Source organism: Sphingobacterium multivorum (genome assembly GCF_039511225.1).
GTDB lineage: Bacteria > Bacteroidota > Bacteroidia > Sphingobacteriales > Sphingobacteriaceae > Sphingobacterium.
The window spans coordinates 115,344-346,029 of sequence record NZ_CP154261.1 but is presented as its reverse complement, the minus strand read 5'-3'; the positions used below and the strand labels follow the sequence as shown (position 1 = coordinate 346,029).

At 40.2% G+C, this 230,686-nt stretch carries 167 protein-coding genes, 2 tRNA genes and 3 rRNA genes (2 of these 172 only partly in view); 38 read left to right on the top strand and 134 right to left on the bottom strand.

Annotated features, from left to right (window positions below; genetic code table 11):
* Together AAH582_RS01340 and AAH582_RS01335 are read right to left on the bottom strand one after the other, a co-directional pair.
* On the bottom strand, positions 1 to 221 hold the 5' portion of the coding sequence (locus AAH582_RS01340) for an alpha-L-fucosidase (protein ID WP_343321036.1). 1,288 nt of this gene lie to the left of the window's left edge; 221 of the gene's 1,509 nt are visible here — the first part of the coding sequence; it begins with the start codon at positions 219 to 221; the stop codon falls past the left edge of the window.
* A 182-nt stretch (positions 222 to 403) separates the two neighbouring features.
* Positions 404 to 2,011, bottom strand: a complete 1,608-nt coding sequence (locus tag AAH582_RS01335; protein ID WP_343321035.1) for a beta-N-acetylhexosaminidase — start codon at positions 2,009 to 2,011, stop codon at positions 404 to 406.
* 479 nt (positions 2,012 to 2,490) lie between these two features.
* Here AAH582_RS01335 and AAH582_RS01330 point away from each other — a divergent pair, with 479 nt between their 5' ends.
* Together AAH582_RS01330 and AAH582_RS01325 are read left to right on the top strand one after the other, a co-directional pair.
* A complete protein-coding gene (locus tag AAH582_RS01330; protein WP_343321034.1) occupies positions 2,491 to 4,725 on the top strand; it encodes a glycoside hydrolase family 2 protein in 2,235 nt (744 codons plus the stop codon).
* Between the two features lie 255 nt (positions 4,726 to 4,980).
* Positions 4,981 to 5,259: a DUF4342 domain-containing protein gene (locus AAH582_RS01325; protein ID WP_046674708.1), complete on the top strand. Its 279-nt coding sequence runs from the start codon at positions 4,981 to 4,983 to the stop codon at positions 5,257 to 5,259.
* 185 nt (positions 5,260 to 5,444) lie between these two features.
* On the opposite strand, the gene AAH582_RS01320 is transcribed toward AAH582_RS01325, so the two are convergent.
* Positions 5,445 to 7,454: a beta-N-acetylhexosaminidase gene (locus tag AAH582_RS01320; RefSeq protein ID WP_343321033.1), complete on the bottom strand. Its 2,010-nt coding sequence runs from the start codon at positions 7,452 to 7,454 to the stop codon at positions 5,445 to 5,447.
* Between the two features lie 250 nt (positions 7,455 to 7,704).
* On the opposite strand from AAH582_RS01320, the gene AAH582_RS01315 reads away from it, so the two are divergent.
* Entirely contained in the window at positions 7,705 to 9,831 is a 2,127-nt protein-coding gene (locus AAH582_RS01315; RefSeq protein ID WP_343321032.1) for an ATP-binding response regulator, read from the top strand.
* A 129-nt stretch (positions 9,832 to 9,960) separates the two neighbouring features.
* On the opposite strand, the gene AAH582_RS01310 is transcribed toward AAH582_RS01315, so the two are convergent.
* From AAH582_RS01310 to AAH582_RS01120, 39 genes are all read right to left on the bottom strand, one after another.
* A complete protein-coding gene (locus AAH582_RS01310) occupies positions 9,961 to 11,130 on the bottom strand; it encodes a redoxin domain-containing protein (protein WP_343321031.1) in 1,170 nt (389 codons plus the stop codon).
* A gap of 82 nt (positions 11,131 to 11,212) precedes the next feature.
* Positions 11,213 to 12,616, bottom strand: a complete 1,404-nt coding sequence (locus AAH582_RS01305) for a RagB/SusD family nutrient uptake outer membrane protein (protein WP_046674704.1) — start codon at positions 12,614 to 12,616, stop codon at positions 11,213 to 11,215.
* A gap of 67 nt (positions 12,617 to 12,683) precedes the next feature.
* The gene (locus AAH582_RS01300) at positions 12,684 to 14,711 is read right to left on the bottom strand and encodes a SusC/RagA family TonB-linked outer membrane protein (protein ID WP_343321030.1); all 2,028 of its coding nucleotides are present in this window, start codon (positions 14,709 to 14,711) and stop codon (positions 12,684 to 12,686) included.
* On the bottom strand, positions 14,696 to 16,174 hold the full coding sequence (locus AAH582_RS01295) for a SusC/RagA family TonB-linked outer membrane protein (RefSeq protein ID WP_343321029.1): 1,479 nt from the start codon (positions 16,172 to 16,174) through the stop codon (positions 14,696 to 14,698). The genes AAH582_RS01300 and AAH582_RS01295 overlap by 16 nt, the downstream gene beginning before the upstream one ends.
* 35 nt (positions 16,175 to 16,209) lie before the next feature.
* Entirely contained in the window at positions 16,210 to 17,397 is a 1,188-nt protein-coding gene (locus tag AAH582_RS01290) for a FecR family protein (RefSeq protein ID WP_343321028.1), read from the bottom strand.
* Positions 17,398 to 17,540: 143 nt separating this feature from the next.
* On the bottom strand, positions 17,541 to 18,131 hold the full coding sequence (locus AAH582_RS01285) for an RNA polymerase sigma factor (protein WP_343321027.1): 591 nt from the start codon (positions 18,129 to 18,131) through the stop codon (positions 17,541 to 17,543).
* Positions 18,132 to 18,582: 451 nt separating this feature from the next.
* Positions 18,583 to 18,694: ribosomal RNA gene (rrf, locus tag AAH582_RS01280) — 5S ribosomal RNA — on the bottom strand.
* Positions 18,695 to 18,850: 156 nt separating this feature from the next.
* Positions 18,851 to 21,731: ribosomal RNA gene (locus tag AAH582_RS01275) — 23S ribosomal RNA — on the bottom strand.
* 231 nt (positions 21,732 to 21,962) lie between these two features.
* Positions 21,963 to 22,036, bottom strand: a tRNA-Ala gene (locus tag AAH582_RS01270).
* Positions 22,037 to 22,047: 11 nt separating this feature from the next.
* Positions 22,048 to 22,121, bottom strand: a tRNA-Ile gene (locus tag AAH582_RS01265).
* Between the two features lie 121 nt (positions 22,122 to 22,242).
* Positions 22,243 to 23,771 (bottom strand): 16S ribosomal RNA (locus AAH582_RS01260).
* The 16S, 23S and 5S rRNA genes sit together here with 2 tRNA genes alongside, the layout of an rRNA operon.
* Before the next feature lie 1,307 nt (positions 23,772 to 25,078).
* Positions 25,079 to 26,479 carry a discoidin domain-containing protein gene (locus tag AAH582_RS01255; RefSeq protein ID WP_343321026.1) on the bottom strand — a complete coding sequence of 467 codons (1,401 nt, stop codon included), beginning with the start codon at positions 26,477 to 26,479 and terminating at the stop codon, positions 25,079 to 25,081.
* A 109-nt stretch (positions 26,480 to 26,588) separates the two neighbouring features.
* A complete protein-coding gene (locus tag AAH582_RS01250; RefSeq protein ID WP_343321025.1) occupies positions 26,589 to 28,361 on the bottom strand; it encodes an alkaline phosphatase family protein in 1,773 nt (590 codons plus the stop codon).
* 9 nt (positions 28,362 to 28,370) lie between these two features.
* The gene (locus AAH582_RS01245) at positions 28,371 to 30,380 is read right to left on the bottom strand and encodes a M60 family metallopeptidase (RefSeq protein ID WP_046673864.1); all 2,010 of its coding nucleotides are present in this window, start codon (positions 30,378 to 30,380) and stop codon (positions 28,371 to 28,373) included.
* A 15-nt stretch (positions 30,381 to 30,395) separates the two neighbouring features.
* Entirely contained in the window at positions 30,396 to 32,129 is a 1,734-nt protein-coding gene (locus AAH582_RS01240; protein ID WP_343321024.1) for a LamG-like jellyroll fold domain-containing protein, read from the bottom strand.
* Between the two features lie 20 nt (positions 32,130 to 32,149).
* A complete protein-coding gene (locus AAH582_RS01235) occupies positions 32,150 to 33,739 on the bottom strand; it encodes a DUF5008 domain-containing protein (protein ID WP_046673862.1) in 1,590 nt (529 codons plus the stop codon).
* Between the two features lie 15 nt (positions 33,740 to 33,754).
* Positions 33,755 to 34,513: a fasciclin domain-containing protein gene (locus AAH582_RS01230; RefSeq protein WP_053003653.1), complete on the bottom strand. Its 759-nt coding sequence runs from the start codon at positions 34,511 to 34,513 to the stop codon at positions 33,755 to 33,757.
* An 11-nt stretch (positions 34,514 to 34,524) separates the two neighbouring features.
* The gene (locus AAH582_RS01225) at positions 34,525 to 36,027 is read right to left on the bottom strand and encodes a RagB/SusD family nutrient uptake outer membrane protein (protein ID WP_046673861.1); all 1,503 of its coding nucleotides are present in this window, start codon (positions 36,025 to 36,027) and stop codon (positions 34,525 to 34,527) included.
* Between the two features lie 13 nt (positions 36,028 to 36,040).
* Positions 36,041 to 39,202: a SusC/RagA family TonB-linked outer membrane protein gene (locus tag AAH582_RS01220; protein ID WP_046673892.1), complete on the bottom strand. Its 3,162-nt coding sequence runs from the start codon at positions 39,200 to 39,202 to the stop codon at positions 36,041 to 36,043.
* A 29-nt stretch (positions 39,203 to 39,231) separates the two neighbouring features.
* The gene (locus AAH582_RS01215; protein ID WP_156167631.1) at positions 39,232 to 40,272 is read right to left on the bottom strand and encodes a DUF5007 domain-containing protein; all 1,041 of its coding nucleotides are present in this window, start codon (positions 40,270 to 40,272) and stop codon (positions 39,232 to 39,234) included.
* A gap of 1 nt (position 40,273) precedes the next feature.
* On the bottom strand, positions 40,274 to 40,945 hold the full coding sequence (locus AAH582_RS01210; protein WP_053003652.1) for a hypothetical protein: 672 nt from the start codon (positions 40,943 to 40,945) through the stop codon (positions 40,274 to 40,276).
* 14 nt (positions 40,946 to 40,959) lie between these two features.
* On the bottom strand, positions 40,960 to 42,477 hold the full coding sequence (locus AAH582_RS01205; protein WP_046673860.1) for a RagB/SusD family nutrient uptake outer membrane protein: 1,518 nt from the start codon (positions 42,475 to 42,477) through the stop codon (positions 40,960 to 40,962).
* A 21-nt stretch (positions 42,478 to 42,498) separates the two neighbouring features.
* Positions 42,499 to 45,432 (bottom strand): SusC/RagA family TonB-linked outer membrane protein, encoded by a 2,934-nt coding sequence (locus tag AAH582_RS01200; protein ID WP_343321023.1) that lies wholly within the window; start codon positions 45,430 to 45,432, stop codon positions 42,499 to 42,501.
* Positions 45,433 to 45,869: 437 nt separating this feature from the next.
* Positions 45,870 to 47,462: a M60 family metallopeptidase gene (locus AAH582_RS01195; protein WP_343321022.1), complete on the bottom strand. Its 1,593-nt coding sequence runs from the start codon at positions 47,460 to 47,462 to the stop codon at positions 45,870 to 45,872.
* 108 nt (positions 47,463 to 47,570) lie between these two features.
* Positions 47,571 to 48,566 carry a hypothetical protein gene (locus AAH582_RS01190; protein ID WP_046673857.1) on the bottom strand — a complete coding sequence of 332 codons (996 nt, stop codon included), beginning with the start codon at positions 48,564 to 48,566 and terminating at the stop codon, positions 47,571 to 47,573.
* A 5-nt stretch (positions 48,567 to 48,571) separates the two neighbouring features.
* Positions 48,572 to 49,258 carry a fasciclin domain-containing protein gene (locus tag AAH582_RS01185; protein ID WP_197084025.1) on the bottom strand — a complete coding sequence of 229 codons (687 nt, stop codon included), beginning with the start codon at positions 49,256 to 49,258 and terminating at the stop codon, positions 48,572 to 48,574.
* An 11-nt stretch (positions 49,259 to 49,269) separates the two neighbouring features.
* The gene (locus AAH582_RS01180) at positions 49,270 to 50,733 is read right to left on the bottom strand and encodes a RagB/SusD family nutrient uptake outer membrane protein (protein ID WP_046673855.1); all 1,464 of its coding nucleotides are present in this window, start codon (positions 50,731 to 50,733) and stop codon (positions 49,270 to 49,272) included.
* A gap of 11 nt (positions 50,734 to 50,744) precedes the next feature.
* Positions 50,745 to 53,897, bottom strand: a complete 3,153-nt coding sequence (locus AAH582_RS01175; RefSeq protein WP_343321021.1) for a SusC/RagA family TonB-linked outer membrane protein — start codon at positions 53,895 to 53,897, stop codon at positions 50,745 to 50,747.
* Positions 53,898 to 54,460: 563 nt separating this feature from the next.
* On the bottom strand, positions 54,461 to 56,677 hold the full coding sequence (locus AAH582_RS01170) for a coagulation factor 5/8 type domain-containing protein (protein ID WP_343321020.1): 2,217 nt from the start codon (positions 56,675 to 56,677) through the stop codon (positions 54,461 to 54,463).
* Between the two features lie 12 nt (positions 56,678 to 56,689).
* Positions 56,690 to 59,419: a glycoside hydrolase family 2 TIM barrel-domain containing protein gene (locus AAH582_RS01165; protein WP_343321019.1), complete on the bottom strand. Its 2,730-nt coding sequence runs from the start codon at positions 59,417 to 59,419 to the stop codon at positions 56,690 to 56,692.
* Between the two features lie 9 nt (positions 59,420 to 59,428).
* Positions 59,429 to 61,309 (bottom strand): 7TM diverse intracellular signaling domain-containing protein, encoded by a 1,881-nt coding sequence (locus tag AAH582_RS01160; RefSeq protein ID WP_343321018.1) that lies wholly within the window; start codon positions 61,307 to 61,309, stop codon positions 59,429 to 59,431.
* Between the two features lie 202 nt (positions 61,310 to 61,511).
* The gene (locus AAH582_RS01155; RefSeq protein WP_343321017.1) at positions 61,512 to 63,392 is read right to left on the bottom strand and encodes a RagB/SusD family nutrient uptake outer membrane protein; all 1,881 of its coding nucleotides are present in this window, start codon (positions 63,390 to 63,392) and stop codon (positions 61,512 to 61,514) included.
* 13 nt (positions 63,393 to 63,405) lie between these two features.
* Entirely contained in the window at positions 63,406 to 66,483 is a 3,078-nt protein-coding gene (locus tag AAH582_RS01150; protein ID WP_343321016.1) for a SusC/RagA family TonB-linked outer membrane protein, read from the bottom strand.
* A gap of 356 nt (positions 66,484 to 66,839) precedes the next feature.
* The gene (gene lepB, locus AAH582_RS01145; RefSeq protein ID WP_343321015.1) at positions 66,840 to 68,417 is read right to left on the bottom strand and encodes a signal peptidase I; all 1,578 of its coding nucleotides are present in this window, start codon (positions 68,415 to 68,417) and stop codon (positions 66,840 to 66,842) included.
* Positions 68,418 to 68,456: 39 nt separating this feature from the next.
* Positions 68,457 to 69,191, bottom strand: a complete 735-nt coding sequence (locus AAH582_RS01140) for a hypothetical protein (RefSeq protein ID WP_343321014.1) — start codon at positions 69,189 to 69,191, stop codon at positions 68,457 to 68,459.
* Positions 69,192 to 69,482: 291 nt separating this feature from the next.
* Positions 69,483 to 69,956, bottom strand: a complete 474-nt coding sequence (locus AAH582_RS01135; protein WP_053003648.1) for an LIC11966 family surface protein — start codon at positions 69,954 to 69,956, stop codon at positions 69,483 to 69,485.
* A 113-nt stretch (positions 69,957 to 70,069) separates the two neighbouring features.
* Positions 70,070 to 71,131, bottom strand: coding sequence for a hypothetical protein (locus tag AAH582_RS01130; RefSeq protein WP_343321013.1), 1,062 nt, complete (start codon positions 71,129 to 71,131; stop codon positions 70,070 to 70,072).
* 99 nt (positions 71,132 to 71,230) lie between these two features.
* The gene (locus tag AAH582_RS01125) at positions 71,231 to 73,018 is read right to left on the bottom strand and encodes an HSP90 family protein (RefSeq protein WP_343321012.1); all 1,788 of its coding nucleotides are present in this window, start codon (positions 73,016 to 73,018) and stop codon (positions 71,231 to 71,233) included.
* Between the two features lie 7 nt (positions 73,019 to 73,025).
* Complete coding sequence (locus AAH582_RS01120) at positions 73,026 to 75,503, bottom strand: tetratricopeptide repeat protein (protein WP_343321011.1); 2,478 nt, start codon at positions 75,501 to 75,503, stop codon at positions 73,026 to 73,028.
* Between the two features lie 227 nt (positions 75,504 to 75,730).
* On the opposite strand from AAH582_RS01120, the gene AAH582_RS01115 reads away from it, so the two are divergent.
* The 3 genes from AAH582_RS01115 to AAH582_RS01105 all read left to right on the top strand — a co-directional run bounded on the left by AAH582_RS01115 (position 75,731) and on the right by AAH582_RS01105 (position 79,655).
* Positions 75,731 to 77,899, top strand: coding sequence for a TonB-dependent receptor (locus AAH582_RS01115; protein WP_343321010.1), 2,169 nt, complete (start codon positions 75,731 to 75,733; stop codon positions 77,897 to 77,899).
* A gap of 182 nt (positions 77,900 to 78,081) precedes the next feature.
* Positions 78,082 to 78,591, top strand: a complete 510-nt coding sequence (locus AAH582_RS01110) for a DUF4625 domain-containing protein (protein WP_343321009.1) — start codon at positions 78,082 to 78,084, stop codon at positions 78,589 to 78,591.
* A 44-nt stretch (positions 78,592 to 78,635) separates the two neighbouring features.
* Entirely contained in the window at positions 78,636 to 79,655 is a 1,020-nt protein-coding gene (locus tag AAH582_RS01105) for a DUF4625 domain-containing protein (RefSeq protein WP_343321008.1), read from the top strand.
* 122 nt (positions 79,656 to 79,777) lie between these two features.
* On the opposite strand, the gene AAH582_RS01100 is transcribed toward AAH582_RS01105, so the two are convergent.
* From AAH582_RS01100 to AAH582_RS01085, 4 genes are all read right to left on the bottom strand, one after another.
* Positions 79,778 to 80,227: a PepSY-like domain-containing protein gene (locus AAH582_RS01100; protein ID WP_343321007.1), complete on the bottom strand. Its 450-nt coding sequence runs from the start codon at positions 80,225 to 80,227 to the stop codon at positions 79,778 to 79,780.
* Positions 80,228 to 80,309: 82 nt separating this feature from the next.
* Positions 80,310 to 81,593, bottom strand: a complete 1,284-nt coding sequence (locus AAH582_RS01095; RefSeq protein WP_046673842.1) for a sensor histidine kinase — start codon at positions 81,591 to 81,593, stop codon at positions 80,310 to 80,312.
* On the bottom strand, positions 81,590 to 82,267 hold the full coding sequence (locus tag AAH582_RS01090) for a response regulator transcription factor (RefSeq protein ID WP_343321006.1): 678 nt from the start codon (positions 82,265 to 82,267) through the stop codon (positions 81,590 to 81,592). Before AAH582_RS01090 ends, AAH582_RS01095 begins: the two co-directional genes overlap by 4 nt.
* 137 nt (positions 82,268 to 82,404) lie before the next feature.
* On the bottom strand, positions 82,405 to 85,470 hold the full coding sequence (locus AAH582_RS01085) for a beta-L-arabinofuranosidase domain-containing protein (protein ID WP_343321005.1): 3,066 nt from the start codon (positions 85,468 to 85,470) through the stop codon (positions 82,405 to 82,407).
* Between the two features lie 406 nt (positions 85,471 to 85,876).
* Between AAH582_RS01085 and AAH582_RS01080 the strand changes: the two genes are divergently transcribed.
* The gene (locus tag AAH582_RS01080) at positions 85,877 to 86,785 is read left to right on the top strand and encodes a helix-turn-helix domain-containing protein (protein ID WP_286754028.1); all 909 of its coding nucleotides are present in this window, start codon (positions 85,877 to 85,879) and stop codon (positions 86,783 to 86,785) included.
* 115 nt (positions 86,786 to 86,900) lie between these two features.
* A complete protein-coding gene (locus tag AAH582_RS01075) occupies positions 86,901 to 88,250 on the top strand; it encodes an amidohydrolase (RefSeq protein ID WP_312742726.1) in 1,350 nt (449 codons plus the stop codon).
* Between the two features lie 125 nt (positions 88,251 to 88,375).
* On the opposite strand, the gene AAH582_RS01070 is transcribed toward AAH582_RS01075, so the two are convergent.
* Positions 88,376 to 89,410, bottom strand: a complete 1,035-nt coding sequence (locus tag AAH582_RS01070) for an acyltransferase family protein (protein WP_343321004.1) — start codon at positions 89,408 to 89,410, stop codon at positions 88,376 to 88,378.
* Between the two features lie 182 nt (positions 89,411 to 89,592).
* On the opposite strand from AAH582_RS01070, the gene AAH582_RS01065 reads away from it, so the two are divergent.
* From AAH582_RS01065 to AAH582_RS01055, 3 genes are read left to right on the top strand one after another with little or no spacing between them, the layout of a single operon-like run.
* Positions 89,593 to 90,114 (top strand): hypothetical protein, encoded by a 522-nt coding sequence (locus AAH582_RS01065; protein ID WP_201666772.1) that lies wholly within the window; start codon positions 89,593 to 89,595, stop codon positions 90,112 to 90,114.
* A 20-nt stretch (positions 90,115 to 90,134) separates the two neighbouring features.
* The gene (locus AAH582_RS01060; RefSeq protein ID WP_343321003.1) at positions 90,135 to 90,938 is read left to right on the top strand and encodes a hypothetical protein; all 804 of its coding nucleotides are present in this window, start codon (positions 90,135 to 90,137) and stop codon (positions 90,936 to 90,938) included.
* Positions 90,913 to 92,337 (top strand): hypothetical protein, encoded by a 1,425-nt coding sequence (locus AAH582_RS01055; protein ID WP_343321002.1) that lies wholly within the window; start codon positions 90,913 to 90,915, stop codon positions 92,335 to 92,337. The genes AAH582_RS01060 and AAH582_RS01055 overlap by 26 nt, the downstream gene beginning before the upstream one ends.
* Here AAH582_RS01055 and AAH582_RS01050 read toward each other — a convergent pair.
* Both AAH582_RS01050 and AAH582_RS01045 read right to left on the bottom strand, forming a co-directional pair.
* Positions 92,334 to 95,168, bottom strand: a complete 2,835-nt coding sequence (locus AAH582_RS01050; RefSeq protein ID WP_343321001.1) for an MSCRAMM family protein — start codon at positions 95,166 to 95,168, stop codon at positions 92,334 to 92,336. The two genes, AAH582_RS01055 and AAH582_RS01050, sit on opposite strands and share 4 nt — an antisense overlap.
* Before the next feature lie 85 nt (positions 95,169 to 95,253).
* A complete protein-coding gene (locus tag AAH582_RS01045; protein ID WP_343321000.1) occupies positions 95,254 to 95,865 on the bottom strand; it encodes a response regulator transcription factor in 612 nt (203 codons plus the stop codon).
* Positions 95,866 to 96,235: 370 nt separating this feature from the next.
* Here AAH582_RS01045 and AAH582_RS01040 point away from each other — a divergent pair, with 370 nt between their 5' ends.
* On the top strand, positions 96,236 to 98,173 hold the full coding sequence (locus AAH582_RS01040) for a tetratricopeptide repeat-containing sensor histidine kinase (protein ID WP_343320999.1): 1,938 nt from the start codon (positions 96,236 to 96,238) through the stop codon (positions 98,171 to 98,173).
* Between the two features lie 30 nt (positions 98,174 to 98,203).
* On the opposite strand, the gene rfbA (AAH582_RS01035) is transcribed toward AAH582_RS01040, so the two are convergent.
* From rfbA (AAH582_RS01035) to AAH582_RS01015, 5 genes are all read right to left on the bottom strand, one after another.
* Positions 98,204 to 99,061 carry a glucose-1-phosphate thymidylyltransferase RfbA gene (rfbA, locus tag AAH582_RS01035; RefSeq protein WP_343320998.1) on the bottom strand — a complete coding sequence of 286 codons (858 nt, stop codon included), beginning with the start codon at positions 99,059 to 99,061 and terminating at the stop codon, positions 98,204 to 98,206.
* A 20-nt stretch (positions 99,062 to 99,081) separates the two neighbouring features.
* The gene (rfbD, locus tag AAH582_RS01030; RefSeq protein WP_343320997.1) at positions 99,082 to 99,939 is read right to left on the bottom strand and encodes a dTDP-4-dehydrorhamnose reductase; all 858 of its coding nucleotides are present in this window, start codon (positions 99,937 to 99,939) and stop codon (positions 99,082 to 99,084) included.
* A 17-nt stretch (positions 99,940 to 99,956) separates the two neighbouring features.
* Positions 99,957 to 100,499: a dTDP-4-dehydrorhamnose 3,5-epimerase gene (rfbC, locus tag AAH582_RS01025; protein ID WP_343320996.1), complete on the bottom strand. Its 543-nt coding sequence runs from the start codon at positions 100,497 to 100,499 to the stop codon at positions 99,957 to 99,959.
* Between the two features lies 1 nt (position 100,500).
* Positions 100,501 to 101,556, bottom strand: a complete 1,056-nt coding sequence (gene rfbB / locus AAH582_RS01020) for a dTDP-glucose 4,6-dehydratase (RefSeq protein WP_343320995.1) — start codon at positions 101,554 to 101,556, stop codon at positions 100,501 to 100,503.
* Positions 101,557 to 101,756: 200 nt separating this feature from the next.
* Entirely contained in the window at positions 101,757 to 103,757 is a 2,001-nt protein-coding gene (locus tag AAH582_RS01015) for a polysaccharide biosynthesis protein (RefSeq protein WP_343320994.1), read from the bottom strand.
* Positions 103,758 to 104,208: 451 nt separating this feature from the next.
* Here AAH582_RS01015 and AAH582_RS01010 point away from each other — a divergent pair, with 451 nt between their 5' ends.
* Entirely contained in the window at positions 104,209 to 105,006 is a 798-nt protein-coding gene (locus AAH582_RS01010) for a tyrosine-protein phosphatase (protein ID WP_343320993.1), read from the top strand.
* Between the two features lie 4 nt (positions 105,007 to 105,010).
* Here the strand turns inward: AAH582_RS01010 and AAH582_RS01005 are convergent, their stop codons facing one another.
* From AAH582_RS01005 to AAH582_RS00970, 8 genes are all read right to left on the bottom strand, one after another.
* Positions 105,011 to 107,833, bottom strand: coding sequence for an MSCRAMM family protein (locus AAH582_RS01005; RefSeq protein WP_343320992.1), 2,823 nt, complete (start codon positions 107,831 to 107,833; stop codon positions 105,011 to 105,013).
* Between the two features lie 13 nt (positions 107,834 to 107,846).
* Positions 107,847 to 108,923, bottom strand: a complete 1,077-nt coding sequence (locus AAH582_RS01000) for a hypothetical protein (RefSeq protein ID WP_343320991.1) — start codon at positions 108,921 to 108,923, stop codon at positions 107,847 to 107,849.
* Positions 108,907 to 109,722: a fimbrial biogenesis chaperone gene (locus AAH582_RS00995; RefSeq protein WP_343320990.1), complete on the bottom strand. Its 816-nt coding sequence runs from the start codon at positions 109,720 to 109,722 to the stop codon at positions 108,907 to 108,909. The genes AAH582_RS01000 and AAH582_RS00995 overlap by 17 nt, the downstream gene beginning before the upstream one ends.
* A 91-nt stretch (positions 109,723 to 109,813) precedes the next feature.
* Positions 109,814 to 110,395, bottom strand: coding sequence for a hypothetical protein (locus tag AAH582_RS00990; protein WP_053003642.1), 582 nt, complete (start codon positions 110,393 to 110,395; stop codon positions 109,814 to 109,816).
* Between the two features lie 219 nt (positions 110,396 to 110,614).
* Complete coding sequence (locus AAH582_RS00985; RefSeq protein WP_343320989.1) at positions 110,615 to 111,142, bottom strand: hypothetical protein; 528 nt, start codon at positions 111,140 to 111,142, stop codon at positions 110,615 to 110,617.
* Positions 111,143 to 111,380: 238 nt separating this feature from the next.
* Positions 111,381 to 112,211 carry a helix-turn-helix domain-containing protein gene (locus tag AAH582_RS00980; RefSeq protein WP_343320988.1) on the bottom strand — a complete coding sequence of 277 codons (831 nt, stop codon included), beginning with the start codon at positions 112,209 to 112,211 and terminating at the stop codon, positions 111,381 to 111,383.
* A gap of 180 nt (positions 112,212 to 112,391) precedes the next feature.
* Positions 112,392 to 113,972 carry a FimB/Mfa2 family fimbrial subunit gene (locus AAH582_RS00975; RefSeq protein ID WP_343320987.1) on the bottom strand — a complete coding sequence of 527 codons (1,581 nt, stop codon included), beginning with the start codon at positions 113,970 to 113,972 and terminating at the stop codon, positions 112,392 to 112,394.
* Between the two features lie 44 nt (positions 113,973 to 114,016).
* Positions 114,017 to 114,193 carry a hypothetical protein gene (locus tag AAH582_RS00970; protein ID WP_201666789.1) on the bottom strand — a complete coding sequence of 59 codons (177 nt, stop codon included), beginning with the start codon at positions 114,191 to 114,193 and terminating at the stop codon, positions 114,017 to 114,019.
* Between the two features lie 1,265 nt (positions 114,194 to 115,458).
* Here AAH582_RS00970 and AAH582_RS00965 point away from each other — a divergent pair.
* A complete protein-coding gene (locus AAH582_RS00965) occupies positions 115,459 to 115,710 on the top strand; it encodes a hypothetical protein (protein WP_343320986.1) in 252 nt (83 codons plus the stop codon).
* 30 nt (positions 115,711 to 115,740) lie between these two features.
* Complete coding sequence (locus AAH582_RS00960) at positions 115,741 to 117,576, top strand: hypothetical protein (protein WP_343320985.1); 1,836 nt, start codon at positions 115,741 to 115,743, stop codon at positions 117,574 to 117,576.
* Between the two features lie 571 nt (positions 117,577 to 118,147).
* Here AAH582_RS00960 and AAH582_RS00955 read toward each other — a convergent pair.
* The 5 genes from AAH582_RS00955 to AAH582_RS00935 form a co-directional block, all read right to left on the bottom strand.
* Complete coding sequence (locus AAH582_RS00955; RefSeq protein WP_343320984.1) at positions 118,148 to 118,936, bottom strand: HAEPLYID family protein; 789 nt, start codon at positions 118,934 to 118,936, stop codon at positions 118,148 to 118,150.
* A gap of 39 nt (positions 118,937 to 118,975) precedes the next feature.
* The gene (locus AAH582_RS00950; RefSeq protein WP_343320983.1) at positions 118,976 to 120,154 is read right to left on the bottom strand and encodes an aminopeptidase C; all 1,179 of its coding nucleotides are present in this window, start codon (positions 120,152 to 120,154) and stop codon (positions 118,976 to 118,978) included.
* An 8-nt stretch (positions 120,155 to 120,162) separates the two neighbouring features.
* The gene (locus AAH582_RS00945) at positions 120,163 to 121,290 is read right to left on the bottom strand and encodes an acyltransferase (RefSeq protein WP_343320982.1); all 1,128 of its coding nucleotides are present in this window, start codon (positions 121,288 to 121,290) and stop codon (positions 120,163 to 120,165) included.
* A gap of 187 nt (positions 121,291 to 121,477) precedes the next feature.
* Positions 121,478 to 122,548: an endonuclease/exonuclease/phosphatase family protein gene (locus tag AAH582_RS00940; protein WP_343320981.1), complete on the bottom strand. Its 1,071-nt coding sequence runs from the start codon at positions 122,546 to 122,548 to the stop codon at positions 121,478 to 121,480.
* 86 nt (positions 122,549 to 122,634) lie between these two features.
* A complete protein-coding gene (locus tag AAH582_RS00935; protein WP_343320980.1) occupies positions 122,635 to 123,720 on the bottom strand; it encodes a mechanosensitive ion channel family protein in 1,086 nt (361 codons plus the stop codon).
* 323 nt (positions 123,721 to 124,043) lie between these two features.
* Here AAH582_RS00935 and gldL point away from each other — a divergent pair, with 323 nt between their 5' ends.
* From gldL to AAH582_RS00920, 3 genes are all read left to right on the top strand, one after another.
* Complete coding sequence (gldL, locus tag AAH582_RS00930) at positions 124,044 to 124,856, top strand: gliding motility protein GldL (protein WP_046673819.1); 813 nt, start codon at positions 124,044 to 124,046, stop codon at positions 124,854 to 124,856.
* A gap of 30 nt (positions 124,857 to 124,886) precedes the next feature.
* Positions 124,887 to 126,422, top strand: coding sequence for a gliding motility protein GldM (gldM, locus tag AAH582_RS00925; RefSeq protein WP_343320979.1), 1,536 nt, complete (start codon positions 124,887 to 124,889; stop codon positions 126,420 to 126,422).
* 645 nt (positions 126,423 to 127,067) lie between these two features.
* Positions 127,068 to 127,811 (top strand): hypothetical protein, encoded by a 744-nt coding sequence (locus AAH582_RS00920; RefSeq protein WP_343320978.1) that lies wholly within the window; start codon positions 127,068 to 127,070, stop codon positions 127,809 to 127,811.
* A 138-nt stretch (positions 127,812 to 127,949) separates the two neighbouring features.
* Here the strand turns inward: AAH582_RS00920 and AAH582_RS00915 are convergent, their stop codons facing one another.
* The 8 genes from AAH582_RS00915 to AAH582_RS00880 all read right to left on the bottom strand — a co-directional run bounded on the left by AAH582_RS00915 (position 127,950) and on the right by AAH582_RS00880 (position 138,741).
* Complete coding sequence (locus AAH582_RS00915; RefSeq protein ID WP_343320977.1) at positions 127,950 to 128,858, bottom strand: DUF4625 domain-containing protein; 909 nt, start codon at positions 128,856 to 128,858, stop codon at positions 127,950 to 127,952.
* A gap of 250 nt (positions 128,859 to 129,108) precedes the next feature.
* Positions 129,109 to 131,022, bottom strand: coding sequence for a polysaccharide biosynthesis protein (locus AAH582_RS00910; protein ID WP_343320976.1), 1,914 nt, complete (start codon positions 131,020 to 131,022; stop codon positions 129,109 to 129,111).
* Positions 131,023 to 131,153: 131 nt separating this feature from the next.
* A complete protein-coding gene (locus AAH582_RS00905) occupies positions 131,154 to 132,116 on the bottom strand; it encodes a nucleotidyltransferase family protein (protein ID WP_343320975.1) in 963 nt (320 codons plus the stop codon).
* Positions 132,117 to 132,271: 155 nt separating this feature from the next.
* Positions 132,272 to 133,288: a gliding motility protein GldN gene (gene gldN / locus AAH582_RS00900; RefSeq protein ID WP_343320974.1), complete on the bottom strand. Its 1,017-nt coding sequence runs from the start codon at positions 133,286 to 133,288 to the stop codon at positions 132,272 to 132,274.
* 32 nt (positions 133,289 to 133,320) lie between these two features.
* On the bottom strand, positions 133,321 to 134,619 hold the full coding sequence (locus AAH582_RS00895) for an SUMF1/EgtB/PvdO family nonheme iron enzyme (RefSeq protein WP_343320973.1): 1,299 nt from the start codon (positions 134,617 to 134,619) through the stop codon (positions 133,321 to 133,323).
* A 26-nt stretch (positions 134,620 to 134,645) separates the two neighbouring features.
* Positions 134,646 to 135,338, bottom strand: coding sequence for a hypothetical protein (locus AAH582_RS00890; protein WP_343320972.1), 693 nt, complete (start codon positions 135,336 to 135,338; stop codon positions 134,646 to 134,648).
* A 212-nt stretch (positions 135,339 to 135,550) separates the two neighbouring features.
* Positions 135,551 to 137,950 carry a GumC family protein gene (locus AAH582_RS00885; RefSeq protein ID WP_343320971.1) on the bottom strand — a complete coding sequence of 800 codons (2,400 nt, stop codon included), beginning with the start codon at positions 137,948 to 137,950 and terminating at the stop codon, positions 135,551 to 135,553.
* Positions 137,951 to 137,958: 8 nt separating this feature from the next.
* On the bottom strand, positions 137,959 to 138,741 hold the full coding sequence (locus tag AAH582_RS00880; protein ID WP_343320970.1) for a polysaccharide biosynthesis/export family protein: 783 nt from the start codon (positions 138,739 to 138,741) through the stop codon (positions 137,959 to 137,961).
* A gap of 341 nt (positions 138,742 to 139,082) precedes the next feature.
* Between AAH582_RS00880 and AAH582_RS00875 the strand changes: the two genes are divergently transcribed.
* Positions 139,083 to 140,186, top strand: a complete 1,104-nt coding sequence (locus AAH582_RS00875) for a nucleotidyltransferase family protein (protein WP_343320969.1) — start codon at positions 139,083 to 139,085, stop codon at positions 140,184 to 140,186.
* A 61-nt stretch (positions 140,187 to 140,247) separates the two neighbouring features.
* Here the strand turns inward: AAH582_RS00875 and AAH582_RS00870 are convergent, their stop codons facing one another.
* From AAH582_RS00870 to AAH582_RS00655, 44 genes are all read right to left on the bottom strand, one after another.
* Positions 140,248 to 141,384 carry a DegT/DnrJ/EryC1/StrS family aminotransferase gene (locus AAH582_RS00870; protein ID WP_343320968.1) on the bottom strand — a complete coding sequence of 379 codons (1,137 nt, stop codon included), beginning with the start codon at positions 141,382 to 141,384 and terminating at the stop codon, positions 140,248 to 140,250.
* An 11-nt stretch (positions 141,385 to 141,395) separates the two neighbouring features.
* Complete coding sequence (locus AAH582_RS00865; RefSeq protein WP_312742960.1) at positions 141,396 to 141,992, bottom strand: acetyltransferase; 597 nt, start codon at positions 141,990 to 141,992, stop codon at positions 141,396 to 141,398.
* 5 nt (positions 141,993 to 141,997) lie between these two features.
* Positions 141,998 to 142,603: a sugar transferase gene (locus AAH582_RS00860; RefSeq protein WP_343320967.1), complete on the bottom strand. Its 606-nt coding sequence runs from the start codon at positions 142,601 to 142,603 to the stop codon at positions 141,998 to 142,000.
* A 2-nt stretch (positions 142,604 to 142,605) separates the two neighbouring features.
* Positions 142,606 to 143,799 carry a glycosyltransferase family 4 protein gene (locus AAH582_RS00855; RefSeq protein WP_343320966.1) on the bottom strand — a complete coding sequence of 398 codons (1,194 nt, stop codon included), beginning with the start codon at positions 143,797 to 143,799 and terminating at the stop codon, positions 142,606 to 142,608.
* A gap of 4 nt (positions 143,800 to 143,803) precedes the next feature.
* Positions 143,804 to 144,943, bottom strand: coding sequence for a non-hydrolyzing UDP-N-acetylglucosamine 2-epimerase (gene wecB / locus AAH582_RS00850; protein WP_343320965.1), 1,140 nt, complete (start codon positions 144,941 to 144,943; stop codon positions 143,804 to 143,806).
* A gap of 35 nt (positions 144,944 to 144,978) precedes the next feature.
* Positions 144,979 to 146,094: an NAD-dependent epimerase/dehydratase family protein gene (locus tag AAH582_RS00845; protein WP_343320964.1), complete on the bottom strand. Its 1,116-nt coding sequence runs from the start codon at positions 146,092 to 146,094 to the stop codon at positions 144,979 to 144,981.
* Between the two features lie 8 nt (positions 146,095 to 146,102).
* Positions 146,103 to 146,525 (bottom strand): WxcM-like domain-containing protein, encoded by a 423-nt coding sequence (locus tag AAH582_RS00840; protein WP_343320963.1) that lies wholly within the window; start codon positions 146,523 to 146,525, stop codon positions 146,103 to 146,105.
* A 14-nt stretch (positions 146,526 to 146,539) separates the two neighbouring features.
* Positions 146,540 to 147,574: a polysaccharide biosynthesis protein gene (locus AAH582_RS00835; protein WP_343320962.1), complete on the bottom strand. Its 1,035-nt coding sequence runs from the start codon at positions 147,572 to 147,574 to the stop codon at positions 146,540 to 146,542.
* Positions 147,571 to 148,638 carry a glycosyltransferase family 4 protein gene (locus AAH582_RS00830; RefSeq protein ID WP_343320961.1) on the bottom strand — a complete coding sequence of 356 codons (1,068 nt, stop codon included), beginning with the start codon at positions 148,636 to 148,638 and terminating at the stop codon, positions 147,571 to 147,573. Before AAH582_RS00830 ends, AAH582_RS00835 begins: the two co-directional genes overlap by 4 nt.
* Complete coding sequence (locus tag AAH582_RS00825; protein WP_343320960.1) at positions 148,638 to 150,095, bottom strand: hypothetical protein; 1,458 nt, start codon at positions 150,093 to 150,095, stop codon at positions 148,638 to 148,640. Before AAH582_RS00825 ends, AAH582_RS00830 begins: the two co-directional genes overlap by 1 nt.
* Entirely contained in the window at positions 150,096 to 150,644 is a 549-nt protein-coding gene (locus tag AAH582_RS00820; RefSeq protein WP_343320959.1) for an acyltransferase, read from the bottom strand.
* Positions 150,610 to 152,016: a hypothetical protein gene (locus tag AAH582_RS00815; RefSeq protein ID WP_343320958.1), complete on the bottom strand. Its 1,407-nt coding sequence runs from the start codon at positions 152,014 to 152,016 to the stop codon at positions 150,610 to 150,612. Before AAH582_RS00815 ends, AAH582_RS00820 begins: the two co-directional genes overlap by 35 nt.
* Positions 152,009 to 152,914 (bottom strand): hypothetical protein, encoded by a 906-nt coding sequence (locus tag AAH582_RS00810; protein ID WP_343320957.1) that lies wholly within the window; start codon positions 152,912 to 152,914, stop codon positions 152,009 to 152,011. The genes AAH582_RS00815 and AAH582_RS00810 overlap by 8 nt, the downstream gene beginning before the upstream one ends.
* Before the next feature lie 3 nt (positions 152,915 to 152,917).
* Complete coding sequence (locus AAH582_RS00805) at positions 152,918 to 154,075, bottom strand: EpsG family protein (protein WP_343320956.1); 1,158 nt, start codon at positions 154,073 to 154,075, stop codon at positions 152,918 to 152,920.
* The gene (rfbA, locus tag AAH582_RS00800; RefSeq protein WP_343320955.1) at positions 154,072 to 154,929 is read right to left on the bottom strand and encodes a glucose-1-phosphate thymidylyltransferase RfbA; all 858 of its coding nucleotides are present in this window, start codon (positions 154,927 to 154,929) and stop codon (positions 154,072 to 154,074) included. The genes AAH582_RS00805 and rfbA (AAH582_RS00800) overlap by 4 nt, the downstream gene beginning before the upstream one ends.
* A gap of 22 nt (positions 154,930 to 154,951) precedes the next feature.
* A complete protein-coding gene (gene rfbD, locus AAH582_RS00795) occupies positions 154,952 to 155,800 on the bottom strand; it encodes a dTDP-4-dehydrorhamnose reductase (protein WP_343320954.1) in 849 nt (282 codons plus the stop codon).
* A 3-nt stretch (positions 155,801 to 155,803) separates the two neighbouring features.
* Positions 155,804 to 156,358: a dTDP-4-dehydrorhamnose 3,5-epimerase gene (gene rfbC / locus AAH582_RS00790; RefSeq protein ID WP_343320953.1), complete on the bottom strand. Its 555-nt coding sequence runs from the start codon at positions 156,356 to 156,358 to the stop codon at positions 155,804 to 155,806.
* Position 156,359: 1 nt separating this feature from the next.
* A complete protein-coding gene (gene rfbB / locus AAH582_RS00785; RefSeq protein ID WP_343320952.1) occupies positions 156,360 to 157,412 on the bottom strand; it encodes a dTDP-glucose 4,6-dehydratase in 1,053 nt (350 codons plus the stop codon).
* Between the two features lie 10 nt (positions 157,413 to 157,422).
* A complete protein-coding gene (locus AAH582_RS00780) occupies positions 157,423 to 158,706 on the bottom strand; it encodes a nucleotide sugar dehydrogenase (RefSeq protein ID WP_343320951.1) in 1,284 nt (427 codons plus the stop codon).
* Between the two features lie 29 nt (positions 158,707 to 158,735).
* A complete protein-coding gene (locus AAH582_RS00775) occupies positions 158,736 to 159,704 on the bottom strand; it encodes an SDR family oxidoreductase (RefSeq protein ID WP_046673797.1) in 969 nt (322 codons plus the stop codon).
* Positions 159,705 to 159,719: 15 nt separating this feature from the next.
* Positions 159,720 to 160,238, bottom strand: coding sequence for an ArsR family transcriptional regulator (locus tag AAH582_RS00770; RefSeq protein WP_343320950.1), 519 nt, complete (start codon positions 160,236 to 160,238; stop codon positions 159,720 to 159,722).
* A 242-nt stretch (positions 160,239 to 160,480) separates the two neighbouring features.
* Positions 160,481 to 160,957, bottom strand: coding sequence for a hypothetical protein (locus tag AAH582_RS00765; protein WP_343320949.1), 477 nt, complete (start codon positions 160,955 to 160,957; stop codon positions 160,481 to 160,483).
* Positions 160,958 to 161,228: 271 nt separating this feature from the next.
* Positions 161,229 to 162,227, bottom strand: a complete 999-nt coding sequence (locus AAH582_RS00760) for a mannose-1-phosphate guanylyltransferase (RefSeq protein WP_343320948.1) — start codon at positions 162,225 to 162,227, stop codon at positions 161,229 to 161,231.
* A 7-nt stretch (positions 162,228 to 162,234) separates the two neighbouring features.
* Positions 162,235 to 162,657 (bottom strand): adenylyltransferase/cytidyltransferase family protein, encoded by a 423-nt coding sequence (locus AAH582_RS00755; RefSeq protein WP_343320947.1) that lies wholly within the window; start codon positions 162,655 to 162,657, stop codon positions 162,235 to 162,237.
* 51 nt (positions 162,658 to 162,708) lie between these two features.
* Positions 162,709 to 163,185 (bottom strand): adenylyltransferase/cytidyltransferase family protein, encoded by a 477-nt coding sequence (locus AAH582_RS00750; RefSeq protein WP_343320946.1) that lies wholly within the window; start codon positions 163,183 to 163,185, stop codon positions 162,709 to 162,711.
* A gap of 165 nt (positions 163,186 to 163,350) precedes the next feature.
* The gene (locus tag AAH582_RS00745; RefSeq protein WP_343320945.1) at positions 163,351 to 163,773 is read right to left on the bottom strand and encodes a WxcM-like domain-containing protein; all 423 of its coding nucleotides are present in this window, start codon (positions 163,771 to 163,773) and stop codon (positions 163,351 to 163,353) included.
* Positions 163,774 to 163,784: 11 nt separating this feature from the next.
* A complete protein-coding gene (locus tag AAH582_RS00740; protein ID WP_343320944.1) occupies positions 163,785 to 164,816 on the bottom strand; it encodes an MraY family glycosyltransferase in 1,032 nt (343 codons plus the stop codon).
* Positions 164,817 to 165,150: 334 nt separating this feature from the next.
* Complete coding sequence (locus AAH582_RS00735) at positions 165,151 to 165,672, bottom strand: 3'-5' exonuclease (protein ID WP_343320943.1); 522 nt, start codon at positions 165,670 to 165,672, stop codon at positions 165,151 to 165,153.
* Positions 165,673 to 165,715: 43 nt separating this feature from the next.
* On the bottom strand, positions 165,716 to 166,567 hold the full coding sequence (locus tag AAH582_RS00730) for a glycosyltransferase family 2 protein (RefSeq protein WP_343320942.1): 852 nt from the start codon (positions 166,565 to 166,567) through the stop codon (positions 165,716 to 165,718).
* Complete coding sequence (locus AAH582_RS00725; protein ID WP_343320941.1) at positions 166,548 to 167,660, bottom strand: glycosyltransferase family 4 protein; 1,113 nt, start codon at positions 167,658 to 167,660, stop codon at positions 166,548 to 166,550. Before AAH582_RS00725 ends, AAH582_RS00730 begins: the two co-directional genes overlap by 20 nt.
* 18 nt (positions 167,661 to 167,678) lie before the next feature.
* The gene (locus tag AAH582_RS00720) at positions 167,679 to 168,710 is read right to left on the bottom strand and encodes an EpsG family protein (RefSeq protein WP_343320940.1); all 1,032 of its coding nucleotides are present in this window, start codon (positions 168,708 to 168,710) and stop codon (positions 167,679 to 167,681) included.
* Positions 168,710 to 169,795, bottom strand: coding sequence for a glycosyltransferase (locus AAH582_RS00715; RefSeq protein WP_343320939.1), 1,086 nt, complete (start codon positions 169,793 to 169,795; stop codon positions 168,710 to 168,712). The genes AAH582_RS00720 and AAH582_RS00715 overlap by 1 nt, the downstream gene beginning before the upstream one ends.
* Complete coding sequence (locus AAH582_RS00710; protein ID WP_343320938.1) at positions 169,796 to 170,863, bottom strand: glycosyltransferase WbsX family protein; 1,068 nt, start codon at positions 170,861 to 170,863, stop codon at positions 169,796 to 169,798.
* Between the two features lie 7 nt (positions 170,864 to 170,870).
* Positions 170,871 to 172,001 carry a glycosyltransferase gene (locus tag AAH582_RS00705; protein ID WP_343320937.1) on the bottom strand — a complete coding sequence of 377 codons (1,131 nt, stop codon included), beginning with the start codon at positions 171,999 to 172,001 and terminating at the stop codon, positions 170,871 to 170,873.
* Positions 172,002 to 172,012: 11 nt separating this feature from the next.
* Positions 172,013 to 172,903, bottom strand: a complete 891-nt coding sequence (locus AAH582_RS00700; RefSeq protein ID WP_343320936.1) for a glycosyltransferase family 2 protein — start codon at positions 172,901 to 172,903, stop codon at positions 172,013 to 172,015.
* Between the two features lie 25 nt (positions 172,904 to 172,928).
* Positions 172,929 to 174,293: a lipopolysaccharide biosynthesis protein gene (locus tag AAH582_RS00695; protein WP_343320935.1), complete on the bottom strand. Its 1,365-nt coding sequence runs from the start codon at positions 174,291 to 174,293 to the stop codon at positions 172,929 to 172,931.
* Positions 174,294 to 174,299: 6 nt separating this feature from the next.
* Positions 174,300 to 175,604 carry a lipopolysaccharide biosynthesis protein RfbH gene (gene rfbH / locus AAH582_RS00690; RefSeq protein WP_343320934.1) on the bottom strand — a complete coding sequence of 435 codons (1,305 nt, stop codon included), beginning with the start codon at positions 175,602 to 175,604 and terminating at the stop codon, positions 174,300 to 174,302.
* A gap of 21 nt (positions 175,605 to 175,625) precedes the next feature.
* Positions 175,626 to 177,344, bottom strand: coding sequence for a thiamine pyrophosphate-binding protein (locus tag AAH582_RS00685; RefSeq protein WP_343320933.1), 1,719 nt, complete (start codon positions 177,342 to 177,344; stop codon positions 175,626 to 175,628).
* Between the two features lie 5 nt (positions 177,345 to 177,349).
* A complete protein-coding gene (locus AAH582_RS00680; RefSeq protein WP_343320932.1) occupies positions 177,350 to 178,261 on the bottom strand; it encodes an NAD-dependent epimerase/dehydratase family protein in 912 nt (303 codons plus the stop codon).
* On the bottom strand, positions 178,254 to 179,333 hold the full coding sequence (gene rfbG, locus AAH582_RS00675) for a CDP-glucose 4,6-dehydratase (protein ID WP_343320931.1): 1,080 nt from the start codon (positions 179,331 to 179,333) through the stop codon (positions 178,254 to 178,256). Before rfbG ends, AAH582_RS00680 begins: the two co-directional genes overlap by 8 nt.
* A 1-nt stretch (position 179,334) precedes the next feature.
* Positions 179,335 to 180,111 (bottom strand): glucose-1-phosphate cytidylyltransferase, encoded by a 777-nt coding sequence (gene rfbF / locus AAH582_RS00670; RefSeq protein WP_343320930.1) that lies wholly within the window; start codon positions 180,109 to 180,111, stop codon positions 179,335 to 179,337.
* An 8-nt stretch (positions 180,112 to 180,119) separates the two neighbouring features.
* Positions 180,120 to 181,148 (bottom strand): flavin reductase family protein, encoded by a 1,029-nt coding sequence (locus AAH582_RS00665; protein ID WP_343320929.1) that lies wholly within the window; start codon positions 181,146 to 181,148, stop codon positions 180,120 to 180,122.
* Between the two features lie 2 nt (positions 181,149 to 181,150).
* Positions 181,151 to 182,221, bottom strand: coding sequence for a lipopolysaccharide biosynthesis protein (locus tag AAH582_RS00660; RefSeq protein WP_343320928.1), 1,071 nt, complete (start codon positions 182,219 to 182,221; stop codon positions 181,151 to 181,153).
* A 2-nt stretch (positions 182,222 to 182,223) separates the two neighbouring features.
* Entirely contained in the window at positions 182,224 to 184,752 is a 2,529-nt protein-coding gene (locus tag AAH582_RS00655) for an SLBB domain-containing protein (RefSeq protein WP_343320927.1), read from the bottom strand.
* Between the two features lie 367 nt (positions 184,753 to 185,119).
* Here AAH582_RS00655 and AAH582_RS00650 point away from each other — a divergent pair, with 367 nt between their 5' ends.
* The 6 genes from AAH582_RS00650 to AAH582_RS00625 all read left to right on the top strand — a co-directional run bounded on the left by AAH582_RS00650 (position 185,120) and on the right by AAH582_RS00625 (position 191,192).
* Positions 185,120 to 186,031 carry a DUF5106 domain-containing protein gene (locus AAH582_RS00650; protein WP_343320926.1) on the top strand — a complete coding sequence of 304 codons (912 nt, stop codon included), beginning with the start codon at positions 185,120 to 185,122 and terminating at the stop codon, positions 186,029 to 186,031.
* A gap of 3 nt (positions 186,032 to 186,034) precedes the next feature.
* Positions 186,035 to 186,523 (top strand): S24/S26 family peptidase, encoded by a 489-nt coding sequence (locus AAH582_RS00645; protein ID WP_343320925.1) that lies wholly within the window; start codon positions 186,035 to 186,037, stop codon positions 186,521 to 186,523.
* 470 nt (positions 186,524 to 186,993) lie between these two features.
* A complete protein-coding gene (locus AAH582_RS00640) occupies positions 186,994 to 187,905 on the top strand; it encodes an NAD-dependent epimerase/dehydratase family protein (RefSeq protein ID WP_343320924.1) in 912 nt (303 codons plus the stop codon).
* Between the two features lie 289 nt (positions 187,906 to 188,194).
* The gene (locus AAH582_RS00635; protein WP_046673779.1) at positions 188,195 to 188,464 is read left to right on the top strand and encodes a PqqD family protein; all 270 of its coding nucleotides are present in this window, start codon (positions 188,195 to 188,197) and stop codon (positions 188,462 to 188,464) included.
* A 1-nt stretch (position 188,465) separates the two neighbouring features.
* Positions 188,466 to 190,094, top strand: coding sequence for an ABC transporter ATP-binding protein (locus AAH582_RS00630; protein ID WP_343320923.1), 1,629 nt, complete (start codon positions 188,466 to 188,468; stop codon positions 190,092 to 190,094).
* A 183-nt stretch (positions 190,095 to 190,277) separates the two neighbouring features.
* Positions 190,278 to 191,192, top strand: coding sequence for a hypothetical protein (locus tag AAH582_RS00625; RefSeq protein ID WP_343320922.1), 915 nt, complete (start codon positions 190,278 to 190,280; stop codon positions 191,190 to 191,192).
* 181 nt (positions 191,193 to 191,373) lie between these two features.
* On the opposite strand, the gene AAH582_RS00620 is transcribed toward AAH582_RS00625, so the two are convergent.
* Together AAH582_RS00620 and AAH582_RS00615 are read right to left on the bottom strand one after the other, a co-directional pair.
* Complete coding sequence (locus tag AAH582_RS00620) at positions 191,374 to 192,873, bottom strand: S41 family peptidase (protein WP_343320921.1); 1,500 nt, start codon at positions 192,871 to 192,873, stop codon at positions 191,374 to 191,376.
* A 189-nt stretch (positions 192,874 to 193,062) separates the two neighbouring features.
* A complete protein-coding gene (locus AAH582_RS00615; protein WP_046673775.1) occupies positions 193,063 to 194,343 on the bottom strand; it encodes a replication-associated recombination protein A in 1,281 nt (426 codons plus the stop codon).
* A 314-nt stretch (positions 194,344 to 194,657) separates the two neighbouring features.
* Here AAH582_RS00615 and AAH582_RS00610 point away from each other — a divergent pair, with 314 nt between their 5' ends.
* The 3 genes from AAH582_RS00610 to AAH582_RS00600 all read left to right on the top strand — a co-directional run bounded on the left by AAH582_RS00610 (position 194,658) and on the right by AAH582_RS00600 (position 199,180).
* Positions 194,658 to 195,761, top strand: coding sequence for a tetratricopeptide repeat protein (locus AAH582_RS00610; RefSeq protein WP_156167623.1), 1,104 nt, complete (start codon positions 194,658 to 194,660; stop codon positions 195,759 to 195,761).
* Positions 195,762 to 195,967: 206 nt separating this feature from the next.
* Positions 195,968 to 198,094, top strand: coding sequence for a carboxy terminal-processing peptidase (locus AAH582_RS00605; protein WP_343320920.1), 2,127 nt, complete (start codon positions 195,968 to 195,970; stop codon positions 198,092 to 198,094).
* A gap of 255 nt (positions 198,095 to 198,349) precedes the next feature.
* A complete protein-coding gene (locus tag AAH582_RS00600) occupies positions 198,350 to 199,180 on the top strand; it encodes a universal stress protein (RefSeq protein ID WP_343320919.1) in 831 nt (276 codons plus the stop codon).
* Positions 199,181 to 199,269: 89 nt separating this feature from the next.
* Here the strand turns inward: AAH582_RS00600 and AAH582_RS00595 are convergent, their stop codons facing one another.
* The gene (locus AAH582_RS00595; protein WP_046673771.1) at positions 199,270 to 199,677 is read right to left on the bottom strand and encodes a DoxX family protein; all 408 of its coding nucleotides are present in this window, start codon (positions 199,675 to 199,677) and stop codon (positions 199,270 to 199,272) included.
* Between the two features lie 225 nt (positions 199,678 to 199,902).
* Here AAH582_RS00595 and AAH582_RS00590 point away from each other — a divergent pair, with 225 nt between their 5' ends.
* Positions 199,903 to 200,733: a universal stress protein gene (locus AAH582_RS00590; RefSeq protein ID WP_286754139.1), complete on the top strand. Its 831-nt coding sequence runs from the start codon at positions 199,903 to 199,905 to the stop codon at positions 200,731 to 200,733.
* Between the two features lie 41 nt (positions 200,734 to 200,774).
* On the opposite strand, the gene AAH582_RS00585 is transcribed toward AAH582_RS00590, so the two are convergent.
* Entirely contained in the window at positions 200,775 to 201,677 is a 903-nt protein-coding gene (locus AAH582_RS00585; protein WP_343320918.1) for a S66 peptidase family protein, read from the bottom strand.
* Between the two features lie 410 nt (positions 201,678 to 202,087).
* On the opposite strand from AAH582_RS00585, the gene metG reads away from it, so the two are divergent.
* Positions 202,088 to 204,157 (top strand): methionine--tRNA ligase, encoded by a 2,070-nt coding sequence (gene metG / locus AAH582_RS00580; RefSeq protein WP_084823146.1) that lies wholly within the window; start codon positions 202,088 to 202,090, stop codon positions 204,155 to 204,157.
* A 94-nt stretch (positions 204,158 to 204,251) separates the two neighbouring features.
* Here the strand turns inward: metG and AAH582_RS00575 are convergent, their stop codons facing one another.
* From AAH582_RS00575 to uvrA, 5 genes are all read right to left on the bottom strand, one after another.
* Positions 204,252 to 205,046, bottom strand: a complete 795-nt coding sequence (locus AAH582_RS00575; RefSeq protein WP_286768758.1) for a GLPGLI family protein — start codon at positions 205,044 to 205,046, stop codon at positions 204,252 to 204,254.
* On the bottom strand, positions 205,043 to 207,835 hold the full coding sequence (locus AAH582_RS00570; protein WP_343320917.1) for an outer membrane beta-barrel protein: 2,793 nt from the start codon (positions 207,833 to 207,835) through the stop codon (positions 205,043 to 205,045). The genes AAH582_RS00575 and AAH582_RS00570 overlap by 4 nt, the downstream gene beginning before the upstream one ends.
* Positions 207,836 to 208,053: 218 nt before the next feature.
* The gene (locus tag AAH582_RS00565; RefSeq protein ID WP_046673766.1) at positions 208,054 to 208,494 is read right to left on the bottom strand and encodes an RrF2 family transcriptional regulator; all 441 of its coding nucleotides are present in this window, start codon (positions 208,492 to 208,494) and stop codon (positions 208,054 to 208,056) included.
* A gap of 89 nt (positions 208,495 to 208,583) precedes the next feature.
* Positions 208,584 to 210,227, bottom strand: a complete 1,644-nt coding sequence (gene pafA, locus AAH582_RS00560) for an alkaline phosphatase PafA (RefSeq protein ID WP_046673765.1) — start codon at positions 210,225 to 210,227, stop codon at positions 208,584 to 208,586.
* A 140-nt stretch (positions 210,228 to 210,367) separates the two neighbouring features.
* The gene (uvrA, locus tag AAH582_RS00555) at positions 210,368 to 213,169 is read right to left on the bottom strand and encodes an excinuclease ABC subunit UvrA (protein WP_343320916.1); all 2,802 of its coding nucleotides are present in this window, start codon (positions 213,167 to 213,169) and stop codon (positions 210,368 to 210,370) included.
* A gap of 420 nt (positions 213,170 to 213,589) precedes the next feature.
* Between uvrA and AAH582_RS00550 the strand changes: the two genes are divergently transcribed.
* A complete protein-coding gene (locus tag AAH582_RS00550; RefSeq protein ID WP_343320915.1) occupies positions 213,590 to 214,096 on the top strand; it encodes an ecotin in 507 nt (168 codons plus the stop codon).
* Between the two features lie 99 nt (positions 214,097 to 214,195).
* Here AAH582_RS00550 and typA read toward each other — a convergent pair whose 3' ends face one another.
* From typA to AAH582_RS00525, 5 genes are all read right to left on the bottom strand, one after another.
* On the bottom strand, positions 214,196 to 216,001 hold the full coding sequence (gene typA, locus AAH582_RS00545) for a translational GTPase TypA (RefSeq protein ID WP_046673762.1): 1,806 nt from the start codon (positions 215,999 to 216,001) through the stop codon (positions 214,196 to 214,198).
* 78 nt (positions 216,002 to 216,079) lie between these two features.
* A complete protein-coding gene (gene kbl / locus AAH582_RS00540) occupies positions 216,080 to 217,270 on the bottom strand; it encodes a glycine C-acetyltransferase (protein ID WP_046673761.1) in 1,191 nt (396 codons plus the stop codon).
* 266 nt (positions 217,271 to 217,536) lie between these two features.
* On the bottom strand, positions 217,537 to 218,784 hold the full coding sequence (locus AAH582_RS00535; RefSeq protein ID WP_343320914.1) for an ABC transporter permease: 1,248 nt from the start codon (positions 218,782 to 218,784) through the stop codon (positions 217,537 to 217,539).
* 154 nt (positions 218,785 to 218,938) lie between these two features.
* Complete coding sequence (locus AAH582_RS00530; RefSeq protein ID WP_046673759.1) at positions 218,939 to 219,364, bottom strand: DUF2147 domain-containing protein; 426 nt, start codon at positions 219,362 to 219,364, stop codon at positions 218,939 to 218,941.
* A 260-nt stretch (positions 219,365 to 219,624) separates the two neighbouring features.
* On the bottom strand, positions 219,625 to 219,804 hold the full coding sequence (locus AAH582_RS00525) for a hypothetical protein (RefSeq protein ID WP_343320913.1): 180 nt from the start codon (positions 219,802 to 219,804) through the stop codon (positions 219,625 to 219,627).
* A 106-nt stretch (positions 219,805 to 219,910) separates the two neighbouring features.
* Between AAH582_RS00525 and AAH582_RS00520 the strand changes: the two genes are divergently transcribed.
* Positions 219,911 to 220,252: a phage holin family protein gene (locus AAH582_RS00520; protein ID WP_046672635.1), complete on the top strand. Its 342-nt coding sequence runs from the start codon at positions 219,911 to 219,913 to the stop codon at positions 220,250 to 220,252.
* 213 nt (positions 220,253 to 220,465) lie between these two features.
* Positions 220,466 to 222,382 (top strand): heavy metal translocating P-type ATPase, encoded by a 1,917-nt coding sequence (locus AAH582_RS00515; RefSeq protein WP_343320912.1) that lies wholly within the window; start codon positions 220,466 to 220,468, stop codon positions 222,380 to 222,382.
* Positions 222,383 to 222,548: 166 nt separating this feature from the next.
* Here the strand turns inward: AAH582_RS00515 and pgi are convergent, their stop codons facing one another.
* Complete coding sequence (gene pgi / locus AAH582_RS00510) at positions 222,549 to 224,219, bottom strand: glucose-6-phosphate isomerase (protein WP_343322374.1); 1,671 nt, start codon at positions 224,217 to 224,219, stop codon at positions 222,549 to 222,551.
* A gap of 217 nt (positions 224,220 to 224,436) precedes the next feature.
* Between pgi and prfB the strand changes: the two genes are divergently transcribed.
* The 5 genes from prfB to AAH582_RS00485 all read left to right on the top strand — a co-directional run.
* A protein-coding gene (gene prfB / locus AAH582_RS00505) for a peptide chain release factor 2 (RefSeq protein WP_112375267.1) occupies positions 224,437 to 225,520 on the top strand; the annotation gives its coding sequence in 2 pieces (ribosomal slippage) (positions 224,437 to 224,496 and positions 224,498 to 225,520; 1,083 coding nt in all).
* A 455-nt stretch (positions 225,521 to 225,975) separates the two neighbouring features.
* On the top strand, positions 225,976 to 227,421 hold the full coding sequence (locus tag AAH582_RS00500) for a glycosyltransferase (RefSeq protein ID WP_197083982.1): 1,446 nt from the start codon (positions 225,976 to 225,978) through the stop codon (positions 227,419 to 227,421).
* Positions 227,422 to 227,622: 201 nt separating this feature from the next.
* Entirely contained in the window at positions 227,623 to 228,165 is a 543-nt protein-coding gene (locus AAH582_RS00495; protein ID WP_343320911.1) for an RNA polymerase sigma factor, read from the top strand.
* A gap of 137 nt (positions 228,166 to 228,302) precedes the next feature.
* On the top strand, positions 228,303 to 229,427 hold the full coding sequence (locus tag AAH582_RS00490; RefSeq protein ID WP_046672632.1) for a FecR family protein: 1,125 nt from the start codon (positions 228,303 to 228,305) through the stop codon (positions 229,425 to 229,427).
* A gap of 237 nt (positions 229,428 to 229,664) precedes the next feature.
* Positions 229,665 to 230,686: the beginning of a TonB-dependent receptor gene (locus AAH582_RS00485; RefSeq protein ID WP_343320910.1), read on the top strand. It continues 2,377 nt past the right edge of the window; the window shows 1,022 of its 3,399 coding nt (coding positions 1-1,022); it begins with the start codon at positions 229,665 to 229,667; its stop codon lies off the right edge, out of view.

Here is a 230,686-nt window from a genome sequence, read left to right as displayed (position 1 = left end):
ATAGCATAGAGGCCCCAATGGATAAACTGTCCTAAACCATAGCTACGAAAACGTGCCATTGCCTCATCGGTTCGATGCGCCGGCGTTAAAGGCCCATATTTTACCTCAATTCTTTGCTCCACCTTTTTGCGTGGACCAGTCCATTGGGCAGAAACAGTTTTGCCGGCCAACAGCCCTCCAGCCAACAGCAAGGTCACCATCAATCTGTTATAGCTTATCATATTTTATCTAATTGTTTTATTACAAGGTTCTCATTTGTTCTCTTCCTGGACATTCATGCAAAAGCACAAACTTTCACATCTGCATAATGCTTCTAAAAAATCTACAGTATTTGTTTGATTCCAAAAGATCTGACATCATCATTGCCAATTACACCACTCCCCGTCAAAGACAAATCACTGATCTAGTTGGGACTATCAATATACTGTTTTTGCGCTTTCTTCATGACGACCGGCTCGGGATTACTGTCCTGAAATGGATCAAAGTAATAGAGCCCCTGCTCGCGATACAGCGCTAAATGCTGTTTCAACACATGTGAAAACTGATCAAAATTACGTTGCTTGCCAGGTGTCCAGGCCGCTTCCGCTAATGCCGCAATTCTCGGAAAGACGAGATAATCCAATCGATTGTTATTCGTGACGGTTTCAGTCCATAGATTAGCTTGGATGCCCAATAGCTGTTTTCTTCGACCACCTAAACTGTCCAGCTGTTCGCCTGCAAAATTGTAGACATCTTGAATGGGATTAAACCCTTTGCCCCATTTCCGTCCATACCGATGGTTTTCCTGCTGCACAAAATCGAAGTACAAAGGCAAACGCGGCGTGAGTATAGCCTGATATCCTTTTTCCAAAATTTTGTTGAGCTGTTCGGGTTTGTCGTGGCGCCACCACATCATGACAGTTTTCGCCGGGTTCAGTTGAGCTTCTACCATTTCATCCCAAACAATAATTTTTCCATTTATTCGGGCCACGGAGTCTGCCATACGTCGAATAAAATACGCTTCTACCTCCTTATTGGATTTCAGGCCTTCCGCCTTTTTTAACTCCTGAACCTGCCGGTCATTATTCCAGGCATCACTACCAAAAGCAACCTCATCTCCGCCTAAATGAATGTAAGTCGAAGGAAAAAGCGCTTTTACCTCGCGCAACACATGGGTTAAAAAAGAATATGTCGTATTTTTTGCTGGGTGAAAGGTAAAATCAGGGTGTTTTTCATTACCCCCGCCCGATAAAAATGGATACGCGCGATTTGCCGCTGTTGCATGCCCAGGCATATCAATCTCAGGAATGACCTCAATATTACGTTCATCCGCATAAGCAATAATCTCACTGATATCATTTTGTGTGTAAAACTGTACTCCGGCATAGGGGTCGAAATAATTGCCTATACCTCCTATTTGAGTCAGCCAGGGATAACGTTGTATACTAAGACGCCAGGCAGGCTCATCCGTCAAATGCCAGTGAAACTTGTTCAATTTATAAAAAGCCATCCAGTCCAACAATGACTTTACTTTTTCCTTCCCAAAGAAGTGTCTCGACTCATCCAACATAAAACCACGCCAGGCAAATTGTGCTTTATCTTTGATGTCTACAGCATCCAACTCACGCTGATCACCTCTTTGTGCTGCCACAGACAACAATTGATCTAAACTTGCAATTCCATTGACGAGTCCCGATTTATCTGAGGCATAAATTCGAATATGAGTAGGATCTATCTGCAAACGATAGGCTTCATGTTCAAGTGTTTTATCCCAGCTTACCCTAACTTGGGCTTCATCGACCTTGGTCACAGCATAGGCCGAAATCCCGAAACGCCCAAGCAGGAGCTTCTTGAAATATACTATCGTGGGATCAAAATATGGGTCGCTTATAATACCTATATTTCTACCTAGGATAAATTTCCCCTTCCGCGCCTCCTGCTGCTGCGGACGTGGGATAATAGCAACCTGTGCTTCCACAGACTGCATCAGCAAGAATAGCAAAAGAAATGTTCCTGTTAATCTATGTTTCATTCGTTTTATAGTTTTTTTCTACTCATCATAATCCTTCTTCTTTCACTCATCAGATTAAATCTGCTCATGTAAAGGCATTTGTCTCTGAATGGGTTCAATCACTCATTTTTGAACCTGGTTTGAGTAATTATTGACCCACGATAGCCAATGCACAAAGCAAAATAAGTGCGAAAACCCATCATATGAACGGTTTACATTGGCTTCGTCTATATTTCATCCTCTAATACAATGGTAAAGAATTTATTATTTATTACAGTAGTCCATGTATAGTCAATCGTTTGCGCAAGTCTCGAAAACGTTGTAGTGAATGAACGCAACAAAGCGAATAAAGAAAAAAGAATAATCAACAACAACATTTTAATCACTTTTAATTAAAAACAAGCTCAAATAGCAGTTTTCCCGATGATAGTCCAATTAGTCATTATCATTTTGTTAGCTATATTTGAAGACATAAATACAATATCCTAAGTTAAAACCGTATGATAAAAAAGATATTTTATACCTTAATCTTTATTGGAATACTGCTATTGAACGTACAAGCACGAACCGTAGTTCCATTTAATACCAGCTGGACTTTCAAAAAGGGGCCTTTTTCTACGTCGACACTAGATTATAATCAACTATTTGAAGGGAAATGGCAGCTTGTCAATTTACCGCACACCTGGAATGCAAACGATATGCAGACCAAAGAGATTAAGTCTGGTAGCTTAGGAAAAAATGAACGCTTTTATACCGGCGACGCTTATTATCGTAAGTCATTTGTGCCCGAAACAGCATGGAAAGGCAAACGCATTTTCATTCGATTTGAAGGAGTCAATACCAACACAGAAGTATACGTAAACAATCAGCCCCTTCCGACCAAAGAAGGCAAGAATGAAATTACCTATGACAATACACAACGCAATGGAAATTATAACTTCGTGGGCAGACATCAGGGCGGTTATTCCGCATTTGTATTCGAACTGACCAGTATGCTCCAATTTGGGAAAGAAAACGAGATTTTGGTGAAGGTAAATAATGAGGCTACCCCACAGGTCATTCCTGTCAACCATACCCTTTTCCCAATGTATGGCGGTATTTATAGACCAGTCGAACTTATTGTAACCGATGAAATCAATATTGCGGTAAATGATTTTGCAGCCAAAGGAATCTACATTACGCAAAAAAATGTCTCCAAGAAAACAGCTGACGTTGCCGTAAAAATAAAAATAGACAACAAATCCGGAAAAAAACAGCCTATTGAATTACTAACAACGGTTTTCGAAAAAGACGGATCGATCAAAGCCAAACAAAATACGCCCTACACGTTGCTACCACAGGGCCGGCAGACCGTTACACAACAAATTCTGGTCAAGAGCCCGCATTTATGGCAAGGTTTAGATGATCCCTATCTCTATAAGGTCGTCACGCAAATCAAAAAGAATGGCGAGGTTATCGATGAGGTGACAGCCCCCCTTGGCCTTCGTAAATTTGAGCTACGCACAGGAGAGGGATTTTTCCTGAATGATATTAAATACCCCTTACATGGCGTTTGTCGCCATCAGGATCGTCTGGGAAAAGGATCTGCCCTGAGCAATGCAGACCACGACGAAGACCTCGCGATTATCAAAGAAATGGGCGCAACATCGATTCGACTGGCACACTATCAGCAATCCGAATATTTCTATTCAAAATGTGATAGCATCGGCTTGGTGATCTGGGCCGAAATACCCTTTGTCAATCGTGTAAGTACATTCGAAGAGAATAATGCACAACAACAATTGAAAGAATTGATCCGACAAAACTTCAATCATCCATCAATTTACATTTGGGGGATGCACAATGAGGTGTATACACCGTCAGCCTATACGATCGATTTGACAACCAAATTAAACGATCTTGCCAAATCTGAAGACCCAGATCGCTATACTGTTTCTGTCAGTGGATATAATGTTATCAACCACGCCGTCAATAATAACGCGGATGTACAGGGTATTAACCATTACTTCGGCTGGTATAATGGCGAATTGGAAGACAAATCAGACAAAGAAGATGATGTCGCCTCCTGGGCTAAACGTATCAGTGAAGAATTCAAAGATTACCGGATTATCTTTTCGGAATATGGTGCAGAAGCCATTCCCGAAGACCAGGCGGAAGAAGTTGGTAATTTTGGCAATCAATGGAGTAATCCTTCATTCTTCCCTGAAGAGTATGCCACAAAATTTCATGAGATCCACTGGGGGGTAATCGCTAAAAATCCGATTTTCTTAGGTTCCTATGTATGGAACACCTTTGATTTCGCAACACCAATTACCGGTCTTAATGTCAATCCCAGAAATTATAAAGGTCTGGTGTCCTTTGACCGTAAATTGAAGAAAGATGGTTTTTATTGGTACAAAGCCAACTGGAGCAAAGAACCGGTGTTATATATCACGCAGCGACGCATGATCAACAGAGGCAATGAAATCACCCCTATTACCGTTTATTCGAACAGAGGAGAGCCAACATTGATTATCAATGGACAAACGATCAAAGGGGCCAAAATTGGCCAGACCAATGTACATTACATCTTCGAAAACGTGAAGCTAAAACAGGGTAAGAATACTGTTGAAGCAAAAGTAATCCAAAAAGACGGTAAGGTATTAACCGACACAATTGAATGGAACTATGACCCCGCATTTAAGCAAGGACCATCGGGACCAACAAAATCGAAAACAGAGCATGTAGGTCTATAATTACATTAGCAAAATAAGTGACAAAAAACAGGGGTAGCTTTTAGGCTACTCCTGTTTTTTGTTTTAGGATATATCTCCCGTCAGTTATAGTGATAATCATATCAATTTCCTTAATCTCAGCAGAGTATTAACCGATAAAAGCTGGTCGTTTACCGAGATTGTCTCGAGACTGGCCTAATGGGTATCGTATGCCTCTTATTTCCGTGCTATCTTTGAGTCATCAAATAAGAAATAAAAACATTAAAAATAAACATCATGGCAACTAAAACAACATTCAGCATCAACAGTAAAACAATTACTAAAGCTTTTCAAGATCTTTTTGATTCCTTCAAAAGCTCCCGTTTAAAAGTTTCATCCAAGAATGGACAAGAATACTTAAATATCTCCTTGTTATTGGCTGTAATCATCGGAATTATTTTCCCTGTAGCTTTCATTGTACTGATTATTCTTAGCCTGATTGCACCTATTGAAATTGCAATCCTTCAAGAAGTAAAGGAAGAGCATGCAAATCAAAAGATGATTGAGCTCGAATAAATAAAGCGTCTATAACTTAACTTATAAAGAGCTATGGCTATCCAATGGTTGGACAGCCATAGCTCTTTGTATAAGATTTTACATATACATGCTACACCAACATTTCGGATAACTAATTATCAAAGTGTTGAACCTGAATTATGAACAGTTTCCACAACGGATTGTATCGGCAGAAAAAGATCCTCTTATTTCCTTTCTATTTTATCAAAAGCCGTGCTAGGGGACAAATTAAAGGTAAAGTTCCCTTTTGAATCCACACCACCAGCACCTCTGACGCGGGCTTTGATCTCGTACTTCGATTGCGGATTATAATTTGTTACTGTAAAATTGTAATAAAAAGGTTTGATCTTATTGGTTCCTCTAAATTTATCCGCAAGTGCGTGATGTCCATCTTCTGCGATGACACGTCCGTCCTGCAGTAATTGTACAGCATCAATCTCCAGAAAATTCTTACCGTCCACAAAGAAAAATCCAGCTTGTGCCCTTCCGTTATCGTAAATCTTTTTCGTCACATCAAAATTCAAAAAACTATACGATTCCCTGATATCATTAGGCCCCCATGCCCCCGCAATATATCCCCCGGGGCGATAATAATCAATACGCATGGAATCCAATCTTGGAAGATTTGCATCCAATCGCTGGTTGAAAGCTTCGTAATCTTTCGCTGATTTGGACGACCATCCGATTTCGGCTACAGCAAGTAATCTCGGAAAATTCTGTACGTTCAGATCTTTAATATCCTGCGCCAAAGCAGTCCACATATTTCCCTGCACACCGAGAACAAGCTGCTCCTCGGCCGGACTAAGCCCCCCAGAAGGATCAAATTCGTACACCCTTTTCAGCGAATTTATTTGAGGATAGGCCAAGTCAGTCATGGTCCCATCATTACGATCGGCCTGCGTAATATCAAAATAGAGATGAGATGCAGGGGTCGCTACGGCTTTAAACCCATCTTTAGTTGCCTCCTTGATCGCTTCTTCACCAAGCCAGCTCATAATTGCTGTGCTTTTCGGTAAGTTTTCCGCATCTGCTAAGATATCATTCCAGCCGATCGGTTTTTTACCTTTTTGAACAATGATAGCAGAAACGCGTTGTACGAAATAACTCTGCAGGGCTTTGACATCCTTAATATGGTGCTCTTTCATAAAATCCTGCACATGAGCCTCTTTTTCCCACAAATCATGGCGAACCTCATCCCCTCCAAAATGAATATAACTACCCGGAAAGAGATTAGCGACTTCGGTGAACACATTATTCAAGAATTCATACGTAAGCTCTTTTGTGGGATCCAATGTATTGGGCGTAAACTGATTTCCCCAATATCCCCAAGATGACACAAAAGGAAAGATGTGATTGGGATAGGAATTTTTGTTGACCCCAAGTTCAGGGTAGGCTAATATGGTCGGCCATGAATGTCCGGGGACATCAATCTCGGGCACAATCGTAATATTACGCTCCCGGGCATATTGGACAACTTCCTTGATCTGCTCCTGCGTATAAAATCCACTGCGTTCTGCAGGTTGCTTTTCTGTTCGATGAAATACCGTCGCATTTTCCAGGGTCAATTTCGGATATTTCTTGATTTCAATCCGCCAGCCCTGATCATCCGTCAAATGCCAATGAAAAGTATTCATTTTGTACAGGGCCATGACATCCAAATACTTTTTCACGGTTTTCACATCAAAGAATGTCCGGCTTACGTCTTTCATATAACCGCGCCAATGATAACGCGGATAATCTTTAATGCTCACTGCCGGAATATTCCAGCTTATTTCTTTGGTAGAGTTACTACCCTCGAAAGCTGTCGGTAAAAGTTGGCGCAGTGATTGCGTTGCATTGAAAAGTCCAAGCGAACTTTTTGCTGTCACGACAACTCCCCGATTGGAAACCTCAAGCTGATAGCCTTCGTCATTTGGCAGGGTCAATTTAGGAACCAGTCTAAATTCAATGTTATTGCTTGCTTGCTTCTTCACGTTCAGGGGATAATGTGTTACTTTTCTCAGCTGCTCAACAAACAAAGACACATCTTTCACAACGCAGTTCTTAAAGCTTAAGGTAGTCTGTGGATTTAACTGAAACTGGCCAGCTCCTACATTGATTTCCTGAGGCTGGGGGATAATATTAACCCCAGACTGCGCATGGAGTTCTTGCGTAAATAATAGGGATAAGGCTATCGAACAGAAGAGTGTTTTCATTAAAATTTAAGTTTTTATTTCTAAATAAAGAGGTTCTAAAAAGACCACGTATGGGTTTCACTATGCAAAATAAAAAATAAAATAGGATCCTTCTACACCAACTCTCAATCAAACGATTGTGTAAGATTTTAAAAAAGTAGCTGGCTATCTACAGCTGCAAGCAACGGATATGATTTTTTAGTATTAAATTTGACTTCCAGACAAAACAAAACAGGCTATAGTTAACTTATTGGGGTGAAAGAACAATAACGTGAAAAACAGTAAAAAATTATTTATTTTCAGGACAGTTTTAATTGCTTTTCTGATTCTTTCCTTGGTTTATATCGGATCGATATTTACCTATCAATATATTGAGTACCAAAAGACTGAAACTCGTTTAAACAAAGCATACAGTTCTAAAAATCAATTGACGAACCTTTTCTACGAACTCTTCTCCTCCTATAATGCTGCTGGAAATGCTTTTCGTTCCTATACCGTAGACTTCAGTGCCGAAAATTTAAAGCATTATAGCAATAGTTTAGACACGCTAAGATTTTATATTGACTCCTTATCTAAATTATCTTCCCAAAAAGGACTTACCGCTGCTACAAATACCTCTTTGGAACAGAATATTTCGCTTTCGGACGAATTCGCACAGATTAAAAAATCTGTCGACAACATGATTTTTTTGGCAAAAGACTCGCTTTCACTCTTGACTAATACAAACAGAACCATTCGACCGGGGAACAATCGGATACTTGCAGATTCTGTTGTCAATAAAATATTACGCGATACCGCACTCAATGTAAGTAAGAAGGACACCATTGTCCGAAAGAAAGAAAAACTCTTCAACAGAATTTTCAAAGCGAAAAATGACACTTTAGTTGCTGACAAGCTGCAACAGAATTTCAACGTTAATCAAATCAAGGCTATACATAGCCAGATCCAAAGTTTGATTGAACAGAACGAAACATTTCACCGGCAAGATTTCAGTAAGATTCGTCGTTCATTTGCTGAGCTTCAGCACAAGGAAAGACAGCTACTACAATCTAATTACAACTTATTTAGTACAATTAGCACGGCCTTGCTTCGTATTAAAACCCATGAAGATGAGACATTAAGAGCTGCTGAAATTCAAGATTTCAAACTTTACAGGGAAAACTCTTCCATTTTTGGCAAACAAGTCATCGCTTCTATTATTCTCATGATTATTATGGTGACACTGCTGTTGTCTTACCACTATAATACACTCGTCTATGAGCGTAAGCTTACCGCTGCCCGAGACTATGCCTTACAGACATCAAAGGAAAAGGCCAGTATATTAGCTAATATAAGTCATGACGTACGGACACCGGTCAATTCTTTGGTCAGCATTATTGATTTACTAAAAAGCAATGCAGCGAACAATCGCGTCGATCCTGTTTTATTAGACTCCATTACACAAGATATCCACGTGATCAATGATACCGTTGAAGATATTTTGAATCTCGGTAAACTAGAATCTGGCACACTGGAAATTAAGGCTGAGTATTTTTCGCCAACGCAATTACTCGCCAACCTCATTAAAATGCAACAGGCTCAGGCAGACAAAAAAGGACTGAAACTCATCAGTCACATTGATATCAATCCCGACATCTTGATCAAAAGCGGTACATATCGTGTACGCCAAATTGTTTCCAATCTGCTGAGCAACGCGATTAAATATACAGATAAGGGGCAGATCGAGGTGAAAGCATTTATCAGCAGAGATCAAGCGCCCAAATTACATATAGTAGTCAACGATACTGGAAAAGGTATTTCTGCAAAAGATCAAGGACATATTTTCGAACAGTATTATATGACTGATCAGAAATCCAAGCATAGTTTTGGATTGGGATTACATATTTCTAAGCTTATGGCCGAACAGCTAAACGGAACGTTAAGCGTTAGCAGTCAACAAGGTAAAGGATCAACATTTACATTGGTCGTTCCGTTTACGGAAGAAAAGAAAAATAGAAAACAAATTACGAGCTTGGATAATCTCTCAAAAGAGCTACGCTTTGTCGTTATTGATGACAATCCAATCAATAATTTATTTGTAAAACAGGCATTGCAACATTTCGAAGATGTTAAAATCTATCAGGATTCATCTGCAGCAATGGCCTATCTGAAGGAAAATAGAACGGATATTATTATCACCGATCTCAAAATGCATGGTCCTACTGGTTGGGACATCCTCAATATGGTTAAAGACAACAATCTTATACAGGGATGGACTAGCAAAGTTATCGCACTCACATCGGACGAATCCCAAGTAACCATGCAGGTTCCAGCAGGACAGGCACATCACTTTGATGGCATTATGACCAAACCTCTGGACAAAGCTATCCTTGCTCAGCTCGTTGCACGGATTTCGTAAGCTAAGCCGTATAAGTGAAAGAAATAAGGGGGCTGTCAAAGACAGCCCCCTTATTTCTTTTACACGATATACCTGTAATACAAAAGTGACCGTAGCCTCGCAGAATATCGTTACGTACAAGATATGCTATTATTTAAATAATTCAGCAAGTTTGGCATCCAACTGTTCGTCCGAACCGCCATTGCCACCACCATAACGTCCGATAATAATACCTTGCGGATCTATTAACACTTTAGTAGGTAACGAACTGACACCATAACCCTTCGTTACATCTTTGCTAAGATCAAAATTTGTTCCATCGAATTTTGCCCCGCGTAAAACATGTTTCCAAATGCCAATTTCATCTTGTTCCACTGCCTTGTGCCACTTTTCAGGTTTGCTGTCATCATCTGCAATCCCTATGATTTCAAAACCTTTACTTTTATATTGCTGATACAACTTAATAAGATGTGGATTCCCTTTACGACAGGGCACACACCAGCTAGCCCAGAAATCCAACAAGACATACTTGCCTTTGAAATCTGACAAACTCAGCGGTTTACCGTCGATATCGGTCGTACCAAATACCGGAGCAGTCTTGCCAACGGCACCACTTCGACTTTCATCTAGCTTTTTCGAAACATCTTTTCCAAAATGACTATTTTGTACCTCCTTGGAAAAACCAGCAAACAATGTTTCAGTTTCTTCCAAAGGCAAACTGTTCATTCTGAATAGCAACAAATAAGGGCTCAAAAACGATTGTGGATGTTCTTTGATAAAGGCCATATCAATCTGGGCTGCTTTTTCATTAAAAGGCTCAAATTGATTCTTGATATTAGCAGCCTCTTCACTAAGTAACTTTACTTTCTTTTCCAAATCTTCCAGTTCTCGCTCAGCACGACTATATTCCTTATTTTTAGCAGCATAAGCCTTACTGATGGGTTCCATCCCTTTTCTAATACCTGCCTTTTCTTGCTCCAACTGCTTGTGTTCGGCATCCAATTTCGATCCAGTTAGCGTATAGTTTTTTAGGTTATCATCTTGAAACTCCAATTTCATTTTGGTAGGCTCCAGGTACATTTGTGTATAATCGCCTTCATTTGCGCGCTCTGGATCCGACGATCTGGTTAGAAATGCCAGAGTAGGCTCGGGAAGTGTACCTTTAAATTGAAAATGGTTTTTGACGACCGAAGCGCTATCAGATACTTGTTTCCCTTGACCGTCCATATAAAAAAGATAAAGCTTTTCGATTGTCCCATTTTTAAGTTCGCCGTCCAGAACAAACTTTTTCTGTGCCATTCCCATTATAGGAAATACCATAAGGGCGGCTATTTTTAACATATGTTTCATTTAATTATTTCTTTATGTTTATGTTGCGTTAATTCTACAACTCACCTAACTTTTACCAGCCATATCCAGGATTTTGCTCTCCGAAGGTTGGATTTTTTTCATATTCTGCGTAGGGAACCGGTAATATATATTGCCATTTTTCCTTAATATTACCATTGAATTGTTTTAGTGTTTCAAAGGGTAAACGCAACAAGGCCATCCAATCAGAACCATCTTCGGCAGTGAGACTCCGGATTATTTCCCTAAAAACTTCCATCGTAAGCTGCTCACGTGTATTCATAGCGTTTAGTCCCGTAAAATCTGTAATTCCAGCTTTCGCTTTAACAATTTTAAGTAGGTCCCGAACTTCGGTCAAACTTCCATTTGATTTGGCGAGAGCCTCAGCTTTCAATAAATAGGCTTCGGTCAAACGGAAAATAAACTTAGCTTCCGCTTGTCCTCCGGTATGCTTCTTAAAAACTTGACGTTTGGCGACTGTGCCAATCATCCAGTTGGCTCTTGGATCATTTTTCAAGAGATCCAATAAAAATGGAGTTGCATTATATGTATAATTTGCCCGGAAATAGTACTTCTCCATTTCAGCAATTTGGTTAGCAAAGGCCTTTGTACCGAGAATCACTTCTTTACTAGCCAACCCTTTTGTAGAGAAAAGGTCCTCCACATGAGCTTCAAGAGCATAGGGGGATTGTTCGATGAGCTGGTTAGCCAATGTGACCACCGTCGGATAATCAGAGGCGGCTTGTCTCAACATCAAAACACGCATTTTGAGCAAAATGGCGGCCCATTTAGTTGCATAATAATTAGGATTCGTTTCAGGGGCATGGGCAATGGCATAGTCAACATCTTCCAAAATAAAATCGTAAGTATCTTTTACTTTTTTTCGTGGCGTAGCAATAGTAGATACCGTCACAGGCTTTGTACGGATCATTACTCCAAAATTACTATTGATATCAAAAAATTCCCCGTAATAAGCCAGCAGTTTAAAATTTGCATAAGCGCGCAAGAAACGAACTTCACCGAGTATTTCATCGCGTCTTTTGCCGCCAAACTTTTGTTCATTTATGGCATCAATTCCGGCAATAACTCCATTGGCAGCATTTGCGAGTTTATAGCCTTCATTCCAGATATTAAGTGCCTCACCATCGCGGGATTTTAAGGTATGCATATCAGCTTGACTGGGACCCTGATAATCTTCTATGAGCCCAGCAAAGCGTGCTGGAAGGACTTCATGAGAAGGGCCCCAGGTCGTTCCCGGTAGCCCTGTTGTTCTATTCTCAGTTACATTGACAAATAAATAGTAGGCACCATTCAACGCAATTTCCGCGCTTTTTTGGTCAACAATAACATTATCATCAACTTTTTCCTGTGTTGGCAACGCATTGAGCGTCTTATCACAAGAGGCATTTAATCCCGCCAAAGCAATTAACAGGAAGTATAGTGGAAAGGTCTTTTTCATTCGTTTATTATTTTAGTAGTCTTAATACACATCATTCATCGACGTCATTCGTTTGTCTTCCACACGATTAGAAGCCAATACGTAATCCGAAAGAGAACATCCTATTTGATGGGTAAGCAGAGATATCACGTCCCCCACCGATTACAGAAGTTGGATCATCCGAGACTTCAGGATCCATTCCAGGATAATGTGTTACAGTAAATAAATTTGTTGCCGATACATATGCCGAACCGCTTCTTAACTTGAAAGTCTCCAATAACGATTTACTGAAATTATAGGAAAACGTGATGGACTTGAGCTTCAGGTAAGAAGCATCAAATACATTGACGTCTGCCAATGGTCTGAACTGCGCATGACCATACAGTAGCCTTGGCCGTGTTGCGTTGATGTTGTCACTATTATAACGCCCCAATATACTTACTCCTCGATTGGCTAGATTGTCAGCTGCACCATTAGCAACGTCAGCCTGGTAAATCAGGTCATTACCATAGGAGAATGTGAAAAGGGTCGATAGTCCAAAGTTCTTATAATTGAATGTATTTGTTATACCCCCAAAGAAATCGGGGGTCGCATTGCCAATAATATCCTGTTTATAAAAAGGCTCACCTTCCCCGATTCCATTGGGATCCAGTTTATATTTCATATCGCCAACATTGACGTAATACTCCATATATTCAAGAAAGGGAAAACTTTCTTTATAAGCTTTCAGTTCGTCCGCTGTCCGGATCAATCCGTCTGTTACGTAGCCGTACAATAGACCCAATGATTCTCCCTCTTTGACTATACTGGTCCCGAGGTTAAGCCCATCGCGATTGTTTGGATTGGAAAAAGGTCCTCCGTTGATATTTAATACCTTATTTCTATTTTTTGAAATATTAACCGCCAAATTCCAATTGAAGTCTTTCTTTTGAATCAGATCGCCGCGGATATCGAACTCTAAACCGCGATTGCGGATCTTGGCGATATTAAGCACCACATTGGAGTAAGCTGAGCTGGGTGCAGTCGTAATATTGAGCAATAGCCCATCTGTTACCTTTTCATAATATCCAATTGATCCACGTAGTCTTCCTTTAAAAAAAGCATAATCTAGGCCAGCATCCTTTTGCGTAGTAGCTTCCCATTTGATTTTATCGTTACCTAGCTGCGTCGGAATGAAGGCATTCTTTCCAGCGTAACTTACAGGGGAATATAAAGTCCGATAGAGGTTGCTTCCAATATTTTGCGTCCCCGTTTTACCTGCACTTACCCGTACTTTCAACTCATCAATCCAACTCACATCTTTTAAGAACTCTTCTTCAGAAATTTTCCATGCCACAGCGCCTGAGGGGAAATAGCCCGTTTGATTAGCAGGAGCAAATTTCGACGAACGATCCGATCGACCAGTAAATGTAAACAGGTAACGATCTTTCCAGCTATAATTAGCACGCAGATAAAAAGACAAAAGCGCATTGGTCTGAGCAGGACTACTACCTTTAACTGACACCGGAATTGCAGCAGAATTTAAATTATTCAAAAAATCATCATCCGGATAACCTGCTCCCGATGCTGAGAAAAAATTCATTTTATAATTTTCCCAAGATGTTCCAATCAGCGCATTGAGACGGTGATCTTCACCAAATTGCTTATTCCAAGTCAATGTATTTTCGATGAATGTATTGATCGATTCGGTGTGGGCCTGACTACCTGTACCACCATTCGAATCACCAGCACCATAAAAACCGCTCATCATCACATAGCTTGGCACATAATTTAATTGATTATAGGTACTGTAATTGATTGAACCGACAGAGCGCCATTTCAATTCCGGTAAAATATCCCATTCTGCTGCCAACGATCCCAAAAACATGCCCGTTTTTCCCTGGTTGATACCAGAAACCATGGCTAAGGGATTTTGGTAACCCTGATATTCGGCATGCAGTAAGCCAAAATTGGAGTACGTACCGTCAGCGTTATAGGGCGATTCCGTTGGCGGAGCAAACAATGCCTGTGTATAGGCTCCGTTTGTAATATGGTTTGTCGTGTAACTATAATCCATATTTGTATTCATCCGAAAACGTGGCGCTATCGTAGCATCTAAATTTATCTTACCTGCCAAAGATTAAAATCGGTACCAATAATTGTCCCCCTTTGCTTATTATAGGCCAAAGAGGTGTAGTATTTGGTATTCATTCCTCCCCCCCGAATCGAAAGATCAGCATTTTGCAAAACACCCTTTTGTAAAACCAGGCCGAGCCAATCTGTATTGTTGTTCCCAAAGAAACTAGCATCGTTTTCGATAGCTGTTGGAGTTGCACTAGGTGGAAGGCCTAATTTGCTGCGTTCAACATTGAGATTATGAGCAGCTTCCTTCATGATCATCTTATATTGATCTGCATTGAGTATTTTCTCTTTGAAGGGAGAAGTAAGACCAGTATAATAGTTAAAATCTAGGATCGGCTTACTATCTGCCAAGCCCCTTTTTGTTATAATAATAATAACACCATTTGCTGCTTTCGAGCCATAAATGGCAGTCGCCGATGCGTCTTTGAGGATATCGATACTTTCAATATCGTTGATATTCAAGCCAGCCAAACTGTTCAAACCACGGTTGAAAGATCCAGAGACCATACTGCCCATATCATCGCCATAATAACTTTCCATCGGATTAACAACTTCAGCGCTACTCGATACATAACGATTTTGCACATTGACAGGTATACCATCAATAATATACAGCGGTTCGTTTGTACCTAACAGTGAGGCCCCACCACGAATTCTAATCCGTGCTACTGCACCGGGCGAACCATCCGCCTGTACAACCTGTACACCGGCAGCTTTTCCAGACAAAGCCTGATCAATACTCGTAAAGGGTACATTCTTAATTTCAGATGGATTTACGGAAGCGACAGAACCTGTTAGATCGCTACGTTTTGTGGTACCATACCCTACGACGACGACATCATTAATAACGTTATCCGCAACAGTCATTCGGACCAAAACATTTCCTTCTTCGACCTTTTGTTCGATACTGCGGTATCCTATACTAGTCACGATCAGCATATCCCCTTTTTTTGCTGCAATACGAAACTCACCCTGCGACCCACTACTAGTCTGTATAGTAGCCTTTTCTTTTACACGAATTGTAGCGCCCGCTAGCGGTTTGCCATTTGCATCGACGACTATCCCACTCACACTTTGTTGCTGCACAGCCGTTGGCTTTTTGGTTACCACGACAATCGACTTTCCTTGCATGAGGTAATCAAGATTCTGTCCTTCAAAAATTGTGTTGAGCGCTTCCGTTATGGTTGCCTTGGTCAGTTCAACGTTAACTGATCCAGCCTTTTTAGCAATTTCCCCCGTTAGGATATAGTCGTATCCGGTCTGTTTTTTAACCTCTTCAAGGATCTGCGATAGCTTACCTTGTCGATGTAATGTAATAGACTGCCCACTGGCCCAGCTAACTCCGGGAAAACAAGAGGGAACAATAAGGTACAGTGCAAGCATACCCTTTCTGAGCATTCGCCCCACAGGTGGGCTTAATGGACTTTCAGTCCATAAATTAGGTAATTGTTCTTTCATAGTTATTTAGGTATAATGAGATTAGGAACGTATAGTTATTCAACAATCAGAATTTTCTCTCCTTGACTGTTCATCGTAACGCGAAATGTGATATTTGAAGTTTTTTTCAAGAGTTCTAAAACGTCGGCAAGACTATTTTTACGGGAGACACTACCATAAAATGTAACATCAGGGTAGCTCTTTTCATATTTTATCTCCACATTGTACCAGCGCGAAACCTTATCGAGCACCGTCTTCAGCGATTCATTCTCAAAGACAAAATCGCCATGAATCCAGTCTAGTTGAGTAGTATTGTCGAAAGGTTCAACATCGAAAGCCTTCTTATTGCTATCCCAGATAGCCTGAAATCCTGGCTTCAGTTTGACAGTCCGAGCTCCCCGCTGACACTTTACCACAACACTACCTTCCACTAACGCTGTTTTGGTCAGCATTTCTCCAGCATAAGCCTGTACATTGAAAATAGTGCCCAATACCTCCACGTCCTGCTCAACCGTATGGACAATAAATCGTTTTTTATGCCCATTTTCCATCAATTTAGCTACGTGGAAAAGACCTTCTCCGACCAACTCTACCTTACGGATTTCCTGGCTGACCAAATCCTGAGAGAAACGTAGCGTGGAACCTGCATTTAGGGTAACTTCTGTACCATCTGGTAATTTCAGGTTAATTGTACCACCTTTAGGTGTTTCGACCTGATTCATGACCGCTTGGCACGAATTGCTGTTAGCCGCCACATATTCTACCTGACCGTCCTGGTTTTTGATCACATTGTAATTACCAACACGTAATATGGTTCCGGGTTTCAGTCGATCAAGATCGACTACTTGACCATCAGCAAGTCGGATCAATGCCTGGTCTCTTGCCGGCATTACTGTTTCTGCAGCGATCTGGTGTTGATCGTCGGCCCGGATCTTTCCATACCAATGGTATACGGCCAATCCCGTTAAAAAGAAAACCAATAAACTCGCAGCAATCCCATAATGAATGATACGTCCTCTGATCCTTGACAAGCTCGGCTGTCCAGCACCGATTCCCAGTTCCTTGTGGATATTACCGAGCAGTTTCTCACGAATATCTCCTTGTTGATATTGTGGATTTTCCTCAAAAAACGTTTTATCTTCCGATTGGGCGTACCAATGGTCCAGTTCATGCTGCTCTAAAGCATTTAGATTCCCTGAGAGAAACTTCTCAAAAAGCTCTTTTAAACGTTGATAGTTATACATTTGGTTAGCCTATTTATAGATAAGTCGTACGAAAGAGGGTAAGGTTCTACTCAAAAAATATTTTTTTTGAATTTTTTATTTTGAAGGTCTGCAATTGACTGCTAAAAGAGCTTAGGCGATGGATGTAGTGATGAGATCCACGTTCATTTGGAAATAAAAATCGTTGCCAACAGACAAAATAAAAAGTCTGTTTTCATCTCTTTACGTAAGATAGACAAGGCTTTATGGATGTGTTTTTTAACAGTGCTTTCGGAGATGTTCAATCGCTCGGCAATCTCTTGGTGAGACTGATGTTCAAAGCGGCTTAAATGGAATACTTCCTTACATTTTTGAGGCAAATCATTGATTATCCGAACCAACTTTTCGTTTGTTTCCTTAATTTCTAATAAGGCGTCTGGAGACGGGACATCTTGGCTTGTAAAAGACTGCCAGGTGTCCATTTTCTCCGTTTGACGCATAATTTTCCGATAACGGTCAATGACTTTATATTTTAGGGCGGCAAGAAGATATCCTTCCAAAGTCGTACGCACTTGAACGCTTTCCCTGTTTCGATACAGATCCACAAATAACTGTTGTACCAGCTCCTGCGCCTCATCAGCATCTCCCAGCTTACTATACGCTGCATCCAGTAATCTCTTCCAATAGCGATGATAGAGGCAATCGAAAGCGTGTCGGCTATTATCTTTCATTGCCAACAATAAATCTTGATCACTTTGTCCCTCGTTGTTTTTCACGGTATGTTTCTGTATTAAAAACAAATGAACATAATTTTATATAATACTCCAAATGCGAACACAATTTGAGTAAATCTTTTAAAAAATATAGGATTAAAAAATAGCATTTTGAAACTAGTGGACTGAGACTAGTTCATGTTATGGCTACTGTAAAGGAAAAGTTCATATAACCTAAAGATCTGAAAAAGGGATATTATCGTATCGGATATGCCGTGATGATCAGTGGCGGGAGTGTAACGGCTTTGTAAGCTGACACCTAAAAGAGTAGCGCCGCTTGGGGGAGTATCTAAACATGGTTATGCTACTGCACCATACCCTTAAAGACAGTAGAGGCTCTAGGACAGCGCCGGTCGGGGGTACGGCAGATATGCAATAGCATTGTACAGGAAGTACGGGAGTTACCTAAACGAAAGAAGCCCTTGACTGTTTCCAGCAAGGGCTTCCGTGTAAAAAAAGGCACCGACCTACTCTCCCACCTGTTACGGCAATACCATCGGCTCTGGCGGGCTTGACTGCTCTGTTCGGAATGGGAAGAGGTAGACACCGCCGATATAGGCACCTAAATATTTTTTTAGATCTGAGATCAGGGATAAGAGTATCAGGAGCCTGTAAGGTCCGAAATAATCCCTATGTTCATATCTAAATGACATATCTATTGAAAGAGTTTCGTTTCTGTTTTGTTTCTAAAAATTAAAGAGGAAGACAACAGTGTTATCTGCTTGAGAAAGCTTCGGGCTATTAGTACCACTTGGCTTTGGTCTCTCAACCTTTACACCTATGGCCTATCAACGTAGTCATCTTCTACGACCCTATAAGGAAGTCTCATCTCGTGGCTAGTTTCGCACTTAGATGCTTTCAGCGCTTATCTATTCCAGACGTAGCTACCCTGCCGTACACCTGGCGGCATAACAGGTTCACCAGAGGTCTGTCCAACCCGGTCCTCTCGTACTAAGGTCAGATCCACTCAAACTTCCAACGCCCACAACAGATAGGGACCGAACTGTCTCGCGACGTTCTGAACCCAGCTCGCGTGCCACTTTAATGGGCGAACAGCCCAACCCTTGGGACCTTCTCCAGCCCCAGGATGTGACGAGCCGACATCGAGGTGCCAAACCTCCCCGTCGATATGAGCTCTTGGGGGAGATCAGCCTGTTATCCCCAGCGTACCTTTTATCCTTTGAGCGATGGCCCTTCCATACAGAACCACCGGATCACTATGTCCGTCTTTCGACCCTGTTCGACTTGTCGGTCTCACAGTCAAGCAAGCTTATGCCATTGCACTCCGCGTACGGTTACCAAGCGTACTGAGCTTACCTTTGAAAGCCTCCGTTACCTTTTTGGAGGCGACCACCCCAGTCAAACTACCCACCAAACAATGTCCTCCTCATTAAGGAGTTAGAAACCGAATACAGAAAGGGCGGTATTTCAAGGTTGATTCCATGACTCCTGGCGAAGCCACTTCAACATCTCCCGCCTATCCTACACATCCTGTACCCAATCTCAATGTTAAGCTATAGTGAAGGTGCATGGGGTCTTTCCGTCCCGTTGCGGGTAATCGGCGTCTTCACCGATACCACAATTTCACCGAGCTCATGGCTGAGACAGCGCCCAGATCGTTACACCATTCGTGCAGGTCGGAACTTACCCGACAAGGAATTTCGCTACCTTAGGACCGTTATAGTTACGGCCGCCGTTTACTGGGGCTTCGATTCAATGCTTCTCTTGCGATGACATCCCCTCTTAACCTTCCAGCACCGGGCAGGTGTCAGGCCTTATACTTCATCTTGCGATTTTGCAAAGCCATATGTTTTTGTTAAACAGTCGCCTGGGCCTTTTCACTGCGGCTGCTCTTTCGAGACAGCGCCCCTTCTCCCGAAGTTACAGGGCCATTTTGCCGAGTTCCTTAGCCATGACTCACTCGAGCACCTTAGGATTCTCTCCTCGACCACCTGTGTCGGTTTGCGGTACGGGTCTTCATAACCTGAAGCTTAGCGGGTTTTCTTGGAAGTCTGTTTACCTGCTCTATCAGCGCCACCGGAGCTTTGCTGTACTATTGGGTTTCAGCTAGAGTTGCGGATTTGCCTACAACTCCAATACCTACGCCTTTCAACGAACTATTCCGTCAGTTCGCGGCAGTGTCACTACTCCGTCACCACATCGCAGTTATGAAGAGTACTGGAATATTAACCAGTTGTCCATCGGCTTGCCCCTTCGGGTGCGCCTTAGGTCCCGACTGACCCTGATCCGATTAACGTTGATCAGGAAACCTTGGTCTTTCGGTGGGCGGGTTTCTCACCCGCCTTATCGTTACTTATGCCTACATTTGCTTTTCCATAACCTCCACACAGCATTGCCACTGTGCTTCCCAGGCGATGGAATGCTCCCCTACCAGATGCATATCTTTCAATGCAAATCCATAGCTTCGGTACCGTTCTTGATGCCCGTTTATTATCCACGCCCGGCCGCTCGACTAGTGAGCTGTTACGCACTCTTTAAATGAATGGCTGCTTCCAAGCCAACATCCTAGCTGTCTGGGCAACCGGACCTCGTTAGTTCAACTTAGAACGGATTTGGGGACCTTAGCTGATGGTCTGGGTTCTTTCCCTCTCGGCCTTGGACCTTAGCACCCAAAGCCTCACTGCCGGCTATATTTGATAGCATTCGGAGTTCGTCTGGATTTGGTAGGATTTGACTCCCCCGCACCCAATCGGTAGCTCTACCTCTATCAAACTCTACGCCGACGCTGTTCCTAAAAACATTTCGGGGAGTACGAGCTATTTCCCAGTTTGATTGGCCTTTCACCCCTACCCTCAGGTCATCCGGAAACTTTTCAACGTTTATCGGTTCGGTCCTCCATTACATGTTACTGCAACTTCAACCTGCCCAAGGGTAGATCACAAGGTTTCGCGTCTACCTCATCTGACTATGCGCCCTATTAAGACTCGCTTTCGCTTCGGCTGCGTCCCTGAAGGACTTAACCTTGCCAGACAAGAGTAACTCGTAGGCTCATTATGCAAAAGGCACGCTGTCACAGGACCTGCCTGCTCCAACCGCTTGTAAGCACACGGTTTCAGGTTCTTTTCACTCCCCTGTTCGGGGTTCTTTTCACCTTTCCCTCACGGTACTGGTTCACTATCGGTCTCTCAGGAGTATTTAGCCTTACCAGATGGTGCTGGTGGATTCCCACAGGATTTCTCCGGTCCCGCGGTACTCAGGATACCACTATGTCAACATTCTTTACCTGTACGGGGCTCTCACCCTTATTGCGCAGTTTCCCACCTGCTTCCAGTTCATAGCGCTGTACAATGTCGTGGTCCTACAACCCCGACCATGCCGTAACATGATCGGTTTGGGCTCTTTCCCGTTCGCTCGCCACTACTTGGGAAATCATTGTTATTTTCTTCTCCTACGCCTACTTAGATGTTTCAGTTCAGCGCGTTCGCGTTTTATACGACTATTCTTCAAATAGCCAGGTTGCCCCATTCGGAAATCTACGGATCACTTCGCATTTGCCAATCCCCGTAGCTTATCGCAGCTTATCACGTCCTTCTTCGCCTCTGAGAGCCTAGGCATCCCCCGTGTGCCCTTATTTACTTTCTTCACCGGCATAGCCTTTTGCTACTATGCGGCTGCTTTTGATATATATACTCATATGCTAGGTTCGGGATCGTTCGGCATTCACCGAGGGTCTCTCCCTTACTTCAGACACATACACGTATTGTCTCTATACTGTTGTCTTCTCTTGTAATTTTTTTTCTCTTTCAATATGTCAAAGAACTCTTTTTCCGGTTTGTTTCTTCGGAGCATCTGTCGATGTCCCTCCCGGAGATGTGGAGAATAACGGATTCGAACCGTTGACCCCCTGCGTGCAAGGCAGGTGCTCTAGCCAGCTGAGCTAATTCCCCTTACTTTTTCGTAGTCCCGAGCAGATTTGAACTGCTGACCCCTACATTATCAGTGTAGTGCTCTAACCAACTGAGCTACGGGACTAGCTTATCTTGTTCATCTCTTTCTCTCGGTCCTGCTCCTTTCGGGGCGGGCACTTTCTTCTGATGTTTTTTCTTCTTGCAATCATATGTAACGTGACGAGCACCGATCTGCGATACTCTAGAAAGGAGGTATTCCAGCCGCACCTTCCGGTACGGCTACCTTGTTACGACTTAGCCCCAATTATCGGTTTTACCCTAACACGCTCCTTGCGGTAACATGCTTTAGGTACCCCCAACTTTCATGGCTTGACGGGCGGTGTGTACAAGGCCCGGGAACGTATTCACCGCGTCATTGCTGATACGCGATTACTAGCGAATCCAACTTCATGGGGTCGAGTTGCAGACCCCAATCCGAACTGTGAATGGCTTTTAGAGATTAGCATCATATTGCTATGTAGCTGCCCGCTGTACCATCCATTGTAGCACGTGTGTAGCCCCGGACGTAAGGGCCATGATGACTTGACGTCGTCCCCACCTTCCTCGCTGTTTGCACAGGCAGTCTGTTTAGAGTCCCCACCATTACATGCTGGCAACTAAACATAGGGGTTGCGCTCGTTGCGGGACTTAACCCAACACCTCACGGCACGAGCTGACGACAGCCATGCAGCACCTAGTTTCGTGTCCCGAAGGACGGGTGCGTCTCTGCACCCTTCACTAACTTTCAAGCCCGGGTAAGGTTCCTCGCGTATCATCGAATTAAACCACATGCTCCTCCGCTTGTGCGGGCCCCCGTCAATTCCTTTGAGTTTCACCCTTGCGGGCGTACTCCCCAGGTGGATAACTTAACGCTTTCGCTGGGACGCTGGCTGTCTATCGCCAACATCGAGTTATCATCGTTTAGGGCGTGGACTACCAGGGTATCTAATCCTGTTCGATCCCCACGCTTTCGTGCATCAGCGTCAATACCAGCTTAGTGAGCTGCCTTCGCAATCGGAGTTCTAAGACATATCTATGCATTTCACCGCTACTTGTCTTATTCCGCCCACTTCAAATGGATTCAAGCCCATCAGTATCAAGGGCACTGCGATGGTTGAGCCACCGTATTTCACCCCTGACTTAACAGGCCGCCTACGCACCCTTTAAACCCAATAAATCCGGATAACGCTCGGATCCTCCGTATTACCGCGGCTGCTGGCACGGAGTTAGCCGATCCTTATTCTTCCAGTACATTCAGCTAAATACACGTATTTAGGTTTATTCCTGGACAAAAGCAGTTTACAACCCATAGGGCAGTCATCCTGCACGCGGCATGGCTGGTTCAGGCTTCCGCCCATTGACCAATATTCCTTACTGCTGCCTCCCGTAGGAGTCTGGTCCGTGTCTCAGTACCAGTGTGGGGATTCTCCTCTCAGAGCCCCTAGACATCGTCGCCTTGGTAAGCCGTTACCCTACCAACTAGCTAATGTCACGCGAGCCCATCTCTATCCTATAAATATTTAATCAACCGAACATGCGAACTGTTGATGTTATGCGGTGTTAATCTCTCTTTCGAGAGGCTATCCCCCTGATAGAGGTAGGTTGCTCACGCGTTACGCACCCGTGCGCCACTCTCACCATCTTCGAGCAAGCTCTCCGATGGATCCCGTCCGACTTGCATGTATTAGGCCTGCCGCTAGCGTTCATCCTGAGCCAGGATCAAACTCTCCATTGTAAAATGAAGTTTTTGATTCCAACTATTTATAATAATCAGAATTCTTTTTTTATATCTCTGATCTTGGATCGAATTGAACGAATTACTTGAATTTGTTCATGACTTTCGACTTTCGTCTGTCTACTCGTCACGCTTACATGATTGTGTTTTCTTAAAGAACTTTGTCGCTTCAACTTCCGTATCCGCTATATTCCGAGGGCATTGCGCCGTCTTTATCGTTTTGTTTTCCCCTTCGTTTCCGTTGGGACTGCAAAGGTAGAAATCTTTTCTGAACTTCCAAAAACTTTCTGAAGTTTTTTTCTTTTCTCTTTTTTCGATTTCCGCGTTTAAAATAAACCTGGCGGGATTTTAAATCCTGCCAAACTCCCTTAAACCCTTCTTTTTTTTCATGGTTTCTTCCTGCGAAGCAACCGTCCCTCCCTTGCGGAGTGGTGCAAAGATAGGGAGTTTGTTAACAAACTTCCAAGCCTTTTGTTCTTATTTATTTCATTTTTCCCTTAACTGCCTGTAACGGTGCGAGATTCTTTTTCATTTTAGTACACAGCTATCCGCAGGACGAGACGAAAAGGGTTTCCTGAGGGATTTCAGCACCGGCTGCAGCGGCAAATATAAGCAGCCAATACCGGGAACGGGGTCCCAGGCGCAGCAGATGGGCAGACGGATATCGATAGGGCCGGAAAATTGTGCCGTCGGAAAGATCGCAGCGGAAAGAAACAGCAACGCAGGATATAACAATGGACGGGATAGCGGGAATACCCCCAACAACTGGCACACGAAAGCCGCAGTACAATGCACACTGGATAAATTGCGCAGCCGATAGACGGGGACGGCCAGAAAAAATGGCAGACCACAGGACGCCGGAATACCTTCTTTTGCAGCTAGACTTTTATACCTGTTTACTTAGGTTTAGTTTAGGGTTTAGTTAGGTTTAGTTTAGGTATAGTATAGGTTATAGCTAAGCAAACCCTAACTTAATACTAAGCTAAGTATAAACAAAAGCTAGACTAAGGAATAAGCAATCCTCAACTCTTTTTTATTTACTGGGGAACCATGGGTCATTTAGGGCAAACTAGGGTTACCCCCAGAGAAATCACAAAAATAATTGCTATTATCCAAGCCCTAGACAGATCCATCGAAGTGCTTATTGGACTAGTATTGGTCCCTTTGCCAGGCAATGGAACGTTACAAAAAAATCCCCCAGAAAGCTGCTTGCTCACTGGGGGATTTCAAAATCGGACATCTTATCCGGACATTTGGATTAAGCCGGGTTGTCTTTCCTTTGTTAAATCGAAAAACGATCATTAAACTTAGTAAGCATACGCTCTAAATTCTCCTAAATGGGTAGATAAAGACGTACCATTTCGTGATGCTGTCATTGTAATTCGAATATAACGTGCATTGACCGGTGCCACACTATAATCTTGCCAAGCCGCAGGGCTGTCTGCCGAGTTAAAGTTCAGATCTTTTCCAATCATCTTCCAATTCACTTTATCCAAAGAAACTTCAATATTAAATGTTTTGAACCCATTGGTATTATTATAACGTCGGATCATGCCAAAACGACCGAAAGCCTCTACCTTAGCCATATCGATGATAAACCAATGGGGGTATGGGGGTTCTCCATCAGACCAGGTCGAGTGCCAAAAAGTAGTAATATCACCATCAATTAAGCTCTCCGGTTTACCGTTCTTTTCGCCTTCTTCTGTTTCGACCGAAGATGCCGATGCTGACCAAAGTGCTTTATTCACCAATCCCAATGGATTTACCTGTTTTTGCTGGATGGGCGAGGTTAATCCTTCGGTTTTCAAGGTATAGGCAATCGCAGTTGCTTTACCTTGAACATCAAATGATAGTTTACCTTTCACATCTGTACTCTCTGCTAAAGTAGCGGTCTTCTTTACCCCATTTAACTCATATTGCACATTAACAGTAACTGGATCCTGCGTTTCATTGTCCCACGCTAAAACAAGATTATTCCCGTCGATATAGGGTACAACTGTTGGCCGGATCAACTTATAAGTTAACAAACCAGGAGCCATTTGGGATTTTCCGGTTGCCGTTCTCTTCCATTGGTCATCCTGAAATTTCAAGGAAAAATCTATCTTTTTTGTTTCATCGGTTAGATTCGAAATCGTCACCGTATCTTGCATATTGCCCTTCAGGTCTACTTCAAAAGATTTTCCCTCAACCGCATACGACAATTTCCCGGGGATCTCACGCCGAGAAGTATTCGGAAAGATAAATGTTACCCCGCCCGGAATAGCTTGTGCTGACACATTCGCCACTTTATAATCCGCCTCATATGCTCTTGGACTTAATGTGGTTTGTGTCACTTTAGAGCCGGTACCATCTGACGTAAAATACTGTAACAAAAAGCTATAGCTTTTCAATTCACTTAAATGAATGATTGTTGGATCACTAAACTTAGTAATATCCAATATTTTATCCGCAGCACCATCTTTATATTTGATCTGAGCTTTTACGACACGATCAGATAAAGTAGGCCAATGTATTTCTATATTTTGATTAAAGGCCGATACATAAGTCAAATTCGTTGGCTTTGCTGTTGGTCGTGTTTCAGTTACAACAGTTTCCTGGTTCCCTTGCTGTGGAAATACCAATTCCTCTTCTTTACAACTCCCAGTACTTAGCAAAAAAGCTCCTAAAATAGCATTAAATGCCCAGCTCATTTTAAAATTCCTTTTCATCGATAAATAAAGTTTATTCCATCAATATGATGGAGTTTAGTTGTGGTTAAGGCTTACTTAATAATACTCTATAAAGTAAACCTTAATCACGGATGGTTTCATAATCTATTTATTTTTGCTCAGACAGCAGAAATTCAACCTCGTATTTATTTAAAAATACTTGTCCTTCCAGTTTCCAGTCTTTTAAGGTCCGTACTTCCAACCAGTAAAATATCTGTGGGAAGAAGTCCGCTGCCTGAATAAATACGGCATTTTCACCCAAATCACAAGGCACCACTTCCGAAGTCATTCTCGATTGAAAAGCTCCACTAAGCCCCATTGCACTCTTGCCTGACACTTCGTTCTGAATCGAACCGCTTTCAGTAGGCGACATCTTCCAATAGCCTTTTAAAGTATTGGCAAACGAAGAGCTAGTCAATTCATCGGCAGAACATAAAGAATTTCGAATTTCATCTTGTGTAAATGCCTTATTAAATATAGATACATTCGACACATCAAAATCGACCAAGTCATAAGATATGTTAGGTCTATAACCGAAAATCAAAGGATCAGTCGTTTTTATATTGGCCACATTCATCCCTGATGTAGTTGTTTCCTGTGCTAGTGTGCCATTATTATAGATCTTGATATTAACCTGGTCATTGCCATTCGCTTTGATGACTGTAGTCATGGTATACCAGTCGCCGTTAACTTTCGCTGTCTGACAGGTCGCCTCCTTCACCCCATCACTGATCTTCACCTGCAAATCATTTCCCCAGGTATAGTACATCCATCCCGGCGTAGCGGTAGAAGTGTTTGAATCCTTACCAAAAATACCCGAATACCAGTAGTTATAGGTATTTGGCTGATAAGTCGATGAAATAATTGTGTTGTTCAAATTAAATCTGAAGCGGGCAGAAATTGTTAATTCTTTCGTCGTTGCCAAATCATAATCACTTGAATTCCCAACATTTCCACTTACTGCTCTTACCCCTAAAGGCTTGTTTCCAGTACCGTCGTATCCCCACATCCGAACATAGCTCATGGGTTTCCCGGTCAGCTCGGCACTTTTAAAGTTTTTATTCTGAAATATAGCAAAGGTATTCCGCTCTTGCAGCGTGTTACCACCGTATGAACGTCCAATACCACCATGATTTGATGTTACGACAATCAACCAGTCTTCATTTTGATAATTTTTGCGTGCAGCTAGTCCCTTCGTTATTTCGCCGATATACCCATCAATTTTCTTTAAGGCATCCGCGTAGTCACTGTTACTCACTGTAAAACCACCTTTTTTCCCTGCATCCAATAAAGATGTGAACTGTACGATCATAAAATCCGTATTTTTGGTATTAAACAGGTCTAGTACCTTTGTCTTTACGTCTTCGTCAGTCGCTCCATTATAGGTTTCATTTGCGCTAACAAGCAGTTTGTCATTCAATGCGATCGACCGTGATACGACTGTCGTTTTCAGCGAAGGCGCTATCGTTGAGATGCGATACAACATGGAAGGATAACCCGCCACATTCTTATGTGGGTCATCTTCATCCGGTTTAGGGATATAAGAATCATCATTAATTTGGTGATTGGAGTAGGTCACTCCACTCATCATCGTCATCCAAGCAGATGCATCACCGGTATTCTCATCAGCCAGTGCATTAAAGGTATACTTACTTGTCTTGATCAACTCAGCCATATTAGCTGGGACGCTCTTTTTTAATTCCTGCCCTACCAGCCCGTCCACAGAGATAAACAGCACTTTCCGTTTAACCGCTTGTTGCAGATTCTGCTCATAGTCTTCATACACCGCCGGCGGATTAGCATATTTTGTACAGCCAACCAATAACGACACCGCAGCTACGACAAGAACTAAGGCTTTCTTTATATTGAATAATCTTTTCATAACTTAAGTTTATATATCGTAAAACACCCCTAACTCGGCAATTGCAACATGTTCTGCTCCACCAGTATTTGGATCCGGGAACACAAATTTCACATACTGAGCCTCTACTAAATTTGGAAACGTAAACTCCTTCAATGCTTCATTCTGAGCAGTTGTCTGTGAAGTGCTAGCCAATGCAAATGCGCCCATATCCGTCCAATTTTTATTATCACGGCTGATATAAACTTTAACTTTTGTTGCGAATGTCTGTCCTTTTCTATTTTTATAATAAAATCCTTTGAATACATTGACTTCTTTCATATTCATTGTCAATTCTACAGGTAAAGTAGTCGGGATAGAACAGCCAGACCAGCAAGTATGCCAATAGGTATTTGGATCGCCATCAGTCATTGCACTGAATTTACCGGTACTCTCGTTTGTTGCTGTAGCGACATTTGCCGTAAATTCAAACAGACCACTTGGTAAGAAATAGCGCGGTTGCAATACGCCGTCGCCGCCCGTAAACGTCAAAGGATTGTATTCCCAGATAGACCTGTCCATCGGAGGATATTTTTCACGCATCTCGCGTTTGGCCGAGCTACTTACCGGAATACCCCAAGCAATAAAGAACCGATTAAAATCTTTCCCTGTAAAGTTACATAGCTGGCGATAAAAGTAATCCCGTTTGCCTTGGTCCAAAGAACTTGTAAAGTTTTCGTTGCGCGCTTTGCTATAGATATACGGGAAAAAATCCCAACCTGATTCTCCATTTTTACCCTTTGTCTTATCAAAGATTTGAAGAAAAGGTGTTAATCGAGCAAAAGGATCATCAGCGTCAATTCCCAATTCTTCAGGAAAATTGGAAAAGTTCTTCGCAGAGGTCAGCGCTGCAAATTTCAATGCAGCAGGAATTGACGTCTTTAATGCAGGATGAAAATCAATTCGTGAAGTCACACCGCGATTGCGCGCTGCGTTAAAAATAAACAGGTTGTTTGTCGTCTCGCCCAGATCCGACCAACTCCAGGCCCATGTTGCTTGATAATTGTGCCCGACCTCATGGTATGATCCCCATGAAGTTCCTTTTCTGATCGTGTTGGGATTTGTCAGTTCATCCAACCAATATTCATCTTCTTGCATCACCCATGGACTACCGCTATGCGCATAACCTAATGATGGGTGAATATCCATTACACCTCTTTCCCAAAATTCGGGATAACGATTGATGGGATTCGCTGCATCAGCAGACAACCCCATCCAATTATAATAATCTTTGACATAGGTATCGTCCCATAACCGTAGCGCTTCATCCACTTGATCCATTTTTCCGGACTGGATAAATTTAACGACGAGCGAGCGTGGGACAGAAAAAGCGACTCGTTGGCCTATAAGGTCCATCCAAGGAACATCCTGCGACAACACTTGTTTTTTCCAATCGGCAACAACAGATTTACCTAGAATAAAGTCTGTAGATTTGACAGCGCCAGCTACTTTAATGTTAACAGGTGTCGTGCTTGCTTTCTGATTAGTAATCCATATCGTTCCACCATAGAGGTTCTTGATGTAATTTGTTCCCGGGAATAATTCCTTTCTGGTGTACAGAATAGGATCTCTCCTTGGAGCATCTTTACCGGTGATGTTATCTGTATGCACTCCCACCTGCACGGTCATGCCAATAGCACCTTCAGGCACAGTAATCCGAATCACTTCGCCGGCAGGAGCATATAGTCCTGTCGTATATATTGGCGCAGGTGTTACACTAACTTTATATTCATAGGAGGTCACATATTTTCTATTCATCAACATAGAAATTGTGGTATCCTTAACACGAGTGACATTTTCTCCTACCAGACCCGGATATATCCGAGCTCTATGGTATAAGCTCTTATCGGCTTTGCCCATGGTTGTATCCGACTGTAGCGGCGTTTCTGTAGAATCTCCAGATTGATAACCATCTGGAAACTCAATACCATATTTACTGCAGGAAGAGGCACAGGCCATCAACCCAACAAATAATCCAAAAACTAAATATCTCTTTCTCATTAGGTCAAAATTTGGTTATTTTCTAATCTGTGTATAATTTGGCGTCCAACTCTTGCCGTCCAAATTCCATGATGATTCTACCGATACTCCCAGCCATTGATAGATCATAAAAGGAATATCCACGGCATTCGGCACTAGACGATAAAAAGATTCCTCAATTGGTGGCTGAAAAAACGGAACCAATTCATTGAAACTTGTCCAAGCAACAGGGCCTGTTAGTTTAAAGTTACCCGCTCCATTCCCCGTTTTTTCTGTCAATACAGTGGTATTGACATCGTCATATCCAGGCCAATATCCCTGAAGATTATCCCAGAATGGATATGTTTCATCAATATGAGTCACCCCTCCGTATCGCTTTACTTCTTCGGCCGAAAAGGCGCGATTATAAACTTGTACGTTACAGATAGAAATATTACAATCGGTATTCCCATTTCCAGGATTATATCCCAGTGTCAACGGGCTAGCATTATTTAAATTATTCCCATTAGCACTTACTTGTGAAGATTTACCAGAGACCGTGGCATTGGTTCCATCGGTGTAAACATAAACAGAATCCTTGCTTCCGCTGCGTTTAATAACGGCGGTCAGTGCATGCCATTCGCCATCATTTATACCAGGACCGAATGCCTGTCCAGCGATTGAGCTATTAAAACCCCAGTAATTTCCTTCTAAAAAGAAGTTCCAGCCTGCTCCAGTAAAGCCCTCAACACGTTTTGCAAAAAATATCGGGTAATAATACTCGGAATTGGCAACATTGTATTTCAAAAAGAGGGTCATCGTCCAATCAGTTCCAGTACCCATATTAAATTTATTCACATCAGCTAGTTTACCAACGACCTGATTATTGCTCGCATAGGTATAACGTGTTGCATTTGCTACAAAAGGAATATCTTTTGAATTTGGTCGAGGAACAATTTTCCGCGCAAACTTTGGCGAGTAGAACAATGTATATGTATCTCTTTTGCTATCACCATATGGTGTAAAATCGGTTACAGGATCTGTAGATACCCCACCCTGAGCTGAGGTGATAATCACGATCCAATTTTCTGTATTAAAGCTTGCTCTTTTTTTGATCGTTTCCCATAAGGATTGAACTTGTTTGTCCAAGATATTAATTGCAGCCACATATTTTGTGTCTGAAGCCGAATAGGCAGAAGATTTTCCAGCCTTATCCACCTCGGTCAAATGGATAACATTTAAATCCGATTCGGTATTTGCCAATGACGATGTTGCGACAGTGACTACCGCAGCATCATTACTTTCCACCTTAACTTCGGCATCTTTACCCAAGGCAGCACCATATTTTGTATCGGAGGTGAAGAGACTCGACTTACGGCTTGTCGCGTTTTGCTTCAACTTCGTGAAAATTGTCGGATACTTATTCAAGTCGATCGAGCTCAAATCCGTACCGACGACCTTATTTTTAGCACTATTAACACCCGTCAGCAATGCAGCTGTAACCGATTGATTGGTTACCTCAAAATCGGTTGTCGGATCTGCCAAACTACCATAGGTAACTAAACCATTGCGTGTCATCAAATCAATATTCGTAGGGGCAATATCCTGCATGGCTGGACCTGAAAGCCCATCAACAATCACCAATAGCACCTTATCACGGCTTTCGGGACTATCCTTCGCTTCATTAAAATTTTGCAGCAAATTGGGAAAATCCTTATTACAAGCACCCAATACCATTAAGGCACCAAGCGCTAGAGAAATATGTTTCAAAGTTTTAAAATACTTAATCATAACCAGTTTCATTTGTTGGATTAATTCTTGATTTCCAAACGGAAGAAGTTTCCTACTGTCTTTTGTCCAAATTGGAGAATATTCCCTCCTAGCAACAAGGCAGGTTCACCTACAGCGGATTTCGTCTCGACAACCTTAGCAAGGTCGCCGGTAAATGGTCCCAATGCATTGTATTTTTGCAGCAATTCGCCATTTTTTTCCAAGATCAATAAATTTGCCCTTGGCACACCCGCATAGCTTTGTTGCGTTCCGTCAATAATGATTTGTCCGTTATTCAATATCTGTGCATAATTGATAATTCCAGCACCAATATCCTTTAGAATGAAGGTTTCATCAACCGTTCCATCCATATTCATCAAGGCAATATTATTTACCTTTCCTGAAGCACCAGCACCTGTGAATATGCCCGAAACAGCTAATTTTTTCAACGTACTATTATAGCTTACCTTAAATAATCGGGTAATATTTCCTTTTAAAGTAAAGGTTTCATCCAATGAACCGTCTGATTTGATACAAGCAATTCCGTTGGCTGCCTTACCATTATAGGTGGTAAATGAACCGACGATGACAACTCGTTCATTATCTATCATGGCCGCATCCATAATCCGTCCATTGGCACCGGCATTATTCAGCGCAAATGTAGAATCCAAGGAACCATCCTCTTTCATGCGAATGATACTCTTCGCGGTCGAGATAATATATCTACGGGAGTCACGGGAAGAATAGTCGTAATCAATCTTATAATGCGATGTAAAGTTACCAACGGCAATCACCTTATTGTCAGCAGTCGTAAAAGCCCTAACAATCATATCGTTTACACCACCATTAAAGGCCGATACCGTATCCAATGAATTTTTGGGATCACTACCTGGATTGATCACTTCTACAATCATTGAGTCAATCTTACCATCATTATTGACACGAACAATGTTATTAACCGCTCGTTTTGCAAAAGTTCCCATAGCACCGGCAAAGATAAATTTACCATCACTTGTCTTTGCGATAGATCGCACAAAACCACCACCGAATGTCCCTTGTCCAAAATTCATATTAGTACTAGTCTTGCCATTCGCATCTATAAAATGTACCCCGTTGCGATAGACTTTTTTATCCACCGCTTCATTTTCGAAGTTATAAAAGGCCCCTGCCACAATAAAACCACCTGCATTCGGTAAAATATCATATACCCCACCTCGAAATCCGTTTACCATCCCATAGTTTTCGTCTACAGAAGTATTCCCCTCAATTTCCAGTCGTGGTCCATAAAAAATTTCTTCACCCACAACGATTTTGGCATTTCCGGAGGTAATCTGTGCTGGTATTCTAATCGTGACAAGTGAGTCTTTCGCAGAAACCACCTCTACCGCTGTGTTATTAACAAAGAAGTTGATCTGATTTAATTTTCCTTTTAGGCCTTTCACATAAAAATCCACCAATTCGCCAGGTTTGGCCACCCCTGGTTCTGGATAGTTGACATAAAACCCGACTCCCAGCGGTTCTTTACCTCCTGCATAGGGATCTGTTCCGGTTACGATATCCTTGTTACAAGCAGCACATGTGATTAATACTACAAGCAGGACAGCTATTTTGGTTATTAAATTTCTTTTCATAGTAATATCAGATCGTTATTTTATGGGAAGTACACCCAACAAGTAAGCCTCATCTGCAAATTCATAATTCTGAAATCCAAAGGAATGTTTCGAAAATTGCAGCACATGTAATACACCATTGGTCGGTTGAATATCCGATGTTGCTACCGGCGCGGTAATATAAGGGACAAAAAAATCCTTAATCTCATCGGGTACACTAATCGAATACGGAAAATTCAAATATAGTTGACGATAACCCGCATATTTAATGACCTGTGTACCCCCAGAACTTTCGTTCTTACTGACAACATCATTATAGAGCACACCAATATTCATATCGCCGCCAGCTAGACTCTTATACACCCCACCTGGAAAGGCTGCCAGATTCAGTGTATCGATCTGGCGATAATCTTTGGCTACATTCTTCCCTTTAAAAATATATCTGGACAGGTATTTTCTCCAAATTTCCGGTCTGATTTGCTCCAATTTGGTGATAGAATCCTGTCCTGAACGGAATAATGTCTGATTCAATAACCACACAGACTTTAAGATACAAGGATCAGGGGGAGCAAAGAAGGTTACTTCATCATTTTTCAGTACATCATCCAATTTGGCTACTTTCAACGCAACCATTAAGGTATCAAACAAATCTGGTCTTGATTCCAGATAATTCCAGATTGTACCATTAAACTTCGCTTCATAAATACCCGTATCGATATAATCTTCCTTTTTACACGCCGAAAACAGTGCAACTGCCATCAACAGTAAAAAAGTATATTTCCAAATCTTTTTCATGATCTATTCCTTTAGTTCCAGTAATTATTTAATTGCATATAGGGGTTATTTGTCAAAGCAGACTTATCAATTGGCCAGGTCCAACCACCCGAGTTAAAGGCTGCAACGGACATCGGTGCATAGGTGTACTCCGAATTAATGACTTTTTTCGTACGTACCAAATCGTAAAAGAAGTTTGCTTCTCCTAAGAGCTCTCTGACACGTTCCCACCAAATCGCATCTTTCAAATCATCCCCACTCTCCCGAATAGGAGCTGCTTTAGCACGCGTACGAATGACATTGACAACAGTCCTTGCCTCTTCATCCTTACCTAATTCAGCCAAGGCCTCTGCTCGTAATAAAATTGGGTCAGGATAGCGGAAGACCATTTGATTATCATCGGGATTGTTATCTTCGCCCTCTTCCATGAATACGTTTGAAAATTTGAGACATTGAAAATCTCCATTTGTCGCATAGATATCTTTATCAAACCAGTATACTTTACGCTGATCATCCACTGTCGGTGGATACATCTTTTCCATAAACTTTGGATCGTAATAGATATAGGACTTTGTGGTCACTTTATTTGGTGCATGGAGCACATAATCCGAGTAAGATGCCGACAGGTGAAAACTTTCGCCATAATTAAAGTTTTGCACAATCTCAAACAGACCTTCCTTTGTACGGCCTTTAAAGATCTCTTTTGTTCTGCTAAGGTCCAACAAAGCATAAGCGCCGCCATTTTCTTCCATCAGCTCTCTTCCTAGATCGGCAACTTTCTGATAAAGCACTGCTTTATCCTCCGTTCCTAGACCCGCAATCCACATATTAATATGCATATTAAGTGCGATTGCGGCCCCACGCATGGCCTTCACAGCCACAACAGAAGGATCATCATAAGTCCAAGGCAGGTCTTTATAGGTGGCATCCAAATCGGCCGAAAGGTTTTTTAATACGGTAAACATATTTGTCCGTGGCAAAGGATTGGTATTTACATCCGTATAATAAGGAACATCACCATACAAACGTACCATGAAAAAATAAGCTAAGGACCGTAGAAAAACAGCTTCTGCTTTATAAGATTTTTTCATATTCTCACTAAGGAATGGCATATCCTTATTTTCTATTTGATAGATTACAATGTTCGCATTCTGCACCATCTTATAGAAGTTATTCCATTGCGTTATTCTCGGAAAGCCAAAATAAGAGAAGTCATTTTGTCGAGCCATTAGACCATTCAGGTCATTGTTTTTAAGATAGCTGATGTAATCCCTTCCCGATCCACTTGTTGCACTTGTTCTGTTGGTCGGTGCGCAACGCAAATCGCCCGATGCTGGAAAAAAGATATTAGACATGGTTGCTTCCCGAAAAGTGGAATAGATCCCGCCCATATACTGATCCACATCTGCTTGTCTGGTCCAATAGTTATTTCCTGTCAATTTATCAATCTGTGTAATATCGAGGAAACCCTTTCCACAGGAGCCTAGCCCTAAAGAGGCTCCTAGTATAAATAGATATAATAATTTCTTTCTCATGTTGTCTTTGAACTTAGAATTGTACACTTACACCCAATGAATAGGTTCTTCTACTTGGATAACCGTTTGAACCATCACGCCCTACACCTGTTACCAGTTCTGGATCTGGTCCAGAGTAGTTACTAAATGTATACACATTATTTGCTGTCAGGTTGATGCGGGCAGATGACACCCCAAAGCGACGTGCCCATCTTCTGTCAAAATTGTAACCCACAGTGACCGAATTAATTTTCACGTAAGAGCCATCCTCCATAAACATGGTTGAATTGTAACGGTATGGATTATACAATGATAAACGTGTAAAGTCTGAAACATTTGGATAATCCGCATTGTCACCCAACTGACGCCATACATTATAAGCATCCAAAGGAACATAAGCACCTGGTGCTCCAGCGCCGTAGTTCTGTCCACTTGGATCCGAATAGTTCCGGAAGCGATCGGTCAAAGCTGTATTTAAGATATCACGATCGATGGTATAGGATAATTGCGTCCGCAAAGACCAGTTTTTATAACGTGTATAGAGGTACAAACCACCTGTGATTGCTGGCTGCGAATTGCCAACATAGACCAAATCATTTTCATCGAGCACATAGTCACCATTTAGATCTGTAAAAATAGGATCTCCAGCACGAAAAAATTTACCTTCGTTCATTTGGCCTCCTGCTCGGTAACGCAGTCCCGTTAATGGATTTACAGGTACTTGATCGTCCGCTTTATAAACGCCTTTATAATCATATAAGACAAAAGTAAATGCATTACGACCCAAACGATAGAATTGAGGGAGGTCATACCCTGATCCATCTGCTTGCACCAATTGACGTGCTCCATCTGGCAGCGAAGTAACATAATCTCTGTTTATCGCAAATGTTGCGTTCGCATTCAATTCCCAATCCGAACTTGCTAATTTTGGTCGATACTGAATACTTAATTCATGTCCTCTATTCACCATGGCTGTCTCGTTGGTCAGCACGTCAGAAAATGCGTTGTGATTCGCAATTGGCTTCTTGCGTAAAATTTTATCCGATTGCTTGTAATAAGTTTCGTAAGTCACATAGAGTGAGCTATTAAAAAAACCTAGCTCAGCAGCCATAGACCATTGGGTAGTCGATTGTGGAACTAGTCCAGGGTTTGGTGCAATGGCCAAATCCAATGAAGTTGTTGGTCTATTGTTATACCGACCATCGTCAATCTTATACCAACCGTAGATATCCGACAAAGTTCCCGATGGTGAAATTGTCCGTCCGACCGATCCTCTCAAGAAACCTGTATCCCACCAGCTCACATTTTCCATAAATTTCTCTTTCTTGAAATTCCAACGCAAACCCGCCGAAGGATTTTTGGTCCAAGGTGTTGCACCACCAGTCAACGAGCTACCATCAATACGATAAGTCAAATCAAGAATATACTTTGAATCGTAATTATAGGAGAAGCTTCCCGCATAAGCCACTGATCTAAAATTATTCAATGAGTTTAACAAACCTCCAAGTGTATTTCGTGTATTGTAACTGATTCCCGTTTGAAATTGATCATTGGCCGTTCCACGAATTTTCGATAGGTCTTCGGAGGACGCGGATATTTCCATTTCCGTAAATCCATAGACACTAAAAAGATGTTTTTCTTTAATTGCTTTCACATAGGACAATTGATTCCGGTTATAGACTTTACTTTTGTTGCTATAATAACTATATACTTCTGAAGAGTTGCCCAAAAGCACCTCTGGTGTATAACGATCTTTTGTCGCAGTGGTATAATTATAGTTTAAGGTAACGGATGCGCGCACATCTTTAATAGGGACATACTGCAATTCTAGCTGCCCAACGTAATTTCCAGTTTTATTCTGATCATCTACACCCAATGCGGATAGCGCCCCCATACTTCCAGAAAATAGCGAAGGCGATGGATACAGCGAGGTTGTATTGACCGATTTACCTACTCCGGTTTGCATTAAGGCATTTCCTGAACCCATCTTATTTTGCGCCACATTGACATTGATATTGGTCATCATTCTGAAACGATCACTCGGCTCATATTGCATATTGGAGGTCATTGTGTATCTTTTAAAACCCGTATTCGCGATGATACCATTTTCATCGTAATAGTTCATATTGGCTTTGTAATTGAATGTACGTTCTCCTCCGGAAATACCAATATTATGTGTCTGGTTCATGGTATTGCGATAGAAATAAGACTGCCAATCGGTTGAATTATTATAATAGGGATTCAGGGAATCGGCCAGTATTGGAGAATCGTTGATACGACGTAGCGCGGCAGCCAATGTGGTATCATTCATCAAAATTTGTTCTAAACGAACCATACGTTCTCCCTTACCACCAATTACGCGACGCAATTGCGGCACTGCCGACAAGAAAAACTGACCTTGATAGTTTACGATAGGCACTTTTGAATTACCGCGTTTGGTACGTACCTGAATAACACCATAAGCACCACGCGATCCATACATCGCTGTTGCCTGTGCATCTTTCATGACGGTAATATCTTCGATATCCTCAGGTGGAATCATGGAAATTGGCGATACACCAGGGCCTGCAGTCTCAAATCCATATTCATAGCCCGAATTGTCATCGATAGGAACACCATCAATAACGAATAATGGCGAGGTCGGTGTCACAAAGGTATTATCACCGCTACCCGAAACATTGAAATTGGACATCCCCCGTACGGCCATTGTTCCGCGCATACCTGGGCTACCTGTATTGTTCTGAATATTTAAACCCGCAACCTTACCTTGTAAAAGGTCAACAAAGTTACCAGAGGGAATATCCTGTATTTCCTTACCGGAAATTGTTACCACGGATCCCGTCAAGGTTTCTCTTTTACGTTGCTGGTACCCGACAACAACAGTCTCTTCGAGCTCCTGAGCGGTCATTTCCAAAGTTACATTGTATTCTTTTTTCCCAGCAACAATCGTATATTTCTCTGTACGATAGCCCTGATAAGAAAATACCATAACCCCAGTGTTTGGGATTGAAATTACAAATCGCCCATCTTCGCCGGTTTTCCCTAAATCTCTTTTTGGGTTCTCCAGACGTATGGATACGCCGCCGAGCGCCCTATTATCGTTTCCTTTCACGACACCCTTGATCATGGTTTGTGCCCAAGCCTCCCCTACAAACAAGGTGCAAATGAAAGTAAATAGTATGCAAATTTGTTTCATAATTTTTAAGCTAATTAGTCCGTCCATCATCATTCAAATTTTGGTGTTTCATTGGTGAAGCGAAACTGTATCTCCCAATCCCCCTCCTCGTAGATCGCAAATGGCATCTCGATCCCGCAATCTTCAAGAAAACCAAACTGCCCTTTCCGACGGAATTTGAAATTCATTATGGCATAGGTGCCATCGCTTGAAGAGTAGTCGGTTTTAATCGATGCCAGTGGAATAGGATAAGCTACGTCATAAATCACCTTTCCATTTTCAAATCTATGGTTGAAACCATGCACTAATTTATCCCATTCTGTCGCTGCAAATTTCTTCACATCAATTGGGCGATTCAACGAATCCAAGAAACTGATGGTCAATGTTTTACTTCCCGCACCTTTGCTTTCCAATTTATTGAAATACACATTGATTAGACCTGGATAAATAAATTGATTCGTCCGTTCACCATACAAATTGTTGGTTCTGCTTGGGTGCGTATACGGTAAAGGTGATAAACCGGTAACCGGATCCATAATACTTGGTTCAAAAGCACGCTCACGATAAGGCTTCAATTTGAAATTTCGCAAATATCTGCGTCCACCAGTGTTGCTGATCTCAATATCAAACACGTAACCAGAATCTGGCTGTGCTTTGACAAAATTCGAGTTAACAGCTTGGCCCCAGAAGTTTATATTTCCCGATTTCTCCAAAATCTCAAGCACTGGACGATATTCAACCTTACGTTTGCTTTCAATTTCCGCAATAGATTTTTCCTCTCCACTATAAGCCTTTGTCCAGATTTTCACCGGAAATTTATCTTCAAAAAGTGTTGAAGGCTGTCCATCGATATCACGCACATTTACAATTTTAAAATTGAGGGGTTGTGATGTATTCTGACCAATATTGACAATATTATTGTAGAAGGTATTTCTTCCTAACAATGGCATAAATTCATTGGTGCTATACACCACGTCAGTACCGAGTGAGTCTTGGTCATCCGGAATATACTTATTACATGAGGCTAGCATGAAAAGTCCCATCCCGAGCACCAATAACTGTTTTGCCGATTTAAATATTTTCTTTTCCATGCTATTTGTTTAATAATTTAGCGAGTTTACTAAATCCGAAATTATGACTTGGCGCGAGTACATGTAACATCCCATTTTGTGTACGGATATTCACCACAGATGTTGCGCTTTCCTGCCAGTAGCGCTGAAAAATAGACTTATTCATATCGCTCAATATGATCTGTTGTTGACCGCCGCCTATAATTCCCGAAGCAGATGTCACTTTATATTTTAAGGTCATATTATAATCGTCAATGGCTTTAATCACTTTCCCTTCAACAAAATCACGTAGGTAAGGCGTATCATATTCACCATCAAAGGCATAATGATAGGTCAAGGAATCAAGGATCAATTGTGGAATATCTTCGAGATAAAGTGGAGATCTGTTTCCCACTTTACGTACGCCGTTCATGGCGTCCAAAGCATTGGTAAAACTGCTGTTCGTCATTGCAAAAAATGTCGTTTTTGCATTCGCATCTTTCAACTTAGCACGTACCGAAGGGACACGATCCAAGACTAACAACAAGGAGTCATACGTACTACCCTGTGATTCCAAAAATTCCAAGGAGGTTCCGTTAAATTCGGTATACTTAACCTGAAAATCTTCATAATAGGTATTCCCTTTTTTACAACTAGCAATACCTAGGAATAGTACGATTAGCGATAAGCCTAAAAAAATATGTTTGTTTTTCATGATTATCTATTCTATTATTTCCAATATGAATTCTGCACCAGTTTAGAGTTTCTCTCGAGTACATCCGAGGAGATAGGCCAATAGATTCCTCCTTTTTGGATCAAATCATTCATGACGGGATTGTTTTTCTTAATTTTTGCCAGACGTATTTGATCGTACCATCGCCAGCCTTCCCCCATCAATTCGCGTCTTCTCTCCAAAAAGATCTCTTCCAATAAATCTTTCGGTGAGTTACTGATATATGGTTTTAGACCGCGACGCTCCTTAATCACATTGAGGTATTTAATGGCATCATCACGTTGGTTGAGAACCGCTTTGGCCTCCGCTTGCAGTAAATAGATTTCTTCAAGGCGCGTAAAAACCAAGTTCGATCCAAAAATGGAAAAATCAGAATCACCATTACCATTACGGATGACCTTGATTTTACTAAAAATTGGAATATCGCCGTTGTAATTGGTAAAGTAGTTGGTCCGTACCAATCCCGATATAGAGTCAATACCGAAACGTGTATCGTTGACATCATCAAACAATTTATTGATGGTATCCCGACTGACATAGATATCCGGTTTGGCTTTGGTAACAATTGGATAACCTAAAGTCAATGATTCAATATGACCTGTATTCGTCGCTTCGCCCAATTCGTAGGAAGAGCGAATCGCTAAAATCTGTGCTCGGGTACTCGGCCCGAATAGACCATCGCTTGGATTCACCAATGCAGGCGTCGTCATCAGCTCAAGATTCGCCTGTGAGTAATTATCGATAACAAATCGAGAATATACCTCCGCATTGATGTATTTTCCTTGCCAAGCGGCTACATGTGCCAACAGGGAATAAGCTGTAATTTTATTGACCAATACACCTACCCAAGTACCATAGTTCTCCCCATAATAACTTTGTGTCCCTACAGCATACCGATAAGGTAAATCCTGCGCCGCTGCCAATAGTTCGGTTTCTGCAAAAGCTAAAACAGTTGCTTCGGTTGATCGCGCAAGCTCCACAAAAGAACCGTTATCATAAGAATCTTTTAACAAAGGAACATCGCCCCAGATACGAACCATATAGAAATACATCAGGGCACGGATTGTACGTGCCTGCGCAACATCATATTTCATATCGCGCTCTGTATATCGCTTATCTTTGGCCATCACTTCGGGGGCCCGTTCGATAAAAAGTGATGCTGCATTGATGACCGCATAAAATCTACGCCAGTCTGTGAGATCTTTAAGTAAAGGATAAGCTGATCTCAGTTTATTTTCTTGGACGGCACGCAGATCAGCGCGGGAATACGGTGTAAAGTCACCGTAGCGCATCTCTCCATACACCCAATGCCCATAATTATCAACCAATGCTGCCCGCATCAGGCCATAAATGCCCATCAAGTGCGCGCGTGTATCAGATATGGACTGCCATTCCAGTTTCTCGGAGCCGAGATTGGATGCAACGATATCCAATTTTTTATTACATGAACTCGTAAAAGCAGTGATGCCCAGTGCCATCAGGAACATGACTGCCCATCGATTATATCTTTTCATACTCTTTCTACTATTAAATTATTACAGATCTAACTTAATACCTAATGAAACCATTGGAGATAATGGCAAGCCATACCCCGTATAATATCCATTAAAATCTATCAGTTCAGGATCCGCACCTGAAAACTTGGAAATCGTCAACAAATTGGTACCTGAAACGTAAACATAGGCTCTACGGATGCTCTTAATCTTGTCTTTTACATTGTTCAATTGAGCAAGATCGTAGCCTAAAGTCAAGGATCTCAACTTCAAGAAAGAAGCATTTTCCAAAAACAGATCTTGATCCACACGGTATGCAACAATCGGACTCCAAGGGTTATAAATCGGGTATTTATTGATATCGACATCTTGTTGCCAGTGGAATACTTCGCGAATCCCATCCAGAGAGTTGGTATTTTCGGTATTGATAAAGTTATACTTATTGGAAGCACGCTGATTTAAGGCTTTCTGCCCGAGCGCAAAATACCATTGCATATTTAGGTCGAAACCTTTGAATTTGAAATAGTTTTGAAATGAACCTGTCAGCTTAGGCATTGCATTTCCTTTCAGGACACGATCTTCGTCATTGATTTTAAAATCTCCGTTTTGATCTTTCCAGATTGGATCTCCCGCTGCAAAATCCACCCCGTCAAACTGCATTTTCTGACCGTTTTGAACTGGGATACTCGCTTCGGTGTCATAAGTTCCCCGGTTTTCGTATAACCAAAACCGATCAATGGCCTCGCCTACTTTTAATAGCCTATTACCAACCTTCAACTGTTGGCGTCCCTCCGGAAGTGCTATCAATTTATTTTGATTGTAATTTAAGTTAAGCGATGTATTCCATTGTAACGCTTCTGGATTGGCAAGTAGTTTTGCAGACAGATTGAAATCCACACCCGTGTTTTTAACACTGAGCCCGTTTACAATTTGTCCAGAATAACCGTATTCAGCGGGAATGGGTGAATTAATCAATTGATTTACATCCTTCTTTTGGTATAAAGAGACGTCAAAATCAATTTTTCTCTCCAATAAAGTTCCGTCAACGGTCAATTCGGCATGGTCTGTATAGGGCCATTTGATATCATAGCCTACCCATCCTTCAGAATAAGGTCTGGATGCAACAGCAAAACCATTATAGGACACCAATGATTTTTCTGATCCCCAATTTAGATCAGCCGTATAATTTGGTCCGATAGCAAACTTACTTGTAAATACCGGTTTCCCAATTCTCGCCCAGGAGGCCTTTACACCCAAATGGCTAAATAAGTTTTCTTCATTTTCGGGAATCAAATGGTATTTCGCTGCGAAAGATGGTGTCATCAACCAACGCGAATCAGGTTGCATTGTTGAAGAACCATCATAACGTAGAACGGCATTTAGATCCAGAAGATTTTTATATTTATAAGCCGCGGCTAAGTACAGGGAATGTAATCGGAAATCTTCGCGGTTACTATAACGATTCACATATAACCCGCCTATTGGTGTCAAATAGCCAGCGTTATTAGGGTCGCCATCTACAACGTTAACCTTGATAAAATCATTTGGTCCATCATAAGCACGCGCATAATTGTAACGATAGAGATCTTGCGTATAAGAAGATCCTAAGGTCAAATCCAATTTATGCTGTTCTTGGAATTCCAAGTTATATTCCAAGCGGTTATTATACACCAAGCGTTGATTAAAACCAAAATAACTCGACATATAGTTATTGGTTTCCATCAATGAACCAGGGAAGAAAGCTTGTCTAGCTCCTTCAGAATAATCAATCCCCAAGGAAGTATTAAATTTTAGATTTTTGAGAAAATAAAGGTCTAATGTGACTAAGGAATTCAAAAAATTGACCGTATTTTTATCTAAGGCAGCTTTATAGATGTCCAGATATTGTGCGTACATTTCCTTGTTTGGCGAAATAGGCACGGAAAGGTCAGGAACATAAGATGCTTCGCCGAATCGATCACGGAGACTACGATTCCGATCTCTCAAGCTGCGGCTTGCATTGATGGTGGCACCAAAATTCAACCATTTAAAGGGTGCCATATTGACGTTAAACAAGGCATTATACCGCTCGATATTTGTTTTGTCGGCTGAGCTTGCGTTCTTGGTATACCCCCCTACAAACGAAAAATTTGCGCGATCATTGCCCCCACGAATACCTATGCTTCCACCATAAATAGGTGTATTTTTATAATACTCTTCATTCCAGTTTGCTGGTCCATAATAATTTACGTTCGTCGAATCACTCAGATAACCAGGATAGTTCAAACGATCCGTGACCGATCCATATTTATTATAGAATATTGATCGGAACATGTTTTCATATTGCGCATTTACAGGTGTTACTACCGGTTTTGTTGCTAGGCCAACATAGGTATCAATAGAAATTTGGCGCGCGCCCTCCCGGCCTGGTTTGGTAAGAATCCAAATAGCACCGTTGGCAGCTAATGGTCCCAATTTTGCTAATTTAACAGGATCTTTTATTACCTCAATGGACTCTACTGTTGAGAGGTCTACACCAGCAAAGTTGTCTGTTCCTGGACCAATACGATTAAATTGATACTGTTGAATTGAATACGCAAAGTTGTTGTCTCTCGCAATGGGTATCCCATTTACAAATACCGCTGGTTGTACATTAACCGCATCTTTGATTTCGAACAATGGCGATCCTAAGCCCCGAAGCACCATATTCTTTGGCGTTCCTGGTTCACCTGTCGCTTCTTGTACGTAGAGACCGGCAATTTGCCCCTTCAAAACCTCCGGAATACTGACGAGAGGCAGTGTTTCAACGTTTCTTAAATTGAGACTGTCTTTGACACCCTGCTTTTGTAACAAGGTAGCCAATCGTCCTTTAAGCAATCGCTTGTCAACCTCATTGATTTCAGAAGTATCTTGTTTTGAAGTCCAAAAGTTAAGGTTGTTAGCCTTTACATTTGGAAACATAGGGACAAGAAATAAAAAACAAAATAGTCTTTTCATTCGATTTTATGTCTTTAGGCATTAAAAAAAATTGGTATTATTCGGCTAGCAAATAAATTAAGTTTCGGCATTAATTAGGTTGGACTTTATGTCCTGTAAATAATTGATAGTATATAACAATGATATAATAATATTTCTAAAGTCATACATAATAGCTGGAACGAAATCGATTGCGCAATTGAAGCAAACGTTTGCATAAATTATTCTCCATTGTCTATATAGCTGGCAGTTTTATAATTTTATGAAAGAAGTAAACGAAGTCATTCTATTTTATTAACAATCCAACATATTTTAATGCATTCATTTTTTGACTGTTTTTTGTCACTTAGTGAAGAATTATGTAAGGATCGTCGTGCTATCCCTGCGTATTTTTTGGACAAAAAAAAACTCCGAATTGTTGATCACAATCGGAGTTTTGTCTGACATAAGACCACTATCTAATCTCTTAATGCTGTAAGATCAACCTTAGGTTTGGGCAGGTTCATATTTTTAATTTCCAGACGACAGGCATCAATCATTTCCTGCGTCATGGTATAGGTATACTTTCCATAATCGTCGTATTCCAAGGTACCAACAAAAAAGAATCCGTATTTATCAAAGAAATCCGTCAAATCCAATTTGGCCACTTCGCAGGCTGTTTTAACAAAGTTCAGCTGATGAACGGCAGGATTACGCTCCCCCGTCATGCGATCGGAGCTCCAATCTGAACGCTGTCTTCTTGGTTTATTCATATTCTGCTGACGGAAAGCCTCAAATAGATCGGCATAAAAATCGGGGCGTTTTCCCTCCCCCTCAAAATAGAGCTGTAACTGCCAAAAAGGAATCAAACGATCGAACACATCCGGATCGGACAAATAAGAAATTCGTTTTTCAATAATATTGGTCTTCGCTTTCTCAAAATTGTTCTGCTCTGAAACCCGAGTTTTATTACCAAACGAACGTGTTACATATAAGGAGAAGAGGTTGTTGCTCACTTCCCCCAAACCACCCCAATTAAACATTGGACGTGTCTGGTGTACGTGTCCTACCTCATGACTGAAACCCCAGCAAGGATCCCCTTTAATCACCGATTCCGGCGTTACCACCATCTTCATCGCGTAACCAACTTTATCGCCCATATAGGCAACACCATCACCATCACGAAACATATAATAATTATAGTTCACCCGCGCTAGAATACGATTTTTAGGTACTTTATTATACTTCTCCAGTCCCATTAAGCGATGTTGCCTATACACCAGCGAATCGTAATTACGAATTAGCTCGACGCCTTTTCCATAAGCATACTGTTTCAATGCCTCGATTGGATAAGCGGTCTGAATATGCTCGCCTTTTGCATCCATAATGGGGAATACAGCATGATCGACCAGACTATTCCACTCCTTATTTCCCTGCTTTTTAAGATCAAAGTAACCGTTTACCTGCCCTGTCGGGAAATGAACTGTAATCGGGTTTTCCTTTTCAGGTTCGTCGGAGAAATAGTCGATATAGGCTAAACTTCCGTAATCATCAAGCTGTATAATATTCACGCCATTCTGTAATCTGAATTCCTGTTTTTCCAGTCCCCAACCTTTTGGATCCTTTGTAGGCTCTTGCGGATTAGGGGCTTTTCGCAACCAGTTGGGTACAACAAGATTTACCTCTTTACCTGCTGCAATACCGTCCACGATAACAATATGTTTTCCTTTGGGAAGATACACACCGGTCATATTTTCATATTTACTATAACCGTCCCCAATACTTAATTGATGCCCTAATGTTGTCGGATTCAACAAGGCATAATAGGTTGCATACTTATACTCCTTATTATAGTTGCCATTAAGTATAGACTGCGCGACCCGGCGCAGGGTAGTATCAGCAATCTGATTGAGTTGCTTTTTCTTAATCCCCTTTTTTAGTTTTAACGCTAAAGGATCTTCAAATACAGCAAGATCGGCATAGGTTTGTTTAAAATCCTGAGCGGTTTGAGCTTTTAGATTGGCACTCGCCAGAAGCCCCAGCCCAAGTAATACGATTAGTTTCTTTCTCATAATTACTATAATTAGATTACGACATAGTATAATTAACATATCTAAAGCCGTAATAAATAGGAGACAAAAAAGGTTGAATACCTAAGTATCCAACCTTTCATTTTAAAGTTAATTATATACTCTCCTCGTGACCTGCGGCACGATCACATCAATTTGAAAATTTCCGCTCTCAAATGTCTGAAAAGAAAACCTCGCATTACAGGTATATGTATTATCTAGGATTCCCAATGCATCGTCAAAATGTACAAATTTGGTAGGGATACGATAATAATAATTGAACCCATTCCCTAAGGAGACCAAAGGGAATGGCACTACCCCGTATGTAAATTCGATACGATCATCATACAATACAGTGCCGACAGCATAATCCTGCATGGTCTGCAGGTACCCTCCTGCAGTCCCACTCTGTGGCCGACGAGTAATTTCTCCTTTTTTTGGATTGAAGACCGCTCCATTTTTATCCAAAAAACGTACTGTAATTTTATTGCCTTGTTTTGATAATTGCGTTACCTTAATATGGCTAGCATTACTGGGAATCGATTTTGATTTTGTTTCATCACCCACCATAATCGCAGAGGTAGAACGTACTGCTGGAACTTCAAAGGCCAACGCAGGGACAATTTTAAATTCTGCAATTCCAGGAAAAGACTTTGTGCCAGCAACGTTATTAACGTCCACATCGAACTTATACAACCCGAGAGGAAGATGCACAGTATTGTAATTTGCTTCTAGTTGTCCTGAAACGGAATTTAAGGTGATCGGATAAACCATAGAGTCCACCTGCTTTGCATCAATCAAAGCCTGTGTGGTATCCGTCTTAGGATCATATGGTTTTTTCCAAACTCGCTGCTGGTATTTTGTCAGAAAAAGACTAGTCACATCTTCGCCAGTTTCACTTTTATAAATCTTGATCAATTTAATTGTAATCGGCTTGGTAGAGCCTGCTGGATTAATTGCATCTGTCACAACTGGTCTTCCCTGCTTTATTTCCATCGGCTGCTGCTCATAACGGATAATGTCACTTAAATTGCCATCGGGAATTTTTTTACAACCTAAAATAGTCCCCAGGCTTCCAATCATTAAAAAATATAGGATCTTTTTCATAACTTTTATCGATAAAAGAATAAGATATGGCTATTGTTCAATACGTGAACAACGCCCGTTGTCGTTTGTGCATTTGAGGTTTGCACACGTGTCCTAACTCCAATAGGGAGCGCGATGTCTGACGCTGGCACATTATTATCTAGTGCCTGGAATAAATAGGAGAAGTATACTATTCGAGGTCGTACCGACGAAGCTTCATTATATCCTAAATTAGTGTCGTCTGTCGGTTCATATGAAACAACTACATCCTTACCTTTTGCATTTTTATATTTTGTACCATTTTCTGTCAACAGATCATTTTGCAACGTTTGATTCACAATATACATATCGATAGAATCTGCAAAACGCGGCAATTCATATTTAATCATAGAATCAACAGTCCATTTCTTTTCTGGATCAATACGTTGCATCGCAATAGATCTCGCCTGAACATAATTGTAAATATCATAATCTGTAGGAGCAAAAAAGGTAATACCTTGTTTGTTAATTTTATCTTTTACCCCAGCTTTATCTATCAACATGATCACCGTATCGAACACGCCGTCTTTATTACTTTTTAGCCAGTCATATGTAGTCATATTTATTTTAGGATTATGCAAATCCCCACCAACAAAATATCCATCCTTTTTACAGGAATACATCATCGTCCCCAGGACAACTACCGTCAGTATTATATATATAAGTCTTTTCATTATGTTGTTCATTAATGATTTTTCCACCATGGGTTTTGTGTTAATTTCTCATTTTGTGGTAACAGATCACGCATGTTTAGCGGCCAATAATACCCTTGGTTAGCTATACGGTCTGCTGTGTAGTAACCCGAATATTCACTCAATTTACCTAAAAGCCCCATACGAATTAAGTCAAATTGCGTAGCTCCTTCACCAATTAATTCCCGTCGACGCTCATTGAAAATCTCTTCAAACAACTTTTCTCCACTCAAACTGATGTCCGAAAGTCCGGCACGTTTTCTAATCTTATTGAGATCTCCCAACGCCAGATTCTCCTGCCCAGTCTTAGCATAGGCTTCGGCACGTAATAAATAAATGTCAGCCAAACGCAGTAATACCAAATTATTACTCACCGCATAATCTGAAGTATTATTATTATAATACTTCACAACATCATATTTTTGCAACAACCACACATTGGCAGAAACTTTTCTAAAAACAGCTGTCGGCCTTTGATCAGTTGAAGCTGGATCTTGTACTTTAAAGGACTCATTCAACAGATCGACATCTATTGGCCATGCAGAAGATAAGCTTTTGCTTTTTATCGTCGGGTCAGCAAGAAAGGCATTAAAGAAATCTTTAGTGAATTCATTTCCACTGTCTGAATAGGTCATTGGGAGTTCAAAAATCGTCTCTTCTGAATCTCCAGCCCAAATACTCTTATAATCTTTAATATCAACCAAATCAAAATCACCTTTGATCACTTCGGTTGCCATTTTTTCAGCATTTACATAATCATGGCGCCAAGCGTAGACATGTGCTAACAGTGCTTGTGCAGCTGCCTTAGACGCAAATCTTTTTGTAATCCCTTCATCCAGATTATCGACGGCATATTTTAGATCTTCCGTACAAAAATCCAATGTCTCCTTTTCAGGGCTTCGCGCCATATCAGGAATATTCTGCGGATCGGTAAAGACATTTTTAGTCAATAATACATCGCCCCAAACACGCTGCATATAGAAAAACGTATAGGCACGCAAAAAACGAGCTTCAGCAATAGCTTTTGTTTTTTCAGCTTCACCTCCTTCAAATAGGTTATTATCCATTGCTTCTGTATGTTCGACAATCAGATTACATTGGTTAATTATTTTATAAAATCGTGTCCAATTCCACAATGATCCTTCCAAATAGGGGGCATAGCTAAACTTAAATCCTCCCGCCTTAATCAGACTGGTATAATTCCAGTAATCACCACCAACCTGAAAATTTCCGGCAGCTAAATCTCCAAAAATAAAAAACGACCGACTATTGCGAAGTGCATCACGTAGCAACGAATAAGCGCCTAATTTTGCGCGATCAACATTACTGCCGTCTTTCCAAAAAACATCATCGTATGTACTATTTTGGGGTTCCAAGTTAAGATATTTCGAACAGGATGTTCCAAGCATCAAAATGCTTGCTATCCCGATATATTTTCCAATTGTTTTTAATTTCATCTTCTTTCCTATTAAAAATTAACTTCTAGACCAATTGTATATTTCTTTGGTAAAGGATAAGCACCGCCACTGTATTCCCCTTGAGGAGAAACCAACTCCGCATCAGGTACATGTGATTTTTGGAAGGTATGGACGTTATCAAGCATCGCATAAAAACGGATCAATCGCGCTCCAATTTTTAAGCGATCAACGATTGCTCGCGGAACAAGATATCCCAGCGTAATAGTCTTAATTTTGAAATAGCTTCCATTTTCATTAAACATCGTGCTGAATGGCAGAAATTGGTAAAAATAGCCACCAAATGGAGCAATTGATGGAAAACCAGCTTGATAATTCGGATCTTTGGCTTTTTCTGGCGTCCAGTAATCAATCCCTTCCAAATCCGGCAAACGATTATTTGTGAAATTATAAATATTAGAACCGATTGAATTGAATTGATTACTTTTCAACGTATTGATAATATCACGGCCAATAGTAAATGTATTTAGAATACTGAAAGAAAAGTTTTTATAAGTAAACTCGTTATACAAGCCTCCAGTAAATTTTGGGTTAGGATTACCTGTTGGAACCAAATCACCATCTGCAGCTCCCTTATCTTCATCGCTCCATACATCCCAATCATTATTGACATCTAGCCAATTTGGATAACCTGGTTTTACAGGATTATTTCCTTTAAAATAGGTCAATGGTCTTCCAGTAATTGGATTTCCAGGAATTTGATCTTGATGACTATACACGCCTTGATAAATCATTTGAGCCCACTGATAAATTGGACTGCCCACGCGATACAAGAGTTGCTCGTTCCAACCTCTAGAATCAGCATAGAAACTACGGTTACCATAAGGCAAAGCCCCAATTCTATTTCTGTTATAAGTGACATTTAAATTGGTGTTCCATTGCAAGGCACTCGTCTTGGATAAATTACGGGTCGCGATCGTCAAATCAAATCCTTCATTATAAATCGTCATGGGAACGTTATAGGAAAGATTTGTATATCCGGTGTAATACGGAAATGGAAATGACATAATCGGATCTTTTGTAATCTTCCGATACGTATCAAAAGTTATATTCAACCTGTTATTGAATGTAAACAAATCAAAACCAATATTTGTCTGTTCGGATTTATTCCAAGTCAAGTTTGTTAATGTCAATGGCTTTCTAAAAGAAGGGACTGCAAATGTCGTTCCGTCATAGGCATTGGAAGAAAGTTCCCATACGTTGTAAGGTGCGTAGAAATCGGATGGCAATACGCCCGATTTACCCCAGCTTCCACGTAATTTAAACAAGTCCACCCACTTGAATTTACTCATGAAAGCTTCATCTGAGACAACCCAAGCTCCAGAGAGCGCTGGAAAATATCCCCATTTAGTATCCTTTCCGAAACGTGAAGAAGCATCCGCACGCCATGAAGCATTAAAAATATACTTTGATTTATAGTCATATGAAAACTGACCCATGTAAGATAACAAACCAGCTTCTTTAAAATCCGTACTACCACGAAGGTCTCTCGCTGCCACCCCCTGAATCACCTTAATATCATCCGTTGGAATATTGTAGCCCAATAAATAAGCAGACTTTTGTTTGTCATATTGAAAAGACTGCATTGCTGTAATTGCAATACTATGTTTATCTTGAAATGTACGCGCATAATTCAATACGTTCGCAAGATTGTAAGTGTAGGCATTTCTATTATTAGATTCTGCAAAAGAAACTCCATTATTCAGCTCTTTAGGCTGAAATTGATCCCGAGAATCAAGATTAATCTGTGCAGAAGCCTCTAGTGAATATTGCAATCCCTTGATAATATCTACATAAGTCTTTGAGAACAGATTGATGTTATCAGTTTGGTTGTCGTCTTTCAACTTATCATATTGACCATAGTAGAAATCATAATCTGCTTTGGCCAATCCAACAAAAGAAGACGGCATTTCTCCTTGATTGACCGGCACTACCTCATCAATTCCGCGTCCAAGACCGCGTTTCCTATTGATACGTGCCGTTGAAAACATAAAATCTGAGCGTATAATAGGCGCCAATTTAAAACCAAAGTTCCCTCGTAATGAGTAGCGTTTAAAGCCCGTATTTCGAACCACACCATCTTCATTATAGTATCCTCCGGACAAACGATAGTTTACCCCTTCGTTGCCACCAGAAATACTAGCATCCGCATTATCAATATTTCCAGTGGTATAAAATAGGTCTTGCCAATCTGTTGCATTATTATAGCTGTTATTTAAACTGTCAGTCAATGGTTGGGTAATGCCACCCATTTGCGCCCAACTAGCATATTGGGATATAATACCCATTTTTGCTCTTCTTTCAGCTGCTCCTCCAAGTGTCCTTTGTAATTGTGGCCTTTCTGTTACACCCTTATAATACGAAACACGCACTTGCGGCTTACCCACGTTTCCGGTCTTAGTTTTAATTACAATGACACCATTTGCTCCACGCGAACCCCAAACCGCTGTCGCAGACGCATCTTTTTGTACAACAATACTTTCGATATCATTGATATTGATGCCGGCGATATAATTTGTTCCAGTAGCTGTTGAGCTTGCCAAGTCGGTAATCGACAAAGGCATTCCGTCAATAATGTACAATGGGGAACTCATCGTATTAGCCAAATCGACTTCTGAGTTTAGATCTGGAGATATTGTCGTATTACCACGAATAGTAAAGGTATTCCGAGCTCCCGGCTCCCCTGTAAAGTTTTGGATATTAACCCCCGCGACCCTTCCTTGCAGCAAACTCTCAAAACTCGGCGCAGGAAGATCTTGAATGGTTTTCCCCGAAATAACTTGAACCGCACTGGTCGTTTTCTTAACAGACTGTCTCTGGTACCCGACAACCACAACTTCATCCAAAGATGAAGCATCGCTTTGAAGGATCACAGCTGTAGCCTGTTTTGTTGTCACATGGACCTCCTGTCTTTTAAAGCCGACACCAGAAAAAACCAATGTTACGGGAAGGCTCTTTACAGCCAAAGTGAATGAACCTTGCTGATTTGTCGACGCTTGATTCGCTGTTCCTCGTTCTGTGACGGTCATGCCCGCCAGCGGCTGCCCCTTTGCATCTCGAACAGTCCCTTCCACAGGGATTGTTTGGCCGAAAACATGAAAATAGGACATCACCACGAGAATAATAATAGGTAGAATTCTCTTCATATTAATTTAGTGTTAGTGAAGTGAAGGTAGATCAAAAATCCTGATGTCACAAAAAAGAAGGGACAAATAAATAACTATTAGAATATTAAATTTCAGAATAACACAATCAAACGATTGCGCTACTTTTACGCAATCGTTTGAGTAAATTTCACAAAACGCTGAATTTGTATCAACAGATTAAACTAGGGTTATTCAAACGTCATCTCAAGATGAACGCTGTAAAAATGCTTCACAAATATTAACAAACAGCAAACAATTCTAAGTCACGTCGAAATACCCTATTAGTTAATTAAAACTATTCACTTTACATACTCGGTCATTTTAAAATTTAATCAATACAATCTAAAATTCTACGAACTTTTCGATGACTTAATTAATACAACTAATATAAAACAGAACGTCTATTAGCTAAGAGGTCAAATTAGGTTTTTATCTTCCGTTAGGCGATTTCGTTATCAAAGAAGTATCCACAAGAAAAAGAAAAAGGCTTATTAAACTAAAAATAGCGCCATCCTATCGTAAGCGCTATTTTTAGAACAACAAGTTGATTGGAAAACTGCTCATCAAGGAAACTCCACCACATACGTCCGGTTATCCCGAAAAGTATTGTACGTACTTTTTCCAACTTGATTGATCACATAGCCGTAGCCACGATTGGGACCATTGGATAAGCTGTTGTTGCAGATATGTTTGAGCCTTACACCGGGTTTTACCGGAACTTCCACCGAACTTTCGATGCGTATCGGATTGACCAGCACATCATATATTCCAAATGCATAGGCTTCATGTTGCTGCACCGTATCGGCGACCTTATAAGCCGCAAACCCATCGCGTGTCCCATTTTCGCTTCGGTATGCTGCCTGATTTGGTGCATCATAGGGGCTTTCACATTGAAAGAAATAAGTACGGCCATAATTACCAGTCCAATAGGTTTGATATTCCTGAAAATGTTCATTGAACAAGGCATACATGGTCATATAGTCTCCATTGACCACCAACCCATTGCGTGTCGTATTGATATCCCAGCCAACACTGCCCTTCACCCCATGATCGGCACGCCATATCCAAAAGTGATCACCGATCACATCATTACTATTGATAATAACCGATTGATCGACATGAACTTTGTCGGCCCGAAATCCGCCAATACGCAGAAATAGATCCGCCAACAGGGTTGGGTTACTGTCATGTCTTATCCCGCTCTTTTTCTGACCCACCTGGATCAAACTATGGGAGCTATAATGTGCATCAAACATCAATGAAGCAACAGTAACACCCGCGACATCATCAACATCAATTGCCGTATGCGGATTTGCTGAACCAGGTATCAAGGTAGCCAACCCAAGTCCAAGTATGATGGTATTGGCCTTGCTGACATGAAGGGGTTCGGATAACTCATACATCCCCGGCGTAATCAGCAAATGCTTGCCGCGCCGCAACTGTCGGTTCATTTCCGCTGCTGAATCGCCGGGCTTAACAACATAAAAATCCTTCTCCACATCAATAATATCTCCCGCACCCATATTGTTCCGCGTATAGGATACACCTTTATGATTATATTGTAATGCAGGACGAAAAACCTTATAACGCCCATCCTCGTCAAAAAATAAAAAAGGCTTCTCGCGAATTATAGGTGTTGTTGGAATCACGGTCACATTGCCTCCTGCTGCCCAATTATTTTGATAGCTATTTTTATCGACAGAAGGTCCAAAATCGACTCCCTGAAAGCAATAGTTGTATTTAATTTCTTCAAACTTCCCTCTTCCTTTGTTAAGAAATGAGTTTCGTGTATACCACTGCTGCTGATTTTTGGACCCTGCTGCTGCTTCAAAATAACAGTCTGCAGTATAACCTCCACTAACCCATCCATTTGCCCATTGATTGCGCACCACTCGTGTGGAATAAATACGACGTAGCGGGGCCGCTTGGGAAACCGCCCATTTAAATGTTTGCTCTTCCTCGTAGCTCTCGGGACCAATAACAGAAAGATTTTCGGCAGCACGCCAGAATGTACATGTCCCATTCCCATCGGCAAGATGAGGCGGCGTATGTATATTTGAAACCGCAACGTCATAAGGCACTTTGCCCAATCCAGCAATCTGCACATAAAAAGGTATTTTCAATAGTCCTGCCGACTTGTAGTCCCCCGACTTGAAAAGTATGGCATAACGATTGGGACTGAATTCCTGTCCGAACATCTGCTCATGGAGCTGATTGACTTCTCTGCCGACACGATGCTGATGATCTGCTGGACTATAAATCAACGTATTTTCACCAAAAAGCTGGAGTTCCAAACTCAAGCGTGCAACAAACTCTCCTTTTACCGTCTGGATTTCATAATAGTAGTCGTATGGACTACCTTCAAGCACTTGATCCATAAATTTGGTCTGCGTGACTTTGGCAATAGTTTGATAATCGCCCAGCCTGCCCAGGCTCCGTCGGATCAGAAAGGGCCCTTTCATCTTCTTATCGATCAGCCGTTTACTGAAGTTAAGGCCTATTCGTCCCTTTTGCATGAAGACTTCTGGACTGCCTGCTTGGGATTTATCTTTCACAGCAGCGGCTTGCGACCTGCCTTTCGCCGCAGCTATTTCACCTAGGCTATTTGGACTTTCCGCGAGTTCACGTGGATCAGGCTCATGTGCCGCGACGGCAGTTACTGTAGTTCTATGCTCCCCGGCATAGGTTGCTTTACTTAGATTAGCGCTTGTTTTTGCAAGAGCAGGCTGTATCATCAACACCGCTACAACAGGCTTAATATAGTTTCTAAATGGCTGCATAAATTTCATTTTTTATGGGTTGACTGACTGGTTTATCTTTTTTAATCGGATCGCATTTAGCATCGGCTCACCTTTCTTACGAATAAAAGAAATCGCCAAGTTGCCTTCGTCGTTCACGTTCAGTGGAAATTTTCGACGAAGCACCCTAAATGCCCCGACTTCACGCCGGACATTGACATCGGTAGCAAGAGCACGGTCGCCAATACGGATGTCAAAAACGCGATCTATCCCCTTTTGATCCTGTTTCTTCTCCCGTTGCTCGAGATCATACAAGAGATTCTCCTTATCATTCGGACCGTCCAATTCGGCAAAGAACAATTCGATCTCGTAATCGCCATTAGGCAGATCAAATCGGTAAGATTCCAGTCCCTGCAATTGTGTTTGGAAGAGCGGATCATCCCCCGTACCTCTAATATTTACATCGGTCCCCAGGTTTTCCCGCCCTGTATTTTTCAGACGATACTTTTCGCCTTTAACATACCCCCAGCTGCCTCTTTCATAGGGCTGATCTGGGAACCACCGGTTTCCTAACGAGTCAATGTATTCCCGATTGTCACCAACATTGATGCGGAGTTCCTGCCATTCCTTATCCCTCTTCAGATCATAGGGCAATACCTCACAATCCAACATTGATTCATCCATACCGCTTAATTTTCCGTTATGGAAAGCCAGGGATTTCACAGTATGTGAGCCACGACTTAGGCTCACAGGCCATATGACCATCCGATCCACAGGCTTTCTTACGCCCAACGACACACCATCCAGCAGGAGCTCCACGGAATCAGCATTACTGAATATGGGTAGCCGCAGCCATCCGGAGCCTAGCAAGGCAGAGTCAGCATCAGTCCGCACGCCCCATTTTTTCCCATGTGTGACACCTATCTTAATAAAAGGCTCGGGCCTTAGATAAGCCTGATAAAGGAAATAGGTGTTTTTTTCTTTCCTATCCCAAGTCAACAGACCTTTGGTATTGATGTGCGGCATACTTTCTTCGCGGGTTTCAGAATTAAAATCGGATAGATTCCAGGCCACTCCACCAGCGACAAAGGGCTTCTTGATTAATTCGTTGAGATAGCCCTGGTGATATAGCACTGCGTACTCCACACTTTTATCAAAACGTATCGGTTTATCGGCAAGTATGCGATAATCGGCATCTGCTCCATATTCGGTAACCAGGAGCGGCTTGCCGGGCAGCTGCTGATGAATATGCTCTAGCTGTCTCCCAAAATCAGCAATTTTACCTCCGTACCAGCCCGGATACAAGTTCCAGCCCACAAGCATCGGGATTTTGGTCAGTCCTGTCCGATGATAGAGCTCAAAATTGCCATGGTTGGCAATCATGGTATAGCGGGTTGAATCTTCGTTACGGGTGAGTGTTTCCAATTGCTGGGCCAATGAAACCACCGATTTAAAATATTTTTCCTGACGGTCTTTATCTTTTGGAAAATGGGGCCGAAGAAAGATTTCATTCATATAGCCCCAGATAATAATGCTTGGATGGTTAAAATATTGCCTGATCATCTCTTTCTGCATCTGAAAGCTGTGATCGGCAAAAGCAGGACTTTCTGAAATCTCATTCACAAGTGGAATTTCTACCGATGCCAACAGCCCCAAACTGTCACAGGCTTTCAGCACGGCAGGATCCTGCGGATAATGTGCTACTCGCAAGAAGTTTCCGCCCATTGCTTTTAACTTCACAAGATCCTGTACTTGCAGGCTATCGGGAACAGCATTGCCCATCCCTTTAAAATCCTGATGCCGACTTGCACCGATTAGTTTCAGTGGTTTCCCGTTTAAAAAAAAGCCTTTCTGGGGATCGAACGAAAACCAGCGGAAGCCAACGGAGTTATCCAGGCGGTCCAGCTGCCGGCCCTTGGAATCATAAATCCGCGTTATCAAACGATACAAGTACGGCAGCTCTGGCGACCACAATTTTGGCTGCTCAATTTGAACCATGTTCAGTTGGAAATTGCTGTGTGAATGGGGTTTCAGCTTTTCTTTCCGCTGTACTTTTTTTACCGTCATCCCCTCGGCATCAACAAGCGTAGTTTCAATCAAAACCGCTTGTTGTAATGTTGAAGCATTCTGAATAGCTGCATCAAGATTAATCGTCGCATTTTCTCGTGAGTCAATCTTTGCATTTACGCGCAAACCACTACTTCCGTACTCCGGATCAGCAAAATGGATCTGATCCAACAAGAGCAAAGACACCTTTCGGTATATACCACCAAAAAATGTAAAATCGCCACTTAAAGGGGCAATATCTTGGTTGAAGCGGTTGTTGACTTGAATAGCGATGGTATTTCGTGCATTTTCGTTTCGGTGCAAATAATCCGTAATATCTGCATTGAAAGCCGTATAGCCCCCACGATGGGCTTTTACTTCCTTTCCATTGACCAATATTAGTGCTTCCTGGTTGGCTGCCCCCACATGAAGTACAATTCGTTTATTTTGCCAGGTCGTTTTCCAACGTAAGGTATTTTGGTATTGCGTGGCACCGCGATAGTAGCCCGGTGTATCATCCATGACATCAGCAATATTCCAGCTGTGCGGAAGGTTCACGGTTTGTTGCTTTTGCTTCGCTATCCGGTCCAGGGAATCATCGTCTTTCCTGAATTTCCAGTTTGACGAGAAATCAACTGAAACTCTTCCATCCAGTACCGTTTGCGCATGTAAGCTCCAAGAGAAAAATAGACAGCCTATAGCGCATAGGTTGATAAGTTGTTTAAATATAATATTCATGTATCGCATTTATGTTGGTCGGTCCAGTGCCTGCAGCACCAATCTTGTCCAACCTGATTTTTCATTTTTTTTATGTTTTTTACCGCTTGTTGTCAAGATGTCTTTTACCTTGCTGGCATAATTCCAACAGGTACTCTGCCGAATACCCAATTTCTGCGAAAGCTTATAGGAAGAGATGTCACCCTGATGGAAATGGACGAGATAAACCAGATAAAAAGCTTTATTAATTGGAATACGGACGTTTTCAAAAATCGTATTGTTCAACACAGATTCTTCATAGGTACACTTGGTGCATCTTCGGCTATAGGGTGTTTTACCAGCGCAATAGTTATCGTAACCACACTTTATACAACGATATTCTTTTTTCCATTTCAAATCGGACAAAACCTTATAACAGGTCTCCTTATCCGGATATTTTACCCCAAATTCTTCAAAATTCATTTCCTTGGAAAGCACCCGATCATCGGTAATCCGTTCAATATTGGTCTGTAAATTTTTATTATCCTTGGTCAACAACTGGTTCATGCGGCCAATTTCTTCTGACTGAGCCCATAATAGGCTATTCATCTCTTTCAGTTCGCGATTCTGATCGTTAATAATTTCGGATTTCTCAAGCAGTTCTTTTGATTTCCGCATCACCTCCAGCGTGCGCTCCCGCACTTTTCGTTCGAGGTCCCTGTTGTGCTTCTCCTGGAGTTTCTCGTTGATCTGCATCTGTTCAATAACTCTCTTTTGTGCCCGTTCTTTCTTGCTTTTCAGGAGCCGAACTTTATCATGAATCGCGAATGAGAGAAAAGTCATCTCCAGCACAAAACCAAATGTAATGCTATAATGCCCGATCGAACTGGGTATAAAACGCGCATAGCCCAATACATAGACTACTTTCAACACAAAGCCCAGGAAAAGAAACGTATAAGCGAGCACGAAATACCGGGCTGGACGATAGTTTTTCTTCCAAAACCATATCCCAGAAAAAAAGGCAACTGACAAGGGAACGACCTCAACAAATTTGTAGATAAACCAGTTCTGATTAAAACCTAAACAGTAGAGAAAGAATGCTATTCTCAACATAATGACCAGATCCAACAAACGATTTAATTTGGGTTCTTTTTGCTTTACATGAAGCAGGGATTTCGTAAATAACAAGGCAAACACACTGACACAGCAGACAAAAACTGCTGTTGCGTATTGATTGAACCAAGGATTTTCGGGCCATAGGTACTGAAAAGCGATACCGTCCGAAGACATCTCATATAACCCTACGCATAATATATAGAGGACATAATATAGATATTGGCGTCCTCTAACAGCAAAATACATGAGTAAATTATTGAAACTAAACAGAATGATCATCCCATAGAACAGGCCGAAGGTAAAATATTCAGTCAGCGTATATTGAACAAAACGATCTAGGGTACGATAGACCAAAATTACGTTGACCATCTGTCGCGATCGCACCTTAAAATAAGCTTCGTAAGTACCTTTCTGCAATGCAGGAATTAGAAATTCAAAATTCTTGTGCATAAATTGCCTATTCTCAAAATCGGTCGAAGCGCCGGCCTGATAATGGACAAAACCGCCCGCTCCATTCGGGATAAATGCCTCCACCATATCGGCAGTTTGATCGAATAATTCAATAATCCGGTCGCGGGTTATATGTTGATCAAAAGACATTCTCACCCTAAACCAATAGGTTGAGGATCTGTTGAAATTTTTGGGATAGTATCGCTCATTAGGTTTAAATTGTTGCGCCTGTTCCGGTGATCGTATTGCTGCAAACGACAGGGCGTTGCTGCTATCTTCAAGGTAGTATACTTCTGTAGTCTTAAAAATATGTTCGGCTGTACCGGGCAACAGCGTAATAGGCTTTTGGCCAAATAGCAATGCCATTTGAAAAAACAATATCAATAGCGCAAATCCCCGTATTTTCATTCTTCTTACAGTATACATAGCTCGTCTCGCCTCTTTCTTTGGTTATTTATAACCGGATAGGCATTCGTATTCGGAAACGCATCCTATCCGGTTTTAGAAGATCAAAATAACAAAATTATCAGAAAGCATCTAGTGCTCATTTACAAGCCGACCATCGCTCCTAATCAATTATCTTATCGAGCGGAGGCACATTGTTCTCTGCTCCCGCATAGCCTTGGTTCTGATTGATCATCCCGTTGGTATTAAACCGTTGTGCGGATGCGGGTACAGGCCATAGCACATGGTATGGCGCAATTTCATAATGTACACCCTGCACCGTGGGAACCTTGTTGCGATAAAAGGAATTTTTTTCAATAATACGGTCGTAGAAAAAGTTGTTTTGCGCAAAGTTGGCCATGCTATATGTTTTGCCATTATAAGCCGGAATACCGGTCTGTGCAAAAATATAGGCGATACGTGTCAGCTCGGTTTTACGCGCTTCCTCCCAAAATAACTCTCTTGCCCGTTCATCCAGGACGGTACCAATATTCACTTTTGCTGCATTTTGTAAGAGTTGAGCATTTGCGCGCCCACGAACGGCATTGATATCTGCCATGGCTTGTGCCTGTTGACCTTTCCAGATGTAGGCTTCTGCACGTAATAAATACGTTTCTGCCAACCTGAATACATACCAGTCCGTGTTTGTTCCGCGCGGTGGATTCCAATTTGGATCTTCGGCATATGGATTGGTCGAATTGATAAAGACCTTGTAATGCGGCCAGCCAAACCAGTGCCGAATGGTATCCAACGAACCGTTGGTAAATACCTTATCGATATTTTGGTTCGTAAACTGTTGGATGGGTTTCCCATAAAGACTACTAATTGCAGGATCTTTCGAGGCCTTGATGGCTGGATTGTTATACACCAGATCGGTCATATCCATCCACATCCCCTTTGCATGCCGGTAATCTGTATTATCTGTCCATATTTCTTTGGTGCTGTAATACGTACCCCGATAGCGGCCAATACCACGGCCGTACATCCGTGTCAGTGGGATCTCTGCATTCACGGCATCGACAATCGCCTGGAGACCTCCCTGTGGGATTTTTAAATTTGCAAAATGCCAAGCCGGGACAGTATTTCGCATCAACTGAGAACCCAGGTCCGTACGCCCCTGCAATGTCTGACGGTCGATTACCAAAAATAGCGCTTCTTTATTGGCCGGTATCGCTTTATTATCCATGCGATGTAGATCCCAAACGACATTTTTTGTCAGGTCTGCAGCGGTACTGCCAAAACGGCTTTTCATTAAAGCATATTTACCCCCATCAATCACTCTGCTGCTCGCAGCTATAGCACCATCGAAGTCACCTAATGCCAGATCTATTTTTGCTAACAGATGGTTTACTGCACCATTGGTCACATCCCCCTTATTGACGCCATCTTTCACCCATAGTTGTGCAAATTCCAAATCCTCTTTCATCTTTTTCAGAATGACCTCCCTTTTGGTTGAATAGAAATCGTATTTCGGTGCCGAAAGATCTTTCAGCTGCAGGGGCACATCACCAAATTCGTGCACTAATCTGTAATAAAAATAAGCGCGATAAAAATAGGCCGCTCCCAGGATTTCATTTTTTTGAGCGTCCGAGCTGTAGGTTGGACGGTCGATGTTGCTAATAATGGTATTTGCCGAACGGACCGCAGCGAAAAAGTTTGTCCAATACCAACCTATTTTATTAAAGTCATCACTATTGAGATTGGCATCTGGAGTAATCAAAGAGACCAAATTCTGCGCCGGTGTAGCCTTATCAGTCGTTCCTTCCACAGCGACATCTGAAAATATAGATTCAGACAACATGGGAGCAGCATCACCAAAAAATTCGCCCCGCGCTGCTTTTCCCAAAGCATTCAAGACTCCTTTAAGGGCATCGACGTTGTTTAGGTTATCTGGAGAATATTGTGAAAGCTGATCGGAGTCGAGAAAACTTTTTTTACATCCATTTGCCGCCAACAATGATATTGATGCGACAACGGCCGCTACTTTTAGAGTTATTTTCTTCATGTTCTTGATTTGATTAAAGGGATACGTTCAAGCCTAGTGTATAATACCGTGGTGTAGGTCCATCATTCTGCGGATCCCAATAGTTCCAAACTGGCGCATATACCGCCGCATTGTTTACATTGACATACACTTTAAGATTTCTTACCTTCATGCGTTCGGAAAGTGTTTTTGGCAAAGAGTAAGCGAGGGACACATTATTCAACCGAATAAAACTGTTTTTCCAATAAACATTAAAGCTGGTTCCGTTGGCACCGCTACCCAAACGTGCATAGTCATTTGTCGGATTTTCCGGTGTCCAATAGGGCTGAATGTAAGATGTGGAGCGCATAAAACCGACACTTCCGGGATTGTTCTTTGCCTGGTTGAATTGCTTTTTCTGCCCCCAATTGGAAATCAGCTGAAAGGAGAGGTCTATATTTTTGAAAATATTGAACTCATTGCGAAGCGACCAGGTAAAGCGGGGCGAGCGATAACCGATAAATTGTTTATCATCGTCATTGTACACATAATCACCGTTGACATCCTCGAGCTTGAAATCTCCCGGGCGAATGCTCGCCTTCGTATACTTTTTCGCCTCCTCAACCTCATTTTCCTGCCATACCCCTAAGACTTTGTAATCCCATATCACATCAATATCTTGCCCAATAAACCAGCCATTCCCTGGATCATCATTGGCTGTTGCCAGGCGAGAAATCTTATTGCGATTTAAGGAAAGAATAAAATTGGAATTCCATTTGACGTTCCCATCGACAATATTTCGACTGGTCAAACTGAGTTCGAGTCCTTTATTTTTCACTTCGGCCAAGTTGGAATAAACAAATTGGTAGCCCGACACACTGGAAAGCGTCTGTTTGACCAAAAGATCATTTGTCTTTTTGCTATATACATCGACCGATCCACTGATCCGATCTTTTAAGATCGAGAAATCCAAGCCTGCATTGAGTGAAGTTGTTTGTTCCCATTTGAGGTTTTCATTGCCCATTCGTGAACCGATTACTACGGTATTGACCTCGGCAGGAGTACCATTGGCATCCACTGTCTGATATTTATTGACCGTCAGTTGCGATAAAGCAGCATAGGGATCTACCGTTCCATTATCTGGATTACGCAGATCTCTATTCCCATTGATACCATAGGAAAGACGCAATTTACCGTAGTTGAGCCATGAAATATTTTTCATGAAGGACTCCTCCGTGAAGGTCCATGCTCCAGCTACCGCTGGGAAGGTCGCTCTTTTACTGTTCACCCCAAATACCGAGTATCCGTCGCGACGCACCGATAATGTTAAATTATAGCGATCCATAAGGCTATAATTAACGCGGGCCATCAGCGCATCGCCGGTATATACCTTGTCTTCACTATTGACAGTCGGCAGATTTCCACTGGCAAGATTATGGTAGCCAAGGTAGTCTCCAGGCACAAATCCCTGATTAGCCGCCTGCGTCCACCAGGTCTGGTATTTCTCGGAATTGGCCAAAAGTGTCACGTCTACGTTATGGATTTCAGCAAACTTGCGGTTCCATTTCAATAGGTTATCAATCTGCCAGTTGTAGCGTGTTTCCTGATCGCGGCTTGCCGAACCACCCACAATGGTCACATTGGGATTGGCGGAGGAGTTATGGTTAAACGTACGATACATATCGACTCCAGGGCTAAAATTAAACTGATAGCTAATGCCAAAAGGCAGATTAACTTTAGCAAAAAGACTTGCAAAAAGGGTATTCTGCTTGTTCATGCGTTCGTTGTACGTCATATTCAGGAAGGGGTTACGCGCATTCAATCCACTATCGTCTGTCGGTATTCTTCTCAATGTACCATCGGCGTTATATTTATCACCATAGGGGGATAAATTTGTCAACTGGGCCCAATCGGCTTCAATTGCCCCCTCATCGCGGTCAGCATATTGTACATTGGCGCCCATGCGTAAGAAGTTCGTCACTTTTCCCTCGAGATTCAAGCGGGCGCGAAATGTATTGAACTCACCTCCTTCAATCAGATTTTGATTTTTATTATAGCCGACTGACATGTAGTAATTGACATCTTCTTTTCTTCCGCTCATACTGACGGTATGATCCTGACGAATGCCGGTTCTGAAGATCTCATCGTACCAATCAATCGTCTTACCGGCCATGTAATTGCCTTTTTCATTCGCGACAAGACCAAGTCTATCTAACCAGATATCGACAGGATCTAAATCTCTATTTCCCCCCGAAAGCCATTGCTCAAAAGTTACATCAGCGGGGAGGTTTCGTGGATCGTCATAAAAATAGGCAGGTTTGGTTCCTCCAGCGCGGCCTACATCCGCCCGCCATTGTAGGAAATCAGGTCCCTTATACACGCGCTGGTTCTGTGCAAGTGTTGCTAATCCCCAATTGGTATTAGCTGTTAGCAGAGGTTTATCGCTCGTTCCTTTCTTGGTCGTAATGGCAACAACACCCGTAGCAGCTTTCGCTCCGTAGACGGCCAATGAACTGGCATCCTTCAACACGTCTATGGTCTGTATATCGTTGGGGTTAATATCAGCAAGCTGTCCATTGTAGATGATTCCGTCCAACACGATCAAAGGTGAGGTTGATGCACTTAATGTCGTCTTACCCCGTACCAACAGATCTCCGCCTCCTTTCGCAGAAGTATTTTGTGAAACACTCAAACCAGCAATGTTGCCTTTCAGTAGGTCCGAAACACTCTGTGGATTCTCGTTTTCCAATTGCTCGGCCTTTACACTTGCGATAGATCCAGTGACATCCTTTCGGGAGGCTGTTCCATAGCCGATCACCACCACTTCGGTCAACTCGGTATTGCCGGGCTCCAGCGTTATATTTAAGGATGTCTGTCCGTCAACATCCTGTTCTTTGTTTAGAAAACCTACGCTTGAAAGCACAATGACTGATTTGGGATAAACGGGTAGAGAAAACCGCCCCTGATCATCTGTTGTCGTTCCCCCGGAACGATTTTTTAGTTTAATGGATACCTGTGGAATTGGCTTCCCCTGCCTATCTACCACTGTACCGCTGACTGTCCGATTTTGTGCATTTGCCATATAAGTGCATGCAATTACACTTGAAATCAAGAGCGTTAATTTTTTGGCCATAATTTATGGGAATTTAGCGTTCAAATAATTGTTAATTGGGTTATTTATGGGAGCTAAATTAATTCGATTGAATCAAAAAAACAATTAAAATAAACCGTAACAATCTATAAATTAGATAGTTACAAAAGCATGTAATACACTTAAACCTCAAGTACTTCAACAAGTAACTGATTGAATTACAAAGTCTATCTGCCGTAATGATTGGAGGTTTTAATACGGTTAATCAGCAAGATTTTTTTTGCAGATTTTTTCTGCTGTACAGCGATCCACACGGAGCAATGGGGCTAATGAAAAAGAAAAAAGGGGAAATGATGCTGTTTATCATTTCCCCTTTTTCTTTTTAGGCTGCTGTTACCCTAATGGATACCTTTAAAAATTCTATTCCAACGTATTTTGGTAAGTCCATTACCACCTGCATTCCAGCTCATCCAGGTAAACAATGCTTTTCCAACAATATGATCTTCCGGAACAAATCCCCAATCCCGCGCATCGAGCGAATTGTGCCTATTGTCGCCCATCATCCAATAATAATCCATTTTAAAGGTGTAGGAATCTGTTCGGTTTCCATTGATATAAAAGCCATCCGATTTCTTTTCCAATTGGTTATATTCATACACCCGGATAGCTCGTTCGTAGAGTGGAAAGGTCTGTGCATTTAGAGGAATAGTCATGCCTTTCTTAGGAATGACAAAGGGGCCAAAATTATCGTAGTTCCATTTGTATTGTGGATCATTTGGAAAGGTATTTGCTTGGGCAACTCCCGGTTTTTCCAAGTTCATTTGCATGGATTTGACATTGGACCAGGATTTCACCATTGCCGCCTGTTCTTGGGTTAAAAAGATGAGATAAGCGCCAGGCTGAATGGGAGAGACTTCTATTCCCATATCTTTCAAGCGCTGTTCGTCCAGACCAGTCTCATCGGTGATAACAATATAATCCATCTGACTTTCCGGGGCAACAAAACCTGGCTTGTCGTCCACAAACAATACCCCTTCTTTCATACCGATTTTATCTCCCGGCATTCCCACACATCGCTTAATCAAATGTTCGCGTTTATCTACTGGGCGGGTCTGAATCGTAAATTGTTGGCGTACGGCTTCACGTCCCATGTTGCGCACCAAATCATAATAGGGCAAATCCTGATTTTCCACAGCAACGGTGTCACCTGCTGGTGCATTAAAAACGATTACATCATTCCGCTTGATCTCTTGAAAGCCTGGTAAGCGTTTATAAGGCAGTTCAATAAGTTCAGAAAATGCTTTCCCCCCTATTAATGGCATCGTATGGTGTGCAAAAGGAAAGGCTATTGGTGTATTGGGAATGCGGGGACCATAATTTAGTTTACTCACAAAAAGATAATCGCCAATGAGTAGAGACTGCTGCATGGAACCCGATGGAATCATAAATGCTTCCAATAGAAATCCCCGAATTAGCGTTGCAGCGACAGTTGCAAACACAATCGCGTCGGCCCATTCACGCACCATTGATTTTTTATAGGGATATTTCTTCTTATAATCTATATACGATTCATGCGCAATTTCCAACTCAGCTTCCTTTGTCGCCCCGCGACCTTCGGCATGCGCTGCTTTCAGATTTTTGGTGTATAGCCCATTTAGAAATTGCACATTTTTATCCTTGCCCCAAAGAGGTAGAACGATAAAAGGGACCAGAACTGCGGCGCAGTTTTCCCAAAATCTTCTTTTACCAAAACAATGAATAAAATCGAGGTAGAGATTATAAAAGACAAAAATATTGACGATCGGAACAAGCAAAAGGATCAGCTGCCAGGTCTTCTTGCCCAGGATACGTGATTGGATCCACTGACTATAGACGGGCACAACTCCCTCCCAGCCTTTGCGTCCTGCCTTTTCAAATAGCAACCAAAAGCCGTAAGCTGCGATTATAGTTAATACAATAAAGATTGTAAGTATCATAAATTCGTTTAATTGCAGAATCAGTAATTAAAAAAAATATCAATAAATAATAAGTTTCTTTCTCTCCTCGGAAGAGATTTTTGAAAGTTGAAGCTCATTGTAGCGCATAACGTATTTTATAAAAAGATCATAATCGTACTTCTTTTCATTTTCAAACTCAGCAAATAGCTCCGGTTCGTCATTGATCAAACGCCCCAAAGCAATTGTCCGCTTCTTTTTGCTGTTGCTAAAAAGTCCATTCGTATTGCTATTTATTTCAATCACCTCACCGGTTGACTTTTTTAATGCATAGGCATATTTAGACTTACTGACTCCAATGGATAACATCGTACCACCACCGCCTGTACCAAACATCATTCCGCCGCCACCACCGAGATTCAAATTAGACACATAATAAACCATTATTTCTCCGTCAACCAACACTTCAGCAAAAGTTGGCTCCTCTGTATAATATCGACCTATTTGAAATACTTGTGGAGAAGTTCCCTGAACAGGTTCCAAGCCATTTTCGACATAAGAGGGTGCATAGACTTTTCTTTTTGATTCCCAGTAAGCACGAAATACCTGGTCTGGGGTAAAAGTTAGCTTCTCTTTCTGTTGATTTTCAAATTTGAGTTTGTGATCCTTGATGGAGGAGATTTTTCCATAAAGGGTATCAGCGTTCATAAGCACTACGTAATCCAATTTTTTTGTGCCTTCCTGGGCGCTGGCTGTCATTAGTATACTGGCGCAGGAAGACAAAATCACAGCAGTTAAAATTGATATGGCTTTCATTGAAATCTATTTTTGTCAATAGCTTTTGATCACATAAACTCTTTGACCGTATTCACTTATACTTGGCACTCTCCGCCAAGCTTCACGTAAAACTACATAAAAATATGAAATTCAAGTTCAGCCTAAGGAGTTTTAACGTTTGTTAGCATTTTGTTTTGCTAGGTGCTGTCCTACAATACTGCGCAAAGATTTTAGGATCCCTTGTTTCTCAAGCAACAATAGCTGCACGGCAAAAAACAAAGCCACATCATTTTTGCTGATGTGGCTTACCGAACTGCGCATGCAATAATTTTAACTTTTATATTTACTTTCAAATGCTGTAGATGCTTTATTGACACCATTGCTCATATTTTCAAACGCTTTATTAATATTGTCAAGCAATGCAGACTCTTTGGCAGCATCTGGTGTTTTATTTTTTCGGAGCTCAATCAATTTGGGATAATCCTCCGTAACGATTTTCTTATACCCATTTAAGCCATCAAGCACTGCTTTTTGGAATGTCGCATCGCCTTTGAAATCTCCCAGATCTTCTACTTTCTTGATATCATCATTCAGAGATTTTTCCCAGTCTGCACGTACCTGTTCGGCTTTCGTATAATCGGAACCATTCATTGCAGCATTCATCTCCGTCACATGTGTTTCACTACTGTTGATAACAGTAATGATCGAATTGTTGTATGCTGCAGGATCTTTTTCTCCCGAACTACAACTTGACATAGTCAATACCGCTACGGTCACCATGCCAGTAATAATTTGTTTAATCATTGTTGATCTATTTTTTCTTTATATTTCAGCATTAAATACTCATTTACACAAAGATAGTATTCAAAACATCGGGATTTCATCACGGAAATCAGGGATTTCCAGGGCTATTCAAGCTAAAGGAACATTAACTGATTGCGAAAGTTGTTATTGCCATTGCGTTGATCAAAACGGTCTGCAAGTTGATCCGCTAGTTTCCCATAATGGGTCGCCAGTTCACTTGCGGTGTAGGTATTTTTCCCTTGAAAAAGATTATGCTGATTGCCGAGCTCAAGTATAAAAGTATCGTCGGGACCGAAGTTCTTCATGGCTTCAGCGATGTAGCAGGCCAATTGAAACATGGATCTATTTTCGGGACCATCGGCCCAAGGTAAAAGACGTTCGATCCATTCCTTGGCTTTACCACTATCGGTATAGGAAAAATAGGTTGCTAGTTTAATCGCCGAGATCAAAATTGCAGAGTCCTTTTCTTTCTTAAAAACCTCCTTTTCTGCCAGCTGCGCCATTTTATCCGCTTGTTCGGTATCACCTTGCTTAAGACCTTCATAAGCCAGGTTCACGGCCGTACGCAAAGGGACATGTGAACAGGTAAACTGCCCTTCAATTAAGGGCAAGGCTTTCTCGGCTGCAGGAGCATATCCATACTGTAAGAGTGTTGCTGATACTTCGGCATCCATTTCACAGGCTTCACAGTCGCTCATGTCATCTCTCTGCACAGCATTTACATTCTTCAATGCGCGCTCGACAGCAGCTATATCCCTTTGCGCAAGGGCATCACTTAGCTCTTCATTGTGTATGGCACGCTTTCCATAACCGTTACGAATCAAGCGTTTTTCAAAGTCGCCCAAAGCTGCTTCAATCTGCTCACGGCTGACAGCAGGATTATCGTATAATTCGGACATCATCCATTTGTATTGCCATAAGAAATCTTCTTCATTAAAGAGTTCCGGATTTTCATCGTAAGCTTGTAATATCCATGCAAATGCGGGTAAAGACTCGGTTGAAAAAGCGAGGTCTATCTCTTCACTGATTAAATCTAAACGAAGGTCATATCCCCATTCAATATCTTGGTTTTCATCTGCAATCCGTATAGCCTGTGTCAATAGATTAACCTTCTCCAAGGTATTGTCTACGCGTGCAACCTGATTGCGCAGTTTCTGAATTTTAAGTGTATACATCTTCTTATTCTCTTCTTTTAATGAAATATTTCCTTTTTAAATAAGCTCTCTAAAAGGTAAAGGGAAATTCTGACCTAGTGTAGAAATCCCTCCACCGCGTTAAAGATTTACAAAATTATCCAGCCCCATTACAATGAGGCTCTTTAGGGCTTCGTTCATGACCTTCATTTCCCGTTCCTGGACAGGGTACTTGCCCAAAATAAGTGCCTGCACGTAAAGTACTTCCATGACTGAACGCAGCATGTAGGCATCTTTAATATCCATTAGGGTGCTGATCAGCTGATTATCCGCATTTAAACATAAGGTATTCTGGATCTTACTCGGTCTGGATGTCTTGAGCACCTGCGCAAAGGGATTTGCATTTTCCTTTAATTGGCTAATCGTACTCTCTACACTATTTTGGTCCATTTTTGTAAAAATAGCCGGTGTATCAATCGGTTTAAACCGCCTAATTTCCAAGATGCAGCTGTAATCGTCCAAAATGCGCTGCGCTTCTTTCTGAAAAGAAACATATTGATTTTGCTCATCCTCATGAATCGGCTGAAATGTTTCCAGGAGCTGATTTGGCGACATCTCTGTTATCTTATAGTCGGGGTATCGTTGTTTGATCTTGCGGAGCAACTCCGTATCAAAGGTATAAGAAGCATTCACAAGAATCATTCCCTGTGTATCGGCCATACGGTCAATCTGTTTGAAATCCTCAAAATCAGCACAATAATAGAGCTGCTGTTGCTGATCGATGATATTTTGGAAACTCCGCTGTCCGCGATTGGTTTCAAACGGGATATCAGCTAAAAAAATAGCCAGGGAGTCGGGATCTTCGAGCGCAAAAGCTTTTAAATGGAGATAATGTGTCTGGATAATGCGTATATAAATATCGAAGTCTATCTTCTTCACTTGTTGCAGATACGTTTTGAGCACAGCTGCAATTTCTTTTCGCGCCTGCCGCAATAGATCATTTTTCATCAGAGACTCGCGTGAGGCAGTAGCACTAAGTTCCTCTGTATTGACAAGCATCCGGACAAAAAAGGCCCAATTTGGCAAAATAGACTGATCTTCTTCGGCAAGAAACATGCGCTTCAAGTAAATTCGGTGACGCTGCTTACTACTAAACTGGGTACGGAAAGGTAAAATATACAACACACCCTTTGCCTTACCCGCCGTCGTTTCAAATGGAATTGCATCCAAAAAGTTGACATGAAAGAGTTCTTTGCCTATAGCAAGCAATTCCGCCTTCGAAACCGATTTAGCCAGCCATTTAGGTGCTTCTTTATGGATGATCTTTTCGGCACCTCCCACCACGATAGAAATGGTTTCTCGCAGCGCATCTCCGTAAAACTTAATTTTTTTCTCAAAATAATCCCCTTCAAAAATATAGGTGAATTGCTTTTTAGGGTTTAGGATAACCCGTGTCCCGACAGGAATATCTTCTGTCAGACGCTCGATTTTATAGTCCCCTTCAGCTCTGGCCGTCCAACGTAGAGGCAGTTGTTCAAGAGCGGACTTTGTTTCAACAATAATCTCATCGCTGACCACAAAACAAGAAAGCAATCCAATACCAAACTTGCCGATAAAGTCCTGAGCATCCTTGATGTCCTTACTCTTTGAACTCTCCCCGATAACCGACAAAAATTGATGAATATCGGCCTCTTTTAGGCCTATTCCATTATCGCTGAACAGAAACTTCGGTTGTTCAGTGCTTGGCAGCTCAATCGTTATTTTTCCTTGATGCTGTTCATCCAAGTGTTTCAATGCTGTAATTGCATCCACACCATTTTGAAGCAGTTCCCGAATAAATGTATTGGGATCGCTATACAGGTGTTCTGAGAGCAGTGCTATCATTCCTTTCAGATTGACCTGAAAGGAATAGGATTTTTCTTCTTGCATGTTTTTCTTACTTTCTCGTTTTCTTTGTCAATCGAATAGCATCTTCATGTCCATTGGCTGCCGCCCGTTCAAACCACTCCAGGGCAAGATCTTCATTTTCTTCTACCCCATCCCCCATGAGATAACAGTTGGCCAGCTTATATTGTGCGTCAGCATGATCGGCTTCTGCGGCCTTCATAAGCCATTCGACACCGTCTTGAAGGTCCATCTGTACGCCATCTCCTTCCAGCAGTTGCACCGCAACAAAGTAAGCGGCATACACATTCCCTTGCTGCGCTACTTCCATAAAATACCCATAGGCGGCTGCTTTATCGATCTCGGTACCTATTCCAAAATAATAACAACGGGCCAGTCGGTAGCTCGCTTGCTGATTTCCTCGCTCCGCAGCTTGTGTATAATATCCAAATGCTTTTGCTGGCTGTGCTTCCACGCCGATACCAAACTCATAGCACATGCCAATTCCCTCCGTCAGATAGCCAAGTTTTTCGGCACGCATGTAGTAATCAAAACCTTTGTCGTATTCTTCCCGCTGATCATAGTCGAAGAAAAAGTAGTCGCCAAGCAGCACGAGTGCCTCAGCCACATTTTTTTGTGCTGCCTCTTCCAAAAGCTGAAGACCATGCGCTACATCCTGTTGCACCAAACCGGTCAAATAGTATCGTCCCAATACGTAAATTGCATAAGGGAACCCCAGATCAGCAGCTTTCTTAATATTTTCCTGTGCTTTAAATGTATCTTGGTTCAATCCATAACCATACTCATAACAGAGACCCAGATCAGTCAAAGCCTGTACATGATTTCGTTCAGCAGCCTGTTGGTATAAAGCAATCATCCGGTCCAGATTTATCTCCGTACCTATGCCCCCCCGGTAACATCGCGCCAGTTCATATATACTATTTAGCTCCTGCATCCCGGCTCCGGTTTCAAAGGCAGTAAAAGCTGCTTTCGGCTGGGGAGCTCCGGACTGGTGATAATCATTTTCCAAATAAATACCTTTTAAATAATAGGCATAGGGATAGCCAAGATCTGCCGCACGCGAGAAATAATCAAAGGCCAATTTATAATCCGGTTCGGATTTTAATTCAGCAGCTAAACCCATTTCAGTCAGCGCAGTAGCGTTATTATATACTGCCGCTTCCTCGAAGTAAGGCAATGCAGCTGCCAGATCAGGCGCATCATTATGGATTCCATACTTTAAGAATCTGCCGACTTGATATAAAGCTTGTGGCAGTTTATCTTTTGCGGCATCCTGATAATAATCAAAGGCGGCTTTGTAATCCGGAGCCAAACCCCCGTAACCAGATTCGAGCATATTGCCTAGGCGCAACTTCGCGTAAGCAATATTTTTTTCCGCCATTGCGCTGAAGCGCTGGAATGCTGATGTTTCATTCTTTGGGAGGAACTGACCTTCGAGGAGGATTTCAGCAAGTTCAACCTGCGCTTCCACATAATTATCTTTCTCGTCGAGCAGATGCAATAAAGATAATCCCTTTTCGATGTCCTGCAGCGCGTTCTGATAGAGATAGAGACAAGCAAGACGATAGCCCGCATAATTATTATTATAATCATATGCTTTCTGGAGATACCACAGCGGTTCTTCGAAATCCTGTTTTTCCAGACGGTCATTGCCTAATACCTGAAGTTTGATAAGTGCTATTTGCACCGCAGCATCCATCATTCCGTATTCAAACAGCTCTTGATATTCCGGTATAAGAAGCTCCTGTTCAATTAAGGAAGCCGCCCCCGCACGTTTTATTTCATTCAGCACAAATCTGCAGTAACGAGATTCAGCCATCGCAATACCCTCTTCCAGGGTTTCCAGGCGTTTGCCCCTGTCCTCTTTACGCGCATAGTAAAATTGTAACGCCTCATAATAATGACGCAGTAGTTTCCGCTCCGGAGACTGCTTGAGCACCTGTATACGGTCAAAGACTTCTTCGTATTTATCGGTCCAGACATCGATATGGGCAGCATAAGCTATTCCCCAGCGATCTCCGCCCAACGCGAGCTCATCCAGTTCGGCCTTGGCGCTATCGCGGTCGATAGCAGCCAGCATGCCTAAATAGTTGTAGTATAAATAAAGAGGTCTTGCCCATTCAACACCCGCATCGATGCCTCTCTTCAAATAAAGGGAAGCTTTTTCTTTATCCACTACATGTCGGCGGCATAAAATATGCTGTAAGCCAAGCTCCACCCATGCGTGAGGATTGATCGCAGCATAGCGCTCCAATATTGTCCGTATTTTATCAATAAAAAAGGAATAATCCTCTTCGTTCAGATATACGTTTGCTGCAAAATCAGTTCCTTTTTCAAATAATGCATCATAAAGTGCAGCCGCACTGGGTTGCTGCAAGTTGTGCTCAAAATAAATCAGGACATCAAGCCATATATCGGGCGTAATGCGTTTCGAAAGGTCAACTGTCAATTGATGTTCAGCCGATTGCAATGCGGCAACTTTAATAGAATATTCTTCACTTAACTTCATATATCATCGTATGTACTACTTGTAAAACATGCTTTTTATACTCTTCAGGCGCCAAAAAGCAACAAAAACTTTGCCACTGTATCGTACAGTCAATTCCGCCTATTATAATGCAACTATATTGCTTTTAAAATCTTTTCTCTATATTTGTTGCAACTTAATTGCAATACATACAAGTTGGAATACATATGGATTGCACGACTTACGCTTTACGAATCGAATCCACATAGATGAATAGGTATATTATTTTTTCAATTATCGCAGCACAACAACTATTTTTTCCTTGCTATGGACAGGAGAAGAGCATCGAGCTTGAAGAAGTTAAAGTAGGCGGGCGACGTTATCACCGCGCAGCAGAGGGCGCATTATCGATCCAGCTGTTGACTGCCGACTCTATACAAAAATACCAAGGCGGGAGTTTAATGCAGACATTAAGCCGACTTCCCGGTGTCAGCGCCATCGGCATAGGTGCCAATCAATCTAAACCGCAAATTAGAGGGCTCGGATTTAATCGTGTGGCCACGGTAGAAAATGGCATTAAACATGAAGGCCAGCAGTGGGGATTGGATCATGGACTGGAAATCGATCAATTCAGTGTGGGAAGTGCCGAGGTACTTAAGGGGGCCAGCTCATTTCTCTATGGCTCAGATGCTATTGGGGGTGTGGTTCGGTTAGCACCGTCAGCGGAACTACAGAAGACAGGTTTTAAAGGGCAGTTTAACCTATTGACAAAGTCAAACAACGCGACTTTTGGCGGATCGCTACAAGCACAGGGTAGAAAGGGGAATTGGGTATTTGGAGGCGGATTCACGCACCTGGAATACGGCGATTACCGAGTGCCCACAGATACCGTCTATGTCTACAATTATGCGGTACGCCTGAAAGATCGGCATGTTCGCAACACAGCAGGACGAGAAACACATTTTCAACTACGTGGTGGATATCTATCGGATCGTTTTTCTTCGATTTTCTACCTGAGTAATTATCATACAAAGCTTGGCTTCTTTGCCAACGCGCATGGCTTGGAACCGCGGGGCGTAGATACAGCTCTTTATGACAAATCCAGTCGTGACATCGGTTTCCCTAGCCAGACGGTCAATCACCTGAAGCTTATTAACCGCAACTTTATCGATCTGGATAAGCATAAGCTTTGGATAGACCTGGGTTATCAGAAAAACTACCGGCAAGAGTACAACAATTACACCGCGCATGGTTATATGCCTCCCGTTTATCCAAACGATATGACTATCCCGATCAATTTGGAAAGGTTATATGACAAACAGGTCTATAGTATCACTGTAAAAGACCAATTTGAGTTGGCCAGACATCGACTTACCCTAGGTGCAAATGGAGAGTATCAGGACAACCGGATCGATGGCTGGGGCTTCCTCATCCCCTCATTTAACCAAAAAGCAATGGGCCTATTCGTCTACGATCAATACAAGCTCGCGGACCAAACGATGCTGTACGGGGCGTTGCGTTACGATTACAGCCATATTCAAACGTCACCTTATCAGGATTGGTTCGAATCACAGCTGGAAGACAATCAATCGGCTAAAATAGTTCGGGCTTCAGCGCTCAGTCGCCGTTTCAATAGCCTGGTTTGGTCTTTAGGAGCGGCACATCAATTCGGAGATCTGGAAACAAAAATCAATGTAGGAAAGAGTTTCAGGGCTCCTATTGCACAGGAGCTCGGTGCTAATGGTGTTAACTATCACTACTTCAGTTATGAAAAAGGCAATCAATCCTTGTCCCCCGAACAATCCTACCAGCTGGATTTATCATTGACCTGGAGTCTCAGAAAAGTCTTTGTCGCCTTTACGCCGTTCTTTAATTACTTTTCCAATTATATCTACCTCAACCCCACGTCGCGCTACGATCAATATTATGGCGCCGGCAATCAAATCTTTGAATATATGGAAAGCCGTGTTCGCCGCTATGGAGCTGAATTGAAGCTCAGCTATCAGCCTTTGAAACAATGGAAAGTAGAATTATTGGGCGAATACGTCCGATCAGAACAACTATCGGGTGCAAAGAAAGGCTTTACACTTCCGTTCTCTCCGGCACCTTCAGCGTTGATGGACATCAGCTGGACAGCAAAAAATAGCAAACATTTTAAAGAGACCTACCTTTCCGTCGATTGCAAATGGACAGCTGCGCAGCATCATATTGTTCCGCCAGAAGAGTCCACAGCAGCTTATCAGGTCTTCAACTTTCGAGCAGGAACACAGCTTCGGTTTTCGGGATCTGCCCTCCAATTACGCTTACAGGTTCAAAATCTCTTTGACAAGAAATATATGGATCATACCAGCTTTTATCGGCTGATCTCATTGCCTGAACAGGGGAGGAATTTTATTCTATCCGTTGGAGTTCCCTTTGGAAAACAGTCCAGATCATAACATGAATCACCGTAAATGAAGAATAAAAATAACATCTACCGAAAGACAACCGCTTTAAATAAGCCTTTGATCGCAATGAATTACGTGAATCGAAGGGTACAGTGAATTCTTATACAATTTGTAACCAAGACACCTGAATAACCGAGCTTCACACAGGCATGCTAACAATAAAAGATATACGAATGAATAAAAATTTAAAAATGAAACTATCTCCTCTGAAAACAGTCCAAAAATATACACTTATCGCGGTGTTACTTACGACGGCCGTTGCCTGTAAGAAAGATAAGGAAAGTATCGACACCGAAAAACCGGTCATCGCCATCGATTCCGAAACAGCCTTTCCAAAACAGTGCAGCACAATTAAACGCGGTACAAGCTTTACTTTCCGCAGTAAGCTATCCGACAATGTAGCGCTCGGAAGCTATAGTATTGATGTACACCACAATTTTGACCATCATTCGCATAGCACAGAAATCGGAGAGTGTACTATAGAACCTATCAAAACGCCTATCAAACCCTTTACTTTAGTCAAGACGGTCAATATTCCGGGTCAGCCACAGCAATACGATGCCGAATTAAAGATTGATGTACCAGCCGATATCGATCCCGGCAATTATCATTTTATGATCCAGGTGACTGACTTGGCGGGATGGAGCAGCCAAAAAGGAATCAGCATCCGTATACTCGAATAATACCATACATATTTATCAACTCAATTTAATTAAATCCATTTTACATGAAAACTAGAAACATTCGCTTCTTCTTCCTGTTAAGTACAATTCTTTTCGGTTTTTTATCATCCTGTAAGAAAGATAACGAGGAAATTCCAGCACTTGCAAAACCCCAGATCAGCGCACTCGAAATCGGCAGTGGCAATAACAAAACTGTTCAGGCGGGATCAGACCTTCATCTTGAAGGTGATATTCTTGCCGAAGCACTCATTGCTAAGATCGAAATAGAGGTTCATCAGGAAGGTAGTGGTCAATATAAGTTCACAAAAGCCTATACGGATGGAAAATACATTGGTGTAAAAAATGCGACATTTCATGAACACATTGATGTTCCGGCGGATGCACCCGCAGGAGCCTATCATTTTCATTTTACAGTAACCGACAAAGCCGGAAATACAACTACAATAGAATCGCCATTAACCATACAAGGTACAGATGCCAAAGTTGCCTATAAGCTTATATTTACTGAAGTAGCCGGCGAAGCCCATGGAGACCATTTCCATGATCTTGCCGACAAAGAAAAGGTAGAACCAATTGTTATCAGCTTTGATGAGAAGGGAACAGCATTGGCTGGAGGACATGCTCACCTCCATCCCGCAGGTATCTATAAAATTGAATTAAAACAATTTGATGCTTCTTCAAAAGAAATCCAGGGGCAATACATTGTCAATAAAGCAACAGCAGACTACTATAAGGCGTTCCTTACAGGTGGTTCTTTTGTTTTAAATCCGAATAGCAGTACAGGAAGCGGAGCAATCTTTCAAACGAAAGAGGCGACCTACGGTGATGGCTCTGCAGTCAATGGAGCAACGGAGACAACAGGAATCACCACGTACTTTACAGCAGGAAAAGATAATGAAGGCGAAAAAAATGTAGTCTTTGTACTTCGCAAGTTTAACGATGCAACCACAAAAGCAAAAGTTACCCGTGCTGACTGGAACTCTTCGGAATATGCCGCTAAGTTTGCTGGTCAGGATCTCATAAAGCTATCTTTTGAACTCCACGCAGAGGAAGGAGAAGATTAGTCTCAAAACAAAAAACCGCCTTGCTATTCACAATTTGTTGGCAAGGTGGTTTTACACAGGTCATTTTCCCGACGTGCGCAGTTGGTAACATCATCAAAGCGTTATTGTTTACAGCAATTGGCTTAGTCCCTTACCTTCGTCAGCACATTTCCCTGTGGATCGAGTACCAGCTTCCACTCTTCTTTTCCATTTTTCACTTCAAACGCATAACTCACTTTCTGCTCAGCTGTAATCTTTTTTGAGTCTTCAATGCGATAGCCCGGAAAATCTCTCTTCACCCGGTCCAGCACACTCTTCGGCAATTCTTTTTTGCTGATTTCAGTTTTATACCGCAAAACTTTTCCGTTAGGTTGAAACCAAGCTTCCTGGTCTGTACCAAATAAGCCCGTTTCAAACTCCACTTCATACACATTACCTTTCACCTCCCACTCCACTTTTTTGGCTTTTGGAAATTTCTGTTGAAAACTGTTCACCACCACAGCGGGCACTTGACTTTGTGGTATATCTTGCGCAATAGCTCCCGTTGTCGTCAGTGCAAGCACGAATGCACTCCAGATTAATTTACAATTCATGATTCTATTTTTTAGTATACTACAAAGTAAAAAAGCGAATCTGTAAAGATTTGGGAACACTTACCTGCCGCTGGTATATTTTCTAAGGGAACATATTTACCTGAAAGCTATGCTGGTTATTTTCGTACTGGTAGACGATTACAAAACCATAGAGGTGACAGATGGCCTGCACAATGGCCAGCCCCAAGCCAGTACCTTTGGATGCTGCATCTGACTTATAAAAACGGGAAAATACCAGGTTAGCATCCAAGGCGGCATGTGTACTCGTATTGGACACGGTCAGTCCTTTGTTCGTAATACGGATATTCACCTCACCCCCCAATTTATTGTGGAACAACGCATTCCGCAGGAGATTTGACACAACGATATTGGCCAAAGCACTGTCCATTTGCACGTTCAGCTGATCTTCTTGAACAACATTTATACTGACCTTTTTAAACGCAGCAATAGCCTCCAACTCCGCCACAATATTCAGCACAAGGGCATTGAACGGAAGATCCGCGTTGTGCAAAAATTGTTTATTCTCAATTTTACTCAACAGCAACAAGGATTTATTGAGGCGAACAAGCCGCTCGGCAGTTGCTAATACCGCTGCCACAGTCTCCGCCTGTTCCTGGTTTAGCCCCTCCGTCTCCGCCATTATCTCCAATTTATTGATCATAATGGCCAACGGTGTCTGTAATTCATGCGAAGCATTGCCAATGAACTGTTTTTGCTGTTCATAGCTTTCTTCGTTATGGCGAATTAAAGTAGACACAGCTAGCTCGAGATCTTTAAATTCCTGTATCTGCGTATCCATAGCAGGCTTCTCCTTGGTTTTGCCCAAACGGAATCGTGTCAACTGATCCAAGAAAGTATATAATGGTCCCCATAAACGTTGTATTACGACTTTATTGATGGATACGATACTGATGACCAACAGAATAAATAAAATAACAACGGAATAGAAGAGATTCTTGATCAGATCACTTTCTTCGATCATCGAGTTGATGATCGAAAGTTCATAATAATGTCCTTGATGTTCGAATGCTGTCGTCAACATTCGGACGGGTTCCAGTTCCGGTTCGGGATCATCATCGTCCTGCATATACAACATGGTGTCCTTATAAACGTTTTGCATCTTAAGGGCTTGCTCTTCGGAGATCTGGCGTACCTTATAGTTATTTACCCCAAACTCCAAATCTGGAGCTACAGTGGGATTGCTGGAAAGCTCCTGGATAATGAGCCGTTTTTGGTTTTCGAGTTCCTCGTCGATATTATCGTGGATTACCTCCAGCATAAATAAATAAAACAGGGTTGACCAGAGCGCGATGACCACCAGCACAGAGATCGAAAGATACTTTAGTGTTTGGTTGGCTAATTTCATTTTTCGACAAATTTATAACCGATTCCGTACACCGCTTCGAAATCCACATCAGCATGATTAGCCAAGAATTTTTTGCGTAAGTTTTTTATTTGTGAATAGATGAAATCAAGATTATCCGCCTGGTCCGTATTATCACCCCATACATGTTCTGCCAGTGCACTTTTGCTAACCAGTCTATTTTTGTTCAATAAGAAGTAGTTGAGCATATCAAACTCCTTCCTATTTAACGGTACGGGCTCCTGCCTAATGAATAAGCAGCGTTCATTGAGGTCCAACACGATGTTGCCCATTTCCAACGTATGCCTACCTTCCCGTTGTTTCCTTCGCAGCACAGCTTTAATTCGTGCGTTCAGCTCTGCAATGTGAAAGGGTTTTGTCAAATAGTCATCGGCTCCAAGCTCGAGTCCCTTTAGCTTATCATCCAAAGAATCCTTTGCCGAGATAATAATTACATTATCGGACTTACCTTCATTTTTGAGCTGACCGAGGATCTGCAGACCATTTCCTCCAGGCAGCATGATGTCGAGCAATATACAATCGTAGTCATATACCGCAACCTTTTCAAGTGCTGCCCGGTAATCTCCGGCGGTTTCTACCGTATATTCTTCTTTGATTAATGACGCTTTGACTATTTCCCTTAAATCTTCTTCATCTTCAATTAGGAGCACTTTCATCTTACCTTCTTTAACGCAATGAGAACCTTTGTAAACAGCATCGATATGCCAACTATAAATGACAATTCACACACACAATTGTTTCTGACAAAGATACCTTGAATTTGGGAAAGATTTAGGAATACACTGCTGGCCTCCTATTTTAAACTGACATCCAGGTAAACCGAATGACGTCCGTAGGTATCATAAAACGGTTTATAAAGCACATCATCAATATAAAATTCCAATGTTTCGGGATTCCCTTTAATCGACGTAGCAATATCGTTGGCGTTTAAGGTTACTTTACGCCAGTCTTTTCTTGCTGCAGGTTCCTGGGCTGCCAATAAGATCGGCCCATAAAATAGGCTGGCAATATTGGGCTGATCCATAACTGGCTCCAGATGAAACTGAAATGGCATTTTAAGAGTGATCACATCGCCATCTTTCCAGCTACGGTTTAAGGTCAGGTAAGTTCCCGGCTCAGCCTTGATTTTTTGATCGACACCATTGATTGCAACAAAAAATCCCTTTGTTGCCCAGCTTGGCACCCGCACATGAAGTTCAAATTTGCCATTCCCCTTTATCTTAAGCGATGTTTGATCCGCTTTCGGGAAACTTGTTTGTTGCTCGACGCTGATTCCGCGTTCCGTCCAATGTAAAGTAGAAGGAATATACAGATTGACATACAGCGCCTGATCATCCTTGCTCCTAAAATAGATCGTATTCTGCAATTTGGTACTGCTCTCAATAGCCGTACCGTTGCAGCAGGTAAAGCCTTTCATATCAGCATTTCCAAACTGCTTGATAGATCCCGCGCGTAAAGGCACATGATAGGTATTTGCTGGACTATTTTCTGCAACAGAAGCTAAGATATGATTGTATAATCCACGTTCATAATAATCCATTAGCTCTGTGCGTTGATCGAACATAAACAGGTCACTTGTCAATTTCAGCATGTTATAGGTTGCGCAGGTTTCGTTCTGTCCGCCTGCAGAAAATCCATTTTCATATAATGTCGCCGGCTCGCTAATAAAACATTCTGCATTGGCCGGATTTCTTGCCCCAGCCACACCACCGATACTATACATATAATCGTTGGTGGCTTTATACCAAAAATTATCCGCTATTTTATAATACTCAGGCTCATTGGACACCCGATATAGCTCCATACTGCCCACAATTTGAGGTATATGCTGATTGGCATGTAGCCCTCTAAAAGTATCTACATTTTTGGCCAGTCCATGTGCATGCGCTGCACTGCCGTAGAACATATCAATATTGTCAAATAAACGGGCGGTTTTTAAATAGTTCTCTTCACCCGTTATACGATATAACCTTGCCATCACTTCATTCATCCCGCCAAATTCGCCGGCTATATAAGTATTCCACATTTTGATCAGTGTGTCGGTCGGGACTTGATTTAAACGCGTATACACCCAATTGCCCATTCCCTGAGCGATCTGCAATGCTTTTTTATTTCCACTTACCTCATAAACATCCATCAGGCCGGCCAAGATCTTATGCAGGGTATAATAAGGAGCCCAAATTTGGTTCTTCTGCCCGCCATATTTTGCGCCATGCTCGAGCATAATAAACTGATCCGGGGGATAGGCGCTGATAAAACCTAGCCCCCAGTTCCAATAATCAGTGCGGATTCCTTCGTCACTCAGGTCAGAATCATAAGCCGATTTACCGGGACCATAAGGTACCGCAGCAGGATCTGCGACATAAGCCTGCCCCGCTTCTTTCTCTTGCCTCGGTGCGCCCGACAACTTTGACAAGGCATAAAGCACGTTGACCATGGTATCCATCTTTCCCATAAATTTTGACTGGAGCGCTTTATCATACCCTGTACTCGCATACGCCTGTGCAATTGCCGTCAGGTAATGTCCTGTAGCATGACCCCGTAGTTTGATATCTTGACTGTCCCACACTTCCAAGGGCTGCGCACCTGCCGGTTGCTTCTGCCCAAACGCATGACGAAACATATAGAGGAATGAATTGGGATCCGATTTTGCCAATGTATCAATGAATTTATTCCGATTTTCAATAAACTTCGTTTGATGATGCTTTACATCCGTATTAAGGGAAACCTGATCCAAATGAAATGCTTCCAATTTTAAGTTAGGCAGGTTGGACATTACCTTCCCTTTAACTGTAATGATGGCTTTCGGTTTCAGATCAGTCCCGGGAACACGCCCCGTGACTGTGTAAGCTGTTTGCTGCGAGACGGCACTATTGTCGGTTGGTGCAGGCCACAACACACGCACTTTCGGTCCTACCATACCGTCTTTATAGGTTCCGGCGACATAACTCGGCAATCGGGGCAGCTCACCAACCTCCGTTTCCACGGTCACGTCTGTTACCCCCGTTAAAAAGGCATTATAAAGCTCTGCTTTGTTCATTGGAAATCGCGGTAAGTCATCCTCAGCCTTACCCTTAGAAGTAATATCTTCACGAACACCGTTCAATGCATTTCTGTATACCATGCCGATCTGGTTTCGATTCAATGGCACACGATAAATGCGAAAATCATGCAACAGTGCATTTAAACTTACACTGCCCCCCAACAGGGATTTTCCGATGTATAAAGTCCTCTTACTACCCGTCTGTCCAAAAACTTCAGCCAACTCCTGTGGGATATTTTTAACCTCTCCAGCAGGCATACCATCCAAATAGGTTTGCATAGCCCCTGAAGCTATGTCAACCACAATGGCCAGATGCACCCATTTGTTTAATGGCACAGCCGAAGAGACTGCATTTTTTACGTCGGTCTTCTTTGGGGCGATTATCCCCATGTAGCCATTTTGCTGCGCTGTCCCCGTTGGTGTTCCAGCAAAATGCCGGGCGATGTCTTGTCCAAAATCGAATAAATACTGGCCAGACTGCGCGGCACGTAAGTATATCCAGCCTGTTATACTGATCGACTCGAGATCATTGAGCACTTGCGGTGGAAGTACGACAAAATCATCCTTTCCTCCTGCCAGAGACAGCACCTTTGTAAATTGCTTATCTGGCACAAACGAAGCTTTTGTGCCCTGAAATTTACCGTGTAATCCATTGCGCGACCAATCCTTAAAATCCCCATCAAAGACATAACGGGCTACCATGCCTGTCTCACCAATACCGTCCAAGATCTGATCTCCACTCTGTGCCACAGCTATAGCTGTTGTTTTGATAAAAATCGTAAGAATTGCTACAAAATATATCGTATATCTTTTCATATCGCTATTATTATTCGCTAATGATTTAATGTTTAATGATCGCCTTCTAGTTGGATGAACGCTGTTACCGTATTTTCCTTTTATTGTCTTTAAAGATGACGAACAAGATAAAAAGCAGCCTATTAAGCCTCCAAAGTCGAAGAATATGTTTTGTATTGCTGTCTATTTGACATTTATAAAATTAATGAGTATACATCATTAAACATAGGTTTATTTTAGCCGATATTCTCCAGATTTTAACTACCGTCCGTCGCGTCTACTTTCGTCCACGGGCCCACAAATCCTCCTGTCCCCTAGCGGAGGTAGCAACGCCACTATACTATGCCCATACAAACCTATGCAAACTCAGCGCGCTATGATCGATTACTCCGTGGTATTTTGTATTTTAGATTCGATATGATCTACTATGGATAAACGAAATTCAAAAATTTGGGCACCAGTAATCAGTCTGGATGGCTTCCGCAAGGAACAGACTGCAGGGCGCGACGAACTCCTATTTAATGAACTGCATGGCGAACGGCTTATCGACAAACCGCATAAGCATGACTTTTTTATCATAAATCTGTTCGATAAAGCATCGGGGGTTCATACCATCGATTCGATTGACCATGTCATCAAAGATCATCAGGTTCATGTGCTCTTTCCGGGGCAAATGCACAAATGGCATGTCTATGCGGGTACTGTAGGCTATCAACTTATGATTGAACGATCTTTTTTTGAACACTTTGCTCCATTTTTCCGCTTTTCATTTACCAATTACCAAAACCATCCCGTCATTGACCTCACTGCAGATGCTTTTGCACAATTGCATTATGAATTTGAATCTGTCAAGCAGGAGTTAAAAAGAGAAAATTCACTTATTCCATTGATAACCGCCCGAGCGGGAGTCATTGCTGCGATTGTAAGCCGCGAAGCGGAGTCTGCCTTCACCGAATTCAAAGTCTATCAATCTGTTCCACGACTGGCGAAGTTCAATATGCTCATTGATGAATTCTTTAGGGAGCAAAAGCTCGTGGCTTTTTATGCCGAAAAGCTTCATATTTCGCCCAATTACCTCAATATACTGTGCAAAAAAAATCTGAAAATATCAGCCACACAACTTATTCACCAACGGATCAGCATTGAAGCCAAACGTCTTTTGCAAAGCACAGAGCGATCCATCAAAGAAATTGCCTTTGAATTGGGTTTTGCAGATCAAGCTTATTTTTCGAACTTTTTTAAACAGCAAACCGGAGCAAGTCCGAGCGACTTTAGAGAAAATATTCATGTGGAGGGAGCACCTAAGTTCCTTGAAAGCAAAATCAAAAAAAGATAAATCACACAAAGAATGGCAGAAATATCCCAGCAAAAATGGGATACCGGCTATGTAACTTTGTAAAAGACTGGTAGACTTTTTATTCCGGTCACAAAATAACATAATAGGAAATCAAATGAAATCAACGGCCCTTTCTCGCAAGGAATTTATCAGAAACTCTGCTCTAGCGCTTGCGGGTGCTACATTCATCCCGGGAATGCTATTTGCAGAAAATCGACATAATATGGCTCATCAAGGACTTTTGAGTGGCTACCAAGGTAAAAAAAGCTATACGTTGAAAAACGTGCTATTGGAAACCGGATTTGAGTACGATGGTGATGGTAATGTAACCGCAACAAAGACCGGTCTTTTTTCCATTCAGATCGCAAACGGGAAAATCAAAAATATCAGTGCCAACAGCAACAGTGCTGATGCGATCGATGCAAAAGGGCTTTTGATGCTACCTTCTTTTAAAGATATGCATATCCATTTGGACAAGACCTATTATGGCGACAAATGGCAGGCAGTAAGACGTGGCCCGGGGGGGGTAAAGGGTATGATTGCTCTTGAACAGAAAATTTTGCCCGAACTGCTTAAAAACTCTACCCATAAAGCAGAAAAACTAATCGAACTGCTACAATCCAAGGGCACTGCCTTTGCACGTAGCCATGTCAATATTGAACCAACTTCCAAATTAGATTCTTTACATCATCTACAGCTGGCGCTTGAAAATAAGAAAAATGGATTTGGAGCTGAATTGGTTGCTTTTCCACAACACGGTGTTTTCTATACCGATTCGGTGCCTTATCTCAAGGAAGCAGCGAAAACCAATATTGATTTTATCGGTGGGGTCGATCCCTTTTCCATTGATGGCGCTATTGAAAAAACAATGGATTTTACGGTTCAACTGGCTTTAGATAACAACAAAGGAATTGACATTCACTTACATGAATCTGGAGAATCGGGTTTGAAAACTGTAGAATACTTAATTAATAAAGTAAACGAGAATCCTGTTCTCAAAGGCAAGACCTACCTCAGCCATTGTTTTGTGCTTGGTCGACTGGAAAAAGCCAAACAACAGGAAATGGCCGAGAAACTTGGTGCTGCACAAATCGGTATCGTGTCTACGATCCCATTCGGTGGCTTAATTATGCCTATTCCAACGCTTATGGAAAACAACGTTAAGGTCATGACGGGCAATGACAGCATTGTAGACCATTGGAATACTTTCGGGACAGGCAGTGTACTACAAAAAGCTAATCTTGCAGCTCAGGTATACGGCCAGGCTACCGAATTTGCGCTATCCCGTATGCTGAAACTTGCTACCGCGGGCCCTACTCCATTGGATGACAAAGGCAATATGCAATGGCCAAAGGTCGGCGACAGTGCAGATATTGCCTTCCTTGATGCGAGTTGTTCGGCAGAAGCTATTTCAAGAATATCGCCCGTAAAATCACTTATCTATCAAGGAAATCTAGTTTTCTAGCCCTAAGACAAAGTCGTAAACGATTCAGGACTTCAGCTTGGTTGCCAAAACAACCCAGCTAAAAAACTATATCTCCTATGAAAACCAGAAAGGTTCGGGGTAATCATTACCTTCGGACCTTTTATTTATGCTTTAAACCGCTTTATAATCCATGGTTCAATCCGGTCGCTTAGCAGATAAGCAACCACAAGCATAAAACCAATAACAGCCGAAAGTAACAGGTATTTGTTTAAATAGGGGTGCAGATGGTTAAAAATGATAAAGCCGATGTGTTGATGGATTAAATACAGCGGATAGGTCAACATGCCAATTTTAACGAATTTCGGCGAATTGATCACCTGGAGCTTTTTACAGGAAACCAGCAACATAAGCAGGTAAAACACAACGATGGTCGCTCCAATAATATAAGAAGAAAAGTCACTGTGGAAAGTCCGTTCCAGCCAATGAATGCGCCCCACGGCACCATCGATGGAAATGTACAAGCACCAAGGTAAGGCCACAAAATGCTGGACTTTGGGCCCATGTAAAAAGAGCTGACAAAATATAATTCCAGCAATAAAGTAGGCGCTCCAATCGAACAAAAAGAACTCGTGGAGTGCGTCATAAATTTCCGAAGGCCCAACAAAAAAGCGCAAGCTGGACAATAGCAGCCAAAAATACACCAGGTAATCTAAACTTATTTTTTTAAATTGATTCAGAATAAGGAATAAGGCGATGATCAGGTAAAATTTCAACTCTACATAGAGCGACCAATAAGCGCCATCGACATCCCCCTGTCCCCATAGTTTTTGGACCATGGTTAGATTGGCCAATAGCTGTGTAAATGTGACATGATAACGTGGTGCGCCCCAAAAATAAGAAACGGTAAAAGTCAACAGCAAACAAATCCAATACATCGGATACAAACGCTTGAAACGGGAATAGCAGAACTTACGCAACGAAAGATGCTTGATGGAAAAAGCGATCACAAAACCACTGATGATAAAAAATAAGTCTACGCCCAGGTAGCCATATTTAAAATATTCTCCGACGCCATCGAAACCCAATAGCGACATATTTCCGGCAGCATACCCCCGATATAAATAATGATATAATACGACGGCAGATGCTGCGATAAAACGAAACAGATCGATTTGGTAAATTCTTTTGGACTCAGACATTTGGCTGCAAATATACGCTGTTTTTCGACAATTTTCAGGAGCGAACACACGCCATACAACAGATGCCATATCACCCCCTCTCACTCAACTTTATAACATCATTATGTGACTTGTTTACATTGTATTTAGCGCAGTTGCTGAGTAACTTTACTAGAGTTTAATCCCATAAAATAGAGGAAATTATGAAAAAGAACCTATTTATACCCCTCATTGCACTTGCAGCCATATGTTTTGGAAATCAAGCCAAAGCCCAAGTGACGGCGACCTCCCAACCTGTCACAGTCAATATCAACTTGACAGATGCCATTTCGATTACATTGGGTGCAACCCCGACAGTTAATTTTACATATACCACTGCGGCAGATTACACCGCATCAAAAACTGTTGAGAAAGCGGGCCACTTTACCGTGGTGAGTAATAAACCGTATAATCTTACTGTTGCCGCGACTGCCGCATTTACGCCTGCAGGAGGGCCAGCACTAAATATTGTGACAGTTACAGTACCTGCAGCCAGTGCAAACGGAGGTACTCCAGTGGCAAATGTACCGCTAAGTACAACAGCCGCATCGTTGGTGACCAATTCAACAGCTTCTACAGGAGCAAGTTATACCGTAGATTATACCATAGCTAATCCAGCATCACTTTTGAATCTTGGCGCATCGGCCTATAGTACAACAGTCACTTATACAGCGACACAACTCTAACTAGAAAGATAATTTTATCCGTGCGATATTATTTAACACTATTCGTCCTTTATATCTGTAATACCCTGGTCTATGGACAGGGTATTTCAATATCTCCATCCCGCATTTTTTTCACTGGCGAGCCGGGACAGACCGTTTCTCAGGTAATTACGTTTAGCAACACCTCGAACGCTGAGCTCTATTTTGTCGCCAACCTCAAAGATTGGGACCGCGATTCCATTGGGGTAAAAAAATATTATTCTCCGGGCCAAAAACAGCAATCAAATGCGGCATGGCTTACGCTCTCAGAAAACACGTTACGCCTGGCTCCGGGAGAGACCAAATCGGTGAATCTTTCTATGACGATCCCCAAAGACCCTGCTCCACAGCAGCTAAGTAACACCATGCTTTTTTTCACACAAGTGAAAGAACAAAAAGCAACTGTTCAAAATGGCCTTAATATGAACGTGCTTATTGAAGTAGGCATTCAGGTTTACCATACTCCTTCTGGATTAAATCCTGGAGATCTAGAATTCCTTGCCTTTGAGGATAGGCATATTATTCCAAGTCAGACGGGGCAATCTGTGCGCCGGATGGATGTACATGTTAAAAATACAGGACAGATTAACAAGGATGCTTATGTGCGTTTTGAGCTAACCAATACAGAGACAGGAGAGGAAATCCCTATTAAGGCCGTCGCTATCGCGATGCTCCCGAGCTCGGATCAATGGGTGCAAATTGACCTTCCGGAGAAACTTGCTGCAGGGCGCTATCTTGCCGTCGCCATATTAGATGCGGGCAGCCAATATGATTTAAAAATTGCAGAAAAAGAAATTACATATTAAGCGCAATGTTGCGGTTTGTTTCCTGGGCTTTTTTAGCTTATCTGGGCAGCATATTCATGCACAAACGACGTCCATCACTTTACCGCAAGCCAATATACAGGCGAGAACCGACTATAATACGGCTATTAACGCGGGCAACTATACAAGTGTAATCACCTTACTTCCTTCTTTTTCAGTAAAATCCACTGCAGCAAATTTTACCAGCACGACAAGTGGAAGTTTTCCGGCCAGTTTAGTGCATATGAAACTTTCGAGTATTGGCAGTCTTGTATTACTTGGGTTGGGCACAAATAATGAAGTCGCCCTATCAACTAGTGGCGGTGTACTCTATGCGGCTGTAGCTAGTGTCGCTTCGGGCGCGGTAACCGCCAATGCACGCATTGCTACAGCGAGCCAGACCTGGACTGCAGGGGTATTTACAAATGATGTCAGCTTTTACACGCAAGGAGTATTGGCGGGGTCTATCTCTCCAGCAAGCTTCACGCTATCCATCACCATCCCCGGATTTATCAGTCCCCCAAGCAGTATAGGAACAACGAATATAGCTGTAAACGATCTTAGTTTTTACCGTTCTGCCAATGGAATCAGCGCCAATCAGATTATACCAGTATCAAGCACCGTACCTTACGTCCCAAGTATCCGAACAAGCAGCGCTCAGTTTAGTTTTAGTACTGGCCTTCCCTACAATACATTGCCTGTTTCACCTGTCTCCACAGTGAGCGCCACACTAAGTGGAGTCGGCACAGCAACCGTGGCCAATCTGTCGACCAGTGATCAGGCACTGACAAGCGCTGCCGGAATAGCTGTTGCGACCAACAATAATAGCTCGATTACACATACCTATACAATCGGATCGGCCTTACTTAAAAGCAATTTTATACAGGCCGGCACCTATACTGTCCCTCTTACTTATTCCTGGAACAAGTCGTCATCGGCCACCTATCCAACAACACCGGTACAGGCGCAGGCCAGTGGGAATTTGAATATTGTGGTCAGCGACCTCGGAGAAATCGTCGCAAATCAGCAAACCGTTAATCTTCCTTTTACGACGACCAGTAATTATGTTAACGGAGTCAGTACGGATATGCCCAGTCATTTAAAACTGAGTAAAACAACGCCCTACAACGTATATGTTCGCGCCACTACTTCCAGTTTTACCTCTGGAGTCAACAGTATACCACTAAGTGTTTTGCGGATCGGTCCAATGGCTGGCCAAACTGGAGTAAACACAGTTACCCTGTCCACAACGGCCCAGCAGCTCATCCAAAATGCCGATCCCGTCATCGATCGCACACTCAATATGCAGTATAGCATTCCCGCTTCGCAGACCAGCAATCTGCTGGGTAAACCGGCAGGTACTTATACCGCGAATATCATCTATAGCTTTGTAGCTCCTTAAAATCTTTTAATGCCAACTTTGCGTCGTTGATCCCGATAACGCAGGGATGGAAGCTCATTTAGTCCCTCGGCTTTCACTTCTGCTTCGCAATTCGAATTTTCAATAACAAAAGGCATCCCTTCCGAATCAACCGTCAACTTATAAAAGCCTACAGGCAAATAGAAAATATATGCGCCGTCCTCGTTGGTCAATGCATTATATTTCTTTCCCTGACGGTCAATGGCGGTGATGCGGATACCACTCAGATCAGGCTTAGACTCCAGGTATTTAGTGGCAATTAACTGTATTTTGCCCCTAGCAGATTTAGTTTTGATAAGGGGCATATCCACAGACTTGTTCTTGGTTAGCACAACGGTCGACGGTCCCTGCGAAATCCAGCCTTGATTGTTCTCCGCTTGAATTGAAAAAGAACCCGCTTCCATTTCAACAAATTTAACGCGTCCCTTCGCATCTGTGATGGCTGCTTCCTTTCCGATTCGAATCAACACAGATTCCACAAATGGCTCATCATCATCCCGGATTCCATTGTTGTTCTTATCGTCAAAACAAGTCAACGTTAAGCTATAGCCTTTATAACTACCTGTCCGTCCAAAACTCTTTTCTATCCCCACTCTGATCTGCCTGTTGTTAAACGAATAGCGATCTAGCGGCTGCGGTTGTGGCGGATTTATTGGATCTGTCATAAACAGTAATTTCCCTCTGATAAACGTATAAAAAATATCTGCAGTGAGACTCCAGTTGTCTTTCATTCGCCAACGCGCATTTCCATTGATGGACAAATTGTTACTCCGCGAAAAACCATAATAACTGTACATGGTCGCAACCTGTACCTGCAAATTATGACCGAATGCCTCAAAGTGTGTATTAGGTCCTAGCGAATACATGCTATAGTTCGAATTGGTATAGGTAGCCAAAAGATCACTCAAATAATAAGGATTGATCTGAACAAATGTATTAAAGCCAAAAAGTGCATGGTCATAGTTCCCCGATACCCGCAGGGAGTGAAAAGGAGCTATCGGCTTTTCAGCGGTATTTCTGTAGGTATAACCATAGTCGGTCTGAAGCGAGAAACGATGGGTTTGCGTAAAAAAATTGAGATCGACAACGGTTCTTACTGAACTCGACTTCCAGTTTACGGCATTACTTCCCAGTCCTAACCAGCTGTGATAATCAGCACCTTGCTTCATCCAATAAGGCCGCAGATCAATATTCAGTCGCCGAAGCGCCGTACGGTAACCGAGCTCATAAATTTCGATACGATTACTATTGTTAAAAAAGTAATTCCGATCGCCAATTTGATACTTGGGCCGATTATCCATAAAGCTCATTCTGGCCGAGAGACTTTTGATGTCATCCAATGGAATAACAATACGTGAATCAGACTGCAGCAGCCCTCGCCTAAGCCCTACATAATAGGGTGAGCTATAATAATTGGAACTTGAAATCTGGAACTGCTCAAAAATCCCATTATAATTTATGCCAGCAGCTAACCCCGCCTTTTGACCGCCAATATCGACTTTTTCAATGCTTGTACCTGCTTCCCAGGTAAGACTTTGATTCTCCGACCAGTCTTTGTATCCTTTTCCACTGAGCAAGTCACTTCGGGCATTGCGGTAATTGTCTTTACTATGTAAATATGCCAGGTTACTTTCCTGGTTTTTCTCTGATTTAAACGCATACTTTAGTCCCAGCACGCCGCCGCCGGGGGAGAACGTGTTCAGCTGATTCCATAGGAAATAATTATTTTGCACAGCATATACACTAACGGATCGGGACTTATCAAATTTATAAGTTGCTCTAAGTCCGCGGCCGTTAACATATTGATCCAAATTCTCGTAGATATTACCTGCTTTCAGTCCCCATTTTTCCGTTTGATAATCGAGGTAACTATCGTACATCGTAAAAGCACGCTGATCTTGAAAATAATCCACATTCATGCGATAGCTCAACGAGCGCTCTTTATTCAGCGCAAGATTGCCGTATCCCTGGAGCTGATACACCGCTATATCCTGCCCTATATTGAGATAACGTAAGGCAATCATATTATTGTAGGGCTGATTCTGCAAGTTCATGGCCGAGCCGAACCGTTTTACGCTGCCTACTGTCATAATACGCACTCGGCTCGTCGCAAGTTGTTTACCGCCTGCTTCAATAGCTATCATCGTTAGTTCTACATCCGTGGCTATTTTCTTTGTGCGCATACGAGCAGTAAATCTCAGTAAGGACTGCCCTCCTGCAGCCAATGTTACGGGTAATGTTTCACCGACGACCTCCAGTTCCGAAGGAAGGTTAGCAAACTGCAATTGAAAGGTAAAGGGTATTAAACCCATATTGACGGCGCGTACCAAAAATTGCGTTTGTCCTGTTGACTGATCAATAAAATACTCGGGCTGCTCAGACTGAATCAATAGCGCTGCCTGAACATCCAACTGGGTATAAAAAACTTGGGCAGGCTGTACACTCACGGATGGATCCTTCGTCTGCAGACCAACGCTAAACTTTTGCACTGCACTCGAAATCGTCCGCCGGTCGGTCATGTATTTCAAGGGAAAGCTTTTCGTTTCATGTGCCTTCAGCTGTATTAATGGTGGCAATTTGATCAATCCCTGCAATGCCTTCGTATCGTTGGACTCAGGGCTTAGCTCAATTGCTCGATCCGTGTAGTTAACAATAATTAATTTGTTTGAAAATGTTTGGGATGGCGTGATCCGAAGGGAATCGTATTCGAAATGATAGGCAATATCGTATCGTTGCTGACTTTTCGCTATGGATAAGAAAAGAGCAGTATAGCAGAAAAGAAACACAAAAATTAAAAGGCTTCTTATTGGCATAGCATATCATTCAAGTACCCATAAAAATCAGGCTAAATTTAAAGAGATCGAAATTTAGGTAGTCACATATTCATGTAACGAATTATTAAGCGGTCAATTGGGCGATCAATTCACCTTTACTATTGATCTGAAACTTTCTATAGATTCGCTTGATATAAATACGGACTGTATCTAGGGAAATTGCATATTTCTGGGCGATCATTTTATAGCTAAGCCCTTCAATGATGCCATTAGCAATCTGCAACTCTCGCGCAGTCAGCAAATTCTCGGATCGTTTGGCACTGAAAGCTTGTTCAATCAAAGCACGATTGACAGAAGGACTAATAAAAGAACCATTTCCCAAGGTCATTGTTATCGCGTTTTTTAACGATTGCAGACATGTCTTCTTCAGCATATAGCCCACAGCGCCTTGTCTAAAGCAACTACGCACCACCTTTACATCGCAATTATTGGTCAGCACTAATATTTCGGCACGTGGAAACAGGCTCTTAACCCGTTCAACAATTAAGCTATCTTGATGATCAATATCGATAATCATCACATCAGGGATTTGGTTGCGATGGGAAGAAGCAAGTGTCTCCTGATCAAACAGCACATGTATCGGTATTGTTGATTCAGATTTATCGTTTTTGGATATGTTTTCCTTTGTTTGTATCCGCTCTTTCTCATCTATGTCGATTATCCCAACTGTAATCATGATATTTCACATTTTATTAAATTGAAAACTATAAGCTTAACTAATTCTCACGCTATATTCATCCCAGTCTGTTCAACCTATTGTAGTAAAGACAAACCTATCCTTAAAATTGTTTCTAAAGAAAAAAATAATCAAGAAAAAATTTAAACAAAGTGAAATTAATCACGTTAGAAATGAATTTCACAATAATTTATATACAAACCAATAAATAGGCTAAAAACGATTTACATAAATATAATTTTTATTATTTAGAAATTGACATTTCTTAGGCAGAAAATTAAGTGTTACAACATCATCACCCATGTTCAGCTATACAAGCTGCGATCCTTTTTATGAATAGAAACTTAATTATATTTGAGAAAAAATACCGATGCGCCATCTATCTTTCCTATTTATTGTTATCCTAATTGTGATTTGTAACTTCCAGGCACAGGCCCAAAACAGTGGTTGGGACAAGTTGGATAAGCAGCTATCGGAGGCAAGTAATGATTCGACCCGGATATTGGCTTATTACAAAGTAGCGTCTGAAATCTACCGCAGCAATCCCACGGAGGCGCAAGAGATCGTTTCCAGAGGATTAGGGCTCGCTACCAACAAAAGATTTGAGTCGCTGCAAATTGATTTATTAAATTTACAGGGAGTTATATACCTGAAGCTAAATAACTTCGATGAAAGTGTAAAAACCCATTTTAACGTACTCAAAAAACGAGAGGAACGCAACGACAAAAAAGGGATGATGCTTTCTTTTCTGAATATAGGAAATGTGTTTAATAAGAGCTACGACCCCCAGCAGGCCTTAAAATATTATCAACGCGCACTAGATCTTGCGAAGGAACTGCGCGATACGAGGAATCGAGCCAATATATCGACCAATATTGGGAATATATATGCCCAAAACGCATTAAATGGAGAGAAGAAAGCGGATGTGAATCATGCCATCGATTATTTAGTAAAAACGGTTGAGTTCTGTAAAGTCAATGCGCCGGAAGTTGATCTTTTCAATACCTACATTTTATTGAGCTATCTCTATCTCAAGGCAGATAAACTCGAATGGAGCACCTATTATACCGATCTAGCGATAGACATCACCTCCAAGAAAAAAGATCCAGTTGGCGAAAGTTATGCCCGTATCAATCGGGCAAATATCTATATCAAAGAAAAGCGCTTTGATCTTGCCGCAAAAGAAGTCGCTCTCATTAAGATCATCATTGCTAAAAGCGGTTTTACCAATCTAACAGAAGACCTACAGGGAGATTTCGATAAAATAACAAAGGCGATCAAAGATCAAAATCAACACGTCATTCTCAGCGACCAGGACAGCTTGGACCGCAAATTTCATGAGGATGCTGCGACGCTTCGTGTTCGGATCCGGGAAGAACTTCGGGAAAAATATGAAAGCGAAAAAAAAGATCTTGAAAATAAGAACCTACTCTTAAAAAACGCGCATGTAGAACGAGAAGCCCATTGGATAAAGTTGATCGGATTATTAACCTTTTTTGTACTCCTGATATTTTTGGTTATGGTTCTTTTACTCGTCAAAAATAATAGATTATTACGTGACGAAAAACGGAAGGTAGATCAGCAAGCCGCTGAGATCAGGCATCAACATGGAGAGCTCGTCCAAGCAGATCGATTTCGGTCGAGCCTATTTTCCGTTGTATCACATGATCTGCGTAGCCCTATGGCGACTTTTCAGACCTTACTCGCTGTATCGAAAATCGTGGATTTGCCAACCAATGAAATCAAAGGAGTGCTGCTTAGTATTGGTTATCAGGTAGAAGTTGCGGCAAAGATGCTGGACGATCTTTTGATCTGGTCCTCGCAGCAGATGGCCGATGAGAAGCTCGACATCCAAACGGTATATCCAATGCAGGTTGTCGAAGAATGCCAGCAGTTGTTTGCGGATAGAATTCATTTAAAGAAATTAAATGTCCTGATCGATATCCCTTCCGAGCTGACCATCCAAACCGATTTAAAACGGTTTGAGTTTATCGTCCGGAATATCTTTAGCAATGCCATCAAATTCAGTCTCAGCGGGAAATCCGTCGTTATTGGTCAGCGGGAAAGCTCCGAAGGCATTATTATTTCTATTCGAGACGAAGGTTTGGGCATGGACGAAACTACCATCCGATCGCTGCAGGATAAGGGATTTCAAAAGAGTTTCGAAGGAACTTTTCATGAGAAAGGCACTGGAATCGGACTTCTATTATGTCATGAATTTGCAAAGCGAATTAATTGTACAATTTCCATCGAAAGCACGATTGGCTTTGGAAGCACATTCTATATTCAAATACAAAAAAATGAATAGCTTTGCTATCCATTCAAGTTTTATGATCAACTATTTTATTCGCTTAAGATATTCGCCGTAACCCGATTTACTCAACGGAGCTGCTATTTTTAGCAGCTGTTGCCGATCGATATAGCCCATGCGATACGCTACCTCTTCTATAGCACCTATTTTCATTCCTTGCCGTTCCTCAATCACTTGGACAAATTGTGCAGCCTGCATTAGTGACTGAATAGTCCCCGTATCCAACCAGGCCGTTCCGCGATCAAAAACGCCTACTTTTAATTTGCCCTGACGGAGGTATTCCTTATTAACATCGGTAATTTCCAATTCACCTCTTGAGGAAGGCTTTATACTTTTAGCAATAGCAACCACATCGTTATCATAAAAATAAATCCCTGGAACGGCATAACTCGACTTGGGTTCTTCGGGCTTTTCCTCAATAGAAATAACATTTTTCTCCGCGTCAAATTCCACTACCCCATAACGCTCAGGATCTTGAACGGGATAGGCAAAAACAACACCTCCATCGGGGTCAGCACAAGACTGTAAAATCTTTGATAAGCCCGATCCATAGAAAATATTATCACCTAAAATAAGGGCGACCTTATCGTTTCCAATAAACTCCTCACCTAATATGAAGGCTTGTGCCAATCCATCGGGACTTGGCTGCTCTTTATACTCAAAACGACAGCCTAGTTGTGTACCATCACCCAGTAACTTCCTGAAATTCGGCAGATCCTGCGGTGTCGATATAATCAAAATTTCCCTTATCCCAGCCAGCATCAATGTTGACAGGGGATAATATATCATCGGCTTATCGTACACAGGCATCAATTGTTTACTTACAGCCAACGTAAGTGGATGTAGTCGTGTTCCTGAACCTCCGGCCAATATAATTCCTTTCATAATCTTTGTTTAGATCCTTCCTAATTTTTAAATTCTTCGGCCAACATTTTAGCCAGACTTATTTCCCAATGGGGTACCTCAACTGCAAAAATAGCCTTGATCTTCGATTTATCGAGCAACGAGTACTTTGGCCTGCGAGCAGCTGTGGGGTACGCACTTGTCGGAATCGGTTTTACTTGACAGTCGAACGAACGGAAATCACGTATTGCTACAGCAAAGTCGTACCACGAAATTTCACCTTCGTTACTATAATGATAAATACCGCCCTCCCTTTCGGAGGAATCCACTATTTTTACGATTGCCAAGGCTAGATCCTTCGCATAGGTCGGGCTTCCAATTTGATCGTTAATAACACCTACTTCTTCACGCTCATCCATTAAACGACACATGGTTTTAACAAAATTTTTGCCGTAAGTGGAATATACCCAAGAGGTACGTATGATGATTGCTTCAGGACACCATTTCTGGATTGCCTGTTCTCCGGCCAGTTTCGTCTGCCCATATACATTGATGGGTGCTGTTTCCGCCTTTTCAGTTAAAGCGGAAGCCGAAGTTCCATCAAAAACATAATCAGTTGAAATCGCGATTAGGCCTGTACCATGGAGATGACAATACTGTGCGATCTCCTCGCAAGCCAAATGATTGACCAGATCAGCAGTTTCCTGATCCTCCTCCGCCTTATCTACAGCTGTATAAGCTCCTGCATGAATAATAAGATCCGGCTCATACATCGCCAAAATTTGTTGTATGATCTGAATTTGATCCAAAGGAAGTTGTTTGCGATCCAAAAAATAACATTCCTTTTCGGGCTTGTCGAACAAAAGGTCTTTTAGTTCAGATCCAAGTTGTCCTGAAGCTCCGGTGATAACAATCCGCATACCCTATGATATTAATTTCAAACTAACCCTTCAAAGGATTGTGCCTCCTGATCTTTTTGAGAGAGAATCATTCGTTCACTAGGAATTTGCCAGTCTATCGAAAGTTCCATATCCAATGGATTTACACCATCTTCCGACTCTTTATGATAGTTGTTGTCACATTTATAGAAAAAGACCGCATGTTCGGACAATACAGAAAATCCGTGCAAAAAGTCCCTAGGGACAAATAATTGTTTTTTATTTTCAGCCGAAAGTTCAACCGAAACATGCTGCCCAAAAGTAAGTGATCCTGGACGCACATCGACAGCGACATCCAATACTTTACCTTCCACAACACGAACCAATTTTGCCTGCGCATGTTCACCGGCCTGCAAATGTAGACCTCGAACGACACCAAACTGTGATTTGGATTGGTTATCCTGTACAAAATGCGGTGTGTAACCAAGTATGGCGGTTAGTTTTGTTTCATTAAATGATTCAAAAAAATAACCTCTTTCATCCTCAAAAACAGTCGGTTCAAGTATAAAGCAGCCTTTTAACTTAGTTTCTGTATACGTCATGCTATGCGTCTTTGTATTGGTTGTCGTAATATTTTTGATAATCACCAGAAGTCACGTGATCCAACCACTCCTGATTAGCCAAGAACCAGTCTATCGTCCGAGATAAACCTTCTTCAAAAGTTACCGAAGGTTTCCATCCCAATTCCTGATTGATCTTCGTGGCATCAATGGCATAACGCAAATCATGACCTGGTCTGTCTTTCACAAAGGTAATCAACTGTGCTGAGGTACCTGCAGCACGGCCCAGTTTCTCATCCATTTGTTTGCACAGCTCCTTGATCAGGTCTATATTTTGCCACTCATTAAATCCACCTACATTATAAGAATCTCCATTTTTTCCTTCATGAAAAACTAAATCGATGGCTTTGGCATGATCAATAACATATAACCAATCGCGGGTATATTTTCCATCACCATAAACAGGCAGCGGTTTATGATTCAAAATATTATGAATGCATAAAGGGATCAATTTCTCCGGGAAATGATTCGGCCCATAGTTGTTGGAGCAGTTTGTCAGAACAATAGGCAAGCCATAGGTATCATGATAAGCCCGCACAAAATGATCGGAGCTGGCTTTGGAAGCTGAATAGGGCGAATGCGGATCATACTTTGTTTCTTCCGTAAAAAAACCCGTGTCACCAAGCGCGCCAAACACCTCATCCGTTGACACATGATGAAAACGTTTTCCTTCCAGATTATCCTTCCAGATTATCCGGGCAGCGTTCAGTAAATTGACCGTTCCAATGACGTTTGTCATAACGAAAGCCATTGGATCGACAATAGAACGATCGACATGGGACTCCGCCGCCAAATGGATAATACCATCGGGCTGATATTTCTGAAAAATAGCCGAGACAGCTTGCTGATCCGTAATATCCGCCTTAACAAAAGTGTAATTGGGCAAATGCTCTATATCTTTTAAATTCTCCAGATTCCCAGCATAGGTTAAAGCATCCAAATTTATAATTTGATATTCAGGGTATTTCAACACAAACTCACGGACAACGTGTGAACCTATAAAGCCTGCTCCTCCAGTAATTAAAATTGTTTTATTCATATAATGATTCTCGAATGTTTAGACCATTGGTCCGCGAATGATGAGTTCACCAAATAGTTCGCTAAAATTAGGATGATTTTTGTTAATTGACAAGTTTTAATCCACGAGTAAATGGAATAAACAAAAAAAGCCTTCTATTCAGAGGGCTTTTCACTTCTTTATCGTGTTGTTATCTAAAACTTACCTGTCTTACAACAGCTTTACAATACATTCTTTACCAACGAGTATACCGGTACCTCCGCTGCTGATTCATGAATCAATTCAATTTCTTTTTCCTCCGTCAATGCATCCAGTACCTCGTATTCCGAATTTTGGGATTTAAACTCGGGGACGATCTGCTTCATACCTGCGACAAGCTCCATAAAATCTGGCAACTGTGTATCTGCATCCAAAATCTGTCGGCAGATCGTATTAATACGCTCTGCTTTAAGCGACAATTCATCGTGGTTTACTTTCGCGATCATGATTTTTGGATGGTGTGTCTTTACCGTATTCTCATTATTTGCCAACAATTCCTCATAAATTTTCTCGCCAGGACGCAGCCCAACAATTTTAATATCAATATCTTCTGGGTAACGGTAGCCCTTCAATTTGATCATGCGTTTCGCCAGATCAATGATTTTAACAGACTTGCCCATATCAAACACAAAGATCTCTCCTCCCTTACCCATCACACCAGCCTCTTGCACCAATTGACATGCTTCGGGTATCGTCATAAAGAATCGGGTGATTTCAGGATGGGTCAGGGTCAGCGGACCACCATCCGCCATCTGTTTCTCAAAGAGCGGAATAACCGAACCATTTGAACCCAATACATTTCCAAAACGTGTAATGATAAAACTGGTAGTTGATTTACCACTGCAGCTACTTACATAGATCTCAGCCATGCGTTTTGTCGCTCCCATGACATTCGTTGGATTGACAGCTTTATCCGTCGATACCATGACCATCTTTTTAGTGCCATATTGCATACAAAGATCAGCCACATTTTTGCTTCCCAATACATTGGTCTGAATAGACTCATAGGGATTCGCCTCCATTAATGGCACATGTTTATAAGCCGCTGCATGAAAGACCAAATCGGGTTTGTATTGCGCAAATATCTTTTGCATAAAGGCATAATTACGCACATCACCTACCACGCAGTGCATCTGCTCAGGCTGCGTAGCCCTGATCGATTGCTGTATATCATATAGCGCAGACTCGGCTTGATCCAATAGAATCAAGGTTTTATAGTGACGTCTGGCGATCTGACGAGCCAATTCCGAACCGATGGATCCAGCAGCACCGGTCACCAAGATCACCTTCCCTTGCATCTCTTCTTCAATTTCCGGATGATCCAATTTGATCGGTTTACGTCCCAATAAATCTTCAATTTTTAACGGCCTGATCTCACGCTTGGCTCCAGAATTAAGTAAAATTCGTGCTGGAGGCATGATCTTCAATTCGAGTCCAATATTTTGGAACCAGTCTGACACATATTCCAAACGCTCGGGATCGTTGTTTTCAACAGCAATAATAACCTGAGAAATCTGATTTTTTTCAACAAATTCTTTTGAAATCTCTGTAATATCACGGATTTTCAATCCCGCAAGGCGCTTACCGATGCGCGAAATCTTATCTTCCACAAAAGCGACAACCTGATATTTGATCCGTTGATCTTCTTTTAATAAGGAATACGAAACCAAACCGGGTCTTGAAGCGCCAAAAATCAGAACGTTCTCGCCTTTTCTCGCCGGTAAAAAAAGATACTCATAAATTGTACGATAAACGACGCGCGCGCCGACCATAATCACCAATAGAATACAGGCTTGCATGGTCAGGACGCCATATGATAGACGAAGGTAATCTCCGGCTAGGGTCCCTTTATCAAAAACAGCTTTGATCAAAACGGTCAATACCATGAGCGCAAGATAGGCTGACGCTACTGTTTTAAATATTTTGATTGTATCACGAATTCCCGTTTGCCTAACAATACCTTTATAGGTGTTATAGCAGAGAAACGTGATAAAAAACACCGGTAATACCACAACAAGTTTCTTCAACATTAAAGCCACATCAAATACCCCTTTAAAGTTGTTGACCACGTAGTTTGAAAACACATAACTTCCAAACACAAACCACATATCGATTAATAAAATAACCCATCGTGGATTGTCCTTACGAAGACGTCTTTTTAAATCTCCTAGAGAACCCATCATAAATTTCCCTTTTTATTTTTATTTTTTTATTATACTGTCTTAGGCTTTTGTCTTAAACCCAGCATATATGGCTTTTGCAATATTTTAAAGAGAATGCCAAGATACTCAAAATTTAACAAGCAATTAAACAATCTCCTAAAATATCAATAACAAAAACCTATTCTTTGTTATTTGTCCACCATGGGGGGACAAGCAAGTATTATACCGAAACTGTTACAAACGCGAATTAAATTGTAAAAAACATAAACAAAAGCAATCGGAAGCTTGTTCCATTTCAAAATGCGTTTTCTCAGTTGTAGCTTACAGCCTGATAAACAAAAAAACTGGCATATTGTTTGTAAAGTTCTTCACTGGATACGACACAGAAACTAATTGCCAACACGATCATATATTGAATACCAACAAAATAGTATGTATCCCAATTTAACTTAGCATTTTTAAAACTATCATTATGGGCTTTTTTAGCAATTTGTTTGGTACCAATAAAAAATCATCCATTAGACCCTTAGCACAGCTGGAATTTCTGGAAGTAGACATGCACAATCATTTGCTGCCGGGAATCGATGATGGCAGCAGTTCGGTACAAAATTCGCTCGCTTATATTGAAGGATTGCAACGCCTGGGGTTAAAGAAATTTATCTGCACACCGCATATTATGGCTGGCGTTCATCCCAATACCAAATCAAGTATTGAGGAAGCGCAGATTAATCTTGAAAGTGGCCTTAAGAATATCGGTAGTAAGGTTGAGATCTATGCCGCTGCTGAACATATGATTGACGATGGCCTTTCCGATCTTGTTCGGGATAATGAGCTTTGTGTTATACCCGGAGGCTATGTACTCATCGAGATGTCCTATTTATCCGAGTCGAAAGCACTGTTCCATACGATTCTTGCGATCCAAAAATTAGGCTACAAACCCATTCTTGCACATCCCGAGAGGTATAATTATTATCATGGTAATTTTAATATCTACAAGCAGATTAAAGATGCAGGCTGTCTACTCCAATTAAATCTGCTATCCATCAGCCGTTATTATGGAGTCGACGTCAAAGCAATCGCGATGACTTTATTGAAATCAGGTATGTATGATTTTGTAGGCACTGACCTGCACCATGAAAAACATCTCAAAGCACTTACAGATATTGCTGAAAAATATCCTGTACGAGAAATGTTAAAAACATCTCCCATTTTGAACCAGTCCCTATTAGATCATATCAGTGATGTCAAATCTCAGCATATCGCCGGATAGAAATTTATTGTCCAAACCGTTTGACATTGACCTTTTTTGACTTCACTTTTAATACAAAAGGCTCAAGGACCAAGTCGGCATCCAGTTTTACCGTTCCCGATTGCGCCTCTTGATCGGTAAATACATTTGCCGGGAAGCTCGCATTATCTAAGTAGAAACTATAGGTGCCCTCCGGCAGGCCAAACTCAACATGTCCATCCTTATCGGTACGCATTTCGATAACCTTTCCATTCCTGTCTTTTGCCAACACTTTGTAAATATCCAAATTCAGATCAGTCTCCAGGCTAAGCCCTTGGGTATACTCGACACGAACAGCTCCCTGTACCATTCCCCCACGCTGAAGCGGAATCTGGACTTCTAAATTTGACTGCTGTATCACGATCTCTTTCGAAACCGCCATATACTGTCCCTGCTTTGGTGAAAAAAACAAGTATGATCCATACGGCAATTTTTTAAAGGAAGCGTATCCCGCTTTATCTGTTACAAAAAGGATCCCTTTTACCGTAAAGCTATGGTCAACCATCGGAATATCCCCTTTATCAAATATGCCATTAAAATTTTTATCCTGAAAACAGAAAAAACGCGCATTCCCTGTCTTGATCGCTGGACGATCAAGATTTGATCCTTTTAAGTTTTGCCGAACACCGATGCGTAAATTATTGAAATCATAGTCATATCCGGTTTTCATGACACTGTAATTGTATTGAAAAAGACCGGTAAGCAAGGTATTTTTCAGCACACGGTAATTTATGCTCGCGTTCCCCCCAAAACTATTCCCGTAACTGCTACTCAGATTCGCCCGGGCATTGGCCGCCCACTGTAATCTCTCCTGCAACAAGGCACCACTTACACGGGGTCCTAAAGAAAAACGGTTGCCAAACGAACGTCCTATTAATAGTGCACTCACCAGATCCGAAATTTGAAAAGCGCCCTGCTGGTAAGAAGCTGAAAGGCCCAGACTTTTGTAGTTGTAATTTAAATCTGTCCGTACTGCAAAAAGCCCTGTAGCCTGATCAGTCATTGATACAAGCCCCGCCTCGGTGGTTACATTCAAATTGTGCTGCAGGTTACGCGACCGTACATTCACCGTTGTCAACATACGCCATGAGGTTGACTTCAGTTCACGCGTGCCTTCGGCAAACATATAGGTTCCAACCTCCCGATTATAGTTTGGCAATACGGATAGTGTTACAAATGAACTCAAGGGGGTATACATACTTAAATCCCAGCGCGAAGATTGGCTTGCGTAATTGAGAAAACGTGTATTCAGGTAGCTTGGGTTATAGCGGTAAAAGGTATAACTTAGCGCCGCTGATAACTTACCCCAATTTCGATTTAAACGTTCGACAAACTGCAAAGAACCCCGACGATTACCTGTGTAATAAGGAGAACTATAAAAATTATCGGAGCTAAAACTCCATTTGGCAAAACGCTGGTCCATTCGCATACCCAATGCCCATGAAGGCATGGATGAATTCCGTCCTACTTGTCGGCCGTTTTGACTTTGAAGTCCAGCGGCGACAAAACCGCGCAGCACGGTGTTACCTGCATATTTTTGTTTCAGAAAGTCAAAAGAATTTGCCCATAGCAGACTAGTTGTACTATCTAAACCATTGCGATCGTAAAAAAGCTGACCTTCGTAACGTCGGTGCTCAGGCTTATTTTCCCCCAGCACCACCTTTCCAAAAGCTGTATAACCGGGATCACTGGAAGAGCTATAATCCAGCAGATCCACAGCGCGCTGCAACAGGCCTACTGTAAAATTGGCGGCCCTTGCCGTATCGATATGATCAAATTTGACACCTCTTCCGAAGGCCGAAGCCTCCATACTTTCCTGCAAATTTCCGACCGTGTAGGTATTATTTCCTTTCTGAAAGGCAGCAAAAGTATTGCTTAAAGCAGGCCGGTCCATCCCACCCGTTTTGGTCAGATAAGCACTGTATCTTAACTGCCCATCGGCTAAGCGATATTCTCCCTCCGCCCGTAAATAAAAGGACTTTTGTTCGCCGAGCAGGTTATCGAACTGCAAATCAAAAAAATTACGCGAATATGCGGCCAAATTACCCCGGTTGTCAAATAATTGCTGGTAATTTCGATCGGCTGCAATATTGGACAAGAGCACCGATAGATTCCCAAATACATCGCCATTCTCGTATAAACCGGTGACATTAACCGTGTACTGCGCCCGGTTTAACATGTATTTCTCCACAGCAAAACGGAGTATGAAAAGCGTATCACGTCCGGCTGGAATGAAAAGGTTCTGTTCCTTAAATTTGGTATTGCCGATTCGATCCGGGGAGGAAAACAGGATTTTAATCTGTTCGTCCGTTGTACCATTATTTATAACCCGTGTCCGGATAAAGATAGAGTCCCCCACATGCTTCAGATACTGCTGTTCCGAAACATCCTGCAAGATCACTGCTTTTTTGGGTGGCACATCGATAGCCATTGTCTTGTTGTCGACCAGATGCCCCTGTGGATCCCTGAGCTGAACACCAACAGTTTGCCCCCTAAGCTGAGCGGGCGCCTGGACTTGTAGACGCTGGGTAATAAACCGTTTTTTACCCGCAGGTAATGTAAATGTTAAACGATCCGACCCAAGAGCACGCAAACCCTGCGGCAACAGCAACTTGAGCTCGCCTGTAAAATCCTGTTTGCTGTTGTTGACCAGCTGTAGATCAATACTATTGAGACCAGCTTCCAAACGAAGCTGCTCCGGCAAAACGAGCTGCACCGGCTTTTCCTGCTGTGCCCAAACGAACTTGACCAGCAGCAATAACAGCGCGAAGACCGTACATCTAATCTTATGAGAAGAGCATTTAAACACGCTATGGGATCGACTATTGTGGGATCAATAAATAGAGGAGGGACACGCTATAGCTTCCAGATTTAGAAGCCGACACCTGATCAGCCGTCAGATTCGCTTTATACTCCACATTAAAGGTTTGCGCTTGCTTTTTATCCACCGAAGCCGCCGATACAGCAACTTGTTCCTGTGTCGTTAAAATTACTTTGGGGTTGGATCTTATCCTATTTATTCCCGCCCCTGCAGTTAATTGAAGTGAAAGCGTCGACAGCGGAAGTGTTCCGCCACCATTGCGAACAAGCTCACTATCGACCGACTTAACACGGAGCTCGTAGTCCGTTATAGAGTTCACGCGGATTGCATTTGCAACCAACGAACTCACTCCCTGCATATAATCTTTTTGTGTCGAAAACTGCAAGGTGGCATTCGTCGCATCTGCGGCAATCTCCAAGCTGTAATCAGGCTCCATATCGACCATCCCACCGTCCGTCAGACGCGGCGGCAACTGCATTTCATAATTAATTTCCTGTGTCCCCAGCACTTTTCCGCTTTCACTATACAGCGTAAACAATAAGGGAATGCGGTACTTCAGGTACGTATATTGATCAGGACTTAGATAGTCGTCCAGATACTTGCCTTGAGCAATGGTCAAGGCGCCATAAAGCTGATATTGCAGATAATAATTTCCATTGGAACTAATGGGTTGTTTCGCCCGGTTAATCAGTAGCACATCGTTACTATTTTGCAAAATAATCGGCGTGCGGCTTGCGCCGATACCATCAAGACGAAAATTCGCTTCATTGTTGTCTCCGGTCCAGCGCAGACTGATCTTGTCGACGGGAAATGTGTTGCCACTGCGATTCCTCCCACCAGCAATGGTCCGTATTGGAGCTAATAGACGCACGGCGAGCGACCAATTTTTCTCGTTTACGTTGAGACCATTCAGGTCAAATTGAAACACATTGAATCGGTCTGGCGTTGTTTTACCCAAGTAGGAAGTCACTTCGAAATAATTATCCGACCAGACTGAAAAACGCAATTGCGCAACAAGAGGTAAGGCTGAAAACAAGCCCCAAATCGAGAGTATTACTATTTTAGTTCTTTGCCACATGTTTAAATTCCAATTCCGCGACCTTCACCACATCCTGATCGCCATAAAACGCCAATACTGAAACGAGGTAATTCCCAGATTTCAACGATTTGGGAATTGCAATATATTGTTTACGCTTATCGCCGGGCAAGCAGTAAAAATTAAGATTGTCCACCACTTCTTTTTCTCCTGTTTCCTGATTTAAAAACTCGGCACGCAATCTTCCTTCCAACCAGATATTACCGGTCACATCGTAACTGACCTCTAGAAACTGTCCAACAGAATCCACATCTTTGTAAACCAGGTTCGTGATTTCAAGATCCGGCGTTTCCCTTCCATTGAAACGATGATAAACCTTTACTCCCGAACGAACAGCCAAACGGATATTAGCTCCTTCCTGTTTTTCCCTTGCCCTAGGGTTCAACTGCGTTACAAAAAGCATTGCCGTATGAATGGGTACTTCGGTCGTGAATTTTGCATCCTTAGGCACCTGCATATTCAGTTGCAATCGTTTTGATTCACCGGGTTTCAGGGAGAAATACGATTCCGATACCGACAGCCAGTTTGCGCAGCTCGTTGGCAGCGTCCCTTTTGGACTCAGTTCATTATCACCAACGGCTGAATAAGACCAATCTTCAAAAGACACCCCCAATTCAAGTGTATAATCTTTGCTCGGATTTGTCACATCCACATATTGCGTTTGCGCCTGCCCGGCATCGCCCACAAAATACAATCTGGGCGGACCGACTGTCAATCCCGTTTGAGCAAAAGCTATTGTAGCCGTAAAAAGCAAGAAAAATGAGGCAATTAGGTTCTTCATAATAATACAATTTGGCATAAAAATACATAAAAAAGCAGGTATCTTCCGATACCTGCATCTATATGATTTTCATAGCGTAGAATAGGATCTACTAGTTTGCTGCGATTGTGTATACCACATCGATGGTATATTTTGCTTTTGTATCTTTACCACCATTACCCAACAATTCTTTTACTGTTGCTTCATTAAGTGGCTTACCAATGTATTTTACGTCCAACTCTTTGTTCAATACAGAAGATTCCGCTGTACTTGTGCTTCCAAAAGGACCAAACTCCATGTTTACATCTGTAGAAGCAGTTTTACCATCCACTTGAATTTCAATTAATTTTTTAGCATCGTATGTGTTCGCACCATTTCCAGCTACTTTATTGAATTGGCCGTTAGAAGACAAAGTCGCTTTCACTTTGTAACCAGAACCTACCGAAGATACTTTCAATTGTTTTGCGATCAATTTATTAACCCCATTTGTATAGTCAGCTGCCTTTTCGTATTTCAAGGTTACTTCGTCATCATAACCAGATGTAACCTGGCCATCTTGCCCAGCACCGCTACCAATTTCGATCGATTGAAAAGGATTCAATTCAACATTCACTTTTACTTTTGCTTGTGATTGTGCATTTACTGCAGTTACTGAACCGATGATCGCTGCTGCGAAGAAAATAATTTTTTTCATTTTGAAGTTTTTATAATTTAATATGACTTATTCGTTATTATTTATCCTCTTTGGACAAAACAAAAGTACAGCAGGAAATGAGGCAAAAAGTATGAATTTGTGCCCAAAAAGTATGAAAAAGGGAGTGTGTAAAATGTTGTAGCTATGCAGCTACAAAAGTCTGTAGCGTGATCACTACAGCGCAAGGTACTACAACAAAGGAATTGAATTTAGGGAATATTATCTTGTTTCGATGCTATAGAGCACATCGTTTGTAAAAGTTACCGTATTGTTTTTCTCTACGTATTGCATTAAGCCGTCAGCTCCAGGACCAGTGTAGGTAACATCGAACAGTCCATTGAGTGTCGGGGAATCTGAAGAAATGATCGTTTCCTTATTGTTAGAAAGGACGCCGGTAGTAGTATTTCCTGCTTGTCCTACATGAGTGGCAGTAGCTTTAACACGAATCAATGGTGCGGGAATTTTTTCTGTCTGTGCCTGACCGAGCTTTATAAAATCTTGATTGGCCAATTTGACCTTCACTTCATAGCCTGACGTACTAAATACTGAAAGATGTGCTTTTTGGACAGACTCAACGCCATTTTGATAATCTGCTAAGGTACGGTAGTCCAAGGTAACGGTCGATTGATCTGGATTAATAACAAGATGCTGCACATCGTAGAGCTCAATGTTCAATCGAACGCCTGTCTGTGCGAAGGCTGTGCCTCCGAAAAGAACCAAACCCAAAAACAATATTCCCTTTTTCATAGCCTACTATCTTGTCCTTTCAATAATTGTATGGACCATCTAAGATATGCCGTCCAACAGTCCTTATCTCTTTTGAATCTTTAGCAATTTTGACGCCAAAAGAACGTGAATTTTCACCGTGTGAATATTTCATACGCTTTCGTTGTTCTACTATAAATATACCTTTTATAAAAAAAACGAAAGAATAAGAACAATTCTTTTTAATAGGAAAACATGTATTATTTTTAATACAGAATGATTATTGCTGCCAGCGCTTACGGTATTCTGTTGGTGTGAGGGCCGTTTCTTTCAGAAAAAAGGTACTAAAGTTATTCACGTCTGTATACCCCAATTCCCAAGCTACTTGTTTGATACTGAGTGAAGATTCCACAAGAAGCTTCTTACTGACACGAAGCAATTCTTTGGTGATAAGTTCTTTGGGTGTGGTACCCAAGGTCTCTTTGGTGAGATTGGTTAGTTTTTTACTTCCTATATTTAATTGATCCGCGTAGAAAGCTACCTGTTTTTCTTTTTTTACATGTTTTTCAACCAGATCCTGGAAACGCCTTACCAAGGCCACATCTGTTCGTTGCCCCAGTAGCTCACCCGATTGCTTATCTTCTGCATAGATAGCAGCCAAGAGCACGATCTGCTTCACAATATTATGTGCCAAATCCCGATAAATTGCCTGATTATAATTCTGTTTAGACAGCTTCAATTGCATGCCGACAAATTCATAGTACGTCGCGTATTCTTTGGGTACGCTGAGTGTCCGATAGGTATATTCACTTTTATTAAAGGACTTGAAGTTTCGAAGGAAGGCCGTATCGACCTCCGTACGCGCAAAAAAACTTTCCGAAAAATAGATAATTAAAAAGGCACGTTGCTCATCTGGGTTGGCTTCGATTTGTATCCCGCGTGGAATCAAAACCAGACTATATTCCTCAATCTCAGCGATCTGTTTATTAATCCGCATGCTACAGCCGCCACTTGACACAAAAAGAACGACATAATTCTCTTTAGCTGTTGCATCCTTAATTTCCGAATACTCCTGCGTTACACCAATGACCCGATGAACTCCAAATTCCATAATAATTATTTACCGCAATAATACCCAAATAACATTTTATAATGCTTAGACAGGGAGCAATTTAGCAAATAATTTTTGGAAGCAGTCAATTGGTCATGCAAAAAAGCATTCCCCAGATCGGGAAATGCTTTTTCATTAAATTTATTATCCAAATAAATTACCTCATCATTGATCGAGCTATTATTTTCTTACACACCGAATTTGATAAGCGTAATTTGCTTCAGCCGGACCAACATTGATTGACCATCCAGCATCACCTTTCGAACCCGTCATCTGTAGTCTTTGGTTACCTGCTAGTAAATACAAACCTTGTGACCCCATTCCATCACCACTATTGTTATCGTTATACGATCCACCGTAAGGTAAGTACAAGAATTTATAGCGATCAGCACCAGGGTTACCCTGCTTTCCAAAGAACATACCCAAGTTGGTGTTTAATGTACCATCATACGTATCCACATAGCGAGCAGGTGCCCATGCATTGACATCGTGAGGATTATCTTTTCCACCGCTATTCGTATTATTGATCAATTGGTTGATCTCATCAGCCGTCGGTAATCTCCAAGTATTTACAGGTAAAACCAACGAACACGGATCTTGAGCCGCCCCATTGATATCACGTGTTGGGCGTTGATTATTAACATCGAAAACCTTAGGTTTAGCATAATCCGAAAACCAATAGTTTCCATAAGTATCATTTGTTTTAGCAAAACTATAAACAGGGTTTCCATCGCCATCAAGCGCGTAGGTTAAGTTACCCAAAGCCCAGACCTCATCTCCAATATTCACTTCAATCGGCTTTTTAAGTGTGATATCTAATTGATATTTCACACCTGGCTTAATATTCCATCCCCCTTTGGATAAATTCTTCGCAGCACTTCCGCCAATCGAAACACCAGAAAGTACGATTGTCCCGTTGGCTGTCGCGGCAGTTGTAATAAAAGTTGAGTCTGAATTGATGATCGCTCCACTCGTATTTTTCAAATTAAAAGCAACCGGATTAGCAGCTCCGTTAAAAGTCAAGGCTCCGCTGGCCAAGGCGACATCCACTGATGCATTCGAAGGCGCAATTGTAGCACCACTGATGCTTGTTACCGTACCTAGTGCAGAAGCATCAAATTTCATTGTTACCTGTGAAAACAAATGCTCCAAATCAGCATTCAACACATTTTGACCAGCTTTTACTTCAAAAGGAACCTGATCAAGCATAAAGTCTTTATCTGCAGTCAATCCTTCGAAATTAACTGAAGCCAATGTTGCTCCCACTGCAATCGATGGTAAAGTTTTATTAGTACCTGAAGCGTAAACGACAAAAGTGTATTTCCCTTGATCGATTTTGAATTCTGGCGCTGCATTTCCCTGTGTAAAGGATTTTGTTTCTTTATAATTACCTGCGGCATCAAAAATTGCAACGTAATATATTGTTCCTTGTTTTAAAGGATCCTGTTCGCTTCCAGTTGATACCGTAGCAGCACGATTAGATGCTTTAAGACTTGAAGAAGCTGCAGTTTCCGCAGTCAATGTAGCCACTAATGTATATTGATTATCAAATGGAATTTCAACAGTTTGCACTGCGGACGCATAGTTACGTCCTACCGCAGCGGTTTTGACAGGATCCGCTTTCGCATAAGCTTGACCTATATTTAGACGGACAGTTGTCTCTTCACTGATAGCGACATTATTATCTTTATTACAAGCTGAAACAAATAAAGCAAGTGCCAAGATTGATGTTATTCCAAAGTTCATTGTAAACCTATTCATGAAAAAGATTGTTTATATTACTAATTAATTAAATATGACCAATATTACCATTCGACATCTTGACTCTGTGTTTCTGTTTGCCAAGATTCCGTAATCGAATTGTTGTGTACTGAACCTGCCGCTACACTATATTCCAATTCAACATTTTGTTTTGTGATGCGAGGAGCAACATACACCAATTGAGCATTTGAATTAATCAAGTTTTCTTTGTTCGTTTTCATTTTTATATCTTTTAAAATGTTCTAAAGCGTTTTGCATGTTAATTTTCCAGTCTTCTCCGTCGAAACAAAATCAGTTGACAAAGAATGTGTTAGCATAGAAAATATGGCTCTCCTTTTTCAGAAGTTGCACGAAAGTAGATAATATTTGGATTTTGAAATAAGATTTTAACCGATGTTTATTTTATTGTAGCGAAGCCGCTACAAACAAGCAATTACAAAGACAATTACATGACATTTCCTATTGATATCCCCTTATAATTAGCTCAGAAAAGGTAAGACTTATCGCCTAAAACAAGATAGCCATAACTTGATGTTTGAACACTGTTTCCTTTAGTTAACAAAGCAATATAGATAGTTACAAACAACACCATAAACGCCATCACCTAACAAAAGTAGACAAAACCGTTCAGCAAAGTTAAATTGTTAACCAAATCAACTCATTGCCTTTTTTATTTGAACCCCGAACCAAAATGTCCATACCACTTTAAAAATGGAGAAATCAACCCATTTTATTCGCTAACCGAAATCAATAGTACATCCCATTCGGTTAAAATAGTTGTCAATACAATTTACTTAATATGAAATAAATAAAAAATTAAGAAGTCGCCTGTTGTTTTTATTTTTTCAATAATTTCAAATCATAAAACAATAAAAAAATCATTGAATTGCCGAAAAACAATAAAATAGATTTAAATTAGTGTTATATTTAGGCAACAAAATGATTAACAGAATAATCATTATCCACATATGTTCAGCAAATACTTTAAAAATCCACTAACAGATATTGCTATTCAAATAGGAAACTCAGCTAAAAAATCATACTTGTTTAAACATATTAATTATAAAATAACAAATAGCCTCAAAATATTTTAAAACAGCTAAAACAAAATAGAAACACACTTGTTAAAGCTATGTTAAACAACATATATAGAAACCAAAAAAATTACGAAAAGAGCCATTTTTTGCTATAAATCGTATTGATTTAGAAAAAATAGGGCTATTATTTTACAAATGAGAAATTACTTTTATCGGTAAACCAATTTAGATTTAAAAAAAAGTTTACAATTTTTTTTTGCACAAGTTGATATTAAGTCGTAATATTACAATTCAATTCGGAAAAGTATTGCTAACCGACATTAGTATAGTATTAACAATTAAACTAGAAACACACAAACAGACAAATAAATTTAAAATACATTCGTGAGAACAGCATCACTTGTCTATACGCAAAGACAAAGCTGTTTGGTAACGATTGTATTTTTAACATGAACAAAGGTTTAGAATTGTCCATTAAATTTAAACCCCACGCTGACAACAGCGTGGATTATCCAAATAATATTATCATGAATAAGAACGCAAAAAAAATGTACGTAGCTCCGTCCATCAAGGAGCACGTAGTAGAGCTGGAGCAAGGCATTGCTGCAGGATCACAGGTTGCACAACCCGGGAATGGAAGTGCAACCATCAATGACACAGAAGGCACAGGCGGATCAGGCTGGGATACAAGCGGTTTCTAATTTTTTATCCCTCACTAACATTATTTTATTATGAAAACATTCAACCAAAATTTTGCAAGTAAGTTTGCCTTGGCCGCTTTTTTAGCATTAGGTTCGTTAGCAGTAACAAGCTGTAATAAGGACAAAAACCAAAATGGACAGGAAGTTCCGGATGGAAAGGCACAAATAGTTGTTCGTATCGCAGGAATCAGCGATGGTGAAAGTATTAAAACCAAAGGAAGTACATCCAAATCATCTTCAGATCAACATTCACTTGAACTTATTCATGCAAATGGATTTGACGCCATTACTGGTATCGATAATAAACTGCCGATTTCTGAAATTGTATCTGCAGATCAAATAGGTCTTAAGGCATCCAATGGCACTCGTGCTGCTTCGCCTGTTACAGCCGGCACTAAATATCGCTTATTCTTATACAAGAACGTTGGCGGCACTTTTACTTTCGACAAATCAATAGATTTATCATCTGGCACCGAATCAACTGTCACAATCGATGTTACGAATGGATCGGCTTATAAATGGGTTGCGCTATCTTTCAACTCAACAACAACTCAGGTTCCCGAGATCCAAAGCCTAGCACTTCCGGGAAATACCGATGTGTTACGTGCTTCAGGCGATTTTACGGTTAGCGGTGCGCCGGTTCCGATCAATATTAATTTTGATCGTGTCATGGCCCGGATCGGTATTGAGATAAACACAATGGGTATGTTTGCACCAATTAATTCCGCTACCGTTGCTGTTACAGGCCGTGACGCCAAAACAGGAACCATAGATGTATTAACCGGAGCATTCGTTGGTACATTGACAAATGTTACCCTTCCAGCATTGACCTATGCTGATTTTGTAAATGCACCAGGCTCTGATGGGCAGCAAAAAATTGCTTATTATTACACGGCGGATCAAACACAACAGAATCTGACTGTATCATTAAGCGCGCTTAAGATTAAACTTGAAGATGGGACCGAGCGCTCTTTTGCCGGTAGCACTTCAAAAGGACAAACGATTACACCTGAACGCGGCAAAAACCACCGCTTCTTATTGGGTATCACCGAGTCACCTTTAACATTTGGTGGTGTACAATGGTCAAGATCGAACTTATATTATAAAGCGGGTTACAACCCTTACCGCTTCTATCATTTCAATCAGCCAACATCAGATGCAAGAAGCTTCTTCTCATACGGTGCTGCAAAACCAGGAGTTTTAGGTACATATGCGTCACCAAAAGATCCTTGCGCATTAGTATATCCGGCAGGACTTTGGAAAACGCCTGCAAAAGCAGATTTGGACCCAATTAATTCCAATGGGCTAACAGGCTTGTTAGGTGATTTGAATTTAAATGTATTAGGTAGTACATTAGACGCTTTAGTTGATGTTCAAAACGCATTGGCTGCCAACGTCGCTGGCGCAACATCGACGGCTGGAGCTGGTTACTCTGAATTCACAGCTACAGCAGGATTTAATGCGGCTTATGGAACAGCAACCTCTGCAACAAACAAATTGCGCTTTAACTTTAATGGTTTTATGAGAGATTTATCTCTTGTAGAAGATCTTATCACATTAGACCTAGGTACAACTGGCGGAAAATATACTGCCTTCTGGACTAATGACCGCTCGTTACTCTCCCCTCTTGAGCCCATTGCAGGTTTAGGGGTCACGCATTATCTAGGAAACAGGTATGCTGGTGTGCCTCCTCTAAACTTAAATGCTGGATACAAAGGATTTAGATCTACAAATGTTTTAGGTATCACGCTTTTAAACAGCGTCAATGTTATCAAGTCATCTTTGATGAACGTCCGTTGTGTTCGTAATGGAGCTTGGAATCCAAATACAGTGGGTTACGATCCAATGCCGGTGCTTCCAAACTAAGCTTAAAGATAGATTCTTTTGATCTAAGCTAATACGGCAACATACACATTCAACAGGAGTCGCTTTATAAGTGGCTCCTGTTTTTTATCCTCCCAATATAATTCGTTAACCGACCGAAGAACTGCTCCTTTAAAGAATCGAGCGGTATAAAACTGTTTCTTTTTATATAAATCTTTTCATAGCCATTAAAATGGCGAATATGTATGGGCAGCTATTGCCCTGTAAGGGTTGTTTATAAAATCTTGTAGCTTCATAACCACACTAGGTATTTTTACACGATTATAACAAATTTTAACATAGTAAGTCTGATATTAATTTTTTACTTTTGGCTCGTCAAGTCATTTTTTTTGCGTTCGACTTGATAATATTAATGGATATAATGGGGCGAAGGCGTTCGCCCCATTTATTTTTATTGACGATTTATGGGCTTATATTTTAGCTTTTATTGGAATTACCAAAAATCAATAGAATAGAACAGAAAAGCAATTAAGCTACAAGATTTCATATCCAAAAAGAAGTAAGTACACATGATCTAACTGTTCCAAAGACATACGGCTATATGCTTTATACCCTATAATTGATAGATCAGCCTCCAAAAGCCACTAAGCACTTTTTCTTTGCCACTAACCGGCAATCCCACAGCCATACCAATGGCTATTTTGTTGCTCAGCCCTAGCTTAATTTGGGGATGCAATGTCGTTTGTATCCCATCCGAAGAAATTTCCTGATTGACCTCAATACCAATAAAGTGATCTGTCTGCGGTATGGTATAATGAAATGAGGTGTTCATCTGCCATGCCGTATCCATACCCGATGAACCATAACGATAGGCGAATTCTGGCCCCGTGTAAATCAATGCATGCCAATTGCTATACCAGTTTTTGGCGGCTATAAAAAATGGATTAAACATAGTACCACCATCCACAAAATCAAAGATCTGTGTATAACCAACAGCCAAGGTTGTTGCCTGTTTTTTAGAAACATAAAAGGAATACTGCGACGATAGACGCAACCTTTCCAATTGATTGCTGGATGACACATTGGCCATGCGGCTTTTTGAATATGCAAAATCTGTTTCAGCTTCCAATCCCAATCGATCTATAGGCGCAAATTCATACTCCATAAGGTAGCCAAATTCATCAGCCGAATGCATTCTTTTAATATCAGCGCCGACATTAAATTCCTTCTCTCCTTTCCGCGCACCGAGATCCCGGACAAGATCATTATATAAAGGTTCGGCATGATGCACTTTATCGGGTAAGGATTTATTTTCTTGGGCGAGAGCGCCAACCGAACAGGTTGTTGCAAATATAAATAAACATGCGCGCAAGCATCGAGAAGTAAGTTTATTGTTTTCCATAGCACAAACATCCGTCTGAAATATGGAAAGAATTGGGAATCAGGAAAGGCCAAGCTTCAATCTAAAATCGGGGCTCAGCCCTGCTTTATGCAAAATTATTGTCAGGGTTTTAAAACGGACAAATTCTTTGGATACATACAGATATCCATGATATTCATTGGATTTCCCCCAAGAATTTTTAACGCGATAATATTCCTTTCCCTGCTGATCTTTTGCAAGCCCAACAATGTGCATCGCATGGTCATCGGTTGTTTCCCAATTGTCAAAGGCCGCTTGCCTTTCCGCTGCCGACACCTTTTTTTCTCGTTGAGGTTTAACGAACATGGCATCCTTTTCCTCAGCCGTCATCTGATTAATCGATTTTTCGGGAACATAGGCAACACCATAGTTCCAGGAAAATCCAGGATCTGAGATATCGGTTGTCCAGGCCACAGTAAACCCCTTTTCTAATGCATGATCAATAACAGTGGTCAGATCATCCATCTGTACGTTATAAAACCGGTCGAAGGACCAGTTGTCAGGTACCAATAACACAAATGGCTTGTAATAGGATTGGTCCGTTACCGAGGCTAAACCCACATAATCATCCGGATTTATCCCAATGAACTGATCCGCAAATGTGCGGGGGGTATACATCTTACCTTCATAGTTGAATTGTGCTGGTAACTCCCCTAAGTAGGCATCCATTGTCGCGATATATGCTCGCTCCCAATTTGATGTCAGTCGTTTGTTTTTGACCAATACCTTAAGCATGGTATTCAAAGCCGGCGTCAGCTCACTAAAATCATTGTAAGTCGCCTCGCCTCGGAGTCCCGAATACGCCGACCTGGGCATTGCACCATATTTACGGTAGGTATTCAATACATCGTGTAACTGCCCACCTTCTTTCATTGACAGCCCGCCATGCAGCCGCACAAAGGTACGGGCCTTCTCCAGATAGGCCTGGCGTGCCGTATATATCTGTGAAATCTCAATTGGTTTTTTGCCCATTCTAATCATTTCAGATTCCAGGAAAGAATTGCCCGTATAGGACCAGCAGGTATTTGAGGCGCCCTGATTTTTGACCGAAGTGCAACCCAAATTGATCAGGTCTGTAAATTCAAACTCAGATTTAATTCGCTTCTGCTGGCTTTTGTTGTAGAATTTTAGTCCATATTTCACCAACAGTGAGAGACAGACAAATATCAACAAACCAATAATCCATTTATATTTTTTCATAAAATCCATTATCTTCCTCCACAAATGATAGCTGTAAATTTGGGCAAAAAGGACCGCATGATGCTATAGCTCAGCAATCCCAGTATTATTATAAGCGTAGGACAAGCAAAATATAAAAATAACAAGGCCACATCAGAATGTGGCCGCACTAATGTAAATAAGAATTTGATCACGAATACCAAGGGTAAACGATGATACGCAAAAACGAAAAAACTACCATTCGTCCAGAAGGGACCCATTTGCCATTTTTCTTTTTCAATAAAATGCGCGGACAATGCTACAGCGAACACAAGCCCCGTCATAATTCCAGCACAATACAGATAGCTCCACCAGTTGATACCTAAGAAATAAAATTGGGCGATCACCAATAACAAATACAGAACTCCTGATTGATACAGTACTGGTTTCATTATTTCTACAAAATTCTTTTTATTGATACTGAAATAGGCCCCCGCGGCAAAGAAAAAGTATGATACAGTGCTTAGTCCCGGCTGATAAAAATAAGGGTTGATGACCCAGATTATACCTAAGAGTATAACGGCATAAACTTTTAGCCTTTTAATGAGGAAATAAAGCAATGGGGATGTGAGCACCACCACCATCAGATCACGTATAAACCAAAATGGAGAATTGACGGGAAGAGTCTTTTCGACATGCGGGTTAATATGCGATGTATCCCAAAAAGACCAAATCCAATCCATCAAACTATAATCTGTTACTAATTTATTTCTTCCCGACATCAGACTTCCCGAGAGAAAAGTCTGTGCTAGAAAGAAGAAAAGGAGCACAACAACATTCCAAAAGATATAAGGAATGAACAACGAACGGAAACGTCCTTTTAATTTTTTCAGGTAAACTTTAAATGAAAAATTTTCCGTTTTGTAAAAGAACAAAAAGCCAGAAGTTAAAAAAAAGAGCGGTACGCACACCTCGAAAATGACTTTGGAAAATAGAAAAAAAGCGTGTGTGAAAATGGGATAGTTAACCAAATTGATGCTTTTAACGCCTTTAATAACCACATCAGAGAAGTCGGTATGAATAAATACCACACCAACAATTAGTGGGAAACGCAGAAAATCGATGGTCTTGGACAACAGCTGTTCGTCGTCCAGTTTACTATGATAATCTTTATCCATTCGTTAGATTTAAAGAAAATGATTAGTGCCTGTTAATTTACATATTTCTGTCGATATTAGCACACAGTTATTTAAATATAAACAAATTAAAACAACTGAATAACAACTACTTGCACCAAATCTCTATTGAACAGTTTTTACATAAAAGGTACCTTATCTTTAATAATCAAAATCTGACTCCTGCCTATTAATTCCGATTGTCACTTTCTTCCTCTTTTCCATCAGCAATCATTTCATTGACTTCAGTCATATCACCTTCCTCCAGGTGCTCAATATCCTCCGCCTGCTCTTCGGAGTAGCGGTCGATAAAAAAGGTACAGCCCATTGGAAAATGATCCGATCCAACAGAAGGATAAATAAAAAGTTTATCGATAAATACCGTTGGACTATGAAACAACAGATCCAAGGGTACCCTAAAAAACCAATAATTGGCATGAAAGGTGGAAAGAATACCCCGGCCAATACGTGCATCGATCAATTTGCTGGTTTTTTTGAACAAGAGCGAAGATTTGGCCCAAGCGACATTATTAAAATCCCCTGTAACAACCACGGGCATTTTATAATCGCGCACCCGCTTGGCCACACTGAGCAGATCGCCATCTCTTTCTTTGGAAGTTTCCTCTTCGGTCGGACTCGGCGGCGGTGGATGTACAGCAAAAAAGACAAAACGATGTCCATCGGCGGTTTCCAGTTCGGCTTCAATACTCGGAATATCATCCGCTACAAAATAATGCACCTGACATTTGTTGATCTTCAGATTGGAATAAAAATGCATACCATAGGTATTGTCCAGGGTTACCTTCTCAAAATTAGGATAATCACTTTCCAGCACACGTAAGGCTTTTTCCCATGCCGCATCGCTTTCCATGGTCAAAAAAATTTGCGGCTTTTCTTTCTGAATCAGGTCAATAAAGCGGTTATACGCCGTATTGAATTGCAGCACATTACAGGAGATCACTTTAATACTATCCGATGCATCTTTGCCCTTTTCATATTTTTCACGACGCCAAAATTTGGTGTAGCGTATCAATATATAGGTATGGTATACGATCAGCGCCAACTGTACTACCTGCAACCACCATATCCATGAGTCTTCCCCCACAAGATAAAAACCCATCGCCAATGCGGGCACCTGAAATACCAGCAGCTGCAGCTTGACAAATTCGGCTACCCGAAAGATCCAATGTTGGCTCTGGATGAAAGGTAATACACTCAGTAGAATTAATATTCCCGAGAATACAACGTAGAAAATCAACATATCGCTAATGCTAACATTTTAAACAAACTTAAATAAATTACACTTATTTTTCAACAGATTATCATTTCTCGATCGCTACTTCGCTATTACAGCCCCTTTTGCGTACTCACCTGATAATCTACCCGTGTTCTGGCTAATGCATTCGGAAAATTCTTGTGGATATAGGCAATCATCTGTTCACGTATATAACAGCGTAGGTCAAAAGCCTGGCCTGAATTGCGGCAGCTCATCAGACAACGGATCTCCATGGTACGTTCTTTAAAATCAGTCACCTGAAGCACGTTTACTTTACCGTCCCAAAGCGGATGTCCGGTGAGTAAGGCCGTCAGCTTCTCACGTAGTAGCCCTACGGGTACGGTAAAATCTGTATAGATAAATACAGTTCCTAAGATCTCCGAGGTTGTGCGTGTCCAATTTTGAAATGGTTTTTCAATAAAATAGGTAATGGGCAATACTAAACGGCGTTTGTCCCAGATATTAACGACGACGTAGGTCAAGTTGATTTCCTCCACACGGCCCCATTCCCCTTCGACCACCAGGACATCGTCCATGCGAATGGGCTGCGTAAAAGCGATCTGAAAACCAGCAAGCAAATTTCCAAGGGACTTCTGTGCTGCAAAACCGATAATGATACCGCCAACTCCCACACCTGTAAGTAGGCCAGCGCCGATCTTTTGCATGCTATCAAAACTGAGTAGGATGATTGCCAAGGAAATCACAATGATCAGAGTAACCACCACTTTTCGGATAAAGACAATTTGTGTCCTGATCTTCCGTTCGCGCAGGTTATTCTCCTTATTGACATCAAAACGATGGTAGAGATAGTCCTCAAAAACCTTGATCCCCTGGATCAGTACAACCGCAAAAAAACTGACGAGCAAAAGCTCGTTGGTTTTGCTGACCATGCGGAGTGTCCGTTCGTTAAATTGGGCAAAGGGCAGCAAACTATTAAAAACAATTAATGGTATAAAAATACTTAGCACACGGCTAAAACGTCTTACAAAGGAACGAAATAAACTATAAGACTCCTGCTGAATGGCCTGTCTTCGCAAAAGCGGTATAAAAATCAGTTTGATCAGAAAACCTATTAAAAACGAAAAGAGGATTAATGCAATATTCCAGAGCCATGAGGGCCATTTTTGTGAAAGTTGAATTAATGTTTCGTTCATCATATTGTTCTTTCTTTGTGTTTACGACTTATCTCTTATTAAAGTATAACTGCTAAGAAGGCCTAACGTTTGTTTTATTTTGAGAAAGATCGATTAGAGAGAACGAATTTTGACTGCTGTGGACTCCCGTTTTTTTAAAATTTGCAGGGAATGCAAACCTCTTTTGGTATGTTTTTTGAGTCTACAGAGCCAATTGCAGACAACTAACTAAATAGGTGATTTATCGGATGTATACTATAGAAACAACATTGACCGTTTATTAAAACGGATGTAGATGAGCGCATAAGCTTTCCAAGAAAATTAAACCAAAACATAATAGATTAACAATGAGCAAGAAAAAAGACAATTCTAGATGGCTGAATGTGGCCATATCCTGGGGAGCGAGTATCGTCATCATCGGGGTACTATTTAAGATTCTACATATTGGTGGCACCACAGCCAACTATATGATCGGAATCGGTTTAGGTGTAGAGGCCTTCCTTTTCTTTTTAATGGGTTTCAACCCGCCAGCACCAGAACCGGACTGGACCCGCGTTTATCCCGAATTGGACGACAATTTTAATGGCGAGCTTCCACAAAGAGGAAAAACTGTGGTTGCTCAACCGGCAGGGCCATCGGCAACTGCAGCTTTAGATAAAATGTTCGCCGATGCCAACATTGAACCGGCAAGCATTGAAAATCTAGGTCGTGGCCTACGTGATTTCAGTGAAAAGGTATCAGCTATCAATAAACTGTCTGATGTTTCATTAGCCACAGAGGAATTTACGAATAAGCTCAGAACAGCAACTTCCAAATTTGACAACCTGAGTCTCGCTTTCGAAAAAGCTTCGCAAAACCTAGTCGCCATGTCAAACACCTCAGGTGATACATCCAACTACCACGAGCAGGTAAAAAGTCTGACGACCAATCTAAGTCAATTAAATGCGATGTATGAACGTGAGTTACGCGATTCGGCATCACATTTACAATCGATGAACAAGTTTTATGAGAACCTAAGCTTTACCATGCAGAACTTCAACGAATCGCTGGATGATTCCAAAGCGTTTAAAGATGAAGTGGGCAAGCTAGCGAAAAACCTCAATGCCTTGAATGCCATCTATGGCAACATGTTGAGCGCGATGAATCAACCGCGTGTGTAATTAATTCTTGTATCACTTAAATCAAAAACAATGGCATTAGGAAGAGAAACTCCAAGACAAAGGATGATTGGCATCCTCTATCTGGTCTTGCTCGCCTTATTGGCGCTCAATGTACCGGATTCCATCTTGGATGCATTCAAAAATATCAACAACAGTCTCGAAACATCCAAGTCGAATGTCAGCACGGCCGTTCAGCAGCTGTTCACCGCATTCGAAAACACCAAATTAAAGGAAGAACCCGCACGTGCCAAGCCCATTTATGAGAAGGCTAAAAAAGCACAGGCTATTATTGGGGAACTCAATCAATATATCGCTTCCTTAAAAGAAGAGTTCGTTAAACAAGGCGGTGGCTATGATGAAGAAAAGGGCGATCTTGCCCAACGTGAAAACGAAGACATCTCCCCAAATTTGATGATCAACGAGAAAAAGGGTGCCCAATTAAAAGACAAAATCAATACAACGCGTACCAAACTATTGGCCCTACTGACACCTGAAGAACAAAAAATGGTTTCATTCTCTTTGGAGGCTAAAGATCCGGAGAAGGCTGTAAATGGCAAAAAATCCTGGGAGGAAATTAATTTTGGCAGTGGTACCCCTTTGACCGCAGCCATGACGATTTTGACCAAAATACAGACCGACGCACAAAACGCCGAGTCTGATGTGGTTAAGCTTATTTTAGGTAAAATGGATCAGGCCGTCGTGAACCTGGACAAATTTGCAGCGGTTGCTGTGGCTCCGACTTCTTACTTGGTACAAGGCCAACCGTACAAAGCCGAAGTATTTCTGACGGCATCCGATTCCAAATCTGAACCGGCCATTTCGGTCAATGGATCATCGCTTCAGGTGGTGGATGGAAAAGGTGTTTATTCGGTCAACACCAGCCGTGAAGGCATCTATACCTGGACTGGGGTAATTAAAGTCAAACAGACAGACGGATCTTATAAAGAATATCGTACACCGCAACAGACCTATCAGGTTGCGCGTCCTTCGGCAGTGGTATCACCAGACAAAATGAATGTACTGTATATTGGTGTAAACAACCCGATATCGGTATCAGCTCCCGGTACATCTACCGATAAAATCCGTGTCAGCATGAGTGGGGGTAGTATTTCCAGTGCCGGTGGTGGTAAGTATAATGTGAAAGTAAGTTCTCCGGGTACAGCACATATCTCGGTCTCGGCTGAGGTGGCACCGGGAAAAACACAAACTTTGAGTTCGACAGAATTCCGTGTGAAACGTATTCCGGATCCGATTGCCAAGTTTGCGGGCAAAACAGGCGGATCAATGGCTACCGTAGCATTGAAAGCACAAAATGCACTTTTTGCCAAACTCGATAACTTTGACTTTGATGCAACTTTTAGGGTCACCAAATTTACGATGATCATTGCCAAGCCGCGTGCGGATGCAATCGTACTGTCCACTTCTGGTGGCCAGCTGAGTTCAAGCATGTCATCAGCCCTTAATGGCATTGTACCAGGCACACGCGTTATCTTCGACAATATCGTTGCTGTAGGTCCTGATGGAACCTCTAGACAGCTCAATGCAGTTGCTTTGACGGCCAATTAATGTAAGCGACCTGTTTCTAAATAACGAATGAAAGAGGCTATCCAGTTGAATAGCCTCTTTTTTATGCAATTCTACGCAACTCTGAATAGCAGGATCGCACATAACAGCTTAGTTTAGCTTTACAGAAACATAACAGAATCTGCTTCCCCAGCTACAGTCCGATTACCGCCAATTTTGATGGTTGCCCTAATTGCCTCCCTAGGTATTAGATAAACAATAAAACCGAAACACAGTAATGCAAAGTTATGCCTAATAACAGTTTTCAATCAATTCTTACATAGTAATCAGTCAATGTTTATCCATTACACACTGAGTAATCACTGAACAAACACTGAACAAACACTGAACGAGCAATGAACGAGCAATGTCAAAAGGCTTAATTTGGCTACTATTTGCCATGGTTCTCTGCAGCTAAAAATTACTCAAACTTTCATTGCAATCGCATCTTATTTTTCCCCTTTAAAGGTTTTATATTAGAGGAGACTTTCCCTTCGACCTTACATTTCTTTTTGAAAAGTATTGAAAACAAAAATATATATCCACACATATAATAACTTTAAGTTATTATAACTATCTTTAAAATTATATTAAGCTTAAAAATCACACAGCTTGTTTACTCAAATCGCAAAAAACATGCAATTTAAAATGACTCTACGAACCCTGCTTTTTGTCTGCGCCATCGGCCTGTTTTTTAGTTCTTGCCAAAAGGACGACCCTACTGAGCCGAAAGATCATATCGATATTGAAACGAAAGATGCTACTTGGACGAAATTGAGTATCCCGGGACAGCTCAGAGGCACATCGGCTATTTACGGCAATATCGACGACACCCTGGTTGTGGCCACCATGTACAAGATTTATATGACTACAGATAAAGGAGCTTCATGGCAAATGGTCAGCGATGCAGGACTTGGCATACCAAGCTTCAGTATGTATCAGGGAGAACTGATGGCTTTAAGCAACTTCCAAGACCATTCGACAAGTCCATTTTTATTCTCGTTGGATCATGGCAAAAGTTGGAGCACAAAGGGCAAATACGGCTACGAAGTCTATGATAAAGTACGGGTCAATCGAAAAGAAACAAAAATCAGTGAAAACGAATCTTACAAAATCGTCCCTCAGCCCAAAGAAATCATCGACAAAGAATATGGACGTCCGTTAATGCAGCCAGACAAACTAGTGAGAGTTACTGATAAAGATGAACAGCTGCTCAATTTTCCTTTCCGCCGACAACTGAACTATGTCTACCACGATAAGAAAAATCGACTTTATATTGGCGCTGAAGGAACTCGTTTTGAGTGGACTGTTAAAGGCAATGAACGTACTTATCCAACTTCCACAGATACAGCGATCATATATATCAGTAAACTCCCGATCAGCGGACAATGATATAATTAGCTATAACATCAGTCGCAATTTCTTCAAGTAAAACCGGTAATTCATCCTTCTTATAGAGCATCTATTAAAAAAGTAAAAGCCTTCCCTTAACTGGGAAAGCTTTGATATAGTTAACTAGGCCAATATCTTCTAATACTCAATAGTAATGGGAATAGACTTAAAAGTATTCATATTAAACGTGGTATTTTTATATAATATAACGAGATTGTACTGACCAGATTGCCATTGTCGGTCACCGGTAATCTGACTGCCTAAACCATCTGTCTCGGCACCGATTATAATGTCATCGCCACTTATCACGCCATTAACCAACTTGTAAGTATTGACTTTTGACGCCGGTCCCAGATCTTTATGCTCAACTTTAGAAATAATGATAGCCTTCGTTAGGTCAAGTTTATCAACCGTTTCAGGAAAATGATTCAGGGTTCGCCTGATCAATGCTGTATATAAAATACCATCCCCCTGTATTTGCTTAATCTGCGCACGTGCCGTAAACTTATCCCCTTTTTTGAAAACCAATGGATTCTCTACATAGGTATTCATATAGTATACCATATCATCGTTTCGGGAGAAGATGTCACGGTCCACAATTGGGTCAACAGGCATATTAGCCGCATCGAAGATCTGAAAATCTTCCTTTAACTCAAGCTTTGATCCATTAACATCGTTTACGATAAATAAAAAATCAAATTTACCCTCAGGAGCTTCCACTGGAATGGTAAAATGCTTATGCACATTGGCATTTTTTAATCCCATAAACTCTTCCCAAACAATTTCCATTTTCCATGGCGATGAGTTCGTCAGCCCAGCCTTAGGCAAAATTTTGACTCGAACGGACTCGATTTTATCTCCAGCCAGAATATCTGCATTAAAATGAAAATCCCGCCCTCGGATTGCTTGTTTATTATTGGCATAGCCAATTTCTACGTTTTCTACCTTTGGTGAAACGACCTCAGGTGTCTCCCCTTCCTTTTTACAGGATACAAAAAGCTCAGATACGAGCATAAATGCCAGGATAATTTTTATTGGTTTGATCATATAGTATATCTTTTATTAATGCAATATAGTTGCAAATATAATAAAAACAAAAGCAATACAGTTGCAATAAAACAACTGTCTTAACTTTTTACTATAGCAAAGAAGGTGGAAATAATGGAGGAGTAACATTCATAAAGGCCGAAGCCATGCAATCACAGAATCCGGGTTACGAAACTGAAAATAGCCCTACCCTTAGAGAGAAAAAAACAGCCCGTTAGCAAAACAAACTGGTCTCTTTGCCATAATACGTTTACTTATCCAATGAAGTAAAAACAGAATTTTGGGAGCGGAATTCCGGTACGATATCTTTAACCAATTGCACTAGTTTCATTTTATCATCATTCGGATCTGCAGTCTTGGCGAGTGCACAAAGTTGCTCAATTCGTGCTTTTTGCAATGCCAGGTCTGGGGTGTTGACCTTTGCAATCATAATCTTCTCATGATACGTCTTTTCGGTATTCTCCCCATTCGCCAGAAGCTCTTCAAAAATCTTTTCACCCGGTCGGAGACCTACGACTTTAATGTCAATATCTTCGGGGTAATTGTAACCTTTTAAGCGGATCATCTGTTTGGCGAGATCCATAATCTTAACGGGTTCGCCCATGTCGAAGACAAATATTTCACCGCCTTTACCCATCACTGCGGCTTCCTGAACCAATTGGCAGGCTTCGGGTATGGTCATAAAATAACGGGTGATATTCGGATCGGTAATTGTCAGCGGCCCACCTTTGAGCATTTGCTTTTCAAATAATGGAATGACTGAACCATTGGATCCTAACACATTACCAAAACGCGTGACAATAAAATTGGTCTTGGAGATTATATTCACCGTCGATATAGCAATCTCCGCTACACGTTTGGTAGCCCCCATGACATTGGTCGGATTCACAGCCTTATCCGTGGAGACCATAACAAATTTGGCTACATTATATTTATCGGCCAGCAAAGCAACATTATACGAACCCCATACATTTGTTAAAATAGATTCGTATGGATTGGCTTCCATCAAAGGCACATGTTTATAGGCAGCTGCATGAAAGACGTATGTTGGTTTGTAGAATTGAAACAGTGTATCCATAAATACGGCATCCCGGACATTGCCCACCATAAATACACAACGCGCAAAATTTGCGGAAGAGCTCAGCTCCTGTTGAATATCATACAAAGAAGATTCCGCTTGATCTACCACAATAAGCTGCTTTAAATTCGTATGCGCGAGCTGACGCACCAGTTCTCCGCCAATAGAACCTGCTCCCCCTGTCACCAATACGATCTGTCCCTTCATCTCTGCAGCAATAGCAGGATTGTCCAGGTCGATCGCTTTACGTCCCAGCAGATCCTCTATGCGCAAACTGCGTATTTGTCGGGTCGCCACCTCCCCTGCCATCAAACGAGCCGTATCTGGAATAATTTTAACAATTAAAGGAATCGGTTCGGCCAACTTAAAAATTCTGCTTAATCGTTCGGGAGCCCTATTATCTATTGCAACGATAAGCTCAGCAGCATTGCCATGCCGCTGAACAAATGCTTTATTTAGCTCACTGATATCATGAATCTTAAAACCCTGTATTCGGTTGCCAATACGATGCGGATTATCATCCATAATGGCTACAATCCGATATTTGTTGCGTGATGTGGTATGGATAAAATGAAAGGTTGTATTGCCCATATTTCCAGCTCCAAACAAGATCACCGGAATACGGTTGTCTTTATTACCCCACATTAGCTCGTGATAGAGTGCTCGATAAAGTACACGGCTAAAGGTCATTCCGAACCCCGCAATCAAGGCGTGGAAAAGCAATTGAGTATCTGAAAAAGGAAAGATCGTTTTTAAAAATTCGGGTTGCGACCATTCCAATATTCTACAGATAAGCACCGTAGAAAAATAAGCCAGTACAATAGCCATCACAATGCGCTGCAGTTCACGTATACCTGTTTTATGAACCACCCCTTTAAAAGTCCCTAGTAGACAGAACCAAACTAGGTATATGGCAGACACCAGGAGGCCCTGCTGTTGCATTGCCTCGATCTCAATACCACCTCTATGCTTAAAGATCAGCACATAGCTGGCAAAGAAAGCGATCGCGACTATGATCATATCCAACAACAGAATGATCCAACGTGGCTTATTAATAGATAAGCCCTCTTTCCATACATTACTCATTAAAAAAATATTAAATCCCTTTCAAGGTTTAAGTTTGTGCAAATTTACCAAATAAATGGTATAAATACGGTAAAAGTTCTCCAGTGATATCGGAGAACTTTTATGGTGTATATTAAAAGAAATAGTAATTTTTAAAAATCCAAATAAATACTTTCATCCACGACTTTTTTTTCTTGCCATAAACGCTGCGGATAATAGCCGGCCTCGATCAGTCGATGAATACTTTGCTGTACTTCTTCCTTATCCTCCTTATAGGTAACACCAAACCACTTTGCATCGGTAGGCAGGACCGAAAAATTGGCAATACCTTGCTTGACCATATAATCCGGTAAATCAGGAATAAAGAATTCGGATTTGGGATTTTCATGGTTTTTCTCTACAAAATCAGGAAACAAGCTACGGGCAATCTCAAATATTTTGGGTGTAAATCCCCAGAAATTCATGGAAACTCGAGTATCGCCAGGTAAAACAGTTTCCTTTCCCTCCTGTGCGAAGACAATATCCTGGTCTTTTCGGTAAATGTTAGTTCTTTCGGTCACACTCTGCAAATGATTTGTTCCATTCACTTCACATACGCCGCGGGAGACATAGCCAAAGTCGGAAAGGGTATTACCAACTTCAAAACCGACCAGCGCCATCTCTTGATCATCTGCTCTTTGGGTTAGAAAATCAGCCATCTTTTGAAAAGCATCATAGCCATAGAAATCGTCCGCATTGATTACACAAAACGGTCTATCCACTTCATGCTCGGCACTCATTACGGCATGACCGGTACCCCAAGGTTTTTGGCGTTCCACAACTCTATCAATACCATACTTTTTTAGGTCAAAATCCTGGTAAGCGTAAGCAACCTCGACAGATGCAGGAAGTTTGGCTCCAACATTTGTTTTCATGATTTCTAAGAATTCTTCCCGGATGACAAAAACAATCTTTCCGAATCCAGCACGAATGGCATCATAAATCGAGTAATCGATTATCTTTTCACCATACGGCCCAAAGCTTTCTACTTGCTTAGCCGATCCATAGCGGCTCGCCATACCAGCGGCCAAAATTACTAAAATGGGTTTCTGTATATTCTCAATACTATTGTTCATTTCTATTCAAATGTGATTTTTATCGTGCGCCTGCAACCAATAGCAATATTGGTACCAGTTTCATAATTTCCACATTATTAAATAATGAATTATTAAACAAAAGCGAGCTCTCTTATAATAGAGAGCTCGCTTTGAATAAAATAAATTACATTATTTTACAATTTCTGTTCCGTTTCCTTTTGCAAGTTTTGATTCTGTGAAGTTTTACCGTCATTAGACTGCGTTCCTTCCAGCTCTTCGGCTTTTACCCCTTTAGGGTTACTCCATAATTTCTTCTTATACGCATCCAGTTTCTCTTCTACTTTTTTTCCGTCCAACTGCTGTCCGCCGTTTTCAGTTTCCTTTAGATTCTGCAACATGCCCGGAGAAGATTCACGCACGATGGTACTTGCAAATTTGTTTTGCACAAAAAAATCATCCATGGTCATGTCATAAAGTCCCTTATCTGGATCAGAAATATCCACTTGGATAAGACTATACCGCAATTGTGGGAAATATAACCAGAATGCAGGTGTCGCCCCGACAGATTCCGCAAGCTCTGCGGAAGTTGTAATATTCATTAAAGGAGCTACACCGATAATCCGTGTTTCCAATCGGCTCCGCTGCTTATCGAAGAAGATATCTTCTTTAATTCTAAATTTGGTCACACGTGCCGGGTCAAATTCATTAAGCGCCATTTTGGAATCAATCTGATTACCCTCACCATCAAAAATTGGCACAAGTACGCTATCCGCAAAACGGGCCATCCCCTCTTGAGCACTCAGTCGGCCTTTGAAAGAATCATCATCCGGACTATAGAGCGAAAGTTTCCCTTTTTCAATGGCTTTCATGACCACCTCAATCAAAGAGTTTCCAGGAATAGCAAGGATATTATTCTTTTCATCTTTTAGATCGATATCACGCCATACACGTTTGTAAAAACGAATATTCTTCTTATTCACCTCAGGATATGCAAAGGGGACAGCATCCTCCATGCTATTGGCCTGATAAAATCCATCTGTTAAAGGAATTGTATCTTGGATCACTTCCCCTGATGTAACAGGGTTAGCTGCATTGACGTTATTTAGAATGTTTTGATTTTTAGGGACAGTATCTATCGTTGTCTCTTGCTGAGCAAACAATGACCCAACTCCAAAAGTCATCGCAGCTATCAATACTATTTTTGTTTTCATTGTTATCGATTTTGGGGTTTTAAAACAGCGGGTTAATACTTACGTGTTTTGCTCTGTACTGTAGGCATTTCAAAAGCCGACATGACACAACGGAAACCGATATAAGAATGCGGTTCATAGTCTACCGAATAATTACGCGTCTCGCTATTCAATTGTTCACCATTATCTTTCCAGGACCCGCCACGTACAACCTTCCGTTTCAGGGCATCACCATCTTTGGCATCCGCATCATACAACAACGCTGGATTCAAGTCGTTGACAAATACGACAGCTGAAGGACTGTAAGCATCAAGCGTCCACTCCGATACATTTCCAGCCATATTATAGACACCAAAAGCATTTGGCATATACGATTTCACGGGTAGTGTGAACGTAGCACCATCACGGGAATAAGTTCCTTCGCCTTGTTTGAAGTTGACAGCCAATTTCTTTTTGCCTTCCGTACCATCGATAGTCATTCTAGAACCAGCTATGGTATCCTGCGGATCCAATTTCCCGGAAGCTGCATATTGCCATTGCGCTTCGGTAGGCAAGCTCAAACTCAGTTGATATCCATTCAAATAAGAATTTTTTAGTATCGTTGCGGCCATTTCGTTTGCTCTCCAGTCTGTAAATGCCCTAGCTTGTCTCCAGGTAACACCGATTACTGGATAATAATCAAAAGAAGGGTGCGTAAAGTAATTAGCATCCAATGATGCGAGTTGAGCATTCGGAAAATCCTTTGTCCAAATATCTTCCACAGGCATTACAGCAACGGTATCTGTAACATATTTCTTCTTTACGTTACCTTTAGACTGTAGGTAAGAGAAACGATATTTAATTACTTCGGGATTTAGCGCACGTCTATTTCCATGCATTTCAAGCATAGGCGCTAGGCGCTCCTGAATACTTGGATCATTGCTTTTCCATATTGGCGATATCTTTTTCACCTTCGCCCAATTGATACGCTTTTGACCTACCTGTTCGCCGGCAATCTCCAGGAAGTATTGATCATCATTGAGATAATCTGTTACAGCAACCGAATCAGCCACCCAGTTTACAAATTCGCGATATTGTTTATTAGTGACTTCGGCTTCATCAATAAAGAAGGCGCTTACACTTACATTTTTCCCTACATTCCCACTATCTAAAGAACCTTTAAAAAGAATAGTGCCGGAAGGAATATAAACCATCCCCGGGGGCGCTGGTAATTTTCCTCCTCGAAAGGCATTTACCTTTGGCGCTTTATACATTGCAGAATTAGACTTACAGGCAGCAAAACCAATTAAAATAGCCAGCGAAAGAAGCCCAAGTAAGCGATTGCCATAGAACCTTTTTAGTGTATTCATCATTTCGTTTTATTAAAATTTTGATTTGCTTATTTACGGTTAAATAATCCATATTTCACACCCACTGAAATAAGGCCGTATTGATCATTATTTTTATTGATGATCCCATCCAGATTATCATTGAATGTCAATGTATGCTGATAGTTTACATTAATTGCAAACTGAGGTCCATATAACGTTCTACCAAAGGGAATATCTAAACCCACATTTAAAGGGAGAACAAAATGGACTTCGCCTACGTTCTTTGAAATTTCACCTCCGACAGATTCTAAATAATTAGCATAGAGAACTGAGATTTTTCTTTCTATTCGATTTTTCACCAACCCGGCTCCAGCACCAACGTAAACATTCGAAAGAATACGAGAAAAAGTATTAGCCTCCAACGTGTAATAGCTATAGTTATCCGCATTTCCCAAAAACTGACCTAAACGGACTTTTCCATTAATATTTCCTGCAAAATAACGGTTCTTAAAATCACTATCATAACCATTTCCAGCCAAAGTCCCTTTTTCACCATGCAGTCCTACGGAGATATAAGGTGTGATTAAGTAATCAGCCTCACCATAAAAAGCGAATTTCGATTCTACATTTCCCAAATCTGTTAGATTGATTGTTGCACCTGCACCAGCCCCGACACTAACAGGACGCGAAAACTGAGCCGATACTGAACCAATTGTTAGCAAGAAGGCGACAAAAAGTGCGTATAGATATTGTTTTTTCATAGATAAAATATTTAAAGAGCTTGTGTTTAAAGTATCACGAGTCATTTCGAGCTGCAAATAATCGTTTACGTGCATGATTTAATTTTGTACTGATTAGTTGTATGTCATTCAAAACGGTTGATTTTATTAATTAGTATAAATTAAAAATCCCAAACCGAAGTATCGATTTGGGATTATACAACAATAAGGCCAAAATCTGGATTATCGAAGCTTTATTTTATATTTAGCCGATCTTTAAGATCTTGCCATACCTTCGCTAAGCCTGTTTTCTTCTTTCCTTTATCGCCATAACCATAGCCATAACCATAGCCATAACCATAACCACGAGCAAAGTCAACGTCATTTACAACAGCTGCAAGATTTTTCAGCTTACCGTCTATATACAATTCTTTTGGCACCTGCAATAAACGCTTATCGAGATAATTGACACGAGATACATACAACGTTAAATCGGCGTTATGTGCAATCAACAATGTATCTGTTACCAAACTTACTGGAGCTGTATCCACCAAAATATAATCATAGTGTTCACGTGTATATTTGATTACATCATCGAAATGTCCATTCATCAGTAATTCAGCTGGATTTGGCGCGATATATCCTGAATAGATTACATCAAAATCATAATTACCTGGCTTTTTGATAATGATATTATTTACATCCATATCAGGATTTATCAAGAATTGTGTGATACCCACATTTGTGTGTTGTAAATGTGATAATCCAAGATAGTCCAATACTTTTGGACTACGTATATCAGCCCCAATCAATACAACCTTTTTACCAGACATGGATAAAATCTGAGCTAGATTGGTGGTCACAAAAGACTTACCCTCACCAGAAATGGTCGATGTAACAAATACTACTTTAGATGCAGCTTTTTTATCGGCCCCAAACATAAAGTTCATATTGGTACGAAGAATACGGAACGCTTCGGCAAGTGAAGAACGATCATTCAAATGTACAATCGTATCTTCTGCTGTAGGAATTTCACCCAATACTGGAATTTTGACAATGTCTTCAATATCCTTTCGTGAGTGAATCTTATTGTCTAATAAAAATTTAAGATAGAGAGCAATAAATGGAATTAAAAAACCCATAACAAGTGCACCCAACAATACCAATGATTTTTTTGGAGATACTGGAACTCCATTCTCATAAGCAGCATCAATGATCTTGAGGTTATCAGGTGTAGCGGCAGCCTTAACCTCACTCTCTTCGCGTTTTTGTAATAAAAGTAGATATAATGATTCTACAATTTGCTGTTGTCTTGAAATCTTTTTAAATCCCTGTTCCTGACTTGGGATTGAGCTAATTCGACCTTTTATTTCATTTGATTTACGTTCAATACTGTTTAAGGCCAATTTGGTAACCCTTTGGTAATTTTGCAACGACTGTCGAATATTTTTACTACTTTCAATGATATTCTCATTCAATGCTATTACTGCTGGGTTTTGCTCAGATGCAGATTTTAACAAATCGTCCCGCTCTAACACCAACTTGTTATAAGCTTCGATAGAAGTGCCAATTGATACATCTTGCAGACCTATATTTGAAGGTAGAAGCTTGCCAATTTCTTGATTTTTCAAGTAGTCATTCATATGATCAACCAATTGCAGCTGTGTACGATATTCCAATACTTTTTTATCATTATCGGATGCGGTGTTTAGAAACACCCCTGCCTCTGTTGCCATATCGACCATCGAATTTGCGGACTTAAATTCAGCTGCTTCTTCATCAGCGCCTGAAAGATCTTTGGATATTAGCATCAATCTTTTGTTGATAAAGTCGGAAGTAGCTCTTGTCATCCGCAATTTGTCATTTGTTAAGTCGGCATTATATACATCGATTAAGCTATTGATGATTAATTCAGCTTTTTTGTTCGTAGTCGAAATCATAGAAAAATTTACGATATACGATTGCATTTCTTTGCTCGGCGCGATTGCAATAGTGCTCAAATTAGCGTCTATGGCCCAATCCTTAGGTATTACATTAACTACATATTCGTCATCAGGAGAAATCTTATTTTTATCATTTCGATGAAAAACCAAATTACTTTTCCCAATTTTGATCGGTTTATTAAAGGCTGTCACAGCTTTATTTCCAGAAACGAGGTCGGTAATATTCAAATTACCTGTGCCTTTATACGCAACACGTATATTCACCTTTGAACTATCCTGATTTCCCAAAACTTCCACTGAAAAAGGCATTTCACTTGCCATAACTTCCGAGGTACGGATATTTCCCTTGACAGAATAGATTATATTAAGGTGATGTTGATCAACCACTTTACGCATCAATCTTCTCGAAGAAAGGACCTCAATTTGGTCCGTCACAAATGCAGCACGAGTTCCACCAAAGCCTAAACTATTTGTCAATTCGGCAATTCCCGCCAACTCACCTGCTGACGCACTTTTTTCATCTTTTAATAAGATTTTGGCTGTAGTAAGATAGCTTTTCTGTGAGTATCGCAAATAGACTACTGCTAATCCCAAAATTATAATTATCGAAAGCACAAACCACTTCCAATAATACACATACTGCTCAAAAAGCTGTCTTAAATTGATATCTTCTTCTTGATTATCCTTTAATGGTATAGATTTCTGTTCCATGAATTTGATTAACGTGTCAGTACTGAAATTACGGTAATTAATAAACCGGCGATGGAGATAATAACATTCGTATTACTACCTAACTTTGAATTATTAATTTGTGCTTTATTAGGCTCGACATAAATCACATCGTTTTGTGCCAGATAATAATACGGTGAATTTAGAGTATTTTGCTGAGTAAGATCTAAACGGTGCATTGTTTTTTGTCCATCAACCTCTCGGATCAACATAACATTTTCCCTTACACCCCTTATTGTAAGATCTCCTGCCATTCCCAGAGCATCCAACACGGTCACTCTTTCCGTAGGCATGATGAATGAACCCGGGCGAGCAACTTCTCCTAAGACTGACACCCTAAAATTATTGAAATTTATATTGACACCAGGATCTTTAATATATTGACTTAGATCCTTACGTAATTTCTCAATTGCCTGTACGCGCGTCATACCAGAAATGTGTACCTCCCCAAGCATTGGTAATGTAATATCTCCTTTTTCATTCACGGTATATGTCGGGCGCAACGCCAAATCAGTTTGTTGAGTCAAATTACTTGACATCATAGTACTTAGCGGATTAAATGGAGCCGTCACTTTTGGATCAGCTGCTGTCACCACAATTGTCAAAATATCATTGGGCTGAATCTTTGGAACGTGTTGCTCGTAGAAAGTATTAATTTGACTTGAGTCTGGTTGAAAATACACCATATTCCTACGTGACCCACAGGAATTAAACATCATTAGCATAAATACACAAAATGCTAATGTAAAACCATACTTAAAAAATAATCGCATGTTCTATTTTAAATTACAAAATTGATTTTTTACCCGGACAAAAATATGCTTTTTTCCTTAAAACAGCGGAAAACAGTCGATCTTAAAATAACCATTTAACGAACCGCATCACGACTACAATATTTATGCCTAAATTTATTTTTTCAAAATTTAAATTCATATTGGTTTACCTAATTTAACGGATAGTAGTCATATCGAGAAAGATAATGGCATACAAAATCTGTGTTTAAATATACGAAAGGAATTGTAAAACTATATTATCCTATTATAAATTCAATATTACGGTACGACAGGTTTTACAATTATCGCTATATTTGATACTACACATTTGATTTACGCCAATGGACAAACAACTTAGAGACATTTTATTTCAGCTTTTACGAATTGGATTGTGGGGAAAAGGAAATCTGTCCCTACCGAGACCATTGACGTCAGCGGATTGGTCACAAATTTTTTTCTATGCCAGCAAACACACCGTTGAAGGTATCATTTATGATAGTTTCGATTATTTAAAAGATGATCAACTCCCTCCTCAGAGCTTGCGTTTAAAATGGGCTGTTCGAATTGATCAAATTGAACGGAACAATGAACACATGAATATTGTTCTAACGTCCCAATATAATGAATTCTCCACACAAGATATACATCCTATTTTAATGAAAGGTCAAGGTGTTGCTTATTTTTATAATAATCCAAAGCACCGGATCTGCGGAGACATCGACTGGTATTTTGAGAACAATACTTATGCTAAAGCTCGATCTTTTCTAAAGGAAAAAGGACTAAATTTAAACGATAAATCTGGGTTTAGCTTGGATTATTACCTAGATGATGTATCAATAGAACATCACAAAGATCTTTTTGATATATCAAGCCCGCTTAAATCAAGATACTTAAGAAAATTGCAGACTAACTTCCGCGATAAACAACAAACTATTTATATTAATGGTTTTCCCATTAAAATACTAGCTCCTGAGCTTCAGCTGTTACAAGTAAATGCTCACATATTAAAACATTTAATTTTTTTCGGGGTAGGCTTACGACAGCTCTGCGATTCTGCATGCCTTTATGCCCAAACTATATCAGATATCGACCCACTTATTTTAAAAACAATATATAAACGATCCGGCATTCTAAACTGGGTTGATTTACTTCATATTCTTTTGGTAAAATATCTTGGCCTGCCAGAATCATCACTTCCTTTTCCGTTGCTCGAAGGAAAAGATGCTGATTGGATGTTGGAGGAAATATGGCATGGTGGGAATTTCGGATATTATGACGATCGCCATACTGACGGGAAAGTGATTTCTGGCATATCTAGTCATCCTAATGGACTAAAAAGACTATGGAATAACCTCTTACGGTATCTTCCCTATGCTCCTCAAGAAGCCTTATTTATGCAAGGTACTTATCTTTATTCCAAGTGGTTTGGGATCGACAAAGATTAGACACTCAATAAAATAAAGAAAGAGCCTCAATCAAGACTCTTTCTCTATTTCTAAGTGACATTTATTTGGCAAATATCTTTAAAATCGCTGTTTGTATGCGCAGTTTTTCATCTTCTGTCAAGTTAGATCCAGATGGTAAACATAGTCCTTTTTCGAACAATATCTCAGCCACTTGTTCGCCATAATAAGGTGCTTTTTCGAAAACCGGCTGTAGATGCATCGGTTTCCATAAAGGACGAGATTCAATATTATCTTCCAACAATGCTAAACGAAGATCTTCACGTGTCACGCCAGTCTTCTCAGGATCAATTAAAATTGCTGAGAGCCAATGATTAGAATAAAATTTATCATTTGGTTCAGAAAGCACGTCCACTCCATCTATATCGGCAAATAAATCAATGTAGAATGCCGTCATTGCACGTCTCGCAGCAACACGATCTTTCAATACTTCCATCTGTCCTCTTCCAATCCCTGCACAAATATTTGACATTCTATAGTTATATCCAATATGTGAGTGCTGATAATGGGGAGCATTATCACGCGCTTGCGTAGAAAGAAATACCGCTTTATCTTTATCCTCTTTTGTGTGACATACCAATGCTCCTCCTCCAGATGTCGTGATAATCTTATTCCCGTTAAAACTCAAAACACCAAAACGGCCAAATGTGCCACACGATTGTCCACTATAGGATGATCCCAATGCTTCTGCAGCGTCTTCAATGACAGGAATATCAAATTCATTTGCAATAGCAATAATCTGATCCATTTTTGCAGGCATACCATATAAATGAACAACTATAATAGCTTTTGGTTTATTGCCTAATCTGATGCGATCCTCAATCGCTGTCCGTAATGCCTTTGGACACATATTCCAAGTATCTTCCTCTGAATCTATAAATACAGGAAGTGCCCCTTGATATGCAATCGGATTAGCAGAAGCCGAAAAAGTCATAGACTGGCAAATAACTTCGTCACCATAACCTACCCCACATTCGATCAGCGCCAAATGCAAGGCTGCAGTTCCAGCAGAAAGTGCAGCTACTTTAACATCTTTATCTAAGAATCGCTCGAGATCCTCTTCAAACCCATTCACATTTGGACCCAAAGGAGCTACCCAATTTTCGTCAAACGCCTCGTGGATGTATTTTAATTCATTCCCCCCCATATGAGGAGAAGATAACCATATTTTATCTAACATGATATATAATATTAATTCGTATTCGTTTTAATAATTCTGCCAGGATTCCCTACTACAGTACAACCGTCAGGAATATCTCTTATGACCACCGATCCGGCCCCCACTGTACACCAGGCGCCTATCTTTATCCCCTGAATAACAGATGCACCGATACCGATATGGGTGCCCTCTCCTACTGAAACATTTCCAGCCAATGCAACATTGGGAGATAAATGAACGTAATCTTCAATAATGCAGTCATGATCGACAGAAACATTTGTATTTACAATGCAATGTTGCCCTATTACAACATCGACGTTGACGGTTGCGCCGGCCATAATTACTGTCCCATTTCCCAATTCAATTCTTGGCGAAATATTCGCCCTACTATGAATCGCGATCCCATAAGAAAGACTCGGATATTCATACACTATTTTTTTTCGGATCTTATTATTTCCTATCGCAATAATCATCTTTATTTTATCGGAAGGAATATTCTTTACAACGTTATAGCCCAAAACAAGAGATTTAAGCGGATCAGCATCAATAAACCCATCGACTACTACTCCTCTGCTCTCTAATATTTCAGCAATTACTTTGCCATGTCCACTAGCACCAAATAAATACATAAGAATTAATTATTGCCATTGAAGGGTTCTATCGTCACATGTCCTTCAGCAGAGATTCCTTCACTCTTAAAGACTTTTTTAAACGTCATAAAAAAGACTTTTAAATCTGTCAGAAAGGTAACATGATCTACATACCAGACATCTAACTCAAATTTTCTATCCCATGAAATCGCGTTTCGACCATTGACTTGGGCCCAGCCAGTGATTCCAGGCCGAACCTCATGACGTCGGCGTTGCATCGCATTGTACAGGGGTAGGTATTGTATGAGCAACGGCCTAGGTCCAATTATTGCCATATCTCCTTTAAGTACATTGATCAGTTGCGGTATTTCATCTAACGAAGTTTTACGCACAAATGCACCGATCGGAGTGAGGCGATCAGCATCCGGCAAAAGATTTCCATTTTTATCTTTCTTATCATTCATCGTCTTAAACTTAATGATCTTGAATATCTTCTCATTTAAACCAGGGCGCGCTTGGAAAAAAAATGGTTTCCCATCGTTAGCAAAATATAAGCCAATTGTTACAATAACAAAAATGGGACTCAAAATCAATAAAGCCAACAAAGCGACAATAAAATCAATCAATCTTTTTAAAAATAACTTATACATACTTATATCCTATTCATGATTAACTGGTAAGAACGATCCACCTGATATTCATCCATCAATAATTTTTCTGCATTAGACCCTAATTCCGCTAAATTGGCGACCAAAATATCTTTAATCTTGGCCTGCATATCCTCTTGATCTCCAGCCAGCACTTTATAACCGCATTTCGCCTGCTCTACAATATTACCAATATCAGTATTAGGGTCAGTAGCAGCCAAAACTGGCATTTTCATTTCTAGGTAGGATAGCAACCTTGATGGAAAATTGGGGATTAAAAAATTCCTATCCAAGAAAATCAATCCAATATTACAAGCGCCCAACAACTTATCATAATCGTCCTTAGGCAATCGCTGTAACAACTTCGCATTAAAAGGTTGTCGATCTGTGAACCATTCTTTCATCCTCTCAAACTCGGTTCCATCACCAACAATTAGAAAGAAAATATGTTCATTTTTTGTAGCTTCTATTGTTTCCAGAAGGAAATCCAAACCTTGCGGCTTACCGAGGTTACCTCCATAAACAAACACGGTTTTATCTGTCGGTATTCCATATTTTTCTCGGATCGCTAACTTTTGCTCATGTGTGTAATCAACGACAAGCGGTTTTATTGTATTGGGATTAACCTCAACCTTCTTACGAGTTATTTCAGGATTATGCTCCAGTAAGAAATCTACATTTGCAGGCGACATGCAGCCGATAGTATCGGATATACGATATAACTTCCGCTCCTTTTTTAAAAATTGACGATGTATAATCCCCCCCTTTTTAAGCATTCCCATATCCACTGCATTTTGTGGAAAAATATCTTTTAGCAAAAGATAGGATTTAGCTTGATCGCGATTTTTTATATATTCTATGACCTTCGCGAAGGTAATCGGTGGAGTAGAATACAACACCAAATCGAATTTTTTATTGGAAGTGAACTTTTTTATTGCCGAAAGGTATTGGTATTCTATCGCTAGTGTACCAATACCTTTCTCAATGATATTTGTTTTTTGTATATTAAACGTCTTAACCTGCAGAATTTCAACACCATCCTTTGTTGTGAAATTAGTCGCAATATTCCGTCTTCTTTCAACAGGAGTTACTATGGTAACACTGTGCCCCTCATCACGGAATTTTCGCAGAAGATCTTGATAAAGCCCGCGTTCCGTTATGGAATTGATTTCTACTAATGTTAAAAAGACAATATTCATTGTATCAAATTTCTTCAGACCAAACAGTTCTTTTAATATAATCCGTATAGGAAATGATGATTCTAACCACCTTCTCCGAGACGTTAGGCATTGAATAATCTGCTACCTGGCGGAAATTTCGTTTATCATCTACATCCTGCCTTAATACCTGCGTTAAACCTTGCAATATACGTTGTGGAGATAAGCCCACCATCATAACAGATGCCTCTTCCATTGCTTCCGGTCTTTCATGAGCTTGACGAATATTGAGAGCTCTGAAATTTAAAATTGAGGACTCCTCAGAAATTGTCCCAGAATCTGATAGAACGGCAAAAGAACGCATTTGCAATGCGTTGTAATCATGAAAACCCAATGGCTTTAAGAACTGGATTTCAGGACGCATCTGAATTCCCATTTTATCAATCATGTTACGCGTGCGCGGGTGAGTCGATACGATGATAGGATAGCCATATTGTTCTGCGATAGTATTCAACGACTCCATCAAGCCTTTAAAGTTCTTTTCATTATTGATGTTTTCTTCACGATGGGATGAAACAACAAAGAACTTACGCTCTTCTAAATCTAATTTATTCAATACATTGGAAGCCGTTATCTCCGGCAAATAATGATGAAGTACTTCGAACATCGGAGATCCTGTTTTTATAATACGATCAGCTGGTAAACCTTCGCGTAATAAATACTCTCGCGCAATATCAGAATAGGTTAAGTTTATATCTGAAGTGTGATCAACTATTTTACGATTAGTTTCTTCAGGCACCCGTTGATCGAAGCAACGATTCCCAGCTTCCATATGGAAAATTGGGATATGACGTTTTTTAGCAGGTATTGCACATAAACAAGAATTTGTATCTCCTAAAACCAAAAATGCATCGGGTTTAAGTTCCTCTAACAATGGATCTATTTTTATTAAGATATTTCCAACAGTTTCAGTAGCGGTTTTTCCAGCAGCATCCAAAAAGTAATCAGGCTTACGCAACCCTAGATCCTCGAAGAAAATCTGATTCAGTTCATAGTCATAGTTCTGTCCTGTATGAACAATAATATGATCTATAGCATCAGAAGCGTCTAATGCTGACAATACTCTTGATAAACGAATAATCTCTGGTCGTGTACCAACGACCGTCATTACTTTTAATTTTTTCATAACTAATTTTTAGCTCGGGGCTTATTTTCGTTCAATTATACTTCCAAAAAATAGGTATCAGGGTCTGCAGGATCATAAGGTTCATTAATCCAGAACATTGTTATCAACTCTTCCTCCCCAATATTTATAATATTATGTGTGTACCAGATAGGCATATCTACATAAGATGGCGCTGCCCCATCCAAATAGAAATCCATTACCTCATCCGTATCCATTTTACGTAACTGAATCTGAGCCTTCCCTTTAATGACCGCAAAACGTTCAATTTTACGTGTATGGAAGTGATTGCCTCTTGTAATGCCCGGGACTGTTGTAGAATAAGAAGATTGACCACCTATTCCCATACGTATAATTTCAACAAATGTCCCTCTTGGATCAGTATGAAGTTGAAATTTACGCGGGTAGATCTCCTTATGATTCATAAAAGATCTATAGGTATTAAACAGATTTAGTTCGAAACTACTTCCTAATACGGGAATTTCTCCCTTTATTAAATATAAGTCCCGATAATTCTCTAAAAGAGCCAATACCTCTGAAACTTTTTTCACAGAAGTAGGTTCAACAACACACAGAGGTTGGTGTATTCCATTACGGATTTTCTCAACGATAAAATCAACTAGTTCTTGGACATAAATCAAACCTACCTGACCATCATTAGCTATAGTAGGTGTGTTTCCGTGTGTAAGTTGATAACAGAATGTTGCGATAAAAGAATTATAAAATGGCTTTCCAAATGAACCGAAAACATTAGGAATCAACAATCCCGTTAGTTTGCCTCCGTTTTGTTCCGCCCAGGTGCACAAAGCCTCCCTTCCCTCGCGTTTAGAGCGACCATACAGATTATCTCGTTCTTCTTGCGTTGAGGATGATATCAATACATGAGCCTTAGAGCCAGTTCTTTTTAAAGATGCGACAAGCTTATTAGCAAGTGCAACATTAGTTTCATAAACGATCTGCTCACTATCATGTCTATTCATTGCTGCTAAATGAACAATGACGTCACATTGCGCAACAAAGTTATCGAGCTCCGTTTCATTTTCGAAATAATCCTTTTTAAAATCGATACGCTCAAATTCCGAAGCATAAAGTCCAATGGTATTGTACAGATGGCTTCCTACAAATCCATTCTGTCCAGTAATCCCTATTTTCATATTTAAAATTATTTTCGATTTATAAAATACTCCAACGGATAGGTATAATCATCATTTTTTGCATGCTCTATACCAAAATCCGCAAAGACTAACAGCTCGGCATCGGGCTCTAAGGCTTGAAAAGCAGTAGCGTATCCCTTTGATAAGTGCATTACACGATTTTCATTCGTATCTAATATTATCCGCTCTACTGGAAGATCAGCGGAGGCCTTATTCCAATTGTCTATCTTTACGATGTCAATCGAGAAGCTTCCAGATAAAACATAGAACCATCGTTGTTCTATCCGATGTGCTCTCCATCCTCTCACAAGGTCAAGATCTGTATTTTTGATAATATAGAAACGTTTGACTGCCGACATATCAAACTCATTTACATAACGAATTTGTCCCCTATGGTCTTTGGCAATTCCTCCTTGAATAAAATCTATCATAACTGAAAACTAATTTAGTATGGATATTGCATAACGTCTTCACCAAATACTTCTTTACGGATCAGAGGTAGTTTTGAAACAAGTTTCTTCAATCCGTCGACTCCCTGTTGCTCAGTATTATGCGAGTGATAATCTTCTATTTTGGATACATCTTCCTCCCCTTCGGAGAAATACTTTGCATAGTTTAGATCACGATTATCTGCTGGTACACGATAGAAATCGCCCATATCTTCAGCTTTAAGCATTTCTTCGCGTGTACAGAGCGTTTCGTACAGCTTCTCGCCATGGCGCGTTCCTATAATCTTAATCGGCACCTCCTTACCAGTTAATTCAATCAAGGCCTGTGCTAAATCTCCAATAGATCCCGCTGGGGCCTTATTAACAAATAAATCGCCAGGATTAGCATGTTCAAAAGCAAACAGAACCAAGTCAACAGCGTCTTCCAGCGACATGAAAAAACGTGACATATTTGGATCCGTAATTGTAATTGGTTCTCCCTTCTGAATTTGATTTAAGAATAAAGGGATTACAGATCCTCTAGAAGCCATTACATTTCCATAACGCGTCAAACAAACTACGGTGTCAGTCAAATTACGTGCTTCTGCAACGGCAACCTTTTCCATCATAGCTTTAGAGATTCCCATCGCATTGATAGGGTAGGCCGCTTTATCTGTACTTAAACAGATTACTTTTTTCACACCATTGGAAGCTGCTGCACGAATAACATTTTGAGTACCTTCAACATTTGTTTTAACAGCCTGCATAGGAAAAAATTCACAAGAAGGAACCTGTTTTAATGCAGCAGCATGAAAGATGTAGTCCACCCCCCGTGTTGCTGGCTCTACGGACGTAAAATCACGCACATCACCGATGTAATATTTGATTTTATCATTTCTATAGAGGTTGCGCATATCGTCCTGTTTTTTCTCATCACGAGAAAAAATACGGATTTCCTTAAAGTGATCTGTTTGCAAGAAACGGTTTAATACTGCAGTTCCAAAAGAACCTGTTCCACCTGTAATTAATAAAACTTTATCTTTAATTTTCATAGCCAAATTTTTTCTAATTTTTTAACGATACTTTCCATAGCATAATTTTCTAAAGCAAACCTTTCAGCATTATTAGACAGTACAAATCGTTCACGGTCATTATTTAATAATTTTGAAATAGCCTCTTTTAATTCCAACACATTGCAAGGAGGTACTATGATGCCGCGGTTTCCAGCCAACATTTCAGGTATTGCCCCCACGGATGATGCTATTATCGAACAGCCTAACGCCATTCCCTCAATAATAACATTAGGAAAACCCTCTGTATGTGAAGGAAGGACTAAGATACTAGACGCCAACATCATTTTATAAACCTGGTCCTTCTTTAAAGCCCCATGAAAAAATACAGTATCCTTTGGGTTATAAATTTCTTCTAATTCTGCTTTTACATTATTTTCAAATGGCCCAAGAATATGTACCTTACAACCCGTGTTAACCTCTCTAAGTGCTGCAAACAATTCAAATATGCCCTTTTTTCTAGTTACGTGCCCAACAAACAGTATAATATCTTCTTCTGCTTTAAAATTTTCTATTTTAAATTGCATCAGTTCAGGAGATATTGGGTTACCTATAAGTGAGACATTATTTCCATATCTGCCTAAAGTTTCCAAACTATTCTCATCTAAAACAATCACGTGGTAGGCCATGCGATTGATTAAACCTAATAGTTTCCATTCCCAGTTTTGAGATTGTTCTAACTCAGGAATTCTTCCGAATCTATAATGAATTATGGCTCGGCTACCCGTCGCTTTACAAATCAACACCAAAACGAGCTCTTTAAATAAGCCAAAAGATGCACTTGAAGTTATGTGACAGACATCGGGCTTTTTTAGTATAACTCTAAAGAATTTACCGAAAAAAAATATAAAATTTAAGATACCATAGAATATTCTGGAAACCATAGAGACTGAGGTAATACTTCTAAATCTCATTGAGCTATTTAAATGTATCAACTCATAGTCTGGGTTCGAATATTCTTTAAAATAATCTAAGATATTCACCGTCCAGCTTGCTATTCCTCCAACCGGAGGTGGCAACGGCGAAACCAATAATACTCGCTTCATCAATTAATTAATTTACACTTGATAGTTTCCAAATCCGAGTAATCTGAATTACCTGAAATTAGGTTATTTAATAAAGTATTAGCGGCGCTAGCTCCATTTTTATTCCTATATAGTTTTAACCAAAACACTTCTTCTAGTGCTGAGGATAATGCCAGTCCTCTTATGCTAGAATATAATGTACTACCTTTTCGATAAACAATAGAACTATCATATCCAGGGTTTTGAGGGATAATGTTCCAAGAGGGAGTCCCTTGAAGAATTTGCTTTTGTTGTCCCGACGAATAGGCATCTCTGACATCACAGAAATTCCACATACCAATGCCCGTGGCTCCTAATAGACTTGCTTTCCAACCTAATCGCAAATAATTGACCGGGGATTGTTCACGAGATTTACCAAATCTAGTTTCATAAATCCAAGTATTATTATTGCTCGAGGCACGACTTCGTACTTTTGAGCTTTCGAGTTTTTCTTGTCCTGTATGAAGTTGACCATATTGAATTTTAGCCATATTACCCAATGCCAAATTATTCTCGGCTGTTGAAAAAAAGCTATTTAAAACCCCGCTTTTTTTACTAAAATCTACAATTTTACCTAGTTTCTCAATATTCTCTCCTTTGGGTTCGTCTATTGGATAGAGGAGGATTTGATTCTGCCTTATCCCTAAAGCATTCATTTCTGATGTTAAATTCTTAATCCATTTTACATAGTTTGCATACCATTTGGGAGAACAGAAATCATTTGTTTTCGCTTGAAACCCACCAAAATAAATAATATAATATTTAAATTTATTTCCTGATCCATTTAAATATTTCAATAAAGAGTTAGGCTTCGAAAAGTTATCAATATCGGGTAATATATAAGGTGGTATGACCAAAACATTTGCACCCAAAGACTGAAGATTATCTATCATAGAACTTTTTGCTCCTTGTAACATAAAGTTATAATCAAAATAAGGCCAAGTATTCAAGTTAGTACTGCAAGTGTAGTCATATTTACCAACAACTGCTGCATGTTTAATTGTATAGGATGCTTTATCCGTCGTTAGAATGATACTAAAATCCTTTCTCCCTGAATTAAAACCTTTTAGACGCAGTAAAAAGTATTTTGATGTAGTCGAAATAGTATTGTCTAACTGATAATTCTTTGTAATTGGTAAAACAACATCAACAATATTATTGCCATGGTAATTCTTTAAAACCGGTAGTTCCGATAGAGTGAGACCAAGTCCATTACCTTCAAATTGCACGGATTTAATCATAGACCCATTAAATTTATCAATTCTAATTATTCTATAATTTATACCGCTTTTATTTACTGGTATAAAATCATTTTTATCCACAATTAACCTATTCAAATCAGTTTCCCAGGGATAAAACCAACTAGAACTAATTTGTGCAGAACATCTATAAAAGCACAGAGAACAGCATAAAATTAGAATGTAATAAGTAATTTTCATTTATTTAATTTTTAACATGCTTTTATGTGAAATTAACTCTTCCTCAGTAAATCTATATTTTAACTTTTTTGCTGGGATTCCCCCATATATTGCATATTCTTCTGTACTTTTAGTAACTACACTGCCTGCAGCAATAATTGTCCCCTGACGGATTCTTACCCCCTTTAAAATTGTAACATTAGTTCCGATCCACACATCGTCTTCTATATGTACGTCCTCATCATCACTATCCAACTTATCTATATTTTTATAATCGAACATATACTTCCCTATTATATGAGTGCTGTGATTACCTCCTCTGATAGTAACGTTAGGGCCAAACATCACCTTATTACCTATATAAATATTACTTAATGAAGCATAAAAATAGGCCCTATCACCTATAAAAACGTCATCACCAATACTTATATTTTTATAATTAAAATCCGATTTTAAAGGAAAAAACAAAACGTTCTTTCCACATTTTTTAAAAGATGTCTTAAAAACATACATCAAAATTCGATTTAATATTCTTCTAAAGGTTAGTATTAAATTTGCGAGTAATTTCATTTCTAAAGTATTTAAAAACAAGATAACAACATAGGAAAGTGAGATAAGATAAAAATCCCCCAAATAATCTAAAATTGATATTAATCATTATGAATATAACACCAATTATAATTGACTCAGCAGCAGTGTTATATTTATCTATCCTCAAAATTTTATTTAAGACAAATTCACTTGCAATTGATCTCAACATAATAATAGCTACTAATGTTGAGATAGAAAGCATTATATTATCAAATATGTAGAGCGAAATAAAAGTTAACAACAAACTTGTAAATAAGCTAATACAATTAATAATAAAAATTGTTCTTTGCTTATTTAATACCTTATACATTGTGTTATATAAGATTTGAAATTTCCCTTCAAATATACAAATAGGCAACATGAAGCTTAAATATGTAACACTTTCTAAATAATTCGGAACGTAGCGCTGAACAAATACCACCAATGGGAAATAAAATATTATAAAAGAGGCAAATAAAATGGTAAGATTATTGTCTATCCAATAATATATCTGTCTTCGATTCTCCTCGTTCATTCTTCTAAGTAATGGAAATAAAACAATTCCAATTTGCGACACGAATATTATAAATAGGAAAACTAAAGAGACAGAGAATGACAATTTACTAAAAGCGATAATTCCATATTTATGTTCTGTAAGAAGCCTATTGCTACCTATAATAAGCGTACTTAAAATATTTGAAAACATTAACGGTATACCCATTATTGCATAATTTAATAGTACATAAATTGACTTTATCCTGAATTTAAAGATTCCAGTCAATTCAAAAATCGGATAAATCCGAAACGACAAATAGGCCGTCGATAGCAATTTTCCAATTATATAAATGTATATTAATACGTTAACATCAATATATTTAAATAAATATAGAATCAAAATTGATAAGATAATAAAAAGTTTCTCAATAAAAACTGATATTGAGTATCTTTCTATATTATTGGTTGCTAAAAGAATATATGATAAATAAGTCTGTAGATTTGCAACGATTAAATATGGAATTATAAAAAGTAAAAGCTCAAATTTTATAGGGTCTGATGTTGAAATCATTAATATCCAAAAAAAGATAATAGATATAAAAATTTCTAAACACAAAAACAAAGACAATTGATTTGTAAAGTTAAACTTATTAATACGTTCTAATCGACGTCCTCCTAATTTCAAATATAAACCATCACAAATTCCGAAATGAAAAAATCCGGCGTAATTCGAATATAATATAAAAAGTTGCCAGTAACCGTAGTGCTCAACATCTAATACTTTAGTAATCCCAAGCGAAAACACTAAGCTTACTAAAATAGAAAGAATTTGGGCTGTAAAAGAGAATGACAATTTACTTAAAATCTTTCTATCCATTAGGTTGATATTTATTAAAATTATTCAGCCAACTATCAATTGTATAACCATTCAATATATCCTCACTAACGGGAACATAGTCAGTCCTTATAAAATCCATCAATTTGCTTTCAGGATCTTTACCCCAAATGAATATATTATTAGGATTATAAAAATTATATCTATTTATATCAATATTATTAGTAATGACCTTCTTTGAAAAAAATAATCCCTCCATAACCCTGAGTGTCAACCCCGATTGACTCTCTTGGACGATGTCGAGCAATATATTACTTGTCCTTAGAATTTCTAAAATATCAGAATAATTGATTCTTCCCATATAGTTATATTCCATATTTGATGTAGAATCTTTAACCACATGAAAATAAGATGTAATATTACTTTTGTCTAACTTTTCTTTGATATTTAACAATAGGGGTAATCTCCCTTTATCTTGCCCAACAAACGAAACTTGGAACCTTACTTCATCTTTACTTGGAACCACAAATTTTTTAAAATAATAGGTATTATTATATTTTAAATTGTATTCTTCACAATCTTTCTTATCAAAAGACCATTTCTCCCATAGTTTTGAAATTTCAGAGGGAAAACAAGTTGCTTCTACTGGATTCCAATACCAGAATATAAAACGCTTATTCCTAAAATTGTATGAGTCTATAATACGAGAAATTTTAATATTATATAATGTAGCAGATAATATTACAGTGTCATACTTCTCTATAGTTTTTTGAAATTCTTTAACTAACCAAATCCGCTTAAAGGGTAAGTCTAAGTCAAAAAATATTTTTCTCAAAGGCTTAAGAAATTTTGGTATATTCCTATAAATCTGATTGACATCAACGAAGTTTTTATGTTCTTCTAAAAATTGTGTTACACCTAAATAAAGTACTTTATCCATAAATTATTTCCATTGATTGTAAAATATATCTTCTCTTGTTTGATCAACTTTTTCGTCGAACATTGAATGATATGGGATATATATATTATAGAAAGAACTCTTTCCTCGCGTATATTTTGATGTATCTCTTGTAAAATATTGTGTTTGTAATAAAATCAAAATAAGAAAACATGAAAACACTTTAGCCAATGAGGCGCTGCTATTCGATTTTATTCTGATAAAACTGTACAGAACATCAACAACATAGATAAGTATTGGAATTGCTAAATAATTCAAAAAGCGATAAACTCCGGGAATTACAGAAGCCAATACGCCAATAATTATATATGGTGTGATAAAAATTATAAATGGATGATCAAAACAAACCTTCTTTCTCTGAGCTATAACGTATATGAAGTAGAAGCCCATTATTTTTATTAAAATTATTAACACACCAAAAATGTTCATTTCTTTCACCAAATAACTTCTTGTAGCACGTTGCCCAAAAGAAAAAGAACCAAAAAGCGAACCGATCAAACTATCAAACGATATAAAGTTAATTGCAAGAGTTAATAATACGAGTAACATGACTTGGTACTTTACTTGCATTTTCTTTGCGAATAACGGAAAGATGATAAGAATAAGCGCGGAGCTATGAAAGAAATATGCTAACAAACAATAGGAATAATATTTTAACCAGCTCTTACTCAATAGAGAAGGAATAGCCAACAGGAAAACTGCAATAGCTAAAGACTCCCTTAACACTTCCATATTGAAATACAAATAATAGAAAAATAGGTAGAAAAATATCACTAAAAACTTATTTCTCGAATATCGCTGTATAAAATAAAATATGATAGAGTTTACAATAATGGCGTGAAATATCTGAAATGTATAAAAGCTATCACTAAATGTTTTAATAATAGCATTAAATATTATCCAACCAGCATTATATTCGGCGTTTACAAAATCGTAACTACCCAATGTTAATAGCGTAGGATAGGAGTCAAAGATATCAAAATAGTGAAGGGAGTCCCCTCCAACTCTGTATCTTAGCCCTGCTAATAGTATAAGAGCAAGCCATATAAATACATAAACAACTTGCCCATCTTGCTTAGAAGTTGAGTTTATATAACGTAGAAACGCTAAAAATGAAAAACCAAATATTAACAAATAGATCATACCATTTTTAATAAATATTCTCCATAGCCACTTTTTTTCAATGGCTCAGCGATGTCTTTTAATTGCTCAGCACCGATGTATCCCATACGATAAGCGACCTCTTCAATAGCACCAATTTTCATGCCCTGACGCTCTTCAATGACCTGAACAAATTGCCCCGCCTGCATTAGGGATTGTATTGTACCTGTATCTAACCATGCTGTCCCTCGATCAAATACCCCTACCTTTAATTTACCTCTTTTTAAATATTCTTTGTTAACATCCGTTATTTCAAGCTCACCTCTTGGAGAAGGTTTAATATTTTTTGCGATCTCTACAACGTCGTTGTCATAAAAATATATACCCGGAACAGCATAACTAGATTTCGGCTCTTTTGGTTTTTCTTCGATTGATACCACATTCTTATCTTTATCGAACTCAACGACACCATACCGTTCTGGATCATGTACAGGGTAAGCAAATACGACACCTCCTTCAGGATCTGCGCAAGATTGTAGTAGCTTAGACATGCCAGACCCATAAAAAATATTGTCTCCTAGGATCAAAGCAACTTTATCTTCTCCAATAAAATCTTCTCCCAAGATGAATGCCTGCGCTAAACCATCGGGACTAGGCTGTTCCTTGTAAGAAAATTTACATCCGATTTGTGCCCCGTCGCCGAGTAACTTTTGAAAATTCGGCAAATCCTGTGGGGTAGAAATAATAAGGATTTCATTTATGCCTGCCAGCATGAGGGTAGACAACGGATAATAAATCATCGGTTTATCATACACTGGCATTAATTGCTTTGAAACAGCCAATGTCAATGGGTGCAGCCTTGTACCTGATCCCCCTGCTAGAATTATTCCTTTCATATTTCTTTATGCTTGTTATATTTTATATTTTCTCTAACATATTTGATAAGCTCTGTTTCCATTCAGGAACAGCAACTCCAAATGTTTGTTTGATTTTTGTTTTATCCAATAATGAATAACTGGGGCGTTTTGCTGCCGTAGGGTATTCCGCACTGGTAATTGGTTTAATATTACAGTCTAAATTCTTCAACTCTTTGATAGCAACAGCAAAATCATACCAAGAGATTTCTCCTTCGTTAGAAAAATGGTAAATGCCTTTTACCCACCTATCACTATGAACAATCTTTAGAATAACCTGCGCCAAATCATGGGCATATGTTGGCGAACCTATCTGATCCCCAATGACAGAAATTTCTTCTCGATCGGTCATTAAACGAATCATCGTTTTTACAAAATTAGCGCCATAACTAGAATAAACCCATGCTGTACGAATTATAATAGCATCAGCATCAGAAGAGATTATGGCCTCCTCTCCCTTCTGTTTCGTTAAACCATATACATTAATAGGATTTGTTGGTTCAGTCTCCTTTAGAGGTGTACTACTGGTTCCTTGAAATACGTAATCTGTTGAAATATGAATAAGTTTCCTATTATTTTGCTTTGCCCATTCAGCCATTGTTGCTACAGCTTGGTGATTAATAATATCAACAAGTTCCACCTCGGACTCTGCTTTATCTACCGCTGTATACGCTCCACCACTAATGATCAAATCTGGATTAACATTTTCAATAACATTCAAAACCTGTGTCAAATCATCTAAAGCCATTTCTCCGCGATCTACGAAGATAAAAGTATCATCAGTATAGTTGACACTAAGTTCTTTAATTTCCGATCCTAACTGACCCGATGCACCTGTAACAAGTATTTTCATATCTTAAATTTTAACACCAAATATCTCCTGAAAACCTGGAGCGTCTTTGTCCTTGTCTGAAAGGATCAATTCTTCCACAGGCAACTGCCAATCAACACCAACAGTTGCATCTAATGGGTGAATCCCACACTCGGATTCTTTATTGTAAAAGTTATCACATTTATAGAAGAAGGTAGCCGTATCACTCAGTACAACAAATCCATGTAAAAAACCTCGTGGGACAAAAAGTTGAAGATTATTTTCTTCTGAGAGCTCTACGGTGATATGTTCTCCAAATGTAGGAGAATTAGGTCGGACATCAACGGCAACATCTAATACTTTGCCATGAAGAACACGAACCAATTTTGCTTGAGCATGCTCACCACTTTGTGCGTGAAGTCCTCTCAAAACACCTTTTGAAGAAAATGACTGATTGTCTTGCACAAATTGTGTATCCGCACCAGTTAAGGAACGAAAGGTGTTATCATTAAAACTCTCGAAAAAGTACCCCCGGCTATCTCCATATTTTACCGGCTCCAAAATAAAACAGCCTTTCAATTTTGTTTCTATAGCTTTCATATTAGCCTTGGTATTGTTGTTGGTAATAGTTTTGATATTCACCAGAAGTAACCTGATCCAACCATTCCTGATTATTTAGGTACCAATCGATGGTTTTAGAAAGGCCTTCTTCAAATGTTACTGATGGCTTGTAACCTAATTCTCGATTAATTTTTGACGCATCAATAGCATAACGCAAATCATGTCCAGGGCGATCCTTAACAAACGTAATCAATTCTGCAGCAGTGCCCTGAGCTCTTCCAAGTTTATCATCTACTTGTTTACAAAGTTCCTTCACCAAATCAATATTTTTCCACTCATTAAATCCGCCGACATTATAGGAATCTCCATTTTTACCATTATGGAACACCAAATCTATTGCTCGAGCGTGATCTATCACAAATAACCAATCCCTAGTGAATTTTCCATCACCATAGATCGGCAACGGTTTATTATTTAAGATATTGTGAATACATAGTGGGATCAACTTTTCCGGAAAATGGTTTGGTCCATAATTATTTGAACAGTTCGTTAAAACGACGGGTAATCCATAGGTATCATGGTAGGCACGGACAAAATGATCTGAAGAAGCCTTTGAAGCAGAATATGGTGAATGTGGATCATAAGACGTTTCTTCAGTGAATAACCCAGTTTCGCCCAATGTACCATAAACTTCGTCTGTAGAGACATGATGAAAACGTTTCCCTTCGAAATTACCTCCCCAAATTACGTTGACAGCATTTAATAAATTGACGGTGCCAATAACATTTGTCATTACAAATGCCAATGGATCCGTAATTGATCGATCTACATGTGATTCAGCTGCCAAATGAATAACTCCGTCAGGTTGATATTCCTTAAACGTAGATAAAACTTTATCTGCGTCCGTAATATCCACTTTTACAAAAGTATAATTCGGTAAATGCTCGATATCCCTTAAATTAGCCAAATTGCCTGCATATGTTAATGCGTCGAGATTAACAATATGATATTCAGGATATTTAAGTACAAACTCCCGAACAACGTGCGAACCTATAAATCCCGCTCCACCTGTAATAATTATTGTTTTCTTCATTTGTACAAGTTTATAAACGAGAATCCGCTAATTCTGATACAACTCCTTTTACGTCGTAAACAATCGAGTTTTCCTTTTTTAAATTTTCAAAATCAATATTTAAAAATTCATTGTGGGCTACCCCTAATACAACGGCATCAAATCTTTTATTTGGCAACTCACTAACGCTTTCAATTCCATATTCATGATGTACTTCGGCGGGGTTTGCCCAATGATCATAAGTTGTAACCTGAACACCATAATCCTCTAGCGCTCGAATTACATCGACAATCTTCGTATTACGAACATCAGGACAGTTCTCCTTAAAAGTAACACCTAGCATTAATACTTCAGCACCATTCACGTTTATCCCCTTTTTGATCATTGTCTTCACCACTTGTGAAGCGACATATTCACCCATAGAATCATTTAAACGACGGCCTGCCAAAATAATTTCTGGGTGGTAACCATGTTCTTGTGCCTTTTGAGCTAAATAATATGGATCTACTCCTATACAGTGACCACCTACCAATCCTGGTTTGAACGGTAAAAAATTCCATTTAGTACCTGCGGCTTCTAAAACGGCATGTGTATCAATATTTAAAATATTAAAGATCTTTGCCAATTCATTGACAAAGGCAATATTGATATCGCGTTGCGAGTTCTCGATCACTTTAGCTGCTTCTGCCACTTTAATACAGGGAGCTAAGTGTGTACCTGCTGTGATAACTTCTTTGTAAACGGCATCAACCTCTTCTCCGATCTCAGGAGTTGAACCCGAAGTAACTTTTAATATTTTCTCGACCGTATGTTGTTTATCTCCGGGATTGATGCGCTCTGGCGAATAACCGGCAAAGAAATCTTCGTTAAATTTCAAACCTGAAATTTTTTCTAAAACAGGAATGCATTCTTCTTCTGTAACACCCGGATATACCGTAGACTCATAAACAACAATATCGCCTTTTTTCAGCACCTTACCTACTGTTTCTGACGCCTTATACAATGGTGTTAAATCGGGTCTGTTATTTTTATCAACAGGAGTAGGCACCGTAACGACATAGAAATTTGCTTGCTCAATATCGCTTAGCTGATTTGAACAATATAAGCCATTACTATTATCTGAAAAAGGGTTATCGTTTGATAAAACAGCCTGAAGAATATCGTCTTCCACTTCCAACGTTAAATCTTTTCCAGAACGCAATTCATTAATACGTTTCTGATTTATATCAAATCCAACTACTGGAAATTTCGTAGCAAATAATCTGGCCAAGGGAAGACCAACATATCCTAATCCAATTACAGCTATTTTTTTCATTTATATACGAGTTTATGATGATTAAATTATTATTTTAAATTATCCCAATACCATTTTACAGCTTCTTTCAGCCCTTCACGGATAACATGAGTCGGCTCATAGCCCAGTAATTGACGTGCTTTGTCAATGGAAGCCAACGAATGTGGGATATCTCCTTGTCTATTGGGACCATGAACGATCTCTACCTTCGCAATTTCAGCATCATATTCTGTCAGAAACTCTTTCAAGTACCCAACCAACTGATTTAAGGTTGTACGGTCGCCAACTGCCGTGTTATACACCGTGTTAATCGCATCTGGATTATTTGTAGTCATGGCACGCTCGTTCATCTGAATCACATTATCTACATAAGTAAAATCACGCGAGTAATCACCTGTACCGTTTATCACGGGGCTCTCATGGTTCATAAATTTTTTGACAAACAATGGGATAACAGCTGCATAAGCGCCATTTGGATCCTGACGACGACCAAACACATTAAAATAACGAAGACCAATAGTCTCTAATCCGTAAGTTTTTGAAAAAATATCAGCATAAAGTTCATTGACATATTTAGTAATCGCATATGGAGATAAAGGCTTTCCAATAATATCTTCAACTTTTGGAAGGCTTTCTGAATCGCCATAAGTAGATGATGAAGCTGCATAGATAAAACGTTTCACTCCAGCGTCACGAGCAGCAACTAACATATTTAAAAAACCTGTCACATTGACTTCGTTCGAAGTTTGCGGATCCTTGATGGAACGGGGTACTGAACCTAACGCAGCCTGATGGAGCACATAATCGGCACCTGCTACGGCTTTCTGACAATCGGCATTATTACGGATATCGCCTTCAATTAAAGTAAAATTAGGATTTTCACCGTGTTGTGCCAGATTATGACGATGACCTGTAGCAAAGTTATCCAATACAACGACCTGATGTCCTTTGCCTAAAAAATGTTCAACCAGATTAGAACCAATAAATCCTGCTCCTCCAGTAATTAATATCTTGCTCATCTTATTTTGAAATAATTATATCTTAGAGTTGTTTGTATACAAATTAATGTAACGCTGTTCTTCTTTAGATTTGGCAAAAGAAATATTCACTTTCTTTTCTAATTTTTTCCCAACCTTGTCCGCTAACAGCAATAAATATGCCTGATTTATATTTTCACCTAAAATTAACACATCTATCTTACCAGAATCTACACCTGCAGCATAGTCTCCAATCAAGCTAACTTCCTGGATATCTCCAGCTTTTTGTAGAATATTATCTACGATTTCATCAATTCCCAAATAGGTATGAATTAGTTTTTGTATTGGCTTAAATAAGGAATTTTTGGTATTAGCCCGGTATAAGATTTTGTTTTTGTCTGTACTCTTTTCTAAATAACCCGCTTCTGACAATTGATTCAGTTCTTTACGAATTGCATTGGTTGACTCCTGAAACTCTTCCGCCAGTCCACGTAAATGAGACTGATTACTTGCCGACACAAAAAATTTGATCAGCAGCTTTAATCGAGTCTTGGATGTAATTAAAGATTCCAGCATGGTTTAGTATAAATCGAGCAACAAAAGTACTCAATACAAACATTTAATGCAAATTAAGAAATTGTTATTGAATATTGAAGATACCTTACTTTAAGAAATACAGTCCATAAACCAATCTATACAAAACATCATACAGCACCTTGAATTTAATAAATCCACGTGGAACAATTAAGGTAACGAGTTGAAATACACAGGCACCTCTATCGAGATGCCTAAAAATGATAAGACAAAAATTAATAAAATCACAGCGTTACATTTTGATATAAATCCGTAATAGGTAGTGTAGCAGTAAATGGCACAGATCGGCTCTGCTCAAAATTCATTACACCAGATATATTTACGCGCCCACCTTTTAGATCTTCTATCCTTGCACTGCGTCTAACCACTTTAAAACGAACTGAAACATCAGCTTTAGGAATATCCTTTTGTTCAAATGGAATAACCAAAATTTGCTCCAGATTAACACCTAAAGCCGTATTCAGAGGTCTTACTTTACGAATAACAATATTTTTTAATTTATCGTCATTCCTTTCAGCTTTGAATACAAATACACCACTTTTAACATTGCGATCTCCACTGTATTGCCCCGGCCGTTCCTGAAACATATAATTGACAGTCATGCCTACGCTTCGATTGAATCGTTGCTCCTGTTGCCTTTTCCTTATCAAAAAATAAATGGTGATCAATACTAAGATAGATATCGTGATAGCAGGTGTCATAAGAATATGTTAAATAAATTTAAATGGCTTTTTCAGTTTCGATGTACGAATCCGACTACATTCAAATATAGTTCAACAGCTTCTTTTATAATCAAAATCTAACAGGGACAAACAAGGGACATTTCATAACAAACTAATAATCAATAAAATACACAGCGTTATTTTATTGTTAACAAATAGTTCTTTTGGAAAACAAATTAACAAAAAGATGAGTTTAGGTTAAGGGAATATGAATAGGGAGCGTAATACCAGTACGCCCCCCTGAATAATTTTAGTCAATCAATTTGGATTGATGACGCTCAAGCGTATTATATATTTTTTTGACATCTTGGGATTTCTCTTTCTGCAAGACCAGAATAGCATCCTTGGTATGCACAAGTATACTATCCCGTAACCCAACAAAAGCAGTATAAACATCCGTACCAATGACCATATTCCCATTTTCATCAACAGGATGACCCGTTTGTTTTAAATAGTCATACATCGATTCGAAAGAACCTAAGTCCGACCATTGAAAGCTAGTCGCAACGACACGAATTTTCTTTGACCGTTCCATTACAGCATAATCGATGGAAATCGATGGAATCTCTTTAGACAATTGCAAATCTAGCTCGCCATCCTGACGATGTTGCCAAGCATTAAAAGCAGTCGCATATACCTTAGGCTCGAACGTCTGTAGTTCAGTCAAAAACGTATCCGCCCGAAAACAAAACATACCCGAATTCCAGAGAAAGTTGCCACGTTCAATAAAATCTTCCGCCGTATCCTGATTGGGTTTCTCACGAAATGATAACACCTTATCATCCTTATATTCGATGTAGCCATATCCAGTCTCTGGGCGGGTCGGCTGTATACCAAATGTAACAATATACCCTTTGTTGGCTTTTTCTATCCCGGCTTTGATGGCGTCTGCATAAGCCTGTTCCCCTACGATGACATGATCGGACGGAGTCACAATTAAAATATCATCGGGCTGCGCCGCAAAAGCCGCAAATGCAATTGCTGCAGCCGTGTTCCGGGGCGTCGCTTCGACAATATCAATATAGTCTATCTTATTGTTCTCCATGACTTCACGGCTCAGACTATGGTTATCACAGTTGCCGACAACAATAACCTGTCCACATAAGGATTGATTACGCTTAACAGTCATCTCAAACAATGAACCATCCTTAAATAAATCAAGGTATTGTTTAGGATAACTTTTACGGGAAAGAGGCCATAACCGGCTGCCTACTCCTCCCGTTAAAACGACATGTATAATATTACTCATAATAAATTTACTCTTTCTCCGCCTCTTTATCAGCGACAACTTTACGCAAGCCTGCACTTGAAAAACGATGCGTCCGTTTGTTATAATAGATCTCTATATTTTCTTCGACACAATAAGTACGACCAGAAAAATCGGTATCCCGATATTCTTCGCCAATAATACGTATGTGGATCGGCAAGGCCTTGATCATATCAATAAGATCCTGCTCAGTTTCATACGGAATGATTTCATCGACATAACGACAACCATCCAATTGAATATAGCGTTCGACAATAGTCTGCGTAGGCTTTGCCTTTTCGGGAAATACCTCTGAGGGATCTGTATTAAGTCCTACAATTAAATAATCGCAATGCCGCTTTGCCTCCTCCAGCATCATAATATGTCCTGCATGCAATAAATCAAAAACACCAAAAGTGATTCCTATTTTCATCGTATAATTTATCCTTTAATGGCTAATGAGAGCTCGCAAGCTCGGTTTCATCTAATTATCTGTTTTAAATAATTTTAACCCTGTCTCATCTTCTAGATTTGCTTCTGCCACAATCTTACGTAAACCCGAACTGGAGAACCGGTGGTCCCGGCTGTTAAAATACAACTCAATCCCCTTTTCCTCACAATAGGATCTTCCAGTAAAGCTTTTCTCCCGATATTCATCGCCTACGATGCGAACATCTATCTTAAATGAGCGCAGGATATCTTCCAGATCCTGTTCCGTTGCGTAAGGGACAATTTGGTCGACGTACTTACAGCCTTTAAGCTGAATATACCTTTCCACTACGGTCTGAGCGGGTTTATTTTTTTCTGGACGGTCCAATGTCGGATCAGTTTGTAATCCACAAATCAAATAATCACATTGTCTTTTCGCGTCTTCAAGCATCTTAATGTGCCCCGCATGCAGGAGATCAAATGCACTAAACGTTATTCCAATACGCATGCCTCTAGCCGGTAAGTTTATCATAATCAAATTGAATTTAAATGAATAGAGAAATTACGTTCATCTATCAAAGATAAGCTTTATATTAGTAACAATAGGTGGCAATATTTTGTTCGATAAATACGAAAAGTAAATATCAAACTAAAGTGGGGATAGAGCAACAGGAATATAGTCTTCTAATTGGCTATTTTATCGACGGTTTATGAAATAATCCAAGGAAAAGGTATAGTCATCACTAATAGACTCTGTCAACGACTGATCAGCATAAGTTAATAATTCACTTCCGGCTTCTAATGCACGAATAGCAGTTGCATAACCTTTGGGCAAATAAAGTAAGCCTGAATGTGAAGCACTTAAAACATGGTTTTCCACATTTAAGTCTCTCGAAGTATGTTCCCAGTCATCTATTTTCACTACATCTATAGAAAACGATCCCGACAAGACATAAAACCAGCGCTGCCCCAATCGATGACCTCTCCAGCCCCGCACCAATTCAGTATCTGCATTTTTAATTATATAAAAACGCTTAATGCCTGTCATCTCAAAATCGTTGACGAAGCGTATTTCGCCGCGTTCGTCTTTCGCAATTCCTCCATTTATGTACTTAATCATCGAAATAGATTTTATGAAATTTTCTTACGTTCCAACTCATAAGTCACTCCCGTCTTCAAAACATCCAAAGGACGTTCTTCTTTCTTCTTAACCGGATAGTTAGTTATGATATAGTTCTTTACAATAATGTAAACTGTACTTAGAATTGTCAATGCAAAAATAGCAAACCACCATTCCACGTTAGATTCAAATTGTGTAAAAAAGATTACAAAACCGCCCAATATCAATTGAAGCACAGCATAGGCGCTTGCAACTTTTAGCCGATTATATCCAACCTCATTCGATAAATATTGGTACAGGTGTGTCCGATGTCCCTCAGCAATATTCTCTCCCAAATATATACGCCGAAGAATCGTCCAAACAGTATCAATTCCATAAATTCCTAAAAATAAAATATAAAGGAAATCTCCGGTTTTCAAAATCAGCAAACCCAGCGCAAAGAATAAAATATACGCTATCCCAATAGAGCCAACATCACCCGCAAAACATATTGCTTTATTACGGAAATTAAAAAAACCGAATACCGCTATTCCCAAGAGCGCATATATTAGAAAATCTTGCTCAATAAAGTTAACGGTATGATTAACAAATAGAAGTAGAAGCCCTATCACAAAACTGTAAATTGCAGTAATCCCGTTGATTCCATCCATGAAATTATAGGCATTGATGACTCCTACAACAACCGTAAACGTCATTAATAAATAATACCAGGGAAGACCAAAAACCCCCATTTGATAAGCCATTGATAAGACAGCGCCAAAGTGAACCAAAAGACGCATTCGAGTACTGACTTCCGAAATATCATCAAGAATTGAAACCAAACACATTAGCGTCAGCCCAAACATAAACCAAGGATATTGAAATCCCGATGCAATAAAAAATATAGCGATAGCAATATAAAAAATAATACCACCTCCCCTCAACGTAATACTAGTATGTGAAGACCGTTCATTTGGTTTATCAATGATATTATATCGATCTGCAATCTTAAAATAAATAAGCTCGGCTACAAATAGTGTTATAATGGTAAAAATATACTCCATAAAATTATTCGGTAAGTCAAATAAAGCGGTACAAATATACAATAATTTATATACAGTATTTACTTTAACGTTAATTCCAACATAAATGCTACAAGAAATTTCAAATTATTTTTCATTTCTATCAGGAAATATCACGAAACAATACCGCAACATATTTCCGTAATTAAATATTTTTATAAAAAAACGGAAAACAAAACTGTTAGCCAAAAAAAGCAATTATCCTTTCATACAAATATTCACCAGACAAGAAGAGTGTCATTGTTCCAACTGACATATCGCGATTAGACTTGAAAGCATATTCTTAATTTCTAATACGTTTCATTTGTTAAGCAGATCAGACCAAAGAAGGGATACCCTCGTGGCGAAGATATAATTGTGCACAAGCCCGAGCATCCGAAAGAGCTTCATGGTGATTAAGCTCAATCCCGAGCACTTCACAGCAGGCATTTAGGCGTGCAGGTTTAAATCCCTTTCCTTGGTAAATTTTGAATGTACACTCCCATTTTTCCATCAGCCCAAGATGATCATAAGGTAAATTATAATAATTCATCGTCTTACGCAACACACCACGATCAAACAATTCATTATGGGCCACCATAATCCGACTATTAATAAGAGGAAAAATCCGTGGAAATAAGTCTTTGAATGTTGGAGCCTCAACCGTATCACGAGGCCGAATCCCATGCACACGTGTGGTCTGCCACATATACTGGTTGTTGGGAGGCTGTATCAAGGAATAGAATTCTTCAACAATAATTCCCTGCTCTACAACAACCAGGCCCACAGCGCAGGCTGAATTCTGATTTGCTGTAGCTGTTTCAAAATCTATTGCTGTAAAACTTAATTCTGATTGCATTTACCCTCCTCCTTAGACTTTAGCAAAAATAACAACTTATTATTTATTTTTGAGAATTGATTTTCCTGAGAATATCTTTATTGATTAAACGTCTTTTCCGATCAAAAAACCACCCCCATTTATTAAAGTAATAAATCGCAGACTGCATTCCGATTTTAGTTAACCGCCAAGATTTGTGTGACCCTTTTTCAAAATGATGATAGATATGAACTTTCGGATAGAAAACAGTGCGATACGCCCCATCTATTAAACGTCTACACAAGTCGGTCTCTTCACCATACATAAATATACCTTCGTCAAAAAGACCGATTTCTTTCAATGCCGAGATTCGTAGATACATAAAACATCCCGATAAGTAGGGCACATCCATAATACGGTCGTATCCAGTAAATCTGAGTTCAAAAAGATCATTTCTCTTTTCGACCATCTTTTTAAAAGGATTGAATCTTCTGCCTATCCAATCGTAGGGTGTAGGCAGCAGCTTGCAGAGCCGCTGGATCTCATTATTCGGATAGAGTACCTTAGGCATAATATTGCCAATATCTGCATTCTTCTCCATATAATCAGTTAATTCTTCCAACACACCTTCGGCGTAATAAACATCAGGGTTTAAAATAAGATGATATGTCGCCCCTTGCTGAATAGCCAATTTCAATGCAATATTATGCCCAGCCCCAAATCCAGGGTTTGATGGATTATGTATGTAGGAGAGCCTTTCATCCTCAAAAATACTCTTTAGTCCGTCCGACGGAGAATTATCTACTAAAAAGAGGTGAATATCCATTCTCGTGTTCAGAAATGAACAAATTGCCTCCTTAAGTATTATTTCATTATTCTGATAAAGAACTATCGAGGCTGTTATTATCTTTTTCCCATTATATATTCCCTTGCTCATAAGGCTGCGCTAATATTTCTACCAATTTCTTCGCGGATGACTCCCATCCAAACTGATCGGCAGTAATCAAACCGTTTCTTTGAATGCTCTCCAATTTAACTTCATCATTCAAAATACACTTAAGCTGCTCCACTAATTTATCAACATTTCCCGCAGGGAACATCAAACAATTAAAATCATGTTGAGCAAACTCCCTCACCCCTCCCGAATCACTTATTATTACACCGCTGCCACAAGCCATCGCTTCAAGTGGAGGAAGTCCGAATCCTTCATTTAACGAGGTGGAAATAAAAATATCGGATACACATAAGATTTCCGCGATCTCTGTATCCGATGTTGGATTTATCACCGAAAAATCAGAAACATCATAGTTGTTAAGATCATCATGTGTGATCAAAACAACTTTATTAATTTTATCTTTATAGGAGACTGAGAGCCTCTTCCATGCGTCGATAAAAATTTGCAATCCCTTCAACGGGTGTTTACGAGCAACTAAACATAGTTGTTTCATTTTGCCATTCCGACCCTTTTTATGTGAAACATTAAATATCGAATGGTTGAGGGCAGGATGAACAATCAAAGGAGGTTCTTTAAAACCCTTATTATATTTGCAGAACTGTCCGTAAGAGTATAGAGAATTGAAAATAAATTTATACTTATATCTAAAAGAAAGGCGAGTCAAAAATTTGTATATATACAATAAGGTCTGGCTTCGGATAATCATACGATCGTTAAACATATTAAAATCGTCTGCTTGCACAAAACGGTATACGAACTTAGCACTCAATATGAAGCTAAATACTGCCATAATGGGATCAGAAATTATAATATTAGAGTTACGCTCATGCTTATTTAAATAAAAAAATGTATTAATAACATTCTTTATCTTATCTAAATGAGTAGTAGCAACATCTCCAATACTTATAAATTGGATTCTCTCATCCACCTCGAATGTATGTTTTTCCTCCGAATTATTAGGAAATATCACTTTAACATTATATTCATCCACTAATATGTTAGCCAGCTCAAAAAAAACTCTATTCCCCCCACCTGTCTTAACTTGTGGTGTTACAAAAACAATATCTTTCATCATCACAAATAATGTTAAAAATTACTTTAAAAAATCCATTGTAAAATCATAAGGAATTAACTTCGTTTCGGGATTTGAAATACTTATAGTAAGAATAAGTAGTCCGTACATTAAAATGAAAATATACACTACTGGAAGAGATTTTTTCTCAAAAATCTTGACGAATTCAGGTATTAATAGAATTAGGAATATATGAAAATAGTATCCTAAACGAACCATAACTATAAAATCGCGAAAAAAACTAAGCAAAAATAAATAAACAAAAAAACCATTCAAAAACAAACGCGATTCTTTTGAGGCATCTATAATCCTATCATAATAATACAAACATACACCACCAATAAGTAGCTTTGACAAAAAACCAATTCCTAGATTAGCACTCCCATTATCCTCACGTTCAGCTCCCGTACTCGAAAAATAAACATCATACCCTGGTATTAAACCAAGAATAGAAGCAATTGGAAAAACAAAAGGCAGGACAAAGGCCACAAACAAAATTAGATACCACCACTTTCCAACTTCGATATCCAAAATAAAATATACCGCAATTAAAAGAATTGCACTGTAATGGAAACAAGCGGCTAATAAAATCCAAAATATATATTTTGCAAAATTTTTACTAACTACATATTGTATACTATAGAAAAATAAAGATATCGCAATGTATTGTCTAACTATATTTAAACTTTCAACAAAAAAACCACAAAACAATAGCAAAAAAACGGACAAAAAAATATCTGTTGAATATTTTTCTATACCCTTATAAAAAAGTAAAAATGTTATAAAAGAAGAAATAATAAAGACCCATTGAACATTTAATCCCAAAACAGATATTATTAAATTGATTAATCTAAATGCGGGTTCAGTCGAGGAATCCGCGATGGTCAAAAAGATTAAAGTATAACTTTCATAATCTATACCGACATAATATCTGAGGCCAGCAAACGCGACAACTATAACTAATGAAATAATCCAAAAAATCTTCTTTTTTGTTATGTCAAAAAAGAAAGCTGCTATAGAAGCTAGAAATAAAACGATGAAATAAATATACATTATTCCTTTATTAATACTTCGCGAAACAATTTTAATGTAGCAGTATAAGAGAAATATCTATTAAAATGACCAACACTTTCTTCGAAATATTTTTCTTCAGGATTTAGCATTTCTATACATCGAATAAACTCTTCCGCCGTCGATACTTGATTCATAGAACGACATTGATTTGCCTTATAGCCATAGAATGCCAAATCAGTTCCAATTATTTTTTTCCCATACATAAGCGCTTCAGCAACTTTAACCTTCATTCCCCCTCCATAAAATAAAGGACATACTACCACATGTGCACGATGATAATACTCAGATAAATTATCCACATTGCTATGAATTTCTACATTTTCCATATTAGCGACATATTTACTAAGCTGGTCCATATCTTTCCCTACAATTAGTAACCTTGAATTTAATGGCAACTTTACATTATCTATAAACCATTTAATTCCCTGAACATTAGCATAAAAAAAACTACCAACAAAAAGGATCGAAAGAACATTCTCATTACTAGGTTTTGAATGCTTATTCTCAATTTCCGAAGCTTTAAATGAAATAGGTATTTTTGTTATTTCATTTCTCCCATATAACTTTTTTATGAGCCCCCCATCTTCCTCAGTAAGACAGATCAATTGATCTGACCATTTAGTAGTAAGAAATTCATTTAGAAAACAGGAGGGAATACGAAGTATATGGAAAAGACTTCCCGAATAAACTAGTTTTTTTATAAAATCTGTCTCAACATTATGAAAAAATGAAATTAATCTAATATGAGGAAAATCTTTTTTTATTTCTTTTACCAGCCTTCCATATACAGAACTGTCAAAAAAAATTACTTGATAGTTCTTCTGAGAAATCTGCTTTTTTATTAATTCAATATGGTTCTTATTTATCCCTCCGGAATAAAATCCAAGGATATTCTTAATACCCATGAAAATACCTTGAATGTTTAGCTCAGTACTATTTGGTACTACATGATATGTATCTATTACAGAAGACAATTCTTTTATCGACTCAAAATTTCGGTTTGAACATTGCCAACCTCCATTTTTAGCATTTAGTAAATTTGAAGTAACAAATAGTATTCTCATTTAAAGTTTCTCTAATTGTAATTTTAATTCTTCCAAGTAACCTAATCCATAAACCATATCTGGCTCTAAATAATTCCCTTCCCCCCATTCATTCCACGATTTAATAAAAGCAATTCTTTTGTCCTGTGGCTTATGAGCAATATTTTTAAAAACATCGTTTACATGTTTTCCAAATAATTGAGGATTAGATTCGGTAAGTATCAAAGCGCGTTTTCCGCTTCGGGGAGAGTGGTCCCAATTTGGAATTAGCGTCGGGATACAATTGATTTCCCTATCTTCCTTCCCTGTGAAATATGGCAAAAAATCTTCATATTTGAATTTTCTTAAACTTCCGGAAACTTTAATTAAACCACGCTCGATAATCGATGTTTTTAATCTCATGTATTCAGTCAATCGAACCGCATTGACCGCATCAAATCCACACTCAAGAACACGAGGTATATCCACGGGGGTTGTAACTTGACCAATAAAATATACACCATTTAACCCCTCTTCCTTTGCCCAGGTATTCCAGAGTTTAATAAAAATTGACACATCCTTAAAATCGAGCGGCCGATATAATAAAAATATTGGCTTATCGTCCACAGTAATGTACCGAGTATCTTTAAAAGCTGGTAAAACTAATTCAAAATGTTTTCTATAATCATCCTCACCTAAATATTGTTGCTCCATCAATATTTGATCCTTCAAACCATGCCATGTACCAGTCCATGTTTCATTCGCCCAAGCAAGACAAAATGGAAAATCTGGTTCTTTACTATTTAAAACCTCGTCGAAAGTCTTTTCTAATATTCGCTTCCCCCCCCCAAACCAGTAATGCCAATAACAAAAACCTTCAATACCATATTTACGTGCCATTTCTGCTTGCTCCATTCGGACTTGGGGCAACCTTAAATCATAATATCCGAGATCGGCAGGAACCCTAGGCTGATAATGATCTTTAAATAAAGGTTTTGCCTTCCCAACATTTGTCCATTCCGTAAAACCTTTTCCCCACCACTCGTCGTTTTCCTTTATTGGCTGAAATTGAGGTAAATATGAGGCAATTAATCTAACCTTTTCTTGCATAATATTTTTATTTTAAACTGTCGTAATATTTTATTAAACTGATGCCAAAAGCTCTTTCTAAAAAATTTGATCTCGCAAAATCTGCTGCGTTGTCCACAATTTGATTAAATTGATTTGTATTTTCAATTACTTCACTCATTAAAGTTACAAGCTTTTCTATACTATTATATAATAGGCCTGTCTTTCTATCTTTAATTAGTTCTGAGGTTCCTCCATCATCAAACCCCAGGACCAAACAATAATTTAACATGGCTTCAGCAGTCACTCTACCTAAAGCCTCATTTCTAGAGCACATCAAAAGGGCCTTTGCTTTTGCCATAAGTTCATCAATATCAGTCCGAAACCCTAAAAAATAAATATTTTCATTCAAGCTCAGTTCATTGATCAAATTTCTTAGATATCTTTCATATTCAGAAGTTCCTTCCCCAACGATTAGTAACTTAACTTCTTGATGTTGCAATGAAATAGACTTTATTGCCATTATTGCTTCTTCAATCCCTTTATTCTTATGTAAAGAGCCACAAAAAAGAAAATAATCCTCTTTAAATTGAGATGCGGAATATTTCATGTTTTTTCTAATAGCATCGTATATTACTGTCGCTTTATCAGTAATATCAAATTCTTCTGCTACTTTATTACTAACACAAAGCAAATTGGTGGAGCCTTGAATTTTTCTTTTATAGTCGCCTAACTGAGTAAATAAATATAATCCATAATTAGGGTGTATAAATTCCCTTAAATGCCATATATGTTTTATATTCAATTTGCTAGCTATTTCAGCACCGATCGATAGCACTCCAGAGTTTGAATGGATTATATTAATATTTTCTCTTTTAATAAGAGCTGAAATTTCCCTCTTTGCCAGAGTATTCACATATTTTTTGTAACAAAAACTTCGAAAAATCTTTATACGACTTTTCAAATTAGTAACTGCAGGGCGAAGCTCATTTCGATATCGAATAATCGAATAATCCCAGCCTTTGTTATCAAAAATGTCACAAATAATACCATTTCTTGGAAACAACACTTTCACATAGATATTGTTATCTCTGAGAACAGATATAATGTTCATTAATGACTGATTAGCTCCGTATGCAAGTGCATCATGTGCGATAAATAAAATTCTCTTTTTTTCCATCCCCCGATCGTTCACTTGAAAATTATATCAACAATAGTTCTAATGACTGTTCTAGGACAATAACGTACTGCATTAATTATGCCTTGTTTTCTCATATTAGCATACAACAAGTCCAACCGTTCCCCCTTAGAAACAGGAAGCTTATTTCTATTATTTTTAATTAACCAATAATTCGTTAAAAAATAGCCTAAGAATAAAGTGTGATTAAATTTCTTAGAGCTGCTATTACGAAAAGTATCAACAAATAACATTGACCTCCTAACGAATTTTCTGTAGTCCCATCCGACCTCAGTATTGTAATCATCAATCAAAGACACATCTATAAATTCACATTTTGCGTGATCATTTCGCTGAAGATATTTCAAAACTAAAATTATCGTGCCTACCATACTGGATAGATCTACATAATAATCGATTAATGAATGCTTAAGTTCATCTATGTTATATACACAAGATGACATAGTAAATGAGCTCGAAAATACATTTGGGTCTCTAAACTTCAAAGAAAACTCTTCAAACCCTTGTGACCTAAAGGAAAGACCTGGCTGGAAATTGAAAAAGACATTATCTCCTTTGCTTTCTAAAATGCTTAATAAATAAACAATCGATTCATCTCTAACAAAGTCATCGTCAGACAACGTCCACAGCCATTTCGTTTCACAGTGCTCAAAACACCTTGCAATGTTAGCATCTGCACCCACATTTACCTTATTTCTGATAATCTTAAATTGCCTCTTTTGCTCTTCACTAAAGACAGAAGCCACTGATGGTTCGCTGCAATTGTCATAGACCACTAAATCTACATATTCGTTCAACTGTGGAAGAAGCAAACCAATTTGTTTTTTTATTGCATCCAACCTATTGTAGGTTGGTATTGCTATGGTTAAAATTTTCTGATTCATTTAAATGATTTAAAAAACATTACTCTTAGGTATGCCACAAAACCTTTAACTTTCTAAAAGTAATATATGTCCAAATCAAACTTCCTATCGACAAAATCATATAGCCCGTTGTAATACCGACAACTCCAAATATTTTCCCTAATACGATGGTGGAAATTGAGCATAAAATTCCCATCAAAACACTTTGAATTAACATAGGCTCTTCTTTGTGACACCGTAGATAGGTAGCCCATGCCCCTACAATATGATTGGTGAAGATGGGAATCATCATTAGAATTAACGGCACTATTGGTAAAAATCTATTATAAAATTCCTTTCCGGCAATAGCTACCTTAAAATAATCTAAGACAAAAACGAGCATAAAGAAAATGATTAGACAAAAAATATTTAACAAGGCTGATAACTTCAGTGTTTTATTAAAGACTGTATCCAATTGAGTGAATTCCTTTTTTGCAATTAAACTTGAAAATAGCGGAACCTTGGTCGAAATCCAGCTAAATGTTAAAGAGAAAATGGCATTTAAGACCGCCAACGTCATACCCATTTGTCCAGCAACCGTAGCTCCTTCTGTGGCAAATAAAACCGGATTAAATAGTTGAAAAATAAAATATCCACTTATCCAACTCAATGCTATCTTCCATTGATAGGGAAATATCTCTTTCTTATAATTTATTCGATCCAATCCAAGCTTCTTCCACGAATAGACTAATATACTCCTCAACCCATCACAATATATTACACCTATCATAATTACACAAGTGATCAGTGAAGCCAAAGGGACAGCGTATAGTTTATAACCTAAAAAAAATAAAAGATAGGTCAACAATACTTGACAAATTTGCTGAATTAACCGTAAACGAGCAATTTCTTTTACCTTCCCCAATCCTTCTAAAAAAGCAAGAATAGGAGATAGCACTAGCAAAACGGATGTAGAAAAAGCCAGTAATACCCAGGGCATTTTCCACTCAACAGTATTATCTAAATCACCGTATCTGGTAAAAAACACTATACCAACGAGGACCAAAGTGAAAAATAACAAAACAGCAATTAAGGAAAACCATTTAATCGAAAAATGCAACAAGGATGACATCCTGGACATTGATTGTTCAGTTCCTTGAAATACGCTTTTTGAGGCCCAAGAGAAGTTGGAGGCCTCATGGGCAACATATTGAACAATTATACCCGTTATTCCTAATTCAAAAAAAACTTGTATAGCGATAATACTACCAAACGTATAGAAATAGCCTTGTTCTTCGATAGATAGAAACTTAACAACAAATAATAAAGTAAAAATCCCTGAAACAGCTTGTAGCATTCGGCTTATTAACGTATAGCCAATTGCACCATCGACTCCTAATTTATTAAATAGACCTTTGAAGAATCCGAGCATTGGATATTAACCTAAAATGTATTCACGAATAACATCTGCTATATAATCATAATGCTCATCATTTAATCCTGGCCAAACACCCAGCCAAAAAGATTGATTCATGATTATATCCGTATTTCTTAGATCGCCAATAACACGATGTTCTATACCCTCGTATGCTGGCTGCCTTAAAAGATTACCCCCAAATAATAAACGTGTGCCAATCTTTTTCTCCTCTAAATGTTGCACTAACATGTGCCGGTCCGCAGCATCCCCCTCACGTAATGTCAAAAGGAAACCAAACCATGAGGGTTCAGAATTTGGGGTAGGTTCGGGTAAAATGAAAATATCCTCAAATTCTTTCATTCTCTCATATAAGGCCAAATAGTTGGCTTTTCTTTTTGCGACAAAAGAGTCTATTTTTTTGATTTGAGAAACACCAAATGCTGCTTGCATATCTGTAACTTTTAAATTAAATCCGATATGCGAATAGGTATATTTATGGTCATATCCAAAGGGTAAGGATCCAAGCTGTTGGCCAAACCGACAACCACAAGTATTGTCCTTTCCAGGTTCACAGTAACAGTCTCTTCCCCAATCTCTAAAACTTTCTGCAATTTTAGCTAATTCAGGGTTATTAATTACCACAGCGCCTCCTTCTCCCATCGTAATATGATGTGCAGGATAAAAGGAAAAAGTAGATAAATCACCAAATGTACCCGTTTTTTTTCCTCTATATGTTGCTCCCAAAGAATCACAGTCATCTTCAACGACCCACAAATTGTATTTTTTTGCGATGCGCATTACTTCATCAAGATCAAATGGATTTCCCAAAGAGTGCGCAATCATAATTGCTTTTGTTTTTGAAGAGATCGCTTTCTCAATATCTTCGGACAACACATTATGAGTCGCAATATCGACATCCACAAATACGGGTATTGCACCAAATTGAATGATTGGATTAACAGTGGTTGGAAAGCCTGCTGCAACCGTTATCACCTCATCTCCTCGCTTGATGGCTCTATTACCCAATTTTGGAGATGTTAAAGTATAAAAAGCAACAAGGTTGGCTGAAGAACCAGAATTTACTAAAAGTGCTTTGGTTGCTCCAAAATAATCTGCAAATTCATGTTCAAATTGACTTGCAAACCTTCCCGCGGTCAGCCAACCATCTAGGGCAGCATCAACGCCTAACAAGATATCCTCTTCATCCAAAACTTTTCCCGTAACAGGAATATACTGTTCACCTGGGATAATTGTTTTTTGTGTCTGCTTCTTAGCAATCTCTCTAAGTGCATCTTCGACTTTTAAATCTGAAATATTTTTTAACATAATAGTATTTTTCAATTTTAATTAAGTTCCTTCCATTTCTATTGGCTTTGAAAACGGCTCCATCTCAGTAATGGGCTTCCCAAAAGCAATTTTTGGATAAGTATTGGTAAACGGCTCTATCATAACTTGAAGTAATAAAGGTTTGGTTTTATTCTCTTTTTTCCATAACCATTGCATCGCTGCCTCAACTTCTCCTTCAAAACTAACTGTTTTAGCACCGATACCATACGCTTGAGCTATCTTTTCAAAATCAGGAGCACTATACCCCCAATAAGTTGACTGATATCTTGATTCGAAATAACTTTCTTGAAATTGAGTAATCATACCCAAAGATTTATTATTCAAAACAATGATTTTAATATTTAGATCGTTACGAACAATCGTTTGTAATTCCTGAATATTAATTTGCATACAGCCGTCTCCAATGATAACAACTACAGGAGCGTTTTCTAATGCTAGACAAGCGCCAATAGCTGCTGGCAATGAAAAACCCATTGCACCCATTCCGCCTGATGTTAGAAAGTACTGACCACTGAGCAGTTCTAGAGACTGGCTTGCCCACATTTGATGGCTTCCGACATCAGCGAGAAAGGCTTTTGCAAGTTTACTGGATCTGGAGAGCTGATGCATCAAAACATTAGGATTTATACCTTTTACAGATAATTCGGAGATGTCGGGCCATTGTTTTCTTAATTCTGAAATCCTTTTTATCCAATTATCATTTATAGTAAATTCTTGAAATTCACTATAAATTGCAAAACTCTTAAAGAAGTCGAATAAATCGGAAACAATTGGCTCACATCCTTTCACACGATTATTGATTTCCCCCTCTTCACAATCAATATGGTATATTTTACGGTTTTCAATAAATTTTGTATCCGCGCCAGTTTGTCTAATATCTAATCTAGCTCCTAAAACAATTAGTAAATCACATTCACCAAAGGCAATATTAGCCCATCTATTACCATAACTACCGATGAATCCAACCCTCAGTGGGTCATCATAGGAAATTGTATCCAGTCCTAAAAGAGAGGTAATAACAGGAATTTTTACCTTATTAACAAAATTTGTGAATAAATCTTGAGAATTAGAAGCCTTTATTCCTCTTCCAGAGAGAACCAATGGAGCTTTTGCTTTTCTAATATCTCTTACTAACTCAGAAATAATTACTTCCCCAACGGCAGTAGATTCTTGTGAAGTATTCTGCGTTCCAAGCACGTCAATCTGCTCTCTTTGAATATTCATCGGAATATCGATAAGAACAGGTCCAGGCCGTCCTTTGGTAGCTATCGTAAATGCTTCTTCAAATACGCTTTCTATATTAGAAGCATCGGTGATGAGGTAAGCTGCTTTAGTAATCGGTCTTACCATTGATACTATATCTGTTTCCTGAAAGCCTAGTTGCCGAATAGGTCTATCATTTCGTAGTTCATGTGTATTTACTTGCCCAGTAATAAATATGGCTGCGACCGAGTCAAAATAGCAGCTACCAATTCCTGTGAGTAAATTTGTTGCACCGGGACCGCTAGTGGCTAAAGCCACTCCGGGTAACCCACTGACTCGAGAAAATCCCTCAGCAGCAAATGCAGCAGCTTGCTCATGGTGCATTGTTACTATATGTATATCCGTAGTTTGCTTAAATGAATCTAAAAGATGTGTAATCATTCCTCCAGACAGCTCAAATACAGTCTTAATGCCTTTCTTCGATAAGAAATCAGCAATATAATCTGATACCTTCATAATAATCAATTTTTATAATAATTAATCGTATCTTCTAAAACCAAATCAAAATCAGAAAAATCAATTGGACCTATCTGGCTTTGAAGTTTCTCAATACTCCCTTCCATATACATAGACTGCCCCTTTCTATATGGAATTTTTCCAAAGTTAGGTCGAAAGTTGGGATTCACTTTATCTTTCACTTTGAGAACCAAATCCTTAATTGATAAAACAAAATTTGATGAAAGGTTGTAGATGCCTGAATCTACTTTTTTATGGACTATGTCTGACACAATGCTAGCGAAATCTTTCGCATATAAATACGCGTATTTTTGTTCACCTGCAGTCAGATCCATTTCAAGCTCCGAAGTCATCTTATTTATTATCGATGGCAAAAGCCAATCCGCACCTTCACGTTCTCCAAATACAGAAAAAACACGTAACCAAATCCAATTGAAGTGATAATTTTCTGCAAAAGTTTGCAAAATCTGTAAGCAGGATAATTTTGCATAACTATAGGCATCTGTAGGCTTTACAGGAAAAGTTTCATTTACGCACCCAGAAAATTTTCCATATTCGGCCTGAGAACCCAGAAATATAAATTTATTGATTTCGGCTTTATTAAAAATATTTAATAAAGTGATTAATAAATCCAAATTTTGTTTCTGAACATTCCAGTTAGGTCTATCTTTAGCTTCTACTCCCATCCACGCACAGTGTATTACAATTTCTGGGGCCAAGATTTCTATTTTCCTTTCCCACTCCCCTCCTTGCTCTATTGTTACCCATTCAATCTCATCCTTGAAGTTATCACATCTCCAGAGATCAGACGACTCTCGTTGTAATCCGATAACTTTAAAATGCTTATCGCTGACTAAACGCTCCGCAATGTGAGAGCCCAAAAAACCGGTAACCCCTGTTATTAATACCTTATGCATTGAAATAGCTTAATATTTGGCTTGTTGTCAACCCGACAATATTTGATCGATCGGTAGAAAATGTTTTGTACCATTCAATTGTCTTATCAATCGCAATTGAAGCATTCCATTTTGGGCTCCAGCCTAGCAAAGAAAATGCCCTACTTATATCCAAAGTTAACATTCCAGCTTCGTGAGGTTGATTGAAAGAACCTTCTATTAGAAAATTTCCACCACCCCAGGAATTAATAGCAAGTTTTAACATTTTTTCGACCGATAATGAATCAGAAGAATATGGTCCAATGTTAAAAGCCATATTATATTTGCAAGGAGACTGGTATTGTTTTTTTGCCAGCAATAAATATGCTACCACAGGCTCAAGAACATGCTGCCATGGCCTTACTGCGTTTGGATTTCGAATTATTACTTCTTTCTGATTTGAGAGAGCCCTAGCGATATCAGGCAATAGACGATCGTCAGACCAGTCGCCGCCCCCAATAACATTTCCTGCACGAGCGATACTTATATCTTTTAAATGCTTATTATAATCCTGAACATTAAAAAATGAATTAATATAAGAGTCAATAATCAATTCTGCACACGCTTTACTAGCACTATAAGGGTCATATCCTCCTAGACGATCATTTTCTCTATAGGGGAATTCCCATTCATTGTTATGATATACCTTATCTGTAGTAATTAATACGACAGTACATTTATTTTCTAGAGCCCTAATTCCATCCAATAAATTTGCTGTACCAACTGCATTGACTTCAAAAGTCTCAGAAGGCATTTTATAAGATAAACGCACCAATGGCTGCGCTGCCAAATGAAAAACAAAATCAGGCTGAAAGTCAATAATTTCAGATAATAAACGATTACGATCACGCAAATCTGCGATAACTGAACAACAAAGCTGATCGCCTTCAATCAAACAATAAAGATCATCAGATGTTTTCGGATCTAACGCATAGCCTTTTACATTTGCTCCCAACAGGGATAAAATTTTCAGCATCCAAGCCCCTTTAAATCCAGTATGACCTGTCAAGAAAACTTTTTTGCCCTGATATATACTTCTTAACTCTTCAAACATATTACCAAATTTTCCATTTCGCATTTCCTCTTGCCCACAAATCTTCCAATTCCACTCGGTCTCTTAATGCATCCATTGGCTTCCAAAACCCTCTGTGCTTGAAAGCTCCTAATTGGCCGTCATTAGCAATATCTATTAAAGGTTTTTTTTCCCATTGAACAACATCCATATCACCATCTAAATAGTTAAAAATACCTGGCTCCAAAACAAAAAATCCTCCATTAATCCACATACCGTCCCCTTCAGGCTTTTCGACAAAATGATTAACTATTCCATCCTCATTCATTTCAAGATTTCCAAATCGGCCAGGAGTTTGAACACTTGTTAAAGTAGCCAACTTGCCATGAGATTTATGGTATTCAACAAGTTTCTTTATATTTACATCTGCTACACCATCTCCATATGTCAGCATAAATGTCTCATCTCCAACATATTTTTGGATGCGCTTTATACGACCTGCTGTATTGGTATTAAGCCCTGTATCTACAAGGGTGACTTTAAATGACTCCGAATTAGAGAAGTGCACATCAACTTTATTTTTTTCCAATTCAATAGTTACATCCGAATTGTAAAGATAATAATTTAAGAAATATTCCTTAATCAGCTGTCCTTTATACCCCAAACAAATAATAAAGTCATGATAACCATAAGCTTCATAAATCTTCATAATATGCCAAAGAATGGGTTTCCCCCCTATTTCCACCATCGGCTTTGGTCGTGCTTCTGTTTCTTCCATCAACCGAGTTCCCAATCCGCCTGCTAATAAAACTACTTTCATTTTGCCTATTAAATTTTCACTAAAACATTGTTACTTGTGGGATGAGAACAGCATAATAGCGTCTGGTCCTCATTTAAATCTTTTCTTTCTTTTTCAATTCCTATCATCTTAACTGTGCCCTGTAAAACTTGTGCTTTACATGTATTACAGCTTCCTGTCTGACATGAATAAGGTAGTTCGATTCCAGCATCCAAAGCTGACTCTAAAATTGTCTGTCCTTTAACTACCTCCAGTGTAATGTCATTATTTTCGAATTGAACCTGAACATTTTGAGTATGTATGTCGATGAAGTCTTTAGGATCTTTAATAAGCTCGAAATCTTCAAACAAAATTACTTTTTTTGAAAAACCAAGTTCTAACAATGTTGATACCAATGTTTCTTTTAATCCCAATGGCCCACAAATTAGATGTAACAAACCTGTGCTATTTTGCCCCATCATAATATCCAAAACGAATTCTCTTGAAATTCGACCTGGTAACCAAAAGGGAAAATCTGGTTCAACCGTTATTTTTGTGTAGAAATAAATAACATTAAACCTGTCTCCATATTTCAATTTTAGCGATTGGATTAACTCTAGAAATATAGTTTGATCAAGATTTTTGTTCCCATAAATAAGATTTACCTTACGTTGATTATTTTGTGCAAGTGTCTCTTTGGCTATAGAAATCAACGGCGTAATTCCGCTGCCAACTCCCCATAAAAAAAGATTGCCGTGATCAATATTTTCAACACAAAAATCTCCCATTGGCTCTAGAACCTCAATCACATCACCGACATTAATTTTGTCGTGAATATGGTTCGAAACAATGCCATTATGAACACGTTTTATGGTTATGTCCAATGTAGAATCTACCGATGGTGACGATGAAAAAGAATAAGGTCGTAAATATCTTCTCCCATTAATCCTAAAGATTAATGTAAGATACTGTCCAGCTAAGTATTTGATTTTCTTCAAACCAGGCTGCTTAAATTTTAACGTAACAGTGTCACATGTTTCGGGTTTAACCTCAACTACCTTAAGAGTATAGGTCTTCATAATTAGGACATTATATTTTTAAAAAGTCGTCGAAACAAAAGAAAAAGTATACCTATAAAGAGAGACAAAATTACACCAATTACCATTGCTTTCATACGCCCTATTCGATCAATTTCAAGTGGCAAAATAGGTTCATCGACCACCTGGATTAAAGGTGACTCTTTCATCAAATTCATCTTTGCCATTTCCAAATTTTGCACTAATTGGGCCAAAATTGCCTTATTTGTCTCAGCAGAAAACTGCGAGCGTTGTGAAGGAATCAATCGTTGCGATTGCCTAGAAGGATTTAAATTAGGCGTTGCGTCTAATATGACTGCAGCAGCAGATATACTGCCATTCATCACAGCCCGAACAGAGTCAGTTTTATGCTGCAAAATAGCGATATTATCTAAAGACTTCTTTGTTTTTGTTTGTATGTAGAATTCATTTACTTGTGCAACTAGTGCTTCATTAAATTCCTTAGAAAATAGTTCATCTGTTGACTTTACATCTACTCTAATTATAGCAGATTTTTTATCATTCTTACCTACAATTAAATTATTTTTATTGATATCCTTCACTATTTGCTGCAGCACACTATCTTTTGCGCGGGAAAGTTCTGGAGAATTGTTGTGGGAAAAATCGATTTTTAACAGCTCTGGTTTAACTTTTTTCCACTGTTCCCTAGTCTTAGTCAGTTTAAGATAACGGTCTAATAGTAACAAAGACGAGTCATATTTTGATGGTAAAAGCAGCACAGACTCGATCATCTTTCTTGACCTATATAGTTCAAAAAGATTGTCGCCCTGAAAAATCCCCCCCCCAGACTGCCCTAGATCCACTCCCGCCAGCGCCGCTAGCCCGGCCATTTGACCCATTCTAGAGCCATTTGAATCACCTGTTTCCAACACAAAAGTGGTAGAGGCCTTAAAAATAGTTTTTTGTAAATGAGCATAAAAAAATCCCAACGCAGCTCCTATTAGGCTGACAATACCCAAAATCCATAGCTTCGAAAGAAAATATTTAAACCATATTTGTAAATTTAAGATAATATCTTTCAAACTGACTTTCTCTTTACGATCTAATTCACTCATATTTACTTAAATAAACTAATGATAATCGCCAAGGTAGAGGCAATACCGGTACCTATACCTATCCAAGCTTGTGAACTTAGCTTTTCTCTGGGAGCGCGCTTAGGAACAACAATTTCTGCTCCAGGCTTAACTTCTGGATAGCCTCCATCTTTTCCTTTTACCGCACCATTTGCATATTGAACAAAAACACGTTTTTTCAAAGCGTTATCAGTAAATCCTCCTGCCTGGTTTACATAGTATTTTAAGCTCTTGCCTTTGACATACACAACGTTGTTTGGATTCAAGACCTCACCAACAACTTTCACGGTCTCCAATTCTTTTGGTACTGTGATAATATCACCATCTAAAACCAGAAGGTCTCCCTTTTCATACGGCTTCTCTAAAATTTTATTTAATTCAATACCGACAAGGTCACTCGGCTCAATATCAGAAGCCGACATTCCTTGTTGCGACACCTTTGCCAAAGCGGCACTTTTTGCTTTGGAGCCATCGTTATTCTTTTCGGCGTCCTTGTCTAAACTTGAATCTTTCTGATTATCATCTTCATCCAATTTATCTTTTTCCAATTCTTTCTTCAGCCGCTCCTTCTCTTTTTTCTCTTCGGCTTTCAATTTAGACATACCGGTACGTTTGAGGGAAGCTCCTTCCGTATAAGCATACGGTGTAAGCCCTCCCGCACGTTTAATAATATCCGAAATACGTTCATCTTCGCGTGCAATCGTATAAAAACCTGGATATAGTACCTCACCTTCAATTTTGACCTGACGCTGTGTACGGAAACCGGCATCGCCCAAAATGGAGATAACATCGTAAGGTTGTAAGGTCATATTGGGATCTGTGAGAACACCATCTTTAATATCCACCAAAATTGTTTTCGAAGATCGATGGTCAGTAACATCAAGGTTCTGAATACGACGGGCAATTTCTACACGTGCATTTTTTGCAGCTTCGGTAAGCCCCCCTGCCTTTTGAATAACATCGCCTAAAGTTGCATTGCTCGCGAAGGGAAAATCCCCTGGAAAACGTACCTCGCCCTGAACAGTAAATTTATATTCATCTCTTAAATCGAAAATAGACGAAATCTCAATCTTATCCTCCCTTTTAAGGGGAATATCTGCCGCAGTGCCGGCTAGGATATCGCGTACATTGAAATTGATTAATTCGGAGGTATTATCTGCTTTCAAGCGATTGATCATTCCTCGTTCTAAGAAAGCATCTTCTCGTACGCCATCAGCCATTTCCAAAACCTGTTTTAGAGTCATACCCGGCTCTAAACCAAATATTCCTGGACGAAACACAGCCCCTAAAACACTGATACGATTAGCAAAACGTTCCAATATAGGTTCTACTATATACTGATCGCCACCTTTGGGTGTATAGTTTGCAAATTGATCTGCATAGATATCTTGTACACTGCGTTCGCGACCTGTTGTTTGAAGAACTTTAACTTTGGCACTATAGGCATTCTCCGTAAAGTCTCCAGCATAACGCAAGATATCCGATAGTGATTCGCCTACCACCGTTTCAAAAATTGCTGGACGCTTAACTTCTCCCTCAAACTGCACTCTGGCCCCGTATACGGGTATATGAATAATATCCTGGTCTTGTAGACGAATATTTCCTTGCTGTATACCATTCGCCAAGAAATCATATACATCAATCGTGCTTACCACACGATTACCACGAATCACCTGAATTTTACGATAAGTTCCGTTTTTATTCGGCCCGCCAGAGGCATATAATGCATTGAATACTGTCGCCAAGGAAGGCAAGCTGTAAGTTCCCGGCTTGGTAACGGCCCCTGTCAAGGTCACACGAATGGTGCGAATATTACCGATATTGACGCTCACTTGGGTTCTTCCCGAGCGTAACGCTGGATAAGTCCCGCTCAAACGTTGCTCAATCTTACTTTTTGCCGCAGCAATGGATAATCCTGCCACATTGATCTGACCCACATATTCCACTTTAATGGTTCCATCTGGACTTACTGGAAGCTGATAGGATGCTTCATTATCTCCTGTAATATCTAACAAGATTTCATCGTCTGGGCCAATAATATACGAACTTGGGGTGGCCATACGTAAATTTGGTTCAAAGGTAATCGCATTATTTCTAAAGAGATCGGAGCCAAATATTTTCAGTTTTCCTTCTTCATTTTCGACGGAATCACGTTTATTTAATTGTTTAGTTTGCAATGAATCCGTATTTGATGCTCCTCCAACCTGACGGCCATTACTGCGGCTATTAGCCGTGCTATTTGTTCTTCCTTTTAATTGTTCAGGCTGCTGCTTCTTGCGTTTAATGGTAGCCAAACGTTCCTTGAGTTTCTGAACCTCAACCGCAGATACGCCCTGCGCTCGGGCAAAACCATCCAGTTGACTTTCATCATAGCCCATTAATGCTGCCTGCTTCACATATTGCTCGATCTGAGCATCACTAAGATTATCAACTTTTATATTCGCAGGATTGGTTTGTGCATGTACTGTACCCACAAATCCTGCTATACATAACCATAATATTATTCTTTTCATTCGATACGTCGGCATTTTGCCGCAAAAATAGTAAAACTATTTAATTAAATGGTTCAAAAATTTACTCAACAGACTCCCTCTATCCCTTATTATATTCCCTTTGACCTTGTTGGTTGAAGAGTTAATCAAATTTTCATAACGTAGTTATAACAGCATTCGCTACTTGCTATTTTTAAATCAATACAATATTATTTAAGTAGACGATCACATTCTATCCCCGCCTCTATTTTGAGTGTATTTTAGGATATTTTCCATATTGTTCCCTATTTTATTCTTATCGTCAATAAAAACTTACAGAACAGGAATTAGTTCACTCAGGTAGAATCCTGAAAGTTTTATTAACTTCGTAAAGTTAAGCATAAATTAAATGAAAAGTCCAATCTTTAGCCTTTGGCTACCCATATGTGTAGTAATCTTGTTTTGTTGTTCTTGCAAGGACAGCACAAAAAGTAAGCAACAAAGCACTCCGGAACAGCAAAATGGAAAACCGGGGAGTACTGCAGACAGTACCTTATTCCATTTTTGGGATAAGTTTGACATGCTGGATACCGCTCAAGTTAAAAACCCGGAAAAAGGAGAACAACAGCTTGCTGATTTTATTCAACTGTTGTTACAAAGTCCTGATTCAGCTACAAGGGACAAAGCTATCGATCTCATGTTGGACAAAGCAAAAACCAATCGGACAAGTTTTGATTATTTCATTAAACAATACGAGCATTATCTATACGATGGCAATTCGCCTATGCGCAATGATATTGTCTACGAATCCGTATTACGTTATCTGATTAAAACAGATTTGCTTTCGGACCTTGAAAAAGAAGCCTATAGACCTACGTACAAATTGGTACTCCGAAATAAAGTAGGACAAACTGCAGAGGATTTCAGTTATGAATTGGCGAATGGCAAAAAACAAAAATTATCGGATACTAAAGCAAAATATACCTTCTTGATTTTTTACGATCCGGAGTGTTCACATTGCAAAGAAACCATCCATCAACTTCGTGATACGCCACAATTGGTACAGCTCTTTTCACAACTTCAGGTGCAGGTCCTCGCTATCGACCCATGGGGTGACCGCACGAAATGGAAAAACTACCAGTCACAACTGTCTGACCAATGGATCAACGGATTTGACAGCGAGAGTAAAATATTGTCTTTCAATTTATACGATCTCAAAGCTTCACCCACGATTTATCTCCTGGATGAAAATAAAAAGGTATTATTAAAAGACACCTATTTGCAGCAAGTAATTGCCTATTTTGTTAAAACCAATTCCTAACTGATGCCTGAAAACACAAACGAAAGCAAATCACGGGTTATTTCGAATGAAGACTATTTTGCCGAGGTACAACGTATCCTTCGAGAGGGCAAGGAAGTCCGCATCAGAATCAAAGGAAACAGTATGCTTCCATTTATCAAGAATGGAGACACTGTGCTTCTACGGGCTTATCAGGGTGAACGCTTAGCCTTAGGCTCCAATATACTTGCCAAAGACAAGAATAAATTTGTCTTCCATCGCTTTGTAGGCAAGAAAAGTGATCAATATATATTAGCGGGAGATGGGAATCTTGTACTTCGTGAATATGTGGGAGCAACAGACATCATCGCCATTGCCTATATGCATTATCCGCAAGCCGAGGGAAAGGCAATCAACATTGACCGCAGCTGGGCAAGATTACGAGGACTGGGCTGGTATCACATCCGGTTAATGCGTCGTATACTTACCAAATTAAAATTGATTAATTCCTACACAAATAGCTTAATCGAATAATTGACTTACTCCAATCGATAGCAAGATTCTCCAAGAAAATAAATAGCTCTCTTAAAACAGTCTGATAAAAAAGTCTTTATTCAAAACAAAGACTTACGAATAAAAGACCGTTCTCCTATTCAACCATTGAAATAAAAGGCCAAACTTTAAAAAAAATTAACATTAAACCGTAGCAGTTTAAATAGAATTAACGTTGAGTGAATAAAGATAAGTAAATATATGTATATTTGCACTGATTACGCTGGCTCGAATTATGAAGAACCTTTTAACAAGGATAAATATCCTTCAAATCAATAGATTTTTTGTGAAGTTAACAAAACCAGGACGACTTGTTTAAAAGATATTTACACCTATCTTAGCATTAACAACCTCGTTAATTAAGCCTTTAAAAGATTCATAATTTGCAGCAACAATGAATTATATTTATTTAACAATATAAATATTAGAGAGAAAGAGTTGAGGGTATTAAGATGAAAGTATTAGTTCTAGGAGGAGATAGCGGCTTTATAGGAAGTCATTTAAGTCAAAAGCTCAAGAGTCCATTTCAATGTGAATTTGTGTCCATGAGAAACCTCAGTTGGGTGAAGGATCATATTTCAGCCGACTGTATGATCAATTTAGTCGGTAAAGCACATGACTTTACAGGAAAGGCGACTGAAAATGATTTTTTTTATGCCAATTTTGAACTCGCAAAAAAAGCTTTTGACCTATTTATTTCCTCCCAAGCCAAGGTATTTATTCATATTAGTTCATTGGCAGCTATTGAAGAAGTTGAGTCTGCGAAAACCCTTGCTGAAAATGCCACTTATAACTCCGTTTCTCCCTATGGTAGATCGAAACAAGCTGCCGAAGAATGGCTAATGAGTCAACAGTTACCCACAGATAAGAAATTAATTATTTTACGTCCACCCATGGTGCATGGCGCGGGGGACAAAGGCAACTTGAAACAGTTATTCTCCATAGTCAGCAAAGGGATTCCCTATCCGTTGGTTCGTTTTAAGAATAAACGTTCCTTTCTTTCCATCGATAACTTTTGTTTCTATATCGAACAGATCCTTTTACAAAACGAAAAAATGAGTTCAGGAATCTACCATGTGTCCGACGATGAAACCTTATCTTCAAATGAAATTGTGAAAATCATGAAACAGGAAACAGGATTAAAAGTCCCTTGTTTTCCGCTGCCAAAGGGGATCATCTCCTTCCTATCTAAGCTAGGAGACCATACCGCATTCCCGCTAAATACATGGCGTTTAAAAAAATTGACAAGCACTCTTGTGGTTTCAAATAAAAAAATAAAGGTTGCTCTGCAGATAGAACGTTTGCCCAAAACAGCCAAGGAAGGTTTGCGTGATACCATACGTGCATTAAAGCAACAACATTAAACTATTTCTTTTATTATTTCATTATGGACTTATATATGTAAATGGCAAGCCTATAAGCCATTGTATAGCGTATGAAAAATTGTGTCTTAATACGATCAATAATGTTGTATTTAAGGCACAATTTATTTATGTTTGATAGGATAAGACAGTGATTAAATTGCACTCTTTAGTAAAAATATTGTTTCTAAAATAGCAGACTATTTGTGTTAATAGCTATTCATGCAATTAAAAACAGGCGACCTGTAAAAAAGCACATTAAGTTTAACTTGTTAAAAATATTTAAAAGCTTATGAAATTAAGATCGGATTTAGTTTTGAGAACAATCGGTTCAGATCATTTGATCGTGGACCCGAGCCAGGATATGGTTGATCTATCGACAGTTTATACGCTAAACAGTTCTGCAGCATGGTTGTGGGAACAGCTCAAAGGAAAAGAATTCACGAGTGACACGATTGTCGACTTACTTTGCGAAAACTATGACGTAGACATTGATCAGGCAAAATCTGATGCTGAAATTCTCCTTCAGGACTTCCAAAAACAGGGTTTGTTGGAAAAATGAAATGAACAACAATAGCTTGAAGCAACACCTGCGTTGGGCTTGGTCAATCACCCAGGGATACCGAAGCAAACTGTTCCTCTATTTCATACTGGAACTGATATGCATTGGCCTTTCCCTCGCTTTTGTGTTTTTATCCAAAAAAGCTGTTGACACCGCCACATCCCACGGAGATCTGCCATTGAAATGGCTGCTGATTGGTATCGTTGGAAGTATTGCCTTAAATGTCGGCATCAAGGGCTATTCGGGTCGTATGATGGAGCAGATCAAATTGAAGCTTACACTCCAGCTCCAACGGACGATGCTCGACGCACAGATGCTCTCCATATGGCAATTAGTCAAGAACTGGCATACGGGCGATATTCAGATCCGCATCCAGACGGACTGTGAGGAAGTCGCCAATACCATCGCCAATACATTCCTGTCTTTTATATTGACCACAATCCAGCTATTGGCATCGGTCGGTTTCCTCTGGTACATGGACCCGATGCTGGCGCTGATGATACTGGCCATCTCGCCCCTTTTTGTATTTTCAAAATTGTATTTCCGCAAGATGCGCAAGCTCAGCAAGGAAGTCAAGGAGGAAGAAAGCAATTTTTCAAAGGTACTGCAGGAAAATCTACGTTTTCGGCTGCTCATTCGGGCAATGGGCATCTTCCCCAAAAGAAGAGAGAAACTCTTAGCGAGCCAGCATCAACTGCTTTTGTTGAAAATACGCCAGCTCAACTTTTCCACCTATACGCAAGGCGCCATGAAAGTGGCCATGAACGCCGGTTATTTAGTTGCTTTTATCTGGGGGATCTATCGGTTGCAATCCGGTCAGATTTCATTTGGTACCATGACCGCTTTCCTGCAATTGGTAGCAAGAATACAATCACCCATCCTCGCACTGATTGCTTATATCCCCGGCTTTGTGCGTTTCCGGGTATCCGCAGACCGTCTACTTGAACTACAAGCTGGAGAAATCGAGCCACAAGTAACACAGCAACGTCTCCATGAGACACAGGAACTTCGTATCAATGATCTCTCCTTCCGCTATGAAGATAAATGGGTGTTACAAAATCTAAACCTTTCTTTAAAGGTGGGTGAGCCAACCGCTATCATCGGACCCAGCGGAAAAGGAAAGACAACTTTGATCCGTTTACTGCTGGCACTGCTAAAAGCTGAAAAAGGAGAAATTTCACTCATAGACAGGGATGGTGAAAGGCCGCTAACCGCCAGCCATCGGATCAACCTCGCTTATATTCCGCAGGGAAATTCGCTGTTCAGCGGTACCATTCGTGAGAATTTACTGCTTCACGTCAAAGAAGAAGGAACAATGGATATGCAAAAAGCGCTTTGGCTTGCTTGTGCAGAATTTGTATTTGACCTACCCGACGGCATCGATACTGTCGTCGGTGAATCTGGCATCGGCCTATCGGAAGGGCAGGCACAGCGCGTTGCGATTGCCCGCGCACTGATGCACGACGGTGACATATGGCTCTTCGATGAGGTTACTTCCGCATTGGATAAGACGACATCGGATACGTTAATTCAACGACTATTGGAACATGGAAAGCACAAAATCTGCTTGTTTGTAACTCATGACTTGCACCTGGCCGAAAAATGCCAGCAACGTATTTATCTCGACTAAGCATTATTGAGCAATATAGCGGATCAATAAGAGGCATATCGGCACAATAGACAAATGAAAAGAAGTAGCTGACAACAGCCATGAAATAAAAAGAAATGACCGGCAAATACTTAAGCCTGATTTTCGAACAAATTTTTAAAAGAAAAAACGGGCATCGCGCACCCACGACATAATTATTTAAACATGAATTTGACGACATCATCCGAATTATCCCAGACACGCTATCGCATCGCGGAATTAATACTGGAGTTTAATCATCCTGTAGATTATCCGCTAGCACAGCTCCTTCCTTCGTTTCGGGACTTCCAATGGCTAGATTCCAGCGACAAAACAGATATCAGCATCACGGTCGGTTTAGCAAAAGCACCGATACCTGAGGATATGGGCACACTTCGGACAGACGAATCTATTGCATGGGGAGATCGATTTCGCTTTTATGAAAAAGAAGATACCTTCATCACAACAATCAGCAACGAACAGGGCAACGGGCTTTGGTACCTCCAAAGCGACCGCAACTTTGAACATTCAACGCTGTATGTCCCTGCAAGCTCAGCAGATGAACAGGGCGGTGTTATTACCTGGATGGCCATGATGATCTTTGGGCAGGCGAGTCTTTTACACAATACAATCATGATCCATGCTTCTGTAGCGAACCACAACGGCAGAGGTGTCGCTTTCTTAGGCAAGAGCGGCACCGGTAAGAGCACACATAGTCGACTTTGGTTACAACATATTCCAAACACCTCTTTACTCAACGACGATAATCCAGCCATTCGAATAACTGATGAAGGTGTATTAATCTATGGAACACCATGGAGCGGAAAGACGCCTTGTTATAAAAATGAACTACTACCCTTACAGGGGTTTGTTCGCTTACAACAGGCACCAATGAATGAATTTGAATGGCAGAAAGGCTTAAAAGGATTTATTGCGGTATTGCCCAGCTGTACTTCTATCCGGTGGAACAAGGAATTATTTTCCAACATGAATACCATTTTGGAAAAAATCATCGCTCAGGTTCCTGTCGGCTACTTAAAATGCTTACCGGATGCTGCTGCGGCAGAACTATGCCATTCTTATCTTTTTTCGAACGAATAAAAGGGACCTGATTCGTACCTGCTTCGGACTTGCTTCGACCGCGGACAGACCTTGACCCAATATGCAACAGACCTTGACCAGATCCCGAACAGGAATTATCTGGTCAGGTACTGTACAAAGACTGTACAGCCTCTGTTCGCGCCCGAACGCTGTGCGAACAAGGTACGAACACAAGGCGAAACTAACGTTTCTTGATCATACCCCGGTCAGGTCGTATATTGACCTCCCCTTGGTTAAGCGTACGATACCCCTTCCGACTTATGGCATTGATAGAAGCTTTGGTGGTAATACCCGGTGCAGCATCGTTCAAGGCTGTCGCCAACATCGTTTCTTTCTTGTCACCCACATCAACAAATACATAATCTGTTATATTGCTTTTATCGGGAACCAAGCCATCCCAATAGTCTGAAAAATTCGCAGAATTCTTCAAAAGAAAGGAAACTGGCCAGAAAGATACCTTCTTTTGGACAACCTGCTCAAAGAAACCTACAGGTTTACCGTATGTACGTGTACCGGAGGCGATGATCTGCACCTGCAGATAGGGCTTGAGTACATTAATTATCATTTCCGCTGCCGATGCTGTACGGTCACTCACCAGAAAATAGACTTTACTCAAGTTCAAATTGCTCTTGCCTTCAAACTTTGTATCCTGAAACATCTTATTGATGCTCGGCGTCGCTTTGATATAATCGTTCACCTCATAGGTGAGCATCAGCTTTCCTTTGGTAATGGCTCCCCCAATTTTATCGGCGACATAAGCAGACGCATCTACATAACCGCCGCCATTGTAGCGTAAATCAACAATTAAACTTTTAATCTGCTGGGTCTGGAATTTTTCAAAAGCGGCATCGATCTTTTGTTGGTTGACATTATTATTTTCGATTTCTTCAAAAGACGATAGTGCAAGATAACCTACGTTGTTTCCATTATAGGTATAGACCGAATCTTTATAAATGGGATCAATGGTATAGCCATTGGCATAAGTAAGATCTTTGGTCGTTGTTGTGCCGTCTTGATGTTTCACTTGAAGTTTAAGCGTACCAGCGTCCAGGGCAGCATTCAGTTTATTCATCATTTTATCCCGGGCACTTGCATCATTAATCGTACAGCCAGTCGTCGTACAGGTGACGGCGATCGAATAATCGGAATCACCGTTGACTGCCGTAATAAAATCGGAACGCTTAAAACCCGCCTTTTGCGCCGGTGATCCACCTTCTACAAAATAGATAATGGGCTGTGCCGTTTTTTCGTCTTCTGTCCCCAATTGAACATAGATGCCATACCCGTCGTTCGTATCCATTTTAAGCCTGCTTGAAGCCGTTGTTCCTGTATTATAGCCATCTAGTCCCAGCATATAGGAAAATCGGTCAAAGACCCCGTTTGGATAAGCCGCATGTGCCGGTGTCAGCTTCTTCAGCGCATCGAGCACCATATCTGCTGAACCATATTTATCCGTGAATTGAGAAGGATCACTGGTATAATCAGGGATGGATTTGTCCCAAAGGGAATATAGCTTATAATACTTATAGATATCATCCTTAATCAACTGCGCTTCGGTACGCTCGACTGGTTCGGGCTCGGGGTCAGGTTTAGGGGTATCCTTTTTGCAAGAAAAGACAAAAAGTCCAGTCAGTGCTATGGTGGCCAAACGTCCTGTTTGTTTTAAAGGCTCTAAGTTCATAGTTGAAACATTTGTAAAACAAACATAAATAATTTAAGTTGATCCGCAATAAAAAAAACACGCTGACCATGGGGAGTGCCAGCGTGTTTACTACCTATTGAAAAACGTTAGGAGAACAAGCAAAGGCATAAGATAGTTTTAACAAAATCAAAAAATACCTGCCAAGCCTATTTTTTATGACATATTGATTTAATACTTATATTTTTCCTTCCATTTGTCCCGTAAACTTTGTCTTAGTTTTTCCTCCTGCGAATTTTGCCCGGGTTCATACAATTTGACCCCGCTGATTTCTTTGGGCAGAAATTCCTGAACAACAAAATTCCCCGGATAGGCGTGTGCATATTTGTATTCGGCACCGTAATTTAAGTCCTTCATCAATTTGGTCGGTGCATTACGGATATGCAGCGGTACAGACAGATCTCCGGTTTGTTTCACCAAGGCCTGCGCCTTATTGATCGCTTCATAGGAAGCGTTGCTTTTAACCGAAGTAGCCAGATAGATCACCGTTTGCGACAGAATGATACGTGATTCGGGCCATCCAATAACATTGACTGCCTGAAAACAATTGTTGGCCAACAACAGGGCATTGGGGTTGGCATTGCCAATATCCTCAGAAGCCAAAATCAACAACCTTCGGGCAATAAAGGACGGATCCTCCCCCCCTTCGATCATCCGCGCAAGCCAATAGACAGCGGCATTCGGATCAGACCCACGGATAGACTTAATAAAGGCCGAAATAATATCGTAATGCTGTTCACCCGCTTTATCATAAATGGCCATATTTTGCTGTACTTGTTTCAGTACAAAGGCATTTGTAATTGGCTCTTTGTGCAATACTGCCGCATTGACAACCAGCTCGAGCACATTTAACAATTTACGTGCGTCGCCACCAGACAGCCGCAACAAGGCCTCATATTCTTCGACAACAATTGCCTGTTTCTGTAAATATTCATCTTCATGTAATGCTTTTTGGATCAATCCAATAAGATCTTCTTCCGAAAGATGTTCCAATACATACACTTGGCAACGCGAGAGCAATGCGGAGATAACTTCAAACGAGGGGTTTTCTGTTGTTGCACCAATAAGTGTCACCAGCCCACGTTCAACAGCCCCTAAAAGTGAATCTTGCTGCGACTTGGAAAAACGGTGAATCTCGTCAATAAATAAAATAGGTTGATCTTGGTTGAAGTTCATCAGCCGTTCGGCTTTTTCGATGACTTCACGAATATCCTTCACCCCGGCCTGAATCGCACTTAATGAAAAGAACGGCCGGTCGAGCTCTCTTGCGATCAGCAAGGCCAAGCTTGTTTTCCCAACCCCCGGGGGGCCCCACAGAATCATGGATGGAATATTTTTTTGCTGGATCGCATGGTAGAGTACTGCATCTGGGCCCACAATATGTTGTTGTCCCACATAATCGCTCAATTGCCGCGGTCTAAGTCGTTCTGCTAATGGAATTCGTGTCGCCATAACACAAAGTTAAAAATTAAACGGCACAGCGACTAAATATTTTAGCTTTAATCATCCGAGCTCTTCGACGAAGAGTACGGTAAAGCGATAAGCTTCAGGCTTTCACAAGCATAATTTTAAAGGTCAGCATTCGCCGCCCGATATTACTTTAACATTTTTTCACATAATTTTTCGTCATATTTGCTCTATTATATATGTAAATTGCTTTTGGCAGAGCATAATCGAACGTACAGGTTTATCGAATCAAGGAGTAGATTGCTCAAATATGCCCTTTAGCTAAATTTATGTAGACGTTAATGATAACGTAATATTTTATGAGAATGACAAAATACTGGATTTCTATATTTACCGCTTTGACTGCATTCATGAATATACCATGTCAGGTAATCGCACAGGATGCCGCCAAAGATTATACAGGTGCGATCAAACAATACGATGCTTCCTTTAAGGGTATCGGTCCTGAGGTCTATTTTTTACCACCTCCAAAAACGGCCAATGAAATACTAGCAGAGAACTATGCGGACAAGAAGTCTTTCAGCAAAGAAATTGCAAGACAGCTCCTGCTCCAGCGACTGTTATTGCAACTGCGGAGCACCAATAACTTGGGGCATTTTCAATATTTAATGAATCCGATGCCTTCTACAGCGAATGTCTGGAATGACGCGATTGAAGCGCAAAAGAACGCTCAAAATTGGATCTCAAGCTATGCCTTATCGAATGAAGCCGCCTTATTTTCAATTAAAAATAACGATAGCAGCAATGCGTCAAAGTTTTTATATCAGGCACTTTCCTTGGCAAATCGTACCGATAACAAGGATGATATAGCCACCATCAATATGAACATCAGCAATTTCCAGTTGTATCGTGGCGACTTTGTCCGTGCAGAAGAAAGTGCACAAAATTATCATACCTATGCCATGACGAGTAAAAGCTATGCGGAACAAGCCAACGCCTGGCTGTTAATTGCCATGGCTCGAGCCGGTCAGGGAAATTATAAAGCGGCCGAAAATAATATTATCCGCAGTGCAATCCCCCTATTCAATAAGGCCAAAGCCTATGAAGGGAAAATTTTTGCCTGGGAAATGCTTGCTGAGATTTATTTTAAGCAAAATAAATTTACCGAGGCACAGTGGTTCCTGCTACAGGCCCGTGATTTGGCCAATGCCAAAAAACTAAGTAGTGAGCTCGCTGAAATCGAGTACCTGCTGGCCTCATCCAAGCAAAGAGATGGAAATTATAAGGTAGCGATCAAAGAATTTGTGCAGGCTGCTGAACTGGCTTCTGATGAAAATAACAAACAGCTCTCACTCGCGATATTGGACAAACTCGGCGAGGTGTATCTTGTGCTAAAAGATTATCCATCTGCTGATCAGACCTACAAGGCCTATACGCAGTTAAAAAATGAACTGTACAATTGATATTTAAAAACAATCTACCTCTTCGCGTGGTCTGTTGTAAGGACAGTCTACAAAGAGATTTTAAGCTTTTTGTAAATATTAAAGGATAAATCAAATAAATTTTTAGATTCTGCGGTAATGTGCTATGAATTTCACTAAATTTAGCACGCTCATCAATAGGAGCTGAATATTTTTTAAAAAGAATGATTATTAAAACCGTCGAAAATATGTTTAGGAAACTCATATTTGCACTTTTTGTTGTATCCATTGTTTCTTGTGGTTCAAAACCACGGGTAGCGCTTCCTGATGACGGAGGGCTTAAACCAAGCACACAACATCAAATTATCGCTAAGGAAGTCTCGGGATTATTGGAAAATGCGAGCTACAAAAAGGTCAAAATGAATGATTCGATATCGGGTATTATATACGATAATCTGATCAAAAGTTTAGATCAAGGAAAAAATTACTTGCTTCAATCGGATATCGATGAATTTCAAGCGTACAGAAGCAATCTTGCGCAGGATATCAAAAATGGAGATCTTTCTGCGGCATTTCATATTTTTAATGTCTATTCCAAGAGATACCTGGACAGAATGCAATATGCGCTTTCAGAAATCGATAAGAAACAGGATTATACCAAAGATGAATATTACCAACCTAACCGCGAAAAATTGGGCTGGTTCAAAACAGCAGATGAAGCCAACGACCAATGGCGTAAGCGTGTAAAATACGATCTGCTTAACTTGGAAACCGCGAGTGGTAAATCTACTGATAGCGCGAGGACCAAACAGGTGGAAACGCTAAAAAAACGCTATGTTAATTTGATCTCGCAGGCAAAGAAAACCAATGCCAACGATGCTTTTCAGGTGGTCATGCAAGCATTGACAGATGCTGTTGATCCACATACATCTTATTTTAACCCATCCTTTGCACAGGCCTTCAATGAAGGAATGGCCAATACGTTTGAAGGTATCGGAGCAAGACTTGTCGTCGACAATGAGGCCGTAAGCATCTTCGAAATTATCCCGGGTGGACCGATATTCAAAGACAAGAGCATTCACGTCAATGATAAGATTATTGCTGTAGCCCAAGGTAAAGATGGTGAATTCGAAGACATTATTGGTTGGAGACTTGATGCTGCTGTAGCAAAAATCAAAGGTCCAAAAGGAACGATTGTCCGCCTGAAAATTATACCTGCCGGTCAGCCCATGAACTCTCATCCGCGCATTGTATCTTTAGTACGTGAGAAAATCGTCGTTGAAGAAGAATCTGCGAAGAAAGAGATTATGAACGTCAAAGGTGCCGATGGAAAAATGTACAAAGTGGGTATCATCAATATTCCGAAGTTCTACATGGATTTTGAAGCTTACAGAAGACGCGATCCAAACTATAAGAGCACAACAAGGGACGTTAGGTTAATCTTAGACACGTTGAAACAAGAAAAAGTAGATGCTGTGGTCATCGACTTGCGGTTCAATGGTGGTGGATCCTTACCAGAAGCCATTGATTTAACCGGTTTATTTATCGATAAAGGTCCAGTTGTACAAGTAAGAGATACAAAGAATAACATCGATGTCGAAGAAGATAAAAACGCGGGCGTATCTTGGGATGGTCCATTGGGCATCATGATCAACCGCTTCTCGGCTTCAGCTTCTGAAATCTTTGCCGGAGCTATCCAGGATTATGGAAGAGGTATTATCTTAGGATCTCAAAGTTATGGCAAAGGAACAGTGCAATCAGCAATCGATATGTCACGTGTCATCAGCCCGACTAGCCGCTTACTCCTAAAGGCCTCCGGTGAAAAGGATCCAGATACCCCAGAAGGTGCTCCTCAATATGGACAGATCAATATCACATTGGGTAAATTCTATCGTGTAAACGGTAGCAGTACGCAACATAAAGGGGTTACACCGGATATCGTCTTCCCTTCTCAGTTTTCTGCAGAGAAATTTGGCGAGAGCTCAGAAAAATCAGCACTTCCTTGGGATCAAATCCAATCGAGCAACTTCAAAAAAGTAGCTGACCTAAGTGGCGTTGACAAGAAATTAGAAACAATGCACGAGGCACGCATTAAAAACTCGCTTGAATATAAATATCTGAAAGAGGATATTGAAGAAGCTCAAAAAGATGAGGATGTGAAAATTCCATTGGAGCTGAACAAATTCAAGAAAGAGAAAGATGACAACCTCAAGAAAAATAGAGACCGCATCAACGCTTTGTTGAAATTGCAGGGCAAACCGGCGTGGGAAGAAGGAAAATCCCAACCGAAAATTGATCTTGATTTTGTGAAAGATGAAAGTGCCAAAGTGATGACCGATTATATCATCAACTTTGGAACAAAAAAACCGTTGTAATTTCAACGTTTCAAAAGCTAGAAAATGAAAGGCAACCGTAACTGCGGTTGCCTTTTTTTATGACCCTCATCACAATAGGGAGAGTTTAACATTAAATTCACGTTTTCTTTGTAACTTATCGCTACATTCATTGTTTTAGTAATATACCGGTACTGCTTGAAGTCCAAATGATTCCCTTAGCTCATACGCTAAAGATTTGGCAGGACAGAATGCACCAACCAGGTTATAGAAGTTAAACGTATAAAAAAGAACATCATGAAACGTATCCTCCTGTTAACTGACTTTTCAGAAAATGCTCTTCTGGCAGCAAAACAAGTTGCGCTGTGTACAGAGGCCTGGAAAACGCAAAAGGTTATTGTCTACCATACTTACAATAGTGTTACCATTGTCAATAACGAACCTATTGTCATTGTCAATGATGAGGTTAAAGAAACCAAAGAGAAAGAACTCACAGCATGGTTTGACCAAATCAGACTGTTGTTCCCACCCCAAGTGGAATTATCCCATCAGATGGAAGATGTTGATTTGCCGATGGGAGTCAACGACATGTGCAAATCGCACGACATTGACCTTGTCGCATTGGGTATCACCGGACAAACGGGTTTTGCTAAGATCCTGGTCGGAAGTAATGCCATTACGCTGATGGACATCTGCAATAAGCCCATGCTTATTGTTTCCCATAAAGTAAATCCGGCCGTCCCCAAAAATGTATTGGCCACCACCGACCTGAAAGAGGTAGACCGGAAATTGGATTTATTCAACTTAGATCAGGTTTTAGATACCTTCAATGCACAATTGTATGTATTGAATGTTGCTAAAAAAGAAGGTTCGGCCGCCGACTTGGCACAGGAGTTAAAGCATCTCCATGAGCGCTTAGACAAATATCATCCGATTTACGACTATATCAGCCATGATGATATTACACTAGGTATTGAAGAATATGCCAAAGAGAAACACATAGACCTCATACTGTCATTTCATAAAAAGCAAGGCCTATTAGCGAGCCTATTCAAAACAAGCATATCTAAAAAGATTGCCTGGAATGGCGCCGCCAACTTACTAGTTATTCCGATGGATAGGTCGTAAGAGAAAAAATAATAAAGCCGCAATCTAGCTTAAATTGCGGCTTTTGTCGTATAGTTCTTCCCCCGGGAAGTCTTTCCTTTGGGATTCTCTTATTTCTTATCAACCGAATGTTTACCCGGTCCAATAAGGATAAGTCCTAAAAACACAAAGCAAAGCTCAATCGCATGGGATGCACCAGAGATACCATCTCCTTTAGAAAGATGCATTAATCCAGCAATGACCATCGTAAATGCAAGCAATAATGCCGCTGGTCTGAAAAAGAGTCCCAGCAGTAAAAATAGGCCACCAACAGTTTCGGTCGCAGCAGCCATAAAGCCCCAAAAAGTAGGCATAAAATGAATACCGATATTACCCATTGATTTACCAACCCCAGCCCAGAGCTCAGGGCCGCCCTGTAACTTAGGAAGACCGTGCATGATCATCATCACCCCCAGTCCGACTCGTAATATCAACAGTCCTGTATCGCGATATTTACCCAATGAATTCCAAATTGCCATAAAAAACGGTTAAATTATTAAAACTTAAATTACCAATCACCCTAAATTAGTGAAATTATTTAGATTGAACGCCTCCCAGCACCCATCCTATAAATAAAGCTATTGCATTTATAATACTTAATGCGTAATTTAATAGCTATAGACCCGATTATGATGCTTTGGAATGTCTAAGACAGCGTAAAAATCCTTAGCTGCGGATTATGGATAAACAAATAACTAATAAGGATGAAAAACCTACTCTTGTTAACAGACTTTTCGGACAATGCCTATGCTGCTGCCCGCTATGCCGCACAATTAGCTCCACTCTGGGGTATTGAAAAGGTTGTTCTATACCATACATACGAAGTAATCCCCACCGTAGGTACCGAACCTGTTGTCATAAGCAATTCAGAAATCCTGGAAGAAAAACAAAAGGATCTCAATACCTGGCAGCAGGAACTGATGTTGCTTTTCCCTGAGGGTATTGCCTGGAAGTCAGTTCTTGAAGAATATGAACTTAGCTATGGTGTAAACCGGACCTGTGCTGAGGAGGACATTGATCTCGTCATCGTCGGAACTGCAGGTAAAAGTGGCTTAAAGAAACTGCTTCTTGGAAGTAATACCCTCAAGCTGATCGAAAATTGTCACACGCCATTACTGGTTGTCCCCGCACGGGCAGAGTTTAGGGTACCCAAAAAGATGTTGATCGCCACCAATCTCAAAGAAGTCAAACTAAAATTAAACCGTCTCCTGGTGAATGCGTCGGAAGTATTACGTAAAAGTGAGGTCTATGTTGTCCATGTGACCAAAGAAGATCCTGCAAATAAAGCGGTAAATGCCGAAATAACGATCATGCAGGACTTATTGGCTCCTTATCATCCCATCTATAGCTATATCCTCCATGCGGACATTGCTTCAGGGATCAACCAATACATCAACGAAAACCATATCGACATGATGGTCACTTTCCATCGGGACAAGGGTCTATTAAGCCGAATTTTCAATACGAGTATTGCGCAAAAAATGGCATGGAAGAGTCAGGCTGCCATGATGGTCATCCCTGTACATTCGGGATAATCTGCAGATAAATGATGCAGCCAGATGCTGTTCGGTTATCCCTACAAATAGGTTAACTGAACAGAATTTTCTGTCGTCTCCAATGTTACTTTTCGCCCAAACATGAGGGCGTGATTGTCATCAATATGCCCTGCGGGGTAATCAAATGCTACCGGAAAATCATATTCTTTCACTTTATCCCATACAATTTCCGCTATACTTTGCCCAAAAGCTGGATCATTGTCTTTCATGGCAGAAAAGCCACCCACTAGGAGACCATTCAATTTTTTGAGTTTCCCAGCACGCTTCAATGCCCATAGCATTCTGTCGATGGAGTAATAGGCTTCCCCGACGTCCTCTATAAATAAAATTTTATTCTTGTAATTGACATCCGAATCGGAAGCAAGTACCGAAAGTAAGATGGCTAAATTTCCACCGATCAATTTGCCTTCGCCTGTACCCGCACGATTGGGGAACAATGTCTGTTCGTAGGCGAAGTCCATATTATGGCCAAACAATGCATTTTTCAAGGTTTCCAAAGAGGCTGTTGTCCCCGTTTCAAAAGACTTGGGCATCTGTCCATGTATTGTTGCAATTTTATAATTGCGTTGGATATGACTATGCAATACGGTTATATCGCTAAAACCCACCAACCACTTGGGATTTTTTTCAAAGTTTGAAAAATCGATTTCGTCGACAATACGAACACAGCCGTAACCTCCGCGCGCCGCAAAAACAGCTTTAATCGACGGGTCATCCAGCGCCCACTGCAGATCGGCGGTGCGTAAATTGTCATCTCCGGCAAACTGATGAAACGATGCCCCAACAGTCTTACCAATGACAACCTCCAGTCCCCAACTCTCTAATGTTTTTATGCCAACATCAATAGATCCACGTATAAAACTCGCAGGACAAACAATAGCGACTTTATCGCCTTCTTTCAGAAAATCAGGAATTTTGGACATATTTTTTTATCGCTAATGATCAAACAAAAACTTCATGACTTCGAAGACTTCAACAGCTATGCAAGCGAACTGAAGAATCTTTCTGGCCAATAACATCAAACACTTTCAAAAAAAAGGACCTCTATATTGCAAAGTCCGATTAGAAATATACTTGATATATGGTGCTTATATGTACAAATAAACGTAAATTTATCTAAGTTTTCTACCGCTATGTTGAATAATATTTCTACGATAACAAGAGGTTAAATAGCAGCGTATTTTAATCAAGTTGCCGTAATCATAGAAATCAGCCAAAACAAGAATTCAAGAATAAATTGTTCGATATGACATGCATTTATATTGCATATAAACAGCAATTTATCTAAGTTTGCCAAAGGAAACAAGTACACACTTTAATATACTTTCAAGCATTGAGTATTCTAGATAAAAAACGTTATACCATCACATCGGCATTACCTTATGCCAATGGTCCTTTACATATTGGACACCTTGCCGGAGCTTATATCCCAGGGGATATCTTTGTCCGTTATCTGCGTCTAAATCAAAAAGATGTAGTCTATGTATGTGGTTCAGATGAGCATGGTGCGGCGATTACCATCCGTGCAAAAAAAGAGGGCATCACCCCACAGCAAATCATTGACAAATACAACAAACAAATCAAAGAAAGCTTTGAGGAGTTTGGTATTTCTTTCGATATCTATCACCGTACATCGGAGCCCATACATCACCAGTTATCGCAGGATTTCTTCTTGAACCTTTACAACAAAGGTGAATTTGTCGAGAAATTTTCGGAGCAGTATTACGATGAGGAATACCATCAGTTTTTGGCTGACCGCTATATTACGGGAACTTGTCCAAATTGTAAATCCGAAGGTGCCTATGGTGACCAATGTGAGAAATGTGGAACATCACTTAGCCCAACAGATCTGATCAACCCGATTTCAACATTGAGCGGAAAGACACCGGTTTTGAAAGAAACAAAACATTGGTATCTTCCATTGGACAAATACCAGCCTTGGCTTGAAAAATGGCTGATCGAAGGAAAGAAAAATATCCTGAAGTCCAACGTTTTTGGCCAGTGTCAATCGTGGCTTAAATCCGGTTTACAGCCGCGTTCAATGACAAGAGATCTGGACTGGGGCGTTGATGTGCCTTTGGCTGAAGCAGAGGGTAAAAAACTCTATGTTTGGTTAGATGCGCCTATCGGTTATATCTCAGCAACAAAACAATGGGCTTTGGATCATGGTAAAAACTGGGAAGACTATTGGAAAACCCATGAAAACCCAGCAGACGATTCTACGCTGATCCATTTTATTGGAAAAGATAATATTGTTTTCCACTGCATTATTTTCCCGGCGATTCTTCATGCACACGGCGACTATATTTTACCAGAAAATATTCCGGCCAACGAATTCCTGAACCTGGAAGGCGATAAGCTGTCCACTTCTCGAAACCATGCCGTTTGGTTACATGAATACCTACAGGAATTCCCGGATAAACAGGATGAATTGCGTTATGTATTGACATCCATCTTACCGGAAACTTCGGATGCCGAGTTTACCTGGAAAGATTTCCAAGCTCGGATCAACAATGAACTTGTGGCGATCTTTGGAAACTTTGTCAACCGTGTATTGGTCCTTTCCCACAAATATTTTGATGGCAAAGTATTGAATGGCTCTCCACTTACAGCTGTAGATCAAGCGGTACTGGATGAACTAAAAGCATACCCTGCTTCTATTAAATCGTCTTTGGAGCAGTTCCGCTTCCGTGAGGCATTGGCAGAATTTATGAATGTAGCGCGTTTGGGCAACAAGTATCTTGCCGATGAAGAACCATGGAAGATCATCAAGACAGATGAGGAACGTGTCAAAACAATCTTACATGTAGCCGCTCAAATCGTTGCGAATCTTGCCGTTCTTGCACAACCATTTTTACCAAAAACAGCAATCAAACTATTTGAAATGCTCAATTTCCCTCAGGGAAACTGGAATGACGCAGGTTCGGATACATTGATCCAAACTGGACACCAATTGGGTGAAGTGCAATTGTTATTTGACAAAATAACCGATGAGCAAGTCGACTTCCAGCTCAACAAACTTGCCGAAGCAAAAGCGAAAAACCTTGCCGATAATGCCAAGGTTGCTCCTGCGAAAGAAAACATCAGCTTCGATGATTTTGTTAAAATGGATATCCGTGTCGGAACCATTGCAGCCGCTGAAAAAGTTGCCAAAACCAAGAAATTGTTAAAATTGACGATAGACACCGGCTTAGATACACGCACTGTCGTTTCGGGTATCGCAGAGTTCTTCAGTCCAGAGGAAATCGTAGGCCGTCAGGTATCTATCTTGGTCAACCTTGAACCTCGTGAAATCAAAGGAATTATGTCGCAGGGAATGATCCTGATGGCAGAAGACGCTGATGGACGATTGGATTTTGTCAAACCAGATACAACCATTAAAGTAGGAAGTACGGTACGTTAATATAAAACCGGCATTCCTTTTATACAAAAAGCCTGTTCGTATGAACAGGCTTTTTTATCATCTCGACGGGACAAGAACGGTATAAGATTATCCCCTAAAAGAGTATACTCTGCAGTCGTTTTTTAAAGGCCTTCTCATCCATATAGTCATAGACGGTATCTTTCAGCTTCTTTATGATCTCCGTTCTGGATTCCGCAACCACCTTTTTCTTTTTGGTCAGCACATTGGAAAATGCTGTATTGGTAATCTCCACCTTTGTGGCAAACATATTGACATTCATGCTCGGTATAGATATCCCCATTACCAGCCCAGGGAGCCCATGGATAAGCTCAGGCCCACCAGAGATTGGTATTTGTCCAGCAAAAAAGGCTACTACATAGACCGAATCTTGAATAACACCATTTGCTCTCCGACAATCATATCCCGCAATATTTCGGTATTCATCCGTATATTTCCATTTAACCGCAGGCAAAGAATCTTTGAGCAACAACTGCTCATCTCCAAAAGGGAGCAACTTTAAAAACTCCTGATTCTGGAAATTAATATAGGTTTTTGAATCGGGAAGAATAGAATTATAGTAAGTCACATTACGATAATTCGCAGGATAATCCTCCTGCACGGTTTCAAACAGGGTTTCATTATCGTAAAATTTCAAAATATGGTGGGTCACCACCTCAGCGGGCCCATTTTTCACGGCATTGTCGACCATCAGCTTATCCCAGGTATCTAAATCGGGCTTGCTGAGATAATTACGCTTTAAGAAATTCTGCACATGGAACTTCCGTTCATAGGTGACCGTTCCGCTGCTCGGAAAATAAGCATGTTGTGCATGGGCTGTACCCGCGCACAGCAATAATACCCAAACCATCAACTTGATATACTTACTCATTTGGCATCTCCTTTCATTGTTGTAAAATTGTAGATTACTTTTAGCATTCCATACCGACGTAATACGTCGTTGCTGGTCTGGATAAATGAAGTTCCATTCTGATAACGATACACTCCATTATTTTTGTTCAAAATATCATTGACAAATACCTGTACCTCCAAGGACTTATCTTTCAATAATTTCTTGGAAACATAACCATTCATATTAATGATATTAATGGATTCAAGCGTTTTTGTAGCGGCCTGATAATTCTGGTTTGTCGACAGGGAAATTTTAAAGTCTTTTGGTAAATAATAGGTAATCTCCGAGAACGTCCTGAATTTAAAAGTCGTCCGGTTCAACTCAGGCTGCAAATAGGAATTCATCTGCTCCGCACCAGGGCTCATGGAGATGTAAAAATCCATTTTGTTCGCTTTATATCGGCTAAAACCAATACTTGGTGCTACACTCCATGTTTGATTTCTATTGAGCTTTGGCTCTTCATTGAAGGAGGATAAATAGCTAAACTGGCTGTTATACTGCGCATTCATGCCAAGATTCATTTTTAATCCCCATTTTTTCTTCAATACAAAACTGTATCCTCCACCACCATACATACGCCAATTGTCTTTATCAATATTGACGTAGGAAATTTGCTGCGTACCTTTATCTAGATCATAGCGCACGCTATTGTTGATACTTTTCTTTCCTTGATCTGCACTCACATAAAAATAGATACTCTGATCCTTTAACTGCTTGTAGTTATTGAAATTAACTGAATAGGAGTTATCAAAGCCCGCTTTCAGATCTGGATTATCCAAATACTCGACGAGTGGCTGGGAATTTTGTTTCAATGGCTCTATTTGCGTCAACGAAGGCTGACTCGTGCGGCCGCTGTAGCGGAAGCTTACATTTTTGCTTTTCGAGATTTTGTAGTTGATGGAAAGATTTGGAGCAACAGATGTCTGGTTCCGCTGCAGTATTGTATTCAGGTTGTTATAGGTTCTCTTGACCTGCTCAAAATCAACCCGATTGCTCAAATTTACTGTTAATGTATTCGACTTGTAATTCAAGGAGGCGTTGACACCATTTTTTAAACTGTTAAAATCAAAATCGTTGAGCAGGTTTTGGTCCAATACTGTATATTTTCCTGTAGCCGGATCTTTATCAAATGACTGATTGAGTGTTTCCGATTTATTTTGATTGAATGCATAACCTATTGCAGCGGTCAGCCTTTTAGAAAGCGGCTCCGAATAGGTTACTGAAGCTCCGTAGGTATTGTTCGCCAGCTTATCATTTTTATATTGATCGATCAAGGTTGTATCTCCGGAACTTTGGAAGAAGTTTTCCGAAAAATACTGTGTTTTGTTGCGATTTTGATCTGCATTCGCATTGACATTGAAAGTAATGGAGCGGCGGTCCTTTTTGAAACGACGTGTAAGCATCGCATTGACATTAAATCGATCCTGATCATTATTTAAATCTGTCTTGGACGAAGTCCGTGTAATCAATGTGCCATCCAATTTACGTTGATCTGCTTCGGAATTGGATAAATTGTCACGGCTAGATTTGGTAAAGCCCATGGTGACAGTAAGGTCAGCAAGCGAATCAAGCTTATAGTCATACCGTAGATTTGCAATATTTGCCTGTGTTTCTGTTTCAGATGTGGTCACATTATTATCTACCTGTGCGCGTTCAGGAAGGTTATTCTGTGCGTTGTATGTACTTGTATTGTTGACATTGATCTGATTCCGCTTGAAGTTGACATTGATCTTATGCTTATCATCTTTGGACTTATCCGAATAGCTTGCTCCCATGTTGACAGCCTTAGGTACGCCACCACCATAGTATTTACCGTCCCATCCCCCATCAGAACCATCACCACCAGAGGAAATCATAATGCCTCCGCCCTCCATCATCTGCACATTGCTACTTCCGCCCACACCATATTTTTGGCTATCTTCAAACCCCAATCCGACCATTCCATCATTGGCCAGAATACCATAAGCAGCAATTTTCTGCGAGCCCTTAAACTTATTGAGCATGACTTTTCCGCCATAATAGTTGTCTGTACCAGCTCCCGCAACAGCCTGACCGAACATTCCCTTTTTCTTATCTTCTTTGAGCTTGATATCAATTGTCTGTGTACGTTCTCCGTCATCCACGCCGGTACGTACGGCAAGATCCGATTTCTTTTCATAAACCTGTACTTTGCTGACCATATCTGACCGGATGTTTTTCGTAATCAGCGTTGGGTCATCGCCAAAAAACTCTTCACCGTCAAGCAACACCTTTTTCACTTCCTTCCCCTGCGCGATGATCTTGCCTGACCCATCCATTGTAATACCCGGTAATACCTTCAGCAGGTCTTCCACTTTAGCATCCTTCTCTACTTTAAAACTACCTGCATCATATTCTATTGTATCGCCTTTGATCACCACCGGAATTTTACCATTTACCTGAACCTCTTCCAGCAGTAGAGCTGCCTTGGATAGCTTTACAATACCGATATCTAAGTCTTGGGCAGCCACATGGATATCCTTTACCAAGTCAGCATACTGTGGATAGGAAACCACCATTTTATAGGTACCTGTGTCTAGATTAGCAATTTGGAATGTTCCATTTTCCTTCGTCCGGCCAAATTTAACCAAAATCGAATCTTTGGGATTGAGCAGCGCGATTGAAGCTTGATGTAGTTTTGCAAGATCTTTGATATCTGCCACCGATCCCACAAGTTTATGTTGTGCATAGGACTTGGAACCCAGGACAGAAAATAAAAGAAACAAAACTAGGGAATAGGTTAGTTTCATAAAATTTCGTTTATATATTGTCGAGGTAAATATAGATATGTTGCTACGGAAAATTCGTAAAATAATGTTAAATAATTGTATAATTAATAAAATAAATTTAAACCTTTCCAATAAAACGCCACAATCGACTATATACCAGTTATTTCAGCACATAAAAAAAGAGGCGTAACTTATTTGTTACGCCTCCAGTATAAATAGAAAAATATATTTTATTTCCTTTAATCTACATTCAGGTTCAATTCTTTTTCCTTATTGATTAAATGGGCAATACTTGTATCGTTTAAAATCTGCAACATGGCATTTCTCACTTCTACAAACGTATCGCGTATGCCACAGGCATGCTCTTGGGTACACTCTTCGCACGAGCGGTAGAAGTTTAAGCTCACGCAGGGGAGCAAGGCTATGGGTCCATCGATCAGGCGCATTACCTGCGATAAAAAAACATCTTCGGGAGCTTTATTAAGGCTATAACCACCGCCAGCACCTTTTTTGCTGTAGAGAATTCCGGCATTTCGCATTTCAAGCAGAATTTGTTCCAAGAATTTTTTTGGAATATTCTCCTCCTGCGCAATCTTCACGATTTGCATCGGCTCATTACCGTAATTACGACCAAGCACCATCAGTGCTTTTATTGCATATTTTGTTTTTTTGGAAAGCATAGTTTGTTTACCCCCTGTTGAATTGCAAATTTACGTTTTTTATTCAATAGAATAAAACCTGCCGGATTTAGCAGGTACCAACAGTCTCCTTATTGACCCAGCACTGCCGTGATCGGTTTGCCGATGCTACCATTGGGCTCAGTAATGTGCAATAGCGAAGAGATTGTCGGTGCAATATCCACAATATGCACCTCTGTATTAGATACACCTGGTTTAATTCCCCAGCCCATAAATACCAATGGAATATGGGAATCATAGCCAGACCAGGTACCATGTGTTGTACCAGTCGAGCGCGGCGTACCGTCATACCATTGCGGTTCACAAACAATCTGAATTGCACCACTACGTTTAAAGTTGTAACCATTGATCATTTTCTCGCGAATAGGCGCCGGAATCATCAGACTTTCTCCTTTTTCCATATCAGCCACATAAGCAACACCTTCTGTATGGCGAAGTTCACGAATGATGGTTTCTTTTATTTTTTCACGATCCAAATTCAACGAATCAATCTTTTGATTAGCGAGATGCACCTGATAGTTCATCAAGCTTGTCACCAGCTTCTCTTGTCCAAATTTCTCTTTAAGGGTTTTGTTAAGTCCTGTGATAATCTGACGGGAATAGAAATAACCGCCATTTCCTTTCATGTCCATAAAGAACCGAGAGTTATAAGAAGCCCCATGATCTGCAGTCAGGAAGAAGGTATAGTTTCCTTTACCCACGGTCTTGTCCAAATAGTTGAAGAAATCGGCAAGTTGTTTATCAAGCTGCAGGTAGATATCTTCAATCTCCACTGCTGTCAATGAATAGCGGTGTCCGACGTAATCTGTTGCTGAAAGGCTCACACAAAGGAAGTCGGTATTTTTAGTTGGGTTATTTCCCATCTGTTCATTTTTGATTGCTTCCATTGCCAGATCCAAGGTAAACTGATTTCCCATTGGTGTGGTTTTGATCAGCTCATAGCCTTCGTCTTTCATCAGCTTAGAAGTCGCGCGCGGCAAAGTCGGTTTTTCTTCGCCAGGGTATTTACCTTCGTAGATATTATCATCTGCAATACTGTTGGCAGCATAGGTACTAATATCATACATGGGTTTCCAGTCGCCTTTCAGGTATTTTTCGGCCAATTTTCTCTTGTTGAAGTCTACCACCCATTTTGGCAGTTTATCCATGTAGAAATTAGAGGTGATCCAATCACCTGATTTTGCTTCGAACCAATACGCTGCATCAGCAAAATGCCCCGCAGGCAGAATACCACCACGGTCTTTAATCGCGATACCGATCACTTTCGATTTAAAGTTAGAAGCGAGTTTCAATTGATCCGTTACAGTCGACGCAAGCAAATTACGTGGGGACTGCTGCCCTTCCTTGGCGGTAGTCCCTACACCAACAACATTATCGTCCTGCGTACAGTACATATTCTTACCCGTCTGTTCTTCGATCCAGTCATTACCTGCAATACCATGTATGGAGGGAACTGAGCCTGTATATACCGAACTGTGCCCAATGGCTGTGTATGTCGGAATATAGTTAATCAATGTATTTTCACAGGAAAATCCTTCTTTCAAAAGTCGTTTGAAACCATCATTTCCATATCGATCCGCAAAACGATATAAATAATCCCAACGCATTTGATCCACCATCAGGCCGACAACCAATTTTGGTCTTTCCGGTTGCTGCGCCATGGACGAAAGCGCTGCTATTCCAAGGACTACACTTAAAAAAAATCTTTTAATCATAATTGTATTAAGTATTAAAATATTAGTTTTTTATTTCGTGTAAAGTATCCATCAGGCCTTAACAAAAGGAACAATAAATCGTAACTTATTGGTAGCCCAAGTCTCCTGATATCGATTACTTCACTTCGCTAAAGTAGGGTTTAATCTTTTAAATGTGCTTTTAAAAATTGACCTGTATAAGAATCTTTACAATGGATAAGTTCTTCCGGAAGACCCGCAAAGACTAGCTTTCCACCTTTATTTCCACCTTCTGGACCAATATCGATCACCCAATCTGCCGATTTGATCATATCCATATTGTGCTCGATCACCAATATACTGTTGCCTAGGGCAATCAGTGCATCGAATGATTTCAATAGCTTTTTAATATCCTGAAAGTGTAAGCCTGTTGTTGGCTCATCAAAGATAAAGAGTGTCTTCTTACTGTTATTACCCTTAATAAGGAAAGAGGCCAGTTTAATCCGCTGTGCTTCACCGCCAGACAATGTACTTGACGATTGCCCGAGCTTAACGTAGCCTAATCCAACGTCCTGTAAAGGCTGCAATTTAGCCAATATTTTGGGCTGGTCTTCAAAGAATACAATCGCTTCATCAACACTCAGCTCGAGAACATCTGCGACCGACTTGTTCTTGTAATGTACATCAAGCACAAATTGTTTAAATCGTTTCCCTCCACAGGCCTCACATGGCAGAACGATATCGGCCATAAATTGCATTTCAATTTTAACTTCACCTTCGCCCTGACAAACATCACAACGTCCACCTTCAACATTAAATGAAAATGCAGCAGGTTTCAATCCAGCAGCTTTGGCTGGCGCCTGATTGGCATACAAGGCCCTGATTTCATCCCAGGCTTTCACGTAAGTAACAGGGTTGGATCGCGAAGAACGACCGATTGGATTTTGATCGACCATTTCAACTTGTTCAACCTGGGTAATATCTCCTTCAATCGCATCATAGACGCCTGTCTGCTCACCAGAGTAATTGCCGATCGACTTCTGCAGTGCCGGGTAAAGGATACGTTTGACCAACGAGGTCTTACCTGATCCCGAAACACCCGTTACCACAGTAAAGGTATTCAATGGAAATTGTACATCAATCCCTTTGAGGTTATTCTCATGTGCCCCTTTAATGGTTACACTATTGGACCATGGACGACGTTTTTGGGGTACCTCAATCTGGCTTTTACCACTGAGGTATTGACCCGTAAGACTTTTTGTATCTTTCAGAATCTGTTGATATGTACCCGCAAAGACCATCTCGCCGCCATTAATTCCCGCTTCTGGTCCGATATCGATCAGGTAATCGGCAGCTTCCATCATTTCCTGCTCATGCTCGACCACTACAACCGTATTGCCAACATCGCGGAGGGATTTCAGCACAGAAATCAGGCGCTGTGTATCACGTGGATGGAGCCCGATACTGGGTTCGTCCAACACATAGATAGAACCTACGAGCGAACTCCCTAATGAAGTGGCCAGGTTGATCCGCTGCGACTCACCGCCTGAAAGGGTATTCGACAGCCGGTTCAACGTCAGATAACTTAATCCAACATCACACAAAAATTGCAACCTGTTATTAATTTCAGCAAGAAGTCTTTTGGCAATGACCGGCTCATTGCCGACCAGCGGTAAAGTTTTAAAAAAATCCAAGGCTTCTTCAAGCGGCATCAATACGATATCGGTGATAGACTTGCCCCCTACTTTCACGTAGGTAGCATCTTTTCGCAATCGGGTACCGCGGCAATCCGGGCAATCTTTCTTCCCACGGTAGCGCGATAACATCACACGGTATTGAATTTTATAGGTTTGGGCTTCAAGTTCTTCGAAGAACTGGGTAAGGCCTTCAAAATATTGATTTCCCGTCCACAGCAGCTCTTTCTGCGCGGTCGTCAGGTCCATGTATGCACGATGTATCGGGAAATCAAATTTCAGTGAACTTTTAACAAGTTTCTGTAGCCACTCGCCCATTTTCTCTCCTCGCCAGGGTGCAATTGCGCCATCGTAAACCGATCGGCTCTTGTCTGGAATAACAAGATCGGGATCAATACCAATGATCTTCCCGTAACCTTCACATCGGCGACAGGCACCATAAGGATTATTAAAACTGAAGAAATTTGGTGTAGGTTCTTCAAAGGTTATGCCATCAAGTTCAAATTTATGGGAGAAATGATGCCGCTGACCATTTTCTTCCATATAGAGCTCGCCTTTACCCTCGAAAAATCCCGTTTGGACAGAGTCAGAAAGTCGATTGACGGTATCATCGTCCTGTTCAATACGTACCCGGTCGACGACAATAAGCACTTCACCATCCTGAAGGTCTTTATTGGCAACGGACTTATCATCGATAATAGTTTCGATTTTCTGCATACTATCGCCATAGACGACACGCACAAAACCTTTCTGTAACAAGAGCGACAGTTCTTCCTTGAGCTTACGACCGTGTGAAGGCATAAGCGGTGCAAGAAGTGTCACGGTTGTCCCCTCCGCTAAATTCAACGCAAAATCCACCACTGAACTCACACTATCTTTGGTCACCTCGCGGCCCGATATAGGAGAAATTGTCTTGCCGATCCGGGCATACAACAATTTCAGATAATCGTAGATCTCAGTGGATGTCCCCACCGTCGAACGAGGGTTGGACGTAATGACGCGTTGTTCTATGGCAATCGCTGGAGCAATACCTTTGATGTAATCAACCTCCGGTTTATTCATCCGCCCCATAAACTGTCGTGCGTACGAAGAAAGACTCTCGACATAACGTCGTTGTCCTTCGGCGTAGAGCGTATCAAAAGCTAAGGATGATTTTCCTGAGCCCGACATTCCAGTGATAACAACTAATTTATTTTTTGGGATATCAACGTCAATATTCTTTAAGTTATTAACTCTTGCACCCTTTATCTGAATATATTCTTTTGGAGTGTGCTCCACCTGTTTACTCATAATAATCCTTATCTCACACAAAGTTACGTATTCTTGGCTGATTATATTCCTGCGAATTAAAAAGCTATTCGGTTTTCTATCACCTGAATTTCAAAAAAAGAGCTGCCGTTCTAAACTTGGCTAAAGTTTACCAAAAGGGTTCATCCTGGCAAATCACTAATTTTAAACTCTGCTTATAATGCAAAACATAAAATTTCATTTAGTTTACCAAACAATTATTTTTTGATATTTTTCGATTTACAATTAATCCTTTCGAAAACAATATAGTCCTATAGGTGTTAATCTTCTATAAAAATGTAGCATTTTTTGTAGACGCAGCGTTTAAACAACAAATTAATTAAGGCATATTTGATATTATTGACTGAAAAACACAAAACAGATGAATAGCAAATATGTCTTTAAAAATCAAATAACAGTGATATGAAAAAAAAAGTATTTCAAGTAATGATGCTATTAGTAATTGCATTAGTATCCTCAACAACTATTAGTAAAGCGCAAATGGTTATCGACAAAATAGACTTAAGCATTTTTCCGAGCCCCGAAAAAGGATATAAGAAAATGGTGATTGAAGTTCCCTATTCAGAAAGCGATAAAAACAAAAAAATAGAATTTTCGGTAGGTAAATGGATGGAAGTAGATGAATGTAACTCCTTTAACCTATCGGGCACGTTGGAGAAAAAGGATCTTCAAGGCTGGGGTTATGACTATTATGTATTCAAAACAAATGGCAATGTTGCCAGCACCATGATGGCTTGTCCAAACAAAGAAAAAAGAAACCTTTTTGTTTCGGCACAACCGGAGACTGTACGTTACAATGGCCGAATGCCGATTGTGGTTTATGTACCGGAAGCTTATGATGTGCAGTTCAAAATCTACACAACGGATGGTGACACCTACCGTGCAGCAGAGGTAAGAACAAAAAAGTAAACCGCTACAGCGATATACTGACTAAAACAAATCACAATGCAATAAAAAAGCCCTCGAACAATGTTCGGGGGCTTTTCTGTTATCGCTTTTCGCTATTGACTATTGAAATTTCTTCGCGTTTACTTTACGCTCGTTTTCAGTCAAATAGATTTTACGTAGACGCATTGATTGCGGTGTCACCTCAATATACTCATCAGCTTGAATATACTCCATACATTCTTCCAAGGAGAATTTGATTGCTGGTGCAATACGTACGTTGTCGTCAGAACCAGAAGCACGCATATTTGTCAACTGTTTTCCTTTGGTAACGTTGATCGTTAAATCATTGTCACGGATATGTTCACCTAAAATTTGTCCTTCATATACATCCACACCTGGATCTACGAAGAAACGACCACGGTCTTGTAACTTATCGATGGAGTATGCTGTTGTTGAACCTGTATCCAAAGAGATCAATACACCAGCCAAACGACCAGGAATTGTACCTTTCCAAGGCTCGTAACCTTTCAAACGGTGTGCCATAACAGCTTCACCAGCTGTTGCTGTCAATACGTTGTTACGTAAACCGATGATACCGCGAGAAGGGATAGAGAACTCAAGATGTTGCATATCTCCTCTAGCTTCCATAATCAACAACTCACCTTTACGTTGGGTCACCAACTCAATTACTTTTCCTGACACATCAGAAGGAACGTCAACAACAAGTTCTTCGATTGGCTCACATTTTTGACCATCAATTTCTTTGATGATAACTTGTGGCTGGCCTACTTGCAATTCATAACCTTCACGACGCATTGTTTCGATCAATACCGACAAGTGAAGGATACCACGTCCGTATACCAACCAAGCATCTGGAGATTCTGTAGGAACGACACGTAGTGCTAAGTTTTTCTCCAACTCTTTTTGTAAACGATCGTAGATGTTACGTGATGTTACCAATTTACCTTCTTTACCGAAGAAAGGAGAGTTATTGATGGTAAACAACATGTTCATTGTTGGTTCATCAATGCTGATAACTTCCAATTGCTCTGGATTTTCAAAATCTGCAATGGTATCACCGATATCGAAACCTTCGATACCTACTACGGCACAGATATCACCTGCATTTACTTCAGGCACTTTGATGCGGCCAAGACCTTCAAATACCTGTAGTTCTTTTACACGTGATTTCACAACTTTTCCGTCACGTTTCACCAAAGAAACCGGTTGGTTTTCCTTGATCGTACCACGCGCAACACGACCGATAGCGATACGTCCTACGAACGTCGAATAATCTAACGATGTTACCTGCATTTGCAAAGTACCTTCAGATACTTCTGGTGCAGGGATATATTTGATGATGGCTTCCAACAAGTCCGTGAAGTCTTCAGTACGATTTTTCCAATCTGTAGACATCCATCCCTGTTTTGAAGAACCGTACAATACTGGGAAGTCCAATTGCTCTTCAGTAGCACCTAAGTTGAAGAATAGGTCAAAAACATGTTCGTATACTTCTTCAGGACGACAGTTTTCTTTATCGACTTTATTGACAACGACGATAGGTTTGATACCTAATCCCAAAGCTTTACCTGTAACGAAACGTGTTTGAGGCATTGGTCCTTCGAAAGCATCGACCAATAGCACTACTCCATCAGCCATCTTCAATACACGCTCTACTTCACCACCGAAATCGGCGTGACCTGGGGTATCTATGATGTTGATTTTAACACCTTTATATGTTACTGATACGTTCTTAGATACAATAGTGATCCCGCGCTCACGCTCTAAATCATTATTGTCTAGGATTAATTCACCAGCATTTTCATTTTCTCTGAATTGATTGGTAAAATATAAAATTTTGTCTACAAGCGTAGTTTTACCGTGGTCGACGTGAGCGATGATCGCAATGTTTCTAATGTTTTGCATTGAGCAAGAATATTTTTATAAAATTTTAGGGTGCAAAGATAAACATTTTGCACCATAAAATTTATAACTATGTGTATTTTATTTAATTACACCTAATTCTTTACCTACTTTGGTAAAGGCGGCGATTGCTTTATCCAGGTGAGCAACTTCGTGTCCTGCCGAAATCTGTACACGGATACGGGCTTTTCCCTGAGGTACAACAGGATAGTAGAAACCAATCACATAAATTCCCTCGTCCAACATCTTGGATGCGAATTCTTGCGCCAATTTCGCGTCATAAAGCATTACAGGTACGATTGGGTGGAAACCTGGTTTGATATCAAATCCAGCAGCTGTCATTTTTTCACGGAAATAAGTTGTATTTGATTCCAATTTATCGCGCAATGCAGTTGTCTCACTCAGCATATCTAAAACCGCTACAGAAGCTCCTGCAATTGCTGGTGCCAGGGTATTAGAAAATAGGTATGGACGTGAACGCTGACGTAACAAATCGATGATTTCTTTTTTACCGGAAGTGAAACCACCGGAAGCACCGCCTAAGGCTTTGCCCAAAGTGCCCGTAATAATGTCTACACGATCGATAACATTGAAAAGCTCGTGTGTACCACGTCCCGTTGCACCGATAAATCCAGTACAGTGCGACTCATCGATCATCACTAGCGCCTGGTATTTATCCGCTAGATCACAGATCTGATCCAATGGAGCTACAGATCCATCCATCGAAAACGCGCCATCTGTAACAATGATTTTATGTCTAGCACCAGATGCAGCCTGCAATTGTGCTTCCAAATCAGCCATATCTGCATTTTTATAACGGAAACGTTGCGCTTTACATAAACGAACACCGTCAATGATAGAGGCGTGATTCAATTCGTCAGAAATTATAGCGTCTTCAGCACCAAATAAGGGTTCGAACACACCACCATTCGCGTCGAATGCTGCCGCATATAAAATAGTATCTTCTGTTCCGAGGAACTTTGAAATTTTTGCTTCTAATTCTTTATGCACATCTTGGGTTCCACAGATGAAACGTACGGATGACATTCCATAACCATGTGTATCAATCGCTTTCTTAGCTGCTTCGATTACTTTGGGGTGCGAAGACAGACCCAAATAATTGTTAGCACAAAAATTGACAACTTCCTGTCCTGTACTCACTTTGATGTCTGCTCCTTGAGGCGTAACGATTACACGCTCTTGTTTATACAATCCCGCTTCTTTGATTGCTTCCAATTCCTTTTCTAAAACTGGTTGTAATGTATTGTACATAATTCGATTTTATTTTTTTATACAATATTACAGTTTTTTCATTGGAATAAGTTGCTTTACCTTTCGAGAAAAGGGCTATTCACGGAGAATTCACCCCAAATCAATGATTTGGTAACATTAAACCGATTGCATAAAATTCCTTTTTCCAGCTGATTCGATTTCCTGCTGTCATCGATCCGCTTGCTGCCATCAATCCGCTTGCTGCCAAAGAACGGTCGTTACAGGGTCAGTCTATCGCACATACAGGCAGCTAGATAAATGAAGGGTTATTCGTAACGAAGCGCGTCGACGGGATCCAGTTTAGATGCTTTTGAGGCGGGGTAATAGCCCGATAGCATACCAACGAGTCCACATACCGCAAAACCCAAAATAATCGCTCCCCAAGGTATAATAAAGGATGTGCCGAGCTGTAGCGCCAGGATATTACCGATCAGGATACCAATAAAGATTCCGGCCACACCGCCGATCATACAGATCACGATGGCTTCCATCAAAAATTGTTTCCGTATAACACTCGGTGTTGCACCGATCGCCTTGCGTATGCCGATCTCCCGGGTACGTTCAGTAACCGAGACTAGCATAATGTTCATCAATCCGATTGAAGCACCCACAAGGGTTATAAAAGCAATCACCACGGCTCCCAAAGTAACCATGGCCATATTTTGCATCAGCATCTGGGCAACCGCATCTGATTTGGTGATTTCAAAATCATTGGACTGCCGTGATGTCAATCCGCGGATATTTCTAAAGACGATGGTAGCTTCGCCGATTGCGGCTTCCAATCGCATGGGATCATTGGAAGAAACAGTTATCACATAGGAGGGCTCGGTACCCTGCATCACTGCCCGGGCCTTGACCAGAGGAATAAAGCAGGCTCTATCCCCGCCCATCCCGGCAGAAGAACCTTTACTTTTTAAGACTCCTATCACCAAATAGCGGATATTGTTAACCGTAATAAACTGCCCTATTGGATCAATAATTTCGTTGAATAGCATTTTACTCACTTCACTACCGATGATAATCACGCCACTACCTGTTTCAACCTCCCGCGTAGAAAAATTACGGCCTTCGCTGATAACATACCCTGATGTCTGCAGATAATTTTCATCTGTTCCGATCAGGCCGATATTGGGGTTTGTTTTTTTGGATTGATATTTTGCGGTCGTATTCCAGCTTACATTGGCACTGATCGATGTCAGCGCATTAAAGTGAAAATCCTGTCTGAATCTTGCAGATTGTGCATAGGTGATATTAGCAAAGACTTTTGAGCGAGTCCCTTCATTACCGATCCGGACATTCAATCCCCGGTTGCGTATGTTGAAGGAATTTGACCCCATGGATGAAAAGGAATCTGTCAGTGAGTTTTTCATGGCATCGATCGAGGTCAATACTCCTATTAATGCCATCATCCCTATGGCAATGATCAGTGCTGTTAAAAATGTCCGCAGCTTATTCCCTACAATGGACTGTAGTGCAAGCTTGACATTTTCAACATAAGACATTTTTACGGCCATAGAGCTGGTATTTATAATTTGTAGGGATGAAAATACTGTAATTCCAGCACAAAACCAAAAAGGCAATTTACTTCCAAGAAATAAATTGCCTTTTGGATGGAATCTGACCTATCCATGCAAGCGGATTACATTGATTTTGTGGCCATTTCCTGCCTTAATTAATTCTTTTCCATGTCTCGGTACGTCCAAGCAAGCTCACACCGACATAGCCTCTTATATCAAGTTTATCTCCTTTTAAGGTCATCTTGCAGCTATACGTTTTACCCGATTTCGGATCGTAGATCTTTCCATCAACATAGGTATTGCCATCTTTATCAAAATTGGTCAAGATTTCGAGCCCTTGCACATTTCTGCTCTGCAATGCTTTATCTGGATTTTTTATATCTTTCTTGGGCTGACCGGCTTCATTATTTGGAAATTTCAGCCAATAGAGTTTTCCAAAAAACTTATCGCCTTTCTTGTAAATTTCAACACGACCTTCGCCGCTTGGGTTTTCCCACTTTCCGATAATGGGATCGGTCTGCGCAAATAATGCCACTGTAGTCAGCAGCATTATGAATGACATCATAATTTTCTTCATGGGTCTATTATTTTATGAACTTAATTCTTTCAATTTTGCCCGCTATTGGCGATCCGATCGCTTGCTTAAACGATGTAAGTACGGCTTTCAATTCTTTTCCACCATCGGCAATCGTCATACATAACACGCATAATCGTTGATGACCATACGGCTATAGCATGCATAGCTTCCGAATAAATATACAAAATATTTACTATGCTTGCATATATTTTTTATTCCAGTATTGCTATTTATCAATCAGCCCCAGTTATTAATACAAGTTAGCGGTCCATCCATCCATCCATCCATCCATCCATCCATCCATCCATCCATCCATCCATCCATCCATCCATCCATCCATCCATCCATCCATCCATCCATCCATCCATCCATCCATCCATCCATCCATCCATCCATCCATCCATCCATCCATCCATCCATCCATCCATCCATCCATCCATCTACCCCAAGATTTAAAAGCGATGATCTAAACAAAGTTTGGCATCGGGTTTGTACGACAAGTAATATATTATTACTTTATTTACTCTTTATAAATTAGCACATATTATGAAATTTATTATTAGTCTTTTACTTACTGGTCTGGTAGTCGCAATTGCTTGCTGGGTTGTTCCTGGTGCTGAAGTTGCTGGTTTCGGTTGGGCTATCGTTACGGGACTTGTCATTGGATTTGTCAACGCCACTGTGGGATCGATTTTAAGGTTATTCACTTTCCCATTGAATTGGCTTACCCTTGGTCTGGTTTCCTTTATTATTACCGTATTAATGGTCTTGTTGACCGATTCACTACTTGGTTCCAAATTTGATGTACATGGATTTTGGACCGCAGCGCTGTTTGCCATTGTCGTTGCCATATTGGAAATGATTATTGGCAGTATGTCAAAAGATTAAGAATACATTCATTACATAGCATAAGGGGCTGTCCAAAAAATTGGATAGCCCTTTTCACATTCCTCCACTGATATCATCTGCCAGTTGAAAACATATTTTTTACCGGTCAAATTCCTTTAAAATAGTCGTCTTTATGAATGAGTTTATCCCCATTTCCCTCGCTTTTTACCGCAGAATTCGCTAAATTTAATTCTCATAAAGAACCGCTGATATATGTGCGAACACAACCACGAGCATAGCCATGCCACACCGGAGCACTGTCTTACAACAAAGCAACAGCCTTGGTGGATTACCCAGCGTAAGCTCGTCATGGCTCTCGTCATCTTACTTACTTTACTCCTATTGAAATATGCGTTTAAGATCAGCCTTCCCTTTGGCATCAGTTTGACCTTAAATAGCGTTGCCTATCTTCTCGCGGGAATCCCCGTTATTCAAATGGCATTTCGCAAGGCAAGCCGTGGTGATATTTTTAATGAATTCTTTTTGATGACCGTTGCGACCCTAGGTGCATTTGCTATTGGAGAATTTGAAGAGGGTGTTGCGGTAATGGTATTCTACCAAATCGGAGAATGGTTTCAGGATACTGCCGTCGATAACGCCAAGAAATCAATCGAATCGCTATTGGATATCCGTCCCGATAAAGTAACGGTCCTGCGCAACGGGCAACAGCAGCAGGTAAATCCAAAAACCGTCACAATTGGCGAAATTATCCTTGTAAAAGCAGGCGAAAAAGTGGCGCTGGATGGTAAATTGAAAACGGAGAAAGCCGCATTTAATACCGCAGCATTGACTGGAGAGAGTAAACCCGATACAAAATATAGGGGTGAAGCTGTTTTTGCAGGTATGATTAATCTGGAAACGGTTGTTGAGATCGAGGTAACCAGTACATTTGAGGATAGCAAATTGAGCAAAATTCTCGAAATGGTACAGGATGCTACCGCACGGAAGTCCAAAACACAATTGTTTATCGCCAGATTTGCCAAAATATATGTTCCTATTATTTTCGGCCTCGCGCTTTTGGTTCTTATTTTACCCCTGTTTTTTGTTCAGGACTATAGTTTTAAGGAATGGTTCTACCGGAGTTTGGTCTTCTTGGTGATCAGCTGTCCCTGTGCCCTGGTTGTTTCGATTCCCTTGGGGTATTTTGGTGGTATAGGTTTAGCCTCCCGAAATGGCATACTATTTAAGGGCGGGAACTTCCTCGATTCCATCACCGCAGTCGATACCATTGTCATGGATAAAACGGGTACACTTACAGCGGGTGTATTTGAAGTAACGGAAGTTTTTGCTGTCCATGGAGATCCAACGGAATTACTGAGTTATGCTAAGGCTGTCGAGGCACATTCAACACATCCCATCGCAAAGGCGATCGCCAGTTATCATCCCGGCAGTCCCGCATTGCAAGCTGAGAAAATCCAGGAAATAGCAGGCCACGGACTCCTCGCCACTGTTAACGGAAAACGTACACTCGCAGGCAACAGCAAGTTACTGGACAAATTCAATATCAGCTATCCTGCAGAGCTAAGGCAAGTGGCCTACTCCATTGTAGTGCTTGCCATCGAAGATCAATATGCGGGTTATATCACTGTGGCGGATCGGATTAAGCCCGATGCCAAGGAAGTGATCCAAACCATGCGTGCTCAAGGTCTATACACCGTCATGCTATCTGGTGATAAGGCAGCTGTAGTAAATGAAGTTGCCAAAGAACTTGGGCTCGACAAAGCTTATGGGGACCTCCTTCCGGAAGATAAGGTAAATCATGTACAACAACTGATCGATCAAGGTCGCCACGTTGCCTTTGCCGGTGATGGCGTAAATGACGCACCAGTGGTTGCCTTAGCGCAGGTCGGCATCGCCATGGGGGGACTCGGAGCCGATGCAACCATCGAAACGGCTGATGTGGTGATCCAGAACGATGAACCCCACAAGATCCTGTCTGCGATCAAAATCGGTAAAATTACCCGAAGCATTGTTTGGCAGAACGTCATTCTCGCGATGGGGATCAAAATCATTGTTTTGGTTCTTGGTGCCGGTGGTGTTGCAACGCTCTGGGAAGCCGTTATCGCCGATGTTGGGGTAGCCCTTTTGGCTATTTTAAATGCCATTCGAATCCAGCAGAAAAAAGTCTAAAATAGAAGATACCCAAGAAATCTGGTCAACACCTGTAAAAATCGGATATCAGAAGTAAAGTAGTAGAATATCCCTAAAATTAAATAAAAGCGGGGCTGTCCAAAAGTTGAACAGCCCCGTTTCTTATGTTTCATCCCCGATCTAAATTAGATCACAGTGAGCAAGTTTAATCCCGCCAAGCTTTATACGCATTGATCAATCCATTTGTCGAAGAGTCATGACTCGTAACCGGATTGGCGTCGCTTAATTCCGGGAGGATTTGATTGGCCAATTGTTTACCGAGCTCGACACCCCATTGATCAAAACTATAAATATTCCAGATCACACCCTGGACAAAAATCTTATGCTCATACAATGCGATAAGTCGTCCTAAAGTGCGTGGCGTCATTTTTTTGAACAGGATGGAATTCGTTGGGCGATTACCTTCAAAAACTTTAAAGGCTTTCAGTGCTTCAATTTCCTGATCCGACTTTCCGGCTTTCTTAAATTCAGCAACCACTTCGGCCTCCGTTTTTCCATTCATCAAAGCCTCGGTCTGCGCAAAAAAGTTGGACAACAGCAATTGGTGATGGTTTCCGATCGGATTAAGACTATTGGCAGGTGCAATGAAATCACAAGGAATCAACTTGGTTCCCTGGTGAATCAACTGATAGAAGGCGTGCTGTCCGTTCGTACCAGGTTCACCCCAGATAATCGGTCCAGTCTGATAATCCACCTGTTGACCATTGCGATCAATATACTTACCGTTACTTTCCATATCCCCTTGTTGGAAATAAGCGGCAAAACGGTGTAGGTATTGATCGTAAGGAAGAATTGCGTGACTTTCCGCTTGGAAAAAATTATTGTACCATACACCGAGCAAAGCCAATATCACGGGAATATTGGATTCAAAGGATGTTTCCTTAAAATGAACATCCGCTTCATAGGCACCTTTCAACAGTTCCTCGAAATTATCGAAGCCTATTGCCAAACTGATTGAAAGACCTATTGCAGACCAAAGAGAATAACGTCCGCCCACCCAGTCCCAAAACTCAAACATATTTTGGGTATCTATTCCAAAGGCACGTACTGCTTCTGTATTGGTGCTCAATGCAGCAAAATGCTTAGCGACATCTTCCTGAAGGGCACCACTGGCCAGAAACCAATCTTTAGCGGTATGTGCATTGGCCATTGTCTCCTGTGTTGTAAAAGTTTTTGAAGCAATCAAAAACAAGGTTGTTTCAGGATCCACAGCTTTCAATGTTTCAGCAATGTGCGTACCGTCTACATTGGAAACAAAATGTACATTTAAACGTCTCTTATAAGCTTTTAATGCTTCTGTTACCATTACAGGGCCGAGATCTGAACCTCCGATACCGATATTAACCACATCGGTAATTCCTTTTCCTGTATATCCTTTCCACTGACCAGATAGAATCTCTTCGGTGAAAGTTCTCATGTGTGCCAATACTCGTTTAACATCAGGCATGACGTCCTTTCCATCCACATACACGGGTTGATCGGATTGGTTTCTCAAAGCAGTATGTAACACCGGTCTATTCTCGGTCACGTTGATCCGCTCGCCAGAGAACATCGCCGCTATCGCTTCTTCAAGACCACATTCTTTAGCCAGCTGTACCAAAAGCGTTTTGGTCTCTTCAGTGATCCGATTTTTGGAATAATCCAAAAGTATATCTTCGAAAGCGATCGAGAATTTTTCAAAACGTGCGGGATCTGCGGCGAAAAGTGTGCGTAAATCATTTTTTTCGCTATTGTTAGATAGACCTGATAAAGAACCAAAATGCTGTGCTAGATTCTTATAGGCCTCAGTCTTTGTAAAATTAATTTTTGGGAACATACTGTTTTTACTGAAATTAGTTGTTTTAAACATCAATAAGAGCCTTCCGTATTTCATTGTTACACATCGTGTAGATCCTTAAATGAAGGTTTATTCTGTTGACAATACCAAAACTAAAAAAAAAAGGTCAAATTATCTCTATTTGACCATCTATAGGACGCGAAGTTATTAAGATAGAAGCGCGAATTTATTAATTAAAATTTCTACTTTAGCGGATATGACAAAAGAACAAATTCAAGACTTGAGGGATCGTGTTACTTCCCTGAGGAGGCATCTTTGACATCGATGCACGCAAAGAAGAAATAGAAAGAGATCAAGCTATTACGCTTGAAGCAAGCTTTTGGGATGATTCCAAAGCTGCAGAAAAAATACTCTTGGCCATAAAAAACCAAAAGGTATGGACAGACCACTTCGACGAAGTTGCAGCGGCGGTTGAAGACGCCTATGTCATGTATGAATTCTTCCAATCTGGCGACGCGAGTGAAAAAGAAGTGGACGATCAATATAGAGTAGCTTTAGAGAAAGTCGAGGAGCTCGAGTTCAAAAACATGCTCAGTGCCGAAGAAGATCAACTGGATGCAATCTTACAGATTACAGCTGGTGCCGGAGGAACTGAAAGCTGTGACTGGGCAGCCATGCTGATGCGGATGTATATTATGTGGGGCGAGAAAAATGGATATCGAGTGACCGAACAAGATTCGCAGGAAGGTGATGTTGCAGGTATCAAGAGTGTAACGTTACAGATATCCGGAGATTTTGCTTATGGCTACCTGAAGGGCGAAAACGGTGTACACAGACTCGTTCGTATTTCTCCGTTTGATTCCAATGCAAAACGCCATACCTCGTTTGCTTCTGTTTATGTCTATCCTTTGATTGATGATAATATTGAGATTGATGTTAAGGATTCAGAAATCGAATGGGATACTTTCCGCTCGGGTGGTGCAGGAGGTCAGAACGTCAATAAAGTGGAAACAGCTGTTCGATTACACCACAAACCTACGGGCATTATTATTAAAAATCAGGAATCCAGATCGCAATTACAAAACAAAGAAAATGCGATGCGCTTATTGAAATCACAGTTATATGAGATTGAAATGCGTAAACGCCAGGAAGCTACCGCTGCTATTGAAGGAAACAAAAAGAAAATCGAATGGGGATCCCAAATTCGAAATTATGTCCTCCATCCTTACAAGTTAATTAAAGATTTACGGACCAATTACGAAACCTCCAATACACAAGCTGTCCTGGACGGCGATCTAAATGATTTTCTAAAAAATTATCTGATGGAATTTGGCGGATAAAGATCATTCCGAAACTTGATGATATTGAAGACGTCCCCCTTTGGAGGCGTCTTTTTTTTTGTACTATCCTTTGCTTTTTTTATTTGGCTTAAGCTGAATTTTTCCAACCTGCACATTGCCCCCTTTCCTACACAGTTTGTCGCAAAAACTGTCAATTTCTTTTAACAATCTGCATGCAAATGTTAAAAAACCTTAAAAGTCTATTGAATCGATCGTCGTTATATTTTGGCATAATTCCGTTACAATAAAACCACAAAACACTACAAATCAACAGATTATCCACCTGTGATTTGTATCAAGAACGTTACAATTAGAAGAGGTTGCTTATTTTTGGCACAAAATAAAGGCATGTGTTTTGCGTTTATGGAATCGTAATATTTTCATTACAAATGATATCACAAACGGTATCGAAGTAAATATTGAACGAAAGAATGTATATCTAAAATAGAACGGTTATGAATTACATGAAAGAAAACTCGATCGTATCCAAGCAGATGGCCAAACAATGGAAGCCTGCGGTATACGATGTAAATGCAGGAGAAAAGCGATCTGATCATACAGTGAGCAAAAACGAAGAAAGCAACTTTGGTCCAAAAGAATATGGTATTTTTGGAGCGACATTTTTTATACTATTTGCGTCGGTTTTTGGCGTATACATGCTTCAACCCGATTTCGATGCATTACGTTTCCAACGTTTAGACAGCATCGGTGGAACATTTTTAATTGCGTTGGGAATATTTCTAGCTGTTGTTGCTATCAGCTTTTTGATTTTTTTGATTGTACTGCATCGTAAATATAAACCCATCGCTTCTGTATCGGACGACGAGCTACCGACTTGTACGATTATCGTTCCAGCTTATAACGAAGGACAATTAGTTTATGATACCTTACATAGTTTGGCTAGCAGCGATTATCCGGAGAAGAAATTGCAGATCATTGCAATTGACGACGGTAGTAAAGATAATACCTTTGCCTGGATACAACGTGCTAAAATGGAATTGGGCGATCGTGTTGAAATTTATCAGCAGCCCAAGAATATGGGTAAGAGACATGCCTTGTACCGTGGATTTAAGTTAGGTACGGGAGAGATTTTCATCACGGTTGATAGTGACTCGATTGTTAAAAAGGATACCATACGTAATATGGCGAGTCCATTTGTAACAAACAAGGAATGTGGAGCAGTTGCGGGTAATGTGCGTGTATTGAATACTAAAAAAGCGATTATACCTCGTATGTTAAATGTGAGCTTCGTATTCAGCTTTGAGTTTGTACGTTCTGCACAAAGTATGTTGGGTACGGTAATGTGTACACCGGGAGCATTATCTGGCTATCGTAAAGAGGCTGTCATGAACTGTTTGGAAGATTGGATTAACCAGACTTTTATGGGACAACCGTCTGATATCGGTGAAGATCGGGCGATGACCAATATGATCCTGAAACAGGGGTATCATGTTTTATTTCAATCTAACGCATACGTTTATACCGACACACCTGTACGTTACAAAAATCTGTACAAGATGTTTATCCGTTGGGAACGAAGCAACGTGCGTGAAAACATTGCGATGAGTCAATTTGCATTTAAGAATTTCCGTCAGGGACCTAAATGGGGAGCACGTATCTTATTGCTTATGCAATGGAAAAAAGTGTTATTGTCTTATCCGATGATGTTACTGATGTTATGGACCGTATTTCATTATCCACTGATGTTCTTAAGCTCAACATTGGTCGGTATCTTAATATTTTCCAGCATTCAGGCCTATTTCTTTGCTTCCAAAAACTCGGATGCCAAAGAAGCTTTTTGGGCGTATAGTTACAGTATATTTTATGCTTTCAGCTTATTCTGGATTACACCGTATGCTATAGCGACAGCTGGACGCAGAGGTTGGTTGACAAGGGGTTAAATGATAAGATCATGCGGCGGTTTTCCTGTTACTTTATATGATCAGCAACAGGAAAACCGCCGTTTTTTTTTATTAAAAATCCTATGCAATCGTTTGATTAAAAAAAACATTATCATATGTTTTGTTTTTAATACTAACTTAACACCACAATTATAAATTTGGCCTAAAATAAACTAAGGGAGTACACAAATTGCGGTAATTATGGAACAGTTAGATGACACCGTGCTATTCGTTGGGATTCAAGCCAATGACCGTCATGCTTTTTCGGAATTAGTCAATCGCTATTCTGCTATACTTTTTCGATTTATACAGCGCCGTGTTTCCTGTGTTGAAGATTGTGAAGATATCCTACAGGAGGTATTTGTCGCCCTTTGGAACAATAGGCACAAAATCAGCATTGAATCTTCGCTTTATCCGTATCTTTTTAAAACAGCCAAATACAAAATCATCGACTGGACCATTCATGAACAAAGGAAAGTTGTCCGCGCTGAGAGCCTCTCCCATACCTTTCAAACACAAGCTTTAACCACGACATCTGAAGAAGAACTATTGGCAAAGGAACTCGCTCTACTTATCGAACAAGAAATTGACAAGATGCCTTCAACAATGCGGTCTGCTTTCTCGCTTAGCAGAAAAGAATCCATGTCTATTAAAGATATCGCGACGGAGCTTGCACTATCGGAACAAACCGTAAAAAACAATATCTCCCTAGCTTTAGGCTGGCTCAAGCTCCGATTTAAATAATACCGCTATACCAACTTCTCTTATGTGATCTCATTTTCCATTAGCCTCATAATTTAAATCAACTGGAATACAGTATTTTATATTTTTTTTGATTTTTCTTCGGTACTTCTCTTCACATAAGGAGATTATAGGTTTGTATGAAGGAACAAGAATCATCAGATCAAGCCAAAGCCTTGCTTAAAAAATACTTGGAAGGCCAATGTACAGCTGCGGAAGAACAACAGGTACTCCGTTGGTTCTACACATTGGATCAATCCGATAAAGACCAATCTCAGGAAGAGCGGCCAGCGGGCGAAATTCCGCCCCACCTAGCGTCGCGCATCAATACAAGATTGGATGCTCAGCTATTTGATGAACCTGTACCTATCAAACGACTGACTTGGATACGATCTACATGGATGGTTGCTGCCACACTTATCGCCATTTCGGGATTTAGCTTCTGGTTCTATCAGAAATTATCTTCAAAAGCCGAGATACCGCTTACATTAGCGGCTGAGGTTCATTCCCACAACAAGACTTTTCACAATGATATCCTTCCAGGGGGGCATTATGCAAAACTAATAACACCGACAGGAAAAGAGCAGCAGCTCGCTGATCCATTTGTTCAGCAGCATAATTCGACGACGGAAATAGCGGGTAAAAATTTCCGGGTTGATGTGCCAAAGGCCGGTACCTATATGGTCATTTTAGAAGATGGTACAAAAGTATGGCTCAATTCGCTCACACAGCTTTCTTACCCAACACATTTCGAAGCAGATCAACGTCAAGTTACATTAACGGGAGAAGCTTATTTTAAAGTCGCGAAGGATGCCAGCCGACCTTTCCGCATCCATGCCAATGGCACAACGATCGAGGTCCTGGGAACCACATTCAATGTCAACGCTTATCAAAATGAAGTGTCCACATCACTCGTAGAGGGAAGTGTAAAAGTCCTTAAAGAGGGTAAGCAGACCATTATTAAACCCGGTGAGCAAGCGACAACATTGGCAAATGATATTCAGGTCAAAGTAAGTGATCTAGCAAAAAATACCGCATGGCAGCGCGAAGAATTTTATTTCGACGGCAACAATTTCAACGATATCACGCAGCAAATTGCACGTTGGTATAATGTTGAGTTTATAAATATCGAAGCCATCAATACCCCTTCTACGTATAGAGGCTCCATTAGCAGAAACAGTAAGCTTTCGGAAGTTTTAGAAATCCTGGCTTTAGCGACAGGGCGAAAATTCGACATTAACGGAAGGAAAGTAATAGTACAATGAAATTGATTATCTACCTTAAAAATTTATCTATGGCATAAACCTCGACTTATCGCCTGGCAATAACAAAAGAAGGGGATGTTGACGCATCCCCAGTTAAATCCAAGGCTTATTTTACTGATTACCAACAGAAATTTAAAACCTCAAAAATCATTCTAATTTATGAATTTTTTTTCTCCAATGAAAAGGCAGGAGAAAACACGGGAATTCCGGGTGCCTCCAGCCTTTAAAACTTTATGTATGATAAAGTTAAGCACTCTTTCTTTGCTTTCCCTTGCTTTGGGAGCACATGCTTCGGGAACTGCACAAACAGTCAATCTCTCCTTAAAAAAAGTAAAGGTTGAAAAAGTCTTACAAGAAATTTCTAAGCAAACCGACTTGCGATTTTTTTATGATGAAAAACTGCTGAATAATCTGCAGCCTATCAGTGTGGATGCAAATCACGCTTCCATTTCGCAAGTGCTCTCCAAAGCACTGAAAGGACAGAATCTAAGCTTTCAGATTCTCAACAACACCATCGTAATTTCCGAAAAACAACGTACAGATATCGAAATTACAGGTACAGTTCGCGATGCACAATCAGTACTTGCCGGTGTAACGGTATCTGTGGAAGGAAATTCTGCATTATCTACAAAAACAGATGCCAACGGACACTTTTCGCTCCGTATACCCGAGAAAGCGGTGCTGACATTTCAGTATATGGGCTACACAACCGAGCGTATACCGGTGGGGAACCAACGCACATTGAATGTCACTTTACAAACGAGCACATCACAATTGGATGAGGTGGTGGTCGTTGGTTATGGTACACAACGAAAAATCAATTTAACGGGCGCTGTTGATCAGATTTCTGCCAAAGAAATTGAAAATCGACCAGTTACCAATTTAGGTGCTGCCTTGCAGGGATTGATCCCCAACTTGAACATCACCAATGCCAGTGGTAACCCTTCGCAAAGTGCAAAATTCAATATTCGGGGTATTACTTCAATCAATGGCGGAGAGCCGCTTATATTAGTAGACAACATTCCTGTTACCGGTGATGAGCTCGCAAGACTCAATCCAAATGATTTTGAAAATGTATCGGTGTTAAAAGATGCGGCCTCAGCTGCTATCTATGGCGCCCGTGGCGCATTCGGTGTAGTTCTTGTAACAACCAAATCTGCAAAGTCCGAAAAACTTCAAGTGAATGTAGGGATGAGCACCCAATGGCGCACCACAGGTAAATTGCCTGAAATTGTCACAGATCCGCTTACCGTGATGCA

Excerpts from the sequence above, each read along its gene's own strand:
- rfbD (WP_343320997.1), bottom strand. The coding sequence starts at position 99,939 with ATGCGGATTGTTATCACCGGAGCTTCAGGACAACTTGGATCTGAACTA.
- AAH582_RS00820 (WP_343320959.1), bottom strand. The coding sequence starts at position 150,644 with ATGAAATTACTCGCAAATTTAATACTAACCTTTAGAAGAATATTAAAT.
- uvrA (WP_343320916.1), bottom strand. The coding sequence starts at position 213,169 with ATGAGTAAACAGGTGGAGCACACTCCAAAAGAATATATTCAGATAAAG.
- AAH582_RS00565 (WP_046673766.1), bottom strand. The coding sequence starts at position 208,494 with ATGCTTTCCAAAAAAACAAAATATGCAATAAAAGCACTGATGGTGCTT.
- AAH582_RS01235 (WP_046673862.1), bottom strand. The coding sequence starts at position 33,739 with ATGAAAAGAAATTTAATAACCAAAATAGCTGTCCTGCTTGTAGTATTA.
- AAH582_RS01180 (WP_046673855.1), bottom strand. The coding sequence starts at position 50,733 with ATGAAATTAAAAACAATTGGAAAATATATCGGGATAGCAAGCATTTTG.
- AAH582_RS00755 (WP_343320947.1), bottom strand. The coding sequence starts at position 162,657 with ATGAAAATAGGAATCACTTTTGGTGTTTTTGATTTATTGCATGCAGGA.
- AAH582_RS01125 (WP_343321012.1), bottom strand. The coding sequence starts at position 73,018 with ATGCAAGAAGAAAAATCCTATTCCTTTCAGGTCAATCTGAAAGGAATG.
- AAH582_RS01245 (WP_046673864.1), bottom strand. The coding sequence starts at position 30,380 with ATGAGAAAGAGATATTTAGTTTTTGGATTATTTGTTGGGTTGATGGCC.
- AAH582_RS01140 (WP_343321014.1), bottom strand. The coding sequence starts at position 69,191 with ATGAAAGCCATATCAATTTTAACTGCTGTGATTTTGTCTTCCTGCGCC.
- AAH582_RS00625 (WP_343320922.1), top strand. The coding sequence starts at position 190,278 with ATGAATTTGACGACATCATCCGAATTATCCCAGACACGCTATCGCATC.
- AAH582_RS01115 (WP_343321010.1), top strand. The coding sequence starts at position 75,731 with ATGAATAGGTATATTATTTTTTCAATTATCGCAGCACAACAACTATTT.
- AAH582_RS00590 (WP_286754139.1), top strand. The coding sequence starts at position 199,903 with ATGAAAAACCTACTCTTGTTAACAGACTTTTCGGACAATGCCTATGCT.
- rfbC (WP_343320953.1), bottom strand. The coding sequence starts at position 156,358 with ATGAAAGCTATAGAAACAAAATTGAAAGGCTGTTTTATTTTGGAGCCG.
- AAH582_RS00855 (WP_343320966.1), bottom strand. The coding sequence starts at position 143,799 with ATGAATATTGTCTTTTTAACATTAGTAGAAATCAATTCCATAACGGAA.
- AAH582_RS00680 (WP_343320932.1), bottom strand. The coding sequence starts at position 178,261 with ATGCATAAGGTATTAATAACAGGGGTTACCGGTTTTTTGGGCTCTCAC.
- AAH582_RS01310 (WP_343321031.1), bottom strand. The coding sequence starts at position 11,130 with ATGGTATTTCCTATAATGGGAATGGCACAGAAAAAGTTTGTTCTGGAC.
- AAH582_RS00495 (WP_343320911.1), top strand. The coding sequence starts at position 227,623 with ATGGAACAGTTAGATGACACCGTGCTATTCGTTGGGATTCAAGCCAAT.
- AAH582_RS01195 (WP_343321022.1), bottom strand. The coding sequence starts at position 47,462 with ATGAGAAAGAAACTAATCGTATTACTTGGGCTGGGGCTTCTGGCGAGT.
- AAH582_RS00660 (WP_343320928.1), bottom strand. The coding sequence starts at position 182,221 with ATGAGTGAATTAGATCGTAAAGAGAAAGTCAGTTTGAAAGATATTATC.
- AAH582_RS01175 (WP_343321021.1), bottom strand. The coding sequence starts at position 53,897 with ATGAAGAGAATTCTACCTATTATTATTCTCGTGGTGATGTCCTATTTT.
- AAH582_RS01185 (WP_197084025.1), bottom strand. The coding sequence starts at position 49,258 with ATGAAAAGACTTATATATATAATACTGACGGTAGTTGTCCTGGGGACG.
- AAH582_RS00765 (WP_343320949.1), bottom strand. The coding sequence starts at position 160,957 with ATGACACCTGCTATCACGATATCTATCTTAGTATTGATCACCATTTAT.
- AAH582_RS00815 (WP_343320958.1), bottom strand. The coding sequence starts at position 152,016 with ATGGATAGAAAGATTTTAAGTAAATTGTCATTCTCTTTTACAGCCCAA.
- AAH582_RS01000 (WP_343320991.1), bottom strand. The coding sequence starts at position 108,923 with ATGTGGCAAAGAACTAAAATAGTAATACTCTCGATTTGGGGCTTGTTT.
- AAH582_RS01110 (WP_343321009.1), top strand. The coding sequence starts at position 78,082 with ATGAATAAAAATTTAAAAATGAAACTATCTCCTCTGAAAACAGTCCAA.
- AAH582_RS00950 (WP_343320983.1), bottom strand. The coding sequence starts at position 120,154 with ATGAAAAAATATAAATGGATTATTGGTTTGTTGATATTTGTCTGTCTC.
- AAH582_RS00875 (WP_343320969.1), top strand. The coding sequence starts at position 139,083 with ATGGACAAACAACTTAGAGACATTTTATTTCAGCTTTTACGAATTGGA.
- rfbC (WP_343320996.1), bottom strand. The coding sequence starts at position 100,499 with ATGACGTATACAGAAACTAAGTTAAAAGGCTGCTTTATACTTGAACCG.
- AAH582_RS00700 (WP_343320936.1), bottom strand. The coding sequence starts at position 172,903 with ATGAATCAGAAAATTTTAACCATAGCAATACCAACCTACAATAGGTTG.
- gldN (WP_343320974.1), bottom strand. The coding sequence starts at position 133,288 with ATGAAAACAAAAATAGTATTGATAGCTGCGATGACTTTTGGAGTTGGG.
- AAH582_RS00830 (WP_343320961.1), bottom strand. The coding sequence starts at position 148,638 with ATGAAGCGAGTATTATTGGTTTCGCCGTTGCCACCTCCGGTTGGAGGA.
- AAH582_RS00740 (WP_343320944.1), bottom strand. The coding sequence starts at position 164,816 with ATGGAGTATATTTTTACCATTATAACACTATTTGTAGCCGAGCTTATT.
- AAH582_RS00775 (WP_046673797.1), bottom strand. The coding sequence starts at position 159,704 with ATGAGCAAGATATTAATTACTGGAGGAGCAGGATTTATTGGTTCTAAT.
- AAH582_RS00840 (WP_343320963.1), bottom strand. The coding sequence starts at position 146,525 with ATGATAGATTTTATTCAAGGAGGAATTGCCAAAGACCATAGGGGACAA.
- AAH582_RS00500 (WP_197083982.1), top strand. The coding sequence starts at position 225,976 with ATGAATTACATGAAAGAAAACTCGATCGTATCCAAGCAGATGGCCAAA.
- AAH582_RS00685 (WP_343320933.1), bottom strand. The coding sequence starts at position 177,344 with ATGAAGGTATCAGATTATATTGCTGATTTCTTATCGAAGAAAGGCATT.
- AAH582_RS00600 (WP_343320919.1), top strand. The coding sequence starts at position 198,350 with ATGAAACGTATCCTCCTGTTAACTGACTTTTCAGAAAATGCTCTTCTG.
- AAH582_RS00575 (WP_286768758.1), bottom strand. The coding sequence starts at position 205,046 with ATGAGTAAGTATATCAAGTTGATGGTTTGGGTATTATTGCTGTGCGCG.
- AAH582_RS01130 (WP_343321013.1), bottom strand. The coding sequence starts at position 71,131 with ATGTATACACTTAAAATTCAGAAACTGCGCAATCAGGTTGCACGCGTA.
- AAH582_RS01105 (WP_343321008.1), top strand. The coding sequence starts at position 78,636 with ATGAAAACTAGAAACATTCGCTTCTTCTTCCTGTTAAGTACAATTCTT.
- AAH582_RS00720 (WP_343320940.1), bottom strand. The coding sequence starts at position 168,710 with ATGTATATTTATTTCATCGTTTTATTTCTAGCTTCTATAGCAGCTTTC.
- AAH582_RS01150 (WP_343321016.1), bottom strand. The coding sequence starts at position 66,483 with ATGGCCAAAAAATTAACGCTCTTGATTTCAAGTGTAATTGCATGCACT.
- AAH582_RS01305 (WP_046674704.1), bottom strand. The coding sequence starts at position 12,616 with ATGAAAAAGACCTTTCCACTATACTTCCTGTTAATTGCTTTGGCGGGA.
- AAH582_RS00995 (WP_343320990.1), bottom strand. The coding sequence starts at position 109,722 with ATGAAGAACCTAATTGCCTCATTTTTCTTGCTTTTTACGGCTACAATA.
- AAH582_RS00890 (WP_343320972.1), bottom strand. The coding sequence starts at position 135,338 with ATGAAAAAACAATATCTATACGCACTTTTTGTCGCCTTCTTGCTAACA.
- AAH582_RS01205 (WP_046673860.1), bottom strand. The coding sequence starts at position 42,477 with ATGAAAAGATATAATCGATGGGCAGTCATGTTCCTGATGGCACTGGGC.
- AAH582_RS01095 (WP_046673842.1), bottom strand. The coding sequence starts at position 81,593 with ATGAAATTAGCCAACCAAACACTAAAGTATCTTTCGATCTCTGTGCTG.
- AAH582_RS00780 (WP_343320951.1), bottom strand. The coding sequence starts at position 158,706 with ATGAAAAAAATAGCTGTAATTGGATTAGGATATGTTGGTCTTCCCTTG.
- kbl (WP_046673761.1), bottom strand. The coding sequence starts at position 217,270 with ATGTACAATACATTACAACCAGTTTTAGAAAAGGAATTGGAAGCAATC.
- AAH582_RS01155 (WP_343321017.1), bottom strand. The coding sequence starts at position 63,392 with ATGAAGAAAATAACTCTAAAAGTAGCGGCCGTTGTCGCATCAATATCA.
- AAH582_RS01170 (WP_343321020.1), bottom strand. The coding sequence starts at position 56,677 with ATGCAGCCATTTAGAAACTATATTAAGCCTGTTGTAGCGGTGTTGATG.
- AAH582_RS00490 (WP_046672632.1), top strand. The coding sequence starts at position 228,303 with ATGAAGGAACAAGAATCATCAGATCAAGCCAAAGCCTTGCTTAAAAAA.
- AAH582_RS00725 (WP_343320941.1), bottom strand. The coding sequence starts at position 167,660 with ATGATGAAAGATATTGTTTTTGTAACACCACAAGTTAAGACAGGTGGG.
- lepB (WP_343321015.1), bottom strand. The coding sequence starts at position 68,417 with ATGATACTTACAATCTTTATTGTATTAACTATAATCGCAGCTTACGGC.
- AAH582_RS00980 (WP_343320988.1), bottom strand. The coding sequence starts at position 112,211 with ATGGAATTTGGAGTTCATCGGGTCATTGGTGTAACGCAGGAGTATTCG.
- gldL (WP_046673819.1), top strand. The coding sequence starts at position 124,044 with ATGAGCAAGAAAAAAGACAATTCTAGATGGCTGAATGTGGCCATATCC.
- AAH582_RS00630 (WP_343320923.1), top strand. The coding sequence starts at position 188,466 with ATGAACAACAATAGCTTGAAGCAACACCTGCGTTGGGCTTGGTCAATC.
- AAH582_RS01215 (WP_156167631.1), bottom strand. The coding sequence starts at position 40,272 with ATGGAAAAGAAAATATTTAAATCGGCAAAACAGTTATTGGTGCTCGGG.
- AAH582_RS00990 (WP_053003642.1), bottom strand. The coding sequence starts at position 110,395 with ATGAAAAAAATTATTTTCTTCGCAGCAGCGATCATCGGTTCAGTAACT.
- AAH582_RS01190 (WP_046673857.1), bottom strand. The coding sequence starts at position 48,566 with ATGAAAAAGATCCTATATTTTTTAATGATTGGAAGCCTGGGGACTATT.
- AAH582_RS00730 (WP_343320942.1), bottom strand. The coding sequence starts at position 166,567 with ATGAGCAAGGGAATATATAATGGGAAAAAGATAATAACAGCCTCGATA.
- AAH582_RS01065 (WP_201666772.1), top strand. The coding sequence starts at position 89,593 with ATGAAAAAGAACCTATTTATACCCCTCATTGCACTTGCAGCCATATGT.
- AAH582_RS01050 (WP_343321001.1), bottom strand. The coding sequence starts at position 95,168 with ATGCCAATAAGAAGCCTTTTAATTTTTGTGTTTCTTTTCTGCTATACT.
- AAH582_RS00695 (WP_343320935.1), bottom strand. The coding sequence starts at position 174,293 with ATGCTCGGATTCTTCAAAGGTCTATTTAATAAATTAGGAGTCGATGGT.
- AAH582_RS00635 (WP_046673779.1), top strand. The coding sequence starts at position 188,195 with ATGAAATTAAGATCGGATTTAGTTTTGAGAACAATCGGTTCAGATCAT.
- AAH582_RS00550 (WP_343320915.1), top strand. The coding sequence starts at position 213,590 with ATGAAAAAAAAAGTATTTCAAGTAATGATGCTATTAGTAATTGCATTA.
- AAH582_RS00970 (WP_201666789.1), bottom strand. The coding sequence starts at position 114,193 with ATGAAAACGAACAAAGAAAACTTGATTAATTCAAATGCTCAATTGGTG.
- rfbG (WP_343320931.1), bottom strand. The coding sequence starts at position 179,333 with ATGTTTGAAGAGTTAAGAAGTATATATCAGGGCAAAAAAGTTTTCTTG.
- typA (WP_046673762.1), bottom strand. The coding sequence starts at position 216,001 with ATGCAAAACATTAGAAACATTGCGATCATCGCTCACGTCGACCACGGT.
- AAH582_RS00535 (WP_343320914.1), bottom strand. The coding sequence starts at position 218,784 with ATGGCCGTAAAAATGTCTTATGTTGAAAATGTCAAGCTTGCACTACAG.
- AAH582_RS00760 (WP_343320948.1), bottom strand. The coding sequence starts at position 162,227 with ATGAGTAATATTATACATGTCGTTTTAACGGGAGGAGTAGGCAGCCGG.
- AAH582_RS00520 (WP_046672635.1), top strand. The coding sequence starts at position 219,911 with ATGAAATTTATTATTAGTCTTTTACTTACTGGTCTGGTAGTCGCAATT.
- AAH582_RS00650 (WP_343320926.1), top strand. The coding sequence starts at position 185,120 with ATGAAAAGTCCAATCTTTAGCCTTTGGCTACCCATATGTGTAGTAATC.
- rfbA (WP_343320955.1), bottom strand. The coding sequence starts at position 154,929 with ATGAAAGGAATAATTCTAGCAGGGGGATCAGGTACAAGGCTGCACCCA.
- AAH582_RS01090 (WP_343321006.1), bottom strand. The coding sequence starts at position 82,267 with ATGAAAGTGCTCCTAATTGAAGATGAAGAAGATTTAAGGGAAATAGTC.
- AAH582_RS01255 (WP_343321026.1), bottom strand. The coding sequence starts at position 26,479 with ATGAAAAGGAATTTTAAAATGAGCTGGGCATTTAATGCTATTTTAGGA.
- AAH582_RS01320 (WP_343321033.1), bottom strand. The coding sequence starts at position 7,454 with ATGAAAACACTCTTCTGTTCGATAGCCTTATCCCTATTATTTACGCAA.
- AAH582_RS00940 (WP_343320981.1), bottom strand. The coding sequence starts at position 122,548 with ATGTTGATTTTCTACGTTGTATTCTCGGGAATATTAATTCTACTGAGT.
- rfbB (WP_343320995.1), bottom strand. The coding sequence starts at position 101,556 with ATGAATAAAACAATTTTAATTACTGGAGGAGCAGGCTTTATAGGTTCA.
- AAH582_RS00960 (WP_343320985.1), top strand. The coding sequence starts at position 115,741 with ATGAAAACATTCAACCAAAATTTTGCAAGTAAGTTTGCCTTGGCCGCT.
- AAH582_RS00515 (WP_343320912.1), top strand. The coding sequence starts at position 220,466 with ATGTGCGAACACAACCACGAGCATAGCCATGCCACACCGGAGCACTGT.
- AAH582_RS00905 (WP_343320975.1), bottom strand. The coding sequence starts at position 132,116 with ATGAACAATAGTATTGAGAATATACAGAAACCCATTTTAGTAATTTTG.
- AAH582_RS00655 (WP_343320927.1), bottom strand. The coding sequence starts at position 184,752 with ATGAAAAGAATAATATTATGGTTATGTATAGCAGGATTTGTGGGTACA.
- AAH582_RS01070 (WP_343321004.1), bottom strand. The coding sequence starts at position 89,410 with ATGTCTGAGTCCAAAAGAATTTACCAAATCGATCTGTTTCGTTTTATC.
- AAH582_RS01295 (WP_343321029.1), bottom strand. The coding sequence starts at position 16,174 with ATGAAAGAACAATTACCTAATTTATGGACTGAAAGTCCATTAAGCCCA.
- AAH582_RS01080 (WP_286754028.1), top strand. The coding sequence starts at position 85,877 with ATGGATAAACGAAATTCAAAAATTTGGGCACCAGTAATCAGTCTGGAT.
- wecB (WP_343320965.1), bottom strand. The coding sequence starts at position 144,943 with ATGAAAAAATTAAAAGTAATGACGGTCGTTGGTACACGACCAGAGATT.
- rfbH (WP_343320934.1), bottom strand. The coding sequence starts at position 175,604 with ATGTTAAAAAATATTTCAGATTTAAAAGTCGAAGATGCACTTAGAGAG.
- AAH582_RS01120 (WP_343321011.1), bottom strand. The coding sequence starts at position 75,503 with ATGAAGTTAAGTGAAGAATATTCTATTAAAGTTGCCGCATTGCAATCG.
- AAH582_RS00615 (WP_046673775.1), bottom strand. The coding sequence starts at position 194,343 with ATGGCGACACGAATTCCATTAGCAGAACGACTTAGACCGCGGCAATTG.
- AAH582_RS00935 (WP_343320980.1), bottom strand. The coding sequence starts at position 123,720 with ATGATGAACGAAACATTAATTCAACTTTCACAAAAATGGCCCTCATGG.
- rfbF (WP_343320930.1), bottom strand. The coding sequence starts at position 180,111 with ATGAAAGTAGTTTTATTAGCAGGCGGATTGGGAACTCGGTTGATGGAA.
- AAH582_RS00735 (WP_343320943.1), bottom strand. The coding sequence starts at position 165,672 with ATGCAATCAGAATTAAGTTTTACAGCAATAGATTTTGAAACAGCTACA.
- AAH582_RS00835 (WP_343320962.1), bottom strand. The coding sequence starts at position 147,574 with ATGAAAATTAAAGATAAAGTTTTATTAATTACAGGTGGAACAGGTTCT.
- AAH582_RS00985 (WP_343320989.1), bottom strand. The coding sequence starts at position 111,142 with ATGAAAAAGGGAATATTGTTTTTGGGTTTGGTTCTTTTCGGAGGCACA.
- AAH582_RS01135 (WP_053003648.1), bottom strand. The coding sequence starts at position 69,956 with ATGATTAAACAAATTATTACTGGCATGGTGACCGTAGCGGTATTGACT.
- AAH582_RS00910 (WP_343320976.1), bottom strand. The coding sequence starts at position 131,022 with ATGAGTAATGTATGGAAAGAGGGCTTATCTATTAATAAGCCACGTTGG.
- AAH582_RS00915 (WP_343320977.1), bottom strand. The coding sequence starts at position 128,858 with ATGATCAAACCAATAAAAATTATCCTGGCATTTATGCTCGTATCTGAG.
- AAH582_RS01220 (WP_046673892.1), bottom strand. The coding sequence starts at position 39,202 with ATGAAACAAATTTGCATACTATTTACTTTCATTTGCACCTTGTTTGTA.
- AAH582_RS00865 (WP_312742960.1), bottom strand. The coding sequence starts at position 141,992 with ATGTATTTATTTGGTGCTAGTGGACATGGCAAAGTAATTGCTGAAATA.
- AAH582_RS01075 (WP_312742726.1), top strand. The coding sequence starts at position 86,901 with ATGAAATCAACGGCCCTTTCTCGCAAGGAATTTATCAGAAACTCTGCT.
- AAH582_RS01010 (WP_343320993.1), top strand. The coding sequence starts at position 104,209 with ATGGGCTTTTTTAGCAATTTGTTTGGTACCAATAAAAAATCATCCATT.
- AAH582_RS00750 (WP_343320946.1), bottom strand. The coding sequence starts at position 163,185 with ATGATAAACTTACCGGCTAGAGGCATGCGTATTGGAATAACGTTTAGT.
- rfbA (WP_343320998.1), bottom strand. The coding sequence starts at position 99,061 with ATGAAAGGAATTATATTGGCCGGAGGTTCAGGAACACGACTACATCCA.
- AAH582_RS00620 (WP_343320921.1), bottom strand. The coding sequence starts at position 192,873 with ATGAACTTAGAGCCTTTAAAACAAACAGGACGTTTGGCCACCATAGCA.
- AAH582_RS01045 (WP_343321000.1), bottom strand. The coding sequence starts at position 95,865 with ATGATTACAGTTGGGATAATCGACATAGATGAGAAAGAGCGGATACAA.
- AAH582_RS01015 (WP_343320994.1), bottom strand. The coding sequence starts at position 103,757 with ATGATGGGTTCTCTAGGAGATTTAAAAAGACGTCTTCGTAAGGACAAT.
- gldM (WP_343320979.1), top strand. The coding sequence starts at position 124,887 with ATGGCATTAGGAAGAGAAACTCCAAGACAAAGGATGATTGGCATCCTC.
- AAH582_RS00570 (WP_343320917.1), bottom strand. The coding sequence starts at position 207,835 with ATGAAACTAACCTATTCCCTAGTTTTGTTTCTTTTATTTTCTGTCCTG.
- AAH582_RS00955 (WP_343320984.1), bottom strand. The coding sequence starts at position 118,936 with ATGGAAAACAATAAACTTACTTCTCGATGCTTGCGCGCATGTTTATTT.
- AAH582_RS00705 (WP_343320937.1), bottom strand. The coding sequence starts at position 172,001 with ATGGAAAAAAAGAGAATTTTATTTATCGCACATGATGCACTTGCATAC.
- rfbD (WP_343320954.1), bottom strand. The coding sequence starts at position 155,800 with ATGAAAATACTTGTTACAGGTGCATCGGGTCAGTTAGGATCGGAAATT.
- AAH582_RS00745 (WP_343320945.1), bottom strand. The coding sequence starts at position 163,773 with ATGATTAAGTACATAAATGGAGGAATTGCGAAAGACGAACGCGGCGAA.
- AAH582_RS00640 (WP_343320924.1), top strand. The coding sequence starts at position 186,994 with ATGAAAGTATTAGTTCTAGGAGGAGATAGCGGCTTTATAGGAAGTCAT.
- AAH582_RS00605 (WP_343320920.1), top strand. The coding sequence starts at position 195,968 with ATGTTTAGGAAACTCATATTTGCACTTTTTGTTGTATCCATTGTTTCT.
- AAH582_RS00770 (WP_343320950.1), bottom strand. The coding sequence starts at position 160,238 with ATGCTGGAATCTTTAATTACATCCAAGACTCGATTAAAGCTGCTGATC.
- AAH582_RS00810 (WP_343320957.1), bottom strand. The coding sequence starts at position 152,914 with ATGGATAAAGTACTTTATTTAGGTGTAACACAATTTTTAGAAGAACAT.
- AAH582_RS01085 (WP_343321005.1), bottom strand. The coding sequence starts at position 85,470 with ATGAAAAGATATACGATATATTTTGTAGCAATTCTTACGATTTTTATC.
- AAH582_RS01250 (WP_343321025.1), bottom strand. The coding sequence starts at position 28,361 with ATGAAAAGATTATTCAATATAAAGAAAGCCTTAGTTCTTGTCGTAGCT.
- AAH582_RS00525 (WP_343320913.1), bottom strand. The coding sequence starts at position 219,804 with ATGGATGGATGGATGGATGGATGGATGGATGGATGGATGGATGGATGG.
- AAH582_RS00715 (WP_343320939.1), bottom strand. The coding sequence starts at position 169,795 with ATGAGAATACTATTTGTTACTTCAAATTTACTAAATGCTAAAAATGGA.
- AAH582_RS00610 (WP_156167623.1), top strand. The coding sequence starts at position 194,658 with ATGAGAATGACAAAATACTGGATTTCTATATTTACCGCTTTGACTGCA.
- AAH582_RS00920 (WP_343320978.1), top strand. The coding sequence starts at position 127,068 with ATGACTCTACGAACCCTGCTTTTTGTCTGCGCCATCGGCCTGTTTTTT.
- AAH582_RS01325 (WP_046674708.1), top strand. The coding sequence starts at position 4,981 with ATGGCAACTAAAACAACATTCAGCATCAACAGTAAAACAATTACTAAA.
- AAH582_RS00825 (WP_343320960.1), bottom strand. The coding sequence starts at position 150,095 with ATGAAAATTACTTATTACATTCTAATTTTATGCTGTTCTCTGTGCTTT.
- AAH582_RS01040 (WP_343320999.1), top strand. The coding sequence starts at position 96,236 with ATGCGCCATCTATCTTTCCTATTTATTGTTATCCTAATTGTGATTTGT.
- AAH582_RS01240 (WP_343321024.1), bottom strand. The coding sequence starts at position 32,129 with ATGATTAAGTATTTTAAAACTTTGAAACATATTTCTCTAGCGCTTGGT.
- AAH582_RS01160 (WP_343321018.1), bottom strand. The coding sequence starts at position 61,309 with ATGGCATTGCTATTTGGCCAAAAGCCTATTACGCTGTTGCCCGGTACA.
- AAH582_RS00805 (WP_343320956.1), bottom strand. The coding sequence starts at position 154,075 with ATGATCTATTTGTTAATATTTGGTTTTTCATTTTTAGCGTTTCTACGT.
- AAH582_RS01335 (WP_343321035.1), bottom strand. The coding sequence starts at position 2,011 with ATGAAACATAGATTAACAGGAACATTTCTTTTGCTATTCTTGCTGATG.
- AAH582_RS00645 (WP_343320925.1), top strand. The coding sequence starts at position 186,035 with ATGCCTGAAAACACAAACGAAAGCAAATCACGGGTTATTTCGAATGAA.
- AAH582_RS00880 (WP_343320970.1), bottom strand. The coding sequence starts at position 138,741 with ATGCGATTATTTTTTAAGTATGGTTTTACATTAGCATTTTGTGTATTT.
- AAH582_RS00870 (WP_343320968.1), bottom strand. The coding sequence starts at position 141,384 with ATGTTAGATAAAATATGGTTATCTTCTCCTCATATGGGGGGGAATGAA.
- AAH582_RS01230 (WP_053003653.1), bottom strand. The coding sequence starts at position 34,513 with ATGAAAAAGATTTGGAAATATACTTTTTTACTGTTGATGGCAGTTGCA.
- AAH582_RS00945 (WP_343320982.1), bottom strand. The coding sequence starts at position 121,290 with ATGGATAAAGATTATCATAGTAAACTGGACGACGAACAGCTGTTGTCC.
- AAH582_RS00895 (WP_343320973.1), bottom strand. The coding sequence starts at position 134,619 with ATGATGAATACACTAAAAAGGTTCTATGGCAATCGCTTACTTGGGCTT.
- AAH582_RS01290 (WP_343321028.1), bottom strand. The coding sequence starts at position 17,397 with ATGTATAACTATCAACGTTTAAAAGAGCTTTTTGAGAAGTTTCTCTCA.
- AAH582_RS00595 (WP_046673771.1), bottom strand. The coding sequence starts at position 199,677 with ATGGCAATTTGGAATTCATTGGGTAAATATCGCGATACAGGACTGTTG.
- AAH582_RS01200 (WP_343321023.1), bottom strand. The coding sequence starts at position 45,432 with ATGAAAAGACTATTTTGTTTTTTATTTCTTGTCCCTATGTTTCCAAAT.
- AAH582_RS00710 (WP_343320938.1), bottom strand. The coding sequence starts at position 170,863 with ATGCAAGAAAAGGTTAGATTAATTGCCTCATATTTACCTCAATTTCAG.
- pgi (WP_343322374.1), bottom strand. The coding sequence starts at position 224,219 with ATGTTCCCAAAAATTAATTTTACAAAGACTGAGGCCTATAAGAATCTA.
- AAH582_RS01165 (WP_343321019.1), bottom strand. The coding sequence starts at position 59,419 with ATGAATATTATATTTAAACAACTTATCAACCTATGCGCTATAGGCTGT.
- AAH582_RS00975 (WP_343320987.1), bottom strand. The coding sequence starts at position 113,972 with ATGAATAGGTTTACAATGAACTTTGGAATAACATCAATCTTGGCACTT.
- AAH582_RS01330 (WP_343321034.1), top strand. The coding sequence starts at position 2,491 with ATGATAAAAAAGATATTTTATACCTTAATCTTTATTGGAATACTGCTA.
- AAH582_RS00965 (WP_343320986.1), top strand. The coding sequence starts at position 115,459 with ATGAACAAAGGTTTAGAATTGTCCATTAAATTTAAACCCCACGCTGAC.
- AAH582_RS00885 (WP_343320971.1), bottom strand. The coding sequence starts at position 137,950 with ATGGAACAGAAATCTATACCATTAAAGGATAATCAAGAAGAAGATATC.
- AAH582_RS00585 (WP_343320918.1), bottom strand. The coding sequence starts at position 201,677 with ATGTCCAAAATTCCTGATTTTCTGAAAGAAGGCGATAAAGTCGCTATT.
- AAH582_RS00665 (WP_343320929.1), bottom strand. The coding sequence starts at position 181,148 with ATGAAGACCTATACTCTTAAGGTAGTTGAGGTTAAACCCGAAACATGT.
- AAH582_RS00860 (WP_343320967.1), bottom strand. The coding sequence starts at position 142,603 with ATGTATAAGTTATTTTTAAAAAGATTGATTGATTTTATTGTCGCTTTG.
- AAH582_RS00845 (WP_343320964.1), bottom strand. The coding sequence starts at position 146,094 with ATGAAAATAGGGATTACTGGACAGAATGGATTTGTAGGAAGCCATCTG.
- AAH582_RS01225 (WP_046673861.1), bottom strand. The coding sequence starts at position 36,027 with ATGAGAAAGAAATTATTATATCTATTTATACTAGGAGCCTCTTTAGGG.
- pafA (WP_046673765.1), bottom strand. The coding sequence starts at position 210,227 with ATGATTAAAAGATTTTTTTTAAGTGTAGTCCTTGGAATAGCAGCGCTT.
- AAH582_RS01100 (WP_343321007.1), bottom strand. The coding sequence starts at position 80,227 with ATGAATTGTAAATTAATCTGGAGTGCATTCGTGCTTGCACTGACGACA.
- AAH582_RS01210 (WP_053003652.1), bottom strand. The coding sequence starts at position 40,945 with ATGAAAAACAAACATATTTTTTTAGGCTTATCGCTAATCGTACTATTC.
- rfbB (WP_343320952.1), bottom strand. The coding sequence starts at position 157,412 with ATGAAGAAAACAATAATTATTACAGGTGGAGCGGGATTTATAGGTTCG.
- AAH582_RS00530 (WP_046673759.1), bottom strand. The coding sequence starts at position 219,364 with ATGAAGAAAATTATGATGTCATTCATAATGCTGCTGACTACAGTGGCA.